The 225,216-nt window shown below is 71.9% G+C and carries 219 protein-coding genes, 1 tRNA gene, 4 pseudogenes and 1 riboswitch (2 of these 225 cut by a window edge); of the genes and pseudogenes, 135 read left to right on the forward strand and 89 right to left on the reverse strand.

Features of this window, described 5'->3' with window-relative positions; all coding sequences use genetic code 11:
* A protein-coding gene (locus ACLQ2W_RS03845; RefSeq protein WP_425785239.1) for a hypothetical protein crosses the window boundary here: on the reverse strand, positions 1-757 show its 5' portion. The gene continues 236 nt to the left of window position 1, outside the view; only the first 757 of its 993 coding nucleotides appear in the window; it begins with the start codon at positions 755-757; its stop codon lies beyond the left edge, outside the window.
* A 369-nt stretch (positions 758-1,126) separates the two neighbouring features.
* Between ACLQ2W_RS03845 and paaA the strand changes: the two genes are divergently transcribed.
* From paaA to ACLQ2W_RS03970, 25 genes and pseudogenes are all read left to right on the forward strand, one after another.
* The gene (gene paaA / locus ACLQ2W_RS03850) at positions 1,127-2,194 is read left to right on the forward strand and encodes a 1,2-phenylacetyl-CoA epoxidase subunit PaaA (protein WP_425785240.1); all 1,068 of its coding nucleotides are present in this window, start codon (positions 1,127-1,129) and stop codon (positions 2,192-2,194) included.
* Entirely contained in the window at positions 2,191-2,478 is a 288-nt protein-coding gene (paaB, locus tag ACLQ2W_RS03855) for a 1,2-phenylacetyl-CoA epoxidase subunit PaaB (protein ID WP_405092052.1), read from the forward strand. The genes paaA and paaB overlap by 4 nt, the downstream gene beginning before the upstream one ends.
* Positions 2,475-3,200, forward strand: coding sequence for a 1,2-phenylacetyl-CoA epoxidase subunit PaaC (gene paaC / locus ACLQ2W_RS03860; RefSeq protein WP_405092053.1), 726 nt, complete (start codon positions 2,475-2,477; stop codon positions 3,198-3,200). Before paaB ends, paaC begins: the two co-directional genes overlap by 4 nt.
* Positions 3,197-3,673, forward strand: a complete 477-nt coding sequence (paaD, locus tag ACLQ2W_RS03865) for a 1,2-phenylacetyl-CoA epoxidase subunit PaaD (RefSeq protein WP_425785241.1) — start codon at positions 3,197-3,199, stop codon at positions 3,671-3,673. The genes paaC and paaD overlap by 4 nt, the downstream gene beginning before the upstream one ends.
* Positions 3,670-4,791: a 1,2-phenylacetyl-CoA epoxidase subunit PaaE gene (gene paaE, locus ACLQ2W_RS03870; protein ID WP_425785242.1), complete on the forward strand. Its 1,122-nt coding sequence runs from the start codon at positions 3,670-3,672 to the stop codon at positions 4,789-4,791. The genes paaD and paaE overlap by 4 nt, the downstream gene beginning before the upstream one ends.
* 295 nt (positions 4,792-5,086) lie before the next feature.
* Positions 5,087-6,277 carry a cyclic dehypoxanthinyl futalosine synthase gene (mqnC, locus tag ACLQ2W_RS03875; protein WP_425785243.1) on the forward strand — a complete coding sequence of 397 codons (1,191 nt, stop codon included), beginning with the start codon at positions 5,087-5,089 and terminating at the stop codon, positions 6,275-6,277.
* A 424-nt stretch (positions 6,278-6,701) separates the two neighbouring features.
* The gene (locus ACLQ2W_RS03880; RefSeq protein WP_425785244.1) at positions 6,702-7,955 is read left to right on the forward strand and encodes a cell wall anchor protein; all 1,254 of its coding nucleotides are present in this window, start codon (positions 6,702-6,704) and stop codon (positions 7,953-7,955) included.
* A 90-nt stretch (positions 7,956-8,045) separates the two neighbouring features.
* Positions 8,046-8,756 (forward strand): demethylmenaquinone methyltransferase, encoded by a 711-nt coding sequence (locus ACLQ2W_RS03885; RefSeq protein ID WP_405092059.1) that lies wholly within the window; start codon positions 8,046-8,048, stop codon positions 8,754-8,756.
* Positions 8,757-8,830: 74 nt separating this feature from the next.
* Entirely contained in the window at positions 8,831-9,052 is a 222-nt protein-coding gene (locus ACLQ2W_RS03890; RefSeq protein ID WP_396772119.1) for a hypothetical protein, read from the forward strand.
* Between the two features lie 134 nt (positions 9,053-9,186).
* The gene (locus ACLQ2W_RS03895; protein ID WP_425785245.1) at positions 9,187-10,461 is read left to right on the forward strand and encodes a geranylgeranyl reductase family protein; all 1,275 of its coding nucleotides are present in this window, start codon (positions 9,187-9,189) and stop codon (positions 10,459-10,461) included.
* Between the two features lie 132 nt (positions 10,462-10,593).
* The gene (locus ACLQ2W_RS03900) at positions 10,594-10,959 is read left to right on the forward strand and encodes an NADH-quinone oxidoreductase subunit A (protein ID WP_089154551.1); all 366 of its coding nucleotides are present in this window, start codon (positions 10,594-10,596) and stop codon (positions 10,957-10,959) included.
* An 11-nt stretch (positions 10,960-10,970) separates the two neighbouring features.
* Complete coding sequence (locus ACLQ2W_RS03905) at positions 10,971-11,648, forward strand: NuoB/complex I 20 kDa subunit family protein (protein WP_091062855.1); 678 nt, start codon at positions 10,971-10,973, stop codon at positions 11,646-11,648.
* Positions 11,645-12,382 carry an NADH-quinone oxidoreductase subunit C gene (locus tag ACLQ2W_RS03910; RefSeq protein WP_425785246.1) on the forward strand — a complete coding sequence of 246 codons (738 nt, stop codon included), beginning with the start codon at positions 11,645-11,647 and terminating at the stop codon, positions 12,380-12,382. The genes ACLQ2W_RS03905 and ACLQ2W_RS03910 overlap by 4 nt, the downstream gene beginning before the upstream one ends.
* Positions 12,379-13,704: an NADH-quinone oxidoreductase subunit D gene (locus ACLQ2W_RS03915; RefSeq protein WP_425785247.1), complete on the forward strand. Its 1,326-nt coding sequence runs from the start codon at positions 12,379-12,381 to the stop codon at positions 13,702-13,704. The genes ACLQ2W_RS03910 and ACLQ2W_RS03915 overlap by 4 nt, the downstream gene beginning before the upstream one ends.
* Positions 13,701-14,585, forward strand: a pseudogene (gene nuoE / locus ACLQ2W_RS03920) (NADH-quinone oxidoreductase subunit NuoE); the annotation flags it as partial. The gene ACLQ2W_RS03915 and the pseudogene nuoE, both read left to right, overlap by 4 nt.
* Before the next feature lie 302 nt (positions 14,586-14,887).
* Positions 14,888-16,204 carry an NADH-quinone oxidoreductase subunit NuoF gene (nuoF, locus tag ACLQ2W_RS03925; protein WP_281943604.1) on the forward strand — a complete coding sequence of 439 codons (1,317 nt, stop codon included), beginning with the start codon at positions 14,888-14,890 and terminating at the stop codon, positions 16,202-16,204.
* A complete protein-coding gene (locus ACLQ2W_RS03930) occupies positions 16,204-18,717 on the forward strand; it encodes an NADH-quinone oxidoreductase subunit G (protein WP_425785248.1) in 2,514 nt (837 codons plus the stop codon). Before nuoF ends, ACLQ2W_RS03930 begins: the two co-directional genes overlap by 1 nt.
* Entirely contained in the window at positions 18,714-20,069 is a 1,356-nt protein-coding gene (gene nuoH, locus ACLQ2W_RS03935) for an NADH-quinone oxidoreductase subunit NuoH (protein ID WP_425785249.1), read from the forward strand. Before ACLQ2W_RS03930 ends, nuoH begins: the two co-directional genes overlap by 4 nt.
* Position 20,070: 1 nt before the next feature.
* Positions 20,071-20,709 carry an NADH-quinone oxidoreductase subunit NuoI gene (gene nuoI, locus ACLQ2W_RS03940; RefSeq protein WP_425785250.1) on the forward strand — a complete coding sequence of 213 codons (639 nt, stop codon included), beginning with the start codon at positions 20,071-20,073 and terminating at the stop codon, positions 20,707-20,709.
* Positions 20,706-21,476, forward strand: a complete 771-nt coding sequence (locus ACLQ2W_RS03945) for an NADH-quinone oxidoreductase subunit J (protein WP_425785251.1) — start codon at positions 20,706-20,708, stop codon at positions 21,474-21,476. The genes nuoI and ACLQ2W_RS03945 overlap by 4 nt, the downstream gene beginning before the upstream one ends.
* Positions 21,477-21,531: 55 nt before the next feature.
* A complete protein-coding gene (gene nuoK / locus ACLQ2W_RS03950; protein ID WP_089154544.1) occupies positions 21,532-21,831 on the forward strand; it encodes an NADH-quinone oxidoreductase subunit NuoK in 300 nt (99 codons plus the stop codon).
* Between the two features lie 10 nt (positions 21,832-21,841).
* The gene (nuoL, locus tag ACLQ2W_RS03955) at positions 21,842-23,770 is read left to right on the forward strand and encodes an NADH-quinone oxidoreductase subunit L (RefSeq protein WP_107154679.1); all 1,929 of its coding nucleotides are present in this window, start codon (positions 21,842-21,844) and stop codon (positions 23,768-23,770) included.
* A 64-nt stretch (positions 23,771-23,834) separates the two neighbouring features.
* Positions 23,835-25,367 (forward strand): NADH-quinone oxidoreductase subunit M, encoded by a 1,533-nt coding sequence (locus ACLQ2W_RS03960; RefSeq protein WP_107154680.1) that lies wholly within the window; start codon positions 23,835-23,837, stop codon positions 25,365-25,367.
* Entirely contained in the window at positions 25,364-26,917 is a 1,554-nt protein-coding gene (gene nuoN, locus ACLQ2W_RS03965) for an NADH-quinone oxidoreductase subunit NuoN (protein ID WP_281943593.1), read from the forward strand. The genes ACLQ2W_RS03960 and nuoN overlap by 4 nt, the downstream gene beginning before the upstream one ends.
* A gap of 90 nt (positions 26,918-27,007) precedes the next feature.
* On the forward strand, positions 27,008-28,048 hold the full coding sequence (locus ACLQ2W_RS03970; protein WP_281943592.1) for a polyprenyl synthetase family protein: 1,041 nt from the start codon (positions 27,008-27,010) through the stop codon (positions 28,046-28,048).
* A gap of 255 nt (positions 28,049-28,303) precedes the next feature.
* Here ACLQ2W_RS03970 and ACLQ2W_RS03975 read toward each other — a convergent pair whose 3' ends face one another.
* On the reverse strand, positions 28,304-29,479 hold the full coding sequence (locus ACLQ2W_RS03975; protein ID WP_425785252.1) for an MFS transporter: 1,176 nt from the start codon (positions 29,477-29,479) through the stop codon (positions 28,304-28,306).
* Between the two features lie 152 nt (positions 29,480-29,631).
* On the opposite strand from ACLQ2W_RS03975, the gene ACLQ2W_RS03980 reads away from it, so the two are divergent.
* A complete protein-coding gene (locus ACLQ2W_RS03980) occupies positions 29,632-30,414 on the forward strand; it encodes an IclR family transcriptional regulator (RefSeq protein ID WP_396772107.1) in 783 nt (260 codons plus the stop codon).
* A 71-nt stretch (positions 30,415-30,485) separates the two neighbouring features.
* On the opposite strand, the gene ACLQ2W_RS03985 is transcribed toward ACLQ2W_RS03980, so the two are convergent.
* The gene (locus tag ACLQ2W_RS03985) at positions 30,486-32,609 is read right to left on the reverse strand and encodes a PhoX family protein (RefSeq protein WP_425785253.1); all 2,124 of its coding nucleotides are present in this window, start codon (positions 32,607-32,609) and stop codon (positions 30,486-30,488) included.
* A gap of 245 nt (positions 32,610-32,854) precedes the next feature.
* Here ACLQ2W_RS03985 and ACLQ2W_RS03990 point away from each other — a divergent pair, with 245 nt between their 5' ends.
* Both ACLQ2W_RS03990 and ACLQ2W_RS03995 read left to right on the forward strand, forming a co-directional pair.
* Entirely contained in the window at positions 32,855-33,370 is a 516-nt protein-coding gene (locus ACLQ2W_RS03990) for a sigma-70 family RNA polymerase sigma factor (protein WP_425786005.1), read from the forward strand.
* Positions 33,367-34,056, forward strand: coding sequence for an anti-sigma factor family protein (locus tag ACLQ2W_RS03995; RefSeq protein WP_425785254.1), 690 nt, complete (start codon positions 33,367-33,369; stop codon positions 34,054-34,056). Before ACLQ2W_RS03990 ends, ACLQ2W_RS03995 begins: the two co-directional genes overlap by 4 nt.
* An 84-nt stretch (positions 34,057-34,140) precedes the next feature.
* Here ACLQ2W_RS03995 and rarD read toward each other — a convergent pair whose 3' ends face one another.
* The 4 genes from rarD to eccE form a co-directional block, all read right to left on the reverse strand.
* A complete protein-coding gene (gene rarD / locus ACLQ2W_RS04000; RefSeq protein WP_425785255.1) occupies positions 34,141-35,070 on the reverse strand; it encodes an EamA family transporter RarD in 930 nt (309 codons plus the stop codon).
* A 52-nt stretch (positions 35,071-35,122) separates the two neighbouring features.
* On the reverse strand, positions 35,123-35,554 hold the full coding sequence (locus tag ACLQ2W_RS04005; RefSeq protein ID WP_425785256.1) for a GNAT family N-acetyltransferase: 432 nt from the start codon (positions 35,552-35,554) through the stop codon (positions 35,123-35,125).
* Between the two features lie 100 nt (positions 35,555-35,654).
* Positions 35,655-36,041 (reverse strand): phage holin family protein, encoded by a 387-nt coding sequence (locus ACLQ2W_RS04010; RefSeq protein ID WP_425785257.1) that lies wholly within the window; start codon positions 36,039-36,041, stop codon positions 35,655-35,657.
* Between the two features lie 47 nt (positions 36,042-36,088).
* Positions 36,089-37,885, reverse strand: a complete 1,797-nt coding sequence (eccE, locus tag ACLQ2W_RS04015; RefSeq protein ID WP_425785258.1) for a type VII secretion protein EccE — start codon at positions 37,883-37,885, stop codon at positions 36,089-36,091.
* 245 nt (positions 37,886-38,130) lie between these two features.
* Between eccE and ACLQ2W_RS04020 the strand changes: the two genes are divergently transcribed.
* Together ACLQ2W_RS04020 and ACLQ2W_RS04025 are read left to right on the forward strand one after the other, a co-directional pair.
* Positions 38,131-38,448 carry a WXG100 family type VII secretion target gene (locus tag ACLQ2W_RS04020; RefSeq protein WP_281943575.1) on the forward strand — a complete coding sequence of 106 codons (318 nt, stop codon included), beginning with the start codon at positions 38,131-38,133 and terminating at the stop codon, positions 38,446-38,448.
* Positions 38,449-38,469: 21 nt separating this feature from the next.
* Positions 38,470-38,763 carry a WXG100 family type VII secretion target gene (locus tag ACLQ2W_RS04025; protein ID WP_425785259.1) on the forward strand — a complete coding sequence of 98 codons (294 nt, stop codon included), beginning with the start codon at positions 38,470-38,472 and terminating at the stop codon, positions 38,761-38,763.
* 210 nt (positions 38,764-38,973) lie between these two features.
* Here ACLQ2W_RS04025 and mycP (ACLQ2W_RS04030) read toward each other — a convergent pair whose 3' ends face one another.
* Positions 38,974-40,182 carry a type VII secretion-associated serine protease mycosin gene (gene mycP / locus ACLQ2W_RS04030; RefSeq protein WP_425785260.1) on the reverse strand — a complete coding sequence of 403 codons (1,209 nt, stop codon included), beginning with the start codon at positions 40,180-40,182 and terminating at the stop codon, positions 38,974-38,976.
* A gap of 153 nt (positions 40,183-40,335) precedes the next feature.
* Between mycP (ACLQ2W_RS04030) and ACLQ2W_RS04035 the strand changes: the two genes are divergently transcribed.
* Together ACLQ2W_RS04035 and ACLQ2W_RS04040 are read left to right on the forward strand one after the other, a co-directional pair.
* Positions 40,336-44,190: an SseB family protein gene (locus ACLQ2W_RS04035; RefSeq protein WP_425785261.1), complete on the forward strand. Its 3,855-nt coding sequence runs from the start codon at positions 40,336-40,338 to the stop codon at positions 44,188-44,190.
* Positions 44,187-44,552, forward strand: a complete 366-nt coding sequence (locus ACLQ2W_RS04040; RefSeq protein WP_281943568.1) for a hypothetical protein — start codon at positions 44,187-44,189, stop codon at positions 44,550-44,552. Before ACLQ2W_RS04035 ends, ACLQ2W_RS04040 begins: the two co-directional genes overlap by 4 nt.
* Position 44,553: 1 nt before the next feature.
* Here ACLQ2W_RS04040 and ACLQ2W_RS04045 read toward each other — a convergent pair whose 3' ends face one another.
* The 5 genes from ACLQ2W_RS04045 to acs form a co-directional block, all read right to left on the reverse strand.
* The gene (locus tag ACLQ2W_RS04045) at positions 44,554-45,486 is read right to left on the reverse strand and encodes an alpha/beta fold hydrolase (protein ID WP_425785263.1); all 933 of its coding nucleotides are present in this window, start codon (positions 45,484-45,486) and stop codon (positions 44,554-44,556) included.
* An 87-nt stretch (positions 45,487-45,573) separates the two neighbouring features.
* The gene (locus tag ACLQ2W_RS04050; protein WP_425785265.1) at positions 45,574-46,089 is read right to left on the reverse strand and encodes a hypothetical protein; all 516 of its coding nucleotides are present in this window, start codon (positions 46,087-46,089) and stop codon (positions 45,574-45,576) included.
* Positions 46,090-46,195: 106 nt separating this feature from the next.
* A complete protein-coding gene (locus ACLQ2W_RS04055; protein ID WP_425786006.1) occupies positions 46,196-48,598 on the reverse strand; it encodes an immune inhibitor A domain-containing protein in 2,403 nt (800 codons plus the stop codon).
* Positions 48,599-48,944: 346 nt separating this feature from the next.
* Positions 48,945-51,737: an immune inhibitor A domain-containing protein gene (locus ACLQ2W_RS04060; RefSeq protein ID WP_425785266.1), complete on the reverse strand. Its 2,793-nt coding sequence runs from the start codon at positions 51,735-51,737 to the stop codon at positions 48,945-48,947.
* 205 nt (positions 51,738-51,942) lie between these two features.
* Complete coding sequence (gene acs, locus ACLQ2W_RS04065) at positions 51,943-53,931, reverse strand: acetate--CoA ligase (RefSeq protein ID WP_425785267.1); 1,989 nt, start codon at positions 53,929-53,931, stop codon at positions 51,943-51,945.
* Positions 53,932-54,138: 207 nt separating this feature from the next.
* Between acs and ACLQ2W_RS04070 the strand changes: the two genes are divergently transcribed.
* Positions 54,139-54,885 carry an oxidoreductase gene (locus ACLQ2W_RS04070; RefSeq protein WP_425785269.1) on the forward strand — a complete coding sequence of 249 codons (747 nt, stop codon included), beginning with the start codon at positions 54,139-54,141 and terminating at the stop codon, positions 54,883-54,885.
* 102 nt (positions 54,886-54,987) lie between these two features.
* On the opposite strand, the gene ACLQ2W_RS04075 is transcribed toward ACLQ2W_RS04070, so the two are convergent.
* From ACLQ2W_RS04075 to ACLQ2W_RS04090, 4 genes are all read right to left on the reverse strand, one after another.
* Entirely contained in the window at positions 54,988-55,794 is an 807-nt protein-coding gene (locus ACLQ2W_RS04075) for an HAD family hydrolase (protein WP_425785270.1), read from the reverse strand.
* Positions 55,795-55,960: 166 nt separating this feature from the next.
* Positions 55,961-57,364, reverse strand: a complete 1,404-nt coding sequence (locus ACLQ2W_RS04080; RefSeq protein WP_425785271.1) for a tyrosine-type recombinase/integrase — start codon at positions 57,362-57,364, stop codon at positions 55,961-55,963.
* Between the two features lie 11 nt (positions 57,365-57,375).
* Entirely contained in the window at positions 57,376-57,648 is a 273-nt protein-coding gene (locus tag ACLQ2W_RS04085) for a helix-turn-helix domain-containing protein (RefSeq protein WP_425785272.1), read from the reverse strand.
* 27 nt (positions 57,649-57,675) lie between these two features.
* Positions 57,676-59,448: a replication initiator gene (locus ACLQ2W_RS04090; RefSeq protein WP_425786007.1), complete on the reverse strand. Its 1,773-nt coding sequence runs from the start codon at positions 59,446-59,448 to the stop codon at positions 57,676-57,678.
* 43 nt (positions 59,449-59,491) lie between these two features.
* Here ACLQ2W_RS04090 and ACLQ2W_RS04095 point away from each other — a divergent pair, with 43 nt between their 5' ends.
* Positions 59,492-59,812, forward strand: a complete 321-nt coding sequence (locus tag ACLQ2W_RS04095) for a CPCC family cysteine-rich protein (RefSeq protein ID WP_425785273.1) — start codon at positions 59,492-59,494, stop codon at positions 59,810-59,812.
* Here ACLQ2W_RS04095 and ACLQ2W_RS04100 read toward each other — a convergent pair.
* The 7 genes from ACLQ2W_RS04100 to ACLQ2W_RS04130 all read right to left on the reverse strand — a co-directional run bounded on the left by ACLQ2W_RS04100 (position 59,794) and on the right by ACLQ2W_RS04130 (position 64,137).
* On the reverse strand, positions 59,794-60,393 hold the full coding sequence (locus ACLQ2W_RS04100) for a DUF2637 domain-containing protein (RefSeq protein WP_425785274.1): 600 nt from the start codon (positions 60,391-60,393) through the stop codon (positions 59,794-59,796). The genes ACLQ2W_RS04095 and ACLQ2W_RS04100 overlap by 19 nt on opposite strands.
* Complete coding sequence (locus ACLQ2W_RS04105) at positions 60,390-61,817, reverse strand: FtsK/SpoIIIE domain-containing protein (protein ID WP_405092088.1); 1,428 nt, start codon at positions 61,815-61,817, stop codon at positions 60,390-60,392. The genes ACLQ2W_RS04100 and ACLQ2W_RS04105 overlap by 4 nt, the downstream gene beginning before the upstream one ends.
* Complete coding sequence (locus tag ACLQ2W_RS04110; RefSeq protein WP_405092089.1) at positions 61,808-62,107, reverse strand: hypothetical protein; 300 nt, start codon at positions 62,105-62,107, stop codon at positions 61,808-61,810. The genes ACLQ2W_RS04105 and ACLQ2W_RS04110 overlap by 10 nt, the downstream gene beginning before the upstream one ends.
* A gap of 97 nt (positions 62,108-62,204) precedes the next feature.
* On the reverse strand, positions 62,205-62,633 hold the full coding sequence (locus ACLQ2W_RS04115; RefSeq protein WP_405092090.1) for a hypothetical protein: 429 nt from the start codon (positions 62,631-62,633) through the stop codon (positions 62,205-62,207).
* A 114-nt stretch (positions 62,634-62,747) separates the two neighbouring features.
* Positions 62,748-63,446: a GntR family transcriptional regulator gene (locus tag ACLQ2W_RS04120; protein WP_425785275.1), complete on the reverse strand. Its 699-nt coding sequence runs from the start codon at positions 63,444-63,446 to the stop codon at positions 62,748-62,750.
* A 70-nt stretch (positions 63,447-63,516) separates the two neighbouring features.
* Positions 63,517-63,813 carry a DivIVA domain-containing protein gene (locus tag ACLQ2W_RS04125; protein WP_405092092.1) on the reverse strand — a complete coding sequence of 99 codons (297 nt, stop codon included), beginning with the start codon at positions 63,811-63,813 and terminating at the stop codon, positions 63,517-63,519.
* 12 nt (positions 63,814-63,825) lie between these two features.
* The gene (locus ACLQ2W_RS04130) at positions 63,826-64,137 is read right to left on the reverse strand and encodes a hypothetical protein (protein WP_405092093.1); all 312 of its coding nucleotides are present in this window, start codon (positions 64,135-64,137) and stop codon (positions 63,826-63,828) included.
* A gap of 685 nt (positions 64,138-64,822) precedes the next feature.
* Between ACLQ2W_RS04130 and ACLQ2W_RS04135 the strand changes: the two genes are divergently transcribed.
* The 4 genes from ACLQ2W_RS04135 to ACLQ2W_RS04150 all read left to right on the forward strand — a co-directional run bounded on the left by ACLQ2W_RS04135 (position 64,823) and on the right by ACLQ2W_RS04150 (position 67,713).
* Positions 64,823-66,103: a hypothetical protein gene (locus ACLQ2W_RS04135; RefSeq protein WP_425785276.1), complete on the forward strand. Its 1,281-nt coding sequence runs from the start codon at positions 64,823-64,825 to the stop codon at positions 66,101-66,103.
* A gap of 14 nt (positions 66,104-66,117) precedes the next feature.
* Positions 66,118-66,663 (forward strand): GNAT family N-acetyltransferase, encoded by a 546-nt coding sequence (locus tag ACLQ2W_RS04140; protein WP_425785277.1) that lies wholly within the window; start codon positions 66,118-66,120, stop codon positions 66,661-66,663.
* Between the two features lie 62 nt (positions 66,664-66,725).
* Entirely contained in the window at positions 66,726-67,085 is a 360-nt protein-coding gene (locus ACLQ2W_RS04145; protein WP_425785278.1) for a hypothetical protein, read from the forward strand.
* A 193-nt stretch (positions 67,086-67,278) separates the two neighbouring features.
* Positions 67,279-67,713, forward strand: a complete 435-nt coding sequence (locus ACLQ2W_RS04150; RefSeq protein WP_425785279.1) for a hypothetical protein — start codon at positions 67,279-67,281, stop codon at positions 67,711-67,713.
* 54 nt (positions 67,714-67,767) lie between these two features.
* Here ACLQ2W_RS04150 and ACLQ2W_RS04155 read toward each other — a convergent pair whose 3' ends face one another.
* The 3 genes and pseudogenes from ACLQ2W_RS04155 to ACLQ2W_RS04165 all read right to left on the reverse strand — a co-directional run bounded on the left by ACLQ2W_RS04155 (position 67,768) and on the right by ACLQ2W_RS04165 (position 71,070).
* Complete coding sequence (locus ACLQ2W_RS04155) at positions 67,768-68,292, reverse strand: hypothetical protein (protein ID WP_405092097.1); 525 nt, start codon at positions 68,290-68,292, stop codon at positions 67,768-67,770.
* Between the two features lie 198 nt (positions 68,293-68,490).
* The gene (locus tag ACLQ2W_RS04160) at positions 68,491-69,120 is read right to left on the reverse strand and encodes a hypothetical protein (protein WP_425785280.1); all 630 of its coding nucleotides are present in this window, start codon (positions 69,118-69,120) and stop codon (positions 68,491-68,493) included.
* Between the two features lie 188 nt (positions 69,121-69,308).
* Positions 69,309-71,070 (reverse strand): annotated as a pseudogene (locus tag ACLQ2W_RS04165) (IS481 family transposase).
* Positions 71,071-71,602: 532 nt separating this feature from the next.
* Here ACLQ2W_RS04165 and ACLQ2W_RS04170 point away from each other — a divergent pair.
* From ACLQ2W_RS04170 to ACLQ2W_RS04190, 5 genes and pseudogenes are all read left to right on the forward strand, one after another.
* Positions 71,603-73,507: an ATP-binding protein gene (locus ACLQ2W_RS04170; protein ID WP_425785281.1), complete on the forward strand. Its 1,905-nt coding sequence runs from the start codon at positions 71,603-71,605 to the stop codon at positions 73,505-73,507.
* Positions 73,504-74,799, forward strand: coding sequence for a PP_RS20740 family protein (locus tag ACLQ2W_RS04175; protein WP_425785282.1), 1,296 nt, complete (start codon positions 73,504-73,506; stop codon positions 74,797-74,799). The genes ACLQ2W_RS04170 and ACLQ2W_RS04175 overlap by 4 nt, the downstream gene beginning before the upstream one ends.
* A gap of 97 nt (positions 74,800-74,896) precedes the next feature.
* Positions 74,897-75,238: a hypothetical protein gene (locus ACLQ2W_RS04180; protein ID WP_425786008.1), complete on the forward strand. Its 342-nt coding sequence runs from the start codon at positions 74,897-74,899 to the stop codon at positions 75,236-75,238.
* A 123-nt stretch (positions 75,239-75,361) separates the two neighbouring features.
* Positions 75,362-75,478, forward strand: a pseudogene (locus ACLQ2W_RS04185) (very short patch repair endonuclease); the annotation flags it as partial.
* 73 nt (positions 75,479-75,551) lie between these two features.
* A pseudogene (locus ACLQ2W_RS04190) lies at positions 75,552-75,659 on the forward strand (hypothetical protein); the annotation flags it as partial.
* 90 nt (positions 75,660-75,749) lie between these two features.
* On the opposite strand, the gene ACLQ2W_RS04195 reads toward ACLQ2W_RS04190, so the two are convergent.
* The 3 genes from ACLQ2W_RS04195 to ACLQ2W_RS04205 form a co-directional block, all read right to left on the reverse strand.
* Positions 75,750-76,880 carry a hypothetical protein gene (locus tag ACLQ2W_RS04195; RefSeq protein ID WP_425786042.1) on the reverse strand — a complete coding sequence of 377 codons (1,131 nt, stop codon included), beginning with the start codon at positions 76,878-76,880 and terminating at the stop codon, positions 75,750-75,752.
* Positions 76,877-78,229 (reverse strand): DNA cytosine methyltransferase, encoded by a 1,353-nt coding sequence (locus tag ACLQ2W_RS04200; RefSeq protein ID WP_425785283.1) that lies wholly within the window; start codon positions 78,227-78,229, stop codon positions 76,877-76,879. The genes ACLQ2W_RS04195 and ACLQ2W_RS04200 overlap by 4 nt, the downstream gene beginning before the upstream one ends.
* A 673-nt stretch (positions 78,230-78,902) precedes the next feature.
* Positions 78,903-79,190, reverse strand: a complete 288-nt coding sequence (locus tag ACLQ2W_RS04205) for a hypothetical protein (RefSeq protein ID WP_425785284.1) — start codon at positions 79,188-79,190, stop codon at positions 78,903-78,905.
* 494 nt (positions 79,191-79,684) lie between these two features.
* Here ACLQ2W_RS04205 and ACLQ2W_RS04210 point away from each other — a divergent pair, with 494 nt between their 5' ends.
* Both ACLQ2W_RS04210 and ACLQ2W_RS04215 read left to right on the forward strand, forming a co-directional pair.
* Complete coding sequence (locus tag ACLQ2W_RS04210; RefSeq protein ID WP_425785285.1) at positions 79,685-80,908, forward strand: helix-turn-helix domain-containing protein; 1,224 nt, start codon at positions 79,685-79,687, stop codon at positions 80,906-80,908.
* 23 nt (positions 80,909-80,931) lie between these two features.
* A complete protein-coding gene (locus ACLQ2W_RS04215) occupies positions 80,932-81,399 on the forward strand; it encodes an NUDIX domain-containing protein (protein WP_425785286.1) in 468 nt (155 codons plus the stop codon).
* Between the two features lie 121 nt (positions 81,400-81,520).
* On the opposite strand, the gene ACLQ2W_RS04220 is transcribed toward ACLQ2W_RS04215, so the two are convergent.
* The 9 genes from ACLQ2W_RS04220 to ACLQ2W_RS04260 all read right to left on the reverse strand — a co-directional run bounded on the left by ACLQ2W_RS04220 (position 81,521) and on the right by ACLQ2W_RS04260 (position 89,263).
* A complete protein-coding gene (locus ACLQ2W_RS04220) occupies positions 81,521-82,000 on the reverse strand; it encodes an Imm1 family immunity protein (RefSeq protein ID WP_425785287.1) in 480 nt (159 codons plus the stop codon).
* A gap of 736 nt (positions 82,001-82,736) precedes the next feature.
* Positions 82,737-84,491: a tetratricopeptide repeat protein gene (locus tag ACLQ2W_RS04225; RefSeq protein WP_425785288.1), complete on the reverse strand. Its 1,755-nt coding sequence runs from the start codon at positions 84,489-84,491 to the stop codon at positions 82,737-82,739.
* Positions 84,492-84,535: 44 nt separating this feature from the next.
* On the reverse strand, positions 84,536-85,612 hold the full coding sequence (locus ACLQ2W_RS04230; protein ID WP_425785289.1) for a protein kinase domain-containing protein: 1,077 nt from the start codon (positions 85,610-85,612) through the stop codon (positions 84,536-84,538).
* On the reverse strand, positions 85,602-85,916 hold the full coding sequence (locus ACLQ2W_RS04235; protein ID WP_425785290.1) for a helix-turn-helix domain-containing protein: 315 nt from the start codon (positions 85,914-85,916) through the stop codon (positions 85,602-85,604). The genes ACLQ2W_RS04230 and ACLQ2W_RS04235 overlap by 11 nt, the downstream gene beginning before the upstream one ends.
* Positions 85,917-86,196: 280 nt before the next feature.
* Complete coding sequence (locus ACLQ2W_RS04240; RefSeq protein ID WP_425785291.1) at positions 86,197-86,517, reverse strand: hypothetical protein; 321 nt, start codon at positions 86,515-86,517, stop codon at positions 86,197-86,199.
* Positions 86,517-86,654, reverse strand: coding sequence for a hypothetical protein (locus tag ACLQ2W_RS04245; protein WP_425785292.1), 138 nt, complete (start codon positions 86,652-86,654; stop codon positions 86,517-86,519). Before ACLQ2W_RS04245 ends, ACLQ2W_RS04240 begins: the two co-directional genes overlap by 1 nt.
* 88 nt (positions 86,655-86,742) lie before the next feature.
* The gene (locus ACLQ2W_RS04250; RefSeq protein WP_425785293.1) at positions 86,743-87,126 is read right to left on the reverse strand and encodes a hypothetical protein; all 384 of its coding nucleotides are present in this window, start codon (positions 87,124-87,126) and stop codon (positions 86,743-86,745) included.
* 439 nt (positions 87,127-87,565) lie between these two features.
* Positions 87,566-88,453 (reverse strand): hypothetical protein, encoded by an 888-nt coding sequence (locus ACLQ2W_RS04255; protein ID WP_425785294.1) that lies wholly within the window; start codon positions 88,451-88,453, stop codon positions 87,566-87,568.
* Positions 88,454-88,573: 120 nt separating this feature from the next.
* Positions 88,574-89,263 (reverse strand): hypothetical protein, encoded by a 690-nt coding sequence (locus tag ACLQ2W_RS04260; protein ID WP_425785295.1) that lies wholly within the window; start codon positions 89,261-89,263, stop codon positions 88,574-88,576.
* A gap of 308 nt (positions 89,264-89,571) precedes the next feature.
* On the opposite strand from ACLQ2W_RS04260, the gene ssd reads away from it, so the two are divergent.
* The 7 genes from ssd (at position 89,572) to ACLQ2W_RS04295 (ending at position 94,941) form a co-directional block, all read left to right on the forward strand.
* On the forward strand, positions 89,572-90,675 hold the full coding sequence (gene ssd, locus ACLQ2W_RS04265; RefSeq protein ID WP_107154705.1) for a septum site-determining protein Ssd: 1,104 nt from the start codon (positions 89,572-89,574) through the stop codon (positions 90,673-90,675).
* Positions 90,672-91,883, forward strand: coding sequence for a TadA family conjugal transfer-associated ATPase (locus tag ACLQ2W_RS04270; protein WP_425785296.1), 1,212 nt, complete (start codon positions 90,672-90,674; stop codon positions 91,881-91,883). Before ssd ends, ACLQ2W_RS04270 begins: the two co-directional genes overlap by 4 nt.
* The gene (locus ACLQ2W_RS04275) at positions 91,880-92,728 is read left to right on the forward strand and encodes a type II secretion system F family protein (protein WP_425785297.1); all 849 of its coding nucleotides are present in this window, start codon (positions 91,880-91,882) and stop codon (positions 92,726-92,728) included. The genes ACLQ2W_RS04270 and ACLQ2W_RS04275 overlap by 4 nt, the downstream gene beginning before the upstream one ends.
* Positions 92,728-93,456, forward strand: a complete 729-nt coding sequence (locus ACLQ2W_RS04280; protein WP_425785298.1) for a type II secretion system F family protein — start codon at positions 92,728-92,730, stop codon at positions 93,454-93,456. Before ACLQ2W_RS04275 ends, ACLQ2W_RS04280 begins: the two co-directional genes overlap by 1 nt.
* Before the next feature lie 23 nt (positions 93,457-93,479).
* Positions 93,480-93,647, forward strand: coding sequence for a DUF4244 domain-containing protein (locus ACLQ2W_RS04285; RefSeq protein WP_013283643.1), 168 nt, complete (start codon positions 93,480-93,482; stop codon positions 93,645-93,647).
* 59 nt (positions 93,648-93,706) lie between these two features.
* Positions 93,707-94,117 carry a TadE family type IV pilus minor pilin gene (locus tag ACLQ2W_RS04290; protein WP_425785299.1) on the forward strand — a complete coding sequence of 137 codons (411 nt, stop codon included), beginning with the start codon at positions 93,707-93,709 and terminating at the stop codon, positions 94,115-94,117.
* 464 nt (positions 94,118-94,581) lie between these two features.
* A complete protein-coding gene (locus tag ACLQ2W_RS04295; protein WP_425785300.1) occupies positions 94,582-94,941 on the forward strand; it encodes an Rv3654c family TadE-like protein in 360 nt (119 codons plus the stop codon).
* A 140-nt stretch (positions 94,942-95,081) separates the two neighbouring features.
* Here the strand turns inward: ACLQ2W_RS04295 and ACLQ2W_RS04300 are convergent, their stop codons facing one another.
* From ACLQ2W_RS04300 to ACLQ2W_RS04310, 3 genes are all read right to left on the reverse strand, one after another.
* Complete coding sequence (locus ACLQ2W_RS04300; protein WP_425785301.1) at positions 95,082-95,660, reverse strand: hypothetical protein; 579 nt, start codon at positions 95,658-95,660, stop codon at positions 95,082-95,084.
* A gap of 209 nt (positions 95,661-95,869) precedes the next feature.
* On the reverse strand, positions 95,870-96,076 hold the full coding sequence (locus tag ACLQ2W_RS04305) for a hypothetical protein (RefSeq protein WP_107154710.1): 207 nt from the start codon (positions 96,074-96,076) through the stop codon (positions 95,870-95,872).
* Between the two features lie 341 nt (positions 96,077-96,417).
* Positions 96,418-99,009 (reverse strand): DEAD/DEAH box helicase, encoded by a 2,592-nt coding sequence (locus ACLQ2W_RS04310; protein ID WP_425786009.1) that lies wholly within the window; start codon positions 99,007-99,009, stop codon positions 96,418-96,420.
* A 104-nt stretch (positions 99,010-99,113) separates the two neighbouring features.
* On the opposite strand from ACLQ2W_RS04310, the gene ACLQ2W_RS04315 reads away from it, so the two are divergent.
* From ACLQ2W_RS04315 to topA, 6 genes are all read left to right on the forward strand, one after another.
* On the forward strand, positions 99,114-99,464 hold the full coding sequence (locus ACLQ2W_RS04315; protein ID WP_425785302.1) for an STAS domain-containing protein: 351 nt from the start codon (positions 99,114-99,116) through the stop codon (positions 99,462-99,464).
* Positions 99,464-99,901 carry an ATP-binding protein gene (locus ACLQ2W_RS04320; protein ID WP_107154712.1) on the forward strand — a complete coding sequence of 146 codons (438 nt, stop codon included), beginning with the start codon at positions 99,464-99,466 and terminating at the stop codon, positions 99,899-99,901. The genes ACLQ2W_RS04315 and ACLQ2W_RS04320 overlap by 1 nt, the downstream gene beginning before the upstream one ends.
* Before the next feature lie 293 nt (positions 99,902-100,194).
* Entirely contained in the window at positions 100,195-102,543 is a 2,349-nt protein-coding gene (locus ACLQ2W_RS04325; RefSeq protein WP_425785303.1) for a sodium-translocating pyrophosphatase, read from the forward strand.
* A gap of 100 nt (positions 102,544-102,643) precedes the next feature.
* A complete protein-coding gene (locus ACLQ2W_RS04330; protein ID WP_107154714.1) occupies positions 102,644-103,183 on the forward strand; it encodes a hypothetical protein in 540 nt (179 codons plus the stop codon).
* Entirely contained in the window at positions 103,174-103,788 is a 615-nt protein-coding gene (locus ACLQ2W_RS04335) for a hypothetical protein (protein WP_425785304.1), read from the forward strand. The genes ACLQ2W_RS04330 and ACLQ2W_RS04335 overlap by 10 nt, the downstream gene beginning before the upstream one ends.
* Before the next feature lie 313 nt (positions 103,789-104,101).
* Positions 104,102-106,930 carry a type I DNA topoisomerase gene (gene topA, locus ACLQ2W_RS04340; protein WP_425785305.1) on the forward strand — a complete coding sequence of 943 codons (2,829 nt, stop codon included), beginning with the start codon at positions 104,102-104,104 and terminating at the stop codon, positions 106,928-106,930.
* A 49-nt stretch (positions 106,931-106,979) separates the two neighbouring features.
* Here the strand turns inward: topA and ACLQ2W_RS04345 are convergent, their stop codons facing one another.
* The gene (locus ACLQ2W_RS04345) at positions 106,980-108,296 is read right to left on the reverse strand and encodes a D-arabinono-1,4-lactone oxidase (RefSeq protein ID WP_425785306.1); all 1,317 of its coding nucleotides are present in this window, start codon (positions 108,294-108,296) and stop codon (positions 106,980-106,982) included.
* Positions 108,297-108,515: 219 nt separating this feature from the next.
* On the opposite strand from ACLQ2W_RS04345, the gene ACLQ2W_RS04350 reads away from it, so the two are divergent.
* Positions 108,516-109,091, forward strand: a complete 576-nt coding sequence (locus tag ACLQ2W_RS04350) for a TetR/AcrR family transcriptional regulator (protein ID WP_281943818.1) — start codon at positions 108,516-108,518, stop codon at positions 109,089-109,091.
* Between the two features lie 75 nt (positions 109,092-109,166).
* Here the strand turns inward: ACLQ2W_RS04350 and ACLQ2W_RS04355 are convergent, their stop codons facing one another.
* Positions 109,167-110,375 carry an amino acid deaminase/aldolase gene (locus tag ACLQ2W_RS04355; RefSeq protein WP_405092120.1) on the reverse strand — a complete coding sequence of 403 codons (1,209 nt, stop codon included), beginning with the start codon at positions 110,373-110,375 and terminating at the stop codon, positions 109,167-109,169.
* Between the two features lie 306 nt (positions 110,376-110,681).
* On the opposite strand from ACLQ2W_RS04355, the gene tmk reads away from it, so the two are divergent.
* The 6 genes from tmk to ACLQ2W_RS04385 all read left to right on the forward strand — a co-directional run bounded on the left by tmk (position 110,682) and on the right by ACLQ2W_RS04385 (position 116,677).
* The gene (gene tmk, locus ACLQ2W_RS04360; protein WP_425786010.1) at positions 110,682-112,748 is read left to right on the forward strand and encodes a dTMP kinase; all 2,067 of its coding nucleotides are present in this window, start codon (positions 110,682-110,684) and stop codon (positions 112,746-112,748) included.
* Complete coding sequence (locus tag ACLQ2W_RS04365) at positions 112,745-114,100, forward strand: DNA polymerase III subunit delta' (protein WP_425785307.1); 1,356 nt, start codon at positions 112,745-112,747, stop codon at positions 114,098-114,100. Before tmk ends, ACLQ2W_RS04365 begins: the two co-directional genes overlap by 4 nt.
* A gap of 150 nt (positions 114,101-114,250) precedes the next feature.
* Positions 114,251-114,580 carry a YbaB/EbfC family nucleoid-associated protein gene (locus tag ACLQ2W_RS04370; protein ID WP_396772592.1) on the forward strand — a complete coding sequence of 110 codons (330 nt, stop codon included), beginning with the start codon at positions 114,251-114,253 and terminating at the stop codon, positions 114,578-114,580.
* Position 114,581: 1 nt separating this feature from the next.
* The gene (locus ACLQ2W_RS04375; RefSeq protein WP_107154722.1) at positions 114,582-114,887 is read left to right on the forward strand and encodes a hypothetical protein; all 306 of its coding nucleotides are present in this window, start codon (positions 114,582-114,584) and stop codon (positions 114,885-114,887) included.
* The gene (locus tag ACLQ2W_RS04380) at positions 114,887-115,555 is read left to right on the forward strand and encodes a hypothetical protein (RefSeq protein WP_405092123.1); all 669 of its coding nucleotides are present in this window, start codon (positions 114,887-114,889) and stop codon (positions 115,553-115,555) included. The genes ACLQ2W_RS04375 and ACLQ2W_RS04380 overlap by 1 nt, the downstream gene beginning before the upstream one ends.
* A 261-nt stretch (positions 115,556-115,816) precedes the next feature.
* Positions 115,817-116,677: a PSP1 domain-containing protein gene (locus ACLQ2W_RS04385; RefSeq protein WP_425785308.1), complete on the forward strand. Its 861-nt coding sequence runs from the start codon at positions 115,817-115,819 to the stop codon at positions 116,675-116,677.
* Positions 116,678-116,827: 150 nt separating this feature from the next.
* Here the strand turns inward: ACLQ2W_RS04385 and ACLQ2W_RS04390 are convergent, their stop codons facing one another.
* Positions 116,828-117,196 carry a VOC family protein gene (locus ACLQ2W_RS04390; RefSeq protein WP_425785309.1) on the reverse strand — a complete coding sequence of 123 codons (369 nt, stop codon included), beginning with the start codon at positions 117,194-117,196 and terminating at the stop codon, positions 116,828-116,830.
* A 61-nt stretch (positions 117,197-117,257) separates the two neighbouring features.
* On the opposite strand from ACLQ2W_RS04390, the gene ACLQ2W_RS04395 reads away from it, so the two are divergent.
* On the forward strand, positions 117,258-117,746 hold the full coding sequence (locus ACLQ2W_RS04395) for a MarR family winged helix-turn-helix transcriptional regulator (RefSeq protein ID WP_425785310.1): 489 nt from the start codon (positions 117,258-117,260) through the stop codon (positions 117,744-117,746).
* A gap of 42 nt (positions 117,747-117,788) precedes the next feature.
* Here the strand turns inward: ACLQ2W_RS04395 and ACLQ2W_RS04400 are convergent, their stop codons facing one another.
* Positions 117,789-119,645, reverse strand: coding sequence for a metallophosphoesterase family protein (locus tag ACLQ2W_RS04400; protein ID WP_425785311.1), 1,857 nt, complete (start codon positions 119,643-119,645; stop codon positions 117,789-117,791).
* A gap of 12 nt (positions 119,646-119,657) precedes the next feature.
* On the opposite strand from ACLQ2W_RS04400, the gene ACLQ2W_RS04405 reads away from it, so the two are divergent.
* The 6 genes from ACLQ2W_RS04405 to ACLQ2W_RS04430 all read left to right on the forward strand — a co-directional run bounded on the left by ACLQ2W_RS04405 (position 119,658) and on the right by ACLQ2W_RS04430 (position 124,239).
* A tRNA-Thr gene (locus tag ACLQ2W_RS04405) sits at positions 119,658-119,734 on the forward strand.
* Between the two features lie 168 nt (positions 119,735-119,902).
* Positions 119,903-120,331: a hypothetical protein gene (locus ACLQ2W_RS04410; protein ID WP_425785312.1), complete on the forward strand. Its 429-nt coding sequence runs from the start codon at positions 119,903-119,905 to the stop codon at positions 120,329-120,331.
* Positions 120,332-120,455: 124 nt separating this feature from the next.
* Positions 120,456-120,974 carry a SigE family RNA polymerase sigma factor gene (locus ACLQ2W_RS04415; RefSeq protein WP_425785313.1) on the forward strand — a complete coding sequence of 173 codons (519 nt, stop codon included), beginning with the start codon at positions 120,456-120,458 and terminating at the stop codon, positions 120,972-120,974.
* Positions 120,974-121,456 carry a hypothetical protein gene (locus tag ACLQ2W_RS04420; protein WP_425785314.1) on the forward strand — a complete coding sequence of 161 codons (483 nt, stop codon included), beginning with the start codon at positions 120,974-120,976 and terminating at the stop codon, positions 121,454-121,456. Before ACLQ2W_RS04415 ends, ACLQ2W_RS04420 begins: the two co-directional genes overlap by 1 nt.
* 93 nt (positions 121,457-121,549) lie before the next feature.
* Positions 121,550-121,933 carry a VOC family protein gene (locus ACLQ2W_RS04425; protein WP_425785315.1) on the forward strand — a complete coding sequence of 128 codons (384 nt, stop codon included), beginning with the start codon at positions 121,550-121,552 and terminating at the stop codon, positions 121,931-121,933.
* A 152-nt stretch (positions 121,934-122,085) separates the two neighbouring features.
* Positions 122,086-124,239, forward strand: coding sequence for an acyltransferase family protein (locus ACLQ2W_RS04430; RefSeq protein ID WP_425785316.1), 2,154 nt, complete (start codon positions 122,086-122,088; stop codon positions 124,237-124,239).
* Positions 124,240-124,243: 4 nt separating this feature from the next.
* Here ACLQ2W_RS04430 and ACLQ2W_RS04435 read toward each other — a convergent pair whose 3' ends face one another.
* The gene (locus tag ACLQ2W_RS04435) at positions 124,244-124,864 is read right to left on the reverse strand and encodes a pyridoxamine 5'-phosphate oxidase family protein (RefSeq protein WP_405092131.1); all 621 of its coding nucleotides are present in this window, start codon (positions 124,862-124,864) and stop codon (positions 124,244-124,246) included.
* A 166-nt stretch (positions 124,865-125,030) separates the two neighbouring features.
* Between ACLQ2W_RS04435 and ACLQ2W_RS04440 the strand changes: the two genes are divergently transcribed.
* The 3 genes from ACLQ2W_RS04440 to ACLQ2W_RS04450 are packed head-to-tail and all read left to right on the forward strand — an operon-like array spanning position 125,031 to position 127,196.
* Positions 125,031-125,537, forward strand: a complete 507-nt coding sequence (locus ACLQ2W_RS04440; protein WP_405092132.1) for a DUF2231 domain-containing protein — start codon at positions 125,031-125,033, stop codon at positions 125,535-125,537.
* Positions 125,534-126,070 carry an Hsp20/alpha crystallin family protein gene (locus ACLQ2W_RS04445; RefSeq protein WP_425785317.1) on the forward strand — a complete coding sequence of 179 codons (537 nt, stop codon included), beginning with the start codon at positions 125,534-125,536 and terminating at the stop codon, positions 126,068-126,070. Before ACLQ2W_RS04440 ends, ACLQ2W_RS04445 begins: the two co-directional genes overlap by 4 nt.
* A 7-nt stretch (positions 126,071-126,077) precedes the next feature.
* Positions 126,078-127,196: a glycosyltransferase family 9 protein gene (locus ACLQ2W_RS04450; protein ID WP_425785318.1), complete on the forward strand. Its 1,119-nt coding sequence runs from the start codon at positions 126,078-126,080 to the stop codon at positions 127,194-127,196.
* Here the strand turns inward: ACLQ2W_RS04450 and ACLQ2W_RS04455 are convergent.
* Both ACLQ2W_RS04455 and rfaE2 read right to left on the reverse strand, forming a co-directional pair.
* The gene (locus ACLQ2W_RS04455; protein WP_425785319.1) at positions 127,171-128,043 is read right to left on the reverse strand and encodes a glycosyltransferase; all 873 of its coding nucleotides are present in this window, start codon (positions 128,041-128,043) and stop codon (positions 127,171-127,173) included. The genes ACLQ2W_RS04450 and ACLQ2W_RS04455 overlap by 26 nt on opposite strands.
* Positions 128,040-129,926 carry a D-glycero-beta-D-manno-heptose 1-phosphate adenylyltransferase gene (rfaE2, locus tag ACLQ2W_RS04460; protein WP_425785320.1) on the reverse strand — a complete coding sequence of 629 codons (1,887 nt, stop codon included), beginning with the start codon at positions 129,924-129,926 and terminating at the stop codon, positions 128,040-128,042. Before rfaE2 ends, ACLQ2W_RS04455 begins: the two co-directional genes overlap by 4 nt.
* A gap of 138 nt (positions 129,927-130,064) precedes the next feature.
* Between rfaE2 and ACLQ2W_RS04465 the strand changes: the two genes are divergently transcribed.
* Complete coding sequence (locus tag ACLQ2W_RS04465; protein WP_405092138.1) at positions 130,065-130,622, forward strand: type 1 glutamine amidotransferase domain-containing protein; 558 nt, start codon at positions 130,065-130,067, stop codon at positions 130,620-130,622.
* A 55-nt stretch (positions 130,623-130,677) separates the two neighbouring features.
* A complete protein-coding gene (locus tag ACLQ2W_RS04470) occupies positions 130,678-132,351 on the forward strand; it encodes an MDR family MFS transporter (RefSeq protein WP_425785321.1) in 1,674 nt (557 codons plus the stop codon).
* Between the two features lie 29 nt (positions 132,352-132,380).
* Here ACLQ2W_RS04470 and ACLQ2W_RS04475 read toward each other — a convergent pair whose 3' ends face one another.
* Positions 132,381-132,872: an NUDIX domain-containing protein gene (locus ACLQ2W_RS04475; RefSeq protein WP_425785322.1), complete on the reverse strand. Its 492-nt coding sequence runs from the start codon at positions 132,870-132,872 to the stop codon at positions 132,381-132,383.
* Between the two features lie 84 nt (positions 132,873-132,956).
* Here ACLQ2W_RS04475 and ACLQ2W_RS04480 point away from each other — a divergent pair, with 84 nt between their 5' ends.
* Positions 132,957-134,606 (forward strand): fatty acid--CoA ligase, encoded by a 1,650-nt coding sequence (locus ACLQ2W_RS04480; protein WP_425785323.1) that lies wholly within the window; start codon positions 132,957-132,959, stop codon positions 134,604-134,606.
* 175 nt (positions 134,607-134,781) lie between these two features.
* Here the strand turns inward: ACLQ2W_RS04480 and ACLQ2W_RS04485 are convergent, their stop codons facing one another.
* The 4 genes from ACLQ2W_RS04485 to ACLQ2W_RS04500 all read right to left on the reverse strand — a co-directional run bounded on the left by ACLQ2W_RS04485 (position 134,782) and on the right by ACLQ2W_RS04500 (position 138,245).
* Positions 134,782-135,795, reverse strand: a complete 1,014-nt coding sequence (locus ACLQ2W_RS04485) for an NADPH:quinone reductase (protein ID WP_425785324.1) — start codon at positions 135,793-135,795, stop codon at positions 134,782-134,784.
* A gap of 102 nt (positions 135,796-135,897) precedes the next feature.
* Complete coding sequence (locus ACLQ2W_RS04490; RefSeq protein WP_425785325.1) at positions 135,898-136,554, reverse strand: HAD family hydrolase; 657 nt, start codon at positions 136,552-136,554, stop codon at positions 135,898-135,900.
* 31 nt (positions 136,555-136,585) lie between these two features.
* A complete protein-coding gene (locus tag ACLQ2W_RS04495; protein WP_425786011.1) occupies positions 136,586-137,434 on the reverse strand; it encodes an SCO6745 family protein in 849 nt (282 codons plus the stop codon).
* Positions 137,435-137,573: 139 nt separating this feature from the next.
* A complete protein-coding gene (locus ACLQ2W_RS04500; RefSeq protein WP_281943459.1) occupies positions 137,574-138,245 on the reverse strand; it encodes an FKBP-type peptidyl-prolyl cis-trans isomerase in 672 nt (223 codons plus the stop codon).
* Between the two features lie 188 nt (positions 138,246-138,433).
* Here ACLQ2W_RS04500 and ACLQ2W_RS04505 point away from each other — a divergent pair, with 188 nt between their 5' ends.
* Complete coding sequence (locus ACLQ2W_RS04505; protein WP_425785326.1) at positions 138,434-138,826, forward strand: PPOX class F420-dependent oxidoreductase; 393 nt, start codon at positions 138,434-138,436, stop codon at positions 138,824-138,826.
* Between the two features lie 55 nt (positions 138,827-138,881).
* Here ACLQ2W_RS04505 and ACLQ2W_RS04510 read toward each other — a convergent pair whose 3' ends face one another.
* Positions 138,882-139,865 (reverse strand): Ku protein, encoded by a 984-nt coding sequence (locus tag ACLQ2W_RS04510; protein ID WP_425785327.1) that lies wholly within the window; start codon positions 139,863-139,865, stop codon positions 138,882-138,884.
* Positions 139,866-139,952: 87 nt separating this feature from the next.
* On the opposite strand from ACLQ2W_RS04510, the gene ligD (ACLQ2W_RS04515) reads away from it, so the two are divergent.
* Together ligD (ACLQ2W_RS04515) and ligD (ACLQ2W_RS04520) are read left to right on the forward strand one after the other, a co-directional pair.
* Positions 139,953-140,891: a non-homologous end-joining DNA ligase gene (gene ligD, locus ACLQ2W_RS04515; protein WP_425786012.1), complete on the forward strand. Its 939-nt coding sequence runs from the start codon at positions 139,953-139,955 to the stop codon at positions 140,889-140,891.
* The gene (gene ligD / locus ACLQ2W_RS04520) at positions 140,881-141,795 is read left to right on the forward strand and encodes a non-homologous end-joining DNA ligase (protein ID WP_425785328.1); all 915 of its coding nucleotides are present in this window, start codon (positions 140,881-140,883) and stop codon (positions 141,793-141,795) included. The genes ligD (ACLQ2W_RS04515) and ligD (ACLQ2W_RS04520) overlap by 11 nt, the downstream gene beginning before the upstream one ends.
* Here the strand turns inward: ligD (ACLQ2W_RS04520) and ACLQ2W_RS04525 are convergent.
* Both ACLQ2W_RS04525 and ACLQ2W_RS04530 read right to left on the reverse strand, forming a co-directional pair.
* Positions 141,722-142,798: a hypothetical protein gene (locus ACLQ2W_RS04525; RefSeq protein WP_425785329.1), complete on the reverse strand. Its 1,077-nt coding sequence runs from the start codon at positions 142,796-142,798 to the stop codon at positions 141,722-141,724. The genes ligD (ACLQ2W_RS04520) and ACLQ2W_RS04525 overlap by 74 nt on opposite strands.
* 101 nt (positions 142,799-142,899) lie before the next feature.
* Entirely contained in the window at positions 142,900-143,274 is a 375-nt protein-coding gene (locus ACLQ2W_RS04530; RefSeq protein WP_425785330.1) for a DUF4267 domain-containing protein, read from the reverse strand.
* An 87-nt stretch (positions 143,275-143,361) separates the two neighbouring features.
* Between ACLQ2W_RS04530 and ACLQ2W_RS04535 the strand changes: the two genes are divergently transcribed.
* The 7 genes from ACLQ2W_RS04535 to ACLQ2W_RS04565 all read left to right on the forward strand — a co-directional run bounded on the left by ACLQ2W_RS04535 (position 143,362) and on the right by ACLQ2W_RS04565 (position 149,669).
* Positions 143,362-143,940, forward strand: coding sequence for a TetR/AcrR family transcriptional regulator (locus tag ACLQ2W_RS04535; protein WP_425785331.1), 579 nt, complete (start codon positions 143,362-143,364; stop codon positions 143,938-143,940).
* Between the two features lie 27 nt (positions 143,941-143,967).
* Positions 143,968-144,690: a TIGR03089 family protein gene (locus ACLQ2W_RS04540; RefSeq protein WP_425785332.1), complete on the forward strand. Its 723-nt coding sequence runs from the start codon at positions 143,968-143,970 to the stop codon at positions 144,688-144,690.
* 133 nt (positions 144,691-144,823) lie between these two features.
* The gene (locus ACLQ2W_RS04545) at positions 144,824-145,684 is read left to right on the forward strand and encodes a GNAT family N-acetyltransferase (RefSeq protein WP_425785333.1); all 861 of its coding nucleotides are present in this window, start codon (positions 144,824-144,826) and stop codon (positions 145,682-145,684) included.
* Positions 145,685-145,897: 213 nt separating this feature from the next.
* Positions 145,898-147,589 carry an Eco57I restriction-modification methylase domain-containing protein gene (locus ACLQ2W_RS04550; RefSeq protein WP_425785334.1) on the forward strand — a complete coding sequence of 564 codons (1,692 nt, stop codon included), beginning with the start codon at positions 145,898-145,900 and terminating at the stop codon, positions 147,587-147,589.
* Between the two features lie 3 nt (positions 147,590-147,592).
* Positions 147,593-148,312, forward strand: a complete 720-nt coding sequence (locus ACLQ2W_RS04555; RefSeq protein ID WP_425785335.1) for a PaeR7I family type II restriction endonuclease — start codon at positions 147,593-147,595, stop codon at positions 148,310-148,312.
* An 11-nt stretch (positions 148,313-148,323) separates the two neighbouring features.
* Positions 148,324-148,527, forward strand: coding sequence for a hypothetical protein (locus ACLQ2W_RS04560; protein ID WP_425785336.1), 204 nt, complete (start codon positions 148,324-148,326; stop codon positions 148,525-148,527).
* A gap of 176 nt (positions 148,528-148,703) precedes the next feature.
* Positions 148,704-149,669: a zinc metalloprotease gene (locus ACLQ2W_RS04565; protein ID WP_425785337.1), complete on the forward strand. Its 966-nt coding sequence runs from the start codon at positions 148,704-148,706 to the stop codon at positions 149,667-149,669.
* 67 nt (positions 149,670-149,736) lie between these two features.
* Here the strand turns inward: ACLQ2W_RS04565 and ACLQ2W_RS04570 are convergent, their stop codons facing one another.
* Together ACLQ2W_RS04570 and ACLQ2W_RS04575 are read right to left on the reverse strand one after the other, a co-directional pair.
* Positions 149,737-150,030 (reverse strand): hypothetical protein, encoded by a 294-nt coding sequence (locus tag ACLQ2W_RS04570; protein ID WP_425785338.1) that lies wholly within the window; start codon positions 150,028-150,030, stop codon positions 149,737-149,739.
* Positions 150,031-150,107: 77 nt separating this feature from the next.
* Positions 150,108-151,787 (reverse strand): DNA repair helicase XPB, encoded by a 1,680-nt coding sequence (locus tag ACLQ2W_RS04575; protein ID WP_425785339.1) that lies wholly within the window; start codon positions 151,785-151,787, stop codon positions 150,108-150,110.
* Positions 151,788-151,959: 172 nt separating this feature from the next.
* On the opposite strand from ACLQ2W_RS04575, the gene ACLQ2W_RS04580 reads away from it, so the two are divergent.
* Both ACLQ2W_RS04580 and ACLQ2W_RS04585 read left to right on the forward strand, forming a co-directional pair.
* Positions 151,960-152,829 (forward strand): L,D-transpeptidase family protein, encoded by an 870-nt coding sequence (locus ACLQ2W_RS04580; RefSeq protein ID WP_425785340.1) that lies wholly within the window; start codon positions 151,960-151,962, stop codon positions 152,827-152,829.
* Positions 152,830-152,925: 96 nt separating this feature from the next.
* Positions 152,926-153,159 carry a hypothetical protein gene (locus tag ACLQ2W_RS04585; RefSeq protein WP_281942742.1) on the forward strand — a complete coding sequence of 78 codons (234 nt, stop codon included), beginning with the start codon at positions 152,926-152,928 and terminating at the stop codon, positions 153,157-153,159.
* Between the two features lies 1 nt (position 153,160).
* On the opposite strand, the gene ACLQ2W_RS04590 is transcribed toward ACLQ2W_RS04585, so the two are convergent.
* Complete coding sequence (locus ACLQ2W_RS04590) at positions 153,161-155,626, reverse strand: helicase-associated domain-containing protein (protein ID WP_425785341.1); 2,466 nt, start codon at positions 155,624-155,626, stop codon at positions 153,161-153,163.
* 37 nt (positions 155,627-155,663) lie between these two features.
* Between ACLQ2W_RS04590 and ACLQ2W_RS04595 the strand changes: the two genes are divergently transcribed.
* Positions 155,664-156,287, forward strand: coding sequence for an HAD family hydrolase (locus ACLQ2W_RS04595; RefSeq protein ID WP_425785342.1), 624 nt, complete (start codon positions 155,664-155,666; stop codon positions 156,285-156,287).
* A gap of 28 nt (positions 156,288-156,315) precedes the next feature.
* Positions 156,316-156,702, forward strand: coding sequence for a cold-shock protein (locus ACLQ2W_RS04600; protein ID WP_073826071.1), 387 nt, complete (start codon positions 156,316-156,318; stop codon positions 156,700-156,702).
* Here ACLQ2W_RS04600 and ACLQ2W_RS04605 read toward each other — a convergent pair.
* The gene (locus ACLQ2W_RS04605) at positions 156,663-157,493 is read right to left on the reverse strand and encodes a 1,4-dihydroxy-6-naphthoate synthase (protein WP_425785343.1); all 831 of its coding nucleotides are present in this window, start codon (positions 157,491-157,493) and stop codon (positions 156,663-156,665) included. The genes ACLQ2W_RS04600 and ACLQ2W_RS04605 overlap by 40 nt on opposite strands.
* Before the next feature lie 294 nt (positions 157,494-157,787).
* Here ACLQ2W_RS04605 and ACLQ2W_RS04610 point away from each other — a divergent pair, with 294 nt between their 5' ends.
* On the forward strand, positions 157,788-158,657 hold the full coding sequence (locus tag ACLQ2W_RS04610) for a GNAT family N-acetyltransferase (RefSeq protein ID WP_425785344.1): 870 nt from the start codon (positions 157,788-157,790) through the stop codon (positions 158,655-158,657).
* Here ACLQ2W_RS04610 and ACLQ2W_RS04615 read toward each other — a convergent pair.
* Entirely contained in the window at positions 158,623-159,279 is a 657-nt protein-coding gene (locus ACLQ2W_RS04615) for a futalosine hydrolase (RefSeq protein ID WP_425785345.1), read from the reverse strand. The two genes, ACLQ2W_RS04610 and ACLQ2W_RS04615, sit on opposite strands and share 35 nt — an antisense overlap.
* A complete protein-coding gene (locus ACLQ2W_RS04620; protein WP_425785346.1) occupies positions 159,276-160,919 on the reverse strand; it encodes an MFS transporter in 1,644 nt (547 codons plus the stop codon). The genes ACLQ2W_RS04615 and ACLQ2W_RS04620 overlap by 4 nt, the downstream gene beginning before the upstream one ends.
* Before the next feature lie 65 nt (positions 160,920-160,984).
* Here ACLQ2W_RS04620 and ACLQ2W_RS04625 point away from each other — a divergent pair, with 65 nt between their 5' ends.
* The gene (locus ACLQ2W_RS04625) at positions 160,985-161,824 is read left to right on the forward strand and encodes a DUF3027 domain-containing protein (RefSeq protein ID WP_425785347.1); all 840 of its coding nucleotides are present in this window, start codon (positions 160,985-160,987) and stop codon (positions 161,822-161,824) included.
* Positions 161,825-161,828: 4 nt separating this feature from the next.
* Here ACLQ2W_RS04625 and ACLQ2W_RS04630 read toward each other — a convergent pair whose 3' ends face one another.
* Entirely contained in the window at positions 161,829-162,044 is a 216-nt protein-coding gene (locus ACLQ2W_RS04630; protein ID WP_396856513.1) for a DUF2530 domain-containing protein, read from the reverse strand.
* Between the two features lie 138 nt (positions 162,045-162,182).
* Here ACLQ2W_RS04630 and ACLQ2W_RS04635 point away from each other — a divergent pair, with 138 nt between their 5' ends.
* From ACLQ2W_RS04635 to thpR, 5 genes are all read left to right on the forward strand, one after another.
* On the forward strand, positions 162,183-163,664 hold the full coding sequence (locus ACLQ2W_RS04635; RefSeq protein ID WP_357294731.1) for an NCS2 family permease: 1,482 nt from the start codon (positions 162,183-162,185) through the stop codon (positions 163,662-163,664).
* Positions 163,665-163,725: 61 nt separating this feature from the next.
* A complete protein-coding gene (locus ACLQ2W_RS04640) occupies positions 163,726-164,175 on the forward strand; it encodes a MarR family winged helix-turn-helix transcriptional regulator (protein ID WP_281943423.1) in 450 nt (149 codons plus the stop codon).
* 69 nt (positions 164,176-164,244) lie between these two features.
* Positions 164,245-165,531 (forward strand): MFS transporter, encoded by a 1,287-nt coding sequence (locus ACLQ2W_RS04645; RefSeq protein ID WP_425785348.1) that lies wholly within the window; start codon positions 164,245-164,247, stop codon positions 165,529-165,531.
* Between the two features lie 125 nt (positions 165,532-165,656).
* A complete protein-coding gene (locus ACLQ2W_RS04650; protein WP_405092166.1) occupies positions 165,657-166,166 on the forward strand; it encodes a hypothetical protein in 510 nt (169 codons plus the stop codon).
* Positions 166,167-166,170: 4 nt separating this feature from the next.
* Positions 166,171-166,740, forward strand: a complete 570-nt coding sequence (thpR, locus tag ACLQ2W_RS04655) for an RNA 2',3'-cyclic phosphodiesterase (protein ID WP_425785349.1) — start codon at positions 166,171-166,173, stop codon at positions 166,738-166,740.
* A gap of 103 nt (positions 166,741-166,843) precedes the next feature.
* Here thpR and sepH read toward each other — a convergent pair whose 3' ends face one another.
* The 3 genes from sepH to ACLQ2W_RS04670 all read right to left on the reverse strand — a co-directional run bounded on the left by sepH (position 166,844) and on the right by ACLQ2W_RS04670 (position 170,615).
* The gene (gene sepH, locus ACLQ2W_RS04660; protein ID WP_425785350.1) at positions 166,844-167,932 is read right to left on the reverse strand and encodes a septation protein SepH; all 1,089 of its coding nucleotides are present in this window, start codon (positions 167,930-167,932) and stop codon (positions 166,844-166,846) included.
* A 189-nt stretch (positions 167,933-168,121) separates the two neighbouring features.
* On the reverse strand, positions 168,122-169,249 hold the full coding sequence (gene serC / locus ACLQ2W_RS04665; RefSeq protein ID WP_425785351.1) for a phosphoserine transaminase: 1,128 nt from the start codon (positions 169,247-169,249) through the stop codon (positions 168,122-168,124).
* Between the two features lie 259 nt (positions 169,250-169,508).
* Positions 169,509-170,615: a citrate synthase 2 gene (locus ACLQ2W_RS04670; RefSeq protein ID WP_425785352.1), complete on the reverse strand. Its 1,107-nt coding sequence runs from the start codon at positions 170,613-170,615 to the stop codon at positions 169,509-169,511.
* Between the two features lie 274 nt (positions 170,616-170,889).
* Between ACLQ2W_RS04670 and pdxH the strand changes: the two genes are divergently transcribed.
* From pdxH to ACLQ2W_RS04705, 7 genes are all read left to right on the forward strand, one after another.
* Positions 170,890-171,519, forward strand: a complete 630-nt coding sequence (pdxH, locus tag ACLQ2W_RS04675; protein ID WP_425786013.1) for a pyridoxamine 5'-phosphate oxidase — start codon at positions 170,890-170,892, stop codon at positions 171,517-171,519.
* Positions 171,516-172,808 (forward strand): MFS transporter, encoded by a 1,293-nt coding sequence (locus ACLQ2W_RS04680; protein WP_425785353.1) that lies wholly within the window; start codon positions 171,516-171,518, stop codon positions 172,806-172,808. Before pdxH ends, ACLQ2W_RS04680 begins: the two co-directional genes overlap by 4 nt.
* 15 nt (positions 172,809-172,823) lie before the next feature.
* Entirely contained in the window at positions 172,824-173,750 is a 927-nt protein-coding gene (locus ACLQ2W_RS04685) for an aldose 1-epimerase family protein (RefSeq protein WP_405092172.1), read from the forward strand.
* 2 nt (positions 173,751-173,752) lie between these two features.
* Positions 173,753-174,355, forward strand: a complete 603-nt coding sequence (locus ACLQ2W_RS04690; RefSeq protein WP_281943405.1) for a nitroreductase family protein — start codon at positions 173,753-173,755, stop codon at positions 174,353-174,355.
* A gap of 54 nt (positions 174,356-174,409) precedes the next feature.
* Positions 174,410-174,715, forward strand: a complete 306-nt coding sequence (locus ACLQ2W_RS04695; protein WP_107154773.1) for a type II toxin-antitoxin system VapB family antitoxin — start codon at positions 174,410-174,412, stop codon at positions 174,713-174,715.
* A 4-nt stretch (positions 174,716-174,719) separates the two neighbouring features.
* Complete coding sequence (locus ACLQ2W_RS04700; RefSeq protein WP_357294646.1) at positions 174,720-175,880, forward strand: acyl-CoA dehydrogenase family protein; 1,161 nt, start codon at positions 174,720-174,722, stop codon at positions 175,878-175,880.
* 99 nt (positions 175,881-175,979) lie between these two features.
* Positions 175,980-176,744 carry a DUF4230 domain-containing protein gene (locus ACLQ2W_RS04705; RefSeq protein ID WP_425785354.1) on the forward strand — a complete coding sequence of 255 codons (765 nt, stop codon included), beginning with the start codon at positions 175,980-175,982 and terminating at the stop codon, positions 176,742-176,744.
* Positions 176,745-176,795: 51 nt separating this feature from the next.
* Here ACLQ2W_RS04705 and ACLQ2W_RS04710 read toward each other — a convergent pair whose 3' ends face one another.
* A complete protein-coding gene (locus ACLQ2W_RS04710) occupies positions 176,796-176,999 on the reverse strand; it encodes a PspC domain-containing protein (protein WP_425785355.1) in 204 nt (67 codons plus the stop codon).
* 430 nt (positions 177,000-177,429) lie between these two features.
* On the opposite strand from ACLQ2W_RS04710, the gene ACLQ2W_RS04715 reads away from it, so the two are divergent.
* The 8 genes from ACLQ2W_RS04715 to ACLQ2W_RS04750 all read left to right on the forward strand — a co-directional run bounded on the left by ACLQ2W_RS04715 (position 177,430) and on the right by ACLQ2W_RS04750 (position 187,964).
* Positions 177,430-178,800 carry an L-serine ammonia-lyase gene (locus ACLQ2W_RS04715; RefSeq protein ID WP_425785356.1) on the forward strand — a complete coding sequence of 457 codons (1,371 nt, stop codon included), beginning with the start codon at positions 177,430-177,432 and terminating at the stop codon, positions 178,798-178,800.
* A gap of 65 nt (positions 178,801-178,865) precedes the next feature.
* A complete protein-coding gene (locus ACLQ2W_RS04720; protein ID WP_405092175.1) occupies positions 178,866-179,693 on the forward strand; it encodes an ABC transporter permease in 828 nt (275 codons plus the stop codon).
* A complete protein-coding gene (locus tag ACLQ2W_RS04725; RefSeq protein ID WP_107154781.1) occupies positions 179,694-180,437 on the forward strand; it encodes an ABC transporter ATP-binding protein in 744 nt (247 codons plus the stop codon).
* Positions 180,434-182,398, forward strand: coding sequence for a DUF5941 domain-containing protein (locus ACLQ2W_RS04730; RefSeq protein ID WP_425785357.1), 1,965 nt, complete (start codon positions 180,434-180,436; stop codon positions 182,396-182,398). Before ACLQ2W_RS04725 ends, ACLQ2W_RS04730 begins: the two co-directional genes overlap by 4 nt.
* Before the next feature lie 16 nt (positions 182,399-182,414).
* Entirely contained in the window at positions 182,415-184,604 is a 2,190-nt protein-coding gene (locus ACLQ2W_RS04735) for a bifunctional glycosyltransferase/CDP-glycerol:glycerophosphate glycerophosphotransferase (RefSeq protein ID WP_425785358.1), read from the forward strand.
* A 104-nt stretch (positions 184,605-184,708) separates the two neighbouring features.
* Entirely contained in the window at positions 184,709-186,019 is a 1,311-nt protein-coding gene (locus ACLQ2W_RS04740; protein WP_405092178.1) for an ABC transporter ATP-binding protein, read from the forward strand.
* Between the two features lie 98 nt (positions 186,020-186,117).
* Positions 186,118-186,693 (forward strand): winged helix-turn-helix domain-containing protein, encoded by a 576-nt coding sequence (locus tag ACLQ2W_RS04745; RefSeq protein ID WP_425785359.1) that lies wholly within the window; start codon positions 186,118-186,120, stop codon positions 186,691-186,693.
* Positions 186,693-187,964, forward strand: coding sequence for an MFS transporter (locus tag ACLQ2W_RS04750; RefSeq protein WP_425785360.1), 1,272 nt, complete (start codon positions 186,693-186,695; stop codon positions 187,962-187,964). Before ACLQ2W_RS04745 ends, ACLQ2W_RS04750 begins: the two co-directional genes overlap by 1 nt.
* A gap of 19 nt (positions 187,965-187,983) precedes the next feature.
* On the opposite strand, the gene ACLQ2W_RS04755 is transcribed toward ACLQ2W_RS04750, so the two are convergent.
* Both ACLQ2W_RS04755 and ACLQ2W_RS04760 read right to left on the reverse strand, forming a co-directional pair.
* Positions 187,984-188,454, reverse strand: coding sequence for a MarR family winged helix-turn-helix transcriptional regulator (locus tag ACLQ2W_RS04755; protein WP_425785361.1), 471 nt, complete (start codon positions 188,452-188,454; stop codon positions 187,984-187,986).
* 29 nt (positions 188,455-188,483) lie between these two features.
* Positions 188,484-188,711 carry a hypothetical protein gene (locus ACLQ2W_RS04760; protein ID WP_425786014.1) on the reverse strand — a complete coding sequence of 76 codons (228 nt, stop codon included), beginning with the start codon at positions 188,709-188,711 and terminating at the stop codon, positions 188,484-188,486.
* Between the two features lie 221 nt (positions 188,712-188,932).
* On the opposite strand from ACLQ2W_RS04760, the gene ACLQ2W_RS04765 reads away from it, so the two are divergent.
* Complete coding sequence (locus ACLQ2W_RS04765) at positions 188,933-189,724, forward strand: helix-turn-helix domain-containing protein (protein WP_425785362.1); 792 nt, start codon at positions 188,933-188,935, stop codon at positions 189,722-189,724.
* Complete coding sequence (locus tag ACLQ2W_RS04770) at positions 189,715-189,903, forward strand: DUF397 domain-containing protein (protein ID WP_425785363.1); 189 nt, start codon at positions 189,715-189,717, stop codon at positions 189,901-189,903. The genes ACLQ2W_RS04765 and ACLQ2W_RS04770 overlap by 10 nt, the downstream gene beginning before the upstream one ends.
* An 89-nt stretch (positions 189,904-189,992) precedes the next feature.
* On the opposite strand, the gene ACLQ2W_RS04775 is transcribed toward ACLQ2W_RS04770, so the two are convergent.
* From ACLQ2W_RS04775 to ACLQ2W_RS04785, 3 genes are all read right to left on the reverse strand, one after another.
* Positions 189,993-191,162, reverse strand: coding sequence for a Fic family protein (locus ACLQ2W_RS04775; RefSeq protein WP_425785364.1), 1,170 nt, complete (start codon positions 191,160-191,162; stop codon positions 189,993-189,995).
* Between the two features lie 91 nt (positions 191,163-191,253).
* Complete coding sequence (locus ACLQ2W_RS04780) at positions 191,254-191,793, reverse strand: AAA family ATPase (RefSeq protein ID WP_425785365.1); 540 nt, start codon at positions 191,791-191,793, stop codon at positions 191,254-191,256.
* Between the two features lie 15 nt (positions 191,794-191,808).
* Positions 191,809-192,333, reverse strand: a complete 525-nt coding sequence (locus ACLQ2W_RS04785; RefSeq protein ID WP_425785366.1) for a hypothetical protein — start codon at positions 192,331-192,333, stop codon at positions 191,809-191,811.
* Positions 192,334-192,443: 110 nt separating this feature from the next.
* Here ACLQ2W_RS04785 and ACLQ2W_RS04790 point away from each other — a divergent pair, with 110 nt between their 5' ends.
* Genes ACLQ2W_RS04790 through ACLQ2W_RS04815 form a run of 6 tightly spaced genes read left to right on the forward strand, consistent with a single transcriptional unit; the run spans position 192,444 to position 198,504 of the window.
* Positions 192,444-192,848: a GntR family transcriptional regulator gene (locus tag ACLQ2W_RS04790; protein ID WP_281943375.1), complete on the forward strand. Its 405-nt coding sequence runs from the start codon at positions 192,444-192,446 to the stop codon at positions 192,846-192,848.
* Positions 192,845-193,753 (forward strand): ABC transporter ATP-binding protein, encoded by a 909-nt coding sequence (locus tag ACLQ2W_RS04795; RefSeq protein WP_425785367.1) that lies wholly within the window; start codon positions 192,845-192,847, stop codon positions 193,751-193,753. The genes ACLQ2W_RS04790 and ACLQ2W_RS04795 overlap by 4 nt, the downstream gene beginning before the upstream one ends.
* Positions 193,750-194,814, forward strand: a complete 1,065-nt coding sequence (locus ACLQ2W_RS04800; RefSeq protein WP_425785368.1) for an ABC transporter permease — start codon at positions 193,750-193,752, stop codon at positions 194,812-194,814. Before ACLQ2W_RS04795 ends, ACLQ2W_RS04800 begins: the two co-directional genes overlap by 4 nt.
* 53 nt (positions 194,815-194,867) lie before the next feature.
* Positions 194,868-195,335, forward strand: a complete 468-nt coding sequence (locus ACLQ2W_RS04805) for a DUF4442 domain-containing protein (protein WP_107154791.1) — start codon at positions 194,868-194,870, stop codon at positions 195,333-195,335.
* Positions 195,336-195,382: 47 nt separating this feature from the next.
* On the forward strand, positions 195,383-196,135 hold the full coding sequence (locus ACLQ2W_RS04810) for an HAD family hydrolase (RefSeq protein WP_425785369.1): 753 nt from the start codon (positions 195,383-195,385) through the stop codon (positions 196,133-196,135).
* Entirely contained in the window at positions 196,132-198,504 is a 2,373-nt protein-coding gene (locus ACLQ2W_RS04815; RefSeq protein ID WP_425785370.1) for a glycoside hydrolase family 65 protein, read from the forward strand. Before ACLQ2W_RS04810 ends, ACLQ2W_RS04815 begins: the two co-directional genes overlap by 4 nt.
* 60 nt (positions 198,505-198,564) lie before the next feature.
* Here the strand turns inward: ACLQ2W_RS04815 and ACLQ2W_RS04820 are convergent, their stop codons facing one another.
* The 3 genes from ACLQ2W_RS04820 to ACLQ2W_RS04830 all read right to left on the reverse strand — a co-directional run bounded on the left by ACLQ2W_RS04820 (position 198,565) and on the right by ACLQ2W_RS04830 (position 199,516).
* Entirely contained in the window at positions 198,565-198,744 is a 180-nt protein-coding gene (locus tag ACLQ2W_RS04820; RefSeq protein WP_405092194.1) for a hypothetical protein, read from the reverse strand.
* A 62-nt stretch (positions 198,745-198,806) separates the two neighbouring features.
* Positions 198,807-199,154 (reverse strand): thioredoxin, encoded by a 348-nt coding sequence (trxA, locus tag ACLQ2W_RS04825; protein ID WP_405092195.1) that lies wholly within the window; start codon positions 199,152-199,154, stop codon positions 198,807-198,809.
* A complete protein-coding gene (locus ACLQ2W_RS04830; protein ID WP_405092196.1) occupies positions 199,124-199,516 on the reverse strand; it encodes a MerR family transcriptional regulator in 393 nt (130 codons plus the stop codon). The genes trxA and ACLQ2W_RS04830 overlap by 31 nt, the downstream gene beginning before the upstream one ends.
* Positions 199,517-199,707: 191 nt before the next feature.
* Between ACLQ2W_RS04830 and ACLQ2W_RS04835 the strand changes: the two genes are divergently transcribed.
* The gene (locus ACLQ2W_RS04835; RefSeq protein WP_425785371.1) at positions 199,708-200,370 is read left to right on the forward strand and encodes a dienelactone hydrolase family protein; all 663 of its coding nucleotides are present in this window, start codon (positions 199,708-199,710) and stop codon (positions 200,368-200,370) included.
* 179 nt (positions 200,371-200,549) lie between these two features.
* Here the strand turns inward: ACLQ2W_RS04835 and ACLQ2W_RS04840 are convergent, their stop codons facing one another.
* Positions 200,550-201,818, reverse strand: coding sequence for an AI-2E family transporter (locus ACLQ2W_RS04840; RefSeq protein ID WP_425785372.1), 1,269 nt, complete (start codon positions 201,816-201,818; stop codon positions 200,550-200,552).
* A 129-nt stretch (positions 201,819-201,947) separates the two neighbouring features.
* Here ACLQ2W_RS04840 and ACLQ2W_RS04845 point away from each other — a divergent pair, with 129 nt between their 5' ends.
* Positions 201,948-202,130, forward strand: a complete 183-nt coding sequence (locus ACLQ2W_RS04845; protein WP_107154798.1) for an antitoxin — start codon at positions 201,948-201,950, stop codon at positions 202,128-202,130.
* A gap of 130 nt (positions 202,131-202,260) precedes the next feature.
* Here the strand turns inward: ACLQ2W_RS04845 and ACLQ2W_RS04850 are convergent, their stop codons facing one another.
* Positions 202,261-202,674 carry a pyridoxamine 5'-phosphate oxidase family protein gene (locus tag ACLQ2W_RS04850; RefSeq protein ID WP_405092199.1) on the reverse strand — a complete coding sequence of 138 codons (414 nt, stop codon included), beginning with the start codon at positions 202,672-202,674 and terminating at the stop codon, positions 202,261-202,263.
* A 214-nt stretch (positions 202,675-202,888) separates the two neighbouring features.
* Between ACLQ2W_RS04850 and ACLQ2W_RS04855 the strand changes: the two genes are divergently transcribed.
* Positions 202,889-204,676: a trypsin-like serine protease gene (locus ACLQ2W_RS04855; protein WP_425785373.1), complete on the forward strand. Its 1,788-nt coding sequence runs from the start codon at positions 202,889-202,891 to the stop codon at positions 204,674-204,676.
* Between the two features lie 153 nt (positions 204,677-204,829).
* Here the strand turns inward: ACLQ2W_RS04855 and ACLQ2W_RS04860 are convergent, their stop codons facing one another.
* From ACLQ2W_RS04860 to ACLQ2W_RS04870, 3 genes are all read right to left on the reverse strand, one after another.
* Complete coding sequence (locus ACLQ2W_RS04860) at positions 204,830-205,165, reverse strand: hypothetical protein (protein ID WP_405092202.1); 336 nt, start codon at positions 205,163-205,165, stop codon at positions 204,830-204,832.
* Between the two features lie 41 nt (positions 205,166-205,206).
* Positions 205,207-206,043, reverse strand: coding sequence for a hypothetical protein (locus ACLQ2W_RS04865; RefSeq protein WP_405092203.1), 837 nt, complete (start codon positions 206,041-206,043; stop codon positions 205,207-205,209).
* A gap of 138 nt (positions 206,044-206,181) precedes the next feature.
* Positions 206,182-206,571, reverse strand: a complete 390-nt coding sequence (locus ACLQ2W_RS04870) for a hypothetical protein (protein ID WP_425785374.1) — start codon at positions 206,569-206,571, stop codon at positions 206,182-206,184.
* Positions 206,572-206,779: 208 nt separating this feature from the next.
* Here ACLQ2W_RS04870 and ACLQ2W_RS04875 point away from each other — a divergent pair, with 208 nt between their 5' ends.
* Positions 206,780-207,382, forward strand: coding sequence for a lipocalin family protein (locus tag ACLQ2W_RS04875; protein ID WP_405092205.1), 603 nt, complete (start codon positions 206,780-206,782; stop codon positions 207,380-207,382).
* 88 nt (positions 207,383-207,470) lie between these two features.
* Here the strand turns inward: ACLQ2W_RS04875 and ACLQ2W_RS04880 are convergent, their stop codons facing one another.
* The 3 genes from ACLQ2W_RS04880 to eccB form a co-directional block, all read right to left on the reverse strand.
* Positions 207,471-208,715 (reverse strand): WXG100 family type VII secretion target, encoded by a 1,245-nt coding sequence (locus ACLQ2W_RS04880; protein WP_425785375.1) that lies wholly within the window; start codon positions 208,713-208,715, stop codon positions 207,471-207,473.
* Complete coding sequence (locus ACLQ2W_RS04885; protein WP_425785376.1) at positions 208,708-209,079, reverse strand: hypothetical protein; 372 nt, start codon at positions 209,077-209,079, stop codon at positions 208,708-208,710. Before ACLQ2W_RS04885 ends, ACLQ2W_RS04880 begins: the two co-directional genes overlap by 8 nt.
* A gap of 104 nt (positions 209,080-209,183) precedes the next feature.
* Positions 209,184-210,662 (reverse strand): type VII secretion protein EccB, encoded by a 1,479-nt coding sequence (gene eccB, locus ACLQ2W_RS04890; protein WP_425785377.1) that lies wholly within the window; start codon positions 210,660-210,662, stop codon positions 209,184-209,186.
* Positions 210,663-210,822: 160 nt separating this feature from the next.
* On the opposite strand from eccB, the gene ACLQ2W_RS04895 reads away from it, so the two are divergent.
* Positions 210,823-211,992 carry a type VII secretion protein EccE gene (locus tag ACLQ2W_RS04895; protein WP_425785378.1) on the forward strand — a complete coding sequence of 390 codons (1,170 nt, stop codon included), beginning with the start codon at positions 210,823-210,825 and terminating at the stop codon, positions 211,990-211,992.
* Here the strand turns inward: ACLQ2W_RS04895 and eccD are convergent.
* Positions 211,976-213,373, reverse strand: a complete 1,398-nt coding sequence (eccD, locus tag ACLQ2W_RS04900; protein WP_425785379.1) for a type VII secretion integral membrane protein EccD — start codon at positions 213,371-213,373, stop codon at positions 211,976-211,978. The two genes, ACLQ2W_RS04895 and eccD, sit on opposite strands and share 17 nt — an antisense overlap.
* A gap of 155 nt (positions 213,374-213,528) precedes the next feature.
* Between eccD and eccCa the strand changes: the two genes are divergently transcribed.
* From eccCa to ACLQ2W_RS04935, 7 genes are all read left to right on the forward strand, one after another.
* Positions 213,529-217,494 carry a type VII secretion protein EccCa gene (gene eccCa / locus ACLQ2W_RS04905; RefSeq protein WP_425785380.1) on the forward strand — a complete coding sequence of 1,322 codons (3,966 nt, stop codon included), beginning with the start codon at positions 213,529-213,531 and terminating at the stop codon, positions 217,492-217,494.
* A gap of 69 nt (positions 217,495-217,563) precedes the next feature.
* Positions 217,564-217,974, forward strand: a complete 411-nt coding sequence (locus ACLQ2W_RS04910; protein WP_425785381.1) for a YbaB/EbfC family nucleoid-associated protein — start codon at positions 217,564-217,566, stop codon at positions 217,972-217,974.
* Positions 217,975-217,987: 13 nt separating this feature from the next.
* Positions 217,988-218,281, forward strand: a complete 294-nt coding sequence (locus ACLQ2W_RS04915) for a hypothetical protein (protein WP_405092214.1) — start codon at positions 217,988-217,990, stop codon at positions 218,279-218,281.
* A 31-nt stretch (positions 218,282-218,312) separates the two neighbouring features.
* Positions 218,313-219,041: a hypothetical protein gene (locus tag ACLQ2W_RS04920; protein ID WP_425785382.1), complete on the forward strand. Its 729-nt coding sequence runs from the start codon at positions 218,313-218,315 to the stop codon at positions 219,039-219,041.
* Between the two features lie 14 nt (positions 219,042-219,055).
* Positions 219,056-219,325: a hypothetical protein gene (locus tag ACLQ2W_RS04925; protein ID WP_425785383.1), complete on the forward strand. Its 270-nt coding sequence runs from the start codon at positions 219,056-219,058 to the stop codon at positions 219,323-219,325.
* A 175-nt stretch (positions 219,326-219,500) separates the two neighbouring features.
* The gene (locus ACLQ2W_RS04930; protein WP_357294299.1) at positions 219,501-219,809 is read left to right on the forward strand and encodes a WXG100 family type VII secretion target; all 309 of its coding nucleotides are present in this window, start codon (positions 219,501-219,503) and stop codon (positions 219,807-219,809) included.
* 28 nt (positions 219,810-219,837) lie between these two features.
* Positions 219,838-220,119: a WXG100 family type VII secretion target gene (locus ACLQ2W_RS04935; protein ID WP_091062555.1), complete on the forward strand. Its 282-nt coding sequence runs from the start codon at positions 219,838-219,840 to the stop codon at positions 220,117-220,119.
* A 130-nt stretch (positions 220,120-220,249) separates the two neighbouring features.
* Here the strand turns inward: ACLQ2W_RS04935 and mycP (ACLQ2W_RS04940) are convergent, their stop codons facing one another.
* Positions 220,250-221,488, reverse strand: a complete 1,239-nt coding sequence (gene mycP, locus ACLQ2W_RS04940; RefSeq protein ID WP_425785384.1) for a type VII secretion-associated serine protease mycosin — start codon at positions 221,486-221,488, stop codon at positions 220,250-220,252.
* Between the two features lie 59 nt (positions 221,489-221,547).
* Positions 221,548-221,892, reverse strand: a complete 345-nt coding sequence (locus ACLQ2W_RS04945) for a helix-turn-helix transcriptional regulator (protein ID WP_281943321.1) — start codon at positions 221,890-221,892, stop codon at positions 221,548-221,550.
* Positions 221,893-222,062: 170 nt separating this feature from the next.
* Here ACLQ2W_RS04945 and ACLQ2W_RS04950 point away from each other — a divergent pair, with 170 nt between their 5' ends.
* Positions 222,063-222,716 (forward strand): carbonic anhydrase, encoded by a 654-nt coding sequence (locus tag ACLQ2W_RS04950; protein ID WP_425785385.1) that lies wholly within the window; start codon positions 222,063-222,065, stop codon positions 222,714-222,716.
* 56 nt (positions 222,717-222,772) lie between these two features.
* Here ACLQ2W_RS04950 and ACLQ2W_RS04955 read toward each other — a convergent pair whose 3' ends face one another.
* On the reverse strand, positions 222,773-223,798 hold the full coding sequence (locus tag ACLQ2W_RS04955) for a coiled-coil domain-containing protein (protein WP_425785386.1): 1,026 nt from the start codon (positions 223,796-223,798) through the stop codon (positions 222,773-222,775).
* Between the two features lie 4 nt (positions 223,799-223,802).
* Positions 223,803-223,933, reverse strand: a riboswitch (cyclic di-AMP (ydaO/yuaA leader).
* Between the two features lie 154 nt (positions 223,934-224,087).
* A protein-coding gene (locus tag ACLQ2W_RS04960) for a YibE/F family protein (protein WP_425785387.1) crosses the window boundary here: on the reverse strand, positions 224,088-225,216 show its 3' portion. Its footprint extends 179 nt past the window's final position; only the last 1,129 of its 1,308 coding nucleotides appear in the window; its start codon lies off the right edge, out of view; its stop codon occupies positions 224,088-224,090.

Below are 225,216 nucleotides of genomic sequence, written 5' to 3' on the forward strand. Positions count from 1 at the left end.
CCTTGATCGAGGCGGGCAGGCCGTCGATGATGCCCCACTTGCCGCCGCCGGACTTCTCCTGCTGGCTCTTGATGCTGCCCCGGACGTTGGCCATCTCGTTCATGACCCACTTCGTCCACTTCGGCCCGGCGGCCTTGCCGTCGGCGATGCAGTCGCCGAGCCGGACCGCGTCCCGGGGGGACATCTCGGTGAAGCTCCACCAACCCAGGTACGCGGGCACGGTGCCGGCCCTGGTGTCGGTCAGGCCGCAGATCTTGACGGCCCGCTGGAGCACCGGGTTCAGCTTGTTGCCCGGTTGCTTCTGGTAGGAACCGCCGGCCGCCCGGTAGACCCGGTTCGCCCCGTCGTCGTTGCTGTCCCGGATGGCCACGCTCGCCGCCTTCTTGAGCTCGGCGGAGGGCTCCTTGTCGCCGAGTTGGCGCAGGTAGTCGGAGACGATCCAGGTCTTGAGCATCGACTCGGTGGAGCTGGTCCGGTTCATGTTCTTCGCGCCGGTGACGGTGCCGGTGGTGCGGTCCATCAGTGCCCAGGAGAAGAAGTCGCCTCGGAAATCCACCGAGACCGGGGCGTCGGCGAGTGTCGGGGACGGGGGCGCGCTCGGGGCGGGCGCCGGCACCTGCTCGGTGCCGCCGCCGAAGCCGCCGAGGCTGCTCGGGCCGTCTCCGCCGGAGAGCTGGGCGTACGCGGCGGGCACCAGCATGCCGCCGCCGACGAGCACTGCCACGACGGCGAGCACCATGGTCACGCGAGGTCGCATGAGTGGGTGAACTCCAGATGTATGGCCGGGGGGACCGGCTTCCGCATGTGTTCGGCGCGATGACCACGAGGCCGGGGGACGGTGGCCTGAAAGGTGGCGATCAACGGCAGCCGATCGGTGTGCCGGGGGAAGTCTACTTCCGGACTGGCATTCCGCCAGATCCCGACACCCGGCGACTCGCCGGGTGGGCGGGATATTGAGCAGATATGCGGCTCCTGGGGGGTTTCGTTTCCGGCAAGTGGTCGACGTCACAAACGTTTTCCCAGCTCAGGGGTGACCACCTTCGGCTTCCGCGTGGCCACCGGAGGTGATTGCGGAATCCTGTTACACCCTCTGGTGTCATGCGTCGCGAGCTGTAACACTGGCCTCATGTATGGCAACGACTTCGCCCCGCCCGAGGACGCTCCGGGCGGCGGCCTGCTCGGCGAGGTGGAAGCCGCGGAGGCGGCGCTGCGCGAGGCCGCGGCGCGGGCCCGCCGGGGCGGCCCCGGGCCGGACGAGGATTTCGAGGCGTACTTCGCCGACGTGATCGACGCCGACCAGAAGATCGAACCCCGGGACTGGATGCCCGAGGCGTACCGGAAGACGCTGATCCGGCAGATCGCCCAGCACGCCCACTCCGAGATCATCGGCATGCAGCCGGAGGGGAACTGGATCAGCCGGGCCCCCTCGCTCAAGCGCAAGGCCATCCTGCTGGCCAAGGTGCAGGACGAGGCCGGCCACGGGCTCTACCTGTACGCGGCGGCCGAGACGCTCGGCATCAGCCGTGACGAGCTGGTGGAGCTGCTGCTCGACGGCCGGCAGAAGTACAGCTCGATCTTCAACTACCCGACGCTGACCTGGGCCGACGTGGGCGCCATCGGCTGGCTGGTGGACGGCGCGGCGATCGTCAACCAGGTGCCGCTGTGCCGCTGCTCCTACGGCCCGTACGCCCGCGCCATGATCCGGGTCTGCAAGGAGGAGTCGTTCCACCAGCGTCAGGGCTACGAGATCCTGCACACGCTGGCACACGGCACCGAAGCCCAGAAGGCGATGGCCCAGGACGCGCTGGACCGCTGGTGGTACCCGTCGCTGGCGATGTTCGGCCCGCCGGACGGCGACTCCACGCACAGCGCGCAGTCCATGGCCTGGAAGATCAAGCGCTTCTCCAACGACGAGCTGCGCCAGCGCTTCGTCGACATGTGCGTCGGCCAGGCTGAGGTGCTCGGCCTGACCATCCCCGACCCGGGCCTGCGCTGGAACGACGAGCGGCAGGCGTACGACTACACCCAGCCCGACTACGCCGAGCTGATGCGGGTCATCAAGGGCGACGGGCCGTGCAACCGGGAGCGGATGGCGCACCGGCAGCGGGCCCACGCCGACGGCGCGTGGGTACGGGAGGCCGCCGCGGCGTACGCCGCGAAGCGGGTGGAGCGGAAGGAACCGGTGGCGGCATGAGTAGTCAGTCCTCGCCCCTGTGGGAGGTGTTCGTGCGGGCCCGGCGCGGCCTGTCGCACACCCACGTCGGCAGCCTGCACGCCCCCGACGCCGAGTTGGCGCTGCGCAACGCCCGCGACCTCTACACCCGCCGGCAGGAGGGCGTCTCGATCTGGGTGGTGCCGGCCGGCGCGATCACCGCGTCCAGCCCGGACGAGAAGGACGCGTTCTTCGACCCGGCGGCCGACAAGGTCTACCGCCACCCGACGTTCTACGAGGTGCCGGACGGGGTGGCCCACCTGTGAGCGGCGTCTTCGACTTCACGCTCGCCCTCGGCGACGACGCGCTCGTCGCGGCGCAGCGGCTCGGCGAGTGGACCACCCGCGCGCCGGAGATGGAAGAGGACATCGCGCTGGCCAACATCGCCCTCGACCAGTTGGGCGCGGCCCGGCTGCTGCTCACCTACGCGGGCGAGCTGGAGGGCGCCGGCCGGGACGAGGACGACCTGGCCTACCTGCGCGACGACCGGGAGTTCCGCAACTGCCTGCTGGTCGAGCTGCCCAACGGCGACTTCGGCGTGACCATGGCGAAGCTGTTCTTCCTGGCCGCCTGGCAGCTTCCGCTCTACACCGCGCTGGCCGGCTGCGGCGACGACCGGCTGGCCGCGGTCGGCGCGAAGGCGCGCAAGGAGTCGGCGTACCACCTGGACCACGCCTCGCTCTGGGTGAAGCGGCTCGGTGACGGCACCGACGAGTCGCACCGTCGCATGCAGGACGCGGTCGACCAGGTCTGGCCGTACGTCCACGAGCTGTTCACCAGCGACCCGGCGGCGCCGGTCGACCCGGCCACGCTGCGGGCCGACTTCGACGCCACCGTGGCCGCGGTGCTGGACGAGGCCACGCTGACCCGGCCGGAGACGCGCTGGACGCCCGGCGGGGGCCGGGACGGCGTGCACACCGAGCACCTGTCCTACCTGCTGGCCGAGATGCAGGTGCTGCACCGGGCCCACCCCGGAGCGCGCTGGTGACCGACCCCAGGGCGGCCGTGGCGGCGGTGGTGGACCCGGAGATCCGGGTCATCACCATCGACGAGCTGGGCATCCTGCGCGCGGTCGAGGAGGAGCCGGCCACCGGCCGGGTCGTCGTCACCATCACCCCCACCTACACCGGCTGCCCGGCGATGGACGTGATCCGCGCGGACATCAGCCGCGCGCTCGCCGCCGCCGGGCATCCGGACGCCGAGGTCCGCACCGTCTACGCGCCGGCCTGGTCCACCGACTGGATCTCCGACGCCGGCCGGGCGAAACTGGCCGCCGCCGGCATCGCCCCGCCCGCCCCGCGCGGCGACGACACGGTGGTGCCGCTGACCCTGGCAGTCCGCTGCCCGCGCTGCGGATCACCGGAGACCACGCAGGTCAGCCGGTTCGGCTCCACCGCCTGCAAGGCGCTGTGGCGCTGCCGCTCCTGTGCCGAACCCTTCGACCACCTGAAGGCGCTGTGACTGTCACCATCACCCGGCCGGTCCGCCGCCGGCCGGTCTTCCACCCGCTGCCGGTCGCCGCCGTCGACCGGCTCACCGACGACTCCGTGTCGATCACCTTCGCGGTGCCGGTGGAGCTGCGGGAGACGTTCGCGTTCTCCGCCGGCCAGCACCTCACGGTCCGCCGCCCGGCCGTCGCCGACGACCCGGAGTCCGCGGAGGCGCGGCGGTCGTACTCGATCTGTTCCACCCCGGACGAGCTGGCCCGGCACGGCCGGTTGCGGATCGGGGTGCGCGAGGTCCCGGGCGGCGCGTTCTCCGGGTACGCCTGCGGCGCGCTGCGGGGCGGCGACACCGTCGAGGTGCTGCCGCCGCTCGGCCACTTCACCTCCGCGTTCGCGCCGGACCGGGTCCGCCGGTACGGCGCGGTGGTCGCCGGTTCCGGCATCACGCCGGTGCTCGGCCTGGTCGCGACCGCGCTGGCCGTCGAACCGGCCAGCACCTTCACCCTGGTGTACGGCAACCGCACGGCGAACACGGTGATGTTCGCCGAGGAGCTGGCCGACCTGAAGGACCGCTACCCGACGCGGCTGCACCTGGTGCACGTGCTCAGCCGCGAGATGGGCGAGTCGGCGCTGCTGTCCGGGCGGGTCGACGCGGACCGGCTGACCCGGCTGCTGGACACCGTGGTGCCGGGCGACCAGATCGAGGAGTGGTTCCTCTGCGGCCCGTACGGCATGGTGGTGGACGCCAAGGCGGTGCTGGCCGGGCGCGGCGTGCCCGACGCGTCGGTGCACACCGAGCTGTTCCACGTGGACGCCCCGCCGGAGCCGGTGCGCCGCCCGGTCGAGCAGCCGGGCGCGGGCGCCGAGGTGACGATCGTGCTGGACGGGCGCTCGTCGAGTTTCACCATGCGCCGGGACGAGCGGGTGCTGGACGCCGCGCTGCGGGTGCGGGGCGAGTTGCCGTACGCGTGCAAGGGCGGGGTCTGCTCGACCTGCCGGGCCCGGGTCACCTCCGGTGAGGTGACGATGGCCCGCAACTATGCGCTGGAGCCGGACGAGGTGGCCGCCGGCTACGTCCTGACCTGCCAGTCCAGCCCGGTGACCGAGCAACTGACGGTCGACTACGACGCGTAGACCGGTCCGAGTCGTCATTCCGAGGTCACCGACCGTGACCAGGAGGAAGGAACCATCACGTCGGAGCGATATACCTGTGTGTCATAAAAATGACTCACAGGTATATCGCTTTCATTAGTGCATGCTGCTGGCCTCCGGTTCATGCCATACCTCGTCGAGATACGCCGGCTGGTGATCCCAGTCGTCCTCCCTGAGCTGTCCGACACGACCTGGCGCGATTCGAAAGAACCCCGGCCGGGCCGGTGCCGGCGCACCCTCGCGGGCCTGGGCGACCGGCCGGCGTACCCTCGGGGATGTGACGGCGAACCGGGAGATCGACGACATCCTGCAGCGCGGCGCGGACGGCGGGCGGATCACGCCCGAGGAGGCGCTGCTGCTCTACACCGAGGCGCCCTTCCACGCGCTGGGCGAAGCGGCCGACGCGGTACGGCGGCGCCGGTACCCGGACAACATCGTCACCTACCTGATCGACCGCAACATCAACTACACGAACGTCTGCGTGACGGCGTGCAAGTTCTGCGCGTTCTACCGGGCCCCCAAGCACGCCGAGGGCTGGACCCACCCGACCGAGGAGATCCTGCGCCGCTGCGGCGAGGCGGTCGAGCTGGGCGCCACCCAGGTCATGCTCCAGGGCGGCCACCACCCGGACTACGGCGTGGACTACTACGAGGAGCTGTTCTCCTCGGTCAAGCGGGCCTACCCGCAGCTCGCCATCCACTCGATCGGCCCGAGCGAGATCCTGCACATGGCGAAGGTCTCCGGCGTGAGCCTGGACGAGGCCATCGCCCGGATCAAGGCGGCCGGCCTGGACTCGATCGCCGGCGCCGGCGCCGAGATGCTGCCGGACCGGCCGCGTAAGGCGATCGCGCCGCTGAAGGAGTCGGGCGCGCGTTGGCTCGAGGTGATGGAGCTGGCGCACCGGCAGGGCCTGGAGTCGACCGCGACCATGATGATGGGCACCGGCGAGACCAACGCGGAGCGCATCGAGCACCTGCGGATGATCCGGGACGTGCAGGACCGCACCGGCGGCTTCCGGGCCTTCATCCCGTGGACGTACCAGCCGGAGAACAACCACCTGAAGGGCCGCACCCAGGCCACCGCACTGGAATACCTGCGCCTGGTCGCGGTGGCCCGGCTCTTCTTCGAGACGGTGCCGCACCTCCAGGCCTCCTGGCTGACCACGGGCAAGGACGTCGGGCAGCTCGCGCTGCACATGGGTGTGGACGACCTGGGCTCGATCATGCTGGAGGAGAACGTCATCTCCTCGGCCGGCGCCCGGCACCGGTCCAACCTGCACGAGCTGATCGGCATGATCCGGTCGGCGGACCGGATCCCGGCCCAGCGGGACACGCTCTACCGCCGGCTCGCGGTGCACCACACGCCCGCGGACGACCCGAGCGACGACCGCGTGGTCTCGCACTTCTCCTCGATCGCGCTGCCGGGCGGCGGCGTCGGGAAGTCGTTGCCGCTGGTGGAGGCGAGCTGACCGGTCCACCGTTCGGTCGGTCGGGGGCGTCGTGCGGCCGGGTGTCGTCACGTTTCCGGTGGAGCTTCGGCGTGGCCCTCGACGGGCCTGATCGGGAGCCGCTAACGTCCCCGCTCGACACCGCCCATCCGGGCCGCGAGCTGCCAGGTAACAGGTCGGCGGCGACCCGGGCGAGCGTGGCCACGCTGGTCGTCCTCGCGGCTACGCTGGCGGCGTTCGGTGGACCGTCGTCCTCCATCGGCCCATGAGGGCCGTTCACATAACGCACCGCGGCCAGGGGCGGGATGGGTGACCATCCCGCCCCTGCTGTCGGTCGGGGACGGTGGCAATTCCCACCCGTGGGACGCTGGCGCCGCGCCGCGTCGCTCCGGTACCGTCCGTTCGTTCCGTGCCTGATCGGCACGTCCCTACCCCCGGGGGAACCATGACTTTCCGATACCGATCCACACTGGCGCGTGCCGGTGTGGTGGCGCTGTTCTCCACCGCCGGCCTCGCCGCCGTCGCCGGTCCGGCGCACGCCGCCGACGAGGCCGACCTTCAGCTCGTCCCGCTCAGCTACCAGCTCGCCAAGGGCGTCGACGAGGCCCGGGCCAAGCCGTTCAAGTTTCAGGTGGACAACACCACCGGCGCCGTCGACGCGAAGGGCGTCCGGGTCACGGTGGAGACGAAGGGCCTGAAGGACCGCAAGGTCGGCGTGCTGGTCCCGGAGGGCTGCGAGGTGACCGGCACCTCTTTCACCTGCCTGCTCGGCGACCTCGCCGCGGGCACCACCGAGGACTTCGGCATCCCGCTGTTCTCCACCGGCGGCAAGGGTGCGGCCGGCACGCTGAAGGTCTCCATCAGCGCGGCCACCGCCGACCCCGACCTGGAGAACAACTCGGTCGAGCACGACATCACCGTGACCGCCCCCGGCTACGACCTCACCACCTGGGTGCAGGACGTGTACGCCGACGTGCAGGTCGACGGCGACGATGCCGGCGAGGCGAACCTGCGTCCGGTCCGGCCGGGCGAGACCGCGCCGCTGGACTGGGCTGTCTTCAACGACGGCAGCCGGAAGGCCACCGGCGTCGCGTACGGCATCACGCTGCCGGCCGGCGTCACCTTCGCCGAGCTGCCCGAGGGCTGCGTCGAGCAGGACCTGGGCGGCTTCGCGCAGGCGTACTGCGAGGACCGGGGCGCGGTGCTGGAGCCGGGCCAGTTCTACACCGCCGGCGTGCGGGTGAAGGTCGGCGCGGACGTGACCGAGAAGCTGCTCCGGCCCGGCTTCGTCTTCGCCGCCGGCCTGGACTCCGCATCCGGCGAGCCGGAGGAGGAGCCGCGCGTCGCCAGCTCGGCGCAGCGCCGCGCCTTCTCCGAGGTCGACGACGTCGACAACACCGCCCAGTTCGACGTCTTCGTGGACCCGAACGGGCAGCCGACCCCGACCCCGACGCCGACCGGCACCCCGACCGCCGAGCCGACCCCGAGCGGCGGCGCGACCGCGGTCCCGACCCCGACCACGGGTGGCGGCAGCGGCGGTGGCTCCGGTGACGGCGGCCTGCCGGTGACCGGTATGCAGGTCGGCCTGATCGGCGGCATCGGCGCGCTGGTGCTCGCCGCCGGCGCGGCGCTGATGGTGCTGTCCCGCCGCCGCAAGGTGGTCCTGGTCGCCCCGACCGACGAGCGCACCGGGGACTGAGCCGGACGCTCCGGACACGGCGGGGGCGGGGTGGGCGACCACCTCGCCCCCGCGCCGTACCCGGGTCGGTGCGGCTGGCAGAGTGGAGGGGTGAGCCGTACCCCGCAGGGCCGACGCGCCAGCCTGGAGAAGCAGCCGCACGAGGTCGCCGCCATGTTCGACGGCGTGGCGGCCCGCTACGACCTGACCAACACCGTGCTCTCCTTCGGGCAGGACCGGTCCTGGCGGCGGGCCACCCGGGCGGCGCTCGGGCTGCGCCCCGGCGAGCGGGTGCTGGACGTGGGCGCCGGCACCGGCGTCTCGACCGAGGAGCTGGCCCACTCCGGGGCGTACGCGGTCGGCGCGGACCTGTCGTTGGGCATGCTGCACGCCGGCAAGCGGACCCGCCCGGCGGTGCCGTTGCTGGCCGGCGACGCGCTGCGGCTGCCGTTCGCGGACGCCAGCTTCGACGCGGTGACCATCTCCTTCGCGCTGCGCAACGTGAACGACACCGACGCCGCCCTGCGCGAGCTGGCCCGGGTGACCCGGCCGGGCGGTCGGCTGGTGGTCTGCGAGTTCTCCACCCCGGTCAACCCGGCGTTCCGCACGGTCTACCTGTCGTACCTGATGCGGTCGTTGCCGACGGTGGCGCGCGCGGTCTCCAGCAACCCCGACGCCTACGTCTATCTCGCCGAGTCGATCCGGGCCTGGCCGGACCAGGCGGCGCTGGCGGCGCGCGTCGGCGCGGCCGGCTGGGGTCGGGTGGCGTGGCGGAACCTGACCGGCGGCGTCGTCGCGCTGCACCGGGCCGTCCGGAACTGATCGCCCCCGGCCCCTCGGCGGGGCATTTCGTGAATGTCCGGCTTGAGCCTGATTCCCGCCGTAGGCTCGCGCCCATGACGGGACCCGACCACGCCGCCGCCACCGACGACGACGCCGCCGAACTGATCGCCCAGCTCAAGGAGCTGGCCGGCGCGGATCCCACCGAGGTCCGTCAGGTGGTCGCCGAGGTGCTGGCGGCGCTGGACCGCGCGGCCGGGGGCGCGCTGCGTGACCACCTGCCCGAGACGATCCGGCTCGACGCCGGGTTGGGACCGGCCGCGCCGGCCCGCCCGTGACCGATCTCCGCGCGCTCACCGCGGGTTTCTGCGGAAGTTAGGCCCCCCTCAGCGCATACAGGTGTAACGCCGGTCATAGACTCCAACCCGATCGGCTTGTGAAGCATTTCACGAGCATGCGGGAGGAGGCGCGGATGACCGCGGTGGAGAACGACGCCGACGTCATCGTCGTGGGCGCCGGTCCCGGAGGATCGGCCACGGCATACCACCTGGCGCGGCACGGCGTACGCGTGCTGCTGCTGGAGAAGACGGAGTTCCCCCGGGAGAAGGTCTGCGGTGACGGGCTCACGCCCCGCGCCGTGCGGCAGCTCGTCCGGATGGGTGTGGACACCTCTCCCGAGGCCGGCTGGCTGCACAACAAGGGCCTGCGGGTGATCGGCGGCGGGGTACGCCTGGAGCTGGACTGGCCCGACCTGGCCAGTTTCCCCAACTACGGCCTGGTCCGGACCCGGCTCGACTTCGACGACCTGCTCGCCCAGCGGGCCGTCGCCGCCGGCGCGAAGCTGCGCACCGGCGTCAACGTCCTCGCCCCGGTGCTCGACGCCGACGACCGGGTGACCGGCGTGCAGGCCGAGGTCGGCCCCGACAAGGAGCCGGCCACCTTCCACGCGCCGCTGGTGGTCGCCGCGGACGGCGTCTCCGGCCGGTTCCCGCTCGCGCTCGGCATGGCCAAGCGGGAGGACCGGCCGATCGGGGTGGCGGTCCGTCGCTACTACCGCTCGCCCGCCAAGCACGACGACGACTACCTGGAGTCCTGGCTGGAGCTGCGCGCCAAGGGCAACGACGCGTTGCTGCCCGGCTACGGCTGGATCTTCGGCCTCGGCGACGGCCGGGTGAACGTCGGCCTCGGCGTGCTCAACTCCTCCACGGCGTTCGGCAAGACGAACTACCGCCGGCTGCTCACCGACTGGTTGGCCAACACCCCGGAGGACTGGGGGATGACCGACGAGGCCAACGCGGACGGGCCGATCCTCGGCGCCGCGCTGCCGATGGGCTTCAACCGGGTCCCGCACTACAGCCGCGGCGTGCTGCTGGTCGGCGACTCCGGCGGCATGGTCAACCCGTTCAACGGCGAGGGCATCGCGTACGCGATGGAGTCCGGTGAGCTGGCCGCGGAGGTCGCCGTGCAGGCGCTGGCCCGGCCGGCCGGCGCGGAGCGGGAACGGGCGCTGATGGCGTACCCGCAGGAGCTGAAGGCCCGCTTCGGCGGCTACTACCGGCTCGGCGGGATCTTCGTGAAGCTGATCGGTCGGCCCGAGGTGATGCGGATGGCCACCAAGCACGGCATGCCGCACCCGATGTTGATGCGCTTCGTGCTGAAACTGCTGGCGAACCTGACCGACCCGCGCGGCGGGGACGCGATGGACCGGGTCATCAACGCCATGACGAAGGTGGCCCCGGCCGTGTAAGAGACCACCGGCCCGCGGTCGACCGACCACGGAGCGGAGAGATCGACCCCCGCCGACCGCTGTCGTCAGGGACGTGAATAGTGTGATTTTGGCCAACCACCGAGGTCAGGGAAGGACGAGCAGGGGACAACGATGACGCTCTCTCCTTATGCACCCATCATCGGGCTGTTCGCCCTCGCCGCGGGGTTCGCGCTGTTCTCCGTGGCCGCTGCCCGATTCGCCGGCCCCCGGCGTCTGAACAAGGCCAAGCTCGAGGCGTACGAGTGTGGCATCGAGCCGAGCCCGCAGCCGGTCGGCGGCGGCCGGTTCCCGATCAAGTTCTACCTGACGGCGATGCTCTTCATCGTCTTCGACATCGAGATCATCTTCCTCTACCCCTGGGCGGTCTCCTTCGACGCCCTGCCGATCTTCGGCTTCGTGGAGATGGTCATGTTCATCGTCGCGGTCTTCGTCGCCTACGCCTACGTCTGGCGGCGCGGCGGGCTGGACTGGGACTGAGGAGGTAGCAGATGGGCATCGAGGAGAAGCTTCCCTCCGGCGTCCTGCTCACCAGCGTCGAGAAGCTGGTGAACTGGTCGCGGAAGTCGTCCGTCTGGGGCGCCACCTTCGGTCTGGCCTGCTGCGCCATCGAGATGATGGCCGCCGGTGGCCCGCACTACGACATGGGCCGGTGGGGCATGGAGGTCTTCCGCGCCTCGCCCCGGCAGGCGGACCTGATGATCGTGGCCGGCCGGGTCAGCCAGAAGATGGCCCCGGTGCTGCGGCAGATCTACGACCAGATGGCCGAGCCCCGCTGGGTCATCTCGATGGGCGTCTGCGCCAGCAGCGGCGGCATGTTCAACAACTACGCCATCGTGCAGGGCGTCGACCACGTCGTCCCGGTCGACATGTACCTCCCGGGCTGCCCGCCCCGGCCGGAGATGCTCATCGACGCGGTGCTCAAGCTGCGCGAGAAGATCATGTACGAGCCGCTGGGCCCGAACGGCCGCAAGATGCTGGAGGCCCGCAAGGAGCGCGGTGACGTCCCCGTCGTGCCGTACGGCTCGATGCCGTCGTCGTACCGCAACGACAAGGCCCGGCGTGCCGAGTGGACGAAGGCGGTCCGCGAGGGGCGCGAGGAGCAGTTGCGGATCGAGAACTGGATGAAGGCGCAGAACCACCTCCAGACGCAGGGAGGCCCGAAATGACCTCGCCGAACGACAGGAACAACGACGGCGGGGTCCCGGTGCCGACCACTCCCGCCGGGGCCAGCAGCACCGCGCCGGCGGAGTACCCGCCGGCCAGCCCGGCCGGGCGGGGCATGTTCGGCAACCAGGGCACCGGTGACGTCTCCGGCTACGGCGGCCTGGTCCGCCAGCGCAAGCCGATCGAGGAGGCCACCCGCCCGTACGGGAGCTACTTCGACGAGGTGCGGGACGCGCTGGAGGAGGCGTACCCGGCCTTCGGTGACGCGATCGAGAAGGTCGTCGTCGACCGGGGCGAGCTGACCCTGCACGTCCGCCCGGAGCGGATCGCCGAGGTCTGCCAGGTGATGCGCGACGACCTGTCGCTGCGCTTCGAGCTGCTCTCCTCGGTGTCCGGGGTGGACTACCTGGGCGCCGACGCGCGCCGGCTGCACGTGGTCTACCAGCTCACCTCGATGACCTACCGGCGGCAGGTCCGGCTGGAGGCCGCGGTCTCCGTCGAGGAGCCGCACCTGCCGAGCGTCACCGCCGTCTACCCGACCGCCGACTGGCAGGAGCGGGAGACGTACGACATGTTCGGCATCGTCTTCGACGGCCACCCCAACCTGACCCGGATCCTGATGCCGGACGACTGGGAGGGGCACCCGCAGCGCAAGGACTACCCGCTCGGCGGCATACCCGTCGAGTACAAGGGTGCGGAAATTCCCCCGCCGGACCGTAGGAGGTCCTACCAGTGACCACGTCGAACTACGCGACCGAGCGCGAGACCACCGAGGGCAAGGTCTTCACCGTCACCGGTGGAGACTGGGACCAGGTCGTCTCCGGCACCGACCCGATCAACGACGAGCGGATCGTCGTCAACATGGGTCCGCAGCACCCGTCCACGCACGGCGTGCTCCGGCTGATCCTGGAGCTGGAGGGCGAGACGGTCCGCGAGGCCCGCTCCGTCATCGGCTACCTGCACACCGGCATCGAGAAGAACCTGGAGTACCGCAACTGGGTCCAGGGCTCGACGTTCGTGACCCGGATGGACTACCTCTCGCCGATCTTCAACGAGACGGCGTACGCGCTCGCGGTGGAGAAGCTGCTCGGCGTCACGGACGACGTGACCGAGCGGGCCACCACCATCCGGGTGCTGATGATGGAGCTGAACCGGATCTCCTCGCACCTGGTCTGGCTGGCCACCACCGGCATGGAGCTGGGCGCGATCAACATGATGTTGTACGGCTTCCGCGAGCGGGAGTACATCCTCGACATCTTCGAGACCATCACCGGCCTGCGGATGAACCACGCGTACGTGCGGCCGGGCGGCGTGGCGCAGGACGTGCCGGACGACGCGATCCGCAAGATCCGCGACTTCCTGGTGCTGATGCCGAAGAAGCTCAAGGAGTACGAGAACCTGCTCTCCGGGCAGCCGATCTGGATCGAGCGCACCACGAACGTCGCGGTGCTCGACGTGACCGCCTGCGTGGCGCTCGGCATCACCGGCCCGGTGCTCCGCTCGGCGGGGCTCGCCTGGGACCTGCGCAAGACCATGCCGTACTGCGGGTACGAGACGTACGAGTTCGACGTGCCGACCCACACCGACGGCGACGTGTGGGGCCGCTACCTGGTCCGGCTGGCGGAGATCCGGGAGTCGCTGAAGCTGGTCGAGCAGGCGCTGGACCGGTTGAAGCCGGGTCCGGTGATGGTCTCCGACAAGAAGATCGCCTGGCCGGCGCAGCTCGCCATCGGCGTCGACGGCATGGGCAACTCGCTGGAGCACGTCGCCAAGATCATGGGTCAGTCGATGGAGTCGCTGATCCACCACTTCAAGCTCGTCACCGAGGGCTTCCGGGTCCCGCCCGGCCAGGTCTACGTCGGCATCGAGTCGCCCCGCGGCGAGCTGGGCGTGCACGCGGTCTCCGACGGCGGCACCCGGCCCTACCGGGTGCACTACCGGGAGCCGAGCTTCGTCAACCTCCAGGCCCTCCCGGCGATGGCCGAGGGCGGCCTGATCGCCGACGTGATCGCCGGTGGCGCCTCGCTGGACCCCGTGATGGGTGGTTGTGACAGATGAGTACGACGTTCACTGAGGAGACCCGGCTGCGGGCGCGGGAGATCATCGCCCGGTACCCGGCGGACCGGTCCCGTTCGGCGCTGCTGCCGCTGCTGCACCTGGTGCAGTCCGAGGAGGGGTACGTCTCCCCGGCCGGCGTCGAGTTCTGCGCCGAGGTGCTCGGGCTGAACAAGGCCCAGGTCGGCGCCGTCGCCACCTTCTACACCATGTACAAGCGCAAGCCGACCGGTGACTACCTGGTCAGCGTCTGCACCAACACGATGTGCGACGTGCTGGGCGGCCAGGTGGTCTACGACACGCTCGCCGAGCACCTGGGCGTCGGGCACGAGGAGACCACCGCCGACGGGAAGATCACCCTGGAGCACGCCGAGTGCCTGGCGGCGTGCGACTACGGCCCGGTGATGACCGTCAACTACGACTTCTTCGACAACGTGGAGCCGCAGGGCGCGCTCGGCGTGGTGCAGGAGTTGCAGGCCGGCGGCCGTCCGATGCCGACCCGGGGCGCGCGGCTCTGCACGCTCAAGGAGATGGCGGTCCAGCTCGCCGGCTTCGCCGACGAGCGGGACGGCGCGGTGGCCGACGGCGGGCCGGGCGAGCCGAGCCTGCGCGGCCTGCGTCTGGCCGAGCAGCACGGCATCTCGGTGCCGGGCTTCGACCCGAGGACGCCGATCCGTAGCAAGGCCGAGGCCGACCGGGCCGCCGCCGAGGCGAAGGCGAAGGCCGAGGCCGAGAAGCCGGCCCCCGCGCCGGCCAAGGCACCCGCGCCGGCCAAGGCCGACGCCACGGCCAAGGCGGCGGAGCCGGCCAGGACCGACACCCCGGGCAACGCGGGCGCGGCCGAGCCGGCGACGCCGGAGGCGGCCAGCGGCAGCACCGCGCCGGACGTGAAGGCGCCGGACGACAAGTCGCCGCAGGTGCGTACCGCCGAGACCCGGCAGCCGGACGCGCGGACCCCGGTCGCGGACGCGCCCGGCACCAAGGTCCCGACGGACGGCCCGGCCCCGGCGCCCCGCGACGCGCGGGCGGCGGAGGCGGCCGGCGCGGCGGCGAACCCGCCGGCCGGCGACGGCAAGCCCGCCGGCGACGCGGCCGGCGCCCAGGAGCGCAACCTCAAGGACGCCGAAGCCGGTACGGACGCCGACGGCGCCGACCCGGCGGACGCGAACGGAACGGGGGTCCGGAAGTGACCACTCCTCGGCCGGAGACGCTGGCCAAGCTCACGCCGGTGCTCACCAAGCGCTGGCTGTCGCCGGACGCCTGGCGGCTCGGCACCTACGAGAAGCTGGACGGCTACGCCGCCCTGCGCAAGGCGCTCAAGGCGCACCCGGACGACCTGATCCAGCTCATCAAGGACTCCGGGCTGCGCGGCCGGGGCGGCGCGGGCTTCCCGACCGGGCTCAAGTGGGGCTTCATCCCGCAGGGCGACGGCAAGCCGCACTACCTGGTGGTGAACGCCGACGAGGGCGAGCCGGGCACCTGCAAGGACCTGCCGCTGATGACCCACGACCCGCACTCGCTGGTCGAGGGCGTCATCATCGCCTCGTACGCGATCCGGGCCAACCGGGCCTACATCTACATCCGCGGCGAGGCCGTGCACGCCGCCCGCCGGCTGCGCAGCGCGGTCGCCGAGGCGTACGCCAAGGGCTACCTCGGCCGGAACGTCCTCGGCTCGGGCTTCGACCTGGACCTGGTGGTGCACTCCGGCGCCGGGGCGTACATCTGCGGTGAGGAGACCGCGCTGCTGGACTCGCTGGAGGGCTTCCGGGGCCAGCCCCGGCTGCGCCCGCCGTTCCCGGCGACCCACGGCCTGTACGCCAGCCCGACCGTGGTCAACAACGTCGGCACCATCGCCAGCGTGCCGTACATCGTGCTGGGCGGCGCGGACTGGTGGAAGACCATGGGCACGGAGAAGTCGTCCGGCCCGATGATCTACTCGCTCTCCGGCCGGATCGCCAACCCCGGCCAGTACGAAGCCTCGATGGGCATCACGCTGCGCGAGCTGATCGAGCTGGCCGGCGGCATGCAGCCGGGGCACGAGCTGAAGTTCTGGACGCCGGGCGGCTCGTCGACGCCGCTGCTGACCGCCGAGCACCTGGACGTGCCGCTGGACTTCGAGGGGGTGGCGGCGGCCGGCTCGATCCTGGGCACCACGGCCACCCAGATCTTCTCGGACCAGGACTGCCCGGTGTATGCGACCTACCGGTGGCTGGAGTTCTACCACCACGAGTCGTGCGGCAAGTGCACCCCGTGCCGGGAGGGCAACTACTGGATGGTCCGGGTCTACCGGCGCATCCTGGCCGGCCAGGGCACCCACGAGGACCTGGACACCCTGCTCGACACCTGCGACAACATCCTCGGCCGTTCGTTCTGCGGTCTGGGCGACGGCGCGACCAGCTCGGTGACCTCGTCGCTGAAGTACTTCAAGCAGGACTACCTCGACTACATCGAGGGACGCACCGCACCGAAGCTGTCGGAGAAGACCCTGGTAGGGGCGCACTGATGACGGACGTAGCCAAGCAGACCGAGACCGTCACGCTGACCATCGACGGCGTCGAGGTCACCGCGCCGAAGGGGGCGCTGCTGATCCGGGTCGCCGAGCAGTTGGGCACCGAGATCCCGCGCTTCTGCGACCACCCGCTGCTGGCCCCGGCCGGCGCCTGCCGGCAGTGCCTGGTGGAGGTGGAGGGCCAGCGCAAGCCGGTCGCCTCCTGCACCCAGACCGTCGCCGACGGCATGGTGGTGCGGACCCAGCTCACCTCGCCGGTCGCGAAGAAGGCCCAGGAGGGGGTGATGGAGCTGCTGCTCCTGAACCACCCGCTGGACTGCCCGATGTGCGACAAGGGCGGCGAGTGCCCGCTCCAGAACCAGGCGATGTCCACCGGCCGGACGGACTCGCGCTTCCACGAGCACAAGCGGGAGTACCCGAAGCCGCTGCCGATCAGCACCCAGGTGCTGCTCGACCGCGAGCGCTGCGTGCTCTGCCAGCGGTGCACCCGGTTCTCCGAGGAGATCGCCGGCGACAAGTTCATCGACCTGATGGGACGCTCCTCGCACGAGGAGATCAACATCTACCGGGACGACGCGTACGGCGAGGACGGCGACGAGGGGGACGTCCCCTTCAACTCCTACTTCTCCGGCAACACCGTGCAGATCTGCCCGGTGGGCGCGCTGACCGGCTCGCAGTACCGCTTCCGCTCCCGCCCGTTCGACCTGGTCTCCTCGCCCAGCGTCTGCGAGCACTGCTCGGCCGGCTGCGCGCAGCGCACCGACTGGCGGCGGGGCAAGGTGCTGCGCCGGCTGGCCGGCGACGACCCGGCGGTGAACGAGGAGTGGAACTGCGACAAGGGCCGCTGGGGCTTCCAGTACGCCCGCGCGTTCGACCGCCTCACCACCCCGCTGGTGCGCGACGAGAAGACCGGTGAGCTGCGCGAGGCGTCCTGGAGCGAGGCGTTCACCCGGGCCGCCGAGGGGCTGCGCGCGGCCCGCGACGGCGCGACCGGCACGGCGGTGCTGACCGGCGGCCGGCTCACCGTCGAGGACGCCTACGCGTACGCCAAGTTCGCCCGCGTCGCGTTGCACACCAACGACATCGACTTCCGGGCCCGCCCGGTCTCCCGCGAGGAGGCCGACTTCCTGGCCAGCAACGTCGCCGGGGTCACCGACGTGACCTACGCGGACGTGGAGAACGCGCCCGCCGTGGTGCTGGTCGGCCTGGAGCCGGAGGAGGAGTGCCCGATCCTCTTCCTGCGGCTGCGCAAGGCGTACCTGAAGAAGACGCTCACCGTGTACGCGATCGCGCCGTTCGCGACCCGCGGCCTGGAGAAGCTCGGGGCCAAGCTGGCCCGGGTGGTGCCCGGCGAGGAGGCCAGCGTGCTGGCCGAGCACGCCACGGTGGCCGAGGCGCTGGGGCAGCCGGGCGCGATCCTGATCGTCGGCGAGCGGCTGGGCGCGGTGCCCGGCGGCCTGTCGGCGGCGGCGGACGTGGCCCGGCGTACCGGCGCCCGGCTGGCCTGGGTGCCGCGGCGCGCGGGTGACCGCGGCGCGGTCGACGCGGGCTGCCTGCCGAACCTGCTGCCCGGCGGCCGGGTGGTCACCGAGCCGGCCGCCCGCGCGGAGCTGGGCGAGACGTGGGACCTGCCGGCCGGGGTGATCCCGAGCCAGGCGGGCCGCGACACCGACGGCATCCTCGCCGCGGCGGCCGACGGCAAGCTCGGCGCGCTGGTGGTGGCCGGCGTCGACCCGGCCGATCTGGCCGATCCGCGCCGGGCCGAGGCGGCCCTGGACGCGGTGCCGTTCCTGGTCAGCCTGGAACTGCGGATGAGCGCGGTGGCCCGCCGGGCCGACGTGGTCTTCCCGGTCGCCCCGGTGGTCGAGAAGGCCGGCAGCTTCCTGGACTGGGAGGGCCGGCTGCGGACCTTCGAGCGGGTGCTGGACACCGGCGCGATGACCGACGGCCGGGTGCTGGACGCGATCGCCGCGCAGCTCGACGTGCAGCTCGGCACCGGTGACGTGCTGAGCGTGCGCCGCGAGCTGGGCGCGCTGCCGCGGACCCGCACCGAGCGGCCGTCCGCCCCCTCGGTCGCGCCGGCCACCGTGCCGCAGCCCGGTCCGGGCGAGGCCGTGCTGGCGACCTGGCACCAACTGCTCGACCTGGGCAGCCTCACCGACGGCGACGAGCACCTCGCCGGCACCGCCCGCCTGCCGGTCGTCCGGCTGGGCAAGGGCACCGCCGAGGCGCTCGGCGTGGCCGACGGCGACCCGGTCACGGTCGGCACCGACCGCGGCGCGGTCACCCTGCCGGCGGCGATCACCGAGATGCCGGACGGTGTCGTCTGGTTGCCGACCAACTCACCCGGTTCGACCGTGCGGCGCAGCCTCGGCGCGACGTCCGGTCATGTGGTGACGGTGACCGCGGGCTCCATCGACGGACCGGCCGTTCCGGCCGGACGCGTCGCCGCGGACGCCGCCGCACGGCCGGGTCCGCTCCTCAACGCAGGGGGTGCACACCAGTGAACGCGGTCTACCTCGCGGCGCAGGACCCGACGCTGGCCGACTTCGGCAAGGACCCGTGGTGGCTGGTCCTCGGGAAGATCGTCTTCGCGTTCGCGTTCGGCCTGCTGGCCACGCTGCTCGGCGTCTGGTTCGAGCGGCGGGTGGTCGGCCGGATGGCGGTGCGGCCCGGCCCGAACCAGGTCGGCCCGTTCGGCCTGCTCCAGACGCTCGCGGACGGCCTGAAAATGGCGTTCAAGGAGGACATCCTCCCGCGCGCCGCCGACAAGGTGGTCTTCTTCTTCGCGCCGACCATCTCGGTGATCTCCGCGGTCACCGCGCTGTCGGTGATCCCGTTCGGCCCGAAGGTGAGCATCTTCGGCCACTGGACGCCGCTCCAGGTCACCGACGTGTCGGTGGCGGTGCTGGTGATCCTGGCCTGCTCCTCGATGGGCGTCTACGGGATCGTGCTCGGTGGCTGGGCCTCCGGCTCGACGTACCCGCTGCTCGGCGGTCTCCGCTCCAGCGCCCAGATGATCTCGTACGAGGTCGCCATGGGGCTGAGCATCGTGGCGGTCTTCATGACCGCCGGCACGATGTCGACGAGCGGGATCGTCGCCAAGCAGGCCGACGGCACGCAGCTCAGCATCGGCGGGTTCGACCTGCCCACCCCGGGCTGGTACGCGATCCTGCTGCTGCCCAGCTTCATCATCTTCTTCATCGCCATGGTCGGCGAGACCAACCGGGCCCCGTTCGACCTGCCGGAGGCGGAGTCGGAGCTGGTCGCGGGCTTCATGACGGAGTACAGCTCGCTGAAGTTCGCGCTGTTCATGCTCTCCGAGTACGTCGCCATGGTGACCATGTCCGCGGTCACCACGACGCTGTTCCTCGGTGGCTGGCGGGCCCCCTGGCCGATCACGCTGTGGTCGGGCGCCAACGAGGGTTGGTGGCCGATGCTCTGGTTCTTCGGCAAGGTGATCCTGCTGGTCTTCGTGTTCGTCTGGCTGCGCGGCACGCTGCCGCGGCTCCGGTACGACCAGTTCATGCGCTTCGGTTGGAAGGTACTGCTGCCGATCAACCTGGTCTGGATCCTGGTGCTCGCCGGGCTCCGCTCGATCGAGGACTGGCAGACCCGGGACCGGCTGCTCGTCACCGCGATCGGCGCGGGCGTGCTGCTGCTGGCCACGCTCTTCTGGCCGAGCCGGAAGAAGCAGCCGAAGCCGTCGCCCCAGGATCAGGCGGACAGCCGGCCGTACGGCAGCTTCCCGCTGCCACCGATGGATCTTCAGGTTCCGCCGAGCCCGCGTACCAAGCGCGTGGTCGCCGAGCGGGAGCCGGCCAACGTCGTCGCCGGCTCCGAGTCCAGGGAGGTGTGACGTGGGCGCGATCACCGGAACGTTCAAGGGCTTCGGGGTCACCTTCTCGCACATGTTCAAGAAGGTCGTCACCACCGACTACCCGTTCAAGCCGCCGGTCTCGGCGCCGCGCTACCACGGGCGGCACATCCTCAACCGGCACCCGGACGGGCTGGAGAAGTGCATCGGCTGCGAGTTGTGCGCCTGGGCCTGCCCGGCCGACGCGATCTACGTGGAGGGTGGCGACAACACCGAGGAGCAGCGCTTCTCCCCGGGTGAGCGGTACGCCAGCAACTACCAGATCAACTACGCCCGGTGCATCTTCTGCGGGCTCTGCATCGAGGCCTGCCCGACCCGTTCGCTCACCATGAGCAACGAGTACGAGCTGGCCCGGGACAACCGGCAGGACCTGATCTTCACGAAGGAGCAGCTGCTCGCGCCGCTGCTCGAAGGCATGGAGCAGCCGCCGCACCCGATGCGGCTGGGCGACAGCGAGAAGGACTACTACGTCGGTGCGCTGGCCAACCCGGGCACCTCGGCCGGTGCCGAGCACTCGCCGATGGGCGGCCAGTATCCGGTGGAGGAGCACCCCGGCGTGACCTTCCCCGGCGCCGAGCAGGCCGCGCAGCGGTCCGAGGCGGGCAAGGGAGCAGGGGTATGACCACTTCTACGGTGCTCGCCGCGGCGGGCGACGTGACCGGGGGTGAGGAGGTCACGTTCTGGATCCTCGCCCCGCTGGCCCTGATCGGGGCGCTCGGCATGGTCTGGGCCCGCAACGCGGTGCACTCCGCGCTCTGGCTGGTGCTGACCATGCTCTGCCTGGGCGTGTTCTACGTGCTCCAGGCCGGCCCGTTCATCGGCATGGTGCAGATCATCGTCTACACCGGCGCGATCATGATGCTCTTCCTGTTCGTGCTGATGCTCGTCGGTCGCGACGCGTCCGACTCGCTGATCGAGACGCTGCGCGGCCAGCGGGTCGCCGCGGTGGTGCTCGGGCTCGGCTTCGCCGGCCTGGTCGGCACCGGTCTCTACCGCGCGCTCGACGGCGTGCAGGCGGTCGGGCTCGACCAGGCGAACGCCGAGGGCAACGTGCAGGGCATCGCCCGGCTGCTGTTCACCAAGTACGTCTTCGCCTTCGAGCTGACCTCGGCGCTGCTGATCACCGCCGCGGTGGGCGCGATGGTGCTGGCGCACGTGGAGCGGCGCAAGGAGGACCGGATGGACCAGGTCGCCACCATGAAGGCGCGGTTCCGTCCCGGCAACTACCCCGGCCCGAAGCCCGGCCCGGGCGTCTTCGCCACCTCCTCCTCGGTGGCCACGCCGGCCCGCCTGCCGGACGGCCGGCTGACCGACCGTGGCATCCCGGAGATCATGCCGGTGCGCGACATGACGTCGGAGGAGACCGCACTGAAGGGCACGGATCGGTGAGCGCGAGGAGTGCAGCGAAGCGGAGCCCCGCAGTCGCGAACGAAGGGACAGCACAGTGACCCCGGACTACTACCTGATCCTCGCGGCGGTGCTGTTCACCATCGGCGCCGTGGGCGTGCTGGTCCGGCGCAACGCGATCGTGCTGTTCATGTGCGTCGAGCTGATGCTCAACGCGGCCAACCTGACCCTGGTCACGTTCAGCCGGATCAACGGTGACCTGAACGGCCAGATCATGGCGTTCTTCGTGATGGTGGTGGCGGCGGCCGAGGTCGTGGTCGGGCTCGCGATCATCATGGCGATCTTCCGGACCCGGCGCTCGGCCAGCGTCGACGACGCCAACCTGCTGAAGTACTGAGGGGCCAGTCGTGGAACAGACTGTGGAATTCGCTACGGCGGATGGGCTGCTGGGCAGTGTCTGGCTGCTGGTGGCGATCCCGCTGGTCAGCGCGGCGGTCCTGCTGCTGCTCGGCAAGCGGGCGGACCGCTGGGGCCACTGGCTGGGCGTGGCGGCCATCGGCGCCGCGTTCGTGCTCGGCCTGACCTACTTCTTCCAGCTCCGTGGCCTGGAGAACAAGCAGGTCCAGTCGAGCCTCTGGCAGTTCATCACGGTCGGCGACCTGAAGGTGGACTTCGGTCTGCTCTTCGACCCGCTGGCCGCGGTGTTCGTGCTGCTGATCACCGGGGTGGGCTTCCTGATCCACCTCTACGCCGTGGAGTACATGGCGCACGACGAGGGCCGGCGACGGTTCTTCGGGTACTTCAACCTCTTCGTCGCCGCGATGCTGCTGCTGGTGCTCGGCAACAACTACGTGATGCTCTACTTCGGCTGGGAGGGCGTCGGCCTGGCGTCGTACCTGCTGATCTCCTTCTGGTACGGCCGGCCGAGCGCGGCCACCGCCGGCAAGAAGGCATTCCTGATGAACCGGGTCGGCGACGCCGGCCTGGCCATCGGCATCTTCGTCATGTTCGCCATGCTCGGCACCACCCAGTACGACGAGGTGTTCAACGGGGTCGGCTCGCTGACCTCCACCACCGTGCTGGTGCTCGGCCTGCTGCTGCTCCTGGGCGCGGCCGGCAAGTCCGGCCAGTTCCCGCTCCAGGCGTGGCTGCCGGACGCGATGGAGGGCCCGACCCCGGTCTCCGCGCTCATCCACGCCGCCACCATGGTCACCGCCGGCGTCTACCTGATCGCCCGCTCCAACCCGATCTTCTCGGCCAACGAGACGCTCCAGCTCGTGGTGGTCAGCGTCGGCGCGCTCACGCTGCTGATGGGCTGCGTCATCGGCGCGGCGAAGGACGACATCAAGCGGGTGCTGGCCTGGTCCACGGTCAGCCAGATCGGTTACATGTTCCTCGGCGTCGGCCTCGGCGGCGGCGCGTACGCGCTGGCGATCATCCACCTGCTGGCGCACGGCTTCTTCAAGGCCAACATGTTCCTCGGCGCCGGCTCCGTCATGCACGGCATGAACGACCAGGTGGACATCCGCCGCTTCGGTGGCCTGTCGAAGTACATGAAGGTCACCTGGCTGACGTTCATGATGGGCTGGCTGGCCATCATCGGCATCCCACCGCTCTCCGGCTACTTCTCCAAGGAGCCGATCATCGCGTCCGCGTTCGAGCGGGAGGGCTGGACGGCCTGGCTGTTCGGCATGGCCGCGCTCCTCGGCGCCGGGCTCACCGCGTTCTACATGACCCGACTCTTCGTGCTCACGTTCCACGGCCCGAAGCGGTGGACCGAGGACATCGAGCACCCGCACGAGTCGCCGAAGCTGATGACGATCCCGCTGATCCTGCTCGCCGCCGGCTCGGTGGTGGCCGGTGGTCTGATGACGCTCAACGACAGCGTGGTGTCCTGGCTGACCCCGGTGCTCGGCGAGGAGGCGGGTGGCGAGGCGCACGGCGTGCTCTCGCACACCGTGATCACCATCCTCTCCATCCTGATCACCGTGCTCGGCGCCGGGCTGGCCTGGTTCCTGTTCCGCAACGGCACGGCCACCGAGCCGCAGCCGGCCGGCGTGCTGGTCACCGCCGCCCGCAAGAACCTCTACACGGACACCGTCAACGAGGCGGTCTTCGAGAAGCCGGGCATCTTCCTCACCCGGGCGCTCGTCTTCCTCGACAACCGGGGCGTCGACGGGCTGGTCAACGGCCTGGCCGCCGCGGTGGGCGGGGGCTCCGGCCGGCTCCGGCGGCTCCAGACCGGCTTCGTGCGGTCGTACGCGACCTCGATCCTGACCGGCGCGCTGCTCGTGGTGGCGGCGTTCCTGGCGGTACAGGCGGGGTGGCTGGCGTGATCGACCTCAACGCGGCCGCCCCCGCCGGCGGGCCACGCAGTCACGACGGAGGTAAGGCCGAATAATGTCCAACTTCCCGTTCCTCTCGGTGCTGACCGTGGCGCCGCTGGTCGGCGCGCTGGTGGTGGCGCTGCTGCCACGCCGGCGGCCGGACCTGGCCAAGCTGGTGGCGTTCGGCTGGTCGCTGCTGGTGCTGGTGCTGTCGGTGGTGATGTGGTTCGCCTTCTCCGCCGACGGTGACCGGTTCCAGTTCCGCGAGTCGTACGCGTGGATCCCGAACTGGGGTGTGCGGTTCACCTTCGAGGTGGACGGCATCGCGCTGGTCATGCTGATGCTGATCGCGATCCTGGTGCCGCTGGTGATCCTGGCGTCGTGGCACGACGCCGAGCAGTCGAAGCGTTCGGTGCCTGTCTACTTCGCGCTGCTGCTCGTCCTCGAGTGCACGATGATCGGCGTCTTCGCCGCCGCCGATGTCTTCCTGTTCTACGTGTTCTTCGAGGTCATGCTCGTCCCGATGTACTTCCTGATCGGCAGCTACGGCGGCCACCAGCGGCAGTACGCGGCGGTGAAGTTCTTCCTCTACTCGCTGGTCGGCGGCCTGTTCATGCTGGCCGCGGTGATCGGTCTCTGGGTGGTCGGCGGGAAGACGTTCGACTGGCAGGCGTTGAGCCAGGCCGAGTTCGCCACCAACACCGCCCGCTGGCTGTTCCTCGGCTTCTTCCTCGCGTTCGCGATCAAGGCGCCGTTCTTCCCGTTCCACACCTGGCTGCCGGACGCCGGTGGCGCCGCGCCGGCCGGTGCGGCGGCGCTGCTGGTCGGCGTGCTGGACAAGGTCGGCACGTTCGGCATCCTGCGCTACTGCCTCCCGCTGTTCCCGGAGGCGTCCCGCTGGTTCGCGCCGTACGCGCTGGCGCTCGGCGTGATCGGCATCATCTACGCGGCGCTGCTGGCGGTCGGGCAGAACGACCTGAAGCGGCTGGTGTCGTACACCTCGATCGCGCACTTCGGCTTCATCGGGGTGGGCATCTTCGCGTTCACCACCCAGGCCGGCACCGGCGCGGTGCTCTACATGCTCAACCACGGTCTCGCCACCGGCCTGCTCTTCCTGGTGGTCGGCATGCTGATCGCCCGGCGTGGCTCGGCGCTGATCAGCGACTTCGGCGGCGCGGGCAAGCTGGTGCCGGTGCTGGCCGGCGTGCTCTTCTTCGCCGGTCTGGCGTCGCTGGCGCTGCCCGGCACCGCGCCGTTCGTCTCCGAGTTCCTGGTGCTGATCGGCACGTTCACCGTCAACAAGCCGGTCGCGGTGATCGCCACGCTCGGCATCATCCTGGCGGCGGCGTACGTGCTGTGGATGGTGCAGCGCACCACCCAGGGCACGCTGAACCCGGCGCTCACCGAGGTCGAGGGCATGCGTCGGGACCTCAGCCTGCGCGAGAAGGTCGTCGTCGCGCCGTTGATCGCGCTGATCGTGCTGCTCGGCTTCTATCCCAAGCCGGTCACCGATGTCATCAACCCCGCCGTCCAGGCGACCATGCAGGACGTCGGCAAGTCCGATCCCGCCCCTGAGGTCGGCAGCGTCCAGGAGGCTTCAAAGTGAGTGAACTGAAGCTGCCGTCGATCGACTACGCGGCGCTCGCTCCCATCCTGATCATGTTGGGCGCCGCCCTGCTGGGCGTCCTGGTCGAGGCGTTCGTGCCGCGCCGGCTGCGCAACGCGGTGCAGCTCGCGCTCGCCCTGGTGGCGGCGCTGGCCGCGATCACCATGGTGATCCTGAAGTCCGACGCCCGGCTGGTGACCGCCGGCGGCGCGATCGCGGTGGACGGGCCGACGCTCTTCCTCCAGGGCGCCATCCTGGTGCTGGCCGTGATGGCGCTGCTGCTGGTCGGCGAGCGCACGGTGGAGCGGGGCGGCGCCTTCGTGGCGCACGCGGCGGTCACCGCCGAGTCGCCCGAGGACCGGAAGCAGGCCGACGGCGTCGGCGGGGCCACCGAGGTCTACCCGCTGATCTCGTTCGCGATCGGCGGCATGCTGATCTTCGTGGCGGCGAACGACCTGCTGACCATGTTCATCTCGCTCGAGGTCTTCTCGCTGCCGCTCTACCTGCTCTGCGCGCTGGCCCGCCGCCGGCGGCTGCTGAGCCAGGAGGCGGCGATGAAGTACTTCCTGCTCGGCGCGTACGCCTCGGCGTTCTTCCTGTTCGGCGTGGCCCTGATCTACGGCTTCACCTCCGGCATCCCGGGCCGTGGCGCCGGCGTCGACTTCGCCACCGTGCACGCCGCGGTCGGCGAGTCCTCGTCCAGCCAGGTGCTGCTCTTCGCCGGCATGGCGCTGCTCGCCATCGGTCTGCTCTTCAAGGCCGCCGCCGCGCCGTTCCACGTCTGGACGCCGGACGTCTACCAGGGCGCGCCGACGCCGGTGACCGGCTTTATGGCGGCCTGCACGAAGGTCGCCGCGTTCGGCGCGCTGCTGCGGGTGTTCCACGTCGCGTTCGCCGGGGCCTCCTGGGACTTCACGCCGGTGATCGGTGTGGTGGCGGTGCTGACCATGCTGGTCGGCGCCGTGCTGGCGGTCACCCAGACGGACATCAAGCGCCTGCTGGCGTACTCGTCGATCGCGAACGCCGGTTACCTGCTGGTGGGTGTGCTGGCCCCCAGCAAGGAGGGGCTGTCGGGCACGATGTTCTACCTGGCCGCGTACGGCTTCTCGGTGCTCGCCGCGTTCGCCGTGGTGACGCTGGTGCGGGACGCGGACGGCGAGGCCACCCACCTGTCCCGCTGGGCCGGGCTGGGCCGCCGCTCGCCGTTCTTCGCGGCGATCTTCACGTTCATCCTGCTGGCGTTCGCCGGTATCCCGCTCACCAGCGGCTTCACCAGCAAGTTCGCGGTCTTCGGCCCGGCGCTGGAGGCCGACCAGGCCTGGCTGGTGATCGCCGGCGTGCTGACCAGCATGGTGCTGGCCTTCCCGTACCTGCGGGTCGTGGTGATGATGTGGCTGTCGGAGCCGGGTGAGGCGACCCCGACGGTGACCGTGCCGGGCGCGCTCACCTCGGCCGCCCTGATGATCGGCGTGCTCGCCACGCTCGTCCTCGGTGTGGTCCCCGGGCCCCTGCTGGACCTGACCACCGGTGCCGCCGAATTCGTCCGATGACGGAAGTGGTTCCACCCGGGGGCCGGTACGCCGTGGCGTACCGGCCCCCGGTCCGTATCCCCCTCACCGAGCAGGTCGAACGGGTGTGGCATGGTTGAAGACGTGGTGAACCCGGCTGGCGAGCGTTCAGGTCAGTTCGGCGCGCTCGGCCTGCACCTCGCCGACCCGCGCGTCGAAGCGTCCGTGCTGGGCGTCCTCGACCGGGTCGAGGCCCAACTGTGGTCCGGCGTGGCCAGCGCCGACCCGTTGGTCACCGAGGCGGCCCGGCACCTCATGGAGGCCGGCGGCAAGCGGTTCCGGCCGCTGCTGGTGGCGTTGGGCGCCCAGTTCGGCGATCCGGAGGCCGCCCAGGTGGTCCCGGCCGCCGTGGTGATGGAACTCACCCACCTGGCCACGCTCTACCACGACGACGTGATGGACGAGGCGGCCGTGCGGCGGGGCGCGCCGAGCGCCAACTCCCGCTGGAGCAACTCGGTGGCCATCCTGGTCGGCGACTTCCTCTTCGCGCGGGCCGCGGACATCGCGGCCGACCTGGGCCCGGAGGCGGTCCGGTTGCAGGCGCGCACGTTCGCCCGCCTGGTGCACGGTCAGATCGCCGAGACGGTCGGCCCGCGCGGCACCGATCCGGTCGCGCACTACCTGCACGTGATCGCCGAGAAGACCGGTTCGCTGATCGCCACCTCGGCCCGCTTCGGCGGCATGTTCGGTGGCGCGTCCGCCGCCCACATCGAGGCCCTGGCCGGGTACGGCGAGGTCATCGGCGTCGCGTTCCAACTCTCCGACGACCTGCTGGACATCGCCAGCGAGTCGGTGCAGTCCGGCAAGACGCCCGGCACCGACCTGCGCGAGGGCGTGCCCACCCTGCCGGTGCTCTACGCGCTCGCCGGCGACGACTCGGACGCGGCCAGCGTCCGGCTGCGGGAGATCCTGGCCACCGGCCCGCTCGTCGACGACGCGCTGCACGCCGAGGCGCTCACGCTGCTCCGCGAGTCCCCGGCGCTCAAGCGCGCCCGGGAGACGGTGCGCAGCTACGCCGAGGACGCCCGGGCCCACCTGGCCCCGCTCCCCGAGGGCCCGGCCCGCCGCGCCCTCGAATCCCTCTGCGACTACATCGCCGACCGCACCAGCTGACCTGCTCCGGTCGTCGGGCGGCCGACTGCCCCGTGCATCTGGGGCCGCGGACGCGCGGTTGCCTTTCCTGGCCGTTCCTGCGTTCCTGGCCGTTACCGAGCGTGATCTCCGCCGGGAACAGTTCGCAGCGGAGTCATATACCGCACGGTCATAAATATGACACCTGGTCATAGCCGTTCGAGGCAGTATCTTCCCGGTGGCCCGGCACAACGATGCGGCGCGCCGGCAGGGCGGCGTGCGGCGGACGGGGAGGGCTCAGGCCGGGCGGGACAGCAGGCGGGCGGCGAGGAGCATGAGCAGGGCCGCGAGGAGCATGGCGCCGGCCGCGGTCAGCCACATCGCCGGATAGCCGGCCGTGCCGGCCAGCGCGCCGAGACCGAGCGGGCCCAGGCAGCCGCCCGCGTACACGCCGGTCTGGGTGATCGAGGTGGCGGCGGCCGGGGCCTGCGGGTGGAGTCGGACCACCGCGAAGTTCAACAGCCCCGGCCAGGCCCAGCCGAGGCCGAAGCCGAGCACCACGCCGGCGACCAGCGGCACCGGGCCGGCAACCGCGAGCAGGAGCAGCCCCACCGAGCCCGCCACCAGCAGCCCGGCGATCACGCCGACGTGCCCGCCGGCCCGCCGGTCGGCCAGCCACCCCACGCCGACCCGGGCGGACACGCACACCGCGCTGCCCAGGGTGAGCGTCAGGCCGGCCAGGCCGGGGGAGAGCCCCCGCGCGGCCGACGAGTCGACCAGGAACGTGCCCAGCGCGTTCGCCGCGCCGGCCGCGAGCGTCGCGGCGAGCCCGACCACCACCAGCGCGGCCCGGCCGCCGCCCCGGGCGGTGGAGGCGGACCGGGTACGCCGACCGGACCGGGGTACGGCCGGCAGCGCGGCCAACGCGGCCCCGGCGGCCACCACGAACGCCCAGCGCCAGCCGGCGGTCAGCGCGACGGTGGGGACCGCCGCGCCGGCCAGCAGCGTGGAGAGCGGGATGGCGGCCTGCTTCACGCCGAAGGAGAGCCCCTGCCGGTGGGCGGGCACGTGCTCGGCCAGCGCGGCGTTGCTGGCGAGCTGGCCGAGCGCGTTGCCGGCGGCGCTGAGCGCGAGCAGCGCCACCAGCGTGGGGTACGACCGGGCGAGGCCGGCCACGGCCAGCAGCGAGCCGGCGGAGAGCACGATGGCGACGCGGGCCACCGGCGCCGGCCCGTACCGCTCGACCAGGGCGCCGGACGGCACCGAGGCGAGCGCGCTGATGCCGAAGTAGACCGAGACGGCCAGCCCCAGCCCGGCCGGGCTGAAGCCCAACTCGTCGCCGAGCTGTACGGCGAGGCCGCCGACCAGGAAGACCGGCAGGACGCAGGCGATCGTGGTGACGGTGGCGCCGGCACCGACCCGAATCGGTCGCCCGGCCGCCGGCCGACCGGTTCGCGAAATAGTTTCAGTCATTGTCGGTCAACCTACGCCGACCGCGTTTTCGCTGCTGATCGTGTCTGTCGATGCACGTTCTGTGCCCGGTGATCTGACATCCTCGACCCGAACAGGCATTTCGCACCCGGACCTTTTTTCATATGGTGTAAGCCCCGGCGGCGGAGGTGGTTGTGCGCGACCCTCTGGCGGAGCCTTCGGACCTGATCCGCAGCGTCTCCCGCGCGCTTCGAGTGCTCGAGTCGGTCGGCCGTGCGCCGAAGGGCCTCACCGTGAAGCAGATCGCCCGCCGCTGCGAACTGACCGTCGCCACCACCTACCATCTGGTGCGCACGCTCGCGTACGAGGGCTACGTGATCCGGCGCGAGGACGGGACGTACATCGTCGGGCTGGAGATCGCCGACCGCTACCGTGAGCTGGTCACCGCGTTCCGGGGCCCGCCCGCGGTCGGCGAGGCGTTGCGCCGGGCCGCCGCGGAGACCGGCTGGAGCCACTACCTCGGCCGTTTCGTCGGCGGGCAGGTGGCGGTGACCGCGTGTGCCGAGGGGCCGCGCTCGCCGTACCTGGAGGATCTGGTGCCGGGCTTCGCCGAGGGCGCGCACGCCACCGCGCTCGGCAAGAGCCTGCTCGCCACGCTCACCGCCGAGCAGCGCTTCCGCTACCTGCGGGAGTACGGCATGCGGCCGTTCACCACCGCCACCCTCACCACGGTCGAGGCGTTCGAGGCCGACCTGGCCGCCGGCGACCGGCGCGGCATGCAGTTGGAACTGGGCCAGTTCCGGCAGGGCGTGGCGTGCGCCGCGGTGCTCGTCGCCCCGGACAAGGACATCGAGCGGCGGGTGGTGCTGGCCTGCGCGTTGCCGGCCAGCGAGATGATGACCTCGGCACGGGTGGTGCGGGCGAAGCTGCTCACCGTCGCGCGGGCGATCGCCGACGGGATCGCCACCGAGAACTGAGAGGGCCACCACCCTGGCCGGATGGTGGCCCTCCAGCGGGCGGTCCAGCGCCGGACCGCCCCGGGGTTGGCTCAGCTGCCGACCGGGCCCCCGTCGAGGCGCCAGGTGACCACCACGCCGGGCTTGGCGAAGTCACCGTCCGGCCAGGTGGAGGCCGGGTTCTCCACGGACGCGCCGGAGATCTCACCCGGGTGCTGCACGGCCACGAACACCGACCGGTTGTCCCGGGTGATGAACGGGCCGCAGGTCTCCGCGCCCAGCGGGACGGTGAGGAACTGCTTCAGGTGGCCCCGCTCCGGGCCCTCGACGGCGGTGGCGAACAGGCCGTCGTTGCTGCCCAACGCGTTGCCGTCGGTCGAGATCCAGAGGTTCCCGGTGGCGTCGAACGCGACGTTGTCCGGGCAGGAGATCGGCGACACCTTCGTCTTGTCGTACCCGGCGAAGTACGTCGAGGCGTCGGCCGGGTCACCGCAGACGATCGGCAGCGACCAGGTGAACGTCTCGGCGGTGTTGTCGCCGCGCTCCTCGACCAGCTCCAGGATCTGCCCGTGCTTGTTGGCGTTACGCGGGTTCGCCTCGTCGGCCGGCGCCTTGCCGGCCTTGCCCCGGTCGCTGTTGTTGGTCAACGCCACGTAGACCTTGCCGGTGAGCAGGCTCGGCTCGACGTCCTCGGGACGGTCCATCTTGGTCGCGCCGACCTTGTCGCCGGCCAGCCGGGTGAACGTGAGCACGTCGGCGGCGGTCATCCCGTCGACGTACGAGCGGTTGCCGCTGACCAGCTTGATCCACCGGCCCCGGCCGCCGAAGCCGCCGTCGGCGGGGAGCGTGCCGCTGCCGTCGATCTCCCCGGCCGGGCTGTCGCCGGTCAGCGCGGCCACGTAGAGCGTGCCCGACTCCAGCAGCGTCAGGTTGTGCTTGCGGGCCACCCAGGAGTTGCCCGGCAGGAACTTCTTGTCCGACACGAACTTGTACAGGTAGTCGAAACGCTCGTCGTCGCCCATGTACGCGACCACGTGCCCGCTGCGGGCCACGATGACGTTCGCGCCCTCGTGCTTCACCCGGCCCAGCGCGGTGTGCTTGCGCGGCCGGGCCTGCGGGTCGAACGGGTCGATCTCGACGACCCAGCCGAACCGGTGCGCCTCGTTCGGGTGCTTCGCCAGGTCGAACCGCTCGTCGGCCCGGTCCCACTTGCGGCTGCCGCTCGGGTAGCGCACGTCGGTCGGGATGCCGTAGCGGGCCAGCTTCGGCTTCAGCTCCTCCGGCGCGCCGTCGCCGCCGACGAAGTACTGGTTGAAGTTCTCCTCGCCGGAGAGCACGGTGCCCCACGGGGTGACGCCGCCGGCGCAGTTGTTCAGCGTGCCGACGACCGTGCGACCCTTCGGGTCGGCGGCGGTCCGCAGCCACGCCGAGCCGGCGGCCGGGCCGGTCAGCTCGAACTTCGTGGCCAGCGCCGTGACCCGACGGTTGTACTCGCGCCGGCCCCGGCGTACCGGCCGCCACTGGCCGGTGTCCGTGACCCGCTCCAACTCCACCACGGACATGCCGTGTGCGGCCATCGCCACCCGCACCTGCTCCACGGTCAGCGCGTCCTGGCTGGTGAAGCCGGGGAACATCAGGTCCTCGTTGGTGTACTCGTGGTTGACCACGAGCAGCGCGCGCCTACGGTCGATCGGCAGCACGCCGACGAAGTCGTTGTTGTAGCCGAACTGCTTGGCCTGGGCGGCGGCGCTCTGCTGACGCACGTCGAACGCGGGCGCGCCGGGGACCACCTCGTCGCCCCACTTGATGACGACGGCGTGGTCGTACCCGTTCGGCACCACGAGCGTGTCGAGCTTGTTCGGCGGGATCGGCTTGAACGACAGCGCACCGCTGCCCGGGCGGGCGGACGCGGCGACGGCCTCGTCCGTGCCCGGGGCGGTCGGGGTGGCGGGCGCGGCGGCGGCCGGCGCCGCGCCGGCGAACGCGCCCGCGGCGGCGCCGCCGAAGCCGAGCACCAGCGCGCCGACCGCACCGGCCCGGACCACGCCGCGGCGGGAGACCTCGGTGTCGACCAGGTCGCCGAAGTACGGGTTGTCGGAGGAGTTGGGCACCGGGTGGTCGCAGGCGTTGCCGCACCGGTACAGACAGGTCATCGCGTCGCGGCTGCCGTGGCGGGTGCCGCCCAGCAGCGGAAGCAGGCGAGGACGTTCGCTCATGGGGTGGAGCCTCCTGGTCGGACGTCGGACGGCGTGCCGGGCGGTCGACCCGGACGCGTACCTGCCGGACGGTGCCAGCACGCGGTGAGCGCGCGTCGGCCCGAACATGAACCGGACGTGAACAGCTCCGGCGTGACCTGCGGCTGAACCGTTCGGCGGCCCGGCACGTATGGAAGGACGAACGCAACCGCCCGGACGGGCGAACGCATCGCCGGTCTCCCCGCCGCCGGAAGCGAGGTACCGCCATCAGCGACCACGACGCCCAACTGCTGCGCGCGCTGCACGACGAGCATGCCGACGCGCTGTTCGCGCACGCCCTGCGACTGGTCAACGGCGACCGGCCGCGTGCGGAGGATCTGGTGCAGGAGACGCTGCTGCGGGCCTGGCGGCACCCGGAGTCGCTGGACCCACGGCGTGGCTCGGTCCGGGCCTGGCTCTTCACCACCGCCCGGAACCTGGCCATCGACGCCTGGCGTCGCCGCTCCGCCCGGGTCGGCGAGGTCTACACCGACGAGCTGCCGGAAATCGCGGAGACGGTCGACGAGACGGAGCGCGCGGTGGAGGCGTGGACGGTGGCCGAGGCGCTCAACCGCCTCAGCCCGACCCACCGCGAGGTGCTCGTCGAATGCTTCTACCAGGGCCGGTCGGTGACGGAGGCGGCGGCCCGGCTGGGCGTACCGCCGGGCACGGTGAAGTCGCGCACCCACTACGCGCTGCGCTCACTACGGTTGGCGCTGGCCGAGATGGGGGTGACCGGATGACCCGCTGCGAGTTCGCGCACGACGACGGCGCGTACGTGCTGGGCGCCCTCGCCCCGGCCGACCGCGCCGCCTACGAGCGGCACCTGGGCGGGTGCGCGCAGTGCCGGGAGGCGGTGGCCGAGATCGCCGTGCTGCCCGGTCTGCTGGGTCGGCTCGACCCGGCCGGGTTGGAGCAGTTCCTGGAGGTCGGCCCGGAGACCTCACGGCTGCCCGCGCTGCTCGACGCCGCGCGGGCGCGCAAGCGCCGCGACCGGTCCCGCGCCCGACGACGGTACGCGTCGACCGCGCTCGCCGCCGCCGCGCTCGCGGTGCTGGCCGGCGTGGGCGTGACGCTGATCCGGCCGCCGGCCGAGCCGGCTCCCCGGCCGGTGGCGCTCACCTCGATGCGGCCGGTCGCCGGGACCGCGCCGGTGCACGCCGAGGTGGGGCTGACCGAGACACCGTGGGGCACCGAGGTCACCATGCACTGCGGCTACGACAGGCGGGCCGGGCACCGCGAGGCGTACACGTTCCGGCTGGTGGCGCACGGCCCGGACGGCGCGACCGAGCAGATCGGGTCCTGGCTGGCCGCCCCCGGTGACGACCTGCGCTTCTCCGGCGTCACCCGCTTCACCCGGGGTGACCTGGTCCGCCTGGAACTCCTCCGCGGCACCGACACCCCCGTCCTCGCCTACGACCTCCGCTAACCGCCCTCCCCACCCCCCGTCTGTTGCGCGCTGATTCACGGAAAGCGTGGCTGTGCGGCGCGAAATAGCCACGCTTTCCGTGAATCAGCGCGGAAGGAGGGTGGGGGGTGCGGGGGTGGTGGGGCGGGCGGCGGCCCGGGTGCGGCGGGTGTGGTTCAGGGCGTCGACGGTGAAGACGACGAGGGCGAGCCAGACCAGGGCGAAGCCGGCCAGGCGGGCCGGCGGCATCGGCTCGTGGAAGAGCAGCACGCCGCAGCCGAGCTGGAGGATCGGGGCCAGGTACTGCAACATGCCGACGGTGGACAGCGGCAGCCGGTTGGCCGCGCCGGCGAAGAACAGCAGCGGGATCGCGGTGGCGGCACCGGCCAGCACCAGCAGCGCGGTGTGCCCGGCGGAGACGTGCCCGAACGTCGAGTCGCCGCGCGTGGCGAGCCAGCCCAGGTACGCCAGGGCGGGCAGCGCCAGCACCGCCGACTCGACGAAGAGCCCCTCGGCGGCGGGCAGGCCGAGCTGCTTCTTGACCAGGCCGTACCCGGCGAAGCTGAACGCGAGCGTGAGCGCCAGCCAGGGCAGGCGGCCGTAGTCGACGGTGAGCACCGCTACCGCGAGCGCGCCGACGCCGAGCGCCGCCCACTGCGCCGGGCGCAGCCGTTCCCGCAGCACCAGCACGCCGAGCAGCACCGACACCAGCGGGTTGATGAAGTAGCCGAGCGCGGTCTCCACCACCCGGTCGGAGTTCACGCCGTAGATGTAGGTGCCCCAGTTCACCGCGATCAGCGCGGCGGCGAACGCGATCCCGGCCAGCGCGCGGGGCCGCCGGGCCAGCGCCCGCAGGAAGCCGACGTGGCGCATGGCGGCCAGCAGCAGCGCCACGAACACCACCGACCAGATGATCCGGTGCGCGAGGATCTCCACCGGCCCGGCCGGCCGGAGCAGTTTCAGGTAGATCGGGAAGAAACCCCAGAGCAGGTACGCGCCGATGCCGTACAGGTAGCCGAGGCGGAGCTGGTTCACGGCTCCACCGTAAGTGGTGAAGCCGGCCGTTGGTCCTTTCCGGTGATCGGCGTCACCGCTCGTCCAGCTCCATGTACCGGTCCGCCGCCACCGGCTGGAAGCCGAGCTTCCCGTACACGCCGTGCGCGTCCACGGTGGCCAGCACGATCCGGCGTACGCCCAGCTCGGCCACGTGGTCACGGACGCCCGCGGTCAGCCAGGTGCCCAGCCCGCGACCCCGCTCGGACCGGTCCACGTAGACGTCGCACAGCCAGGCGAACGTGGCCCGGTCGGTCACCACCCGGCCGACCGCGACCTGCCGCCCGTCACCGGGACGGTAGACGCCGAAGCCGATCGAGCCGGCGAACGCGCGCTCGACCGTCTCCCGCTCCCGCCCCCGCGCCCAGTACGCGTCCGTGGCGAGCCAGGTGTGCACGCGGCCCAGGTCGAGCCGGTCGGGGTCGGTGCTGAGCTGGTAGCCGTCGGCGCGCGTCAGGGTGAACACCCGGCCGAGGCTAGTGCCGCTCCGGGGGCCGCTCGCCAGCCAATTCCCGCGCACTGGCCTGCCCGCCCGGACGGAGTGCCGGGCGGGCGGCGAAGACGTCTCAGTCGCGGTCGAGGACCGCGCCCAGGATCCAGGTGACGATGCCGACGAGGAGCGCGCCGAGCACCGCCGCCGGCCAGAACCCGTCCACGTGGAAGGGCAGCCCGGCCTCCCCGGCGATCCAGCTCGTGAGCAGGAACAGCAGCCCGTTCACCACCAGCGCGATCAGCCCGAGGGTGAGCAGGTAGAAGCCGCACCCCACGGTCTTGATGATCGGCTGGAGCACCGCGTTGACCACGCCGAAGATCACCGTGACGAGCACCAGCGTCGTCACCGTCTCGATGGCGGACCCGGAGTCGAGCGTGATGCCCGGGATGAGCAACGTGGCGAGCCAGAACGCCACCGCCGTCGACGCCACCCGGATCAGAAGACCCTTCAGGAAATCCATGGCCGGGATCGTGCCACGCCGCTCCCACCGGCGGAAGCGCGTACGCCTCAGCGGCGGGCCGGACGACCGACCAACTGCGACTCGACCGGGGTCGGCGACAGCAGGGCCCACCGCAGCGCCCGCCGGTTGACCACCGCCACCATGTCGTCGCGGATCCGGGTGAGCCAGCCGGCGGAACCGCCGAGCCCCAGCGCGGTGCCGGCCAGCTCGGCCTCGGTTGGGTCGAGCGGCTGGAGAACGGCCAGGTCGGCGCGGGCCAGCGCCGGGGCGTCCGCCGGGGTCAGCTCGTCGCGGACCACCAGCACCGACTGCCAGGCCGCCGCCGGACCGACCTCCGGCGGCACCGGGCCGGCGTCGACCACCAGCAGCAGCGGTCGCAGCGGCGAGCCGGGCGCGCCGTCGACCGGCCGCCCCGGCGGGAGCAGCGGCACCCCGTCGCCGGGCCCGCCGACCCCGCGCGCGAACGCCTCCCAGGCGCGCGGCCTGGTGGTCTGCACCGCCACCCGGGCACCGAGCGCCAACGCCCGCAGCACCAGCAGTTGCGCGGCGGGCACCCCGCCGACCAGCAGTACCCGGGTCGTCGCCGGACGGAACAGGCGGACGGTGAGCGGGCCGCCGCGTCGGTTGGCGCCCACCATCAGGCCGGACCCGCCGACCGGCAGGTCCGGCGCGGCCGGCGGCGACCCGGCCGGGGGCACACCGCCGCCGGTCACCGCCAGCGGCAGGGTGGCGGCCAACCCGGTGAGGTGCTCGCCGTCGAGGCGGTGCAGCTCCGCCCCCGCGTCCCCGGCCGTCCGACGGAGCGCCCGTTCGGCGACCGTCAACTCCGCCGCGCTCCCGGCGGCCACCCGGACGGTCAGCTCGGCCCGGGTCGGCGCGGCGTCGGCGCGGGGACCGACGCAGAGCGCGACAGTGGTGGCGGTGGCCGGCACGGCGAGCAGCCGGGGCACCAGCCCTCGGGCGGCCTCGCCCCGTGGATCCGGCCAGCGACGCAGCCGCCAGGTGGCCTGGGCCAGCCCACCCACGGCGAGCAGCGGCCAGGTCTCCCGGGCCGGGGCACCGGTCTCGTGATGGGCCAGCTCGTCGATCACCCGCAGGGCGGCCGGCGCGCCGAGCGGCCGGCCGCCGAGCGAACCGAGCCGGCGGACGATCCGCCGGACCGTCCCGGAGAGCGCCCGCAGCAGTTCCTCGTCCGGCCAGCCGTCGGCCCGCAGCACCCGCACGGCCAGCACCACCCGCGTACGCCCGGCCAGCCGGCCGTCGGTGAGCTGGCGGTAGGACGTCCCGGCCGGGCCGGACGCGACGGGCGGCACGGGGGCCGGCGAGGCCGAGAAGACCAGCTGGAGCCGGACCGGAGGGCTCTCCGGGCCGGCGGGCGGGAGCAGGTCGGACGGGGCCGGGAGCGCCTGCGGGCGGTCGCCGAGGAGGTCGTCCGGATCGCCGAGCTCCAGCAGCGCGGTCAGCCCGGCGGCGTCGTGCAGCACGGCGGCCGGACCGCCGGCCAGCTCCGCGGCGTGCACCACCGTGCCCGGCCCGACCAGGCCCAGCAGCGCCGAGGGCTCGGTGGCCGCCGGCAGGGCGCGGCGACGGCTCAGGTACGCGGCGCCGACGGTGAGCCACTCGTGCAGCCAACGGCCCCGGAACCGGACCCACGCGGCGGGCACCAGCAGTGCCGCGCAGCACAACGCCCCGGCGGTCGGCGCGACGCCCCGCCCCAGGGCGGCCAGCAGGACGGCGGCCGCGACCTGTGTCGTCACGATCTGTCCGGCGCGGAGCCGCCGAAGCCTCCACTGTGGAGGTGGAGCCGGCGCGGGTGCGGGCCGCTCCGTCGTGCTCGCGGTCACCGCACCTCCTCGTCGGGCCGCCGGGTGACGCCGCCGTGGCACATCGTAGTGGCGTCGTTGTCCACAGGGGAGGCCCCGGGGGTAGCAGAACCGGACTGGGACCGCTACCGTCAGCGACGAAAATCGTTGCGCGTGCGCCCGCCGTCTCCCTCCCCCTTCCGGCGGCCGCGAGCGCCGCGCCGACGAGTCCACGGTGGTCACCCCGGGTGGCCAGCCACGACCGAGGAGACGAGGTGACGTCCGGGATGTCCCAGACCCAGGCAGAAGCCGCGGTGATGCAGCAGACCGCCGCGAAGTTCGAGCACGTCGACCAGTCGCTGCAGACCATGCTCAGCGGCCTGATGGCCGAGCTGGAGGTGCTGCAACAAGCGTGGCGAGGCGCCGGCGGGCGCTCGTTCGCACAGGTCAAGCAGCAGTGGGCGCAGGACCAGGCGGCCCTGCAACGGGCCCTGCGCGAAACCGCCACCGCGATCCGCACCGCCGGCCGCCAGTACGACGTCTCCGACACCGAGGCCGCCGGCCGGGTGGCCGGCACCAACCGCGGCATCCAGCTGCCGCTCTAGACCATCGGAAGGATCGAACCCATGGAGCACGGTGTGCTGGTCGTCAACTTCGCCGCCCTGCAACAGGCCGGCGCCGACATCCAACGGGCGCTGACCACCCTGGAGAGCCAGCTCGGGCAGCTCGAACGGGACGCGGCACCGCTGGTGGCGAGCTGGAACGGTGAGGCGCGCGAGGCGTACGAGCAGCGGCAGTCCCGCTGGCGGGCCGCCTCGCAGGACATGCAGGCGATGCTGCGCGACATCAAGCTCGCGGTGGAGGAATCCGCGGCCGACTACCTCGACACCGAGAAGCGCAACGCCAACCTGTTCCACTGAGACGGGCGGGTACGGCCCAGGTGCCCACACCCGGGCCGTACCCGTCCCCCCGCCCCCATCCCGTCCCCGGGGTCCCGCCCCGCTTCCGCGATCTTGCACTTTCGGCCCTCGGTTCAGGCGTCTTGCCCGTTTCGTCCGGGCATCAACTGCAAGATCGACGCGCGGGTGGGGGTGGGGTGCGGGGTGGGGTGGGGTGGGACGGGACGGGGGTCAGGTGGGGTTGGCGGGGTGCCAGCGTCGGCGGGTTCCCCGGGGTAGCACCACGGCCAGCAGCGCCACGAGCGCCGCCGCGCCCCCTGTCACGCCGGCCACCAGGAGCGCCCGGTCCCGGGCCGTGGCCCGGCGGGACTGGCGGGCGAGTGCGGCCGGGTCCGGGCGGTCCGCCGGGAGCGCGGCCGCATGCCCGGGCCGGGCGTCCGCTCCGCCGGGCGACTCGGTCACCGCGCGGTACGGGTTGAGCACCCCGGCGCCGTAGCCCTCGCCCCGCCCCGGTGCCGGGTCGGTGCCGGCCACGATCCGCCCGGCGACCTCGGCCGCGTGCAGCCCGGGGCGATACTGCCGCAGCAACGCGGCGGTGCCGGCGACGAACGGCGTGGCGTAACTGGTGCCCTCCGCCCGGCGATGGCCCTGCCGGGGCGCCGCCATCAGCACCTCGCTGCCCGGGGCGACCAGGTCGACGTACGGGCCGGTCTGGGAGAACGCGGCACGCGTCCCGTCCCGCCCGATCGCGCCGACGCCGAGCACCCCGTCGTACGCGGCCGGGAAGGGGCGGGGATCGCCGCTGTCGTGCAGGTTGCCGGCGGCGGCCACCACCACCACGTCCCGCCGCACCGCGTAGGCGACCGCGGCGCGCACCGCCGGGTCGTCCGCGTACAGCACGACCGAGAGGTTGAGCACGTCGGCGTCGTGGTCCACGGCCCAGCGGACGGCCCGGGCGAAGTCGGCCGCGCCGACCGTCCGCCCCGACTCCCGCCCGTCGACCACCTGCTGTTCGCTGACGCGTACCGGCAGGATGCGCGCGCCCGGCGCGAGGCCCCGGAACGCGACACCCGGCCGTGGCGCGGCGGCGATGATGCTCGCCACGCCGGTGCCGTGCCCGGCGCAGTCGCGGGTGCCGTCCCCGCCCGGGTCGAGGAAGTCGGCGCCGGCCAGCACCCGACCGGCGAGCTGCGGATGGGACCGGTCCACCCCCGAGTCGACCACCGCCACCACCACGCCCGCGCCGGTCGCGAGCGGGGCCAGCCGGTCCGGCGCGTACCGTTGCTGGGGCCACGGCTGCTCGGCCACCGGGCGGGCCGGCGCGGGCGGCGTGGCGCAGCCGGACGGCGCGCGGGCCGCCGCCGCCGGGGTCGCCGGCAGGCCGGAGATGAGGAGGGTCGCCAGCGCGACCGCGGTGGAGCGCGCGAGGGGCCGGGGCATCGACGACCTCCGTAACGTGTCGACTCCGGAACGGGATGTTAGCGCCTCGCCGACGCCACGGCCGACCGTCGATGGCCAGGCATTGTGATCTTGTTACCACCTTGTAGGTTGTAGGCGATGCCTGTGGCCTGTGCGCGGAAGGAGAGGTGGCCCGTGACCGGATGGGAGCCGGCCACCGAGGCCGAGGTGGCGATGCGGGACGCGCTACGAGCGCAGGACCAGCAGCAATACTTCCGCGTGCTGACCCGTGTCGATCTGGTGCTGCCGATCGCCGGCGGCCCGACCGCGGGGTGGGGCACCTGGACCTCCGAGGGCCGCACGCACGTGCTGGCGTTCACGTCGGTCGCCGCGCTGCGCGCCAGCCTGGGCGAGAACGCCGGCGCCACGCGTCTCGTCGGGTACCCGGACCTGGCCGCCGGCTGGCCCAACCAGGAGTGGTGGCTGGCGGTGAACCCGGGCCTGCCGATCGAGGGCTACCTGCCCGCCTGGTACGTCGCCCAGCTCGCCCGGGGCGACGTCCGGCTGCCCGGCCGGACCATGGGCGCCCGAGCCCGTCTGGAGCGGGTGGAGAGCGCCGCCCGGGCCGCCCGTGACGGCGTCCCCGGGCCGGTAGGTGACAGCGGTCCCGGGCCGGTGCGTGACGGTGTCTCCGGTTCGGTGCGTGACGGCGTTCCCGGTTCGGTGCGAGACGTCGGTGCCGAATCCGGCCGCTTCGGTGTCCCGGAACCCGCCCGCGAGGCGCCGTCCGTTCCGGTTCCCGCCGCCGTGACACCCCCGACCCCGTCAGGCCGTGGCGGGCGGGTGGCGGAGGCCGAGGAGCCCGCCACCGTACCCATGCGATCCGTTCCCCTTCTCGGCCGCCGCGCCCCGACGGCGCCGCACCGCCGCCCGGCGTCCGGTGACCACGGCCGCACCGGGGCGGGCGACGGGGCCGACCCGGACGCGCTCGACGGCTGGCTCACCGACCTGCGTCGCCGTCCCGACGAGCCGGACCCGTTCGCGGCCGGCCGTGCGACGCGGGACGAGCAGTCGGCGCCGCCGGCCCCACCACCGGCCCGCTCCTTCTTCGAGCCCACCTCGGGCCGCGCGACCCGGCGGCCCTCGCCGCTGGACACCCCCAGGCGGTCCGGCGAGCGGGCGACGCCGCCCTCCCGGTTCGCCGGCGGCCAACCGTTCCCCCGGCGTCGGCCGCTGAACGAGCCGGTGCGCGAGGACCAGACCCGACCGTTCCGGGTGGGAGCGGACGAGCCCGCGCCGACGCCGGCCGAACCGGCAGCGCCGTTCCGGCCGGCCCGCCCGCCCGAGGACACCCCCCGGACACTGCCCCGCCGGCACTCCGGCCCGCCCGCTCCCGACCGGTGGGCCGGAACGCGCACCGACCACGACGCGCCGGGCTGGACCCCGCTCGACGATCCGACGGAAGCCGAGGCGCTGCCACCGTCGATGGCCGAGCCCGTGTCCGCTCCGCCCGCGCCGCGCCGCGACTTCACGCCGATCGTCATCGAGGGCACCGTCATCGAGGCCCGTGACCTGACCGCACCCGCGGCGACCGGGCCAGCTTCCGAGGGGTACGCCGCCGCCGGCCCCGTCGTGTCCCGGGTGGATGCCGCCGAGCCGGTCGGGTCGCCGGCCGTCGACGTCGCCGAGCCCGCGTGGGCCGACGACCGCAGGGCGCCCGAACCAGTCGTCACCGAGCCGTCTGTAGCCGGGCTGTCTGTCTCCGAGCCGTCTGTTGCCGAGCCGTTTGTCGCCGAGCCGTTTGTCGCCGAGCCGTCCGTTGCCGGGCCGTCTGTTGGCGGGCCGCAGTCGACCGTGCCGTTCTCCATCGGGTCCTTCGCCACCGGACCGATGGGCGCCGAGCCGTACGACGCCGGGTCATCGGCCACCGCGCCGTTCGCCAGCCAGCCGTCGGCCACCGACTCGTTCGACGCCGGGTCATCGGCCCCCACCGAGCCGTTCGCCACCGGATCGCGCTCGGACCGGGTCGGGTCGGCGTGGGAGACGACGGCACCGCTCTCGCCTGCCGCCGCCGAGCCGTTCCCGTCCCCGGCCAGCGAGCCGACCAGATCGGTGTTCGATCCGCTCCGACCGGCGGCCGACGCATCCGTCCCGGCGGACGCGGCACCGCTGCCGACCGGACCGGACGAGCCGACGGTGTCGCTCGCCCGGCCGGCCAGGTACCCGGACGAGCCGACGGTGTCGTTGTTCGAGCCGACCACACCGCTGTTCACGCCGTCGCCGTCGCCGTCGCCGTCGTCTTCGCCGTCGCCGTCGCCGTCGTCTTCGCCGTCGCCGTCGCCGTCGCCGTCGCCGTCGTCTTCGCCGTCTCCGCCGACGGCACCAGCATCGGCGTCGCCGTCGGACGAGCCGGGCACCCCGGTGACGTCCTCCGCCGGGGAACCCACCAGGTCGCTGTTCGAGCCGTTGTCCTCCCCGGCCGCGCCCGTCCCGGCCGAACCGACGGTGTCCCTGTCCACGCCGGTCGCGGACGAGCCGACGACGTCCCTGTCCAGCCCGGTCGCGGACGAGCCGACGACGTCCCTGTCCAGCCCGGTCACGGACGAGCCGACGACGTCCCTGTTCGCGCCGAGCGCGGCGGAGCCGACGGTGTCCCTGCCCGCGTCGGCAACCTCGGACGAGGTGACCAGGTCGTTGTCCGCGCTGGTCGCGGCGGAGCCGACGGTGTCCCTGTTCGCGCCGGTGCCCTCGGACGAGCCGACCACGTCGTTGTTCGCGCCGGTCAGCCGCCCAGCGGCGGACGAGCCGACCACCTCATTGTTCTCGTCGGCGGCGGACGAGCCGACCACGTCACTCTTCGCGTCGGCGGGGGACGAGGCCACCACGTCACTCTTCGCGCCGGCCAGCCGGCCGGCGGCGGACGAGCCGACCACGTCGTTCTTCGCGCCGTCACCGTCCGAGGGGTCGTCCCCGTCGTCGGAGACGGGGCTGGAGACGGAGACGATCCCGTACGTCACTGCCGGGGAGCCGCGCGTCGAGCCGGTGACCGACGGCACCGGCCGCCCGGCGGTCGAGCCGGACTTCGTGCCGGCGAACGAGGTGGAGGAGGAGCTGCTGGCGGCCGCCGCCAGCGGTAACACCGACGGCTTCCTCACCACGCTGCTGCTGGCCCGGGTGATGTTGCCGGTCGCGTTCGACTCGGCGGCGGGCAGCCGGCCCGGCGATCCGGGTTTCTCCTGGCGTACCGAGACGGTCGACGGGGTGCGGTACGTGGTGGTCTACACCTCGCCGGAGCGGCTCGCCGAGCACGCCGGGGGGCCGGTCGACACGGTACGGGTCAAGTTCGTCCAGCTCATCCGTCAGTGGCCGGACGTGGCCTGGTCGTTCCGGGTCAACCCGGACACGCCGGTCGGCGCGGCGTACCCGGGGGAGCAGGTCCTGGCGCTTGCCAACTGGGCTGCCGAGGTGGGGCTCGGCGACGACCCGGAGACCGAGCCGGAGCCGCCCGCCACCGGACCGGCGCCCACGACCGAGCCGCGGCCGGACGCGCCGACGGCGAAGCCGACCCGGCCGGTGGTCATGCAGAAGGCCATCGCGGCGAGCCAGCTCGCCTACTACCTGGAGCGTGGCTACGACCGGGTGTCCGGCTTCGTGCACCGGGCCGGCGAGCTGGCCCACCTGCGTACGCCGGCGGAGCTGTTCGACGCGCTCGGTCTCGGCCATCCCGGGTCCCCGTTCTCCCGGGACGCCGAGGAGCTGTACCTGCTGCGCTGGCCGGCCTACCGGCCGAGCCTCTACCGGATCCCGTACGGCGGGCAGAACGAGGCCGCGATGCGGGCGATGGAGGGCTGGGTCATCGAGCGGTACCCGTTCCGGGGCAACGGCTTCGCGCCGGGCGAGAGCAGCGACGTGATCGCCGAGTTCAAGGTGGACAGTGCCCGGCTGCCGCACGGCGCCGAGCTGTGGCGGGTCGCCGCCGACGGCGGTGCCCGGTTGGTCGCGGTGCTGGACACCGACGCGCTGCTGTGGCGGAAGGCGGACGGGGCGTGAGCCGCGACGGTTACGTGGCCCGGTGGCGCGGCCGGGAGTACCAGGCCAGCCCGGACGGCGACGACGTGCGGCTCTACCAGCCCGAACCGGACGAGGGCTTCACGGAGGCGCGCCCCGGCCGGTACGTCCGGGTGGTGCCGGCGGCCGAGGTCGACGACCTGGCGTACGTGCGGACCACCTGCACCTGGCAGGGGCAGCCGTTCATCGTGCTGGCCGAGCACGAGGGCTGGCTGCGGGTGGAGTACACAGGTGGGCGTTGGCCGGTGGCGGAGGCGATGGGGCTGGAGGCGTTCGACTTCGGCGTCTACCAGGGCTGGGCGCCCGCGACCGAGGTGGCCGGGCTGGGCGAGCAGCGGGTCTGAGTCAGGACTTCGCCCACCGCAGGATCTCGCCGAGCACCACGTCCCGCGCCTCCACGTGCGGGAAGTGGCCCACCCCGTCGAGCAGTCGCCACTCGTACGGGGCGCTGACGTACCGGCCGGAGCCCTGCGCGGTGCGGGGGAGCGAGGCCCGGTCCAGCGCGCCGTGCAGTTGCAGGGTCGGGGCGACCAGCGGCTTCTGCATCAGCTTGACGAACCGGTAGCCGTGCAGCCGCAGCACCGACCGGAATGCCCAGCGGTAGCCCTCCAGGGCGCAGAACGCGGCCTGCGGGATCTGCATCGCCACCCGGCAGCACCGGGCGTAGTCGTCGAAGTCCGGGCCGTCGACCCAGGTCGGCCCGCCCCAGCGGCGCAGCATCTCCGCCACCTCGGCGGCGTCGTCCCGGGTCAGCACGTGCTCGTAGCGGGGGAGCTGGAACTTCAGCGTGGCCGTGGCGGACGCGAACTGGCCGCGCGGGTCGGCGACGATGGCGGCCCGCAGCCGCAGCGGGTGCGGTGCGCCGAGCACCACGAGCCGGCGGACCAGCGTGGGGTGGAACGAGGCGGCGGTCCAGCCGATGAGGCCGCCCGCGCCGGTGCCGACCACGGTGGCGGACCGCTCACCGAGCGCGCGGATCAGGCCGGCCACGTCGGCGGCGAGCGTGTAGCCGTCGTACCCCCGGGGTGGCTTGTCGCTCGCGCCGTAACCGCGCAGGTCGACGGCGACCGCGCGGAAGCCGGCGTCGGCGACCGCCGGCAGCATCTCGTGCCAGGCGTACCAGTATTCCGGGAAGCCGTGCAGGAAGAGCACCATCGGGCCGGTGCCCGCCTCGACGACGTGGAACCGGCTGCCGTTGGCGCCGACGAACCGGTGCGTCCACGGCCCTTCGGGCAGGACGCAGGATTCGTCGGCGAACCCGCCGCGCTGGTCGGTCATGGGGCACAGCCTAGGGCCGCCGGTCGCCCGCCGGTCCCGTAGGTGCCCAGGATCAGGGGATTCTCCGGGACAGGGCGTCGAGCGGGGTCAGCCCACGCGTTCGATGCGCAGCAGGCCGACCAGCCGCCCGGGCCCGCACTCGACGCCCGCCGGCGGCGGGCCGACGGTGACCCGGACCCAGGTGCCGGCGGGCCAGGTGCCCTGGTCCGGGCCGTACAGGGCGTGTTCCTGGCCGTCGTCGGTGACAAGCGTGTAGCAGGGGCCGCTTCCGCCGTGGCTGAGCCGGCCGGCGAGGACGTTCGGCTTGCGTTGGTCGGTGGGCTGCCGTGGTGGCCCGGTCGGCGGCCGGAGCGTCGGCAGATCGGTCGCGGAGAGCGGGGGCCGGCCGGTGGAGGCGGCCGGGGCCGGTGCGGTCGGCGTCGGTGCGGTCGGGGACGGGGGCTGCGGCGTGGCGTCGACGGGTCCGGTGGGTGCGCCGGGACCGGCGGGGGGTTCGGACGCGGACACGTCTCCTCCGTTCTCCGGGTTCGCGCAGCCGGCCAGCGCCAGGGCCAGGGGCAGTGCGAGGACCGCGGCGAGGCGGCGGTCGAGGGTTGTGGTCACCCGCTTGGGACGCGCCGCGGGTCGCGACGGTTCCCGCCCGACACAGGGCGAGGCCCGGGCAGGTGACCTGCCCGGGCCTCGTCGTGGTGTCGCGTGGATCAGTGGCTCAGGAGAAGCGGACCTTCAGCGAGGTGCCGTCCTGCTCCAGGACCTTGATCTTGGTGCCGGTGGCCGGGAGCTTGACGCCGTGGTTCGGCAGCTCCGGGTACCAGTACTGCTTGGTGTCGTCGAACAGCGGCTGCGCGGCCTGGCCACGGATGTACTGCGGCTGGCTGTTGAGGTGCAGCGTGAACGAGTCCGCCTTCTTCAGGCCGAACGGCGCGTCGTAGACCTGGACGCGGGCCCGCCAGGGCGCCCCGGTCAGGTTGTAGATCGGCCGCGGATGGGCGTCGATGATCATGTTCCGACCCTCACCCGGGTGCACGAACGTGTCGTTGTCCGCCCACCGGAGGTTCCAGTAGGAGATCAGCAGACCCTCCTGGTACGCGTAGTGGTCCACGTAGTCCGGGCGGGTGTTCGCGTAACCGAAGAAGTACGGGCCGGTCTTGAGGTACTTGTCGTACGAGACGTACGACCGGTTACCGGCGATGTAGTAGTTGTCGAACAGACGGGTGTAGGTCTCCTCGACGATGCTCCAGCCGTTGAGCGTCCAGCCGGGGGCACCGGCCTCGGCACCATCGGTGAGCAGCGTCTGACCGTCGGCGGTCACGGTGAGGGCGTCACCGTAGAAGCCGCCCTCGGACACGCCACCGTCGGTCTGGTAGCGGAGCCGGAACTGCACGGCCTTGCCGACGACCGAGTCCAGGTTGACGTTGACGTCGACCCAGTTGCCGTCGCTGGAGCCGTCCAGGGCGTAACGCCCGGGGGAGATCTCCTTCAGGGCCTGGCCGTTGGCCGTGCCCGGGAGCGAGACCCAGTTCTGGCCACCGTCGGTCGAGGCCTCGAAGAAGAGGTAGTCGAAGTCCGCCTCGATGCTGTAACGGCCCTTCATCGACACCGCGGCGCTGCTCTTCCCCGTGAGGTCGATGCTCCGCGTCATCGTGGTGTTCAGGTCGTCCTCGTTGCCCGAGAAGAACTGCTTCGTACCCTCGAACGGCTTGCCGTTCTGGAACTCGTACGCCCGCTGCGGCAGCACCACCACGGCGCCCTGCGCCTTGGTGGAGTTGTACTCCTGCGGGCCCAGCTCCAGGGTGCGCTTCTGACCGGCGACGACCACCTCGTAGTCGAGCCAGCCGAGCTGGAGCTTGTTCCAGGCGCCGAGGTCGCCGCCGCGGTCGCCGATGCCGGCGTCGTTCTTGGCGCCGAGCCGGCTCTGGGCCATCAGGGTCCAGTGCTCGTTGTTGTTGTCCCCACCACTGGTGACGTTGTAGTCGTCCGGCAGACCGAGGTCGTGGCCGTACTCGTGGTAGAAGACGCTCCGGCCACCGTTCTCCGGCTGGATCGTGTAGTCACCGATCCAGACGCCGGTGTTGCCGATCTGGGTGCCGCCGGCCGGGAAGTTCTCCGGACCGGTGTTGCCCTGGTCGCTGGCGAACGCGTACCAGCGGTGGCTCCAGATCGCGTCCTCACCCTGGATCGGGTCACCGTCGGCCTGGTCGCCGCCGGCGTGGACGATCTGGAAGTGGTCGATGTAGCCGTCCGGCTCGTTGAAGTTGCCGTCGCCGTCGAAGTCGTAACGGTCCCACTCGTCCATCGACTTGACGTCGGCCGCGATCTGCTCGTCGGAGCGGCCCTGGGCCTTCTGGTCGGCGACCCACTGGTTCGCGGCGTCGCGGACCAGCGCCCAGGTGTTGTTGCAGACGTTCGAGGCGCACGGGTAGCCGTTGGAACGGCCGTAGCGGGCCTCGTTGTACTTGACCTTCACCCAGTTGGTGACCTCGCCGTCGACGCTGTACCGACCCGACGACTGGGCCTCGTAGTACTGCTTCAGCGACTCGTCACCCGGCTTGGTGCCGAAGTAGATCTGCCGGAAGTGGTCGGCGCTGAAGTCCGACTGCCAGATCGTGGAGTTGTCCACGGCCCGGTTGGGCTCGGGGATCTGGTTGACGAGCGGACCGTCGAACCGGGTCGGACCCGGCACAGCCGGGGCGGTGTCCTGGTCCGGGTAGTTCGGGTGCCGCTCGTCGCCGAACTCCGCGAGGATGACGAAGATCTTGTCGGTCTTCTCGCGGGAGAGCTCGACGTACTGGTCCTCGGTGGGACCCTTGCCGGCCTTGGTGCTCCGGGCGGCCTTGCCCGCCGCGGCACCCTCGGCAGCCTTCTCGCCAACCTTGACGACGGTGCTGCCGTTGATCTTCTGGGCCTTCGCCCTACCCGACAGGACCTCGCTGAGGCCCTCCTGGCGCAGTGCGCGCCGCTTGTCCTCGAGCGGGTTGGGCAGGTCGTGCTCAGCCTGCGCAGGCTCGGCCACCGACGGGGCGGCGGCTGGCAGCTTCGGCGTCGGCGCGGCGCTGGCGGACGTGCCCGCCATCAGCCCCGTCGCGGTCAGCGAAAGCCCGAGCAGACCCACTGCGACTTTGCGCACGTGGTACCTCCGGTGTGAGGGAACCGGCCCCATGGGGGTACGGGCCGGTGGAACGTCCCACAAGTGGGACCCACGGTGAACATAGACACTGCCGGGACTGCTGTGAAGATGTGTGCGTCGATTTGTAGCAACTTTTTGTTGGGGTTGACTTTCGCCGTCACACTCTGGTTCGTCACCTCGGCGTTGACCAGCGGCGATGGCCGTTCGGCCGAAGGCAGTGAAACGGATGGATATGCGGAACGGGCCGGGAGCGCCATGCTCCCGGCCCGTCCGTCATCCGGCTCGTTCGGCCCGTATTCCGGGCATTCCGGTTCCGGTTTGGAGTTGTCGATCAGCTCCGCGGCGGAACCACGTACACCTGGGCGTACGCGTTGTCCTTGGCGGCGCGCTTGATGATGATCGACGTGCCGTACCCGACGCCCGCGTCACCCGGGTTGCCGGTGCCGAGCACGATCGCCCCGCCACCCAGCGTCGAACCGTAGTAGTCGGTCGCCGGGGTGCCGTCCGGGTTCACCACCCGGGTCGTGTACTGCTGGTTGCCCTTCGACGGGACCACCACCGAGGCGTCGTTGTCCCGCGCGTACGGCGAACCGTCGCGGATCTCGATGCCCGGGTACCAGCCCTTGTTGTCGGTGAAGCCCCGCACCGGCGCCTGCGCGCCGAACTTGGTGCAGTACTCGCTGTACGGCTCGTCGGCCGCCTCCAGGCACTCCTTGAACGGGTAGGTCTTCGTCAACCCGAACGCGGCGTTGGAGGACTGCGGCCGGCTGGGCAGGTTGTCCAGCACCGACGGGTCCTTCTCGGCCGCCACGCCCTTGCGACGCAGCGGGTCGTTGTGCGAGTCGACGATCAGCAGCCCGCCCTTGGCGCCGTAGCTGGGCAGCGCGGTCATCTGCGCGGTGACGTGGTTGACGTCGCCGAGCTCGGTGTCCCGGTACCAGACCAGCATGCCGGGCGCGTTGTACGCGATCCGGTCGACCTTCCACGCCTCGTGCGAGTAGACGGTGTCGTAGGCGTACTTCAGGCCCTTGTCGAAGCCGTCGAAGTTGCGCCACTCGGCCAGGTAGTAGTGCGAGCGGACCTGGGTGCCCGAGTCGACGTGCCAGCCCGCGCCGGTGGTGTCGGTGAACGTGCCGCCGGTCTGGGTCCAGCCGGCCGCGCCGCCCTCGACGTCGTCGCTCCAGGTGGTGGCGCCGCCGCCGGTCACCGAGAAGTCGTCGGCGAACCAGCCGCGCTCCTGGAACGCCTCGTCGGTGGCGTACCGCAGCCGGACCTGCACGGTCTGCCCGGCGTACGGCGACAGGTCCACGTAGTCGTGGCGCCAGCCGCCGGTGCTGCCGGTCAGGCCGTACTTCTTGTTGCCGAAGTCGACCATCCGGCCGTTCGGGTCGGCGTAGCCGTCATCGGTGGAGACCAGCGCGCCGGAGGAGTCGTACACCTTGCGCTCGGTCCAGGTGGCGCCGCCGTCCGTGGAGACCTCGACGAAGCCGTAGTCCCAGTCCTCCTCGATGACGTAGTCGTTCCACATCCAGAACTTCGCGTCGGCGGCGTTCGGGACACTCACCGTGCGGCTCAGCTTGACGTCCGCCCACGCCTGGTCGGCGCCGGAGTACCACATGTTCGCGCCGCTGTGCGGCTCGGCCAGCGTGATCACCTTGTCCGGCAGGTCGATCTTGATGCCGTCCTCGGTGCCCACCGGCGTACGCGAGGTCTGCCCGAGCTTGACCAGCTTGGCCCGGTCGCCCGGCCCGAACGTCTTCGGCTCGGCCCAGCCGAGCACCCACTTGTCCCAGAGGCCCATGTGGGTGGGGAGCGCCTGGAAGATCTCACCGGAGTGCGAGCCGGACGCCATCAGGTCCCAGAAGTCCACGTCGGAGTCGGCGTTGCCGGACGTGTCGTAGAGGTCCGGCAGGCCCAGGTCGTGCCCGAACTCGTGGGCGAAGACACCGACACCGGCGTCCTCCGGCTGCACGATGTAGTTCGACACCTTCAGGCTCGTGCCCGGGATGGTGTAGCCACCGGCCACGGTGGAGGAGTGCGCCCAGACCGAGTAGACGCCGACGTCGCCGCCACCACGGGACTTGCCCTGGTTGGCGTGCACCAGCACCAGGTGGTCGATCACGCCGTCCGGCTCGTGGAAGTTGCCGTCGCCGTCGCGGTCGCTCTGGTCCTCGATGTCGTAGTCGGCCCAGGGGAAGTTCGGGTCGGCGGCGGCCAACGCGTCGATCGCGTCGGTGGCGAGCCGGCCCGCGCCCTGCGGGTTGTCCGGGTGACCGTTCATCGACTGCTCACGGCCGGCGACCCAGTTGCCGTTCTCGTCCTGGAAACAGCGGGAGGCGGCGTACCAGCCCTCCGAGTGCGGCACCGTGATCCACGGGCTGGCCTGCCCGTCCACGGTGTACGCGTTCTTGGACATCTCCAGGTACATGTTGTGCATGGTCCGGCCCGCGAGGCTGATGCCCGGCTTGCCGTCCGGCCCCTTGAGGTCCTTGCGGACCCGCTCGGTGATGCCCTGCTTGGTGTAGAGCATCTTGTTGTAGTGGGCCGGCGAGAAGTCCGGCACCCACATCGAGTTGTTGTCCTTGTGCGGCAGCGTGGCCGGGTTCGGGATGGTGTTGTGCCGCGGCCCGTTCTGCACCGTGCCGGGCACGCAGGTGCGGTCCTCGAAGACCGTCTTCGGCACCATCACGCCGGTGAAGTCGTCGTTGGCGTTGTCGTTGAACTCCACCAGCAGCGTCAGCAGCTTGGCGGTCTGGGTGTTCTTGGCCTTCTTGATCTTGCGAGGGCTCTGGCCGGTCCGGATGGACTTGGCCTCCAGCTTGGCCAGCTCGCGGGCCGCGATCGGGTTGCCGCCGGCGTACTTGCGGTCGTAGGCGCGGGCCTCGTCCGCCGGTGCGGAGAAGACCCCGTCCTTGCCCTTGGCCTCCTTGCCGCCGGTGTCCGGCTGCACCTCCGGCTCGGCGTAGTTGATGTAGAACTCGTCCGCCGCGATGGTGGCCGGCGCGGACCGGGACGGCTGAGCCGACGCACTACCCGTCACGGTCAGCGACGTGGCCGCGAGGGCGATGGCGGGCAGCGCGACGAGTAGTCGTCGGCGGGCCCGGGACTGCGAACTGGGGAGCATGCCACTCCGTTCGTAGGGAATGGTGAGGGACCGGCCGTCTCAAGGACGCGTGTCGAAATTTGCCGGTGCGGCTGAACGTAGTCGACGGGAAGCACCATCGACAGGGGTGAACAGGCCAGTGCTCCTCCGCCGATCGACCGGCACGGCTCCCGGGTACGACGAAGGGCGGGCCGCCGCGCGACCCGCCCCTGCCGTACCGGTGTCGTCAGTCCTCGTCGGACTTGCCGCCGCTCATCCCCGACGAGATCAACTCCATCACCGAGGAGTCCTGCAACGTGGTCACGTCGCCCAGCGACCGGTTCTCCGCCACGTCCCGCAGCAACCGGCGCATGATCTTGCCGGAGCGGGTCTTCGGCAGCTCCGGCACCAGCATGATCTGCCGCGGCTTGGCGATCGGGCCGAGCGTCCGCGCCACGTGGTTGCGCAGCTCGGCGATGAGCTGCTCGCCCGCCTCGCCGGTGATCTCCGCGCTGCCGCGCGGAATGGCGAACGCGACGATCGCCTGCCCGGTGGTCGGATCGGTCGCGCCGACCACCGCCGCCTCGGCCACCGACGGGTGGCTCACCAGCGCCGACTCCACCTCGGTGGTGGAGATGTTGTGCCCGGACACCAGCATCACGTCGTCGACCCGGCCGAGCAGCCAGATGTGCCCGTCGTCGTCCTTCTTGGCGCCGTCACCGGCGAAGTAGACCCACTTGTCGCCGACGTTGGCGCCCGCCCCGAACCGTGACCAGTACGTCTCCAGGAACCGGTTGTCGTCGCCCCAGATGGTGCGCAGCATCGACGGCCACGGCTCGGTGAGCACCAGGTAGCCACCCCCGCCGTTCGGCACCGACTCGCCCTGGTCGTCGACCACGTCCGCGACCACGCCGGGCAGCGGGGTCATCGCCGAACCCGGCTTCGCCTCGGTCACCCCCGGCAGCGGCGAGATCATCATCGCCCCGGTCTCGGTCTGCCACCAGGTGTCGACCACCGGCAGCTCACCGCGCCCGACGTACTGCCGGTACCAGATCCACGCCTCCGGGTTGATCGGCTCACCGACGCTGCCGAGCAGCCGCAGCGACGACAGGTCGTAGCCCGCCGGGATGTCCTCGCCCCACTTCATCATGGTGCGGATCAGCGTCGGCGCGGTGTACAAAATGCTGACCTGGTACTTGTCGACGATCTCCCAGAACCGGCCCTTGTGCGGCGTGTCCGGCGTGCCCTCGTACATGACCTGGGTCGCGCCGTTGGAGAGCGGGCCGTAGACGATGTAGGAGTGCCCGGTCACCCAGCCGATGTCGGCCGTGCACCAGTAGACGTCGGTCTCCGGCTTCAGGTCGAACACCGCGTGCGTGGTGTACGACGTCTGGGTCAGGTAGCCGCCGGTGGTGTGCAGGATGCCCTTCGGCCGGGCGGTGGTGCCGCTGGTGTAGAGGATGAACAGCGGGTGCTCGGCGTCGAACGCCTGCGCCTCGTGCTCCGGCGCGGCGGTCTCCACCGTCTCGTGCCACCAGTGGTCCTTCGCCGACCAGCCGACCTCCTCGCCGGTGCGGCGGACCACCAGCACGTGCTCCACCGACGGGCAGTTCGCCACCGCCTCGTCCACGGTCGGCTTGAGCGCCGACGGCTTGCCCCGCCGGAAGCCGCCGTCCGCGGTGATCACCACCTTGGCGCTGGCGTCCTGGATCCGGTTGGTCAACGCGTCGGCGGAGAAGCCGCCGAACACCACGCTGTGCGTGGCGCCGATCCGGGCGCAGGCGAGCATCGCCACCGCCGCCTCCGGGATCATCGGCAGATAGATCGCCACCCGGTCACCGGCCGTCACCCCCAGCTCGGTCAGCGCGTTCGCCGCCTGGCAGGTGAGCCGGTGCAGGTCCGCGTAGGTGACCGTGCGGGTGTCGCCCGGCTCGCCCTCCCAGTGGATCGCCACCTTGTCGCCGTGGCCCGCCTCCACGTGCCGGTCCAGACAGTTGTACGCCACGTTCAGCCGGCCACCGGTGAACCACTTCGCGAACGGGGCGTTCGACCAGTCGAGCACCTGCTCCCACGGCTCGGCCCAGCTCAGCCGGCCGGCCTGACGCGCCCAGAAGGCGAGCCGGTCGGCGGCCGCCTCCTCGTACGCCTCCGCGGTCACGTTGGCGTTCGCGGCGAGTTCGGCCGGCGGCGGGAACTGGCGCGTCTCGTTCAGCAGATTGGCCAATGCCTCGCTCATACGGTGACTCCTTCGTCGCGTGACCTGCGTCTCCCTACTCCGGGGAAGGTTAGCCGCGCGGTACCCGACCCGCGACCGCCCGCCCCGCTCCGCGCGCTCAGCGGCTCCCCCTCCGCGCCGAGGTGCAAGGCGGGGCCCCCGGTTAACGCCTCCGGTAGAGGAAGGGCCCCCTCTTAACACCCCGGACCGTGTCGCTAGCGTGACGGGGTGACCACCGATCCGCTCGCCCCGCTGCTCGCGCTCGCCGACGTCGCGCCCGCCGTCGAGCAGGCCCGGGACCGGGTCGACCAGGCCCACCGGCACCGCGCGCTGCGCCGCCAGGGCGGTCCGCTCGCCGCCGAGATCAGTCTCCGCTCGGCCGTGGCCAGCGCCGCGCTGGAGGGCCGGGAACACGACCGCGAGGAGGTACGCGCCGGCACCGTCACCGACCCGGTGCTCCAGGGCGCGCTGCGGGTCGCCGGCGCGCTGCCCGGCCTGAGCGACCTCTGGCCGAAGGCGCCCCGACAGGTGCTCGCCCGGCTGCACGTGCTCGCCGCCCGGGACGTGGTGACCGAGGAGGAACTGGGACGCCCGGTCGCCGACCCGGTGGTGGCGGCCCGCCTCGACGGCCTGTCCGGCCTGGTGGCCGGCGGCACGAAGGTACCGCCGCTGGTGCTGGCCGCCGTCGTGCACGGCGAACTGCTGAACCTGCGTCCGTTCCCGGGCCCCTCCGGCGTGGTCGCCCGCGCCGCCGCGCGACTGGTGCTGATCTCCACCGGGTTCGACCCCCGCGGGCTGGTCGCGGTGGACGTCGGGCACCGTGAGCGGGAACCGGAGTACGTCGGCGCGGCCGGCGCCTTCGCCACCGGCACCCCGGACGGCCTACGCTCCTGGCTGCGGCACTACATGGCCGCGGTGGAGGTCGGAGCGGAGCAGATCACGCTCATCGGCGACGAGATCCTCGCCGCCTCCTGACGCGCGCTGCCTTCTGGGCGCTTCCGCCTTCTGGGCGCTTCTGCCTCCTGGGCGCGCGCAGTCTTCTTCTGGTGCTGCCGCTGGCGGTCGCGGCCGAACGGGTCAGGCGGTGGGCGCCACGGCCCGGGTGCGGCGGTGCCGGCCGTACCAGGCGATGCCGATGGCGACACCGACACCCACGCCCAGCGCCGCCGCGGCGACCGGTACCGCCGGCCGCTCCCGCAACCGGCGGCCCAGCGGGATCGGGTGCCGGAACTCCAGCACCGGCCAGGCGTTCTCCATCGCCAGCCTGCGCAGCGCCCGGTCCGGGTTGACCACGGACGGGTGGCCCACACACTCCAGCAAGGGCCGGTCACTGTACGAGTCGGAGTACGCGTACGACTCGGTCAGGTCGTAGTCGCGCTCCTGGGCCAGCTCGCCCACGGCGTCGACCTTGCTCGGGCCGGCCGCGTAGAACTCGACCTCGCCGCTGTAGCGGCCCTCGACGACCGCCATCCGGGTGGCGATCACGTCGGTCACCCCGAGCAGCTCGCCGATCGGCCGGACCATCTCCTCGCCCGAGGCGGAAACCAGCACGACATCCCGGCCGGCAGCCTGGTGCTCCTCGATGAGGGCGGCCGCTTCGGCGTACACATAGGGGTTGATCAGCTCGTGCAGCGTCTCCGCGACGATCTGGCGGACCTGTTCCACCGGCCAGCCCTTACAGAGCGTGGCCAGATAGTCCCTGGTGCGGGCCATGGTCTGCTCGTCGGTGCCGCCCAGCCGGAACATCAGCTGCGCGTACGCCGACTTGACCACGTCACGCCGAGTGATCAGCCCGTCCCGGTAGAACGGCCGACCGAACGCCAGAGCGCTCGACTTGGCGATGACGGTCTTGTCGAGATCGAAGAAAGCGGCACCACGGCCCACGGCGCGAAAGTCTAGCCGGACGGGACGCCCAGAGCTGCCCGGCCCGGACCCCTAACCTGAGGTGCACCCGGCTGAGTGACGCCGGTCACATGAACGCGCAAGAAATTAGCTTTGCGTGGAGTGAACACCACTCGACGTATAAGGGTCGGCTGCGGCATGCTTGTCCTCACGACGGGAGCTCACGTCCCGTCGCTGCTGGAGGCCCTCGGCGGTTGCACCCCCCGTGACCGCTGAGTCGGTTCGGCTCGACCCCCCCGGAGCCGAACCACCCGACGACCCCCGTCTCCCCCCGACGGGGGTCGTCCCTTTCTGGGGAGCGCTCCCGCCCAGGTGGGAGCGCTCTTCCCGGCTCGGCCCGGGTGGGCGACGGGCGGAAAGTCAGCGAATCGTCAGCGAACGTCAGCCGGACCCGGTCGGCGTAGTCGTCGGGCGTGTGCGTGTACCGGTCCAGCGTCGTCGACGCCTTCTCGTGGCCCGCCACCCGCCGCACCACGTTGACCGGAACCCCGTCCGACACCAGCCACGTGATGTACGAGTGCCGCAAGTCGTGGAACCGCAGCCCGCCGACCGCCGAGGCCGCCGCATGCGCAACCGCCGCCGCCTCCGTGGCGAACTCCGCCCGCTGCTCCCGCCCGTCCCGATCCGGCCACACCGCCAGCCACCGGCCCGACGCCACCTCGCTCACGCGCCCGAGCAGGCCGGCCCGCACCAGCGACGGCATCCACACCCGCCGCCGAAAGTTCGACCGCCGCTGCGGCCCGCCGTCCCGGTCGGCGAAGACCAGGGCCCGGCCGTCCGGCGAGCCGGCCCCGCGCCGCTGCCGCAGCTCGTCGACGAGGAACCGCGGCATCGGCACCGCGCGCACGCCGGCCCGAGTCTTCGGGTACGCCCGCAGCACGATCCCGCCGTGGGTCTCCACCGCCACCTGAGCGACGTGCACCAGCCCACGGTCGAGGTCGACCGCCTCCCAGGGCAGACCCGCGCACTCACCCCAGCGCAGTCCCGCCCCGGCAGCGGCGCAGACGATCCCCCGATGTTCGGCCGGCACAGCGGGCAGCAGCCAGCCGAGGAACGCCTCCCGGCTGATGATGCCGGCGCGAGCCTCACCAGCCCGGTTGCGCGGTATCCGCACCCCCTCGCACGGGTTCACCGCGATCAACCGCGCCCGGATCGCCGTCTGCATGATCATCGAGAGCATTCCGAGGTGCTTCGCCGTCGTCGAGGGCGCCAGGGTTCGGCCGAGGTTCGTCACCCACTCCTGTACCGCCAGGTAGTCGATCCGCGCCAACGGCCAGTCCGCCCACTGGGGCAGCAGATGAGCGCGCAGCATGGATTCCGTCCGCTCGGCCGTCCGGACCTCCACCGACCGCCCGGCCAGCCACCGCGTTACGAACTCGCCGAACCGAAGCCGCCCCGCGTGCGGGTCGACGTACGTGCCCCGGTTGATCGAGCCCTCAACCTCGGCCAGGTACGCGTTCGCCTCCTTCTTCGTGCGGAACGTCTTGGCCTTCTGCCGATCGGCCGAGTCCCGCCAGTTCGCCCGGTAGGTCCCGGCCGGCGTCTTGTTCACGAAGCCCACGGTCACCAACCCCTACGCGGTGAGTCGGTCCCGGTCGCCGAGAGCCCGCCGGCCGGGCCGTCAAGCCAGGCGTGGAAGCGGGTACGCGGCACCACCCAGCGCCGCCCCAGACGCTCGGCGGGGATCTGCCCTGCCCGAACCAGGGCGTAGGCCGAGCTGACCGAGAGAGACAGCATCCCGGCCACCTCCTTGACCGTGTAGACGGCGCGGACCGGCCTGTCCTCGGAGTCGGCCCCACCAACCCGAGGGCCGGCCTGCCGCAGCTCGAATGGCACGACGTTGGACAAGATTTCCCCCATGGTTCAGGCCGCGAGCGCGGCGGGTCGATCGGATGACGGCGAGAGCGCGGCTGTTCGTAGCCGTGCGGTGTCGAGGTCTGTGCGCCAGCGGATGCGGGCGGATATCGCGCGCAGGAGGCGGTGTTCCAGGGGCGGCACGTCGGGGTCTTCGGGTCGGGCGAGTTCGAAGCGGTAGCGCTGGGATCCGTCCGCGTCGTCGGCCGCCTGGTCGTGCTCCTCGGTGTCGGCCATGCCGCCGGCGAGGATGGCGCGCACCCACGCGCGGTTGTCCGCGCGGTGGTCGGCGAGGGTCTTGCCGGACCACTGTCGGGAGACGAGGACGCGGCGGCCGGTGAAGCCGAGGGTGGAGCGTTGGTGGACCTTCCCGGTACACCGGCCCGGGGTCAAGCCCGCCTTGACGCCGTCCGGCTGAACGCCGTAGAGCAGCCAGTTCGCGCACGTGGGCGAGCACGGCAGGACCGATAGTTCGGCGTGGAGCCGGTCGAAGTGCGCCTTCTGCGGATCTGAGCGGGGCTTGGCTTGGTCAGTGAGGTCTTTGGTGACGTACTTGGTCACGTAGCGGATGGACCGTTCGGCATCCTTGGTGCCCTGCTCGATGCCGCGGGCGTCGATGCGGCCGAGTCGGGCGACGTAGGCGGGTCGGCTGTCGGGGTCTTCCAGGGCGTCGAGGGCTTCGCCCCAGGTGGGCAGCGGCTCGCGGGTCTTCGGGTCGACGTATGCCTGTCGGTCGACGTCCCAGACCGGCGGCTTGTCCACGCGGTAGACCGGTTCGTTGAAGGGTGGCCACCAGACTTGGTGGTAGGTGGCGGCGGCGATCTGCTTGAGCAGCCGGCGGGGCAGGGTGCCGCGGATGGCGAAGTGCGCGTGAGGGGCGAGGCGGCGTTGCAGCTCGACCGCACCCGCGTATTGGACGTTCCAGCCAGCGGCGCGGCGGACGTTCTGCCACCACCGGTCAAGGACCCGGGCGAAGTGAATCGCGTCCAGGGCCGCGCGCCGGTAGTCGTAGCCGGCAGGGTCGACGGGGGTGCCGAGGAGGTCATCGTGCGGGCCGTGCCGGGCACCGCACTCGCACGGCGCGATGTAGGCGCCGCGACGAAGGTGGGAGTGCACGGGCCCGTGCGAGTCGAGCGTCAGCGTGACCAGCATCGACGGGCGGTAGGTCTTGCCCGTCCGACCCGAGTAGGCCCGGCCGACCGTGCGGGGGTCGACGGGCAGCCGGGGCAGGTCGGGCGAGTCTTGACGCCGTCGGGTGGAGCGCTTGCGGCGGGGTCGCTCGTCGCGTTCCTTCGGGGTGAGGTGGCCGCGCAGGCTGGTCTCGCCGAGGGCTTCGTCCAGCTCGGCGATCGCGGCGTCGATCTCCGTTACCTGGGCGGCCCGCTCATCCGGGGTCATCGGCTGGTACTGGACGGCTTCGCGTTCGAACTCCAGATGCGCCCGCACCCGCACCAAGGCGAGGGCGTCCTCACCGGGCTTGTCGGGTCGGACGGCGGGTTCGTCGGCGAGGTGCCAGCCCTCCCGGATCTGCTGGATGCGCAGCCGCCGGCCCTTTTCCGCGCACGGCTTGCACTTCATGGCCAGGGTCGCCCCGCACGGCACTTCTACGACCTCGGTGAGGCCGGTGGCGGTGTCGGTGCGGCGCAATGCAAGGGGGCGGACGCAGACGCCGTGCGACTCGGCGAGTTGCTTGAGCGCGTCCTTGGCGAGGGGTTTGCGCATCCGGTCGGCGCGCGACCCTGGCCGGGGCTGCTCAACGGCGGTGAGCGTTCGTTGCGTCATTGGTAGGACCCCCTCCCATAGCGGGAGTGGAAAGCTGGGCGTCGTGACGTGGAATGACGCGGGGAAGTTCGTCAACGTGTACCGAGGGCCCGAGGGCGGCCCGTACGCCTGCCCGTGCTGCGGCTACCTCACGCTGGAGCAGCGTGGCTACTACGAGATCTGCTCGGTGTGCTTCTGGGAGGACGACGGTCAGGACGAGCACGACGCCGGCCGAGTACGCGGCGGGCCGAACCGGAATCTGAGCCTGCTCGACGCCCGCCGCAACTTCGCCAAGCATGGAGCGGCCGATCCGAAAGACCTGCGCCACGTGAGGCCACCCCGGCCCGAGGAACATCCGCTCGGCGATCAAGGCCGCACCTCCTGAATCACGCCAGTGGCGCTGCGAGGCGCGAACGCCGCCGCAGGCACGGGAACCAGGCCCGGCCGCTGTACCGCAATCTCCGGCCGCGCCGCGCGCTCCTCGTCGTTGGCGGCGTGGACCACGACGGACCGGTGATCTTCGGTCGGGTTGTAGACGGGCGGCACTTCGTCCCGGTCGGCCGGCTGGTCGACGGGCGCCGCCGGGGCAGCGGAGAAGACGAGTTTGGACAGGCCGAGGAACGCCAGCGCGGGCACGGCCGACAGCAGCCACCCGGACGGGCTCGGCTTCGCCACGGCCAGTTGCGCGGCGAGGGACAGCGCGACGGCGCAGACGAGCAGGAACAGCGGGTACCCGACCGGGCCGCCGGTGCGGCGGCGTCGCCGGATGGTCAGCAGCGCCGCGAACGGGAGCAGTTCGGAGATGGCGGCATTCGCCCAGCCGAACCAGTCCCCGGTACCGGCCGGCGAGTTGTTCATGGTCCAGTCGTGGACATGGGTGAACGAGGCGGCGCCGGCCAGTCCGCCGACGGTGAGGACGATGAGCACCAGGGCGAGCCCTTCCGTGCGTTCGGTGTCGGCCTTCATGGGGTCACCTCCTGGTCGGTGTCGTCGCAGAGGCGGCGGTAGTCGCGGCCGAGCTGGCGGATGTCGTCGTCGGTGAGGTAGGCGAACCGGACCCGGACGGGTTCACGGACGCCGTCGAGGACCACGAACCCCACCCCCGGCGACGACTCCGGAATGCGGTCGCAGAGCGCTCCCCGGTCGCGGGCGGCGTCGCCGAGAACCATGTCCACCTGCTCGGGCTCGGTCAGCCGCAGCCCTATGCGGGTGGGGAACAGGTCGCGGAACGGCAGCACGTCCTTGCGCGGGTCCTGCAACGCGGCGACCACGTGCACGCCGACCGCCCGGCCCTGCGACAGCAGCAGCCCGAGTGATTCCTTGATCCGGTCGCGGACCTTCCGATCGGTGATGTAGGCCGTGAGCGCGGCCAGCTCGTCGACGACCAGGACGAGCAACGGATCCTCCGGCGTCGGTACGTGCTGGCGGGTCACCCCGCGCAGCCGGGCCGCCCGCAGCCGCATCCGCTTCACGGCCTCTTCCAGGACGCCAGCCATGCTGTCCGGGTCGTCGTAGGCGAACCGGGTGAACAGCGGCACCCCGGCTGCCAACTCCATCCCGCCCTTCGGGTCGAACGCCCACACCTCCACCAGCCCTGAGCGAATACCACCGGCCAGGGAACGGAGCAGCGACCACAGCACCGACCCCTTGCCCGACCCCGTGGCCCCCGCGATCAGCACATGCGACCCGACCAGCCGCAGCCGGTAGGGCTGCCCGTCCTCGTCGACGCCGAGGACGAGCCCGCCCAGATCCGGCACGTCGGCCACCGGCAGCGGCGCCACGACGGCGGCGAGGGGGTCACGGCGTACGAGGCGCACCACCACGCGATCCGGCCGCGCCGTCGAGCGCGCCTGCCCGCTGCGGCGGCGGAAGGCGTAGGCGAGGCGTTCCGCGGCCTGCCCCCAGTCGTCCGGGATCTGCCCCGGCAGCAGCCGGACGGTCAGCTCGTCGCCGAACCGGTCGCACCGCACCCGCAGAAGCTGCGGAACATACCGGTCACCGGCGAACGCGGTCGCCAGCCCACAGGTCGCCACCACCGACGCCCACCGCCGCCGGTAGACGAACAGCGCGCGGACCCGGCTGACGATCGGGTACCAGCCGAACCGCAGCCACGACGACGGATGCCACCGCCACCACGCCACGCAGCCGGCGACGACGGTCAGGACGACGCCGCCCATGACCAGGCCGCCGAACTCGACCCAGATCCACAGAGCCAGCGCAGACGGGGCGGTGAGCCACCAGTACCGGACCGCCAGCACGGTGAGCCGGAACAGGCCCCGGGCCAGCCACCAGAGCACCAGCAGCCAACCCGGAACCCGCCACGCAGGAAGACGCACGTTCATCGGCGCCATGGGGATCTTGTCCCCGGGAATCACGTTGATCAGAGGCACAGGTCACCACCCCGAGCCGAGCGCCCCAGCGTCGAGATGCACGAGTGACACGACATGCGGCGCAGGTCGAACCGACGCGGCTTCACCCACCGACAGCAACGGGGACAGCGGATCGCACACACCCGGGCGGAAGCCGGCGGCAGCCGCAGCGCCGACCGGAGCGCCGCCTCGGTCTCCCGGTAGGCGTGGCGCAGACCGGCCAGGAGCGAGCGCGTGCGGGTGAGCGTGAGGGCCGCGCCGAGGAGCAGGGGTGCGGCGATGATCAGGGCAGGGGGAATTACGGTGGGCATCACGCCCTCCTTCGCCAGATGAGGGATGGCAGAGCGCGGGACGGGTCGGGACTCTTGGCGGGGAAACGACCCGCCCCGCGCGCACAACCAGCAGCGGTCAGGCCGTCGCCGAGCCCGGCACCACCGACGCCGGGCGGATCGCGGTGGCCCGTAGCGAGTACGCCATGCGGGAACGGCAGTCGCCCGAGGAGCGGCCCGGCTTGCACCGCTGCGAGTCGACATACGGGGTGAGGGTCAGGCCCTCGAACTCCACGGCCGGCGGGTAACCCGGCACGGTCGACGGCGGCGGCACCGGCTGCTGCGGAGCCACGACCTTGACCTTCACCTCGGTGGACCGGCCGAACTTCCCGGCCTCCGGGTCCAGGTCCATCACCCGCACCACCCAGACCCGCTCGCCGGTGTCCTTGTCCCGCGCCTGGTTGTCCGCCTCGCCCCGCCGCTCAAAATCGATCTGCGGCGAGACGCCGAGGCAGAGCGCCCCGGCGGGGAAGACGTACTCGGACGGAACGGGCACCTTCAACGTCATCGGAACCACGGCAAGACCTCCAAGTCCACAAGGCAACTCAACTAGTTGACTTGTTAAGTCAGATCGAAGGTAAAGAGTGCCAACTTGACTTGTCAAGTGGCTAATCCACTTTGGTCAGTCGAGCGGGTAGACGTCTTCCAGATCGTGCCGGGCGGCGGGAAGGAGCACGTCTACCGCCAGCACCGGCGTGGCGCTCCGGTCGCAGATGACCAGGAGCACGGTCAGCACCGGATCGTTTTCGCGGACCTGCAACAGCTCGGCTTCCTCGGTGTTGGGCAGCCGCGCCGAGATGCGTTCGGTCACGTGGTCGAGCTTGAGGCGCTTGCGGGAGGCGACGTGCCTGAGCAGGCCCTCCGGCATCACGTCCTGAGAGCCCACGCCGGTTCCATTGGCCAGCTCGACGGGCAGGAACGCCGTACCCAGTTCCACCGGGCCGACATCATCGACGGTGATGAGGCGTCGACGTGCCACGACCGGAGTCCCCGGTTTCACGCCGAGAGCGGCAGCGGCTCGTGGGGGAGCGGGAACGGTGCCGGCGGCCAGCAGCGTCGACCCGGCCCGCTCGTCGTCGTCGAGCAGGCCATAGCGGCGTTCACGTGATCGCTTGTCGGTGCCGCCCGGACGGCCCAGGACGAACCGACCCTTGCCCTGGCGGCTCTCGATCCAGCCGTCCTGCCGCAGGAGGTCCAGGGCCCGGACCACGACGGGACGGGACGCGCCGAATTCGCGGATGAGTTCGGTCTCGCTGGGCAGCATCCCGCCCGGCGGGTAGGTGCCGTCGTCGATGCGCTGTTGCACCGCGTTGACGATCACCACGTACTTCGGCGGCGCAACCTCGATCGGCACCGTTTCACTCCAGACGACAACTCAGCTTGTCAACAGGCTATCTGCGCTGCTGATCCCCTGTCCATGCGCTGCCGTCCATCTGACCCGGCCTCGGTGCGTAGCCGCCCTGCCAGTCCCGCAGAGCGTTCTTCAGCCGGGCGTTCTCTTCCCGGAGACTCGCCTCGACCCGGTCCCTGGCGATCAGCTCATCGACGACGCGATGCAGGAACGCGTAGACATGTGCCTCGACGAGCCCCCGCCGGCCGAACCCGGTACGCCGGAACCGCTGCCGGCGTACCTGATCGGGGACCATCGGCGCGAGCCGCGAGGCCACACGAAAGACTCCCACTGCCATCGAACTCTCCCATCAAGTCGTCGCACGTGTTCCCTGCCGCGGGCCGTCCTTAGCCGGCGTAGCTGCTGCTGGCTTTCGGCGTGGTTGACGGACCACGGCCCGAGGCGGGTCCGCCCGCAGCAGGCCAGCTTTCTGCACGAAGATCTCTCGACGTGCCAGAGCGTTGCCCGCTTGGTCGAGGACGTAGCCGGTCAGCCAAATCCAGTCGTGGTGGACCAGCTCGCCGGAGATCTTGATGACTCGGAAGATCAAGGCCCGGTCGCCGCCGAACTGCACCGACGCGCCCCGATTGACATACAGCACGTCTCCCGGCTTCGGGACCACGACCGACCGCCTTCCACACCTCGGATGACCGGGGCGCCGAGGCGGGCGGGCATCCGAGCGCGGCCGACACCGCGCTTCCACCAGCACCCGCCCCGGGCCAACTCAGGACACGGCGGAAACGCCGCGTGATGATCGGAGGGCCGGCGGTCGTCGCTGTCAGACGACCGCCGGCCCCGCCCACTGCCCTTGGGCGCCGGTGCCCGCGCAGTCAGGGCAGTCACGCCGTTGCAACCGGTTCGGGTCACCGGGAGCCCGGAGCGAGCGCCGAGGGCTGGCCATCTTCCAGCCCCGCCCCTCGCACGCGGGACACGCAATCGGCGCGGACGGCGAGGACTGGAGCGACCCTCGCCGCGGGCGCGACCCATCCACACACCGCACGACCCGAACCCCGGTTTGCTCAGCGCCCCTCCTCGCTGAACTCACCTCCCGGTGTCCGCGCCGACGCTGCTGCCCATGTGCATCGACGGGATGCACATGCACAATTGCGGTGGGTGAGCCGTCCATGTAGGAGAGATTGCACGGGACCTACGGGACCGATCGAGGACCCGTAGGGACACCTCTGACGGACATCGAGCGGACACCACGAGGACCTGCATTGCCGGAAGGACCTCACCCGGGCGAGCGTGGAGAAAGCCCATCAGGAAGGCGTAGACGGATGGCACGAGAACGCCGCGAACCTCGCACCATGCTGGAGCACCTGATCCAGCAGAGCGACCGCACGTACGAGGAACTGGCCGACGAGTTCTCCCGGATGGACCCCCGGGCGGCGATCAGCGCCCGGCACCTCGGGCGGTTGGCACGCGGCGAACGCGACCTGGCCTCATCGACCCCCGCCACCCGGCGGGCACTACAGGCCATGTTCAGCAAGCCCATCGACGAACTACAGCGCCCTTGGACTCCCCACCAGTTGACCCCTGCGCCGGAGCGACACCTCCTTGTCGACCCCGCCGGCGCCGGCCCGGAAAGGAACCTCCTCGCCATGGCCGCACAACGCGCCCGCCAATACGCCATGCTCGCCGCCGAGTCCACCAGCCCGGCCGCCATCGAACAGCTCGCCGAGGACGTGCAGCGCCTGGCGCTCGCCTACCCGCAGCGCCCCGTCAGCCACGTGCTCCCCGACCTGGTCGAGACACAGGACACCCTGTTCACACTTCTGGAGCGCCGCCAAGCCCCGAACCAATCCAGAGACCTGCACTTCCTCGCCGGCATCACCAGCGGCCTACTCGCCAAGGTCTCCCACGACATGGCCGACCCGCACTCGGCCATGCTCCAGGCCCGCACCGCCGTTCTCTGCGCCGAGCAGGCCGGCCACCCCGGGCTACAGGCGTGGCTGCGTGGCCTGCAATCCCTCGTCGCCTACTGGGCCGGCCGCTACGCCGAGGCGGTCCGCTACGCCGAAGCCGGCCGCGAGTACGCCACCCGGGCCGGCGGCACCTCCGCCGTCTGGCTGCCCGCCAGCGCCGCCCGCGCGTACGCCGCACTGGGCAACGCCGAGCAGGCCAAGGCCGCCATCACCGAGGCCGAGGACGCCTGGTCCCGGGTACGCCCCGACGAGATGGACGAGATGGGCGGCATCTGCACCTTCAACCAGCCCCGCACCCTCTACTACGCCAGCGATGCCCTGGCCTGGCTCCCCGGCGAGGCCACCAACACCGAGCGATACGCCCTGCGCGCCACCCAGGCGTACGCCGACCCCAACGACCCGGCATGGGCATTCGGTGACCAGGCCGGCTCACACGCCAACCTCGCCATTGCTCGCGTTGCCGGCGGGGACTTGGACGCCGCAGCCGACGCCCTGGCGCCCGTGCTCGACCTGCCCGCCGATCAGCGCATCAACGGCATCGTTCACTCCGTGCGCCGGGTGCACCAGGCCATCACCCGCGCCGGCCACGCCAGCGACGCCCGCGAACTCATCGATGGCATCGAGCACTTCACCCACACCCCGGCCAACGCCCTTCCTCGATAGGGCACGATCGGGCCATGGAGCCGATCACCATTCCCGGCCGCGTCATCACCCTGCGCGACTTGCGCTCCGATGACGCGGCCGACGCTTGGGCAATCGTCGGAGATGACCGGGTCACTCACTGGCTCTCCTTCGACAGCCGGGACCAGGCCGCCGCCGTCGCCATGGTCGAAGGCGCCATCGAGCGAGCCCAGCTCACCCCGCGCACCGAGTACTACCTAGCCGTTGCCGACGCCTCAGACCGCATGATCGGATTCGCGCGACTCGGCCTCACCGGCCACCAGGCCGCCAAACTCGGGTACGCCATCAGCGCCGACCACTGGGGCCACGGCTACGCCACCGACGCCGCCCGCACGATGCTGGCCTACGGCTTCCAGACGCTGAAGCTCCACCGCATCACCGCGGCCATCGGCCCCGACAACGCCGCCTCCATCACCGTTGCCGAAAGACTCGGCATGCAGTACGAGGGCCGACTACGCGACCACGTCTACACCAACGGCGCATGGCGCGACTCCCTGCTCTACTCCATCCTCGCCGAGGAGTGGACCAGCGACGCCGGCTGACCAACCGCCGGCGGCTCGACGGCCAACGCCGGCCGGATCATGGCGCCGGTACGATCGCCGGCATGCGCGACGCCGACACGCCGCCGCAGGAACCCGCCGACCGCCGTTACGCCGACACCGCCCTCACACTGCAGGAGCAGGCGGCCCGCATCCGCGCCGCCGTAGCCGAGGTGTACGAACGTGTCCAAGAGTGGCGACGCGCCCCAGGTTGGCGGGAGACACCAACGAACGCCCACCGGTACGCGGTGACGGCGGACGCTGTCGCGGCGCTCAGCGCGCTATCCGAGCCCGAGGCCCCGGAAGATCTGGCCGCAATTGTCGACGCGGTGCGTCCCGTGCTCGCTGAATGGCGCCCGAGCCGGCCGGGGCCGGAGCAGCAGATCTTTGCGGCAGTCGAGCGACTTCGGCAGGCATGCGGATAGCGGAGCTGCTTTCAGTTCTGCACAGCCCGGACTGAAGAGACCTCCAAGGTCATCTCGTAGACTCGCGCAAGTGATCTTGGGGGAGACTCCGCAGGGGTGGCAGTCGCGCCGAGTCCGACAAGCTGGGAGTCCCCGGCGGTGGCCCTGGGTGCTGTTGGCGTTGGTGGTGATCAGTTGCGCCGGCCTTGTGGCGGTGCCTGCCTCCTGGGCCGTGCGCAAGCAGTTGGAGGCAGAGCGCGGCGAGGCGACGCCGGAGGCCGCGGCCCGCGTGTGGCTGTTGCAGCTCAGCGCCGGTGAGGAGCTGGGGCTGTCGCGGGTGCTGGCCGCCGCGCGGCATGACGACCTGCGGCAGCAGTGGCGGGACTACCGGGCCGAGATGACCGGTGCCGGCCGGGAGCCTTCGAAGCTGGAGAGTGTGGGGCCGAGCGCGATCGAGCACCAGGCCGACGACCGGGCCACGGTGACCGAGCAGGTACGCGCGGTGTGGTGGGACGACGCGCAGATCCTCGCCGGTACGGCGCATCCTTGGCGGTGGGAGCTGCGCAAGGACCGCGGCGGATGGCGGGTGTGGTCCGTCGACCTGCCGGCATGGTGCGGGGTGCACATCCGGGCGAACCTGTGTCCGTGATGAACGGTCACGGAACGGTCCCGTGGGGCATCAGGGAGGCAGGACCGAAGGAGCCTACAGCGGCAAGATCGATACGAGTTTCCACCAGGAGCACCCCACTACAAGCGCCGCCATTGTGGCCACCACAGCCATCAGCAAGGGAACTCGGCCACCCCGAATCCTGAAATACAGCAACGCCACGCCAGCGGTCAGGCCGAGTGCAGGGACAAGCGCACTTGGCATCAGCGCGACCGCGAGAAAGCTGGTCATCCCTTCCGGGCCATCTCGACCAAGTACAGCAAGGAGGACAAGACCCGCCACCGACAGCCACGCCAGCCCAGCCAAGATCGCGGCAAGAACAAGGACGGCCGAGGCCCGATGGTGGCCCACCCATCCACCAGCGCTCGCCGACCTCGCCGACCGCTCCAGGCCGCCGCCCCGTCTGTTGCGTGCGAGAGCACGGTCCGCCACCCCGACTTCTGCGGCGCCAGGCTTTCGAAGCTCCACCCCAGGCGATCCCACTGTGCGATCCGGGATGTCGTCGCGCGGCACCGCCGTCCTGAGCCGAAGCCAGGGATGCAACTCTTCGGCATCGGACATGGCGGGATTGTGGCACTTCCTCACAAGCCCTGCCGCCCGCACGGATGGTTCGTGGATCAGCCACACCGCCGTCGTGCCGCGATCCCTTGAATGGAGCTGCGGAGCTGCGGAGATGTGATCCGTCAGCTGATGTGCGACGCAGTTCCGCCAGGTGATGTGCGACAGATCCAACAACTTAGGGGCGGGCGCGAGAGGGGCTCAGCCGGCGGCCGAGTGCTGGTGGCACCGGTCGCCGGCGGTGTCCGGCAGCAGGACACACCCGCACACCTGGCACGTTCCCCAGCGGCCATACCACGATCCCGTGCGCCGGAAGCGGGCGAGGGCGGCCCGCCAGGCACTCAGATCGGCCTCGTCAGTCTCGCCGTCAACGTCCACCGGATACCCGGGCTCGTTGCCGGCCAGAAAACCTGCAACAAAGTAGCGGGCCTCCTCCGACATGGCTCCCATCTCGGCACGCGACACGTTGTAGCCCACGCCCTCGTGGGGACACCACGCTGCCATCCGCCCAGTGAACGAGTGGCCGTTACCGACCAGGACGTCACGCCCGCAGGGGGCCTCAAACCACAGCCGCTCGTCGATCGGCGGTTCATCGATCGGAGCCCGCTCCCAACGCACTGGCAGGCTCACCTTTGCCACAGCGCACGAAGGGGCCGCCTCGCCGGTCGGGGGACACGAGGCCACGAGATTGGCCCCCCGCTCGTGGGCGAAGGCGATCGACTCGTCCCGGGCCATCAACTCCAGCTCTGTCCCGCTGTCGAGGTATACCTCGGCAGCCTCGATGGCCTCGTCGAAGCGGAACTCGGCGAGTGACCACATCCTGTCGGGCATGGATGACGATCCTAGATCCGCCGAGCCGCCCTGAACACTCGCAACTGTCGTATCAGCACGTTGAGGTGTTGCAGACAGTTGGCGGACGCGTGTCGCACATCAGCCGACGGAGGACAGCGGAGATGCGGAGATGTCTAGTCCCACCACATGCTTGACGGATGCGTCCCAGCTGATGCTTGACGGTTGGCCTAGACATTGAGGGCGACCTTGCGGGGTCGGTGGGCTTTGATCCGGGTGACGGGCTGGTCGGTGGTGCGGCGGATGGTGCGGGTGCCGTCGTCGCAGTGGATGGCCAGCTCGGTGTCGGTGACGTCGATGGTGAGGGTCTTGTGGGCGTGGACCCGGCCGAGTGCGATCTTCTGACCGACGACCATGACGACGCCGCTGTTGGAGGCCCGCCGCTGCACTCGCACGGGTCCGGTGGCCGGTTGTGGTGGTGGGCCGGCGGGGCGGGCGCTTCGCAGGCGGGCCACCTGCGCGGGGGTCAACGGGTTGGGTCGGGTGCGTAGGAGTTCGCGGGTGTCGAGGTCGAAGAAGGCCAGGGTGTGTTCCTCGATGCGGACCCCGACGCGGCGGCCGGCGAGGATTTCGGCGGCCAGGACCAGGTGCTGTCCCAGAGAGACGCAGCCGTTGGCGCCGATGGTCCGGTCGACCTCCACCGGACCGGAGGGCTGCCCCGCTGGCGCCGGCGGTAGGGGCGGTGGCCCGGCGGGTCGGCCGCCGGCGCGGTGCAGGGCGGCCAGATCGTTGACCGACAGGTGCGACCGCACGGACTTGATCCGGGTGCCGGCGATCAGCAGGTGGATGACGTCGGTGTCGGCCCAGAACGTCACCGTCACCCCGGACCGGATGGGGCCGAGCCAGAACTGCTTCCCGCAGACCTGCATGTTGCCCGAGGCGGGAACGACCCGCTCGAACTCCACCGCCCCCGGCACCGCCTGCACCGGCGCCGGAACCGGGACGGGCAAGGGTGGTGAGACGAGAGTTTGATCGGCCGGCTGGGTGAGTCGAGCCGGCAGTTTCACCGGCACCACCTGCTCCGCCGTCAGAGCGGGGCTGAATCGGTCGGCAGGGAAGGCCATGCCCAGGGACTGGTGGGGTCGGTCGGTGTTGTATTCGTCGCGGAACACGTCGATCGCGGCCTGAGCCGTGTCCAGGTCCGGCCAGACCGGCACGTCGTCCAACAACTCCCGGCGCAGGGTCTGGTGGAACCGTTCCACCTTCCCCGTCGTGGTCGGCGACGCCGGCTGCGTCAACCGATGGATGATGCCGTTCTCGCGGCAGATCCGGTCGAACATCACCTCCCCGCCCTTGCCGAACCGGTCGGTGAACTGCTTGCCGTTGTCGGTCAGCACCTCCTCAGGCACCCCGAACCGTCGCAGCCCGTCGGCGAAGGCCAGACACACGGCCCGGCCGGTCGCCCTGCGCACGACCTGGGCGATCACGCAGAACCGGGAATGGTCATCCACCCCCGTGACGACCTTCGCCTCACTGCCGTCCGCAAGGAACACCCCACCGACGATGTCCATCTGCCACAACTCCATCGGCCGAGCCCGTTCCCACCGGCGATAGTCCTTCCGCCCCCGCCGCCGCGCCACCGGCTCGATCAACCCATGACGGACCAGGATCCGATACACCGTCATCCGCGACGGCACCGGCTCCGGACAACCATGCCGCCCCAACTCGAAAGCGACCCGACGGGCACCCCACCGCGGATGATGCCGACGCAGTTCACACACCAACGCCTCCACCTCCGGCGACGCCTGATGAGCACACCCCCGCGGCCGACGGGAACGATCCTCCAACCCCGCCAAACCAGCTTCGGCATACCGGGCCAACCACGAATGAACCGTCTGGCGCGACACCCCAACCCGGGGCTGCCACCTCCACCACCGGATCCCCGGCCTGCACCGACAACACCGCCCGATACCTCTGCTCGACGATCGACAACTCCACCAGCGCCAATCCCGGCCTCCCACCACGCGATGCCCGCAAACACCACGCGATGAAGAAGCCAGCTCATGATCATGTCAAGCATCTGGTGGGACGCGACTGTCAAGCATGTCCCGTGACGGGACAGCGGAGATGCGGAGATGACTGCCGAAACAATCTCATCAGGATCAAGGGCCGCGCAGGCGCGGCCCCGCCCGGCGTACTCGGCCTGCTGGCGGCCTGCGGCCGGCATCGGCCGGCACGCCGGGCGGTCGAATCGTTAGTTGGAGAACAAGCCGTGACGATCGCGTGGGGAGAGATCGCCGTCGGGGGCGAGGCGATCGCTGCCGCGCCGCTTCGCGGCTTGCCGCCGGGTATCGGCTCAGCCACCGGCGTGGCGGAGCCCTGGCGGGCGACTGGCCGCAGAGCGGGCAGCCCACTGCAGACAGTGAGGGCTAGCCAGGCGGCGCGACATTTTGAACCTAGATAGGCTCTATTGCGTCCGTTCGTCGGTGCGTGAGGCTCTCGTTGCCAAGGGTAGTATCCGGCCATGGCCCAGGTCGCATCGGATTCCGAATTCGTCCAGGCAGGGCGGTCACTCGCTGAGCGCATCGCCAATAGCCGCAGTGAGCATGAGGTGGTGCAAGCAAGGCTGACCACCGATGAGCGGGTGCTTGCGCGGGTGACCGACGGCATCTACCGCGAACCGTCGAGCGCTCTGCGAGAGTTGATCTCTAACGCATACGACGCTGATGCGACTGAGGTCGTGATTCAGACGGACCGACCACGATTTTCGTCGATAAGGATAGCGGATAACGGGAATGGGATGAGCCCGGAAGTGCTCGCCCATGTGGTTGAGCATATTGGCGGGAGCGCAAAGCGTTCACCTGGTGGTGGCGACCTGGGAATTACGCAGATAGACAACAGGTTCCTTAGTCCAGGCGGCCGTCGGCTGATTGGCCGCATCGGAATCGGCTTGTTCTCTGTATCTCAGCTCACTCATTCATTTCAAATTATCACAAAGGTCAAGGACGACCCGTGGCGAACTGTCGCCGTAGTCCGTCTGAGAACGTTCTCTGACGAGGCGTCGGATGCTGACAACGGGCCATATGAGGCTGGCTTGGTATCGATTTGGCGGGTTGCTGCCCGAGATATCGATGCAAGCGGAACCACTATTGTTCTTACCGAGCTGCAGCGGCACACGGTACGGACGCTTTCGGACGCCGACAGGTGGTACCGAGTGCAAGGGGGAGAAAAGCCGCCTCGGTACCATGTCGGACGCCTTGAAAGCGGGGAGCTGGTGAGTGACGAGGGCGAGCCCGCAGACTCGCTGCCGTGGAAGGATACTGATGACGGCTTAGCGGCCTTCACTTCTCTCGTGGACTCAGTATGGGAAGAACTGAGGACTGGAAATTCCCGCAATCCTTCCATTGATTTCTTGTTCGACAAGTACCTTCAGACAGTATGGGAATTGGCTTTAGCTGCCCCCCTGGCTTACGTAGGTGCTCACCCGCTAATGGTGGGGCCCGAGGACGCCGATCGCTATGTGTTCCAAGCGAACAAGCGAGAGCCCGCCCGGCCTCTTGCTGGAGGCTCCATCGCATCAGCGCTGGAGGTCGAGGAAGACATCGGCACTGGGAAACAACCATTTCGGGTATTCGTCGACAACCTGGAGCTGCGTCGACCGATCAGGTTGGAGGGCCTACCTTCAACGAGTCATGCCATCAAGAAGCCCCTCGTATTCGGCGACCGGGTACGCGAGGATTTCGGTGGAGTGGACGCTGCCCGCAGCGGCGGACCGCTTGAGTTCATCGCCTACATTATGTGGGCGCCGAAGATTGCGCCGATCGAGCACAACGGCGCCCTGATCCGCGTCCACGGGGCAAGCGGCACACTTTTCGATCAGACGTTCCTCGATTATGGAATCGCAGAGACCACTCGGCTCCGCCAGTTAACATGCGAGATTTTCGTAACGCGCGGCTTCGAGGCAGCACTCAATATTGACCGTGAAGGCTTCAACCAAGCGCATCCACATGCTCGTCGGATTACCTCCTGGCTGCACGCCTCGATTGGACGTGCGATCAACACTCAAAAGACCCTAGCGAGCAGGCTTCATAAGGAAGGCCGCCTGGCTGCGGCTGCAGGCCACGTTGCAGAACTCGACCGGATAGCCAAGAGGACGTGGAGACAGCGCCAGAGCGGATCGAGCGAGCCGCCCCCCGTGACCTGGGCCTACCCCGGAGGCGGGAGCTCGTCCATGGTCGACAGCATTCGGTTGGAGCCGGAGACAGTTTTGGGCGAGCGGCGCGCATCACCAGCCGCAGAGCGCGAGCGGATGACCTTAGCAGCCATCGCTCAGATCCTCGCTGCCTACAACTTACTGGAAAACCTATCGCCTGAAGAGACAAACGAGTTGATGAAGGCGCTTGCCACGGCCTTGAGGGCGGAGCCGTGACATACGAAGACCTTGACGACGAGAACTACATCGAGCAGGACCTACCCGTCCCTGATGAGGAGCCGGAGGAGCTTGCGCCGGCATATCAGCCGCCCGTGCCCCTTGGGGGCATACCAAGGCAGTTCAAGCCTTGGCACAGGCCGCGCAAGCAATACGTAAGACGTAAGCAGTGGGTCAATTCGTTTGCTGATTTACTCGACCACCTCTCCAGCGTGGACAACAAAAAAACTGAGGTGAACTACATTGGCTTGCCGGGCAGCGACTTGCTCGACGTGCGACTACTTTCAGAAGAGTGCGCCAAGAGAGGGTTCATGCTGCGCTACCTCGGCTTCGACCGTACAGCTACGACAGACAGTGCAGAGAGTGCTTATTTGCTTCTAAGCGAGGATGAGCTTTCCAAGAGTGGGCATATCCATCGTGAAAGCAAGGTTATGCCGGACGAGTTTTTGGAGTTGGCCGACGAAAACTCAATGGCATATGCAAGTGCCAGCCGCTTGTCTTTCGACGTAGTGAATCTGGATTTTTGTGGTAGCGCGACGAACAGCCCTGCAGGCCAGGGTGATATCTACAAAGCGCTGTTGAACCTATTTAAGGTCCAGTGGAAGCGCAACGACCCCTGGATACTGCTCTTGACCTCCGCGTTTGACCGGGACGGACAAGGAGGGCACGGCCACCACAACGCTGCACAGCTTGTTGGGCCGCTCGAAGAGCGGTTGACGGCCTGTGAAAGGGCTCTGGCCGAGGCGCAGAAAGCCTTTGGCGCTGGATCTGGTATGGGTTTGCCAGAGCTCGATAGCTGTGGCGAGGAAGTCTACTCGAGGTGGTTGCTCTTCGCCTTCACGAGCTGGCTTTGCAATTTGGGAAGACAGGTGCGCAGCGCTCGTTTCAAGCTGATAAGCGTCTTCAGCTACCGACTGAGCAAATACCATCCAGCGCCGAACATGTTCAGCCTGGTTATGCGTGTTACGCCATATGATCTTGCCGTGCACGATCCGTCACGCCTGATACCGGCGCCGGAGCTGCCGGACGAGTGCGCAGAACTGGAACAGCATGCGGTCCGTATGGGTGTTGTGAAGGATGTCGACGCTGTCCTCCGCGCCGACGAGTTCCTTTTCGAGGAGATGCGCGCTGATATGGCGAACCTACTTGCAGATCTGCGGTACGACCGTGAAGCCTACTTGAGTAGCGACTTCAGCAAGCGGATCGAGGATTCGGAAGGGGCAGCACGGCAAATCGGGCTGCAAAGAATCGCTGGAACAACCGCCGTGACGCAGCCGGGCGGACGTGTCTAGATGGCTGATCATCTGTCGCCTGGAGGACGGTCCCGGGTGATGGCGGCCATACGGTCCAAGGACACAACCAGAGCGAGCAGTCAGAGAATCGCTTCGAATAGCGGGGGCGACAGGTTATCGCCTCCATGTTAAGGAGTTGCCAGGGAAGCCGGACATCGCTTTCACTCGATGGAAGGTTGCCATCTTCGTGGATGGAGCTTTCTGGCACGGACACCCGCAACATTTTCGCGCGGAGACCGCCTCCGAGTATTGGAGAACCAAAATTGCCAATACTCAGAGGCGGGACCAATTAGCTACGGCGGCTTTGGTCGCTGCTGGGTGGACCGTCCTCCGCTTCTGGGATTTTGACGTTAAGGACGACATTGGGTGCCTGGCCAGCTTAGTGGTCGATGCTTTGAAGCGGGCTGGCTGGAGCGGCGCGTCAGCGGTCGGAAGCTAGTGTCTGCAGCCATCCATCGAGAGAGGAGAGTCGTCCGCTCTCGATGTGGCGCAGCATATCGACGCACTTATTTTTGCTGTCGGCCGTACGTCCGCGTAAGCCACCTTGGGTCCCTCAAAGGTGATGGCGGCGATTCGGTCCAAGAACACGAAACCGGAGCTGGCCGTAAGGAGCGCTCTCAGACTTGCGGGAGCGACGGGCTATCGGGTGCATGTTTCACAGCTACCTGGTAAACCGGACCTAGCCTTCACGCGGTGGCGGGTGGCCGTCTTTATAGACGGCGCGTATTGGCATGGTCACCCCGACTACTTCCATGCGTCAACTGCTGCGCCCTATTGGCGAGAAAAGATTGCGCACTCAGCGGCGATATGCTTTGGCAGACAGAAGCTTGCGGGACAATGGATGGTTAGTCCTCCGCTTTTGGGATTTTGAAGTGAAAGCTGACGTAGGAGCAGTTGCGGGCAAAATTACCGAAACGCTGCGGCAAGCAGGGTGGAAGAAAAAAAAGCTCCTAACCAGACGCCGCAAGCTTATTAACCCATCCTGCAAACGAGGACAGGCGGCCACTGGCGATGTAGCGATACATCGGGCCGGAGTTATCTTCTCGGTCAGTTCCACCGTGGCGATAAGCCAAAGCTGGACCTTCTGGTTGTACATGCACTACATCGGTGAACTGATTCTGGTTCCCGGACCGGCGTTCGCAGGCCCGAACTAGCCTTGCAGAATCAAATTCGTTAGTGATGCAGACGTAGTCGAAGTCTTCGCCCAAGTCCTCGCGGCCGGTGTAAGTCGCGTACTCGCTGTCGAATTGCTTTTCTCGGTCAGCTCGCACGCTCCACTTCGCGGTGACCAGCAATCGCCGCTGGTCGCGCTTGCGGATGAGCACCAGGTCGACGATGTCTTCCTTGTGCTTAGCTGGCCCGCGGCTGAACCCCCGAATGTTGTGTAAACGCGTTCGAGTATTGATTTCATACGCCGCGGCAATCACAGGGATGCGATGCAAGATTGCAGCAATCGAGTCTTCGAACGCCTCGCCAATAAGGTTGCGGCGCTTATTTTCCTGCTTTACATAAGTCAGAACTCGTTGCACTAGCTCTTGCTGCGCCGTCTGCGGCGGCTGCCCAGCAAGCCAAGGTTCGACGGCATTAAGAATGACAGTGGCTAGCTCTGGGTCGTCTCCCGGCTCAGGAAAACCCATGCCTTCATACGGTTCCCGCTCTTTCAGCGTCCGCTTGCTACGCGCCGCGGAAATCTTTGCGCTGGCCAAGTCGACGATCGCGCGACGGAAGAGCCAGTCAATCTGGTTGGCTAGTTCTGCGGGGGTCGTTTCTAGCTGCTCCGCTACCCATCCATGGAAGGCGAGGGAACGCACGTACCATGCTTCGCCAGGTTGACAACGGTTACTCTCGTAGCAATGAGCAAGCCCGATTGTTCGGTCGATGGATAGAAGTAATCGGTAAATATGCTTCCATGCCGTCGAAGGATCCAGTTCGTCTGCCTCCGAGAAGTACAAGTCCAGGAGGCGGCCGCGGTTTTCCGCGCCGAACGCTGTAACCTTCTTCTTGCGGGTTCGCTGGCGGGGCACACCTTTCTGGGGCTTCGCTGCCGGGGGTATTGGCATACCGGGCAGGGGTTCGGTCATGTCGCTGACGTTCCCCGGCAAGCTTTCCAAACCACCTCGGCTACCTCCCGTGCAATCGCCGCTGCGAGGAGCGGAGGCACAGCGTTACCCACCTGCCGATAGCGAGAGTGGGTAGGGCCCCCGTCGATACGCCCAGGGATGTTGCCACGTGTCGGGTCGGATGTAAAGACGAACCGATCAGGAAACGACTGAATTCGGGCAAACTCTCTCACACTGAGTGCGCGGTGGGCGTTGTAGTGGTAAGCGCAGTCGGCCTTGGTGTTCAGGGTCCACGCCCACATCGACGGGTGAAGCCGCCGGTAGGCGTAGAAGTGAGCCCGTACCAGGCGTCCGCTATCAGTGCTAGGTCCCCACTTTTGTCCGCTAATGTAACGGGCGAGGAACTCCTCGGCCAAGTCTCGATGGTTGCCGCCCGGTGGGATATTGCTAAGCCTGGTGACGGTGTCCTGATTGATACGCGGAACGCTAACATTGCGCGTAACCTTGGCAGCACCAGATCTCATAAGTCGTTGATAGGCCGACTGGGGCCGCCTTAGCTCTTTTGACTCAACTTCATCGGCCCGCCGTCCGGCCTCCAAGCCTCGAAGGTCCGAGATGGCTTGCTCCACGGAGACGATCGTAAGATCCTTAGGGTCGTTCAACATCTCCGCGTAGTCGCTCGATCCGTGCCCTCGTTGCTCGACGGCGTAATACCCCTTGCCGCGTCTCACGAGCGACAAGGCTGCGCTGGCGCCGCTGCCGGCCAGAGTGGGCGGAGAAACATCCAAGTCTGCACGAATGCCGAGAAAAACGATCCGTTTTCTCGTTTGGGGTACGCCGAAGTCGACCGCATCGACCGGCGCGGGCGGCTCTACCCGGTACAACCCGCCAAGCTCTAAGTCTTCGACTACCTGCTCAACAACGCCCATCTGCGCCATGCCAGGCACGTTCTCCATAACGAACGCCTTTGGCCTGATCTGATTCACTAGGTCGACGAATTCTCGATACAGGGAGTTGCGGGGGTCGTCGATTATCCTTGAATGGTTCCGAACCTGTGAGAACGCTTGACAAGGCGGACCGCCTGCTACTACATCTACACCGGAGGAGGCATCCAGAATTTGCCTCTTGATTGCCGGATCCCGAACGTCACCACATACGGTGGTCGCTTCTGGAAAGTTGAGCTTGTATGTAGCGCATGCGTCTGGATCGACATCCGAGCCTAGGACGACCTGGAAGCCCTGCTGTCGGAAACCTTCAGACAAGCCGCCCGCGCCGGAGAAAAGATCGATCATAGTCAGCGGGCGACCCTCGCCCCCTGAAGAAGATGCCGGAGGCAACTCGAATAGTGGCTCCGGCTTCGAAGTCCTCATGCTGTCCCTCCGACCTTGGGGCTACGTGGCGCGCCTGCGTCTCGCCCGGGTCTGCCGGCCATCATGGTCGATGGCTCTCGTGCTGCCGGGTAGGCACGCCACGGCGAGCCGTGCACGATCTTTCTACTAACAGGGTCCGACGGTCTACCTGGGGGTCACCCGTTAGCGGCTCCAGGCGCGACTCTTGATACTTCCAGGCTGTCTTCAACACGGGTCAAGGCCCTGTAGCCGACGGAGCTGGGCTGGCGCCTGCTGCGACGCGGCAGTACAGCAGCGATGTACAGCAACCGGCCGGCCCGCAAGAGCTGCCAGGCGGCGAGCAGGAGCTGTGCGACGTCGAAGATGGCCATATGAGATCGCATCGCCCGGAGCTACGGATCAGAAGGTTCTGCGGCCTGCGCCTGCCGGCGGCGGCCTCCGGCCGTCCTCGGGCGCCCGCAGCGCCTTAGCCCAAAAGTCAGCGGATCGTCAGCGAACGCCGCACCACGTGGCGCCTCTCGATCATGCTCGATGGTACGACCAGTAGGTCTGACCACGCGGTACGGCACTCGATCACGCTTGCTGCTACGTCAGGTCACTTTCCCCCCGACGGGGGTCGTCCCTTTCCGGGGAGCGCTCCCGCCCTGGTGGGAGTGCCTTTCCGGCTCGGCCAGGTCGAGCGCCGGGCGGAAAGTCAGCGATCGTCAGCCGCGCCCGCTCTCTCGTCGGCACTCCGTCCGTCACCAACCGGACCGTGAGGAGTGAACAGCCGAACGGGTACGAGGATCTGCGTGTGCTCGCCCCGCCTGTTACGAGGTGCCACCTTGATGCCCTCCACCCAGATCCACTGCTCGCGTTCGGGGCGGTTGAGCACCAGGCGGACGCCGGTCATCCGGAGCATCATCGGCCCGTCGGATGGTCGGTAGCGGTCGGCTGCCTCCACCCGGAGCACATGTCCAAGCCGTATCCGAAGGTCGAACACCACGACTCCTTGTCGTCCGCGCCAGCGGCGGCGTGCTGCTCTGAAGGCCGGCGATCCGCGCTAAGACCTCCCGCTTCGCCGACGCTTGCCCGTCGGCCGGGTTGATGACGTAGCCGATCAACCACACCCAGCCGTCATACGCCGGCCAGTCACCGATCGCGGTCACCCGCAGCCACAGCGCCCGATCGCCGCCGAACTGCACCGACGCGCGACCGTCGAGGAAGACCAGTTCACCCGGCCTGGGCGCACCTACCGGAACCGGGTGCCTTCTGCGGGGCGCCGGGGTGGGCGGGCTCTCTCGGGACCCGCGTTCGGGTCGCGGTCCCATGCCAGCACCCACCCCGGGCCAGCCTCAGCAGGTCGCCGGGCGACCGAAGCCCGGCAGTTGGTCGATACGTTCAGCCCCGTCATGGAGACAGGTTGTGGCACATACCGCCCAGTGACCCGGAAAATCCTTCCGGGGTCGCAGCCAGCCGAGGGGAGAAGGTGAGACGGTGCACAGGACAACCAACACCCTGACCATCGGCGAGCGCATCGCCTGGTACCGCCGCCGGCGCGGCCTGTCGCAGGAAGTCCTTGCCGGGCTCATCGGCCGCACCGCTGACTGGCTCGGAAAGGTCGAGAACAACCGCATCGAGCTGGACCGACTCTCCGTCATCAAGTCCCTTGCCGAGGTCCTGGACGTATCCCTCGGTGACCTCCTCGGCGAACCCGTGCTGCTTGACTGGACCGCCGACACCGGCACCGACACCATCCCCGCTCTCCGGTCGGCGCTGATGAACTACCGCGCCATTGCCCCGTTCGGCGGCACTTTCCACGGCGAGCCACCGACCGTTGCCATGCTGCGGAAGGACGTCGGCGCGCTTTGGGCCGCCTATCAGGACTCCCGATTCGGGTACGTCACCGGCCGACTACCCGACCTGCTCCACTGCGCGCAGGCCGCCGTCGACCGCCACGAGGGCGACGACCAGGACCAGGCCCGCCGGCTCCTCGGCCTTGCCTATCAGCTGACCGCCACCCAGCTCACCAAGCTTGGAGAGGTCGACCTTGCCTGGATCGCTGCCGACCGCGGCTTGGCAGCCGTTCGGCCCACCGGCGACCCGCTCATCACCGGTTCTCTGTTCCGGTCCGTCGGTCACGCCTTGCACGCCACCGGCCGTTACACCGAAGCCGTACGTCTCACCGAAGACGCCGCCGGCTACCTGGAGCCCCACTTGGCGCACGCCTCGCCGGCCCTGCTCTCCGTCTACGGCACCCTGTTCCTGTCCGGCTCCATGGCCGCCGCCCGCTCCAACGACGCCGGCACCACCCGCACCTTCCTCACCGCCGCAGAGCACGCCGCCGACCAGCTCGGAAACGATGCCAACCACCTCCGGACCGCGTTCGGCCCGACCAACGTCGCCATCCACCGCGTCGCTACCGCAGCCGAGCTGGGTGATGTACAGGTGGCCGTCGACCTCGGCCCGCGCGTCGACACCACCGGACTCCCGATGGAACGTCGGGTACGGCACGCCCTCGAAATCGCCCGCGCCTACAGCTCGTGGAACCGCGTCGACGACGCCCAAGCTGTGCTGCTCGAAGCAGAGCAAATGGCCCCCGAGCAAGTCAGGCACCACTTCCTCAGCAGACAACTGGCGCTGACCTGGGTCCGTCGGCAGCGCGGCAAGCCGCCGGCCGAGCTGGTCGGCCTGGCTCGCCGGCTGAAGGTGCTCGACTGAAGCGAGGCATCTAGGCTGCCCTGGTGACGGCCGACGAGATGCCACCAGCGGCGACCCCACGCGTCGCCGCTGGCGTCCTCTTCTTCGACGCCGAGGGCCGGGTGATGTTGGTACGCCCCAGCTACAAGGACCATTGGGAGATCCCGGGCGGTTACGTCGAGCCTGGCGAGTCACCGCGGGCTGCCTGTGTACGGGAGATTCGAGAGGAACTCGGCCTCACTCCCGCACTCGGACCGATGCTGGTCGTGGACTGGGCACCCGCCGAACGCGAGGGCGACAAGTTGCTCTTCATCTTCGACGGCGGGTCACTCGGACCCGACAGCGAGCGCGAGATCCGCTTTGCGGACGGCGAACTCACTGAATGGCGCTACGTAGGCGAAGAGTCCTTGGAAGAGCATGGCCCGACGCGGCTGGCCCGCAGGATCCGTACCGCAATCGCGGCACGCCGGGGCGGCACGTCCGCCTACGCCGAGCATGGCAGCGCCATCTGAGGAAGCCAGTAGCGTGGCAAACTAACGCACTTTACGACAGCAGCGGCATGCCGATGATCTGATGTGGGCGCGCGGCTCCCAAACGCTGGTGCGACTGGGGTCATCGGCTGACGTGCCCGGCTCAGTCGTGGCGGTGGCCGTTGAGGTCGCCGCGTGCCCAGCTGACTTGTTCCGGCCGGTCGCCGGTGTCCCCGTAGCAGAACTCTTCCACGGCCAGACGAATCTGGGGTATGGGCAGTGTGCTGCGAGGACTGTGGATCAGTCCAGCATCCGAGTTCGCCACGACCTGGGGGTCGGCCTTCGGTGGTATTGAGTTGTCGGTCAGCCAGACGTGCTCATAGATGCCGCCGCGTCTCGGGCTGCGGGAATCGACGCACCACATCAAGGCTCCGTAGCCAGCGGTCTTGTTGACCGCGACGGCGAGCCAGGTGTCCGACGTCAGCTCGTCGTCACTGACTGGTCGGTCGGCGATGCCGAACCAGGCAAGATCGTCAGATGGGAGCCGGTCCATCGTTAGCTCAACCAGTTGAGCCTTCTCCTCCCATGTCGTCGCGTGGCGCCAGGCCTCATCGAACACGCGACTGCTTACCGACAGAATCACGCCCGACACCGTAGCGATCCTGCCAGGCCCCCTCGAAAGGTAGGACTACAGCCGTCTGCCGGGATGCGCGCACTATCGCGGACCGTGAGGGCTTCCGCAGGGCTTTGAGGATCACGTCAAAGTATCTGGTGGGACGTAGTGTCAAGCATGTCCCGTGACGGGACAACCGCCAGCCCGACCGGTGATGTGCAGAGTGTCTGTACGCCTTCAAAGCGGCCCTGAACGGGCCGCACGCGCCGCCGCCTGGCGCGCGTCCATCGCTCGCGCTCCGACTCTGACCACGCAACCCGACCGGCGACCGGCGCGGACAGCGGGGAGCCAAAGGGTCGCCGCAGGACGACAGGGGACGTTGGCCGGGCGGTAGCGAGCCTGCAGCCGAACGGGCCACGCGGCCTCGTGCTCGCGCGGCGTAGGGGAGCGCACGCCGGCCGCATCGGCGAGCTGGCGTAGTTGAGGTTACTGCGCCTCCGGCGGGGCCTCGGGCTCCGGGATGGTGGGGACAACCACGGCGGCTTGCGGTCCGTGGGTGGTGGGAGCAATCCCGCCCACCGTCGACCCGGGCGAGCCGAACAAGCCGCCGCCCGACGCGCCAGCGTCGGAACCTGTGTCAAGGTCCGCTCGACGTGCCGCGCCGGGGCTGCGGCCCGCTCCCCAGGTGGGCGGGTGGGCGGGTCAAAGGCAGGCAGGATGGATTGGCAAGTAACCGCTGCCAACTCATCGAGTAGCTAGGGTTTCCTCACTCAATCATGACCGGCCAACTCCAGCCTCGCCTCCGAGCTACCTCAGCGAGAAAGGCAAGGTCTGCAATCTCTCGCCAGTTTGAGGGCAGGTCAACTGCTGGGAGCGCAGCTGCCCGAACAACCTCCGCATGTGTCTCAGTAAGGCCGAGTCTCCGCAAGCCCATTGCTTGATGAAGCGTCATCAACAACCTGTGATGCTTACCCGACTCTTGCTCGTCTGCAAGTTGCGCCGCGCGACGGTAGAGGGCCAACCCTTCTTCGACCTGGCCGACCGAGATATGCGCCAGTCCTTTAGTGGCCGTAAGGACGAAATCCGACGTGTCGACACGCTCAAGCAGCGCAAGTGCCTCATCTCCTCGCCGAGCGAGGGCTAGAGAATAGGCAGCTGGGTTAATGAGGGACTTAGAGGTACCCAGTCTTTCGATGGCGCGAATGGTCCGATCTGCTGCGTCGTTCCATTCTTCGTATAGAGCGCCGTGCCAGAACGTCGCAAGCTTGATCGCTCTCTCATTTAGAGGCTCCTGTCGCACCCAGGCCAAACATAGCTGAGCCGCTTGATCGAAATCGCCTTTGAGGAATGCTAGGCGACACTCAATACCCTTGATCACAGATCCCTGGCCGACCCGGTCAACCTTACTTAATGCAACTTCGACTTCCCGCGCTCCTGATGACTTGTCAATAAGGTCGGCAAGAAGGGCGGCCAAGAGAGCGCTACTCGGGGTCCGCCTAAGGGCGGCCCTTACTCGTTGCAACGCATCGGGTCGATCGATCCGGCCCGACACATATTCGGAGACGGCGATACGCCCGTCGAGTTCTGCAGCGGAGACGTCGTCCTTCTCTTCGCCGGCTAAGGCTCGGGCGCGTCGAAGAAGATTACCCGCACGGGACGGCTGATCTTTTCCCGCTGCCACTTGCGCCTGAAGCAGAATGAGAGCAGAAGTTGGCACGACTCCTCTTTCGAGGAGCGCCTTAATTTCAGAGTCGGCGGCATCAAAACGCCGACTCTCGATAAGGTATCTAAGTAATGCCAGGAAGGTGTCGTATCGGCCCGGCGCGATTATAGTCGCCTGCTTGGCCCAGCGAATCGCCTTCCTTCGCGCATCTAGATGCCAGAGACTTGCTGCAAGGTTTAGGATGGAGTCCACATCGTTCGGGTCTGAGCGATACGCTGCCCGCAGATGCGAAATCGCCTTCGAATACTCGTCCCGAAGTAGATGAATGTAGCCGCGGATGCTCGCAACGCCCGGTAGTGATTCGTCAAGGTCAGTCAACGCGGCCAGGGCGTCGTCGAACCGCGACATCCTTATTAGTACCGCTGCTCCTACCTGAGCGAGTTCTGGGACGGCTGCCATCTCGCGCAGGTACCGATCCGCCAGCTGCTCCTTTCCGAGTCGGAGGAGGACTTGGATAGTGACGTAGGTCGCGGGCTTGTCGAGATCACCTGCCCGACCCTCCCGGCAACTCTGCGCTCCATTCTCTAGTACCTTCACGGCGGCTTCCAGCGCCTGGTCGTCGTCTCCGGCGATCAGGGCTGTGTCGGCCAGGCGGGCGAGCGCGGTGGCTGAGGCAGGATACCTATCAGCTAGTTCGCGAGCCTTACGCAGTTCCTGCATCGCCGAGATTTGCCATGCGGTCGCCATCTCTTCGATGTCGTCGTCATCAAAAGATCGAGGCCTTCGAACTGTGCTCGTTAGCTGCTTGCTCGATTCAGCGAGTAGCTTTGGACGAACGGGCGAGTCAACGATGCCCATTGATGGCACGGTAGATTCGCTGTCTATGATGCTTCCGAAAGTGGTCATAGCGTCCTCCCTCCTACTCGACTCATTGGCTGCCGCTGTCTCGGCACGTTCGTTGAGCGGATCATAATATCTGCCTGCCGAAGCAGCCACTCAAGGCCTGGGCCCGACCATCTTCGTCGCCCCATCACGGTTCGCGGAACTCGCATCGCAGGTACCGGGTCACATAGCTGTTTCACTAGTGAAACCGTGCGAAATCGGATACTAGATGGCAGTTCTGGAGCTAAGAGGGAGAAGGCTTTAGCGTACTGCGGCCTAAGCCCGCTTAAATCTGTTCGGACGCCTGCCTGGTAGTCCCTTAAATTGGTTCGTACCAAACGCGGTCCGAAACCCAAAGCAACGCCGGTGATGCCTTGGCCAGTTGCGATTTCGAAAAGCAATGATCCCAAGCCGTATAGATCGCCCAACTTGAACGAGAGCTCATCATCGGCACCTTGGAGGAACAGAAACTCCGGCGGGGCGAAGCGGAAATCGCCTCGACCCATTAGGTACTTCTCAGGTGGAAGCCTTGATTGTTCAGCTAGATCTCGCGCTTTACCTAAGTCGGATACTTTGCATTCTGTAACGTTCCGTGGTCGAACAAAAAGCAGACAGTTGCTACTCTTGATGTCTCTGTGTACGCAGCCCTTTATGTGCATCTGGTGGATGCCTCTAACTGCACCTCGCCAGAGCTTCAACTTATCTTGCCAATCGAGGCTTCTGCGGTTACGCGCATCTATCAGAAGGGTCTCTAGGCAGTCTTCTGCACGCTCAAGGGCGTGATACCGAAAAGGAATTGCAACACCGCGCGCCGAGTCGATTGTGACTTGCACTTCTGCGGAATCGTAAATCCCGACCACGCTGGAGGATCTGTTCAGCTTCCGAAGTAGTCTCCCCTCCTCTTCAAACTCAACCATATCCATACTTCGAGCCCCTGGGGCAAGGATTTTTAGGGCCAAGTCCTTGTCATTCCGGGTATCCATGGCGTCGAAGACGAGACCATACTCTCCGCCTCCCCGGTAAGCTTGGAGAGCATACGGACCGAGCTGATTGCCGGCGAGAAACCTTATCCAGTTGTCGCGCTGACTATCCGCCATCGTTAGCTTCAGCCTCTCTGCCGTATACCCGCCGCAGTCGCTCGATCTCCTGTGGATGCCTCTTTAGGATTTCTACTATGTCGGCGGGCACTCGACCCTCTAGCAGCTCTAGCGCCTCCGCGGGAATCCCGTAGTAGCTAGCAAGTCGGTCCCCCACCTCTGGGCTGTACCGTCGTTCGCCTCGTTCTAGCCGCGAGAGTTGCGAAGCCGCGATGCCCAGCTGGTCAGCGACCGCGCGGAGGCTGTGACCCTGCTCCTCGCGCAGCCGGCGGAGCAAAGTAGCGGCACTCTCCTTGCCCGTCACCCTTGCAGGGTAGGACGTGTTGCCAGTGCTGGCAACGAACTTCGAGTAATAAAACAGGCATGTCGTATTTGCGACTTCAGTCGCCGGGGCGCAAGCGATTGCCCGCCGAGATCGTCGGGCGTACGCGAGGCACAACCGGGACCACAAGGGAGGTCAACCGTTGGAGGGCGATAGGCCAGCATGATCCGGACCAGGAGCGAAGTGATCAAGCCGATCGCTGAGGATCGTTCAAGCGGAGGCCCTGGTTGGGCGGCCGATGACTGTCTAGGAGCTACACCCCCTAATTCGTGTGCCGCGTGCCTGCCTGGGGTGTGCCTGGATGCGAGCGGTGGGGCGGCGGTAGTTCGTCTGTGTGGTTCGGCGGGCGGTACCAGTACCGGGAGGGTGTGAGGTGTTCCTCCGCAGCGGTCCAGGTGGTCCATCGGCGGGCTCGTCCTCCGGTGGTTTCGATGGTGCCATCGGGGAGCCGGCACCACCTGATCTGATCGACGATGACGAGGTGGGTTTCGGCCGAGAGTGCGTGGCGGACTTCGTTGCGGGTCAGCTCGACCTTGTCCGCCAGCTCTGAGGAGCCCTTGACCTCGATGTGCAGCTCTTCCATTACACGCGTGGCCCGAATGTCGTAGTCTCCCGGGTGCCGACGTTCTCGACGTCGTACTCCTCGACCAGGCGGTAATGGTCCATGACGGTCTGCACGGCGTGTTGTTCGATGGCGGCCTTGAGTGCCTGGTCGGTCATGTAGCCGGACCCGCTGGATCGACCGTTGCCGCCAGGTGTGTCGTCGCCGGCGGTGAGCTGACGTGGAGAGAGCGGCGAGCGGTCGGGCTCAGGGGGCTGCTTCGGGAGCTGAGCTTCTGGCGAGGTCTGCCGCTAGGCGGCCGGCGTCGGCAAGCTCGAAGCCGGGGACGCTGAGGCCCAGCCGTATCCGCTTGGTGCTGTTGCCTGGGAGACGGGCATCGGGTGCTTGTCCGATGGTGGTCTGGGCCTTGGTCAGCCGCCGCCGCAACGAGGGAATGTCGGCGATGTCGGCAAGGCGGATAGCGCTGTCGGCCAGGCGGCGTTCCGGTTCGAGTGCCGGCCGGTAGTCGGTATCGCGGGGCGGTCTGCCCTTGGCTCGGCCGCTCATGCTCTCAAGGATGACGGCGAGGTAATCGCCGTCGGGCTCTACGGCGTACTCGGCGTCGAGTACCCGCCCGCTGTCGTCGGTCATCCGCACGTCGCTCACTTTGGCATAGACGTGTGACGTGACAGCCGTAGGCCGCAGCGGACCGCGATAGCTCTGGGTGGTCCATCCGGTCGATGTTCGTGGCCGTGGTCCCCTCGACGTGGGTTAATTGTACCCGCGGTTCGTTTGCTGGGCGCCTCATCGACCGCGATGCTAGACGCTGCGCGTCAGCCGATCGTCAGCGAACGCCGTACCACGTGGCGACTCTCGATCATGCTCGACGGCCCGACCGATGCGTCTGACCACGCGGTACGGCACTCGATCACTCTTGCTGCTACGTCAGGTCACTTTACCCCCGACGGGGGTCGTCCCTTTGGTGGAGCGCTCCCGCCCTGCTGGGTGTGCCTCTCCTGCTCGGCCAGTTCGGGCGTCGTTGTGGTGGAGTGGCCGGACCGTCGCCGGGCCGGCCGCCCCAATCGGCGGATCAGCCCTTGATCAGCTTGACGACCGCGGTGTCGTTGACCTCGACGTACTGGTTGTACTCGCTGTCGTAGCCCTGGGCCCTGGTGCTGACCTCCACGTCACCCTTGACGAACGGCACGGTGCCGGTCGGCGTGGCGGTGGCGGTCCAGGCCGCCGGGCTGCCCGGGACGCAGTCCACGCGGGTGGTGAAGTCACCCCGGACGATGGTCTTCTTGACGATCTCGGTGACCGTGCCGTAGAGCGCCACGGAGGTCGGCTGGTTGCAGGTCACCGTGCCGTGCACGACCGCCTTGCCGCTCACCGTGCTGGCCGTGCCCTGCGTGGCCACGGCGAGCGCGAGGTCCAGCGGCGCCGGGGCCGGCGGGTTGGCGATGTGCACCTCGCCGCGGGCTGCCGCGGTGCCGCCCTCGCAGTGCTGCTCGAAGGTGGCGTCGAACGTCTGGACGTAGCCGTTCGGTCCGAAGGCGGCGTTGAGCACGGTGAACGTGCCGGTCAGCTCGTTGCAGCCGCGGCCGTTCCCGTCCAGGCTCAGGCCGGGGCCCGCGCCGTTGAACGGGTAGCGGGTCGCGTTCTCGTAGGTGCCCGGGGTCAGCGGCTGGCTGCCCGGGGCGTCGAAGTCCAGGTACCACCAGTCGCCGCCGTAGCCGTTGACGTTGACCGACACGTGGCTGGCGTCGGTCGACGCGGAGGTGGTGAGCTGGTCGCCGTCGGCGACCGAATAGGCGTACGACCCGCCGCCGGTGATGTAGTCGCCCTGGTCACCGCTGAAGGTGACCGAACCGGACGCCACCGGCTGCGCCTGTGCCGGCGCGGCAGCGACCAGCCCACCCAGCGCCCCCGTGATCGACAGGCTGGCCGCCAGGGCCGCCCTCCGCCAGGTCTTGTGCATCCCCGCTCCTCTCGGTGAGACAGCTGGGCGGTCGTACCGCCCGAAAGTTGCTGTCGATCAATTACCGCACGGAGTGGTGATGTCGTTACACCGCGAGGACGAAGCGTCCGAAAGGGACGGTCAGCGGATCACGGCGCGCAGCGTCTGCCCGGCCGGCTCGAAGCAGACGAGCCCTCGGCCCTGCTCGTCGGTCACCACCCACGGATGGCCCACGTACGTCTGCTGCCGGTAGGACTGCCCCGCCTGGAGCACCGCGTACCGCTGGCGTCGGCCGTCGTAGCCCAGCCAGTTGACGACCACGGGCGCGGTCCGGGCGTTGACGAAGTCGACGAAAGTCTCCGGCCCGCCCCCGCTGGAGCGCAGCGTCGCCTCCCGGGACGCCGGCAGCGGGGTGAGTTCGCCGGGCCGGGACACCGGCGGCGTCGTCCGGCTGGCCGACGGCTTCGGCGCCGATGGTCGGGCGGTCGGAGTGGTGCGGCGGGGCGGGGCGGACGCGCGGGTCGGCAGCGCCGCGCGGGTAGAGAGCGACACGGGCGCCGGGGAGTACGACTCGGTCGCCAGGTCCGCGGCCGGCGTGCCGGGCGAGGCCAGGATCGCCTCGGCGCCGCCGGGCGGCGGCAGGTCGGGGCGGCGCGGCATGGCGAAGAAGCTGAGCGTGCCGGCCAGCACCACCACCATGACCCCGATCGCCACCGAGGCGAGCGTGGCCGGGGACGGGTCGCGGAGCCAGGCCCCGCCGCCGCTCGGCGGGGCCGGCCGGGCGCGGCGTCGGCCGGACGGGATTCCGGTGCCGTGCGGTGAATCGGTCATGGCCTCGATCCCGCGAGCGGTGCCGTCCGTTCCACGGCAGGGGGCTCCGATTATGCGGGACGGGCAGCGTTCCCAGTCAATGGCTGGCGGGGCCACCGGTTCCGGCCGGTGAGCTGGGGCGGACCAGTCGTCCGGGCAACGTTCCCCGCCGATCCGGCCGCGTGGACGCATAGCAGATCGACTCGTTCGGCGAGGTCTGTCCACAAGCCCCTTTGTTGTCCACAGGCGAGCGGTCCCGGCGCCCGCACGGTCGGCCCGATGGGCAGGCTCCACCACGGCACGTCCGAGTCTGACCGTTGGAGGCCGCCATGGCGCCCCGCACCCCGCTTCCGCCGTACCGTCGACTGCCGTTGCTCGTCACGGCCGACGGTGACCTGCTCGACGAGCTGTTGCGCCTGGCCGCGGCCGGCGGCACCGAGGTCGAGCTGGCGGCCGACCCGGCGGCCGCCCGTGCCCGCTGGGCGCCCGCTCCGCTGGTGCTGGTCGGCGCCGACCAGGCCGCGGCCTGCCTGCGGGCCCGCCTGCCGCGGCGTCCGCGCACCGTGCTGGTCGGGCGCTCCGGACAGCTCGATCCGGGTACGGAGTTGGCCGAGCTGATCGGCGCCGAGCATGTCGCGGCGCTGCCCGCGGCGGAACCCTGGCTGGTCGACCGGTTCGCCGAGTGCGTGACCGGGCCGGTCGGCGCGGGCCCGGGTCGGGTCGTGGCGGTGCTCGGCGGGCGCGGTGGCGCGGGAGCCAGCGTGCTCGCCGGAGGGCTCGCGGTCAGTGCGGCCCGGGCCCGGCTCCGCACGCTCCTGGTCGACGCCGACCCGTTGGGCGGCGGCCTCGATCTGGTGCTCGGGTGGGAGCAACTCGACGGGTTGCGCTGGCCCGAACTGGCCGGTGCCGACGGCCGGGTGGATCCACCGTCGCTGGTCCGCGCGCTGCCCAGCCGTGGCGACCTGGTGGTGCTCTCGTGGGACCGGGGGGACCTGCGGCACCTGCCGGCCGAGGCGATGGCCGCCACTGTCGACGCCGGCCGGCGCGGGCGGGACCTGGTCGTGCTCGACCTGCCCCGGCATCTCGACGACGCGGCGGTGATCGCCCTCCAGGCGGCCGACCGCGCGTTCCTCGTGGTGCCCGCGGAGCTGCGTGCCACCGCCGCCGCGGCCCGGGTGGCCGCCGTGGTGGCACCCCAGTGCGCCGACCTCTCGGTGATCGTGCGCGGCCCGGCTCCGGGCCGGCTCCGGGCGGCCGAGGTGGCCCGCGCGCTCGGCCTGCCGCTCGCCGGCACGCTCCGGCCGGAGCCCGGCCTGTGCCGGGGGCTGGAGCGCGGCGAGGCCCCGGGCGCCACCGGCAAGGGCCCGCTCGCCGTGCTGTGCCAGCGGCTCGTCGACGAGCTGACCGGTCGGTCCGCGGCGGGCGCGGCGTGACCGGCCCGGCCGATCCGGGAGAGCTGGCCGCCCGCGTCCGGCACCGCTTCGCCGCCGACGCCACCCCGGTCACCTCCGCCGCGGTGGTCTCCGCGGTACGCGCCGAGCCGGGAGCTGGCGTGCTCGGCGACACCACTCTGCTGCGGATCGCCGACCGGGTGCACGACGACCTCGTCGGTGCCGGCCCGCTCGCGCCGCTCCTCGCCGACCCGCAGGTCACCGACGTGCTGGTGAACGGCGTCCGGGTCTGGGTCGACCGGGGGCGAGGCCTGCACCAGGTGGCCGTGCCGCTCGGCACGGTCGACGACGTACGCCGGTTGGCGCAGCGGTTGACCGCGGCGGCCGGTCGCCGGCTGGACGACGCCTCGCCCTACGCCGACGCGCGACTACCGGACGGCACCCGGCTGCACGCCGTGCTGCCACCGGTGGCGACCGACGGCCCCTACCTGTCGCTGCGTACCTTCCGGCAACGGCCGTTCACGCTGGCGGAACTGGTCGACCACGGCACCGTGCCCCGGCCGGTCGCCCCGCTGCTCGACGCGGTGGTGGCCGCCCGGCTCGCGTACCTGGTGACCGGCGGCACCGGCTCCGGCAAGACCACGCTGCTCAACACGTTGCTCGGGCTGGTGCCCGGCACCGAGCGGATCGTGCTGGTGGAGGACGCCGCCGAGCTGCGCCCGGTGCACCCGCACGTGATCGGGTTGCAGGCGCGCACCGCGAACGTCGAGGGCGTCGGCGCGGTCGGCCTCAGCGACCTGGTCCGGCAGGCGCTCCGGATGCGACCGGACCGGCTCGTGGTGGGTGAGTGCCGGGGCGCCGAGGTGGTCGACCTGCTGGCCGCGTTGAACACCGGCCACGACGGCGGGGCGGGGACGCTGCACGCCAACGCCCCGGCGGATGTGCCCGCCCGACTGGAGGCGCTCGGGATGCTCGGCGGGCTGCCGCGGATCGCGTTGCACGCCCAGGTCGCCGCCGCCCTGCAGGTCGTCCTTCAGGTACGCCGGACCGGTGAGGGGCGGGTGCTCGACTCGATCGGCCTGCTCCTGCCGGGTGGCCCCGACCGGGTGGTGACAGTTGTTCCGGCCTGGATCCGGGGCCGTGGTCTCGGCCTGGCCGCCCGGCCGCTCGGCAACCTGCTGCGCGAGCGGGGCGTGCCCGTGCCGCCGATCCTCTGCGCGGTCTGGCCCGACGCGGCAGGCCCCTCGTGATCGGCCAGCTCGTGACCGGCCAGCTCGGGCTGGTGGTCGTGCTGCTGATCGGTGCCGCGGTGACGGTCGGCTGGCCGGTACGCGCCGGCCGGACCCGACAGCGGGCCGTTCTCGACCCGGGACCCGGTCCCGGCCGCCGGCCCACCCCTGACCGGCGGCCCGCCTCGACGTCGGGCGGTCGGGCCGCGTTCCCGACGCGGCCGGCCCCTGACCGGCGGCCCGCCTCGACGTCGACGGGTCTGGCTGCGTTCCGGACCGTCTCCGTGCGGCGGGCCCTGCCGGCGGCGGCGCTGCTCGGTGGCGGGGTGGGGGCGCTCCTCGGTGGTCCGGTGGCCGCGCTGGCACTCGCCGGCTACGGCACGCTCGCGGCCCGGGCGGCGGTACGCAGGCGCACCCGGCAGGCCGCCCAGTCGGAGCACCGTCGTAATCTCGACCGGCTCGGTGCCGTCGCCGCCGATCTGCGGGCCGGTCTGCCCACCGGCCACCTGCTCGACAACGGTACGGGGCGGATCGCGCGGCTGACCCGGGCCGCGGTGCGACTTGCCGACCGGACCGGAGCGCCGCTGGCCGACCTGCTCGAACGGATCGAAGCCGACGCCCGCGCGGCCGACCGAGGGCTCGCCGCTGCCGCCGCCCAGGCCGCCGGGGCGCGGGCGACGGCGTGGCTGCTGGCCGCCCTGCCGCTCGGCGGGATCGGTCTCGGCTACGCCATCGGCGTCGACCCGGTGGCCGTGCTCCTGCACACGCCGGTGGGCGGTGGCAGCGCCGTGGCGGCCGTGGCCCTCCAGGTGGGCGGGCTGCTCTGGGCGGAACGGCTCGGCGCCGGGCCAGGGCGGGCGGCCTGATGTCCCGCCAGGTGGTCGCCGCCGTCTGCCTCGGCGGCGCCGCTTCCCTCCTGCTCGTCACCGGGGCCACCGCCCGGCCGGTCCGGCGGCTGCGCCGGCTCGCACCCACCCCTCGGCAAGGCCGCCCGAGCTGGTGGCCGGACCGGATCCGGCTGGGTGCCGGCCTGACCGCCGTGGCCGTGGCGGTGGTCGCCGGTGGCTGGGCCGGTCTGCTCACCGGTCTGCTGGCCGGTGTGGCCGCCGACCTTCTGCTGCGCCGGATCGAGCCCCGCGCCGTACGGGAGCGTCGCTTGCGCGAAACCGCGGACCTGCCGCTCGCCGCCGATCTGCTGGCAGCGGCGCTCCGGGCCGGCGCACCTGTCGACCGCTCGGCGCTCGCGGTCGCCGAGGCGCTCGGCGGGCCACTCGCGGACCGGCTCGGCCGGGTGGGCCGCACGCTGGGCCTGGGCGGTACGGCGACCGAGGCGTGGGCGCACCTGCGCCCGGTCTCCGGGGCGGAAAGCCTGGTGACCGCCGCGGTCCGCTCGTCGAACAGTGGCGCCGCGCTGGCCGGCGCGCTCACCCGACTCGCGGACGACCTGCGGGCGGAGCGCTCGACCGCGGCCGAGGCGGCGGCCCGACGAGCGGGCGTGCTCATCGTGTTGCCGCTCGGGCTGTGCTTCCTGCCCGCCTTCATTCTCGCCGGTCTGGTGCCGGTGATCGTCGCCGTCCTCGGCGACGTGCTGTGAACCATCGAGAAGGGACGTACGACATGCGCAAGCTCCTCACCCGACTGCGGGGTGACGCCGGCATGAACACCGCGGAGTACGCCGTGGGCACCCTCGCGGCGGTCGCCTTCGCCGGCATCCTGCTGAAGGTGCTCACCTCCGGGAACGTGCAGTCCGCGCTGACCGCTGTCATCGACCGGGCCTTGAAGTGACCGGGCGCCGGTGGGCCGGCCGTCACCGTGGCCGGTGCGCCTGCGTTCCGGCCGCCCCGGTGGCGAGTGGTGGGGCGCCGTACGGCGTCCGGTGTGGCACCGCCCACCGTCGCCACTGGGACGCCCGGGAACGGGGGTCGTTCACCGCCGAGCTGGCGGTCGGTCTGCCGGCGTTGATGTTCCTGCTCGTCGCCGGCCTCACCGCGGTCGACGCGGTGACCACGCGTGCCGGCTGCGTCGACGCGGCCCGGGAAGCGGCACTCGCCGCCGCGCGGGGCGAGCCCGGCCCACCAGCCGCCGCCCGGTACGCCCCGGCGGGCGCGGAGGTGACGTTGACCGTGACCGGTGACCGGGTGATCGCGACCGTCCGGGCACCCATCCGGACGTTCGGCACGAGGCTGCCCCGGTCGACCGTCTCCGGCGTCGCGGTGGCCGCCGTGGAACCCGGCGCTCCCGGGCCGGTGTCGTGACGCCGCCAACGCCGCCAACGCCGGAGAAGCCGGGAACGCTGGAGAAGTCGGGAAGGCCGGCTACGCCGGAAACGCCAGGGCGGCTGGGGACGCTGGAGAAGCTGGGGACCTTGTCACCGACCGTCAGCTCGGCCGACCGTGAGCCGCACCCGGATGAATTGTCGGACCCCGCCGGGCCGCACCTTGCCGGAGCGGGCCCTGCCGGGCTGGGCCTCGCCGAGCCGGACCTCGCCGGGCCGAGCCCTGACAGGCCAGACCTTGCCGGACTGAGCCCTGACAAGCCGAGCCTTGCCGGGCCGAGCCCTGACGGGTCGAGCCCTGACAAGCCGAGCCCTGACGGGTCGAGCCCTGACAAGCCGAGCCTTGCCGAGCTGAGCCCTGACAGGCCGAGCCTTGCCGGGCCGAGCGCTGACGGGTCGAGCCTTGGTGAACCGCACGCACACGGACGGCCCACCGGCTGGTCGGTGGACGAGCGGGGCGGGGCGACCGTGTGCCTGCTCGCCATCGGCCTGGTGTTCGTGCTCGTGGGGCTGTTCGGTGCCGGGCTCGGGGCCGCCCGCTGCGCGCGCCATCAGGCCCGGGTGGCGGCCGACTTCGGCGCCCTCGCGGGCGCGAGCCTGGTGCTCGACGGGGCGGACGCCGCCTGCGGGTCGGCCGACGCGCTGGTGTCCGCCAACGCCGGCCGGATGACCGGGTGCCGGGTCGACGGCCTCGACCTGATCGTCACGGCGCAGGTACGGGTCGCGCCGCTACCCGGGTTGACCCGCGTCGCCACCGCCACGTCCCGGGCCGGCCCGTCGCGCGAACTCGCCGTCGCGCCATGACCATCGCCTGCCGCCTGCCGCCTGCCGCCTGCCGCCTGCCTGACGACACTGGTTTCGCTACCGGCGGCCGGGCGGCGGAGCCCACCCGGCGGTCGACCGGTGGAGCCCGCCGTGACGGGCCGCACCGGTCGACGCCGGCGTCAGCGGGACTGGAGCGCGTCCAGGCCCACCGCCATGGCGATGACCAGGCGACGGTCGATGTGCGGGTGGTGGATGTCGACGACGTACCGGTCGCGCAGGCCCCACTTCTTGTCGACCGAGAACACCGGCTGGCCGCCGGCCAGGAAGTCGAAGTGGTAGGGCAGCCAGGAGAGCGAGTCGACGAAGCGGCGCAGCAGCGCCACCGGCAGGCTGCGCTCCTGTCCCGTCGCGGGCGGCAGACCGGGCTGCTCGACGTGCCAGGTCGAACGCAGCAGCGACTGGGCGAAGTCCTTGCGGAACAGGCCGATCGGGGTGCCGGCGTGGTCGGTCACGTCGTAGGTGGCGCCGAGGTCGAGCCGTTGGCGGGCCTTGAACCCGAGCAGGGGGTACTGCTTGGTGTCGTCGGTGTAGATGGTGACCTGCTCCTTGAAGGCGAGCCGCTTCTGCTGCGCGAACGCGAGCAGCCCGCCCTCGGAGCCGTCCGGTGCCATGGCGTGCACCTCGTACTGGTTGACCATCATCCGGATCCGCTGGCGGACGATGAACCGGTGCTGGGCCTGCAGGCTGTCGAGCGACATCTGATCTCCTTCGAGGGGTCGCCGGAGTCTCGCACAACGCCGCCACCAGCGCGTACCGCTGGTCAGCCCTGACGGTGACCTTGATCGACTCCCGCACACCGAAGTGACGGTGCCGGTCATCGTCCGACACCGTCCTCCCGGTGAGCTGGCGAGACGCCACCCGGCCCGTCCGCGCTCACTCGCACAGCGGTTCGTGCCGCGACGGGCGGTCAGCGTCCGCCGTCGACCGTGGCCTTCATCGCCCACGTGTTGAGCACCTGGTGGATACCGCGCAGGCGTTCGTTGATCTGGTCCAGCCGCTCCGCCTGGGCCAAATTCGCCAGCGCGGTACCCAGCGCTATCTGCTGGTCCGGGGTGAGGCTTTCCTGGTCGATGGTGTAGAGCAGCTCGACGGTCTCGGCGATCGTGTCGGCCACGGCGGCACCTCCGGCGGGACGGGTCTCGGGGTCGCGTCTGCGCTACCGGAATGATGCATGGAAGCGCTCCCATACATCAATGCCCCGTGACACCCATCCTCATGCACCCGTCCCACCCACCAGACTCACTCCTCCCACCAACCCGCCCGTCGATCTTGCATCTTGCGCCCAGGCGTATTGGACAAACAGGGCGCGGCGTGGGCCGAAACTGCAAGATCGACGGGGCGGGCGGGGTCTGCGCTGGTCGAGCATGGGGCGGCGCGTCGGGGGGCGGGAACAGTCCTCGCTCGCTGGTGTCACCGCCTCGGTGGGCCGAGGTGGTGACGAGTGGTGCGGCGAGGTCAGTCCGTCGTGATGCGGTCGGTCGCCGATCGCCGGGCTGCCCGGTCGTCCTGCCGTGGCAGCACCCCGTCGCGCTCCGCCCCCGGCCCCGACTCGTCATCCGCCGCGGCGTCACCCGACAAGCCACCACCCGCCGTCGCATGGACGCCCACCGTATGGACGCCCGCCGCACGGACGCTCGCCGCGTCGCTGGCCGCCGCGTCGACGGCCGCCGCGTTGACGGCCGTCGCGGTGCTCGACGCGGCGGCGAGGTTGGTGAGCACCACGTCGAGGACCTTGACGGCTTCCGGCTTGGCCAGCGGGTTGTTGCCGTTTCCGCACTTCGGGGACTGGACGCAGGACGGGCAGCCGGTCTCGCACCCGCACTCGACGATCGCGTCGCGGGTGGCGCGCAGCCAGGCGGCGGCCGTCCGGTACGCGCGCTCGGCGAAACCCGCCCCGCCGGGGTGACCGTCGTAGACGAACACGGTCGGGGCCTCGGTGTCCGGGTGCAGGGCGGTCGACAACCCGCCGATGTCCCAGCGGTCGCACGTCGCCATCAGCGGCAACAGGCCGATCGCGGCGTGCTCGGCGGCGTGCAGCGCGCCCGGCACGTCGGCGACCTCGACGCCGGCACGAGCCAGCGACTCCGGCGAGAGCGTGAACCAGACCGCGACCGTACGCAGCTCGCGCGCGGGCAGGTCCAGCGGGCGGGTGTCGATCACCTCGCCGGTGGCGATACGCCGGCGCTGGTACGACACCACCTGGCTGGTCACGTCCACCTCGCCGAGGAACAGCCCGACCGGGCCGGCGTCGACGTACGAGCGGACGGACACCACGGACAGCGAGGTGACGTCGCGGGCGTGGGTGGACCAGTCCGGCTCCTCGGTGTGCACCAGCGCGCACCCGTCGGCCAGGTCGAGGGTGTCGACCACGTACGACACGCCCTGGTGCAGGTAGACCGCGCCGGTGTGGAGCAGGAAGTGCGCGGAGCCGCCGTCGACGGTGCCGAGCAGCCGCCCGGTGGACTCCTCGACCACGCAGACCGGCGCGCCGCCCTCGCCGCGCAGGTCCACCTCGGGGCGTTCCCGGTGCCGCCAGTACCAGCCGGTGGGCCGCTGCCGCAGCGCGCCCGCCTCGACCAGCGAGTCCACCGCCTCCTTCGCGCCGTCGCCGAACAGGTCCAGGTCGGCGGCGGTGAGCGGGGCCTCGTGCGCGGCGCAGGCGAGTTGCGGCGCGAGCACGTACGGGTTGGCCGGGTCGAGCACGGTGGCCTCGACGGGACGCCCGAACAGCGCCTCCGGGTGGTGCACGAGGTAGGTGTCGAGCGGGTCGTCGCGGGCCACCAGCACCGCGAGCGCCTCGTCGCCGGAGCGCCCGGCCCGGCCGGCCTGCTGCCAGAGCGAGGCGCGGGTGCCGGGCCAGCCGCAGATCAGCACCGCGTCCAGCCCGACCAGGTCGACGCCGAGTTCGAGCGCGTTGGTGGAGGCGAGCCCGAGCAGGTCGCCGTGCAGCAGCGCCCGTTCCAGCTCGCGTCGCTCCTCGCGCAGGTAGCCGGCCCGGTAGGCGGCGACCCGGTCGCCCAGCCCCGGCACCGCCTCGTCGAGCGACCGCCGCGCGTTCGCGGCGACCACCTCGGCGCCCTTGCGGGACCTGACGAAGGCGAGCGTGCGTACCCCCTCGACCACGCTGTCGGCGAGCAGGTCGGCGGTCTCCCGGAGCGCGGAGCGCCGGACCTGGACGAGATCAGCGTCGACGGACGAATCCGTGGGCGGCAGCAGCGGCGGCTCCCAGAGCGCGAACGCCACCCCGCCGCGCGGCGACGTGTCCTCGGTGACGGCGGTGACGGGCAGGCCGGTGAGCCGCCCGGCCGCCGTCGCCGGGTCGCCCGACGTGGCCGAGGCCAGCAGGAACACCGGCGTACGCCCGAAGCGGGCGCACTGTCGACGCAACCGCCGCAGCACGTGCGCGACGTGTGAGCCGAAGACGCCCCGGTAGGTGTGGCACTCGTCGACGACCACGTACGCGAGCCGGCGCAGGAAGCCGGACCAGTGGGCGTGCCCGGGCAGGACGCCGTGGTGCAGCATGTCCGGGTTGGTGAGCACGAACCGGGCGTGCCGACGGATCCACTCCCGTTCGGTGCGCGGGGTGTCGCCGTCGTAGGTGGCCGGGCGTACCCCGTCGAGGTCCAGGCCGGCGACGGCGCGGAGCTGGTCGGCGGCGAGCGCCTTGGTCGGGGCCAGGTAGAGCACCGTGGCGCGCGGGTCGGCGAGCAGCGTGCTCAGCGCGGGAAGCTGGTACGCCAGCGACTTGCCGGACGCCGTGCCGGTGGCGACGACGACGTGCTGCCCCGCGTACGCCAGCTCGGCGGCCTCGGCCTGGTGCCGCCACGGCGCGACCACGCCGCGTCGCGCGAACGCCGCCCGCAGCTCCGCGGGCGCCCAGTCGGGCCACGGTGCCGGCTCGCCGACGCGGGCCGGCACCCGCTCGACGTGGGTGACCGGGTCGGTGGCGTGGCGCAGCCGCAACCGGCGCAGCAGCTCGTCCGGCGTACGCCTCGGGCCGGGGCTGTCGTCGGTCACGTCCTGCACTCTCGCACTGGTGTTCGGAATTGGGAACCGTCGGGTCGGGGTATGGGGAGGGCCGGGCCGGTGACCCGAAGCGGTCGCACGGGGGGATGGTTAGATGCCCAGGAGAGTTTACCGAGGAGGGGCCGATGGAGCTGTCGCTGGCGACCCACACCGTGGGGGAGCACACGGTGCTCGAGGTCGGCGGTGAGGTGGATGTCTACACCGCACCCCGCCTGCGGGAACGGCTCATCGAGCTGATCGACGGTGGGGCCCGCCACGTGGTGGTGGACCTGGGTCGGGTGGACTTCCTCGACTCGACCGGCCTCGGCGTGTTGGTCGGCGCGCTCAAGCGGCTCCGGTCGGCCAGCGGCTCGTTCGCGCTGGTCTGCGACAAGGAGCCGCTACTCAAGATCTTCCGCATCACCGCCCTGGATCAGGTCTTCCCGCTGCACCCGACGGTCGACGCGGCTATCGCCGCCGACACCACCGGCGCGTGATGGCCACCGTCAAGCTCTCCTTCTCACCGGCGCCGGTGCACGTGCGCACCGCCCGCCTGGTCGGTGTCGCGGTGGCCCGGCGGGCCGGGGTCCGCGAGGACCTGCTCGACGAGGTGCGGCTGGCCATCGGTGAGGCGTGCACCCGGGCGGTCGCGCTGCACCGGCAGTACGGGCTGGCGGAGCTGGTCTACGTGGAGATGTCCGACGGCGGGCCGTACACGGTGCGGGTGGTGGACCGGGCCCCGATCGAGGCGGGTCTCGGGTTGGCCGCGCTCGGCCCGGACGAGCTGGCGAAGGAGTCGCTCAGCGAGGACGCGCTCACCACCGGCGTGGGGTTCGCCCTGCTCGCCGGTTTCGTGGAGGACCTCCAGGTCCGCCCGGTCGACGAGGGTGTCGGCACCGAGGTCCGGATGGCCTGGCCGACCGGCCGCGGCTGATCCGATCGTTCCGCAGGCCGCGTTCCCCGCACGGGGAGCGCGGCCTCGTCGTGTTGACCGGCCCGTATATCAGATTTCCTCGCATAACACAGTTACGAAGATCATCGAGACACGGTGCCCCCTCCGTGTGACCCTCACCACGCCGGAGGGCTACAGTACCCGGGTTGTCAGCAAGTGATCGCTCCCCGCAGCCAGCGGGAACGGGTCGATGGCGCGCGCTGGCGAGTTCGCATCCAGGCGTCGGCCGTGCGTCTCCACGAGCCGACGCGAGTGTTCGGTACAGGAGGACACAGATGTCCGGGACCTTGGCCGCCGACGGCGGCGCACTGTCCCTTACCGGAGCCAACGTGACGTACGTCGTCATCGCCGCGGTCATCGCGCTGGTGGCGCTCGTCTTCGCCGCCGCCTTGACCAAGGCGGTACTGGCAGCCGGTACGGGAACCACCAACATGCAGGAGATCTCCGGGGCGGTGCAGGAGGGCGCGTCGGCGTACCTGCTGCGGCAGTTCCGCACCCTGGCGATCTTCGTGGTGATCGCCGTCGTGCTGCTGTTCCTGCTGCCGGTGCACGACACCGACGGGAACCAGACGCTGGTGAAGATCGGCCGGTTGGCGTTCTTCGTGGTGGGTGCGCTGTTCAGCGCGTTCATCGGCGGCGCCGGCATGTGGCTGGCCACTCGCGCCAACCTGCGGGTCGCCGCCGCCGCGCGGGAGCGCGAAGGTGGCCGTGAGGGCGCCATGAAGATCGCCTTCCGCACCGGCGGCGTGGTCGGCTTCCTCACCGTCGGCCTCGGCCTGTTCGGTGCGGCGCTCGTCGTCATCCTGTTCCGGGGCGACGCGCCGACCGTGCTGGAGGGCTTCGGCTTCGGCGCCGCGCTGCTGGCCATGTTCATGCGGGTCGGTGGCGGCATCTTCACCAAGGCCGCGGACGTCGGCGCGGACCTGGTCGGCAAGGTCGAGCAGGGCATCCCGGAGGACGACCCGCGCAACGCCGCGACCATCGCCGACAACGTGGGCGACAACGTCGGCGACTGCGCCGGCATGGCCGCCGACCTGTTCGAGTCGTACGCGGTCACGCTGGTCGCCGCGCTGATCCTGGGCCGGGCCGCGTTCGGCGAGGACGGCCTGGTCTTCCCGCTGATCATCTCCACCATCGGCGTGCTGGTCGCCATCGTCGGCGTGTTCATCACCCGGCTGCGCGCCAGCGACCGCAACGGCCTGACCGCGATCAACCGGGCCTTCTACCTCTCCGCGGTGATCTCCGCGGTGCTGGTGTCGATCGCCGCGTTCGCGTACCTGCCGGCCACGTTCGGCGAGCTGGAGGGCGGGCTGACCGACGTCGACCGCAACCCGCGGCTGGTGGCCATCGGCGCGGTCGTGATCGGCATCGTGCTGGCCGCCGCGATCCAGGCGCTGACCGGCTACTTCACCGAGACCAACCGGCGCCCGGTGCAGGACATCGGCAAGAGCTCGCAGACCGGTGCCGCCACCGTCATCCTGGCCGGCATCAGCATCGGCCTGGAGTCGGCTGTCTACTCGGCGCTGCTGATCGGCGCCGGCGTCTTCGGCGCGTTCCTGCTCGGCGGTAGCTCGATCACGCTGTCGCTGTTCGCGGTCGCGCTGGCCGGCACCGGCCTGCTCACCACCGTCGGCGTCATCGTCGCGATGGACACGTTCGGCCCGATCTCGGACAACGCGCAGGGTGTGGCCGAGATGTCCGGCGACATCGACGAGCACGGCGCGCGCACGCTGACCGAGCTGGACGCGGTCGGCAACACCACCAAGGCGATCACCAAGGGCATCGCGATCGCCACCGCGGTGCTGGCCGCGACCGCGCTGTTCGGCTCGTACACCGACACGCTGCGGACCTCGTACTCCGACGCGGGTGTGGGCGACGTCGGCACCGAGATCCTCAACGCGCTGAACGTGGCCAACCCGCGCAACCTGGTCGGCCTGATCATCGGCGCGGCCGTGGTCTTCCTCTTCTCCGGTCTGGCCATCAACGCGGTCTCCCGCTCGGCCGGCGCCGTGGTGATGGAGGTCCGCCGGCAGTTCCGCGAGCTGCCCGGCATCATGGACCGCACCCAGCGGCCCGAGTACGGCAAGGTCGTGGACATCTGCACCCGGGACGCGCAGCGCGAGCTGCTGACCCCCGGCCTGCTGGCCATCCTGGCCCCGATCGCGGTCGGCTTCGGCCTCGGCCCGGGCGCGCTGGCGTCGTACCTGGCCGGCGCGATCGGCGCGGGCACCCTGATGGCGGTCTTCCTGTCCAACTCCGGCGGCGCCTGGGACAACGCCAAGAAGCTCGTCGAGGACGGCGCGTACGGCGGCAAGGGCTCCGAGGCGCACGCCGCCACCGTCATCGGCGACACGGTCGGCGACCCGTTCAAGGACACCGCCGGCCCGGCGATCAACCCGCTGATCAAGGTGATGAACCTGGTCTCGCTGCTGATCGCGCCGGCCGTGGTGGCCTGGAGCGTGGGCGACGACAAGAACCCCGCGCTGCGGATCACGATCGCCGTGGTGGCCGCGCTGATCATCGCGGCGGCGGTGGTGTTCAGCAAGCGCAAGGGCGTGGTGATGGACAGCTCGGACCACGGTGCGGGCACCTCGGACCAGCACCCGGAGACGGTGGGCGCCTGACCTCGGGACGGTTCCCGGCCGGCCCCGGTCGGCCGGGAACCGTCCCGTGCGCGAAACCTGACCGGTGGCGGTTCCCCCCGGAGGTCGTACGCTGCATCGCATGCGTACGCGCCGGGCGGCAACCGCCGGAAAGCTCACGGTGGTCCTGGCCACGCTGGTCCTCGTCGCCGCCGGCTGCGGCGGGCCCAGCCCTCGGGCCTGGGCCGCGTCGGTGTGCCAGGCGCTCACCCCGTGGCGCGCGGAGATCTCCAAGCTGACCAGCAGCACCCGGCAGCAGATGACCGCGCAGACCACTCCGCCGCAGGCCAAGGAGAACCTGGTGCGGTTGTTCGCCGGGGCGGAGCAGGCCAGCGAGACGGCCCGACGCAAGGTCGAGGAGGCGGGCGTGCCGGAGGTCGACCACGGCCCCGAGGTCTCCGCCGGGTTCCGTGGCTCGCTGAGCAAGATGCGGGACGCGTACGGGCGGGCCCGGACCACCATCGACCGGCTCGACACCGCCCAGGCCGGCCCGTTCTACGACGGCGTGCGCGCCGCCGTGGACACGCTGAACCAGGAGTACGACGCGAGCGCGCTGGACACCAGCAAACTCAACTCACCCGAACTCAAAGAGGCCTTCGACGAGGTCCCGGAGTGTCGCTGACGCCACCCTCCCCGAATCCGAACCCGGCCCGCCAGCCCTCGCTGTTCTCCACCGAGGCGGCCGATCCCGCGCTGGCGGACCTCGCCGGCCTGCTCGCCGGGCCGGGTGAGGTGGTGCGGATGGGCGGCACGGCCCGGCTCTCCGTGGTGGTGGACGCGGCCTGGCGGGTGCACGTGCTGGTGGCCGAGCTGGGTGCCCGGGGCGTGCCGGCGGGCTGGGAGCCGACCGGGGACGGCCGGTACCGGGTGCGCACCGCGTACGCGAGCACGCTGACGCCGCTCGCCCGGGGCTGGCTGCACGGCGCGGCGAAGCGACCGCCGGCCCGGTTCCACCTCGACGGGCGACGGTTGCGGCTCTGGGCCGCCGCGGCCGGGGCCGCCGAACCGGCCGGGTTCCGGCTCGGGCTCGGCCCCGCCGACGAGCAGTGCTGGAAGGCGGTGCGCGCCGCGCTGGCCGCGGTGGGACTGCCGGCCGCGTTCGTGGAGCCGGGGGAGGGCGGGCCCGCGTACCGGATCGGTGGGCGGCGGGTGACCCGGCTGGCGGAGCTGGTGGGGGAACGGCCGCCGGCCGCGCCGCCCGCCGACTGGCCGGGCCCGCACGGCTGACCCGTCGGCGCAACCCCGCCGGCTGTCCGATCGCCGACCGTCCCGGCGGCGGTTTGCGCAGGAATTCGACTGGAGCCGCCTCCGCCGGGGGGTGTGTGATCGTCACAGTGACCCGCCCGGCGCCCTACCCACGGTGTACGGTGGCGCCGTCCGGCAGGGTGCGCCGGCGACCGCCGGGGAGGTGGCCGGTTCGCCGCCCACGAAACCCGGGGCGCGGACGGCGCGTTACGTTGGACGTCCGGGCCGACCGCGGTCCGGGCGGTGCAACACGGCCCGGAGTGGGCGTGGCCTAGGAGTGAGGTCGGGGAGAGACGTGCCGAGCAACGCTGGAACCACCCGTCTGGTCATCGTCGAGTCACCGGCGAAGGCCAAGACGATCTCGGGCTACCTCGGCCCGGGGTACGTCGTGGAGGCCAGCTTCGGCCACGTCCGGGACCTGCCCCGCAACGCCGCCGACGTGCCGGCGAAGTACAAGGGCGAGCCGTGGGCGCGGCTCGGCGTCGACGTCGACAACGGCTTCCACGCGCTCTACGTGGTCTCGGCCGACCGCCGCCAGCAGATCAACAAGCTGGTGAAGCTGGCCAAGGAGGTCGACGAGATCTTCCTGGCCACGGACGAGGACCGCGAGGGCGAGGCGATCGCCTGGCACCTGGTGGAGACGCTCAAGCCCAAGGTGCCGGTCAAGCGGATGGTCTTCCACGAGATCACCAAGCCGGCCATCCAGGCCGCGGTGGCCAACCCCCGGGAGATCGACCGCGACCTGGTCGACGCCCAGGAGGCCCGGCGCATCCTGGACCGGCTCTACGGCTACGAGGTCTCCCCGGTGCTGTGGAAGAAGGTCATGCCGAAGCTCTCGGCGGGCCGGGTGCAGTCCGTCGCGACCCGGATCGTGGTCGAGCGGGAGCGCCAGCGGATGGCGTTCCGCACCGCCGAGTACTGGGACATCCTGGCCACCCTGGCGGTGGCGAAGCCGGGTGAGGGCCCGCGCACGTTCAACGCCACCCTCGTCGCGCTGAACGGCGACCGGATCGCCACCGGCAAGGACTTCGAGCCGACCACCGGCCGGGTGCGCGCCGGCGCGGGCGTCGTGCACCTCGACGAGGGCGGCGCCAGGGGGCTGGCCGCCCGGCTGGCGGACCGGCCGTTCGCGGTCACCCGGGTCGAGGAGAAGCCCTACCGCCGTCGCCCGTACGCGCCGTTCATCACCTCCACGCTCCAGCAGGAGGCGGCCCGCAAGATGCGGTTCTCGTCCCAGCAGACGATGCGCACCGCGCAGCGGCTCTACGAGAACGGCTACATCACCTACATGCGTACCGACTCGGTGAACCTGTCGGAGACCGCCATCGCGGCGGCCCGCCGGCAGATCGTCGAGCTGTACGGCGAGCGCAGCGTGCCGCCGGAGCCGCGCCGCTACACCGGCAAGGTGAAGAACGCGCAGGAGGCGCACGAGGCGATCCGCCCGGCGGGCGACAACTTCCGCACCCCGGGCGACGTGGCCAAGGAGCTGTCCGGCGAGGAGTTCAAGCTCTACGAGCTGATCTGGCGGCGCACCATCGCCTCGCAGATGACCGACGCGGTCGGCTCCAGCGTGTCGGTGCGCATCCGGGCCGTCTCCTCCGCGCAGGAGGAGGCCGACTTCGGCGCCACCGGCAAGACCATCACCGACCCGGGCTTCCTGCGCGCGTACGTCGAGTCGAGCGACGACGAGAACGCCGAGGCGGAGGACGCCGAGCGGCGGCTGCCCACGCTGGTCAAGGACCAGCCGCTGACCGCCGACGAGCTGGCCGCGCAGGGCCACCACACCCAGCCGCCGTCGCGCTACACGGAAGCGTCGCTGGTCAAGGCGCTGGAGGAGCTGGGCATCGGCCGCCCCTCCACGTACGCCTCGATCATGCAGACCATCCAGGACCGCGGGTACGTCACCAAGCGCGGCCAGGCGATGATCCCGACGTTCCTGGCGTTCGCGGTGATCGGGCTGATGGAGCGGCACTACCCGCGCCTGATCGACTACGACTTCACCGCCAGCATGGAGAACGAGCTGGACGAGATCGCCGGCGGCGACCACGCCGCGGTCGACTTCCTCACCTCGTTCTACTTCGGCAGCGCCAACGGCGCCGGCGACCAGGCCATCGCGCACGCCGGTGGGCTGAAGAAGCTGGTCACCGAGAACCTCAGCGACATCGACGCGCGCAGCGTCAACTCGATCCCGCTGTTCACCGACGACGAGGGGCGCGAGGTCGTCGTCCGGGTCGGCCGGTACGGCCCCTACCTCCAGCGGGCGGTGCCCGGCGAGCAGCAGGCGCCGGCCGCCCCGGCCGAGGGCGAGGAGGGCGGCTCCCAGGGTGACCGCGCGCCGATCCCGGAGGGCCTGGCGCCCGACGAGCTGACCCCGGAGAAGGTGCACGAGCTGTTCCTCGGCGGCGGGGGCGAGCGCAAGCTCGGCGACGACCCGTCGACCGGGGAGCCGATCCTGCTGAAGTCCGGCCGTTACGGCCCGTACGTGGCCAGCGGGGAGCGCAAGTCGTCGCTGCTGCGGTCGCAGTCGCCGGACGACCTCACGCTGGACCAGGCGCTGCGGCTGCTCAGCCTGCCCCGGCTGGTGGGCGTGGCCCCGGACGGCGGGGAGGTCTTCGCCAACAACGGCCGCTACGGCCCGTACGTCAAGCGTGGTGACGAGTTCCGCTCGCTGGACTCGGAAGACAAGATGTTCACCGTCACGCTGGACGAGGCGCTGGCGCTGCTGGCCGCCCCGAAGACCCGCCAGCGTCGGGCCGCCGCGCCGCCGCTGCGGGAGATGGGCGTCGACCCGCTCACCGAGAAGCCGCTGGTGATCAAGGACGGGCGCTTCGGTCCGTACGTCACGGACGGGGAGACCAACGCGTCGCTGCGGCGCGCGCAGACGCCGGAGGCGCTGACGCTGGAGGAGGCGTCGGAGATGCTCGCCGAGAAGCGGGCGAAGGGCCCGGCGCCGAAGAAGAAGGCCACCAAGAAGGCCGCCCCCGCCAAGAAGACCACGGCCGCGAAGAAGACCACCGCCGCCGCGAAGAAGACGACGGCTGCGGTGAAGAAGACGACGGGTGCGAAGAAGGCTCCGGCGAAGAAGGCCGCCCCGAAGAAGGCGACCTCGACCCCGAAGGAGTGATCATGGTACGCGTCCGCCCCGCGAAGGGCGGCCGCGTACCAAGATCTCGTCAGGAGCCGAGGACCTGCTTCAGGTAGGGGTTCGTGAAGAGGTTCTGCGGGTCCAGGCGGGTGCGGAGGGACTGGAACGCGGCGAACTTCGGGTAGGCGGGGGCCAGCGAGGCCGCGTCGCGCCAGTGCAGCTTGCCCCAGTGCGGGCGACCGCCCAGCTCGGTGGCCACCTGCTCGAACGCGCGGAAGTACGGCTCGTACGGCATCCCCACGTACTGGTGGACCGCCACGTACGCGGACTCCCGCCCGTACGAGTGGGAGAGCCAGATGTCGTCGGCGGCGGTGAACCGCACCTCGACCGGGAACAGCACCTTGAACGGCAGCCGGTCCACGATCCGGCGCAGGTCGGCCAGCGCGGTGGGCAGCGCGTCGCGCGGCAGGCCGTACTCCATCTCCACGAACCGGACCCGGCGCGGGGTGCAGAAGACCAGGTCGGAGCGGCCGGTGTAGGTGCGTTCGGTGAGCGCCCGGGCGGAGACGGCGCTGATGCCGGGCGCGAGCGCCGGCACCGCGCGGCCGAGGCGGCAGGCCCCGGCGAAGACGGTGTTGGCGAGGAACTCGTCGTCCAGCCAGCCGCGCCAGCGGGGCAGCGGCCGGTCGTCGGCGGGCACCCGGTCGTTGGTCTTGACCTGCACCCGGTCGGTGTACGGGAACCAGTAGAACTCGGCGTGGTCGTGCGCCTGGTGGAGGCCGGGCAGGTCGGCCAGCACGTCGGCGAGCGCGGCCGGCCGTTCGTGTGCGCGCAGCACGAAGGCGTCCACGCAGCGCAGCGTGACCTCGACCAGGATGCCGACCGCGCCGAGCCCGACCCGCGCGGCGTCGAACACGTCGGGGTGCTCGTCGGCGGAGCAGCGCAGCACCTCGCCGGTGCCGGTGACCAGCGTCAGGCCGGCCACGAACGTGGAGAGGCAGCCGAGTGTCGCGCCGGTGCCGTGGGTGCCGGTGGAGATCGCGCCGGCGATGGTCTGCGCGTCGATGTCGCCGAGGTTGGGCACCGCCAGCCCGTGACCGGCGAGCAGGTCGTTGAGCGCGTGCAGCGTCATCCCGGCCGGTACGGTGACCAGGCGGCGCGCCACGTCGACGGTGACGTCGGTCGCCAGGTCGGCGAGGTCGAGCCGGTGTCCGTCGGCGACAGCGGTGGCGGTGAAGGAGTGACCGCTGCCGACCGCCCGGATGGTGGTGCCGGCGGCGGCGGCCCGGCGGACCGCCTCGGCGACGTCCGCCACGCTCCGGGGTCGCGCGGTGACCAGTGCCGTGCTGCGTTGGTTGCCGGCCCAGTTGGACCAGTCGGCGGGGCTACCGGCCATGGCGAACACTCCTCGACATGAATATGAACTGAATTCATATCAGGAACGTTGTGCCTGGTAAATACCGCAATCGAGGTCGGCTCGTTGTACCGGTAGTCACAGACTCGTGACGTGCGGATATGTTCAACCGTCGAAGGGGGGTGGCGCCGAGTGTCCACACCAGCCGCCACGACCGGGCCGCTGCGTCGGGTACCGGTGCAGGGTCGAAGTGTCGCGCGTGTCCAGCGGATGCTGGACGCCTGCGCCGAGCTCGTCGACGAGGTGGGGTACGAGGGGTTGACCACGACCCTGCTCGCCGAGCGTGCCGAGGTGGCGATCGGGTCGGTCTACCAGTTCTTTCCGGACAAGCGGGCGATCGTGCAGGCGCTGACGTTGCGGACCATGGAGTCCTACCTCCAGCGGCTCGACGAGCGCTTCGCCTCGGACGACCTGACCCACTGGTGGGACGGGGTCGACGCGGCGATCGACGAGTACATCTCGATGCACCGCACGGTGCCCGGTTTTCGTACCCTGCACTTCGGCGACGTGGTCGACCTGCACCTGCTGGACGACCAGCGCGACAACAACGGGGTCATCGCGGAGCAGCTCGCCCGCGTGCTCACCGAGCGCTTCGGTCTGGCCGGCGTGCCCGACCTGCGGTTCCACCTGGAGGTCGCGGTGGAGGCCGCCGACGCCCTGATCAAGCTGGCGTTCCGCCGCCGTGCCGACGGCGACGAGCGGGTGCTGGTCGAGGCGAAGGCGCTCATCCGGGAGTACCTGCACCGTCAGGTCGACGCCCCGACCGAGGCCGTCCCACAGGGCTGAGCGGCACGCCGAGCGGCGGGTTCTGAGAGTGCGCCGGGGCCCGCCGTCGTCATGTCCCGACCTGTTCCTGCCCGGTCAGAGGAACGCGTGGCCCTCGCCCCGGTAGGTGGGCACGGTCGCCACCACGGCGTCGCCGTCGACCAGGTGCACCTCGTTGACGTGCTCGCACACCTCGCCCGCCTTGGCGTGGCGGAACCACACCCGGTCGCCGACCCGCAGGTCGTCCGCGGCGTCGCCGGCGAGCGGGGTCTGCACCTCGCCCGCGCCCTCCGCGCCGAGCAGCTTCAGCCCCTCCGGCAGCCACGGCCGGGGCAGCCGGCTCTCCGCCGCCGGGCCGGAGGCGATCCAGCCGCCGCCGAGCACGGTGGCCAGCCCGGGCGCCGGCCGGCGGACCACCGCGCAGGCGAAGAACGCCGCCGGGGTGGGCCGCCAGGCGCGGTACGCGTCGAACAGCGTCGGGCCGTACAGGCCGGAGCCGGCGGTGACCTCGGTGACCGCCGGGTCGGCGCTGGTGGCGGCCACGCTGCCGGTGCCGCCGCCGTTGACGAACTCCAGGTCGGCGTGCTCGCGTACCGCGGCGACCGCGGCCGAGCGGCGGGCCAGCAGTTCCCGGTACGACCCGCGCTGCGCGACCCGGATCGCCGAGCCGAGCGCCGCCTGCCCGGGCGGGGCGTCCCCGAGACCGGCGATCTGTGCCTCGTACGACATCAGGCCGACCAGTCGGAAGCCCGGCCGGCCGGCGACGGCGGCGGCGAGCGCGCCGGCCGCCCGGGCGCTGTGCACCGGGGAGCGGCGCACGCCGACGTGCACCCGGCCCCGCAGCGGTCGCCAGGAGGCGTCCAGGTCGAGGCAGACGCGCAGCGCGGGCCGGCTGCCGGGCGGGCACACCCGGTCGATCAGGTCGAGCTGCCCGGCGTCGTCGACCATCAGCGTGACCGCGTCGGTGAGCGCCCGGTCGGCGGCCAGCTCGGCGAGCGCTCCCCGGTGTGCGGTCGGGTACGCGACCAGCACGTCGTCGGCGACGCCGGTGCGGGCGAGCCAGAGCGCCTCGGGCAGCGTGAAGGCCATCACTCCGTGCCAGCCCGGGCGCTTGAGCGCGCGGGTGAGCAGCTCGCGGACCCGCACCGACTTGCTCGCCACGCGCAGCGGCTTGCCCCCGGCCCGGCCGACCAGCGCGTCGGCGTTGTCGTCGAACGAGGAGAGGTCAACCACCGCGTACGGCGGGTCGAGGTGGGCGGTCGCCCGGTCGAGACGATCGCGAAGTTCGGCACGGTCGATGGCCACGTCTGCACGCTAACTGTCCGGACGGAAATGCGAAATACCCTCGCGTCTGTCCGGGCTGCGGGCGGTGGTCCCGGCGGCCTAGGCTCGGCGAACAGGCGATGTCACGGGGGGCGACACCCTCCGCGCGGCTAGAGTGTTCCACCGGGGATGCCCAGACCTGGGCCGGCACGTGGAGGTACGGCCATCGAAAGCCAGAAGAACGGCGAGTCGTCCGGCGTGTCGTCGTCCGGGACAGCCGCCGACCGGTCCGGGTTCGCCGCCATCCGCTCGGTGCTGCGCATCCGGCCGTTCCGCAGGCTGTGGATCGTGCTCAGCGCCGCCTCCTTCGGTGACTGGCTCGGCCTGCTCGCCACCGCGTTGTTCGCCGCCTCGCAGGTCTCCGGCAGCACCGCCCAGGGCGCGGCGTTCGGCGGCGTCACCGCGATCCGGCTGCTGCCGGCGCTGGTGCTCGGCCCGGTGGCGGGCGTCTTCGCCGACCGGTTCGACCGCCGGTGGACGATGGTCATCTGCGACCTGCTGCGCTTCGTGCTGTTCGCCTCGATCCCGCTCTACGCGCTCACCGGCGCGGCGGGCGGCCTGGTGGTCGGCTGGGCGCTGATCGCCACCTTCCTGATCGAGTCGATCACGTTGCTGTGGATCCCGGCCAAGGAGGCGGCGGTCCCCAACCTGATCCCGCGTACCCGGCTGGAGGCCGCCAACCAGCTCACGCTGATCACCACGTACGGCCTGACCCCGGTGGCCGCCGCCGTCGCGCTGGCGGTGCTGACCCGCGGCCTGCCCGGCGTGGTCGGCGGCAACCTGCCCGACTGGGCCCAGCCGGCCCAGCTCGCGCTCTGGTTCAACGCCTTCTCCCGGCTGGCCACCGCGTTGGTGGTGGCGTTCGGGATCAAGGAGATCAGCGAGGCCCAGCGCGGCGAGGCCCAGCGCACCGAGCAGAGCATGTTCCGCCAGTTCGCCGACGGCTGGAAGTTCATCGGCCAGACGCCGCTGGTCCGTGGCCTGGTGCTGGGCATCTTCGGCGCGTTCGCCGGCGGCGGCATCGTGGTCGGCACCGGCAAGTTCTTCGCCAACTCGCTCGGCGCCGGTGACGCCGCGTTCTCGCTGCTCTTCGGCGCGATCTTCGTCGGCCTGGCGCTCGGCATCGGGCTGGGGCCGATGATCGTGCGGGACATGTCCCGGCGCCGCTGGTTCGGCATGAGCATCGTGCTGGCCAGCGCCTCCGTGCTGGTGCTGGCGTTCGCCATCCACCTGTCCATGGCCATCCTCGGCGCGATCCTGGTCGGCGCCGGCGCCGGCATGGCGTTCCTGGCCGGCACCACGCTGCTCGGCGGCGAGGTCGCCGACGAGGTGCGCGGCCGGGTCTTCGCGGTGGTGCAGATCGGCACCCGGCTGGTGCTGATCCTGGCCATCGCGCTGAGCAGCCTCCTGGTCGGCGTCGGCGGCTCCCGCCAGCTCACCATCGCCGACCTGGGCATCTCCATCTCCTCGACCCGCCTGCTGCTGCTCGCCGCCGGCGCGGCCGGCATCTTCGCCGGGATCAGCGCGTTCGGCCAGATGGACGACAAGAAGGGCGTGCCGGTCCTGGCCGACCTCTGGGGCTCGATCCGGGGCCGCCCGCTGATGCCGGCCGAGTCGTTCGTCTCCTCCGGCCTCTTCGTGGTCTTCGAGGGCGGCGAGGGCGCCGGCAAGTCCACCCAGCTCGCCGCGCTCGCCGAGCGGCTGCGCGGCGACGGGCGGGACGTGGTGGTCACCCGCGAGCCGGGCGCCACCGGGGTCGGTGAGCGGATCCGCTCGCTGGTGCTGGGCACCACCTCCGACGACACGCCGTCGCCGCGTGCCGAGGCGCTGCTCTACGCCGCCGACCGGGCCCACCACGTGGCCACCGTGGTCCGCCCGGCGCTGGTGCGGGGCGCGGTGGTGATCAGTGACCGGTACGTCGACTCGTCGCTGGCGTACCAGGGCGCCGGCCGGACGCTGCCGGTGGACGAGGTCTCGTGGCTCTCCTCCTGGGCCACCGGAGGGCTCAAGCCCGACCTGGTGGTCCTGCTCGACGTCGAGCCGCACACCGGGCTCGACCGGGTGACGGCCCGTCGGGAGGGCACCGACCGGCTGGAGGCCGAGTCGCTGGCGTTCCACGAGCGGGTCCGGTACGCGTTCCTCGACCTGGCCGCCGGCGACCCGAAGCGTTACCTGGTCCTCGACGCGTCCCGCCCGGTCGAGGAGATCGCCGACGCGGTCGCCCGCCGGGTGGACGAGTTCCTCGTCGACCCGGCCGGCATCGTGCACCCGCGTCCGGCCCAGGGCCCGGACACCTCGGTCCAGCCCGAGTTATCCGAATCGGAGCTGGTGACGATGGAGCAACGCCGACAATGACGGACGTCTTCGGCGATCTGGTCGGGCAGGACGAGGCGGTGGCCACGCTGCGGCGCGCCGCCGCCTCGGCCGCCGCGCTGCTGCGCGCCGCCACCCTCGGGGCGGCCGGCACGGGCGCCCCGACCGGCGGCGGAGACCCCGACGGGTACGACGACCTCGACGCGCTCGCCGAGCAGTTCGACGAGCCGGGCGACCCGGACGGGCCCGGTGCGACCGGTGACCCGGGCGCGACGGCGCCCACCGCCGACCCCGCCTCCGCCGACCCCGGCGCCGGGATGACGCACGCGTGGATCTTCACCGGGCCACCCGGTTCCGGCCGGTCGGTGACCGCCCGGGCGTTCGCCGCCGCGCTCCAGTGCGTGCACGGCACCGGCTGCGGTCGCTGCCCCGGCTGCCACACCACGCTGGCCGGCACCCACGCCGACGTGCGGCTCGTGGTGCCCGAGGGGCTCTCCATCGGCGTCGGCGAGATGCGCGCGCTGGTGCTGCGGGCGGCGAGCACGCCCTCCGGCGGTCGCTGGCAGATCGTGATCATCGAGGACGCCGACCGGCTCACCGAGGCCGCCGGCAACGCGTTGCTGAAGGCGGTCGAGGAGCCGCCTCCGCGTACGGTCTTCCTGCTCTGCGCCCCGTCCACGCACCCGGACGACGTCTCGGTGACCATCCGGTCGCGGTGCCGGGTCGTGCCGCTGTGCCAGCCACCGGCCGGCGCGGTGGCCGAGGTGCTGGTCCGTCGGGACGGCATCGCCCCGGACGTGGCCGAGTGGGCCGCCGCAGCCGCGCAGGGGCACGTGGGCCGGGCCCGGCGGCTGGCCCGCGACCCGGAGGCCCGGCAGCGGCGGGACGCCGTGCTGGCCGTGCCGCGCCGGCTCACCGGCGTGGGCGCCGCGTTCGACGCCGCCTCGACGCTGATCGAGGCCGCCGAGGCGGAGGCCGCCGCCTCGGTCGCCGAGGCCGACGAGGCGGAGCGGGCGGCGTTGCAGACCGCGCTCGGTGCCGGCGGCACCGGCCGGGGTGCGGCCGGGGCCATGCGGGGCGCCGCCGGCCAGCTCAAGGACCTGGAGAAGCGGCAGAAGTCGCGGGCCACCCGGGCCCAGCGGGACGCGCTGGACCGGGCGCTCGTCGATCTGGCCGGCTTCTACCGGGACGCGCTCACCATGGCTCTGCGGGCGCCGGTCGCCCCGGTGCACACCGACACCGCGACGCTGGCCGCCGCCGGCGCCCAGAAGTGGGACGCCGAGGGCTCGCTGCGCCGCCTGGAGGCGGTGCTGGAGTGCCGGGCGGCGATCGAGACGAACGTCAAGCCGCGGATCGCGGTCGAGGCGATGATGGTGTCGCTCTGGCGGGGCTGACCCCACCCCACCCCACGCTGTCCACAGGGCATCGACACGCGCGATTGACGTGCGGTACGGTCCGGGGAATGCCGTGGTCACCAAGGCGGCACGCTCAGTGAGGGTGGCGTCGGGGTGGGGCGTTGGCGCCGACCGGGGAGGAGTCCGCCGATGGCGCGGGGGGAGATCGACGAAGCCTGGATCGAGGAGGCGGTGCGGCGTTACCGCCGCATCGAGACGCTCCAGGCCGAGTTCGACCAGGCGGTCGCCACGGTGGAGGTCACCGTCCGTTCACCCGACGGGCTCGTCGAGGTGGTGGTCACGGCCGGTGGGCGGATCACCGACGTGCGCTTCCTCGGCCCGCTGCACCAGCGCAACCCGCGTGACGTGGCCGGTTCGGTGCGGGCCGCGGTGAGCGCCGCCGCGGACGCGGCGCAGTGGGCCCGGGAGAAGCTGCACAACGAGACGTTCGCGGCCTACCGGCCGCTCGCGGGAGCCTGAGATGGAATCGCTGCGTGCGCTGGCCGCCCGCCTCGACGAGGCCGCCGCCGGTCTCACCACGCTGGCCCGCACCGTGCCCGCCACCGACCCGCCGCACCCCGCGTTCGGCGCCCACGCGGCCGGCCGGCCCGGCGAGGTCGGGCGCGCGCTGCACCGGCAGTGGACCGCCGCCACCGCCGACCGGGCCCGCGAGGCGCAGGCGGCCGCGAACCGGCTGGCCGCCGCCGCGGCGGCGCTGCGCAGCGCCGCCGAGCGCTATGCGGCGACCGACGACGCGGTCGTCCGCCGGCTGGCCCGGGAGGCCTGATGGACGCGCTGGACCGTCTCGCCGAGCCGGGCCTCGACCTGCTCACCCGCGTCGACGCGCTGCTCGCCGCCGGCGCGCCCGAGGGGCACCGGCTCTGGCCGCTGCTGCGCCGGATGCAGGTGCTCCCCGGCGTGGCTGTGCGGGAGTTCCTCGACCTGCACCCGGCGCCGCTGACCGGCGCCGGCCACGCCGTGCGCCGGCTCGTCCGGGGGTACGACGACACCTGCGCCGTGCTCACCGACCCGGTCGCCTGGTCCGGGTCCGCCGCGTCGGCCTACGACGAGGCGCGCACCGCGCTGCTCCGGCATCTCGACGAAGGGCCGGAGAGCCTGGTCGGGCGGCTGGAGTCGACCGCGGGCTACGCGGACGCGCTGGCCGGCTGGGTGGAGAGCAGCCGGGCCGCCCTGGCGCGGGCGCTCGCCGAAGTGGTCGGCTCGGCCGAGGCGGTCGCCGTGCACGCCGCGAGCCGGCCGGGCGTCGAGGCCGGCCCGGTCGGCGCGTCGGCGGCGGCCGAGATCGCCACCCGGGTGCTGGGTGTGCTCGGGGTGGCCTACGACGGGGCCGAGACGCTGCTGCGCCAGTGGGGGCCGAGCCTGACGGAGACGACCTGGCGGGACCGCGCCGTCTCCGCGCCGCGCTACGGCGGCACCACCCGGATCGGCTACTGACGGCCCACGGCGTCGCACGCCGCTCCGACCGTGGCCGGGCACCGGCGTGCGACGCCGTGGCTTTCCCCTGCACCCCCCGCAGGTATGCCTTCACTCAACGCGGTGGATGGGCGTTTGTCCCGGGGGCGGCCCAGGTTTCAACCGTCCGGGCGAGGCGCGGGGGCCGGTTCGGTCGGATCGACCGGGATGGACCGCTGCGCGGTGTGACCGGACGGCGGCCGGTGGACCGTCCGACCGCTCCGGTCCGCGTAGGGTAGGCGCATGGGCATGCTCTGTGCGGTCAGCTTCAACCGGTACGGGCGCCTCTACTACCTCGATCCCGGTGAGTTCCGCCCCCAGGTGGGGGACCGGGTGCTGGTGCCCACCGACGAGGGCCCCGAGGTGGCCGAGTGCGTCTGGGCCGCGCAGTGGGTCAGCGAGGACACCGACGGTTTCCCGAAACTGGCCGGGCTGGCCGGCGAGGACGACCTGCACCGCGACGAGCTGCTGCGCCGGCGCAAGGCCGACGCGAAGGTGGCCGCCAAGCGGCTGATCCGCGAGCACGGCCTGCCGATGAAGGTGGTGGCCGTCGACCACGTCCTGGCCACGCCGGAATCCGGCAGCGACCGCACGACCATCTACTTCACCGCGCCGCACCGGGTGGACTTCCGTTCCCTGGTCCGCGATCTGGGCGCCACGCTGCACTGCCGGGTCGAGCTGCGGCAGCTCTCCGCCCGCGACTCGGCGCGCGTGCAGGGCGGCATCGGCTCGTGCGGTCGTGACCTGTGCTGTGCCACGTTCCTCACCGACTTCGAGCCGGTGACGATCCGGATGGCGAAGGACCAGGATCTTCCGCTCAACCCGCTGCGCATCTCCGGCGCGTGCGGCCGGCTGATGTGTTGCCTGAAGTATGAGCATCCGCTGTACGTCAAATTTGCCGAGTCCGCCCCGGCGATCGGCGCCCGGGTCACCACTTCCGAGGGCGACGGCAAGGTCGTCGGCCACAGCGTCCCGAGAGACGCGGTGACGGTGCGCCTGGACTCGGACGGCTCGCGCTCCATGTGCTCCCGCGCCGACGTCTGCGGCTCCCGCCGCGCCTACGAGACCCGTGACCAGTCGGGCGCGGAGGGTGCCGCGCGATGATCGGCTTGCCTGCTCGTTCCTGACTGTGATCCCCGACCACTTCGTGTCGGACCCGGTCGCCGTACCCGTCTCGGCAGCAGCCGGATGTCGGTCACCACGGCCTGACCCGCTGGGGACCGGTGGCCGGGCGCCGGCCCCAGCGGCCGGCGTTCAGGCGCGGTCGTGGAGGGTGACCTGGTATCCGTCGGGGTCGGCGAAGGTGAACGTCCGGCCGAAGGGGCCGTCGATCGGTGCGGAGACGATGGTGTGGCCGTCGGCGACGAGAGCATCGTGAATGGCTTGGACGTCGGTGGCATGGAGCCAGATCGCCGCCCCGATGCCGGGCTGGGCGACGGATCCGAGGTCGGTGCCGGGAAGGACGTCGCGGAGTGCGAACGCGATCGGTTTCGTCTGGAAGACGACGGCGTGCGGGGGTCCGACCGGTGAGCGGACAAGGCCGAGATACCTCTCGTAGAACGCCTGCGAAGCGTCGAGGTCGCGTGCCTGGAGTGAGATGAAGTCGGGGCCGGTGACGGGCATGGTGGCGTTCCCTTCGAGGCGTGTCAGTTTTCTGACATGAAGGCTATGTCAGAATGCTGACATGAGTCAAGGCGGTGTCGGTGTCAACCTGGAAACGTCCCTCGGCTACTTGCTGAAAGAGGCGTCGAGCGTCCTCCGCTCAGCCATGGAGGAGGTGCTGCGGCCACTCGGGATGAGCGTGACGCACTACTCCTGTCTCGAACTGCTGGCTCAGCGGCCGGGCCTGTCGAACTCCGAGCTCGCGCGGGGTGCATTCGTGACCCGGCAGTCGATGAACGTGCTGCTCCAAGCCCTGGAGCGAGAGGGCTACGTGACCAGGCCCGCGGACCCGCCGGTCGGGAAGGCGCTTCCTGCGCGGCTCACGCCTCGCGGCCGGCGGAGCCTGGAACAGGCGACCGTGGCGGTCCGGTCCGTCGAGGTCAGAATGCTGGCCGGCATGACCGGGGCCGAGCAGTCGGAAGCGTTCCGGATCCTGAAAACCATGATCCGGTCCCTGCGCGATGGTGGCGACGGTGTCGTCCGCTCCAAAGAACTGCCTCCGGCGGGGTAGGCGTACAACCCCGCCCCCTGACCGCCCGGCGGGGGCCGGCGGTCAGCGGAGGGTGATGGGGGGTTCGGCCAGGCGGGGGGTCAGCGGGGTCTTCGGGGTCAGCCACGGGGCCGTGGCGGACTGGTCCGGGTTGAGCTGCCAGGCGTGGGACACCCGGTCCAGCGCGACCGGGTAGATCGTCACCGTGCCGTCGGGGTCGAACCGGAACCGGAGGAACGCCTTCGAGTCCTCGATGCCCTGACCGGCGAACAACTCGTTCAGGTTCACGCCGAACGCGCCCGCCACCAGCAGGTAGAGCGCCACCAGCTGACTGGCGACCAGCCCGCTGACCGGGCCGTAGAGCACCGCCGCCGCGACCGCCGGCAGCGGCCACGGCCAGTCGTAGAACGGCAGGTGCAGCCAGAGCCAGGTGCCGCCGGCCGCCAACGCCACCTGCGCCACCCCGTGCGCCACCCCGAGGATCCAGTGCCGGGCGTGCCGCTTGCCGCCCGCGCTGGGCGGCTTCGCGAAGAACGCCGCGCCCAGCAACGTCACCGCGAGCATCGCCACCAGCGGGACGCTGAACAGCCGCTGCGCGGTGGAGTCGGCGCGCTGCGCCGTCACGCCGGCCATGGCCAGCATCAGCAACGTGTGCAGCGTGCCGAGCAGCGTGGTGAAGCCCGGGTTGCGCAACGGCAGCCGGCGGAAGATCCCCCAGCCGTACCGGCGGGAGCGGGCCTTCTCCGGATAGCGGGCGGCCAGCTCGTACTCGCGGGTGCGGCTGGCCCGTCGGGTCAGCGTGTCCCGCGGCGGCACCTCCAGCCGCTCGGGAAGCTGGTGCGTCGGATAGAGGTACGCGCCACCGCCACCGCAGGTGATGAGCTGCCGCTCCGGGCCGGCGTACCGGGCGTAGTGGTGCAGGTCGCCGGAGACCAGCACCCGGACCTGGGCCCCGGTGGGCGCCACGATGGTGCGGATGAAGTAGTCGACCGAGTCGTACGCGTTGGGGTGGTCGGCGGCCTTGACCCACGTCGGCGCCGGCACCGCCACGATCACCCGCGACCGCGGGGTGAGCTTGCGGGCCACCGCGTCGAAGTAGGTGAGCTGCGGATCGTCCAGGTACGAGCCGGACTGGTCGTCGAGGCCCAGCAGCCACCACCCGGCCGGCAGCTCCACCGCGAAGTAGGAGCGGGACTGGCCGGTGCCCCAGCCGGCGAAGTGGCGGTCCCGGGAACGCACGAACAGCCGCAGGAACGCGGTCAGGCCGTCGTACCAGTCGTGGTTGCCGGGGACCGCGAAGAGCGTCGGCCGCTCCGGCGGGGCGACCGGCAGCGCCGCCTGGTACGGGCCCTTGCACCGGTCCTCGTACGCCTCGTAGCCGGCCGACGGGTAGACCTGGTCGCCGCCCATCACCAGTGTCTGCGCCCGGGGCAGCCGGTGCCCGTTCACGGTCAGCTCCGGTTGGGCCAGCAGGTAGGCGATCGAGTACGTGGCGTCGAAGCCGTCGCCCAGGTCGGCCACGTAGTCCAGCCAGAGCCCGCCGTCCGGCCCGACCTGCCGGAACGTGTCGTCGCCGAACGCGTTCTGCAACTCCCGCTTGTCCAGGTACGCCCCGAACAGCATGGCCAGCAGCGTCCGCAGGCCGGTGCTGATCAGCAGCAGCGGCGCGAGCCAGGGCACCGGCCGACGCGGGGTGAAACCCAGTTCCCGCGGGTCCAGGCTGTGCGGCCGACGGCTGGCCCGCTCGCCCGGGCGCGCCTCCGGATCCGGCTGTCGCGGCGGTACGTGGTCGTCGCTCACCCGCCGCAGGGTAGTCCGGACCGGGCGGGAAGTCTCTCCCGTGCCGGGGCCGAGGGGCCCGGTTGTCCGGTTCCGGACGAGGGGGATCCGGTTCGGCTCCCGGCGGCGCGTGCCGTACACTTGGTGGTCGTTGCCGCCTTAGCTCAGTCGGCTAGAGCGACGCACTCGTAATGCGTAGGTCGACGGTTCGATTCCGTCAGGCGGCTCCAGATGAGCCCCTGACCAGCAGAAGTGCTGGTCAGGGGCTCACTTGCGTATCGGGCGGACGGGTCGCCGAAGATCCTGAGAAAAAGTTCCGGGTGGCGGCAACCTGCGGGCGGTGGATCGCATGTACCCGGATGTAAGCAACGATCGCCACGATCCATAGGGGTCCGGAAATGTCTGCACGTCGTCTGCTGCTGCCCGCTGCCACCGTCCTGTTCGTACTCACCGCCTGTTCCGCCACGGAGGAACCCGGCACCGGCGCGACCGCATCCGCTCCGGCCTCGGCTGCCCCGGCGAACGGCGCCCCCGGTGCCACGCCCACGGTGACCGCCAAGGCGGCCGGGGGTGTCCGGAGCGCCGACTGTCCCTCGGGGACGGACCTGCAGAAGCTCGTCGAGCTGCCGAGCGGCATGACCTTCGGCAGTGTCGAGTGCGTGCAGGGCTGGGCGGGCGCCGTCCCACAGGGCCCGAAGACCGGTGACGGCGTCTACCTGTTCCACCACACGGCCGGTACGGGCTGGAAGTACTACGGCGAGGGCAGCGGATACGACTGCACGGACCTCGGCCTCACCGAGCCGGCGCCGTTCTGCGTCTCCGGCTGATCGGATCGACCGCGGTTGCGCGCTGTGGCGCACACTGACTACGGTGTGCGCCACAGTCAGCCGGCCGCACCGATGCCGTCGCGCCCTGACCACCTGTGCGGGCACCTGGGGATGCGAGCGGGGCATGGCGGACTCGATCGACGATCAGTTCCGGGAGTTCGTCCGGACCCGCTCGTCCGCGTTGCTCCGGACGGCGTTCCTGCTGACCGGCGACCGCCACCTCGCCGAGGACCTGGTGCAGGACGCGCTGGCCCGCACGCATCGGGGCCGGCGGCGGCTGAACGATCCGGGGCACTTCGAGGCCTACACCCGTACCGCCATGTACCACCAGCAGGTGAGCTGGTGGCGGCGCCGCAGGGTGGTCGAGTCCCTGCCCGGGGAACTGGCCGACGTGGTCCAGCCCGACAGTGACCACGCCGGCCGTACCGATCTCAAACTCGCCCTGCACCAGGCGCTCGCCCAACTCACCCCGCGACAGCGCGCGGTGCTGGTGATCCGCTTCTTCGAGGACCGCAGCGAGGCCGAGGCCGCGCAGCTTCTGCAGTGTTCGGTCGGCACGATCAAGAGTCAGACCAGCAAGGCGCTGGCCCGCATGCGGGAGATCGCGCCCGAGCTGCTCTCGGCCGTGATGGAGGAGGCCTGATGACCGACAACCTCGGGCCGCTGCGTCAGGCCATGTCCGATCTGAGCGAGCACGGCGGCAGCGCCGACCTGTACGAGCGGACCCTGCGCAGGTCGCGGCAGTTGCGCCGGCGGGCGACCGTCACCACCGGTTCCGCAGCCGCAGTGCTGGTGTTCGCCGTCGGCGGTACGGTCGCCTTCGCCGTCAGCCACTGGTCCGACCCGGCGACACCTCCCGCGGCAGCCCCCGGGCAACCCGACTGTCCGTCTATCGAAACCCTGGGTGACCTGGTCGAACTGCCGCAGGGCTGGTCCTTCGCGTCCACCGGTGTGCAGTGCGCGGAGACGTGGGCGGCAGTCGACGTGACGCGCCCGGCCGGCGGCGACGTCCGCTACCTGTTCCACTACACGTCCGATGCGGGTTGGCGGTACCAGGAACAGGGCGCCGAATGGGACTGTCGGGAGCTCGGTCTCACCCGGCCGGCACCGTTCTGCACCTCCTGACCGCGCGCCGATGATTCGTGACCGGCTGGCCGGTCCACCCGGTGACCGCTCCTTCCGTCCAGACCCGGAGTCGCCACCGTGCCCACCTCGCCCGTGACCGTCAGTCTGCCGATCGCCGACCGCGCGACCGCACACCGCTTCTACGCCGAGGCGCTCGGCTGGCCGACGGTCGGTGAGCCGGCGGCGGACGGCATTCCCGAGCCGCTCCAGTTCGCCGTGCACGACGGCCTGCGCCTGATGCTGGTGCCGAGCGGCGGTTTCGGCTGGGTCATCGGCGACCACGAGGTCGCCGAGCGGGGCCGCAGCGAGTGCGTGCTCGGCCTGAGCGCCGCGGATCCCGCCGAGGTGCGGCGGGTCGTCGACCGGGCCCGGGCCGCGGGTGCCCGCGTCGTGACGCCGCCGGCCGAACAGCCGTGGGGGTACGCCGCCACGTTCGCCGACCCGGACGGCCACCTGTGGATGGTCACGGCGTCCTGACGCACGGTCCGGAACCGGCGCGCGGAGCTCGGGACGACGGGGGAACCGGTACCTCACCGGTGCCCGGCCCGACCAGCCGGTACGACATTGCCCGCATCCGTGAGAGCCGCTATCGTTCCCTGGCCAGACGCCCCCGGAGTTCGAGGATCGCCGTGACTTCCCCGGAGTTGACGAACCAGGTTGCCCGGCACGATCCCCGCACCGAGGAGAAGACGACCGGGCGCGTCCCGAGCCGGTTCCGGGGCGACGTCGCCGGGCTCCGCGCCGTGGCCGTCGCGGTGGTGCTGCTCTACCACGCCGGGCTGTCGTTCCTGCCCGGTGGCTTCGTCGGCGTCGACGTCTTCTTCGTGATCTCCGGCTTCCTGATCACCGGGCAGATCGTCGCCGAGATCGAGCGCACCGGCCGGCTCTCCCTCGTCGGGTTCTACGCGCGCCGGGCCAAGCGGATCCTGCCCGCCGCGACGGTGGTGCTCGCGGCGACCGCGGTGGCGGTCCGGCTCTTCGTGCCCCGCGGCGACTGGCAGGCCATCGGCGGCGACATCGCCGCCGCGGCGGTCTACGTGGTGAACTGGCGGTTCGCCGACCGGGCGGTCGACTACCTCGCCGCCGACAACGCGGTGGTCTCGCCGGTGCAGCACTACTGGTCGCTCGCCGTCGAGGAGCAGTTCTACCTGGTCTGGCCGCTGCTGATCGTGCTGGCGCTGCTCGCCGCGCGGGCGCTGCGGCGGACCAACGTGCGGCCGGTCCTGTGGGTCGGTCTCGCGGTCCTGGCGGTGCCGTCGTTCGTCTGGTCGATCGTCGAGACGGCGAACTCGCCGGCCCGCGCCTTCTTCGTCTCCACGACGCGGTTGTGGGAACTCGCCGTCGGGGCGGGCGTCGCGCTGATCGCGACGCGGGCCGCGCGGATGCCACGGGCGGTGGCGGTCGTCCTCGGGTGGCTCGGGCTGGCCGCGATCGTGGCGGCGGCGGCGCTGGTGAGCGGCAAGACGGCCTGGCCCGGGTACGCTGCCGCGCTGCCCACGCTCGGCGCCGCCGCGGTCGTCGCGGCCGGCCCGGCGGCGGGGGCGCGAGGGCCGGTGGTGCTGCTCGGCACCGGCCCGTTCCGCTGGGTGGGTGACCTGTCGTACTCGCTCTACCTGTGGCACTGGCCGATGCTCATCGTGGCCGCCGCCCGCTTCGGTGAGCTGTCGACGGTCGAGGGACTGGCGGTGGCGCTCGCCTCGGTGGTGCCCGCCTGGCTCACGTTCCGGCTGGTGGAGAACCCGCTGCGATACTCCCGCAAGATCGCCACGTCGCCGCGGCTCGCGTTGAGTCTCGGCGGCAACTTCACCATGGTCGGGATCTGCGCCGGCCTGGCGCTGGTCCTGCTCGGCGCCTGGGCGGCCGCCGCGGTCCCCACCAAGAGCCGGTACGCGCCCGGCGCGGCCCTGCTCTCCACCACGCCCGGCACCGCCCCGATCGGCCCGGTGCCGGAGCGGTTCGACGTGATCACGCCGGATCCGCTGCAGATCCGGCAGGGGTTCCTGGACGTGCCCGTCACGAAACGGGACAACTGCTTCCAGCAGGTCGAGGGCGCCGAGGTGTTGTGGTGCACGTACGGCAACCCTCAGGGCGCCACCACCGTCGCGCTGGTGGGCGACTCGAAGATGGACCAGTGGCTGCCGGCGTTCCAGGTGCTCGCCGAGCAGAACGACTGGAAGCTGGTGATCGCCGCCAAGGCCGGGTGCGCGTTCACCAGCGCCAAGGTGCTCAAGGGTGACAAGTCCGGCAAGCCCTACACCGACTGCATCGAGTGGAACCGGGCGCTGCTGAGCCGGCTGCTGCGGGAGCGCCCCGACTACGTGGTCACCTCGCAGTCGGCGCCGACCGCCCTGAACGCCACCGGCAAGGGGGTCTCGGTCGACGCGATGGTCGCGGGCGTGCGGGCCTCCTGGAAGAAGCTCGACTCGGTGGGCGCGCAGGTCGTCGTGATGGCGAACAACCCGCTGCCGCCGGGCGCGCCGGTGGCGTGCGCCGACGAGAACCGCAAGCGGCTGTCCACCTGCGCGTTCGACCGCGTGCTCCACGACCAGGACCAGGCCTACCGCATGCAGCGGCGGGCGGTGACCGGGGTGCCCGAGGTCAGGATGATCGACCTGTTCGACGCCATCTGCCCGACCGAGCGGTGCCCGGTGGTGTTCGGCAACGTGCTGATCTACCGAGGCGGTTCGCACATCGGCGCCGCCTACGTGAAGACCACCGCCCCGCACCTCGCCCGGGCCCTGTCCGACGTGGGCGTGCCGGCGGTGTACGCGCCGCAGAAGTGACCGCTCAGACGTAGAGCTTCTTGGCGTAGTCGGGGCCGTAGTGCCGTTCCAGGTCGGCCAGGCTCTCCGCCGGGGCCTCCACCTCCTTGATCAGTCGGGGCCGCGACGGTAGCGCGTCCGGCCGCCAGGTCTCCGGCTGCCACAGCTCGGAGCGGAGGAACGCCTTCGCGCAGTGGTAGAAGATCTGCTCGATCGCCACCTCGACGGCGAGCAGCGGCCGGTGGCCCTTGACCTCCAGGTCGGCGAACCACGGCGCGTCCCGGACCAGCCGGGCCCGCCCGTTGATCCGCAGCGTGTCGGTGCGCCCCGGGATCAGGAAGATCAGCCCGACGTGCGGGTTGGCCAGGATGTTGTGGTAGCCGTCGGCGCGCCGGTTACCCGGCCGTTCCGGGATCGCGATGGTGGTGTCGTCCCGCACCAGCGTGAACCCGGGCGGGTCACCCTTGGGCGAGACGTCGCAACTGCCGTCCGCGCCGGCGGTGGCGATCAGGCAGAACGGCGAGGCGGCCAGCCACTCCCGGTCGCGTCGGTGCAGCGTACGGCGCTCCTTGGCGACCGCCCGCGGCATCGGCGCCCCGATCAGCTCGCGCAGCTCCGCCTCGTCGGTGATCTCCCGAGTCGTCACGTCTTCCTCCCCCGTCCGTTGACCTTGACGACGGTTCCGGCCCGCGACGGGTCGGAATCCGTCATCGTCAGTGTAGGGGCGCGTCGGACGCCGGGTTTGCCCCCGGAAGCGGCGGGTAGGGACCGGAACACAGTGCGTGTCCGGAACGCTAAGGATGGAGGCCGCGATGGAGAGCCGACTGAAAGTGCTCGGCCATCCCGTGCACCCGATGCTGGTGATGTTCCCGGTGGCGCTCCTGGTCACCGCGGTGATCTTCGACGTGGTCGACACGGTGGGCGGGCCGGACCTTCTCGGCGAGGTCGCGTACTGGAACATCACCGTCGGCCTGATCGGTGGCCTGCTCGCCGCCGTGGCCGGCGCGTTCGACCTGCTCGCCCTGCCGACCGGCACCCGCGCCAAGCGGGTCGGGCTCCTGCACGCCGGTGCCAACATCGCGGTGATCCTGCTCTTCGCCGCCGTCTGGGCGGTCCGGCTCAACGCCGAGTCGCGGAACGCCGGCGGCGCGCTGATCGCGATCGAGGTGGTGGCCGTGGCGATCCTCGGGATCAGCGCCTGGCTGGGCGGCGAGCTGGTGGACCGGCTCGGCGTCGGCGTCGACCCCGACCACGACCTCAACGCGTCCAGCTCGCTGCGGCCCACCTCGACGACCCGCCGGATCGGAGACGTGCGATGACCGAGCCGGACGGCGGCCGGGGCTGGCGGGGCCGCCAGCAGGGCTGGGACCCGATGGGCGAGTTGCAGGCGCTGCGCGCCGAGCTGAGCCGTCTGGTCGGCGGCCGTTCCGGCACCCCGGACGTGGACGTCACCGAGGTGGCGGACGGCTGGGAGGTGACGGTCCGGCTGCCCGGCGTGGCACCCGAGGAGGTGGCCGTCGAGCTGGACGAGCGGGAGCTGTGCGTACGGGCCCGGTCGGAGGCCGAGGTCAACGCCGACCAGGGCATCCCGGGCGGGTTCACCACCCGGGGCTTCGAGTACCGCGTCGAGCTGCCGTCGCGCGTCGACCCCGAGCGGATCGACGCGGTGATGGACCACGGCCTGCTCCGGGTGCGGCTGCCCCGGGCGGCCCGGCCCGCGCCGCGCACCATCACCGTCGGCCGCACCGGCCCGCGCGACACCGTCGGCCGTACGCCGGCCCCGGTCGACCCGGCCGCGGACCGGGAACTGCACCACCCGGACACCACGCTCGACGAGACCGACCGGCCGTAGGGGCGGCGTGACCAGCCTCCCCCTTGGTCCGGTGGGCGCGCGGGTGCCGGACGTCGAGCGGATCGCCGTGCTCCGGGCCAACGCGCTCGGCGACTTCATCTTAGTGCTCCCCGCCCTGGCGGCGCTGCGGGCCGCGTACCCGTCGGCGGAGATCGTGCTGCTCGGCGCGCCGTGGCACGCGAAGCTGTGGCGCGACCGGCCCGGCCCGGTGGACCGGGTGCTGGTGGTGCCGCCCGGGCCGGGCATCCGCGACGCCGGCCCGGAGGAGTCGCCGACCGACGCGGCGGACTTCCTGGCCGCCGCCCGCGCCGAACGGTTCGACCTGGCGTTGCAGGTGCACGGCGGCGGCGCCAACTCCAACCCGTTCGTCACCGCGCTCGGCGCCCGGGTCACCGCCGGGCTGCGCGCCGACGACGCGCCGCCGCTGGACCGCTGGCTGCGGTACGTCTACTACCAGCACGAGGTGATCCGCTACCTGGAGGTGGCCGCGCTGGTCGGGGCGCCGGCCACCACGATCACCCCGGCGCTGGCGGTGACCGACACGGACCGGGCCGAGGCGGCGGCGGTGCTCGGCGCGCCCGGCCGACCCCGGGTGGCGCTGCACCCGGGCGCCACCGACACCCGACGCCGCTGGCCGGCGGAGAGCTTCGCCGAGGTCGCCCGCGCGCTGGTCGGGGACGGGTACGAGGTGCTGGTCACCGGCACGCCCACCGAGCAGGCGACGGTCGACGCGGTGGTCGCGGCGGCCGGCGTGCCGGTGCGCCCGCAGGTCGGCACGCTGAGCCTCGGCGCGCTCGCCGCCGCGTACGCGGACTGCGCGCTGGTGGTCTCCAACGACACCGGGCCGCTGCACCTGGCCGCCGCGGTGGGCGTGCCCACGGTGGGCATCTTCTGGGTCGGCAACCTGATCAACGGCGCGTCCCCGCTGCGCGGCCGGCACCGCCCGATCGCCGCCTGGACGACCCGCTGCCCGGTCTGCGGCGTCGACTGCACGCCCGGGATCTACCCGCACCGTCCCGGGGACGGCGACTGCCCGCACCGGGTGTCGTTCGTGGCCGACGTGCCGGCCGTCGAGGTGGTGGAGGCGGCCCGCGAGCTGCTCACACCTCCGCGCCCGACTCGTTGAGCACGACCTCCCACGCCTCCACGTCCCGCTCGGTGACCGTGGTCGGCGACTCCAGGTGGTAGGCCCCGCTGGGCAGCACGCCGGCGCCGCCGTGCCGCTCCAGCACCGCGAGCTGCGCGGCCACGTCCTCGCCCTGGTGCCGTTCGGGCAGCCGCTCCCAGAAGTCGAAGCCACCGGCGTCGACCAGCTTCGCCCGGTCGTAGAGCACGCAGCCGCCGATCCAGGAGACCTTGTACGCCCGCCACGCGCCCACCGGCAGGTCGAGCTTCTCGGTGACGTGCAGCAGGTTCGCCGCCGGATGGATCGACGCCCGGTGCCACTCCGGCGTGCCCGGCCGGATCCGCTCCGGTTCCGGCCGGCCCGGCCACTCCTCGTAGTGCCGGTGCGTGTCCGGGCGGACGTCCTCGGCGTAGGAGAGTCCGTGCACCGCGTTGCCGACGAACCCGCAGCCCAGCTCGTGCAGCGCGGTGACCAGCCGGGACAGCGTGCCCGGCTCCAGCCAGACGTCGTCGTCGAGGCAGAGCACGGCGTCGGCCGCCGAGCGGGACAGCAGGTAGGAGCGGTGCTCGGCCAGCCCGCGCCGGGGCAGCCGCCGGGTCAGCAGCACCGGGTGTCCCCGGTGGCGCAACGCCCGGACCATGGTGGCCGCCGCCGGGTGCGCGTACGCGGGTTCGCCGTCGGACTGGTCGCTGACCACCACCCCGAACCCGGGCACGCCCTCCTGGGCGGCCAGCCCGGACAGCGTGACCGCCAGCTCGGCCGGCCGGTTGCGGGTGGGGATCAGCACGTCGAGCGGTCGGGGATGACGGAACCGCTCCGGGACGCCCGGGTCGAGCGGTCGGGTCACGCCGGCCTGCTCTCGCCGACCGACTGGGCTCGGATGCGGTCGATGATGGCCGAGGTGGAGCGGTCCGGCACGTAGCCGAGCGTGCGGACCTGGCCGCCGAGCCGGCGGACCAGCGGCGCCTCCGGCACCATCTCCGGCGGGTAGTCGCCGCCCTTGACGTAGACGTCCGGGCGGACCGCCTCGATCAGCCGGGCCGGTGAGTCCTCCTCGAAGACCACCACGTGGTCCACGCAGGCCAGCGCCGCCAGCAGCGCGATGCGGTCCTCGACCGGGTTGACCGGCCGGTCCGGGCCCTTGAGCCGGCGTACGCTGCCGTCCGAGTTGACCGCCACGATCAGCAGGTCACCGAGCGCGCGGGCCTGGGTCAGGTAGCGGACGTGCCCCGGGTGCAGCACGTCGAAGCAGCCGTTGGTGAACACCACCGACCGCCCCGACCGCCGGTGCTCGTCGACGAGCGCGGCCAACTCGTCGGCGCCGACCAGGGCCGGGTGCCCGGCCTCCTCGCCGCCGGTGCCCAGCGCGGTGAGCAGGTCCTCCCGGCGGCACACGCAGGTGCCGGTGTCGGCGACCGTGATGGTGGCGGCGAGCTGGGCGAGCTGCGCGGCGGTCGGCAGGCCCGCCTCGGCGGCCAGCGCCAGCGTCATCGCCGCCAGGTACGCGTCCCCGGCGCCGACCGCGTGGCTGGCCGGGACCGGCGTGCTGTGACTGCGCCGGGGTGAGCCGTCGGCGCCGCCGACCACCGCGCCGTCGGTGTCCAGGGTCACCGCGACCACGTCCGCGCCGGTGTGCGCGCGCAGCTCGGACAGGCGCGACTCGGCCAGCTCGGCCCGGTCCACGCCCTCGCCGACGGCCGCGTTCACGGTCACCCCGGTGCCGGTGACGCTGAGCCCGTTGCCGGTCAGCGCCACCCGTTCCTCGCCCGGAGTCGGCTCGCCGGTCGGCCCGGACGAGCCCTCGGTGGCCCGGTGCACCGGCGCGCCGGAGGCGGGGTGCGGACTGCCCGGCGCACGTTCGCCGGCCATGGCGTGCGATGCCCGTTCACCGGCCTCGCCGGGGGTCGCGGCCACCGCCCGTTCGCCGGCTCCGCCGGGTGCGGCGCCGACCACCAGCTCGGACGGGCCGTCGGCCGCCGCCGGATGATCGAGGTGCAGGTCACCGGTGCGGACGACGCCGCGTTCGGCGTGGGCGAACCCGGCGGCGGCGCGGGCCAGCAGCCGGGTCGCCTCGGCGAAGCTCGGCGTCACCACCGTCGGGTTGAGCCCGCGCCAGTCGGCCAGGTCGTGCGCGTCGAGCGCCACCGTGCCGTACCGGTCGCGGTTGGCGACCAGCCAGGCGCGTACCGCCGACGGCAGCGCACCCAGGCCGTAGTCGCAGACCACGAGCGTGAGCGGCTGCCCGGCGGCCACCGCGCGCAGCTCCTCGGAGGCGCAGTGCAGCGCGGTCAGCAGGCGGGCCACCCCGTCGTCGTCGAGCGTGTCCTCCGGGCCGCCGGAGTCCTCCCGGAGCAGGATCTGGTTGCCGGCGAGCATCCGGCGCTTGACCGGGGTGGGGCGGCCGGGCTGGCTGACCGTCCGGTCCCAGACCGTCGCCCGGTCCAGGCAGTCGTGCAGCTCGTCGCCGGCGACGTCGGCGCCGACCGGGGCGACGAGCGCGGCCCGGCCGCCGAGCGCGGCGACGTTGACCGCGGTGTTCGCGGCGCCGCCGGCGGCGGAGATCCGGCGGCGCAGCGTGAGGACCGGCGCGGGCGCCTCCCGGCAGAGCCGCTCCGACTCGGCGAACCGCCACTCGTCCAGCATGGCGTCGCCGACGACCAGCACGGGACGCCCCTGCCAGCTCGCCACCACGGTGGCCAGCCGGCGCTCTTCCGCTGCTGCTCCTGCCATGCCCTCCCGGGTCCCCCGGCGTCGGCCGGCCAAACCAGCCCGGCCGCGGCCCGGCTGCGACGCGGGCCACCCGGTGCGTCCGGTTTCCGGGAATCGGCCGGGGGAATCGTCCAGACACACCCGGAGAGGAGAAGCAGCATGGCAGCGACACTTCAGGGCAAGCGGATCGCGTTCCTGGCCGCCGACGGCGTCGAGGAGGTCGAGTACACCAAGCCGCGCGAGGCGGTGGAGAACGCCGGCGCCCGGGTGGAGCTGGTCTCCATCGAGTCCGGCTCGATCCAGGCGTTCAACCACCTGGACCACGGCAAGCAGTACCAGGTCGACGTCACCACCAAGGAGGCGGACGCCGGCGCGTACGACGGGTTGGTGCTGCCCGGCGGCGTGGCGAACCCGGACTTCCTGCGGGCCGACCCGGACGCGGTCCGTTTCGTGAAGGCGTTCTTCGACGCCGGCAAGCCGGTCGGGGTCATCTGCCACGGCCCGTGGACGCTGGTCGAGGCGGACGTGGTGCGCGGTCGCCGGATCACCTCCTGGCCGAGCCTGCGCACCGACCTCACGAACGCCGGCGCCACCTGGGTCGACGAGGAGGTCGTCACCGACAACGGGCTGGTCAGCAGCCGCAAGCCGGACGACCTGCCGGCGTTCTGCGCCAAGATCGTCGAGGAGTTCGCCGAGGGCCGGCACACCGCCGGCTAGAAAACTCATCCGCCCACCGGGGGCATGATCCGCCCCCGGTGGGATAGGAAGCGGGATGACCGCCCAGGCCGCTGCACCCGCGTTGCCCGCCCGCCAGATCCGGCTGCTGATGTTCGGTCTGATGACCGGCATGCTGCTGGCCGCGCTCGACCAGACCATCGTCGGCACCGCGCTGCCCACCATCGTCGGGGAGTTGGGCGGCATCGACCACTACTCGTGGGTGGTCACCGCGTACCTGCTGGCGTCGACCGCCTCGACGCCGCTCTACGGCAAGATGGCCGATCTGTACGGCCGCCGGCCGGTCTTCCTGTTCTCCATCGGCGCGTTCCTGGTCGGTTCGCTGCTGGCCGGGCTGTCGCGGGACATGACCCAGTTGATCGTCACCCGGGGCGTGCAGGGGCTCGGCGCGGGCGGCCTGATGACGCTGGCGTTCGTCATCATCTCGGACGTGGTGCCGCCCCGGGAGCGGGGCCGCTACCAGGGTCTGTTCGGTGCCGTGTTCGGCGTGTCGTCGGTGGCCGGCCCGCTGGTCGGCGGCTACTTCGCGGAGACCAACTGGCGGTGGATCTTCTACCTCAACGTGCCGCTGGCGATTCTCGCCATCGTGGTCTGCTGGCACGTGATGCGGCTGGTGCCGTTCCAGCGCCGTGAGCACACCGTCGACTGGCTCGGCGCGGCGCTGCTGGTCGCCGGCGTGAGCTGCCTGCTGCTGGCGCTGAGCTGGGGCGGCACCTCGTACGCCTGGGGCTCCGCCGTGATCGTCGGGCTGTTCGTGGCCGGCGTGGTGCTGGGTGTGGCGTTCCTGCTCCAGGAGGCCCGGACCCGGGAGCCGATCCTGCCGCTGCGGCTGTTCCGCAGCCGCACGTTCGCGCTGGCCAACACCGCCGGCTTCGTGCTCGGCCTGGTGATGTTCGGGTCGATCATCTTCATTCCGCTCTACCTCCAGATCGTCAAGGGCGCCTCGCCGACCCGTAGCGGTCTGCTGATGCTGCCGATGATGGCCGGCATCATCGTCACGTCGATCCTGACCGGCCGGGCGATGAGCCGGATCGGCCGGTACAAGTGGTTCCCGGTGACGGGTGCCGCTGTGCTGGTGGTCGGCATGCTGCTGTTCCGCCAGCTCCAGGTGGGCACGTCGCTGTGGGCCGCGTTCGGCTACATGGTGGTGATCGGCGTCGGGCTGGGCCTGTGCATGCAGTCGCTGATCCTGGCCGTGCAGAACGCGGTGGACGTCCGCGACCTGGGCGCGGGCACCTCCTCGGCCACGTTCTTCCGCTCGCTGGGCGGCTCGTTCGGGGTGGCCATCCTGGGCGCGGTGCTGTCCACGCGGCTCACCGGCGCGCTGGCCGACCGGCTGCCGGGCGCGCTCGCCCAGCTCCCGCCGCAGCAGCGGGCGGCGGTGGCGGCGGGCGGCGCGGAGAACATCTCGATCAACGACCCGGCCACCATCCTGGCGCTGCCCGGACCGGTACGCGCCGCGATCCAGTCCTCGTTCGTCGACGCGCTGCACCTGGTCTTCCTGACCACCGGGCTGATTGCGGTGCTGGCGGTGCTGGTCACCCTGGCCATGCCGAACCACCAGCTCCGCGGCGCCGGCCCGCAGGGCGCCACCGGCGGCGCGGACCCGCTGGGCGGGAAGGCCGCCGCGCCGGGTGGCAAGTCGCTGCCGAAGGAGTCGAAGGACGACGCCGCCGCCGAGATGGAGGCGAAGTCGCAGACGATGCTCTGAGCGGGCCGTCCCGGGCGAGGCTGCCCGGCCTATTTCAGGATCAGGCGGTTGGTCTGCTCGAAGACGTCCAGGTCGGCCAGCGTCTCGGCGACGCTCGACGAGAGCGGGGTGGGGAACTCCGTCCGCTGGAAGAAGCCGGCGTCGGTGGTCTCGTCGGTGAACCGGGACAGCTCGCCGTCCCACTCGTCGACCCGGAACGCGGCGGTGAAGACCTGGTAGGTGTGCCCGTACATGTTGGTGTGGGTGCGGTCCGGGCCGGTGTAGAGCGCGAACGCGCTGACCCGCAGCGCGCGGAGGCCGGTCTCCTCGCGGACCTCGCGGACCGCGCAGTCGGCGATCGACTCGCCCAGCTCCATCGCGCCGGCCGGCAGTGCCCACTGGCCGTTGTCGGAGCGCTGGATCAACAGCACCCGGGCGGCGTTGTCGCGCACCACGGCGCGGGCGCCGACGAACATCAGCGTGCGGTCACCGGCCAGCGCGCGGAGCTGCCCGACGTACGAGTCGGCCCAGGAGATGCTCACCCGGACAATCTACGCAGCATTGCCGGCCGGCTCGGCCGTTCCGGGGGTTCCGCTGGTGTGAACGGCGACACTACGTTGTTACCCATGCGTAGCACGATGATGGACGCCCCGCTCCAGGTAGCCCGCATCCTCGAACACGGCGCCACCGTGCACGGCACGGCCGAGGTGGTCACCTGGACCGGCGCCGAACCCCGCCGGATGACGTACGCGGAGGTGGGGCGCGCCGCCGCCCGGCTGGCCCACGCGCTGCGCGACGAGTGCGGCGTGACCGGTGACGAGCGGGTCGCCACCTTCATGTGGAACAACAACGAGCACCTGGTGGCCTACTTCGCGGTGCCGAGCATGGGCGCGGTGCTGCACACGCTCAACCTGCGGCTCTTCCCGGACCAGGTCGCCTACATCGCCAACCACGCGCAGGACCGGGTGGTGCTCGTCGACAGCACGCTCATCCCGCTGCTGGCCCGCGTGCTCGGTGAGCTGGCCACGGTGCGGCACGTGGTGGTGGTCGGCGGTGGTGACCCGGCCCCGCTGGTGGCCGCCGCCGGCGACCGGATCACCGTGCACCACTGGGACGCGCTGCTGGCCGACCGGCCGGACACGTTCGACTGGCCGGAGGTGGACGAGCGGGACGCGGCGGCGCTCTGCTACACGTCCGGGACCACCGGCCACCCCAAGGGCGTGGCCTACTCGCACCGTTCGATCTACCTGCACTCGCTTCAGGTCTGCATGCCGGAGGGCTTCGGTCTCGGGCCGGGCGACCGGGAGCTGGCCATCGTGCCGATGTTCCACGCCATGTCGTGGGGCCTGCCGTACGCGGCGTTCCTCTCCGGCGCCTCGCTGATCATGCCGGACCGCTTCCTCCAGGCCGAACCGATCGCCGCGATGATCGCCGCCGAGCGGCCCACGCTGGCCGGCGCGGTGCCGACCATCTGGACGGACCTGCTGGCCTACCTGGACACCCACGACGTGGACACCTCCTCGCTGACCGAGGTGATCGTCGGCGGCTCGGCGTGCCCGCCGGCGCTGATGCACGCGTTCCGCGACCGGCACGGCATCGAGGTCATCCACGCCTGGGGGATGACCGAGATGTCGCCGCTGGGTTCGGTGTCCCGCGCCCCGGCCGGCGCGACCGGCGACGACGCCTGGCGCTACCGCTACACCCAGGGCCGCGTCCCGGCCGGGGTGGCGGCGCGGATCGTCGGGCCGCTCGGTGAGCCGCTGCCCGCGGACGGGACGTCCGTGGGCGAGCTGGAGGTGCGGGGGCCGTGGGTGACCGCCCGGTACGTCGGCGACGACGAGCCGGACGCCGAGAAGTTCCGGGACGGCTGGCTGCGGACCGGGGACGTCGGCACGCTCTCGCCGGACGGGTTCATCACGCTCACCGACCGGGCCAAGGACGTGATCAAGTCCGGCGGGGAGTGGATCTCCTCGGTCGAGCTGGAGAACGCGCTGATGGCGCATCCGGCGGTGCTGGAGGCGTGCGTGGTGGGTGTGCCTGACGAGCGCTGGGACGAGCGCCCGCTGGCCACCGTGGTGGTCCGCGAGGGCGCCTCGGTCACCGCGGAGGAGCTGCGGGACTTCCTGGCCGGCTCGGTGGCCCGCTGGCAGTTGCCCGAGCGCTGGGCGTTCATCGACGCGGTGCCGAAGACAAGCGTCGGCAAGTTCGACAAGAAGGTGGTGCGCTCGCGGTACGCCGACGGCGGGCTTGAGGTGCGGGAACTGTCCGCGCCGTAACGCTTTCCGGCGTACCGTCGCCTACACAGGTAGGAACACGTTTCCCACGGACATTCCTCCCAGAGGGCGGCCCCGGCGTTCGCACCGCGCCGGGGCCGCCCGTCCGTTACGGGGTGACCCGCACCGCCATTGTTGCGAAACTTGTTCGCCTCTGTCCCGGTGTCGGGGAAATCCCCTACTCCTCGGCGGTGCTGACCAGCACCTTGCCCACCGCGCCGTCCCGCACCGCCTGCTGCGCCGACGCGGTCTCCGCCAGCGGGTACCGGTGCAGCGGCAGCCCGGCCTCCGCGCCGACCCGGATCGCGCCCTGCGCCACCGCCGCCGCGATGTCGGTCACCGCCTGCGCCTTGGCCACCTTCGGCGCGGTGTAGACCAGCACGAACTGCCAGCGCGCGTTCGGCCCCATCAACGGCCGGATCGGCAACGTCACCTCGTCGCCGCCGTCGTCGGCGTAGACGCAGACCGCGCCGCCGGTACGCAGCATCCGCACGTCGGCGGCGGCGTTGCGGGCGGCGGAGACCTCGACGATCGTGTGCACCCCGTCGGGCGCGACCTTGCGGACCTCCTCGACCACGTCCTGCTCCCGATAGTTGATCACGAAGTCGGCCCCGGCCGCAGCGGCGAGCTGCGCCTTCTCCGGGGTGCTCACCGTGGTGATCACGCAGGCGTCGGCCCAGCGGGCGAGCTGGATCGCCGCGTTGCCCACCGCGCCCGCCCCGCCCTGCACCAGCACCACGTGGTCGCTCAACGCACCGGCGTGCAGCGTGTCCGGCATGAACTCGCCGACGGTCAGGCAGCGGTGCGCGGTCATGAACGGGATGCCCAGCGCCGCACCCAGATCGAACGAGGCCGAACCGAGCGGCACCGCGTGTCGGACCGGGACCACCGTGTACTCCGCCGCGGTGCCCCACGGGCGCTGCCAGGCCGCCTCCCACAGCCAGACCCGCTCGCCGATCAGGATCCGGTCCACGCCCTCGCCGACCGCCTCCACCACCCCGGCGCCGTCCTGGTGCGGGATCTGCCAGCCGGCCGGCAGCGGCCACGCCTCGCGCGCCTTCCAGTCCGTCGGGTTCACCCCCGAGACCGCCATCCGCACCAGCACCTCACCCGGGCCGGGCTCCGGCACCGGCCGCTCCGCCACCTGGAGCACGGAGGCGTCCCCGCTGCGCTCGTACACGATCGCCCTCATCGCCGTCCCTCCGCCGTCGTCGCCGATGCGCTACCCGAACTCAAGGCGAACATGTAAGGCGGGGCCCCCTGTTAACGCCTCCGGTAGAGGAAGGGGCCCCGCTTAACACCCCAACCCCGCCAGCAGTTCCGGGGTGAGCGCGCCGATCGACGGCAGCCGCACGGCGGCGAGCGCCTCGGCGTCCGGATCCAGCGGGTACGACAGGTGCGGCACCGCCACCACCCGGCACCCGGCTGCCGCCGCCGACCGGACGCCGTTGGACGAGTCCTCCACCGCCACGCACCGGGCCGGGTCGACGCCCAACCGGGCCGCCACCGCCAGCCAGACGTCCGGCGCCGGCTTGCCCCGGGCGGTCTCCTCCGTCGACAGCGTCGCGCCGAACGCGTCGACCAGGCCCGTCGCCTCCAGCGCCGCCGCGATCAGCCGGGTCGGCGAGGAACTGGCCAACCCCAGCGGCCACCGCGCGGCCGTCCGGCGCACCACCGCGTCGGCGTCGTCGATCAGCGGTACGCGCTGCGCGTACCGCCGGGTCATCTCCGCCACCACCTCGTCGGCGACCTGCTCGGCCGACCGGTCGACGCCCAGCTCACCGCTCAGGTAGGCGGCCCACTCGCCGGTGCTCATGCCCATCAGCCGGCGCTGGGTGTCCGGCTGCCAGACGCCTCCGTGCTCGGCCACGTACGCCCGGCGGACCTCCTCCCAGACCGGCTCCGAGTCCACGATCACGCCGTCCAGGTCGAAGAGCACCGCGTCCACCATGCCGCCATCCTGCCCCAGCCGGCGGCCCGGCTCACCCCGGCCGCGTCGCCCCGACCGAACGCTGCGCCGGCAACCCGATCGGGGCCTGCGCCGGGATGATCGTGCGGCAGCGCGTAGAGACCGGTTCGAGCAGCTCCCGCAGCCGTTCCGTACGCTCCGCGCCCAGCGCGCGCCACGGGCCCGCCGCGGCCCGGTCGGTGGCCTCCTCGACGGCCCGGAAGGTGGCGGTGGCCTGCGGGGTCGGCCCCCGGTCGGCGGTCAGCCAGCCCTTCTCGACCAGCCGCTCCTCGGCGGCGGACCACTCCTCGTCGGTCCAGCCCCGGGCCGGCTGGTGGAACTCGCGCGACTGGTCGACCCGGCACCGCCAGGCCACCACCTCGACCGGCTCCAGCCCGGTGCCGACCAGCGCGGCCACGTGCCCGTCGCCCCGGTGCTCGCGCAGCGTGGCGGCGGCCTGCCAGAGCCGGGCCAGCGGGTACTCCCCGCGCGGCAGGGCGGCGTTGACCGCGCCGAGCACCCGCCCGGCGGTGTCCACCCGGTCGGCCGCCGCCTCCAGCAGCTCGGCGGCCTCGACCAGGTGCGACTCGGGCAGCTCGTAGGTGAACTCGGCGAGCGCCTGCACCGCGCCGGTGAGCCGGGCGCGCAGCGCCTCCTCGGGGGTGGCCAGCCGCCACACCGAGGGCAACGCGCGGGCCACCATCGGCGGCGCGAAGCTGAAGAACGCGGCCGTCACCGTCGGGGCGTCGACCGGCCCGAGCGGCGCGGCCCGGCCGGCGAAGTAGCCGCGCCAGTAGCCGCGCAGCCCGACCGCCTCGAACGCGGAGCGGGCGCGCGGGTGGAAGTAGGTCACCGCGTGGACCGGCTCGAACAGCGTCCACATCTGCCGGGCCAGCCCGGGGTCGTCAAGCGCCGCCACGTGCACCTCCGCGTCGGTGGTCAGGTCACCGCGGACGGACGGACCGCCCGCGGTGACCACGAACCTACTGCCGTTGGGTGACCGGACGGAAGCCTGGAGTGATCTACTGCGCAGCCAGCACGTCGACGACGAAGCGCAGCGGCCCGGCCGGACGACCGCCTTCGGCCTTGTCGCCGTATGCCAGGTCGGCCGGGAGGTCGAGCTGCACGCGGCTGCCCACCGGCACGCCGACCAGGCCCTGGTCCCAGCCCTTGATGACCTGGCCCACGCCGATCTGGAAGGTGGCCGGCTGGCCGTTGTCCCAGGACGCGTCGAACTGCTTCCCGTCCTTGTAGAAGACGCCCACGTAGTTCGTGGTGATCGTCTGCCCGGCCTTCACCGCCGGCCCCTTGCCCTTGACCAGCGTGGTGACGGTCAGCTTCTTCAGCTCACCGGAGCCGGCCTTGACCGCCGGCTTGGTCTTCAGCGCCGGGTCGACGTTGGCGGGCAGCTCCGGCGCGGGCGGCGCGGTGGGCTCCGCCTGGTCGGCGGGGGCGCTGGGGCTGGCCGAGGAGGCGGTGGTGGCCGGCTTGTCGTCGTCCCCGCTGTTCAGCCAGACGAGACCACCGACCAGGGCCACCACGGCGAGCACACCGGCGGCCGCGCCCAGCATCGACTGCCGGCGCCGGCGCGCCTCGGCGGCCTTCTTCTCGGCCAACTGGGCGGCCAGCCGCCTTCCGGCCTTGGTGGCCGGGGCGGCCTGGTCCTCCGACCGGTTCTCCACACGCTCGCTCACGTCGACTCCCTGCAGGTGGGGGGTGGGTACGCCCCCGGCGGGCCGCCGCCGAGGCCAGCGCACACGGTACCCGCCCGCACCCCCACAGCGACGAAAGGCGGGGGCCCTTCTTAACGCATTCGGTATAGGCGGGGCCCCTTCTTCACACCCCGGGCCGGACCGGACACCGAGCGGGTACGTTCTCGGACATGGCGATCCTCACCGAAGAAGACCTGGCCCTGCTCGGCGAGCCGCAGCTCGCGCACGTGGCCACCATCGAGTCCGACGGCACCCCGCACGTCACCCCGGTCTGGGTGGACACCGACGGGGAGCACATCGTGTTCAACACCGCCAAGGGCCGGCAGAAGTACCTCAACATGTCCCGCAACCCGGTCGTCGCGGTGTCGGTGGTCGACAAGGCGGACGACTACCGCACGCTCTGGGTGAAGGGCACTGTCGAGTTCGTCACCGAGGGCGCCGACGAGCACATCGACCGGATGGCGAAGAAGTATCTCGGCCAGGACACCTACCCGTGGCGGCGCGCGGGCGAGGAGCGCGTCATCGTCCGCGTCACCCCGACGGAGAAGCTCGGCCGCGGGTGATAAGCGGGGGCCCCGCCTATACCGAATACGTTAAGCGGGGCCCCTTCCTTACTCCTCAGGCGGGCTTCTTCTTGGCGGCGGTCTTCTTCGCCGGCTCGGCCTTCTTCGCCGCCGTCTTCTTCGCGGCGGTCTTCTTCGCCGGGGTGGCCTTCTTCGCCGGTTCGGCCTTCTTGGCCGGGGCCTTCTTCGCGGCGGTCTTCTTCGCGGAGCGGGCCGACGAGATCGGGGTCGGCTCGGCCCCGCCGCCGGACGGCGCCTCGCCCCGGGCCGCCCGGGCCCGCTCGACGGACGCCTTCAACGCGGCCATCAGGTCCACCGCGGCGGCCGGCGCGGCCTCTTCCTCCTCCGGCTGCACCACCTCGCGGCCCTCCACCTTCGCGTCGATGACCTCCTGCAACGCGGCCCGGTAGTCGTCGGTGAAGGCGTCCGGCTCGAACTCGCCGGCCATCGAGTCGATCAACGAGCTGGCCATCGCCAGCTCCGGCGGGCGGACCTTCAGGTCCTCGTCCAGGAAGCCGAAGTCGGGCTGACGGATCTCGTCCGGCCAGAGCATCGTGTTGAGCAGCAGCACACCCTCGCGGACCCGCAGCGTCGCCAACTGCTCCCGCTGGCGCAGCGCCACCTTGACGATCGCCACCCGCTCCGAGTCGGTCAGCGCGTCCCGCAGCAGCACGTACGGCTTGGTGGCGGTGCCCTCCGGCTCGAGGAAATACGCCTTGTTGTAGAGGATCGGGTCGACCTGCTCGGCCGGCACGAACTCCAGCACGTCGATCGCGTGCGAGGTGCTCAGCGGTAGTTCGGCGAAGTCCTCGTCGGTCAGGATGACCATCTCGCCGCCGCCGAGGTCGTAGCCCTTGGCGATGTCGTCGTAGGTGACCTCCTCGCCGCAGACCGAGCAGGTGCGCTTGTAACGGATACGGCCGCCGTCCTCGCGGTGCACCTGATGGAACCGGATGTCCTTCTCCTCGGTTGCCGAGTAGACCTTCACCCCGATCGACACCAGGCCGAACGACACCGCTCCTTTCCAGATGGCCCGCATTCCCGCGCTCCTCTCCCCGGTTGTAGACCAGAATCCCAAACGATCGAACGGCACGCACGCCCTTCCGTGCCCTACTACAGTCAGGAGGTGCCCGGCGCGCCGTTGAAGCCGATGCTCGCGATGACCGGGCAGCTCCCGGCCGGTGCCGCATGGGCGTACGAGTTCAAGTGGGACGGCATCCGCGCGCTCGCCGACATCTCCCACGGCGACCGGCACTTCTACGCCCGCTCCGGCGTCGAGATCACCACCGCGTACCCGGAACTGCTCAACCTGGCCGAGCAGGTCGACGACGCGCTGCTCGACGGCGAGGTGGTGATCTTCACGGACGGGCAGCCGTCGTTCACCGCGCTGGCCGAGCGGATGCACGTGCGCAACCCGGCCAAGGCGGCACGGCTGGCGGCGACCGCCCCGGTGACGTACATGATCTTCGACCTGCTGCGGCTCGACGGCGTGGACCTGACCACCCGGCCCTGGCACGAGCGGCGGGCGGCACTGGAGGCGCTCGGGCTCGGCGCCGCCCGGTGGGCGGTGCCGCCGGTCTTCACCGACGGGCCGGCCACCTACGCGGCGGCCGGTGAGCACGGGCTGGAGGGCGTGCTGGCCAAGCGGGCCGACTCGGCCTACCGGCCCGGGGTGCGCTCGCCGGACTGGGTGAAGGTCAAACTGGAGGTCACCGGCGACTTCGTGGTCGGCGGCTGGCGGCCGGGCGCACGCCGGGTCGGCGGGCTGCTGGTCGGCGTGCCCGGCCCGGACGGGCGGCTGGTCTACCGGGGGCGGGTCGGCGGCGGCATCGGCGCGGCCGTCGAACGGGAACTGCTGCGCGAGCTGGAGCCACTGCGCGCCGGCGCGTCGCCGTTCGCCGGGGACGTGCCGCGCGAGGATGCGCGCGGAGCGATCTGGGTATCACCCCGGGTGGTGGTGGAGGTCAAGTACGGCCAACGCACCCCGGACGGGCGGCTGCGCTTCCCCCGGGTCCTGCGCCTGCGCCCGGACAAGCCGCCCGAGGAGGTCGAGGATGCCGGCTGATCGGTTCAAGGTCGAGGTCGAGGGGCGCTCCCTGGAGCTGTCCAACCTGGACAAGGTGCTCTTCCCGCAGGCCGGCTTCACCAAGGGCGAGGTGATCGACTACTACACCCGGATCGCCCCGGTGCTGCTGCCGCACCTGCGCGACCGCGCGCTCACCCGGATCCGCTTCCCCAACGGCGTCGACGGCGGCTCGTTCTTCGAGAAGAACGCACCGGCCGCGACCCCCGGTTGGGTACGCACCGAGAACCTGCCCGTCCCCGGGTCGACCAAGGGGCGGGAGACCATCGACTTCGTGGTCTGCGACGAGTTGCCCACGCTGGTCTGGCTGGCGAACCTGGCCGCGCTGGAGCTGCACACGCCGCAGTGGAAGGTCGGCGAACACCCGGACATGATGGTGGTCGACCTGGATCCGGGCGCCCCGGCGGCGCTGCGACAGTGCTGCCAGGTGGCGCTGCTGATGCGCGACCGGCTGGCTGACGACGGGATCGACGCGTACCCGAAGACGTCCGGGAAGAAGGGCATGCAGCTCTGCTGCCCGATCGCCGGCACCCAGGACGCCGACGTCGTCTCCGGCTACGCCAAGCGGATCGCGCAGGAACTGGAGCAGGCGCACCCGAAGCTGATCGTGTCGAAGATGGCGAAGAACCTGCGCCCCGGCAAGATCTTCATCGACTGGAGCCAGAACAACGCGGCGAAGACGACCGTGGCGCCGTACTCGCTGCGCGCCCAGCCCGTACCGGCCGCCTCCACGCCGCTGACCTGGGACGAGGTGGCGGCCGGTGCGGCCGGGAAACGGCCGGCGACGCGGCCCTACACGGCCACCGAGGTGCTCAGGCGGGTGGCGAAGCAGGGCGATCTGCTGGCGCCGCTGCTCGACGGCGGTCCCGAGCTGCCCGCCCGCTGACCCGCCACCACGCGCCGCCGACCAGCAGCAGCACGATCACGCTGATCGCCACGTCGCCCACCAGGTCGGCCACCGGGCCCGCCGGGGTGTAGGTCGGCACGCCGTACGCGAAGACGGCCGCGACGACCACGGCGGCCGAGCCGGCGGCGAGCACGTGGCGCTGCCCCCAGCCGGCCTGTCGGGACCAGCGCGTCAGCAGGACGGCGGGGACCACGGCGAGCGCGAGCGCGACGCCGATCCCGGTCCACCCCGGCACGGCTCCGGCCCCGGCGTAGGCGACCAGCACCACCAGCCCCGCCCAGATGGGCCGCGGCGCGGTTTTGGCGGTCCGGTCGACGGGCGTGCCGGCGGCCGGGTCGATGCGCGCGTCGGCGGCGTGTCGGACGCGCAGCAGCGCGGCGGCGATCAGGGTCAGCGCCACGCCGGCGGCGACCGTGAGCTGGACCGGCGAGGCCAGGAAGCCCTTGCGCCCGCCGTCGTCGGCGAAGACCAGCAGGCTGCCGCCGAGCCAGAGCAGCGCGGCCACCACCAGGCCCGGACGACCCAGCCAGGTCCGCGACCGGCGACCCACCCCGAGGTACGACTCGACGAGCGCGATCGACGCGCAGATGGTCAAGGCGACGTGGTTGCCCACGTAGTCGACCGCCTGCCGGGCGCTGAACCCGAGGCCGGGCACCAGCGTCGCCTCGGCGGCGGTGCGGGCGTCGGCGAACTGGGTGTCGTCGAGGTAGTCCGGATTGAACAGCGACTGGTCGACCAGGCCGGCCTGGACCACGCCGAAGGCGGCGGCGAGCAGCACGATCCCCTGCCAGCCCAGTCCGAGCCGCCGGGCGGTCTCCCGGATCAAGAGCGCGGCCCCGCCGTACATCGGGGCGAGCACCAGCACCACGAACGGCATGCCGGCGAGCGTGAATCCGCCCCAGGAGCACTCGGCGGTCCAGGGCGCGAGCAGCAGCAACGCGACGGCCGGCGTGAGCCGACGGCGCAGGGGTTCGGTCGTCATGCCCGCACCGTGCCGCAGCCGGCCGGCCCGTCGATACGGCCATCGGCCGAGGGGTCCGTGACCAAAGTCGACGGTCACGGACCCGAGGGGCGGCGGCTCGGCTAGAGCGCGAACAGCAGGGCGGCGTCGAGGAGGATGACCAGCGCGGTGGCGAAGTGGATGCCGAAGGCGACGGCCCGGGTGCCGCCGTGCCGCAGCACGATGACGGTGTCGCCCAGGGGGGCGAGCGCGACGACAAGCATGAACCAGGCGACGGCGTCGGCGCTGGTGAAGGCGATCAGGGCGAGTCCCACCAGGCCGTAGGTGAGGTCGCGGACGCCCTTGACGGTCAGGTAGGCGGATTCGGGCCCACCCGTCGACGCCGGAACGCCGTAGCCGGCGGCGGCGTTCCGGGGCGTCGTCAGGAAGCGGACGCCGATGAAGACGATGAACAGGCTGAGGACGACGGCGAGCCCGTAGGCGAGGAGATTGAGCATGGTCGACTCCGAATCTAGCGCTGCTAGGGATAAGAGCGAAGCTAGCAGAGCATCGTTAGATTGCCTAGCAGTGCTAGGGTTGCGGTCATGTCCATCCAGGCGCGCCGAGAGCGGGAGCGGGCGGAGCGCGAGCGGGCCATCGTCGCCGCCGCCCGGGAACTGGCCGAGTCGGAGGGCTGGGACGCGGTCACCACCCGCCGGCTCGCCGCCGAGATCGAGTACAGCCAGCCCGTCCTCTACAGCCACTTCACGGGCAAGGACGCCATCATGGCGGCGGTCGCCGTGGAAGGCTGCGGCGAGATGGCCGCCGAACTCGCCGCCGCCCGCGCCGCCGCGGCCGACCCCCGGCAGGCGGTGGCCGGCATCGCTACGGCGTACGCCGCATTCGCCGAACGTCGGCCCGCGCTCTACGACGCGATCTTCAGGCTCCCCGTCGCCCTCTCCTTCGCCAGCCAGGATGCCCCGGTCGAGCTGGCCAGAGCCTTCGCCGAGCTGGCCGAAACCCTGCGTCCGTTCGCCGGTGGCGACGACCTGGAGACCTTCACCGAGACGTTCTGGAGCGGGCTGCACGGCCTGGTCACGTTGATGCGCGACGGTCGGCTGCGGCGGGCCGAACACGAACGTCGGCTGGCGCTCCTGGTAGACCGGTTCGCCCCGCTAGGCTGAGCCGGCCGCCCGGGAGGAGCACATCCGATGGCCACCCACGCACCCGCACCCGCTTCCGTCGCCACCGACGAGCCGCTGCTCAGCTACCTCGACGACGCCACCGGCGAACGCACCGACCTGACCGCGTCGCAGCTCGGCGCGTGGGTCGCCCGCAGCGCCGGGCTGCTGCGGGACGGCTGTGGGCTGCGCCCCGGTGACCGGGTGGCGGTGCTGCTGCCGCCGCACTGGCGTACCGCGGCGGTGCTGCTCGGCGCGTGGTCGGTCGGGCTGACGGTGTCCTTCCGGCCCCGGGCGCTGGCCGGGTTGCCGGCGCTGGAGCCGGGCGCGGACCGGCCCTTCGACGCGGTGTTCGTGACCCCGGAGCGCCTGGACGACTGGCTGGAGGACTTGCCCGAGGGGACCCACCGCTACCTCGTCGGCGTCCGTCCCGGCCCGGCCGACGAGGTGCCGCCGGGCTGGCTGGACTGGTCGACCGAGGTGCTGCGGCACCCCGCCGACCCGCCGGACTACACGGCCGTGGACCCGGCCGACCCGGCCACCCCGGACGGCACCAGCTTCGGCGCGTGGCGGCGGCTGGCCGCGGAGATCGCCGCCCAGCTCGACCTGCGCCCCGGCGACCGCCTCCTGGTCGACCCGGTCGAACACGAACAGCCCTTGAAGTGGCTGCTCGCCCCGCTCGCCGCCCGCGCCACCCTCGTGATCCACGCCAACCCCACCCACCCCGCCCCACCCCACACCCGCCGCCTCTGACCCCGCCCCCACGCCCTCCCTCCCGTCCCTCCCGCGCCCTCGCGCGGATCTTGCAGTTGTGGTCCGGGAAATGCCGTTTTCGTGGCTTCCGCCGGGGCGTAAACTGCAAGATCAACGCTGTCGGGAGGGGTGCATGGTGGTGCGGGGGGACGGGCTGGTCTGGCGGGCTTATGGGGAGAGTGACCTCGCCGCGTTGACCGGGCTGGTCGAGGCGTGCCTCGCTGTCGACGGCGGGTTGCCGCTGTTCGCGCGTACTCCGCTGGTGCGGGCGCGGCTGCTTCAGACGCGTACCCTCGGCGCCTGGCACGACGGCGGCCCGGTCGCGGCCGTCGGGGTCGGCACCGGACGGACGCCGGCCACCGCCACCGGCCTGGTGCATCCGGCGTGGCGGGGGCGGGGGATCGGCTCCCGGCTGCTGGACTGGGCCGGCGAGCAGGCCGGCGACGCGGGTCTGCTGCTCACCACCGAGACGTGGACCGCCGACGCGGAGGCGCTGTTCGACGCGCGCGGACTGCGGCGGACGTTCCTGGAACGGGTGCTGCGGCACGACCTCGACGCGCCGCCCGACGTGGTCGCGCCGGACGGCGTCACGCTGGAGCCGGCCACGCTCGGCCCGGAGCTGTTCGGCATCTACCGCGTGTCGTTCGCCGACCGGCCCGGCTTTGTCGAGCCGGCGGTCGAGGAGTGGCTGGGTGACCTGCGCGACGACGAGGGCTACCGACCGGAGCTGTCGATGGTCGCGCGTGGGCCGGACGGCGGCGCGGTCGGCTTCGTCACCGTGCTCGACACCTGGATCGACCAGGTCGGCGTGGTGCCCGGCTGGCGCGGCCGGCGGGTCGGCGCGTACCTGGTGGCTCGCGTGCTGCGCGGGCTCGCCGAGGCGGGCGCGGACGCCGCGTGGCTCTGCGTCAACGACGACAACCCGGCGGCCGGGCTTTACCGCCGGCTCGGCTTCCGCGAGGCTGGCCGTCGCGCCCGCTACCTGCGCCGATGACAGACGACCCGACGTGGACGGTGTGAATTGTCGACGACGTCAACGAACGGCAAGTGGGCGAGCGGTCTGCTGGGCGTGTTGGTGGGCCGCCCCGGTCGGGGCGTCTTTGTTGCCGTGTACCCACGTCGCTGCCGGCTGAGACGGTCGTGATGGATCGGTTCTGACCGCGTGCGGGGCCGAGTTGTGGGCATTCCGCTGCCCTATGCTCGTCGAGTGAAGGCGGTAGCAGCACAGACGCGGCAGCTTGTGTCAGGCGAGACGGTGCCGTTCCTGACGGCCATCCCTGCGGAGTCGGTCGAACACGGCGAGGTATTCACCCGTCGTTGGGTTGTCGAGTTGATCCTCGACCTTGCTGGGTACACCGCCGACCGTGATCTTGCTGAGCTGGTGGCGGTCGAGCCGGCGTGTGGCGGCGGCGCCTTCCTGGCGGTGATGGCGTCCCGCCTCAGCGCCTCGTGCCGTAAGCACGACCGACCGCTCCTCGACGCCAAGTCAGCTCTGCGCGCCTTCGACCTGCTCGCCCCGAACGTGGCTACCAGTAGGGCGCTCATCCGGAACGTGCTGGTTGATGAGGGTTGGTCGCTTCCCGAAGCGCGCGAGGCGACAACGGCGTGGGTGCGCCAAGGTGACTTTCTGCTCGACCCGCATGTGCCGACTGGGGTCGACTTCGTCGTAGGTAATCCGCCCTACGTCCGTCTTGAGGATGTGCCTCCGGACCGCATGCAGGCCTACCGAGCAGCCTGCCCCACCATGACGGGTCGGTCGGATCTCTACGTCGGCTTCTACGAACGCGCGCTGCGATCCCTGCGCGTAGGAGGAGTCCTCGCGTTCATCTGTGCGGACCGTTGGATGCGCAACCAGTACGGGCGTCAGTTGCGAGAGTTCGTCGCCGCGGGTTACAGCGTCGACGCCACCATCAGCATGCATGATGTCGATGCGTTCGAGGAGCAGGTGTCGGCGTATCCGGCCGTCACTGTGCTGCGCCGAGCCCAGCAGGGTGCCGCCATGGTCGCGGATACGCGACGAGGCTTCGGGCCACAGGACGCACCAGAACTGGTGGAGTTGATCCACGCTACGGAACAGCGGACCGCGGCGAACGGCAGTTTCGAGGTGGCCCGGTTGCCCCACTGGTTTCCCGGGGGCGAGTCCTGGCCGGCTGGCTCACCATCGAGGATCGCGCTGATCGAGACATTGAACGACCGGTTCCCCCCGCTGGAGGATCAGAGCACCGGAACTCGGGTCGGCATCGGTGTGGCGACGGGCGCTGACAAGGTCTTTGTCACCACGCATGCCGACGTCGAGCCACGGCGACTGCTGCCGTTGTCCATGGTCAAGGACACTACTTCGGGGACTTTTTCCTGGTCGGGTCACTATCTGGTGAACCCTTGGGACGCGGAGGGCGCCCTCGTCGACTTGGCTTCGCTGCCGCGACTGCGGGAGTACTACCAACGGCACGCGGCGGCCCTCAAAGGCCGACACGTGGCGGGCAGGCGGCCGGCGCAATGGTACCGGACCATCGACAAGGTCGATCATTCTCTGATCAATCGACCAAAGCTGCTTTTTCCGGACATGAAGACCGTGATCCACCCGGTGCTGGATGAGGGCGGCTTCTATCCTCACCACAACCTGTACTACATCGTCTCCGACGTCTGGGATCTGCGGGTACTGGGCGGGTTGTTGTTGTCAGGCGTGGCACAGGCCTTTGTGGAGGCTTATGCGGTTAAGATGCGAGGAGGCACCCTTCGCTTCCAGGCCCAGTACCTGCGTCGGATCCGTGTACCCAGGCCCGAGAACGTCTCGGCCGCTGACTGTGCCGCGCTTGCCGCCGCCTTTGACGAACGGGATTCACGAGCGGCGACGAAGGTTGCGCTTCGTGTGTACGGAATCGAGGCGATGGGGGAGTAGCCGGTGGATCAGCGCTCATGGGAAGCGGCGGTACGTAGCTCCTGGGACATCCGGGAGTCACAGGCTGCGAAAAAGTTGCTGGGTGGCAAGACCGATACCGGTGGGCGAGGCGCGGTCACCGGCGGTGCTCACCTCGACGCGCTGACCACATTGCTTGCCCAGGTGTTCCTCGATGCTGGATTCCCACGCGATGCCGTTCGCTCCAAGTCCAAGGTCGAGTTACCTGGCTACTTCCGGCCGACGAAGAAGTGGGACCTGGTGGTGCTTCACGAAGGTGAACTGGTCGCCGCCATCGAGTTGAAGTCCCACGTCGGTCCGTCCTTCGGCAACAACTTCAACAACCGGAACGAAGAGGCGATCGGCAGCGCGGTCGACCTGCGGCGGGCCTACGATCACGGACTGCTCGGTCGGCTGCGGCCTTGGCTGGGATATGTATTGCTCGTGGAAGAGGCGCCAGCCTCCCTCCGCCCGGGCATGCCGAGGAGCGGCACCTTTCCGATCGACCCCGCTTTTACCAAGACTTCATACGTCGATCGCTACGCGATTCTGTGCAAGCGGCTGCGCAGCGCCGGCCTCTATGACGCAACCTGTCTCGTCACCTCCTCTCGCGAGGCCGATGCTCCGGTCCGGCAGCCCGATCTTGAGGTTGGTTTCCCCGCATTCGTCGGTGCCATCATGGATCGGACTGAGGAGTTCGGCGTCGTGCAGCCCAAGCGAAACTAAACTCGCGGGTGATGTGCGAATCCCGTCCCGGACCTTTCCGCTTCACCTACCGCGTCACGTGGTCGGCCGAGGACCATGAGTTCGTCGCCACCTGCGCCGAGTTCCTGTCCCTCTCGTGGCTGGACGCCGACGAGATCGAGGCGCTGCGAGGGCTCCAGGATCTCCTGCGTGGGGTGATCGCCGACATGGCGCACCAGGACGAGCAGGTCCGTTGAGTCGTTTCCGCTCTCAGCTCGAAAGGGTCGGGAGGCAGTACCGCCTCGGGCGGGCGAGGGCTGTTGCGGAGGCCGCTGACGTGGTCTTATGTCGGAACGACGACGTCATCGACCCGCAGCTTTGACAACCCCGCGTCGGTTCCGTGTTCCTTTCCTGCCTCTCGAAAGGTGCAGCGATGCACAGGAGACCGACAATCCACCTGGCGGTGCTGGCCACGGCCGCCGCCACGTTCCTGACCGGCGGCGCGCACGCCACGGCCGCACCCGTGACCGCCTCCGCCCAGGTCGCCGCCTGCCAGCCGGGCGCCGACCAGCACAGCGCGGACCAGCACGGCGCCGCCCGGGTCCGCGAGGGCGCCACCGCCCAGGAGCCGGAGCTCTACTCGAAGAACGAGGCCAACGCGTACGGCGTGATCAAGGACGTGCCGCGCCTGGCCAACGGCAGCGTCACCGTGCCGACGGTCTTCCACATGATCTCCGACCACGAGCTGGGCGCGGCCGAGAAGGCCCGGTGGAACACGCTGATCGCGGCGCAGATGACCGTGCTCAACGACTCGTACGCCGGCCGCACCGCCGCCGACGCCTCGGACACGCCGTTCCGCTTCTCGCTCGTCGACACCACCTGGACCGTGAACAGCGCCTGGTACACGGTCGAGCCGGGCAAGAACGAGCGGGACATGAAGAAGGCGCTCTACACCGGCGACTCCCGCACGCTCAACGTCTACGCGGCGAACATCGGCGGCGGGCTGCTCGGCTGGGCGTACTTCCCGAAGGGCTACAACAACGGCCGCGACTACATCGACGGCGTGGTCATGCTCGACGAGTCGATGCCGGGCGGCACGGCCGGCAAGTACGCGCTCGGCGACACGCTCACCCACGAGGTGGGGCACTGGCTGATGCTGGAGCACACCTTCGCGCACGGCTGCTCCGCCTCCGGCGACTTCGTCGCCGACACGCCGCGTGAGGCGGCGCCGCAGTTCAACTGCCCGGTCGGCGCGGACACCTGCACCGCGCCCGGCCTCGACCCGATCCACAACTTCATGGACTACACGCAGGACTCCTGCATGGACATGTTCACCCCCGGCCAGGCCGACCGGATGAGCGACGCCTGGGTCGCGTTCCGCGCCAGCGGCCAGGGCTGACGCGCGGGAGGGGACGGCCACCTCGCACCTCGGCCGTCCCCTCCGTTGCCCGAATCAGCAGCTCGAATCAGCAGGTCGTGTTGCCCAGCGGCACCCAGCCGTCCAGCGACGGGTCCTCGGCGCCGTGGCCGTACACCCAGGCGTCGTTGTCCTCGGCCCAGCCCCCGTGCGCGCGGAACCCACGCCCGGCGGTCAGGGTACGCAGCACCATGCCGTGCGGCGCGGCCCGCAGCCAGGTGTTCTGCGTGAGGTTGCAGACGAAGCCGGGCGCGTCGCTAGCCGAGGCCGGCGTGGGCGCCACCGCCGCGCCGGCGAGGCCGACGGTGGCGACCGTCAGTGCGGAGAGAATACGGCGTTTCACTCGGGTCCCTTCCGGTGTTCCAGTGACGACCACGATTGTGCCACTGTGGACCGACAGCCGGGCCGACCCGATTCGCCCTACTCGACCGTCGGCAGTTTCGGGCCGAGCACGTCGTCGGCGTCCACGATCGTGTACGCGTACCCCTGCTCGGCCAGGAACCGCTGCCGGTGCGCGGCGTACTCGGTGTCGATGGTGTCCCGCGAGACCACGGTGTAGAAGTGCGCCTGCCGGCCGTCGGCCTTCGGGCGGAGCACCCGGCCCAGCCGTTGCGCCTCCTCCTGCCGCGACCCGAACGTGCCGGACACCTGGATCGCCACCGCCGCCTCCGGCAGGTCGATCGAGAAGTTGCCCACCTTCGAGATCACCAGGGTGCGGATCTCACCGGAGCGGAACGCGTCGAACAGCCGCTCACGTTCCTTGTTCGTGGTGGACCCCTGCACGATCGGCGCGTCCAGGTATTCCCCCAACTGGTGCAACTGGTCGAGGAAACCACCGATCACCAGCACCTGCTCCTGCGGGTGCCGCTCCACCAGCGCGCGGACCACCGGCAGCTTGGTGCGGGCGGTCGCCGCCATCCGGTAGCGCTCCTCCGCCTCCGCCGTCGCGTACGCCAGCCGCTCCGCGTCGGTGAGCGTCACCCGTACCTCGGTGCACTCCGCCGGCGCGATCCAGCCCTGCTGCTCGATGTCCTTCCACGGCGCGTCGTACCGCTTCGGGCCGATCAGGCTGAACACGTCGCCCTCCCGGCCGTCCTCGCGTACCAGCGTCGCGGTGAGGCCCAGCCGGCGGCGGGCCTGGAGGTCCGCCGTGAAGCGGAAGATCGGCGCGGGCAGCAGGTGCACCTCGTCGTAGACGACCAGGCCCCAGTCGCGGGCGCCGAACAGGTCCAGGTGGGTGAACGCGCCGCCGCGCCGCGAGGTGAGCACCTGGTACGTGGCGATGGTGACCGGACGGATCTCCTTGCGCTCGCCCGAGTACTCGCCGATCTCCTCCTCGGTCAGCGACGTGCGGGCGATCAGCTCCCGCTTCCACTGCCGGCCCGCCACCGTGTTCGTGACCAGGATCAGCGTGGTCGCCTTCGCCTCCGCCATCGCCGCGGCCCCGACCAGCGTCTTGCCGGCGCCGCAGGGCAGCACCACCACGCCCGACCCGCCGGCCCAGAACGCCTCCACCGCCTCCCGCTGGTACGACCGCAGCGTCCACGGCTTGCCGCCGTCGGAGCCGGACTCGGCCAGCTCGATCGGGTGCGCCTCGCCGTCCACGTACCCGGCCAGATCCTCCGCCGGCCAGCCGAGCTTGAGCAGCGCCTGCTTGAGCCGGCCCCGCTCGGACGGGTGCACCGCGATGGTGTCGTCGTCGAGTTTCGCGCCGAGCATGCCGGCGAGCTTCTTGCTCTTCGCCACCTCGATCAGCACCACCCGGTCCAGGGCGCGCAGCACCAACCCGTGCACCGGGTCGTTGGCGAGCTGGAGCCGGCCGTACCGGTCCATCGTCTCGGCCACGTCGACGAGCAGCCCGTGCGGCACCGGGTAGCGCGAATACTTGATCAGGGAGTCGACCACGCCCTCCGCGTCGTGACCGGCCGCCCGCGCGTTCCACAACCCCAGCGGGGTGAGCCGGTACGTGTGCACGTGCTCGGGGGAGCGCTCCAACTCGGCGAACGGCGCGATGGCCATCCGGCAGGCCTGCGCATCCGGGTGGTCGATCTCCAGCAGCAGTGTCTTGTCCGACTGCACGATCAGTGGTCCACCGCTCACGCCGCGTCCTCCTCGCCTGGCCCGGAAACCTGCCCGCACGGCGGCTGACCTGCCGCAGGCGGACCATCCAGTGTTGCACGCCGGGGAATGTCGGAAAAAAGTCTCGCTGGACAGGCAACGTCATACTCCTCTCACACGTCTAGCAAGCGGGACAACTGTCCAGGGAGGGCCCATGAAGCGTGTCCGGTTTCTCGCCCGGGTCGCCGGCCTGGCGGTGGTCGTGCTGGTCGGCGTCGGCGCGTGCGCGCTCGATCCGCAGACGGAGGGCGCCGGGGTCACCACCCCCGCGCCGGTCGGGCTGACGGAGGGAGCATCGGGGGCGAGCGCGCCGCCCACGCCCGAACGGTCGGCCACGTCCCCGTCGGCGCAGCCGAGCCGGACGGCCACGCCGAAACCCTCCCGGTCGCCGTCGGCGACCGCCTCCCCGAAACCCAAGCCGGAGCCGAGCCGGTCCGCCGGGTGCCCGCAGGGCGAGCACCAACGGGCTGTGGAGCGCTACCTGAGCCGGCTGGGCGGGTTCGGGACGCTGACCGTGGACGGCGCGCAGTCCGCCGCCGACTGCGTCGCGATCAAGAAGTTCCAGACCCGGTACGGCATCAGCCCGGCCTCCGGTCGCGCCGGCCCCACCACGTACGACGTGGCGAAGCGGCTCGCCGACACCGACGTGTCCCGCTGCCGGGCCGGCACCCGGCTCACGTTCTGCGTGGATCTGACCCGGCAGACCGTGTTTGCGATGCGCGGCGGCAAGGTGGTGCTGGGCCCGACCGTCACCCGCACCGGCATGTCCGGCTACGCCACGCCCGCCGGCACGTACTCGGTCGGCTGGAAGAACCTGCGCGAGTGGTCCAACCCGTACGAGGTGTGGCTGCCGTACTGGCAACAGTTCAACGGCGGCATCGGCTTCCACGAGACCACCACCTACCTGCACAACGGCGCGATCGGCTCGCACGGCTGCGTCAACCTGCTGCACCGCGACGCGGTCCGCCTCTGGGAGCTGGGCTCGGTCGGCACCCGGGTGGTGGTGTTCGGCCGCCGCCCGTGACCGGACCGTCCGGATCAGGGTTTTAACCCCTGTCCGCGCGGTTCGGTCGGTGCCACTCTGGAAGCCGGGTCCACCACGGGGCGGGGAGGGGCTGGCATGACCGTCGATCAGGACGTGCTTCCCGAGGACGAGCGGACGCCGCCGCAGGTCTCCACCGCGGTGCTGGTGGGCTACGCGACCGCCGCGGCGGGCGTGTTCGGTTGGTTCCTGTTCGGGCTGCTGGTGCAGCGGCAGGGCTTCGTCGACTCGGTCGGCGAGTCCGCCGGCGCGGCGTTCGCGCTGCTGCTGGCGATCTCGGTGATCGGCACGTTGCGCCGCAACGGGGAGTGACTCACTCCTCCAGCACGGCGGCCGTGATCCGGTGCAGCGCGAACGTGTGCAGCATCTCGGTGCGGTCGTCCTCGGCGCGCAGGTAGCCGGCACCGATCGAGACCGGTCGGACCAGCCGGGACGCGGTCGCCCCGTGCGCGTCGACGTAACCCACCCAGACCCGCGCCTTGTCCCGTACCGCCTGCTGGAGCACCGCCAACGCGTCGCCGTGCCCGGGCACCGCTGTCGGGCCGGTGACCGCCGGCCCGCCGCGGACCACCGCCGGGGCCCGCCGCGCCGCCCGGGCCGCGGCCTCGCCCCGGCGGATCTGCTCCACCACGCCCAGCAGGCGGGGCATCGGCAGCCTCGGGGTGGCCAGCGGGTCCACCGTCCGGCCGGTGAGCGGCGTCCGGGCCGGCGCCCGCCGGTTCTTCGGCCGGGACAGCACCGTCGCGCCGCTGGCGTCCTCGGGCACCGGCGCGTATCCCGCGTCGCGCAACGCGAGCAGCATCCGGTTGACCTGGTACGGGGTGACCAGCACGGTCGGCGCCAGCCGGCGGAACGCCAGCGACTCCAGCCGCCGGTCCGCCTGCACCTCGGTGAGCAGCGCCTCGTCGTCGCTGCGCACGTAGCCCCCGGCCGAACCGACCCGCAGCCCGCCGTGCTTACGGGCCACGTCGTCCACCAGGTAGGTCAGCCCCTGCGGCACCGGGGTACGCGACCGGCGGCGGAACAGCGCGTGCAGGTCGTCGGCGGTGTACCCGGCGTCCAGGGCCCGTCGGATGCTGGCCGTGGTCACCCGGTGCACGCTCGCGCCGCCCGCCGACTCGTGCTCGGCCACCACGTCCAGCTCGGCGGCGAGCGCCGGGTCGGGCGGGCCGGGCACCACCACGCTCAGGTCGGCCTGCACGAGGAAGTGGTCGACCGGGGCGGGCAGCAGCCCGTCCAGCGCGCGTACCGCCGTCGACGGGTCGCCCGACTCGGCGTCGGAGCGCAGCCCCAGCGGGTCGTCACCGCGCTCGTCGGCGTCGGCCAGCTCGGCCAGCAGCAGCCGCCCGTACGAGGTGAGCGCGCCCAGCCCGGTCACCCCGAGCCGGGCCGCCTCGGCCAGCACGTCGCGGTGCGCCGTCTCCCGTCCCCGGGCCCGCCGGGGCGCCCGCCACTCCAGCAACGCCAGCACCTCGTCCGGTGTCGGCGCGGTGGCCGCCGGCAGGTCGGCCAGCACGGCGAGCACCGCGCGGCGGGCGGCCGGGGCCCCGGCGCGTTCCGCCTCCGGCGAGAGCACCGAGATCGGCCGGTCCCGGTCGTCCCGCTGACCGACGAGGCCCACCTGCCGGGTCATCGCCAGCCACGCCCGGGCGAGCTGCTCCCAGCGCTGGGCGAGCGACGCCGCGCGCCACACCTCGTACCCGCCGGTGGGCGCGATCTGCTGGTCGCCGCCGTACCGGGTGGTGGCCGCGCCGGTCAGCTCCAGCTCACCGGTCAGCCCTGCCGCGTACGCCACCTCGAAGATCAGCGCGGTGGTCGGCTCGTCCAGCCCGAGGAGCCGGGCGAGCCGGCGCAGGTCGCGTACGCCGACGCCGCCGGACCGCAGCACCGGGGCGGGCTCGACGACAAGCGCCTCCAGCAGCGCCTCGGTGTGCCGGACCACCTCCATGGTCTGCCCGGCCCCGGCCGAGTCGACGGCCTTGGTCTCCCGGGGCGGGGCGGACACCTCGGGCGGGCTGGTGCGCAGCGGGCCGAGCGGACCGGTGTCGCGGCGCAGCACCAGCCCCACCTCCCGGGGCAGCTCGACCGTGCCGTGGGGACCGCCGGACATCCGCACCAGCAGGTGGTGCTCGACCAGCCAGCGGATCGGGGAGCCGGTGGGCGCGCCGCCGTTGACCAGGTCGGGTGGGAGCACGTCCTCGCCGCCGGTGGCGGGGGCCTCCAGCGCGCCCGGCGCCACGGTGCCGACCGGCGGGCCCGCGGCGAGCCGGTCCAGGACCGCCCGGGCCGACGGCGGCGCGGCGAGCAGCGCCCGCCGCAGCTTCGCCGGGTCCGCGCAGAGGGCCGCCGCGCGCGCGTCCAGCTCCGCCGCCGGGCGGCCCAGCCCCGCCGGGTACGGGGACACCTCGTCGACGCCGCCGACCACGGTCAGGTCGTGCTCGGGGCCGTACAGCAGGAACCGCGCCCGGAGCCGGTCGACGGCGGCCCGGACCGCGGTCGGGGCGGGCGGGTGCGGCCCGGCGGTGGCCGTGGCGAGGATCTGGTCGGTGGAGGTGGCGCCGTCGGGGCCCCGGGTGAGCCGGGCGGCGTCGAGGATCTGGAGGGTGAACTGGTCCAGCCCGTCGAGCGCCCGGGCCACGGAGACCCGGGACTGGGCGCGCAGGGCGAGAGCGGACACGTCCGCCGGCACCGGCACGACGAGGTCCGGCCGCAGTTGGAGCAGGGCGGCCAGCGACTCGTCGGGGAGGGCCCGCAGATGGTCGGCGAGTGAGGTGGTCATCGTCGTACCACGCTAGCCCGCTGGGTACGTTCTCGGCATGTCTCCGCTGATGGTCGGCTTCGACCTCGACATGACCCTGGTCGACTCCCGTCCCGGGATCGCCGCCGCGTACCGGGCCCTGACCGAGCGCACCGGCGTGCCGGTGGACGTGGAACTGGCGGTGTCCCGGCTGGGCCCGCCGCTGCGTACCGAGCTGGCGCACTGGTTTCCGCCGGAGCGGATCGAGGAGGCGGTGACGCTCTACCGCGAGCTGTATCCCGCGTACGCGATCACGCCGACGGTGCCGATGCCGGGTGCGGAGGCCGCGGTGCGCGCGGTGCACGAGCGCGGAGGGCGGGTGATGGTGGTGACCTCGAAGATCGGCCGGTTGGCGAAACTGCACCTGGACCACCTCGACCTGGCCGTCGACGAGCTGGCCGGCGACCTGTTCGCGGAGCAGAAGGCGACCGCGCTGCGGGAGCACGGCGCGACGCTCTACGTGGGTGACCACGTGGCCGACATGGCGGCCGCACGAGCAGCGGGAATCCCAGGCGTGGGAGTGGCAACGGGCCCCTGCTCGGCGGCCGAGTTGAGCGCGGCCGGGGCCGAACTGGTGCTTGATGATCTCGGCGAATTCCCAGCGGCGGTGGACCGGATCATCGGGCTAGCCTTGGAGGGGTAGACGGTTCGAGTGGAGCGGGGTTCGACAGGTGCCGACGGGTCGAGTGAAGTGGTACGACGCGGCCAAGGGATACGGGTTCGTCACCAGTGACGAGGGTGGCGACGTGTTCCTGCCCAAGGGCGCGCTACCGGCGGGTGTCGCCGACCTGAAGGGTGGCCAGCGGGTCGATTTCAGCGTGGTGGACAGCCGACGGGGCGCCCAGGCCATGGGCGTGAAGCTGCTGGAGGCGCCGCCGTCCGTGGCGGAGCTGCGTCGCCGGCCGGCCGAGGAACTGCACGGCCTGGTCGAAGACATGATCAAGGTGCTGGAGGCGAAGGTCCAGCCGGACCTGCGCCGAGGGCGTTTCCCGGATCGCAAGGCCGCGCAGAAGATCGCTCAGCTGGTCCACGCGGTGGCGCGGGAGCTGGAGGTCTGAGGGACGAGCCCGGCGTCGGCGGCCCGGCCCAGCAGCGCCTCCACGGCGGCGAAGCCGGCCTCACCCAGGTCGGCGGTGAACTCGTTGACGTAGAGGCCGATGTGCCGGTCCACCACGTCGGGCTCCATCTCCTGCGCGTGCGCGAGGACGTACCCGCGGCTGGCCTCCGGGTCCGCCCAGGCCTGCCGCACCGACTCGCGGACCCAGGCGGCGGCCTCGACCGGGTCGACCGCGCCACGCCGGGCCAGGATCGCGCCGAGCGGGATCGGCAGCCCGGTGTCGCCCTCCCACCATTCGCCCAGGTCGACAAGCGCGGTCAGCCCGTGGCGCGGGTAGGTGAAGCGGGCCTCGTGGATCACCAGGCCGGCGTCGTACCGGCCGGCCGCCACGCCCGGCATGATCTCGTGGAACGGCACCACCTCGATCCGCTTGGGCGTCTGCCCGGCGGCCCAGAGCCGGAACAGCAGGTACGCCGTGGTCCGCTCGCCGGGCACCGCCACCGTCGCGCCGGACAGGTCGGCCCGGTCGCCCCGGGTGAGCACCAGCGGGCCGCAGCCCCGGCCCAGCGCGCCGCCGCAGGGCAGCAGGTGGTAGTCGTCGAGCAGCCACGGCAGCGCCGCGTAGCTCACCTTCACCAGGTCGAACGCCCCCCGCTCGGCGGCCGTGTTGGTGACGTCCACGTCCGCGTAGGTCACCTCGACCGGCGGCGCACCGGCCACCCGGCCGTGCACCAGCGCGTCGAAGACGAACGTGTCGTTCGGGCAGGGAGAGATCGCCAGGGAGAGCGCCATGCCCCCACCGTAACGCCGCCCGCGATGCCGCCCGCCGGGCCGGCCCGGCCGGTGTGACCGAGGCGGCTCGCTCGCTCCCGGGGATGACGGAGGTGGTGTTCGTCGGTCCCTGCGAACTTGATGGCGCGGACGGGTCGGCCATCGGGGCGGCGCGTCTGACCCATCTGTGCCATCAAGTTCGCAGGGCATCGGGAGGACCACCTCATCCCCAGCGGGGCGACTTTTCCACAGGGTTGTCCACAGGAGGATGCGGCGGGGTGGCGGCCGGCGCGGTGACGGCCCGAGCATGGCGTGGTGACCGACGCCGACCCGCCCGCCGACCTATCCGCCGAGCCGCTGACGACCGATCTGGGTGCGACGCTGCGGGCGGTGCGCCGGGCGGCCGACCTCAGCCAACGTGAGCTCGCCGCGCGGTCGGGAGTGCCGCAGACGACCGTCGCCCGCATCGAGTGCGGGCAGTCGGCGCGGCCGAGCTTCCACACCGTCGAGCGGCTGGTCACGGCGGCGGGTGGGCGGGTCACCCTGGTGCTGCCGCCCGGCGAGGGGCACGGGCCGCCCTCGGCGGCGCCGGAGGAGCTGCGCGACGCGGCGGGGCGGCGCTGCCCGGCGCACCTCGACGCCCGGGAGGTGCGCGAGCCGAAGGACTGGCCGGGAGCCTGGTGGGCGCACTTCCCGGGTCTGTCGGGTTACGCGTCGGCCCTGCCGGCCGTGACGTACCGCCTCGACCGCGAGCGCCGGGACCACGACCGGGCCCGGGCCCGGGTACGCCGGGCGTGTCGGATCCGGCGGCACGCCGACCCGACGTCCCCGGCGACGTCCTGGCGATTCGTCGCCGAGTTGCCGGACGGCGAGTTGGTCGGTGAACTGCGCGCACACGAGCGCAGCGACGAACTGCTCCTCGGCTACCGGTTGCCGGGTCCACGCCACCTCGTGCTGGACGAGGTGCTCGTCGCGCCGGCGTACCGGCTGCTCGGTGTCGGCCGGCGGCTGGTGGCGGCGCTGACCACGGAGATGGCGCGGTGCGGGGTGTCGTCGGCGCATGCCGTCACCGACGGGACCGGAGCCTGCCTGCTGCGCGACTGTGGCTTCCGGGTCGAGTCGAGGGACGCGGCGGTGATGCGGCTCGACCTCACGGCTGACGCAGCGCCGCGGCTGCGGAGGTGAGGGCGGCGAACGCCTCGCGCATGCGCCACGCGCCACGGTCGCGGGGGCCGATCGGGTTCGAGATGGTCCGCAGCTCGGCGAAGGGGACCCCGGCGTGGGCGGCGGCCACGGCGACGCCGTACCCCTCCATGGCCTCGGCCACGGCGTCCGGGTGCCGGTCGGTGAGCGTGGCGGTGCTGGCGGCGGTGCCGGTCACGGTGCTGACCGTGAGCACGGCGCCGACGGTGGCCGCGGGCAGCGCGGCGCGCAGCGCGTCCAGCAGGGCCGGGTCGGCGGGCACGGTCCGGCCGCCGCCCAGCAGCTCAGGTGCCATGCCCAGCTCCTCGACCGGGATGAAGCCGGCCGGCGACTCGGCACCGAGGTCGGCGGCGACGCTGCGGTCGGCCAGCACGGTGCCGCCGACCGCGACCCGGCCGACGAAGCCGCCGGCGATGCCGGCGCTGACCACCGCCCGGTACGGCCGGCCGGCCGCCTCGGCCAGCGCCAGCAGGCGCGCGGTGGCGGCGCCGGCGACGGCCGGGCCGACGCCGATCGGTCGTACCGTCACGGTCGGGTCGGTGAGGCCGGCGCGGACCGCCTCGGCCTCGGCGGGCACCGCCGTGACCACCAGCAGACCGGTCACGCCACCGGCCCCCGGGGATCGCGCCGGTTCTCGTCCTCCGCCGCCGCCCCGACCCCGCCGACCGACGAGGAGGGGCGGTAGATGTGGAAGCCGGGCGGAGCGAGCGCATCGTCGTCCGGCGGGGGGATGTCGACCCGCTGCGGCGCCGGCGAGGTGGGTGCCGGGTCGTCGAACGAGGTGACCGGCGGCGTCGCCCGACCGCTGATCACCTCGTCGTCGCCGAGCGGGCGGCCGCTGATTACCTCGTCGTCGCCGAGTGGGCGGCCGACCAGGTGTTCGCCGCGCAGCCGGCCGGCGATCAGCACACCGCGTACGGCCACGAGCGCGGCCACGCCGGCGGCTACCGCCACCCCGATCAGGCCGGTGAACGGCACCAGCCCCAGCCCGCCGCCGGCCACGAACGCGAGCATCAGCGCGGTCTCCGAGTGCGCGAAGGAACTGGCCCGCAGCCGCTCCGGGATGCGCTCCTGGATCGAGGCGTCCACCGCCAGCTTGGCGATCCCGCTCATCAGCGCCGCCACCAGGCAGAGCAGCGCCACCATGGGCAGCGAGAACTTGATCGCGGCGAGCAGCGCCACGCCGGCCACGACGATCGAGCCGCTGGACTGGATCGCGGTCGGCCGGTGGATGCGCAGCCGGGTGCCGAGCGCGGTGGCCAGGAACGTGCCCACCGCCAGCGCGCCGCCGACCAGGCCCAGCGCGGCCTGGGCGCCCAGTTCGCGGCCGAAGAAGTCGGTGGTCAGGTCACCGCCCTTGATCGCGAAGGCGAGGAAGAGCAGCAGGAAGCCGTAGATCCCGCGTAGCGCCGCGGCCCCGATCAACGTGGCGATCACCAGACGGCCGGCGGGGCGACCCCGGCCCAGCGGGCGCTCGCCGTCACGGCGGCGCATCGCCCGCAACGGGTGCGGCATCCGCTCCGGCGGCTCCGAGTCGGCCTTGGGCGGCAGCCGGAGCGAGACGACCATGCCGATCAGGAAGATCACCGTGGCGACCCGGAGCGGCCACTGCGGCCCGAACCAGAACGCGGCCAACCCGATCGGGGCGACCAGCGCGCCGGCCACCGTGCCGTAGACGCTGGCTCGCGCGCCGACCTGGGACAACCCCAACCCGTCGGGGAGCAGCCGGGGCACCGCCGCCGAACGGGCCACCCCGTAGGCGCGGCTGAGGGCGAGCACTCCGAAGGCCGCCGGGTAGAGCCCGAGCCCGCCCATGTAGTCGGAGATCAGCCAGGCCAGGAACGCCCGGCCGAGCATGGTGGTGGCCAGCGCGTACCGCCGGCCGTGGCGGAAGTGGTCGAGCAGCGGGCCGACCACCGGTGCGAGCATGGCGAACGGGACCATGGTCACCAGCAGGTAGAGCGCGACCTTGTTGCGCGCCTCGCCCAGCGGCACGTCGAAGAAGATCGTCCCGGCCAGGCCGATGGCGATCAGCGTGTCGCCGGCGCAGGAGAGCGCGTGCAGGTCGAACAGGCGGACCATGCCCACCTCGTTGCCGGCGCTGCGGGCCCGGGCGGTGCCGGCCCGGCGGGTCATCCAGCGCCCGCCGTGCAGCGAGCCCCGCAGCAACAGCCGGGTGGCGCGGATGCCGGTGCCCACGGTCCGCCCGAGGAAGGAGCGGCCGGAGCGGGAGGACAGCGCCATGTGTCCCATCCTGACCCATCTACTCCGTGCGTGCCGCATCACCCGGAGAGAACCCGCCGACGGGCATGGGGAACAATGGTGGAGTGACCAGGCCCGCCTCCGCCCGCGCCCCCCGGCTCGACCAGGTATGCGCCGCCGCCGTCGAGGTGGCCCGCGACGCCATCACCGAGGTGGAGCCGACCGACGTCGGTGACCACCTCCAGGCCGTCGCCGAGGGCGACCGGGTCGTCACCCACTACTTCGACTGCCGGATGGCCGGTTATCGCGGCTGGCGTTGGGCCGTCACGGTGACCCGGGTGCCGCGCAGCAAGCACATCACCATCTGCGAGACCGTGCTGCTGCCCGGCTCGGACGCGATGCTCGCCCCCGGCTGGCTGCCCTGGCAGGAGCGGCTCAAGCCGGGCGACCTGGGTCCGGGTGACCTGCTGCCCACCCCGGCCGACGACGAGCGGCTCGCCCCCGGGTACCTGCTCTCCGACGATCCGGCCGTGGAGGAGACCGCCTGGGAGCTGGGCCTCGGCCGGGCCCGGGTGCTGTCCCGGGAGGGGCGCGCGGACACCGCCCAGCGGTGGTACGACGGCGACCACGGGCCGGACGCCGCCATCTCGGCCGCCGCGCCGGCCGCCGCCCGCTGCGGCACCTGCGGCTTCTACCTGCCGCTGGCCGGCTCGCTGCGGCAGGCCTTCGGGGCGTGCGGCAACTTCTTCGCCCCGGACGACGGGCGGGTGGTGAGCGCCGACCACGGCTGCGGCGCGCACTCGGAGACGCTCGTCGACACCGCCGAGACGCCGGTCGCCGAGCTGCCCACCATCTACGACGACAGCGCGGTCGAGGCGATGCCGGTCGGCCGGGCCAGCGGTTCCGTGGAGGCGGCCGAGCCGGCGGAGCCGTACGCGCACTCCTGACCGGTCAGCGCTGACGCTCGGCGGCCGCCCGGCGGCGACGCCGGTTGGCGTCGTGCCGCATCATGGTGGCCAAACCGGGAAAGCCCCACAGAAAACCGGCAAGACAGGTCCAGAGCCAGTTCTGGTGGCCGTGCGCGGTGAGCCAGCCCCGGCAGAAGATCAGCAGCACCAGACCGGCCACCGCCCAGGCGATCAGCCCGGCGACGGCGAACGGCACCATCGGCGGGTCGAGCGGCTCCGGCCGCGGCTGTTGCTCCTGGGGCACCGGCCCAGCGTACGTGATCGTTCTTTCCTGTCCGCCGGGTGATCTGGCACGATGCGCGCGACAAAACCGGTTGATCGACAAGATGAGGACCCGATGGCCATTGCCCCGCCGGCGGACCACGGCACACCGCCCGATCCCGCGCACCCGCGCAACGCGTTCGACCGCTTCTTCGAGATCTCCGCCCGCCGGTCCACCACGGGTCGGGAGATCCGAGGTGGCTTCGCCACGTTCTTCACGATGGCGTACATCGTGGTGTTGAACCCGCTGATCCTCGGCGGCGCGGAGGACGCCGACGGGCGTACCCTCGCCATCCCGGCGCTGGCCGCGGCGACCGCGCTGGTCGCGGGCCTGATGACCATCCTGATGGGGGTGGTGGCCCGGTTCCCGATCGCGCTGGCCGCCGGGCTGGGCGTGAACGCGCTGGTGGCCTTCGAGATCGCGCCGCAGATGACCTGGGCGGACGCGATGGGTCTGGTGGTCATCGAGGGTGTGCTGATCGGCATCCTGGTGCTCACCGGGCTGCGTACCGCGGTGTTCCGTTCGGTGCCGACGCAGCTCAAGACCGCCATCGGGGTCGGCATCGGCCTGTTCCTGACCATCATCGGCCTGGTCGACGCCGGGTTCGTGCGGCGGGTCCCGGACGCCGCGAACACCACCGTGCCGGTCGGGCTGGGCATCAACGGCAAGATCGTCAGTTGGCCGATGCTGGTGTTCGTGGTCGGTCTGCTGGTGACCGTGGTGCTGGTCGTGCGGCGGGTGCGCGGCGCGATCCTGATCGGCATCCTGGCCTCCACCGTGCTGGCCGTCGTGGTCGAGGCGGTCGGCAACATCGGCCCGTCCTTCGTCGACGGCAAGCCGAACCCGAAGGGCTGGGCGCTGAACGTGCCCGAGCTGCCGAAGCAGGTGGTGGACCTGCCGGACCTGTCGCTGCTGGGCAACTTCAACGTGCTGGACTCGTGGACCCGGGTCGGCTGGCTGGTCCCGCTGATGTTCGTCTTCACGCTGCTGATCACGGACTTCTTCGACACCATGGGCACGATGGTCGCGATCGGCCAGGAGGGGGACATGCTCGACGAGCAGGGCACTCCGCCGCGCGCCAAGGAGATCCTGCTGGTCGACTCGATCGCCGCCGCCGCGGGTGGCGCGGCGTCGGTGTCGAGCAACACGTCGTACATCGAGAGTGCCGCAGGTGTCGGTGAGGGCGCCCGGACCGGCGTGGCCAACCTGGTCACCGGCGGCCTGTTCCTGCTGGCCATGTTCCTCGCGCCGCTGTCGGCGATCGTGCCGTTCGAGGCCGCGTCGACCGCGCTGGTGGTGGTCGGCTTCCTGATGATGACGGCGGTCCGGACCATCGACTGGACCGACTACGAGATCGCGATCCCGGCGTTCCTCACCATCGTGCTGATGCCGTTCACCTATTCCATCTCGAACGGCATCGGGGCCGGCGTGATCAGCTACGTGCTGGTGAAGCTGGCGAAGGGCAAGGCCCGGGAGGTCCACCCCCTGCTGTACGGCGTGGCCGCCCTGTTCATCCTCTACTTCCTGCGCGGGCCGATCGAGTCCGTGCTGCTCTGACGCTGGTGAGCCTGGTCATAACGGACGTCGTTAGCCAGGCTCATTAGTTAAGCTAACGAGTGTGACGGAGCGGACGGTGACGGCGAAACGCGTGCCACCGGCGCAGCTGGCCCCCCAGCTGCGTGATGCGATCACCCGACTCAACCGGCGGGTCCGACAGGCCCGACCGGTCGGCGACCTCACGGTCACCCAGCTGTCGGCGCTCACCAGCCTCAAGCTGGCGGGCGCCCTCACGCCACGGGAACTGGCCGACGTCGAACGGGTGCAGCCGCCGACGATGACGAAGATCGTCGCGAAGTTGGAGGAGCGCGGCCTCGTGCAGCGCACCCCCCATCCGACCGACGGACGGCAGGTCATCCTGGCGGCGACCGAGGGGGGACGGGCCGTGCTCGACCAGTTCGAGCGCGCCCGCAACGAGTGGCTGGCCAGCCGACTGGCCGCACTCACCGAGGAGGAACGCGACACGCTGCGGCGGGCCGCCGACATCCTCCAGGGCATCGCCCGCGGCTGACCCCGCGTTGCGCGGTCCGCTTCGTCAGTTGTCGATGAGGCGTACCTGACGCGAGGAGGCGCACCTAGAGTGCAGGCCAAGCTGAGCACGATGTTCCAGTCCCTACGAGTCCGCAACTACCGACTCTTCGCCACCGGGCAGCTGATCAAACTGATCGGCGTCTGGATGATGTTCATCGCCCAGGACTGGCTCGTCCTCGAGCTGAGCGACAACTCCGCCACCGCGCTCGGCGTGGTCACCGCGTTGCAGTTCACCCCCGTACTCCTGCTCACGCTGCTCTCCGGCCGCCTCGCCGACCGGTACGACAAGCGGATGCTGCTCTTCGTCGCCAACGCGTTCTGGACCGTGCTGGCGCTGGGGATGAGCATGCTGGTCGTCACCGGCGTGGTGCGGCTCTGGCACGTGTTCGCGTTCGCCGCGCTGCTCGGTGTCGCCAACGCGGTCGAGACCCCGGTGCGGCAGGCGTTCGTCTCCGAGCTGGTCGGCGTGACGCTGCTGCCGAACGCGCTCTCGCTCAACGCGGCCGTGTTCAACTCCGCCCGGATCGTCGGCCCCGCCGTCGCCGGCCTGGCCATCGCCGCGTTCGACGTCGGCCCGGTCTTCCTGGTCACCGCGCTCAGCTCCATCGCGCCGCTGGTCAACGTGGTCAAGATGCGCCCCGCCGAACTGCACCGCAAGGACCTGCCGCCGGCCGGCGAACGGGACCAGGCCCGAGTGGTGGACGGCCTGCGGTACGTGGCGCGCCGCCCCGACCTGCTGCTGCCGATGGTCGTCATGTCGGTGATCGGGATGAGCCTGTTCAACTTCCAGCTCACCCTCGCCGCGCTGGCCAAGACCGTGTTCCAGACCGGGGCCGCCTCGTTCGGCCTGTTCAGCACCGCGCTGGCGGTCGGCGCGCTGGTCGGCGCGCTCGCCGGCACCGGCCGGCGCAGCCGGCCCTCGGTCTGGCTGGTGCTGGGCGCCGCCATCGGCTGCGCCAGCTTCGGCACGCTGGTCGGGCTCGCCCCGGCGTACTGGATGGTGGTGACGCTGCTGCTGCCCACCGGGTTCTTCATGGTCTTCTTCGCCCAGGCCGCCAACCAGCGGGTGCAGCTCGGCGTCGACGCGTCCTTCCGGGGCCGGGTGATGGCGCTGTGGGTGCTGGTGTTCCTGGGCACCAACCCGGTCGGCGCGCCGATCATCGGGTGGACGGCCGAGACGTTCGGCGCCGGCGCGAGCATCTGGATCGGTGGCCTCATCTCGCTGGCCGCCGCGCTGCTGGCGCTCACCTGGCAACTGCGCCGCTCCGGCGCGCGCCTGCGGCTGCGGGTGCTGCCGATGCCGCGCTTCTACGTGGTGTCCCCCCGGGCCGAGTGAAAGGAGGGGCCCCCTCTTAACGCATTCTGCATAAAAGGGGGCCCCGCTTAACACCGCACAAATGCGTACCGCCGGGTTTCGGCAAACGGGTGGCGGGTGCGTCCGACAGGGCTTAGCGTCGATGTGTGGGATTGGGGCAGGGGCTGCTGCTGGCGCTGGCGATCCTCGCTGTCTGCTGCCTCCCTGCCGTGTTCGCGCTGGTCTTCTGCGCCGACGAGATCATCGACCGGTTCGCGTGCGGGTGGGCCGAATGGCGCGAGCAGCGCCGGGAGCGCCGCACCATCGCCCGGCTCGATCGCGCCATCGAGGCCGAGGCGCTGACCCGCGACATCGACCTGACCGAGTTCGAGCGGGAGGGCCGCCGCCCGCTGGAGCAGCTCGCCACCGATCTGCGCCGGCTCGGCGGCCACCGGCTCGCCGCCGCCGACCGCTCGGTGGTGTGGCACGGCGCGGTCATCGAGGCGTACGACGAGCGGCTGCGCGCCGCCTGCCACGCCCTCGGCATCGCCGAGCACCTGGCCGAGCTGAACGGCGTCGACCGGGAGATCGAACGCGTCCGGGTGGAGGGCCTGCTGCACGCCGCCGGTCTGACGCTGCCGGCCGCCCGCGCGGCGCACCACCAGCGGCACCGCTGACCGGGTGCGGCTCTTCGCGGCGGTCTACCCGCCCCCGGCGGCGGTCACCGACCTCACCGCCCGGGTCGTCGGGCTGCGCGTCGGCGTCGCGTCGGCCGCCGGCGTGCCCGTCCGGCTCGCCGACCCCGCCCACCTCCACCTCACGCTCGCCTTCCTCGGTGAGGTGCCGGACGACCGGCTGGTCGAGGTGACGAGCGCACTCGGTCTGGCCGCCGAGTCCTTCCGGGACGGTCGGGGCAGCGCACCGCGGCTGCGCCTGGGCGGTGGGGGCAGTTTCGGCCAGGGCCGCTCCACCGTGCTCTGGGTGGACGTGCGCGGCGAGACCGACGCGCTGGACGCGCTGGCCCGCCTGGTCCGTCACGCGTTGCGTCGGGCCGGACTGCCGCACGACGACAAGCCGTTCCGGCCCCACCTGACCATCGCCCGCCCCGGCGACCGCGTCGACGTGCGCGCCGACCGGGAGACGCTGCACGGGTACGCCGGCCCCGAGTGGCCCGCCGAGGAGTTGGTCCTGGTCCGCAGCCACCCGGGCGCCCGCACCCACCACACCCGCCTCGCCGCCTGGCCCCTGTGACCGCCGGGCCCGTCGAATGCCCGGCCTGTCACCGGTCGATCAGCAGGGCTCGCGGGGCCGGTGACCGCCGAGCCCGTCCAGTGCCCGACACGTCACCGGTCGATCAGGAGGACTCGCGGGCCGCCGGGCCGCTGCCGAAGAGGACATCGTCCCAGCTCGGCAGCCGCTTGCGTGGCTTGCCGCCGGCCTCACCGGACTCGGTGCCGGAGCCGCCGGACGCCGGCGGGTTGCCGGTGCGCCGAGGCCGCAGCACGGCCAACGACGGCACGGCGGGGATCTCCTTCGGCGCGTCCGAGTCGTCGTCGAACGCCGAACCCTGCCCGCCGCCGAGCAGCGCGGCGGCACCCCCGGCGACAGCCCGCTGGCGGGGCGCCTCCGAACCGGCAAGCGCGGCCGGGGAACGGGTGTCTAGACCGCGGCCGGACGTGCCGCCGAGCGGCCGGTCCAGCGAGGCGAGCAGCGCGTCCCGGCCGGCACGGATCGGGTCGCGCCCCGGACGGGCCTGCTCGACCCCGGACGGCAGGCCGTGCCCGCCCCGGCTCGGCTCGCCGCGCGACGGGCCGGGCAGCGCGTGGCCGCCCCGCTCGGGCGCCGGCTCCTGGCCGAGGATCGGCGTGGGCCGCTCGGCGCACAGGTACTGCGCCATGTCGTCGTGCGCGATGACGTTCTGCCGGGACTTGTCGAGATCCCACACCGCCTGGGCGGTGGCCTTGCCGGACGGCCAGGTGGCGATGATCCGCCAGGTGCCGTCGTCGCGGCGGTAGGCGTCCCAGGAGATCTTCTCGGTGTCGATGCCGTGCTGGGCCAGCCGGCCGTTGACCACCTCGGCCAGCGGGGTCGGCTTCTCAGCGCCCTTGAGCCGGGTGCGGCGGGCGTGCTGGGCGAGCATGGCCCGCTCCTGGAGCACCGGGCCGGCGTAGCGCAGCACGCGGTCGACCGGCACGCCGGCGATGCGGGCGACGTCCTCAGCGGACTCGCCGGAACGGATCCGGGCCTGGATGTCGCGCGGGGACAGCGACGGCGTGGGATCGGTGGAGGCCGGCACCACCGCGAGCGGGGTCGCGCCCGGCTCGGCGTGCAGCACCGAGGCCACGCGCTCGTCGATGGGGAGCGCAAGCAGGCGGCCCACCTCGTCGGTGAGCACCAGGGCCTGGCCGTCCTCGGAAAGGGCGACGAAGCGTACTGGGCGCATGGGCTTGCCTCCGTCCCGCTTCGCTGGCCGTCACGCCACGAGCCGGCCACCCGGGGCGTCCCCACCACCGTACGCTCATCTACCCGACGATGGGGACTGCGACACCCCGGCATGTCGCGACTGAGCTGCGGCGATGATCACGGTGGGTGGCCGCCGGAGCCCCGACGACCACCCAGCGTCACGGCGTGATCAGAGTCGCTCGACCACGTGGTCGATGGACGCGGTGAGCGCCTCGACGTCGGCCGGCTCGACGGCCGGGAAGAGCGCGACCCGGAGCTGGTTGCGGCCGAGCTTGCGGTAGGGCTCGGTGTCCACGATGCCGTTGGCGCGCAGCGCCTTGGCGATCGCGGTGGCGTCCACCCCGTCGGCGAAGTCGACGGTGGCGACCACGTTGGAGCGCAGCGCCGGGTCCGCCACGAACGGGGTGGCGAACGACGAGCGCTCGGCCCAGCCGTACACGATGCCGGCGCTCTCGGCGGTGCGCTTGGCCGCCCAGGCCAGCCCGCCCTGGGAGTTCATCCAGTCGGTCTGCTCCGCGGCCAGGAAGATGGTGGCCAGCGCCGGGGTGTTGTAGGTCTGCTCCAGCCGCGAGTTGTCGATCGCGGTGACCAGGTCCAGGAAGGCCGGGATGTAGCGGCCCGAGGACTTGATCTCGGTGGCCCGGGCGAGCGCGGCCGGCGACATCAGCGCCAGCCAGAGGCCACCGTCGGAGCCGAAGCACTTCTGCGGGGCGAAGTAGTAGACGTCGGTCTCGGCGACGTCGACGTCCAGCCCGCCGGCGCCGGACGTGGCGTCGACAAGCAACAGGGAGCCCTCGTCGACGCCCGGCACCCGGCTGATCGGCACCGCCACGCCGGTGGAGGTCTCGTTGTGCGGGGTGGCGTAGACGTCCACGCCCGCCTCGGCGACCAGCGTCGGGGCGCTGCCCGCCGCGGACTTGCGCACGGTCGGCTCGCCCAGGAACGGGGCGTCGGCGACCGACTTGGCGAACTTGGCGCCGAACTCGCCGAAGCTGGCGAACTGGGCCCGGTCGCGGACCAGGCCGAACGTGGCGACCTCCCAGAACGCGGTGGTGCCACCGTTGCCGATGATCACCTCGTAGCCCTCGGGGAGGGAGAAGAACTCGGCGATGCCCCGGCGCAGCCGGGCGACCTCGTCGCGGACCGTCTTCTGCCGGTGCGACGTGCCCAGGTAGCTGGTGGCGACGTCGGCGAGCGCGGAGACCGCCGCCGGACGGACCTTGGACGGGCCGCAGCCGAAACGGCCGTCGGCGGGCTTGAGGTCGTCGGGAATCCGGATGGTCGGTGCGTCAGCCACGGTTGTCTCGATCCTTCCGCATGGGCGAGGGCGGGCCCTTCCTGCGGGCGCGGACCGTCGGCCGGCTCGTGCGCCGGGCGCACGGGGCGGCCGGGATCCGAACCCGGCCGGCAGCGCTGCCGGCCTTCATCCTCGCACCCGCCCGGCCGGCACCACCCGCTGGTCCCACCGCGAGTGCTGAGGCGTACGCCACAGAGCGGGCGTTAAGAAGGGGCCCCGCCTATACCGAAAGCGTTAAGCGGGGCCCCCTCCTTACAGCTCAGACGCCGTGCGGGATGGCGTCCCAGCCCTCGACCTGCTGCGGCTTGCGGGTGCCCGGGCCGACGTACGTGGCGGACGGGCGGACCAGCCGGTTCAGCTTCTTCTGCTCCAGGATGTGCGCGGACCAACCACCCATCCGGGCGCAGGTGAACATCGAGGTGAACATGTGCGCCGGCACCTCGGCGAAGTCCAGCACCACGGCCGACCAGAACTCGACGTTGGTGGCGAGGACGCGGTCCGGGCGGCGGGCCTGCAACTCGGTCAGCGCGGCCTTCTCCAGCGCCTCGGCCACCTCGAAGCGGGGCGCGCCCAGCTCCTTGGCGGTCCGCCGGAGCACGCGGGCGCGCGGGTCCTCGGCCCGGTAGACCCGGTGCCCGAAGCCCATCAGCCGCTCGCCGCGGTCGAGCACGCCCTTGACGTACCCCTCGGCGTCGCCGCTGCGCTCGACCGCCTCCAGCATGCTGAGCACCCGGGACGGGGCGCCGCCGTGCAGCGGGCCGGAGAGCGCGCCGATGCCGGAGGAGATGCAGGCCGCGGCGTCCGCGCCGGTGGAGGCCACGATCCGGGCGGTGAAGGTGGAGGCGTTCAGGCCGTGCTCGGCGGCCGAGATGAAGTACGCGTCGACGGCCTTGACGTGCCGGGGGTCGGGTTCGCCGCGCCACCGCTTCATGAACCGCTCGACGATCGTCTCCGCCTTGTCGATCTCCTTCTGCGGCACCGCCGGCAGGCCCAGCCCGCGCGCCGACTGGGCGACGAAGGAGAGCGCGGTGACCGACACCCGGGCCAGGTCCTCGCGGGCCTGGGCGTCGGAGATGTCGAGAAGCTGACTGAGCCCCCAGTACGGGGCCAGCATGGCGACCGCGGACTGCACGTCGACGCGGATGTCGCCGGAGTGCACCGGCACCGGGAACGGCTCGGCCGGCGGCAGGCCGGGGCCGAACCGACCGTCCACCAGCAGCGCCCAGACGTTGCCGAAGGAGACCTGGCCGATCAGATCCTCGATGTCCACGCCCCGGTAGCGCAGCGATCCACCCGCGCGGTCGGGTTCGGCGATCTGGGTCTCGAAGGCTACGACGCCCTCCAGACCCGGCTTGAAATCGGACATGTCGTCTCCTGGCTTCCGGCTCGGTGCGCCCGGGCGGGCTGATCCAGCCCCGTAGCTCAGGCGACCCCTCAGGGATGTGGTTCGAAACATCTTGCCCGGTGGGTAACCGGCTGCGCGACCCGCAGCGACTGTGCGCCACGCGACATCCCCGCCGGTGGACGCGCATGCGGACAGGAGAAGACTAGGCGTCGGGGCCTGGCCAGCGTCGGGGGACGCCGGTACGCCCGGGAGAGGGACGGCGAAAGTGACAGGCGACACACCCGCTCCGGCCGGCATGCGTAACGAGTACGCCGCCGACCTGGGCCTAACCGAAACGGACCTGGCATCGGACTGGCACAGCCAGTTCGCCCGCTGGTTCGCCGACGCGGTGGCGCATCCGCTGCCCGAGCCGAACGCGATGGTGGTCGGCACCGCCGACGACCAGGGCCGGCCCAGCGGACGCACCGTGCTGCTCAAGGGCTACGACGCGGAGGGCTTCGTCTTCTACACCAACCACCGCTCGCGCAAGGGCGCCGAGGTGACCGCCAACCCGTGGGCCAGCCTGGTCTTCCCGTGGTTCCCGATGCAGCGGCAGGTGACCGTCACCGGCCGGGTGGCGCACGTCGACCGGGCGGAGACCGAGGCGTACTTCGCCAGTCGGCCGCGCGGCTCGCAGCTCGGCGCGTGGGCCAGCACCCAGTCGGCGGTGGTCCCGGACCGGGCCGCGCTGGACGAGGCGTACCGGGCGGCGGCGGAGCGGTTCGCCGGCGTCGGGTCGATCCCCGCCCCGCCGCACTGGGGCGGGTTCCGGGTCCGCCCGGAGACGGTGGAGTTCTGGCAGGGCCGGGCCAGCCGGCTGCACGACCGGCTGCGGTTCCGGCGTACCGCCGACGGGGTGTGGGTCGTCGAGCGGCTCGCACCGTGACGGAGGTCACCAAGGCCCGGTCGCGCGGACCCCGCCGCTGGGCGATCGACCTGCGCCCGCTGCGCGTGCCCGCCTACCGGCGGGTGTGGCTCGGCAACGCGGTGGCGATGTTCGGCTTCCAGTTCACCGCCGTGGCGGTGCCGGTGGAGATGTTCGACCTGACCGGCGGCTCGTTCTGGGTCGGGCTGCTCGGCGTCGCCGGCTTCGTGCCGCTGCTGGTCTTCGGGCTCTGGGGCGGCGCGGTCGCCGACGCCCGGGACCGGCGGCGGGTGCTGCTCGCGGGCGGCGCGCTGCTCTGGGCGGCGACGCTCGGGCTGCTGGTGCAGTCACTTGTCGGCGCGCGCAGCCCGGTGCTGCTCCTGCTGCTGGTGGGCGTGCAGTCGGTGGCGTTCGCGATCACCTCCCCGGCCCGCAGCGCGATCCTGCCCCGGCTGGTGCCGGCCGAGCTGGTCCCGGCCGCGACCACGCTGAACTACACCACGTTCACCGCCGCCGCGGTCGCCGGGCCGCTGGCCGCCGGGCTGATCTTCGCCACCTGGCGGGTCGACGCGGCGCTGCCCATCGCGTACGGGTTGGACGCGCTGCTGTTCACCGTGTCGCTCTGGGCCACCCTGCGGCTGCCGGGGATGCCGCCGGAGCCGGAGCCGGGCGGCGGTGTCCGCCGGGCCGGGCTGAGCAGCGTCGTCGACGGCTTCCGCTACCTGGCCACCACGCCGGTGCTGCTGCTCTCCTTCGCCATCGACCTGATCGCGATGATCCTGGCCATGCCGCGGGCGCTCTTCCCGGAGCTGGCGCAGGACCGCTTCGGCGGCGGCGCGGCGGTCGGCTGGCTCTACAGCGCCATCGCCATCGGCGCGATGCTCGGCGGCCTCACCTCCGGCTGGATCGGCCGGGTGCGCCGGCAGGGGCTGGCGCTCACCGTGGCGGTGGTCGGCTGGGGCGTGGCCATCGCGCTGGCCGGGCTGGCCGGCCGGCTCTGGCTGGCGGTGCTGCTGCTCGGCGTGGCCGGCGCCGCCGACCTGGTCAGCGCCACCCTGCGGCAGTCGATGCTGCTGGTGTACGCGCCGGACCGGATGCGCGGCCGGCTCCAGGGCGTGAACACGGTGGTGGTGGCCGGTGGCCCGCGCCTGGGTGACCTGCGGGCCGGCGTGACCGCGGCCGGGTTCGGCACCGGCGTCGCCATGGTCGGTGGCGGTATCGCCGCCGCCGTGCTGGCGGTGCTGCTGGTGACGGCGTTCCCCGCGTTGCTGCGCTATCGCGCCACCGCTCCCACCGAGGACCGTCGGTGACGATAGGGTCGCCGAATGGGGATCGACGAGCGGGCACCGTCCGGAACACAGTGGACCATCTCCGCCGACGGCCACGAGGCCGTCGTGGTGGAGGTCGGTGGCGGGCTGCGGGCCTATCGGCACGACGGGGTGGACTACCTCGACGGGTACGCCGAGGACGAGCTCAGCCCCGGCTCGGCCGGACACGTGCTGGCGCCGTGGCCGAACCGGATCCGGGACGGCGCGTACACGTTCGGGGACCGCTCGCTCCAGCTCGACCTGACCGAGCCGGAGCGGCACAACGCGCTGCACGGCCTGGTCAACTGGGTCCGGTGGGAGCTGGTCGAGCAGTCGCCGGCGAGCGTGACGCTCGGCTACGACCTGCCGCCCACCCCGGGCTACCCGTGGGCGTTGCGGCTGCGCAGCCGGTGGAGCGTCGGCCCGGACGGCCTGCGCGCCGAGCACGAGGTGACGAACCTCTCCGCCGAGCCGGCGCCGTTCGGCTTCTCCGTGCACCCCTACTTCCAGCTCCCCAAGGTGGGCGTGGACGAGCTGGTGCTGCGCGTGCCGGGGCGGAACCGGGTGCTGGTGGACGGCCGGCTGCTGCCGGTGGGCGCCAGCCCGGTGGCCGGCACCGAGTACGACTTCACCGCGCCCCGGCCGATCGGCGACCTGGTGCTCGACCTGGCCTTCGGGGACGTGGAGCGGGACGCCGACGGCGGCTCGGCGGTGACGCTCGGCGCGCCGGACGGCTCGTCCGGGCTGGCGGTCTGGGCGGACCGCGAGTTCGGCTGGTGGCAGGTGTTCACCGGGGACACGCTCGGCGGTGAGCGGCACCGCCGCTCGGTGGCGGTGGAGCCGATGACGTGCCCGCCGGACGCGTTCCGGTCCGGCCGGGACGTGATCACGCTGGACGCCGGGCAGACGTGGCGCGGCGCCTGGGGCGTCCGGCCGGGGCGCTGAGCGTGGAGTTCGCCGAGGTCGTCCGGCGTCGCCGGATGGTCCGCAACTACGACCCCGACCGGCCGGTGCCGCCCGAGGTGGTGGACCGGCTGCTCGCGCACGCGGTCCGGGCCCCGTCGGCCGGGTTCGCGCAGGGCTGGGGCTTCCTGGTGCTGGAGGAGCCGGCGGACCGGGCCCGGTTCTGGGCGGCCACCACGCCGGACGGCGGTGGTCGGGAACGCTGGCTGGCCGGGATGCGCCGGGCCCCGCTGATCGTGGTGCCGCACGCCAACCGGGACGCCTACCTGGACCGGTACGCCGAGCCGGACAAGGGCTGGACGGACCGCGCCGAGGACCGCTGGCCGGTGCCCTACTGGTACGTGGACGCCGGCTTCGCGGCGTTGCTGATGCTGCTCACCGCCGTGGACGAGGGGCTGGGCGCCTGCTTCTTCGGCATCCCGCCGCAGCGCGTCGGGGCGTACCGGGAGGCGTTCGGGGTGCCCCCGGAGCTGCATCCGATCGGCGCTGTCACTGTTGGCTACCGAGCCGTCGACCATCGGTCACCGTCGCTGCGCCGGGGGCGGCGCCCGGTGGATGATGTGGTCCGGCGGGGGCGGTGGAGCTGAGCGGTTAGGCTGGCAGCCACATCGTCAGCCCGGCCTGGGGGAGGAGAGCACGCGGTGATCTTCAGGGCGGTCCGGGACGGGCGTCCCTATCCGGAGCACAACTTCACGCTGAAGCAGTGGGCCGAGATCCCACCGCGTCCACTGCGGCTGGCCGAGCTCATCACCACCAAGCGGGAGCTGGCGCTGGACAAGCTGCTCGCCGAGGACTCCACCTTCTACGGCGACCTCTTCCCGCACGTGGTGCAGTGGAACGGCGGCCTCTACCTGGAGGACGGCCTGCACCGGGCGTTGCGCGCGGCGTTGCAGCAGCGCAACCAGATCCATGCCCGGGTGCTGGTCCTCGGCGACCAGGGGGAGTGACGACGTGACCACGCTCGACCTGCTCGACGTCGACGCCTCGCTGAGCGAGGAGGAGCGGCAGATCCGGGCCGTCGTCCGCCAGCTCGTGACCGACCGGGTCCGCCCGCACGTCGCCGGCTGGTATGAAGACGGCGACGTGCCGGCCCGTGAGCTGGCCCGCGAGTTCGGCAAGCTGGGCCTGCTCGGCATGCACCTGACCGGGTACGGCTGCGCCGGCGCGTCGGCGGTCGCGTACGGGCTGGCCTGCCTGGAGCTGGAGGCCGGCGACTCGGGCGTCCGCTCGCTGGTCTCGGTGCAGGGCTCGCTGGCCATGTACGCGATCTGGCGCTTCGGCAGCGAGGAGCAGAAGCAGCGCTGGCTGCCGGCCATGGCGACCGGCGACGCGATCGGCTGCTTCGGGCTGACCGAGCCGGACCACGGCTCCGATCCGGCCTCGATGGCCACCCGGGCCCGTCGTGACGGCGACGACTGGATCCTCACCGGCGGCAAGATGTGGATCACCAACGCGCCGATCGCCGACGTCGCGGTGATCTGGGCCCGCACCGACGACGGCGTGCGGGGTTTCCTCGTGCCGATGGACACCCCCGGGGTGGGCGCGCGGGAGATCCGCCGGAAGATGTCCCTGCGTGCCTCGCTCACCGGCGAGATCACGCTGGACGACGTGCGGCTGCCGGCGGATGCGCGACTGCCCGAGGCGACCGGGCTGAAGGCGCCGCTGAGCTGCCTGACCGAGGCCCGGCACGGCATCGTCTGGGGCGCGCTCGGCGCGGCCCGCGACTGCCTGGAGACCACCCTGGCGTACGCGACCACCCGCACCCAGTTCGGCCGGCCGCTGGCCGGTTTCCAGCTCACCCAGGCCAAGCTCGCCGACATGGCGGTGGAGTGGAACAAGGGGCTGCTGCTGGCGCTGCACCTGGGCCGGCTCGCCGACGCCGGGTCGCTGCGGCCCGAGCAGGTGAGCGTGGGCAAGCTGAACAACGTCCGGGAGGCGCTGGCCATCGCCCGGCAGTGCCGCACCATCCTCGGCGCGAACGGCGTCTCCGGGGAGTACCCGATCATGCGGCACGCCGCCAACCTGGAGAGCGTGCTCACCTACGAGGGCACCTCGGAGATCCACCAGCTCGTCATCGGCCAGCGGCTGACCGGGCTCTCCGCCTTCGCCTGACCTGCGGCTTCACCCGATCGGGGCACTCGACGAGCGAGTGTCGCACAGTCCCCGTACCGTCATTGTCAGTCGATGTGTCGGACGAGGACGGTGAGGGCGATGGCCCGCGACGGTGACACCCAGCAGCCCACCAGGGAGTTCCCGGAATACCCGACCAGTAAGTCCCTGCACGACCGGGCGGATGCCCCACCCGAGCCCGGGCCGGGCGCCCGGCCCTCGGCCGGCGGGGCCGCGCGCGGCCTGCTCTGGGTGCTCGGTGCGGCGGCGCTGGCGGTGGTGGTGCTGCTCGGCGTGCAGGCGACCGGCCTGCTGCCGGAGTTCCGCAACCCGTTCGCCAAGGAGCAGACCGACCGCAGTCAGCCGCCGTTGCTCAAGTCGATCCGTGACCTGAGTCGTTACGTCGCGGCGGAGGGCAACTTCCAGGTGGTGGTCGACGTGCAGAAGGACCGGCGCAACGTGCCGGACTTCCTGCTCAACGAGCGCACGCTCTTCGTCGGGGCGGGCCGGGTCGAGGCGTACGTCGACTTCGCGAAGATCGCCGACGGGGCGGTGGTGGCCTCGGACGACGGCAAGTCCGTCGAGATCAAACTGCCCGCGCCGCAGCTCGGTGAGACCGACCTGGACATGGACAAGAGCTACGTCTTCGCCGAGGAGCGCGGCTTGATCAACCGGCTCAACGACCTGGTGGCCGGGGACCCCAACCGGCAGCAGCAGGTCTACAAGCTGGCCGAGGACCGGATCACCGCGGCGGCCCGGGACAGCGGGCTCGCCGCCCGGGCGCAGGAGAACACCCGCAAGATGCTGGAGGGGCTGCTGCGCTCACTCGGCTACCAGAAGGTGACAGTCACCTACACGGCCCCCTGACCGCGCACGACGCGCCCGCCCTCCCGGGGCGGGCGCGTCGTCGTGTGCGGGTCAGCGGGTGGCGAGGTGGCGGTCCTCGTTCGGCATCAGCACCCACAGGATCAGGTAGACGATCACCTGGGTGCCGGGCAGCAGCAGCGACAGCAGGAACAGCAGCCGGACCATGCCGGCCGACATGCCGAACCGCTTCCCCAGGCCGGCGCAGACACCGGCGATCATGCGCCCCTCGCGGGGCCGGACCAGTTTGCGACTCATCGTCGTCTCCCACTTCTGCGGCGATCCGCCGCGCTGATTCCACGGTAGGTCGGGGTGCGCGTCGCGCCCTCGGCCCCGAGGAGGATCGGCGACCCGGGCACCCGTAGGTACATACCCCCGCCGCCCCCTCCCGACCCACCCGCCGTGCCCCGACGCACCCGCCCCACCCCCGGCGCAGTTGCAGATTCACGGAAAGCGTGGCCATCGACGCGCGGATGGCCACGCTTTCCGTGAATCTGGCGCATGCCGGGTGGGGGTGGGGGTGGGTGGGGAGTGTGGCGGGGTGGGGACGGGTATTGAGCTGGGGCGGGTAGGCTCGCCGGTCGGGCGCCCCCACCCCGGGCGCCGCGCCGTCGGCCCGTCGAGCGGGTACGTGGCAGACACCGGTTCGGAACCGCACAACGGGGACGACGGCGAGGAAAGTGCAGCCATGATCAGTGTTTTCGACCTCTTCAGCGTCGGTATCGGGCCGTCCAGCTCGCACACCGTCGGGCCGATGCGGGCCGCCCGGACGTTCGTGGGTGGCCTGAAGGCCGACGGGCTGCTCGCCGACGTGGCCCGGGTGCAGGCGGAGCTGTTCGGCTCGCTCGGCGCCACCGGCCACGGCCACGGCAGCGACCGGGCGGTGCTGCTCGGGCTGGAGGGCGAGGCCCCGGAGACGGTCGACACCGACACCGTGGGCGAGCGGATCACGCGGATCCGGGACGCGCGGCGGCTGCGCCTGCTGGGCACCCAGGAGGTCGACTTCGACCCGGACCGGGACCTGGTGCTGCACCGCCGGCGCTCGCTGCCGTACCACCCGAACGGAATGACGTTCGCGGCGTACGACGCGGCCGGGCGCGAGGTGCGGGCGCGCACCTACTACTCGGTGGGCGGCGGGTTCGTGGTGGACGAGGCGGCGGCCGGGGCGGACCGGATCAAGCCGGACAGCACCCGGGTGCGCCACCCGTTCCTCACCGGGGCGGAACTGCTCGACGTCACCACCCGGACCGGCCTGTCGATCAGCGAGGTGATGCTCGCCAACGAGCTGTCCTGGCGCAGCGAGGCGGACGTCCGCGCCGGGCTGCTGGACATCTGGCGGGTGATGCGGGAGTGCGTGGAGAGCGGCTGCACCCGCGACGGCGTACTCCCGGGTGGGTTGAAGGTCCGTCGCCGCGCCGCCGAGCTGCGGCGCGGCCTGGAGGCGGAGACCGGCGCGGACGACCCGCTGCGCGCGATGGACTGGGTGACGTTGTTCGCGCTGGCGGTCAACGAGGAGAACGCGGCCGGCGGGCGGGTGGTGACCGCGCCGACGAACGGCGCCGCCGGGATCATTCCGGCGGTGCTGCACTACTACACCCGGTTCGTGCCGGGCGCCTCCGACGAGGGCGTGGTCCGGTTCCTGCTGGCGGCCGGCGCGATCGGCGTGCTGTTCAAGGAGAACGCCTCGATCTCCGGCGCGGAGGTGGGCTGCCAGGGCGAGGTCGGGTCGGCGTGCTCGATGGCGGCGGCCGGGCTGGCCGAGGCGCTGGGCGGCACGCCGGAGCAGGTGGAGAACGCCGCCGAGATCGGCATGGAGCACAACCTGGGGTTGACCTGCGACCCGGTGGGCGGGCTGGTGCAGATCCCGTGCATCGAGCGCAACGCGGTGGCCAGCATCAAGGCGATCACCGCGGCCCGGCTGGCGCTGCGCGGCGACGGCGTGCACCACGTGTCGCTGGACAAGGTCATCAAGACCATGCGGGAGACCGGCGCGGACATGAAGGTCAAGTACAAGGAGACGGCGCGGGGCGGGCTCGCGGTCAACGTGATCGAGTGCTGACCCCGTTGGGGTGATCTGGTGCCCGAGCCGGGAGTTGCCGGGAAAAACAGCGCGACGATGGGGCGGTGACGTCCGGCGTCGCGGCGCTCTGGTCCGCCCGCACCTCGCTGCGCATCCTGGTCCGGCGGGATCTCGCGGTGAAGTACCAGCAGTCGGTGCTCGGCTACCTCTGGTCGCTCATCGAGCCGCTCGGCATGGGGCTGATCTACTGGTTCGTCTTCGGCGTGCTCTATTCCGGCGCGACCCGGCGGCACCTGGGCGAGGCGGCCGGCTCGTACCCGCTGTTCCTGATCACCGGGATCTTCGCCTGGATGTGGGCCAGTTCGGCGCTGACCGAGGCGGCCGGCGCGCTGACCGGGCAGGCCCGGCTGATCACCACGATGAACCTGCCCCGGCCGATCTTCCCGATCGGCCGGGTCGCCGGCCGCTTCGCCGAGTACCTGGCCGGCCTGCCGATCCTGGTCGCCATCGCGGCGCTCTACGCCGCCCAGGGGAAGATCCACCCCGGGTGGAGCCTGCTCGCCCTGCCGCTGGCGGTGGCCGTGCAGTTCGTGCTGCTGGTGGGCCTGGCGCTGCTGCTGTCGGCGGGCAACGTGCTGATGCGCGACATCGAGCGGACCATGCGGCTGGTCATCCGGCTGCTGTTCTACGCCACCCCGATCATCTACCCGTTCAACCTGGTCCGGGACTCCGGCATGCCGGGCTGGCTGAAGCTCGCGTACGAGCTGAACCCGCTGGTCGGGATCTTCCAGTTGCACCACGCGGTCTGGTACCCGGACGAGTTCCCGGACGCCCGGCTGCTCACCGTGACGGTGGCGGTCAGCGGGCTGGTGCTGGTGTTCGGCTGGTGGGCCTTTCGCCGCCTGGAGCCGGCCGTGCTGAAGGAACTCTGAGTGCCGCCGATCATCGAGGCGGACGGGCTGGGCATCCGGTTCGTGCGGAACCGGCGCCGGCAGTTGCGGCTGCGCGAGCTGATCGTGCACCGGGGCGCGCGGGACCCGGACGCCGGCCGGTTCTGGCCGCTGCGGGACCTGTCGTTCCGGATCGAGCCGGGCGAGACGGTCGGGGTGGTGGGGCGCAACGGCACCGGCAAGAGCACGCTGCTGCGGTTGATCGCCGGGGTGCTCATCCCGGACGAGGGCACGATCTCGGTGCACGGCCGGGTGGCGCCGCTGCTGGAGTTGTCCGCCGGGTTCTCCGGCGACCTGACCGGCCGGGAGAACCTGTACCTGGTGGGCGGGCTGCACGGGCTCTCCCCGGCGTACCTGCGGCGGCACTTCGACGAGATCGTCTCGTTCGCCGGTGAGCAGGTGGAACGCGCCATCGACACGTCGGTGCGGCACTACTCGTCGGGGATGAAGGTGCGGTTGGGCTTCGCGGTGATCGCGCACCTGCCGCACCCGGTGTTGTTGGTGGACGAGGTGACCGCGGTCGGGGACGCGGAGTTCCGCGCGAAGTGCTATGCGACCATCGAGCGACTTCTCGCGGAAGGACGCACCTTGGTGCTGGTGTCACACAACGACAAGGACCTCACCCGGTTCTGCCGTCGGGGGCTCTACCTCGACGCCGGACGGCTGATCGTCGACGGGACGATCGACGAGGCGCTGGCGGCCTACGCCGACGCGGCGCAGCGGTGACGCTCGCGATCGTGCTCGCCGCCGGGCCGGCGGCGGGCGGAGCCACCGAAGGCGCGGAGCCGCCGGCCGACCGGGTGGCCGCGCAGTGGCGGCGGGCCGGGGCGGAGCAGGTGCGGGTGGCCGCCGACCTGGGCGAGCTGGCCGACCTGGTGGCCGGCGCGACCGGCCCGGTGCTGGTCAGCGGCGTCGACCTGGTGGCGCACACGGCCGTACTCAGGCATCTCGCGACCAGCCCGGTCGGGCCGACGGTGGCGTTGGTGCTCACCGACCCGCCGGCCGCCGGGCAGGCGGTGGTGCGCGAGGAGCGCGGCCAGGTGGTCGCGGTCGGTGACGCGGCGGACGCGACGGGCGTGTTCGGCGGCGCGCTGCGGGTCGGCGCGGCCGACCTGCCGGCGCTCGTCGACGCGGCCCGCGCGGCGTCCGCTACCGTCCCGGCCGCGCCCGCGGCGTCCGGCGTCGAGCCGGGCGGGCCGCTCGCCGCGGTGGACCGGCTGGTGGCCGGGCTCGCCGCCCGGGGCGCCCTGATCTTCGCCCACCGGGTACGCCTGCTCGTGGCGCACCGGGTCGGCGACGCGGCCGGCCGGGCGGCGGCCGAGGCGGAGGTGGCGGCCGTCGACGAGGACCGGGCCGAGCTGAAACTGTCGGTGAAGGAGCGGGACGACTTCTTCACCACGTTCTTCGTCAGCACCTGGTCGCCGTACGTGACGAAGGCGGCGGCCCGGATCGGGATCGGCCCGACCGGCGTCACCATGGTCTCGGTGGCGTTCGCGGTGGCGGCGGCCGTGCTGTTCGGCGTCGGTGGCCGGCCCGCGCTGGTGGCCGGCGCGGTGCTGCTCTACCTGGGGTTCGTGCTGGACTGCGTGGACGGGCAGTTGGCCCGCTACACCCGGCACTTCAGTGCCTGGGGCGGCTGGCTGGACACGATGGCCGACCGGTTCAAGGAGTACGTGGTCTACGCCGGTCTCGGGTTCGGCGCCACGCACGCCGGGTTCCGCTACGGCTGGGCGCTGGCGCTGGCCGCGATGACGTTGCAGACCGTGCGGCACATGACCGACACCTGGTACGGCGCGCTGCACGACGAGGCGGCCCGGCGGCCCAAGGTGGTGTCCGGTGACGCGGGCGGCATCGGCGGGAAGCTGAACGCCGCGTCGACGAGGGTGCAGGCGGACACCGGCTCGGTGTCGTACTGGCTGAAGCGGACCGTGGTGTTCCCGATCGGTGAGCGGTGGGCGCTGATCGCGCTGGCCGCCGCGCTGTTCGGGCCGCTGGTGGCGCTCTGCGCGGTGCTGGTCTGGGGCACGTTGGCGTTCGCGTACACCGGGGCGTTGCGGACGCTGCGGGCGCGGTGGATGCGGGTGCCGGTGCTGACCACCGTCGACACCGGCCTGCACCGCGACGACGGCCCGCTGGTGCGGACGCTGCCCCCGGCGCGGGGACCGCTGCTGCTGGCGGTGCTCGGCGCGCTCGGCGCGGCCGGGATGCTGGTGTGGGCGCTGCGCACGGTGCACGGCGGGGGAGACCTGCCGATCTGGGCGCCGGTCCTCGCGTTGGTGCTGCTGCTGGGCGCGGCGCAGGGGGCGCGGACGCCGCACGCCGGGGCGCTGGACTGGCTGGTGCCGGCCGCGTTGCGGGCCGCCGAGTACCTGTTCGCCATCGCGGTCGGCGTGGCCGGGCGCGCGCCGGCCTGGTTGATCTTCGGGTACGTCCTGGTGCTCACGCTGCACCACTACGACCTGACCGCCCGGCTGGAGAAGCGGCAGTCGGCCCCGCCGCTGCACGTCGCCACGCTGGGCTGGGAGGGGCGCTCGGCGGTGCTGGCAATCGCGCTGATCGCCGGAATTGCGAGTATCGCTCTGGCTACACTCGGTGCGTACCTTTTCGTGGTTTTCGTCGTGAGCGTGGTCCTCGCCTGGGTGGTCCTGCCGGCCCGCGCCCGTGGGGGTGTGCGCTCGCCGGGCTGACGGAGGGCGGGGCGGCATGACCCTGATCAGTTTCGTCGTGCCGGCCTACCGAGTGCAGGGCTACCTGCGGGAATGCCTCGACTCGATCCTCGACCAGCCGTTCGCCGATCTTGAGGTGATCGGCGTGGACGACGCCTCCCCGGACGCCGGTGGCGAGATCCTGGCCGAGTACGCGGCCCGCGACCCCCGGGTCCACCCGGTGCGGCTCGCCGACAACGTCGGGCTCGGTCCGGCCCGCAACGCCGGGCTGGACCGGGCCACCGGCGAGTACGTGTGGTTCGTCGACGGGGACGACTGGCTGGTGCCCGGCTGCCTGCCGCACGTCGCCGACCGGCTCCGCGACACCCGCCCGGACGTGCTGGTCGTGGACCACGTCCGGGCACACTGGAACTTCGTCGGCACGCGCAGCGCCATGCGGGACGTCTTCCCGGAACCGCCCGGCCCGGAGACGTTCACGCTGCGGGACCGGCCGGAGACGCTGCGGCTGCTGCACACCGCCTGGAACCGGCTGGTCCGCCGCGAGTTCCTGGTCGAGCGCGGGCTGCGCTTCGCGCCCGGCTGGTACGAGGACGTCTCGTTCAGCTATCCCGCGCTGATGGCCGCCGACCGGATCGGCGTACTGGACCGGGTCTGCCTCAACTACCGGCAGCGCCGCACCGGCGCGATCACCCGGACCCGGGGCGACCGGCACTTCGAGGTGTTCGCCCAGTGGCACCGCGTGTTCCGGCTGATGGACCGGTGGGCGCCGGCGGTGGACGAGCTGCGGCCGGCGGTCTTCGAGCGGATGATCTGGCACTACCTGACCGTGCTCGGCCACGGGGAGCGGATCGCGCCGGAGCTGCGGGCGCCGTTCTTCGCCCAGATGCACGAGGACCACAGGCGTTTCCGGCCGTCCGGCGGCTACCCGGTGCCGCCCGGGGTGGAGGGGCTGAAACACCGGCTGGTGGCGGCCGGCCGGTGGCGGACGTTCAGCGCGCTGCGCGGTGCCCACCAGGCCGGGGAGACCGCCCGGCGGACGGCCGACCGGGCCCGGCGGCGGGTGACACCGGTGGTGCGGCGGACCGCCCGGCGGGCCCGCGACACCGCGTTGCACGAGTACTACCGGGCCGAGCTGCGCCGCCCGATCGACCCGACGCTTGCCGTCTACGCGGCCTACTGGTACCGGGGGTACGCGTGCAACCCGGCCGCCGTCTACGAGGCCGCCCGCCGGCTCGCCCCGCAGGTGCGCGGCGTCTGGATCGTCCGGCGGGACCGGGTGGCCACGCTGCCGCCGGGCGTGGAGTACGTGGTCGCCGGCACCCCGGAGTACCACCGGGTGCTGGCCCGCGCCCACTGGCTGGTCAACAACGTCAACTTCCCGGACTTCGTCCGTAAGCGTCCCGGCTCGGTGCACGTGCAGACCCATCACGGCACGCCGGTGAAGGTGATGGGTCTGGACCAGCAGCGCTATCCGGTGGGCGCGATGGGCATGGACTTCGCCGGCCTGCTGCGCCGGGTGGACCGCTGGGACTACAGCGTCAGCGCGAACGCCTTCTCCACGCAGATGTGGGAGCGGGCGTACCCGGCCGACCACACCACGCTGGAGGTCGGCTACCCGCGCAACGACCGGCTGGCCAGGGCCACCGCCGACGAGTGCCGCCAGGTCCGCGCCGCGCTGGGCATCGGCGCGGACGAGTACGTGGTGCTCTACGCGCCGACGCACCGCGAGCACCTGCCCGGCTGGCGTCCGCCGTTCGACCCGGACCGGATGCGGGACGTGCTCGGCCCGGCCGGGCGGCTGCTGATGCGCAGCCACTACTTCCACGACCGGGAGCGACGGCCGCGTGGGCCGGCCGCCGGCGGGGTGCTGGACGTCAGCGCCCACGAGCGGGTGGAGGACCTCTACCTGGCCGCCGACGTGCTGGTCACCGACTATTCGTCGGCGATGTTCGACTACGCCGTGCTGGACCGGCCGATCGTGGTCTACGCGCCGGACTGGGACGCGTACCGGGTGGCCCGGGGCGTCTACTTCGACCTGCTGGCCGAGCCGCCGGGCGCGGTCGCGACGGACTTCCCCGGGCTGCTGGACGTCTTCCGCTCCGGCGTGGTGAACGGCGGGGCGGCCGAGCGGGCGCGGGCGGCGTTCCGGGCCCGGTTCTGCTCGCTGGAGGACGGGCACGCGGCGGATCGGGTGGTCCGACGCGTGTTCCTCGGCAAATCCACGTAATAAGACTGTCACGAGCCGAACATGGCACGTTTACCCGATGTGCGAACTCGATGATCCTGGTCACAGTCATTCCCGGGTTCGGGCGAGCGACTGGGGAGGTGACGGTGACCACCGTCGCGCTCAAGGATGTCACCAAGGTGTTCCAGGACGGAACGATCGCGGTCGACAACATAAATCTGGACGTCAACGACGGCGAGTTCATGGTGCTGCTGGGCCCGTCGGGCTGCGGCAAGTCGACGGTGCTGCGGATGGTGGCCGGCCTGGAGGATCCGACCTCGGGCGCGGTCATGCTCGGCGGCGAGCTGGCCAACGACCTGCCGCCCCGGGACCGGAAGATCGCCATGGTCTTCCAGGACTTCGCGCTCTATCCGCACATGACCGTCGGTGACAACATCGGCTTCCCGCTGCGGCTCTCCGGCATCGAGCCCGGGCCGCGCGGCGAGCGGATCCAGGACGTGGCGGGCGCGCTCGGCATCGGCGACGTGCTCGCGCGCAAGCCCAGCCAGCTCTCCGGCGGCCAGCGGCAGCGGGTGGCGATGGGCCGGGCGATCGTCCGGCGGCCCGGCCTGTTCCTGATGGACGAGCCGCTGTCCAACCTGGACAGCGGACTGCGCGCCGAGCTGCGGGCCGAGATCTCCGCGCTGACCCGGGAGCTGGGCGTCACCACCATCTACGTCACCCACGACCAGGCCGAGGCGCTCACCATGGCCGACCGGGTGGCCATCATGCGCAAGGGTGTGCTCCAGGACGTCGGCACCCCCACCCAGGTGTACGGGCGACCGGCCACGCTCTACGTCGCCGCGTTCCTGGGCAGCCCACGGATGAACCTGCTGGAGGCGTCCGTCTACGTCCACCTCGACCGGTACGTCACGCTGAACCTCGGCGACCAGGCGCTCTACCTGCCCTGGGACGACATCCGCAGCCGCGCGGTGGCGCACTACCACGGCGAGCGGATCGTGGTCGGGCTGCGCGCCGAGGCGCTCACCCCGGTCGCCCCGGACACCGCCGGCGACGTGCTGCACGGCCGGATCCGCTATCTGGAGCACCACGGCCACGAGTCGCTGGCCTTCCTCGACATCGGCGCGACCGCGATCGTGGTCGACGAGATGGGCACCCCGGTCGAGCGGACCGCTCCCGGCCAGCGCGGCCTGCGCCGGTTCGGCCAGGTGGTGCAGCGGCTCACCGGCCGGTCCGCGGAGACCGCCGCGCCGGCGCCGACGCCGAACGGTGCTGGCAACCGCACCAGCGTGCTGCCCGACCCGGGCCGGCACCACCGCCGCCCGGCGGAACTGGCGGTACGGCTGGCCCCGTACCCGCAGGTGTCGGCCGGACATTCGCTGGCGGTGCAGGTGCGGATGGACGCGCTGCACTTCTTCGACGAGCGCGGCGACCGCATCGACGTCGGCTGGAGATGAAAGGAGGGGCCCCCTATTAACGCTTTCTGCATAGGAGGGGGCTCCGCTTAACACCACCCGGCAAGCCAGGATGTCTTGGCCAAGGTATGTTGGCTTTCATGTCACCCCAGCAGAAGCGGCAGATCACCGACCCGCAGGCGCTGCGCGCGCTCGCCCACCCCCTCCGGCTCACGCTCCTCGAACTGCTGACCGTCGACGGACCGGCCTCCGGCCGGAAGCTGGCGGACCGGACCGGCGAGTCCACGGCGTCCGTCAGCTACCACGTCGGCCAGTTGGCCAAGTGGGGCCTGGTCGAGCCGGCACCCGAGTTGGCGGAAGGCCGCGAACGGCCCTGGCGGGCAACCAGCCGGGGGATCACCTGGTCCGCGAACGGCGACGGATCACCGGAGTTCGTGGCCGCGTCCCGGGCGCTGCGGGAGCAGTTCATCGCGCAGCGGCTCGCCGCGCTGGAGGCCTACCAGCGTCACCAGGACGACTTCGACCCCGCCTGGCAGGAAGCGGCGTGGGTCGGCGAGGACATCGGTCATCTCGACCCGGACGAGCTGGTCGAGATGACCGAGCGCATCAAGGCGGTCGTCGGCGAGTACACCGCCGCCGCCCGGCCGCGCAGCGCCCGCGCCCGCCGCGTCGCCTTCTTCGGGTACGCCGTCCCGAGCCCCGACGGCCCGAACTGATGCTGCGTACGCCCGGATTGTTCGCCCTGTTCGCGGCGAAGCTGCTCTCCACCTTCGGTTCCTGGCTCACCCTGCTGGCGCTGCCGTGGTTCGTGCTGGTGACCACCGGTTCGCCGGTGCGGATGAGCGCCGTGCTGGCCGCGGAGTTCCTCGGCGTGGTGAGCCTGGGCCTGCCCAGCGGTCGGGTGGTGGCCCGGCTCGGGGTGCGCCGCACCATGCTGATCTGTGACGCCGCGCGCGTACCGCTGATGGCGCTGATCCCGCTGCTGCACCAGGCGCACTGGCTGAGCCTGCCGGCCCTGCTGGCCGTCTCGTTCAGTCTCGGCGCGTTCACCGCTCCCTACGTCTCCTCGCAGCGGCTCATCCTGCCCGAGCTGCTCGGCCCGGCGCGTGGCCGCGACGAGAAACTGCTGGCCCGGGCCAACGGCCTGATCGACGGCGCGACCCGGATCGCCGCCCTCGCCGGCCCCGCGCTCGGCGGCCTGCTCATCGCCCTGCTCGGCCCGGTCCAGGTGCTCTGGATCGACGCCGGCACCTACCTCGTCTCGTACCTCATCCTGATCGCCTTCGTCCGGCCGGCCGCGACCGCCGCGTCCGGCGCGCAGCGGGCCGCCGCGTCCGGCGCGCAGCGGGTCGCCGATCGGGCGGGTGGGCGGGGCACCACCTTGGCGGGCCTGCGCTACGCGCTGCGCCATCCGGCGCTGCGGCTCTTCGTGCTCGCCCAGACGTTCGTGACCCTCTCGATTCCCGCCGTGTTCATCTGCCTCCAGGTGCTGGTCCGGGAGGAGTTGGGTGGCGACCCCCGGACGTTGGGGCTGCTCACCTCGGCGAACGGCGCCGGCCTCGTCATCGGCAGCCTGGTGGCCGTCGCCGGCCTGGGGCGGATGACCAGATCCGCGCTCACCGCCGCCGCGCTGGTGCAGTGCGCCCCGCTGTGGCTGCTGCTCGTCGATCAGGTGGCCGTGGTGGCCGGTGCGCTGTTCCTGGTCGGACTGGCCACGCCGGTGCTGGCGGCGACCATCAACACGCGCGCCACCGTACGCGCCCCGGCGTCCCTCCGACCGCACGTGATGACCGCGGTGACGACCACCGAGAACCTGGCGGCGTTCGTCGGCTACACCGCTGCCGGGCCGGCGTTGCAGTTCAGCGGGCTACGTCCGGTCTTCGCCGGGATCGCCGCCCTGGCCGCCCTCGGCGCGGTCACCTTCACCGCGGCCCTGCGCCTCGACCGGCCGGCAACCAAGGTGCCGGATCGACGTCCGGCGATGTGACGACGTAACCAGACGCGCCTCAGGCCGGGACGGAGCCGCCGGTGTTCCTGATCATCCGGTGGAGCACCTTCAGCGTCGTGACGTAGTCCGCGTCGTCGATGCCCTCGTGGATGCGGGCACGGATCGTCGGCGCGTGCCGCTTGAGGTCGAGGCGGGCGGCCTCGCCGGCCTCGGTGATCGACAGCCGTCCGTCCTCGTCGCGGGCCAGCCAGCCGCGCTCCAGCAGCACCCGCGACTCGGTGTCCAGGTCGTCCTCGGCCCGCAGATAGGAGCGCATCGCCTGCCGTAGCTCGGCGACGGTCAGTCCGCCGCCCTGCGGCAGCAGGTCGTTCGGGGAGAGGTTGCGCAGCAGCCAGAACTGCGGCTGCGTGAAGCCGAGTTCGGCGTGCCGGGCGCGGGTGAAGGCGATGAGTGACTCGTAGGCCACGCCGGTCCAGTAGGCGGCGGGCTGGCCGGCCAGTTCGGCGTCGGACATCTGCGGCGTCGTCATGGATGCGAAGGTAGAACGTCAACCCGACTTCAGCTCAAGGGTTCACGCCTTGCGCCCCAGGCGACGAAGCGGGCGAACATGTCGGCGAGGTCCGGTGCACCGGCCGGGTTCAGCCGGTAGAGGTCGCGGGTCGCCTCGTAGAACAGCCCGCACAGGTAGAGCGACAGGCTGACGTTGTTGTCCGCGTACTCGTTCTTGAGCAGCAGGCGGGCGGTCGGGCAGGGCCACTGCTGGCCGCACGCCCGGCAGCACCACATCGGACGCAGCGGTGTGTGCGGCGCGGCATGCCGGGGGTACGGGCGTTGGTTGGTCACGGGCGCTCCTGTCGGTAGCGGGTAACGGACGAGTTCGGCTCCACTGCGTGACAGTGTCGTCACCGCGTCGCTAGGGTCGGAAGGCGTTCCACCCCCACCTTCCGGGCCGTCCGACCGGCCGTCTTCCGTGTGCAGCCGTGTGCAGAGGTGTGCAGATAATCCGTATGGCGTTGTGGGAGCTGTTCGCCGGTGAGCTGCGCCGGCTCCGTTCCGAGGCCGGGCTGACGCAGGAGGCGTTGGGCGAGCGGGTGAGCTATTCGGCGTCGCTGGTGGCGGCCGTCGAGCAGTGCCGGCGCGCGCCGCGGGCCGAGTTCACCGAGCGTTGCGACGAGGTGCTCGACGCCGGTGGCCTGCTGGTCCGCATCCGGGCCGCGCTGGTGCAGGAGTCGCTGTTGCCGTGGTTCCGCGAGTGGGTGGGCATCGAGCAGGAGGCGACCGCGCTGCGCAATTACGAGCCGCTGGTGATTCCGGGCCTGTTGCAGACCGAGGAGTACGCCCGCGCGCTGCACGAGGGCGCGAGTCCGCTTGTCGGTGAGGCGCTGGAGCAACAGGTGGCCGCGCGGCTGGCCCGGCAGGCGGTGCTGGATCAGCCCGCGCCGCCGCAGTTCGTGGCCGTGTTCGACCACTCGGTGCTGACCCGCCCGGTCGGCGGCCCGAAGGTGATGCGGGAGCAGTTGGCACACCTGGTCGAGATGGGCCGCCGGCCCCGGGTGCACCTGCACGTGGTGCCGGAGACGGTCGGAGCCCATCCGGGGCTCAACGGCGCGTTCGTGCTCGCCACCCCGGCCGACGGCGACGACGTGGGCTATCTCGACAACCAGTTGCACGGCACAATCGTGGAACGGACGACGGACGTGAACTCCCTGCGGCAGACCTGGGAGTCCGTCCGCGCGGAGGCGATGCCGCACGGGGCGACCCTGGCGGCGATCTCGGAGGCGGCGAACCGATGGAGCTGACCGGCGCGACCTGGCGCACGAGCACCCGCAGCAGCGGCAATTCCGGCAACTGCGTTGAGGTGGCGGACAATCTGCCCGGCGTGGTCGGGGTCCGCGACAGCAAGGACCGGCAGGGGCCGGCGCTGACGTTCACGCCGGCGAACTGGGCGGCGTTCGTCGCCCACACCAAGCGCGCCTGACCAGCCCCGCCACCGGCGCTTGCCTGTGACGGACGGAGGGCCGTGACCGTTGACGGGTGCCGGCGCCGACATCGGGCAGGCCGCTCGCGCTACATGGGCTCAGTCGGTGTGGCGGCCTCTGTCGCGAGCACGACCGGCATGTCCGGGTAGGGATCCCTGATCGGTGCGCGGCCGGCACGAGCCCTCTCTCGCACCTCCGCCAGCGTAGGGCCGGCGACGTAGTGTCTTCCTCGCCGTTCACCGCGCGCTTCCAGCAGACCCTGTTCGGCAAGGCTGGTCAGGTCGCGGGTGGCCGTCCGCTCCTCGACGTCGGCGAGCTTGACGTACCCGGAGCGGCGGACGCGGTATCCCAGAACCGCCTCGTAGAGCAGGTCCGTGACTCGCTCGGGGAGCCGTCGCTCGGCCACGATCGAATCCAACTCCGACCAGATCCCGGAGGCCTCCCGGAACCGACGAGCCACGGTCTGTGCCTGCATGTGATGGGCACGCAGGTTGAACGCCACCCAGAGGTGTGCCGACCCCTCGGGATTCCAGTGCCCCCGGCCGGTGGCGGCCAGCACCCGGTAGTAGTCCTCGGTGTTGCTGCCCAACCACTCCTCGATGCTGGAGAACGCAGGCTCCACGATGGCCCGCCGCGACAGCACCAGTGTCTGGAGCGCCCGCGCCATCCGTCCGTTGCCATCGCGGAACGGATGGATCATCACGAGGTTCAGGTGTGCCATCGCTGCTTTGACGAGCGGAGAGGTGGTGGCATCCGACCGCAGGTCCGCAGCCAGTTCCTCCATGAGGTGCGGTACGTCGTCGGAGTCCGCGCCCTCGTACACCCGCCGGTCGGTCCGCTCGTCGTGGACGTAGATCGGCCCCTTGCGGTATTGCCCAGGGCTCTTCGCCAGGTCGTGCGAGAGCATCATGTAATGCATGCTGCGGATGGCCGACGTCTCGAAGCGGAAGTACGGATCCCCGGCGGTTTGCAGCACATAGCCCAGGGCCTGCCGATACCCTCGGATCTCCGCGAAGGTGCGATCGTCGGCGCTCAGTGGCTCCTCGCCGTCAAGTGCGGCGGCGGCGTCGTCCTCGGCGACGACGTAGCCCTCGATGCTGTTGGAGCCCAGAATCGCCCGGGCCAGCATGGTGCGCCGTAGCCCACCGGTCCAGCGGCGAGGGGTGCGCAGAACATCCGCGAGCGTGTGTCGCATGTCGTGGATTTCAGCCAGAACGACTCGATCGTGGTCATCGAGTTCCGGGTTCGTGTAGATCATCTCATGTCCTAATGTCTCTTAGTAAGAGACAAGAATACCTACAGCCGAGACCTTTGTCTCTTAGTAAGAGACAAAGAGTCATCGCGCCTCGTCAGGGGACCGATGGCGGCCAGCGACGCGTACGCCACTCGTCCCAGCTCGTGAACCCGGCCGGTGGGGCGTCGACGGGTTCGCTGCCGTCGAGTTCGCCAGGTGTGGGGATCTCGATGGTGGCGGCCCACCCGGCGAGTTCCTCGTCGGTCATGGGCCACGTCGTGTGCGGCGCCTCGGCCTGCCGCTGATCGCGTCGCCGGCGCTGCTCGGCGGCGGTGAGTGCGAAGTAGTGCAGCTCCACCGTCGCGCCGAGGTCCGCCGCGGCCTGGCGCAGCGCGGAGCGTTCGTCCCGACTCCAGAGGCCGAAGTCGAGCACGACGTTGGTGCCGAGTTCGAGCGCGCGCAGGCCGATCTGGATGAGCCGTCCCTCGATCACGTCCTGAGCCGATGACGGGTTCTCGGGCCCGTACAGGGCTTTGACCCACTCGTCCTTCGTGAGACGAAGCGCCTGTCGCTCCCGTTCGATGCGCCGAGCGGCGGTGGTCTTGCCGGTGCAGGGGAGCCCCACGGTCAGATACAGCGTCGGTCGCCTCGTCATCGCCACACCCAATGGTCACGCCCGGCGGCGTAGTTCGCGGAGCACGCCGTGCCGGCGGAGCGCCCACGCGAGGCGCCGGGCGCTCGGATGGCGGACGAACAGCACCGCCGCCCGGCGGATCAGGCCGAACCGGTCGTCGCTCACCTGGCGGTCGACCGCCTGCCAGATCAGCTCGCGCACGTCCGCGCTGTCCAGCATCGTGCGCACCTCGCGGCGTACCGCGGGGTCCTCGGTCGCCGACGTGATGGCGGTGGCCCGGGCCGGTCGGTCCGCGAGCGGCTCCACCGCCGCGGCGACCAGTGGCCGGCGGACCGTGTCGCGCTCCAGCAGCAGCAACACCGCCTCCCGGACCTCGGTGGTCGCCAGGCCGGACCGCAGCAGACCCAGCAGGCTCCGCTCGACCTCGCCGTCCCGGTCCGGGCCGGACAGCGCGGCCAGCAGCACTGTCACCTCGTCGAGGTCGACGAGGTGACGCAGCCCGTCGCGGAACTCCGGAAGCCCCCAGGCCACCGACAGCCCTCTGGCGAGATCGTGGTTCATGCGCCACTGGCTACCCGGAGCCGGCAGCCGGCGAAACGCCGGAGGGCGTCTTGCCATGCTGATTGACTGGTGTTCTACTTAACCATAACAATCGTGAGGGGGCTCACCAGGTGATCAACTTTCATGTCGACCGGTCCAGCAGCGTCCCCGCCTACGCCCAACTGGTGCGGCAGGTCCGCGAAGGGCTGCGGATCGGGACGCTGCAACCCGGGGACCAGCTCCCCACCGTGCGCAGCGTGGTGACCGCGTGCACGGTCAACCCGACCACCGTGCTCAAGGCCTACCGGGAGCTGGAGCTGTCCGGTCTGGTGGAGGCGCGGCAGGGGGCGGGCACGTTCGTCAGCGGGACGCTCGGCTCCACCGACCCCCATGTGATGGCCCGCCTGCGGAGCAGCCTCGCCCGGTGGCTCGGCCAGGCCCGGGAGGCCGGCCTGGAGGACGAGGACGTCCAGGCGCTGCTCGCCTCGGTGATCGTGGAGAACTCCACGCGCCAGAAGCGGGAGGGTGCCGCGTGAGCGGGCAACCCCTCGCCGTCGAGGCACGTGGGCTGAGCCGGCGTTACGGCAGCGTGTGGGCGCTGCGGGAGTGCGCCTTCCAGTTGCCGGCGAACCGCATCGTCGCGTTGGTCGGCGCGAACGGCGCGGGCAAGTCGACGTTGCTGAGCATCATCGCCGGCACGCTGGCGGCCACCAGCGGCACGCTGCTGGTGCACGGCCGGCCGGTGACCCGGGGCGGTTCCACCGACGGCGGGAGCAGGGTCGCGATCCTGGCCCAGGACAAGCCGCTCTACCGCGACTTCACCGTGTCGGAGATGCTCCGCTTCGGCCGGGCGACGAACCGCGTGTGGGACCAGCAGCGCGCGCTGTCGTGGCTGCGGCGCTTCGACATCCCGCTGGACCGTCGCTGCGGCAGGCTCTCCGGCGGGCAGCGGGCCCAGGTCGCGCTGGCCGTCGCGTTGGGCTCCCGCCCGGCCGTGCTGCTGTTGGACGAACCCCTCGCGAACCTGGACCCGGTGGCCCGTACGGAGGTGACCGGCGAACTCATGGCGGAGGCCGCCGACGCCGACATGACGGTCGTGCTGTCGACCCACATCATCGCCGAACTCAGTGGCGTCGGTGACCACCTGCTGCTGCTCGACGCAGGCCGACCGGTCCTCGCCGGCGACGTCGAGGAGTTGCTCGACAGCCACCTCCGGCTGACCGGGCCCCGGGCGGACCAACCACCCGGCCCAGGCACGATCGTCCAGGCCCAGCACACCGAACGCCAGTCCACCTTCGTCGTCCGGCAGGCGGCGCCACCGACGGCGCACGCCGTCGTGGCCCCCGGCTGGACCGCCCAGCCCATCACCCTCGACGAGTTGATCCTGACCCATCTCAAGGCGTCGTCCAGGGCGTCGCACGAGCGGAAGGCAGCCGCATGAGCCTGGTCACCGACGTGTCCGCCCACCCGAATCGCCGGGACGACCTCGGGTACGCCGGGGGCGTACGCGGTCTGCTCTGGCTGACCTGGCGTCAGCACCGGTGGACCCTGATCGGCACGCTGGTCCTGGCCGCAATCCTGGTGGGCTGGATGACCTACCTGTCCGTGGAGCTGACCAGCCTCTGGCACCAGTGCCACGAGGCGTTCTGCCCGGAGGACTCCCCGCAGGGCCAGCGGCTCGCCGGGTCCTCGCCCCTGGTCCTGGCCATGGCCGCCCTGTTGCGGGTGGTGCAGTGGATGCCGCTGCTGATCGGCGTGTTCGTCGGCGTTCCGGTGCTGACCAGGGAACACGAGCAGCGCACCCTGCTGCTGGCCTGGAGCCAGGACGTCTCCCCGCAACGCTGGCTGTGGACCAGGCTGGCCCTGCTCGGCCTGTTCGTGGCCGCCGTGACCGTGGCCGTCGGCGGGGTCAGTGACCATCTGGAGCGGACCCGGGCCCTGGTGGGCCCGGTCAGCCTGTTCGAGTACGAGTCGTTCCTGAACACCGCGATGTTGCCGGTCGTGATCAGCCTCTGCTGGTTCGCGATCGGGGTCGCCCTCGGCGCGGTGCTCAGGCGCACGCTCCCCGCCGTGTTCGGCGTGATCGTGGGCTTCGTCGGCCTGACCTACCTCGTCCAGTGGCGCTATCCCACGCTGATGACGCCGTTGTCCGCGCACCGTCCCATCGGCGGGCCGAACCTCGACGTGCTGCGCGACAACGCCCTGGTCGTCGACGGCGGCATGATCGACTACGGGGTCGACGGGCCGTCCGGCGCGTACGACGCCTCCGGGCGCGAGCTGACCGGCGTCGAGCTGCAACGCCTCTGCCCGCCCGACAACGGCAGCGGCCGGACGCTCGCCTGCTTCACCGAGCACGGTCTGGAGCAGCACCTGCTCTACCAGCCGGGCAGCCGGATCCCCGACTTCCACCTGATCGTCGCGGGCGGCTACCTGGGGCTGGCCGTGGCGGCGCTGCTGACCGTCTGGTGGATCGTGCGCCGCACCGATCTCAGCGCGGGCTGAACCGGGCCGGGTTGCTGCTTGCCCGGAAAGTTACCGACGAGTAGCGTTCGGGCATGACCATCGACTCTCGCCAGGTGGCGGCCGGTCTCCTCGAAGCCGTGCCGTTCGCCCGTACGCTCGGCATCGAGATCGTCGAGGTGGCGCCCGAGGCCGACGGCGGGGTCCGCGCCGTGGTCCGGCTCCCCGACGACCCGGCGCACCACAACCACGTGGGCGGCCCGCACGCCGGCGCCATGTTCACGCTCGGCGAGACCGCCTCCGGCGCGGTCGTGCTCGCCGCGTTCGGGCAGGTGCTCGACCGGGCCGTACCACTCGCCGTGACCGCCACCATCGGCTACCGCAAGGTGGCGATGGGGCCGGTGCTGGCGACGGCGCGGCTCGCCCGCCCGCCCGCCGACGTGCTGGCCGAGCTGGCCGCCGGGCAGCGGCCCGAGTTCGACGTCGAGGTCGAGATCGGCACCGAGGACGGCACCGTCACCTCGGCGCTCACCGTGACCTGGACGCTGCGCCCGAACCGCTGACACGCGAAGCGGGTTTGCCCGGGGAGCCGCCTGGATAGATTCAGGCAATGCTGGGCCTACCCGCGCACGTGACCGCGTGTCTCTTCGATCTCGACGGGGTGCTGACGCAGACCGCCAAGGTGCACAACGCCGCCTGGGCCGAGACGTTCGACGCGCTCCTGCGACGCCGGTCCGCCGAGACCGGCGAGCCGTTCCACCCGTTCGACAGCGGACCGGACTACAACCGGTACGTGGACGGAAAACCGCGCGCCGACGGGGTGCGATCGTTCCTCGCCTCCCGTGGCATCACGCTGCCCGAGGGCACCCCCGACGATCCGCCGGACGCCGACACCGTCAACGGCGTCGGCAACCGCAAGAACGTCGTCCTGCTCCAGCGCATCGCGCACGACGGCGTCGAGGTCTACGACGGCTCGGTGCGCTACCTGGAGGCCGCCAAGACCGCCGGGCTGCGCCGGGCGGTGGTGTCGGCCAGCGCCAACTGCGAGGCCGTGGTGCACGCCGCCGGGCTGGACCGCTGGCTGGAGGCGCGGGTCGACGGCGTGGTCGCCCGCCAGCGCGGGTTGCAGGGCAAGCCGCACCCGGACACGTTCCTGGAAGGCGCCCGGATGCTCGGCGTCGAACCGGCGAACGCCGCCGTCTTCGAGGACGCGCTCGCCGGGGTGGCCGCCGGGAAGGCCGGCGGCTTCGGGTACGTGATCGGCGTGGACCGGGTCGGCCAGGCCGACGAACTGCGCGCGCACGGCGCCGACGTGGTGGTCACCGACCTCGCCGAGCTGCTGACCACGGAGTCGGCCCGGTGATCCGGGAACGGTCGTACCCGGTCGAGCCCTGGCACGTCCGCGAGGTCCGCCTCGACATGGACGTGCTGGCCCAGTCCGAGTCCGTGCTCGCGCTCTCCAACGGCCACATCGGGCTGCGCGGCAACCTCGACGAGGGCGAACCGCACGGCCTGCCCGGCACGTACCTGAACTCGTTCTACGAGCTGCGTCCGCTGCCCTACGCGGAGGCCGGCTTCGGCTTCCCCGAGTCCGGGCAGACGATCGTCAACGTCACCAACGGCAAGCTGATCCGGCTGCTCGTCGACGACGAACCGCTCGACGTCCGCTACGGCGAACTGATCGACCACGAGCGGGTCCTCGACCTGCGCGCCGGCACGCTCCAGCGGGAGGTGCACTGGCGGTCCCCGGCCGGCCGCGAGGTCAAGGTCCGCAGCACCCGGCTGGTGTCGTTCACCCACCGCTCGGTGGCCGCGATCAGCTACGAGGTGGAGGCGGTCGACGGGCCGTTGCGGCTGATCCTCCAGTCCGAGCTGGTGGCCAACGAGTCACTGCCGCCGCAGAGCCGGGACCCCCGGGTGGCCGCCGTGCTGGAGTCGCCGTTGCTGGCGGAGGAGGAGCTGACCACGGCCGACGGCGGCCTGCTCATCCACCGCACCAAGGTCAGCGGCCTGCGGGTCGCCGCCGCCATGGGCCACGACGTGCACGGCCCGGAACGCACCACCATCGAGTCCGAGGGGTACGAGGACTGGGTCCGCACCACCATCGGCTGTGTGCTCAAGCCCGGCGAGAAGCTGCGGGTGATCAAGTACCTCACGTACGGCTGGTCCAGCCGACGATCCCTGCCGGCGCTGCGCGACCAGGTCGGCGCCGCGCTGTCCTCCGCCCGCCTCGACGGCTGGGACGGGCTGCGCCGGGCGCAGCGGGAATACCTCGACGAGTTCTGGGACGCCGCCGACGTCCGGGTCGAGGGCGACCCGGAGGTGCAGCAGGCGGTCCGCTTCGGTCTCTTCCACGTGCTCCAGGCCGGCGCCCGCGCGGAACGCCGGCCCATCTCCGCCAAGGGCCTCACCGGTCCCGGGTACGACGGCCACGCGTTCTGGGACACCGAGATGTTCGTGCTGCCGGTGCTCACCTACACCCAGCCGAGCGCGGTACGGGACGCGTTGCAGTGGCGCTACGACACGATGGCCCAGGCGCAGGAGCGGGCCCGCACGTTGAACCTCGAAGGCGCGGCGTTCCCGTGGCGCACCATCGAGGGGCCGGAGTCGTCGGCGTACTGGCCGGCCGGGACCGCCGCGTTCCACATCGCCGCCGACGTCGCCGACGCGCTGCGCCGCTACGTGCTGGTCACCGGCGACGAGGCGCTGGAACGCGAGATCGGGCTGGAACTGCTCGTCGAGACCGCGCGGCTGTGGCGCTCGCTCGGCCACCACGACCGGGCCGGCCGGTTCCACATCGACGGGGTGACCGGCCCGGACGAGTACACCGCGGTGAAGAACGACAACGTCTACACCAACCTGATGGCGCAGCGGAACCTGCTCACCGCCGCCGACTGCGCGATGCGCTACCGCGACCAGGCCATGGACCTCGGCGTCACCGAGGAGGAATCGGCCGCCTGGCGGGACGCCGCGAACGACATGCACGTCCCGTACGACTCGGACATCGACGTGCACGAGCAGGTGGAGGGCTTCACCCGGTTGCAGGAGTGGGACTTCGAGCACACGCCGCCGGAGAAGTACCCGCTGCTGCTGCACTACCCGTACTTCGACCTGTACCGCAAGCAGGTGGTGAAGCAGGCCGACCTGGTGCTGGCCATGCACTGGCGGGGCGACGCGTTCAGCGCCGCCGAGAAGCTGCGCAACTTCACCTACTACGAGCGCCGCACCGTCCGGGACTCGTCGCTGAGCGCCTGCACGCAGGCGGTGCTGGCGGCCGAGGTGGGCTTCCCCGAGCTGGCCCACCGCTACCTGCGCGAGGCCGCGCTGATGGACCTGCACGACCTGAACGAGAACACCCGCGACGGCGTGCACATGGCGTCCCTGGCCGGCGCCTGGATCGCGTTGGTCGCCGGCTTCGGCGGGCTGCGCGACCACGACGGGACGCTGTCCTTCACGCCCCGGCTCTCCAGCCGGCTCAGCCGCCTGGAGTTCTCGTTGCAGTGGCGGTCGATGCGGCTGCGGGTCGACGTCCGACCGCACCAGACCACGTACTCGCTGCGCAACGGCGGCCCGGACACGGTGCTGGACCTGCTGCACCACGGCGAGCCGCTGCGGGTCACCTGCGCCCGGCCGGTCACCGTGCCGGTGCCGCCGGCGCACCCGTCCGGGTCGCAGCCGGAGCAGCCGCCGGGTCGGGCGCCGCTGATGCACCTGCCGGAGCACGCCGGCTGAGCGGTTCGCGTGCGGCGCGCGGTCCCGCCCGGGTGGGCGGGACCGCGCTGTCCGCGTACCTCAGAACTGGCGGCCGTTCGACGGACGCCCGCCGGCGTCGCGCGGCGCCACCGCCCGCGGGTCCTCGGGGGTACGCGCCGACGCGGCCCGGTCGGCCCACTCCGGCGAGCCCTCCAACTCCTGTTCGCGACGCTTCTGGTCGGTGAGTTCCTGGTCTCGCTCCCGGTCCTGTTTCGCCATCGGAGATCCTCGCGATCGGTCGGGGTCCGTGGTCACGCCGCGCGTTCCCGCCCGGGCGGGGCTCAACCGTCCAGGTGGCGGGCGAAGCTCTGGCGGAGGTGGTTCTTCGGCCGGGAACCGACGATCGAGCCGACCACCTCGCCGTCGCGGAAGACCAGCATGGTCGGCGCGGACATCACCCGGTGGGCCCGCGCGGCAGCCGGGTTCTCGTCGATGTTCAGGGTGACGAAGCGCAGCGCGTCGCCGAACTCCTCGGCCAGCTCGGCCAGGTGCGTCGAGACCACCCGGCAGGGCGGGCACCACTCGGCCCAGAAATCGACCACCACCGGTCGGTCGGCGGCCAGCACCGTCGCCGCGAACGTGGCGTCGGTGACCGCGGTCAGTCGGCCGGTCTGCGTGTCCTGAGGCATGTTTCCTCCCGTTGGGCGATCGCGTGGGCGAGTTGGTCGTGCAGGCGGCGGCGGACCGCGCCGAGCCGGTCGAGATAGTCGTCCACCTCGGCGAGCTTGCGTCGCAGCACCGCCACCGAGTCGGGGCAGACGTCGCCGGAGTCGTGCCCGGCGCGCAGGCAGGCGACGAACGGGCGGATGTCGTCCAGCCCGAAGCCGATCGCCAGCAGGGACCGGATCTCGTGCACGACACGCAGCTCCGCCTCGTCGTACACCCGGTAACCGTTGGCGGACCGGCGTGGCCGGACCAGTCCCTGGCTCTCGTAGTAGCGCAGTGTGCGGGCGCTCGTACCGGCCCGTTCCGCCAGCTCCCCGATCCGCATCCGTGCCCCCGCCCGCCGTCCGTCCCTCGCCCCGCCGACGCTAAACCTTGCCGCCAACGTCAAGGCAACCCACGCGCTCCCGTCCCTCCCCGCCGTTTGCTCGGCGATCATGAAGTTGGCGGGGTGGGGGAGCGCTTTCCCGGCCGCCAACTTCATGATCGCCGGGGGGCGGGGTATGCCCGGGGACGGAGGTGAGGGGTGTGCGTGAGGTTTCGGTGCCGGTGGTGGAGGGTGGGCTCACCGGGGACGTCTCCGTTCCGTCCGGGGCCGGCGGGGTGGTGCTGTTCGCCCACGGGAGCGGCAGTTCCCGGCACAGCCCGCGCAACGTGGCGGTGGGTCGGGCGCTCAACGCGCGCGGACTGGCCACCGTGCTCGTCGACCTGTTGACGGTCGACGAGGAGGCCCGGGACGAGGTCACCGCCGAGCTGCGCTTCGACATCGGGATGCTCGCCGAACGGCTGGCCGGCATCGTCGACTGGATGGGCGCCGATCCGGAGCTGGGACGCCTGCCGTTCGGGCTGTTCGGCGCCAGCACCGGCGCGGCCGCCGCCCTGGTCGCCGCCGCGGCCCGCCCGGACCGGGTGGGCGCGGTGGTCTCCCGGGGCGGCCGGCCGGACCTGGCCGGCAGCTCACTGACCGCGGTACGCGCACCCACGCTGCTGCTCGTCGGCGGGCTGGACGAGCAGGTGATCACGCTCAACGAGCAGGCGCGGGACGAGCTGGGGGAGGTGGCGGAGCTGCGGATCGTGCCGGGCGCCACCCACCTCTTCGAGGAGCCCGGCACGTTGGAGCAGGTGGCCGACCAGGCCGGCGCCTGGTTCGTCGCCCACCTGCGCCACCCGCATCCGGCCTGACCCGCCGATGCCCGGGGTTGCCGGCGTCGGCGGGTCAGCCGGTGGCGTTCGCCGGGCCAGCCGGGTCAGCCGGGTCAGCCGGTGGCGTGGGCCCGGTCAGCCGGGGTCAGCCGGTGGCGTCGGCGGGTCAGGCGGGGTCAGCCGGTGGCGTCGGCGGGTCAGGCGGTGGCGTCGGCGGGTCAGGCGGTGGCGTCCACGCCGGCGGCTCGCGCAGTCCCGCCGGACCGGTGCCGCTGCACGGTGTCCAGCACCCGCCAGAGCACCGCGGCGATCGGCACCGAGACGAACGCGCCGGCGACGCCGGCGACGAGCGTGCCGGCGGTGACCACCACCAGGATGACCGCCGGGTGCAGCTGCACCTGCCGACGCATCACGAGCGGCTCCAGCAGGTTGCCCTCGATCTGCTGCACCGCGATCACCGCCGCCAGCGTGAGCAGGGCGGTGGTCGGGCCGTTCGCGGCCAGCGCGACGAGCACGGCCACCGCGCCGGCCACGGTGGCGCCGATGATCGGCACGAACCCGCCGAGGAACGTGATCAGGGCGAGCGGCAGCGCGAGCGGGACGCGCAGCACGACCAGCGCCAGCCCGATGCCGATGGCGTCGATCGCCGCGATGATCATCGTGCCCCGGCTGTACGCGCCGAGCGTCCGCCAGCCGGCCCGGCCGGCCTCGGCGGTCACGTCGCGACGCGGCCCGGTCAGCCGGCGCAGCACCCAGTGCCACATCGACCGGCCGTCCTTGAGCAGGAAGAAGAGGAGGACCAGGCCGAGCAGCAGCGCGCCGGCCACCTCGGCGACCTTCTGCGCGCCGGCGACCGGGTCGGGGGCGCCGGAGCTGACGCCCTGCCGGATCTGCTCGACCAGCTTGTCGAGCTGCTGGTCGCTGACCGGCAGCGTGGACGTGACGAAGTCACGGCTGCGTTGCAGGCCCTCGTCGAGTTGCTGGCTCAACTCCCCGAACTGACTGGCGGTGAGGTTCCAGACCAGGACGCCGGCGCCGGCCAGCACCCCGAGCAGCAGCAGGACGGTGAGCAGCGCGGCCGGCGCGGCCGGCACCCGGAGCCGGCGCAGCCGCACCAGCACCGGGTCGAGCAGCGCGGTGAGGAACAGCGTGCCGGCCAACGCCACGGCCAGCGGCGCCAGCAGCACCGCGATCTGCCCGAGCAGCCACAGCCCGGCGGCCACCACCAGGAGGCAGAGGCTCCAGGTGACCGCCGTGCGCACCGGCCAGGGCAGCCCCGCCCACGTCTGCCGGGGCCCGACCCGTGTCGGCTCGGGATGGGCCGGCTCGGCATGGGCCGCCTCGGCATGGGCCGCCTCGGCATGGGCCGCCTCGGCATGGGCCGCCTCGGCATGGGCCGCCTCGGCATGGGCCGGCTCGGAGCGAGGCGGGTCGAACCGGGCCCTGGCGGGGCGTGCCGGGTCGGGCGTACCAGCGTCGTCGTCCACGTCGCCTCCTCGATCGTGGCCGTTGGTACCCGACCCGGCCGAATCCGACACCCGGTCCGTCATCGCCCGTCCGGTGTTTGCCACCCCGGCCCCGGGGAAGGCTTTCAAGGTACCGAAGGGAGATGCGACATGAGTGACTTCATGGACAAGGCCCGAGACTTCGCCGACAAGCACGACAAGCAGGTCGACCAGGGCATCGAGAAGGCCGGCGACATGGCCGACAAGCGCACCGGCGGCAAGTACGACCAGCAGATCGACAAGGGCGTCGACATGGCGCAGCAGCGCACCGGCGAGGGCGACACCGGACGCTGAGCATCCGGACGACGGATCCCGGGCCACCCCGAGACGGGTGCCCGGGATCCGGTGTGTCCGGCGCGTGTTCCGGGCAGCCGCGTACCCCGGGCAGCGGGACCCGTCGGTGGCGGGGAGCCGGGCGGGCCGCTCAGTCGGGCAGGCTGCCCAGCAGGCGGGTCACCGCGATCTCCAGCACCACCCGTTCCGGGTTCGGGCGCGGGGTGCGGTAGCGCTCGGCGTACCGGCGTTCGGCCTCGGCCACCGACTCGGGGTCACGACGCACCACCGCCCGGCCCTCCACGGTCAACCACCAGCGGCCGTCGACCTGGCACACCGCGACCGGCGTGCCCGCCGGGCCCGCGCCCGCCACGTGCCGCGCCTTCGCCGAACCGCCCGAGGTGATCACGCGGGCCAGGCCGGCGTCCGGGTCGAAGGTCACCCCGACCGGTACGACGTGCGGCGTGCCGTCGGCGCGCAACGTGGTCAACGTGGCGAGGTGCCGGTCGGCGAAGAAGCGCGCGACCCGCCCGTCGTGCGGATCCAACCCGTGCCGCCCAGCCATGCCGTCTCCTCACTCGTCCCCGAGCCCGATCATCACATGCCGAACCGGCGGCGCGCCGGACGACGAGACATACGCCATGCCCGATGTCCGGAGCAAGGCTCCCAGGTGTGCTCTTCTTCACGCCAAGGTGGACAGTGGGTGTACCGAACGCTTCATAAGGTGACCCCGTGTGCCCATCGTCGCGGTGGGTGCCGTTCGAATCGGGGGAATCGTCGTGTCACTGTCGTACCGCCGTGTCGCCGTCAGAGGCGCCGGCCTGCTAGCCATGGTCCTGCTGGCCGGGGCCGCCGCCACACCCGTGCAGGCCGTCACCGGCGGTGCCGCCGTGACCGACGGCTCCTACGCCTTCGCCGCCAAGATCTCGATCGGTCCGGCCGACCGCTCGTGCAGCGGCGCGCTCGTCGATCCGTGGTGGGTGCTCACCGCCAAGAGCTGCTTCAGCTTCGACGGTCAGCCCGTCGTCGACGGCAAGCCGGCGCGGCCCACCACGGTCACCGTGGGGCGCTCCGACCTGACCACCTCGACGGGTGCCACGTCGTCGGCCTTCCGGGTCGTGCCGCACCCCGACCGCGACGTCGCGCTGGTGCGGCTGACCCGCCGGGTGGACGTCGCGCCGGTGGCGCTCGGCACCGCGCCGGTCGTGGGCGAGCAGCTCACCGCCGCCGGCTTCGGCCGTACGGCCACCACCTGGGTGCCGGACCAACTGCACACCGGGCCGTTCGAGGTGCAGAGCGTCGGCGCCGGTACGACCGGCATCCTCGGCACCGGCACGGCCGGCATCTGCCGGGGTGACCTGGGCGGCCCGACCGTCCGCACGACCGGCGGCACGCCCCGGCTGGTCGGCCTGCACCACTCCTCCTGGCAGGGTGGCTGCCTCGCCGAGACGGAGACCCGCCGGGACGCGGTGGACACCCGGGTCGACGACCTCGGCCCGTGGCTCACCGCCACCATGCCCCAGGGGCCGGCCACCGACCAGTACGGCGACATCAACTTCCTCTACGTCTACGCCAACGGCGACATCGCGCCGCAGACGTTCCCGGCCACGTCGACCGGCGGGTTCGGCAGCCCGCTCGGTGCCTGGCGGGGCGGCGCCGGCGCGTACGCCACGGACCGGGTGAAGGTGTTCAACGACGACTTCGACGGCGACGGCGTCGACGACCTCGCGGTCATGTCCACCACCACCGCCAACGCGTTCGCGCTGGACACGTTCGTCACCCGCCCGGACGGCACCCACGGCGCACCGGTCCGCTCCTGGACCTCGCCCAACTTCGGGCACCTGACCAGCATGAAGATGGCCTCGGGCGACATCAACGGCGACGGTCGGGCCGACCTCACCGCCTTCTACGGCTACGCCAGCGGCGACGAGGCGTGGATCAACTGGCTCGCCCGGCCCGACGGCGGGTTCGACGCGCCGATCGAGGCCTGGCGGGCGTCGAACTTCGGCAGCTGGGCCAGCACCAGCGTCTTCGCCGGTGACGTGACGGGCGACGGGCGGGCCGACGCCAGCCTCTTCTACGCGTACGGCAACGGCTCGATGGCGGCCATCACCTGGCCGGGGCAGGCGGACGGGAAGTTCGGCGCCGGCTACACCTCGTGGTCCGTCGCGGCGGACAAGGCGCCCGGCGCCCTCTCCACCCTGAAGATCGTCGACGGCGACTTCACCGGTGACGGGCGGGCCGACGTGGCCGCCCTCCAGACCAAGGACAACAAGCTGCGCCTGCTGACCTGGACCGGCAAGCCCGACGGCAACTTCACCGACCCGGTCGAGTCGTGGTCGTCGTCGATCTTCGGGCAGTTCGCCAGCATCAAGCTGGTCGGCGGCGACTACAACGGCGACCGGCGGGACGACCTGGCCGTCCTCTACAAGTACCCGGACAACGGGCTGGGCCTGCACACGTTCACCTCGACGCCGACCGGCGGGTTCAACGTGCCGCTCGCCTCCTGGCGGGTCGGCTCGGGCGTCTACGGCTGGTGGCCGAGCATGCGGATGGACGGCGAGTAGGACCGACCGGACGAGCCCCGGACCGGTGTCCCTCCGCCCTGTGCGGAGCGGCACCGGTCCGGAGCCGTGTCAGGGGCCGGGAACCGTGTCAGGCGGGGCCGTACCTCTACCGGAGGCGTTGACAGGGGGCCCGTGCTTGCGGGGCGGCGCGGGTCAGGGGCGGCGCGGCGGGGCGGCGGGCAACGATGTGGCGGGGGCGTCGCGCGGCGCGCGTTGCGCCGCCCGGTGCTTGGCCGCCAGCCGGCCCAGATAGAACAGCGCGCCGGCCAGCACGCCCATGTCGTCCAGGTAGATCGGGTCGGGGAGCAGGTCCACCGGCAGGATCGTGTAGATCAGCGCGCCGTAGAAGGCGACCTTGCCGCCGGCGCCGAGCGCGCCCAGCATGCGACGGGTGCGAACCACCCGGATCGCGAGCAGCACCGCGCCGACCAGCGTCGCGGCCGCGACGACGGCGGCGACAACAACGAGCACCCAGGTTTCACGGGACACGACACCACGCTAGCGGAGCCGGGCCGCCGCCGCCCGGACGCTCAGTACGCCGGCACGGCCGCCCGGCCCCGGGCCACCGGCGTCAGCTCCCGGGTGGTCTCCGCGACCGGCGTCGCGGTCGGCAACTCCCGCGTGCTCTCCGGGCCGGCGAAGCCCACGATGGAGAGTGCCGCCTGCGGCTCGACGACCGGGTGCAGCGCCGCGAACGCCTCCTCGCGCAGGCTCCGCGCCGCCGCGGCGGCCGTCTCGGCGGCCCGCCAGGCGGCCTGCTCCCGCTCCGACGCGGCACGCTGCCGGGCGAGCAGATTGTCCCGTACCAGCCGGCGCAGCAGCAGCTCCTGCTCCACCGGGTGCCGGCTCGGGTCCCAGCCGCGCCCGCCGAGGATGTCGCTGAGCTGCTGCACGCTGATCTCCTTGCGCCACTGGGCGTCCAGCGCCGCCCGGTGCAGCCAGCGCTCCCGGTCCGCGTACTCGGCCGGGGTGCGGGCGGTCCGGGGCAGCGGCAGGGCCGCGGCGGCGGCCAGCCGGCGGACGTCCTCCTCCGCCGCCTGGCAGGCGAGCCACGCCGCTTCGGCCTCGTCCTGGGCGGCCAGCCACTCGGCCCGACGCCGCTCGGCGGTCACCGTCGCGCGGGACGCGGCCACCGACACCTCGTCCGCGTACCGGGCCCGTTCGCGGGTCCGCTCACGGTCCTGCTCGGCCCGGTCGATGCTGCTCGGCCGGGCGGCGTCGCTGATCCGTTCGCCGAACACCGCACGGAACCGGGTGGGGCGGACGACAAGCGCGGCGACCACGACCGCCGCCAGGGCGAGCAGGGCCAGCCAGATCACGGCGGCGGCGGGGACGTCCGGCAGGACGGTGGAGAAGACGGTCTGCATACCAGCACCTCGCGGTGGAACTGTTCACGATCAACGGGTGGGCCCGGCATCGGGCGGAGTGCGCGTCGGCGCGCGACGGGTGCGCGGGTGGGGCGGCCTGCGGTGGGGCCGCGCCGGGGCGACCGGAAAGGTGGCCCGTCAGGCGCGCGGCGGCCCGCGGCGGGCGATGGTCGCCCGGCCCGCGTCGTCGGTGACCGTGACCTCGACGGCCGGGATCGGCGCGAGGGACGCGTCGTCGAACCGGTCGGCGACGGACGGGCCGGTGGCCGAGTGGGTGACCGCCCACGCCGCGGCCGCGGCGGTGCCCGGCCTGGCGACCGACGCGGCCTCACGGCCGGCGTCGTCGGTCGACGGCGCACGGGTGTCGGTCACCGTGACGACGGCGGGACGCGTCACCGTGGCGGCGTCGGCGGAGGTGGCGGCGATGCCCTGGAGGCCGGCGATCAGCGCCAGCGTGGCCAGGGCCGTGCGGGCGATCCGGCGCAGCATCGCCGTCCAGGTGGACGAGGCGAACGCTACGGGCAGCACCCCCTCAACCTATCGGTTGATGCCGGCTCACGCAGCTCGACGATCTTCCCGGTTACGTGAGCCGGCCCACGGATCGGTGTGGACGGACCTTCTTCTTCGCTTCGGACCAGGTCGACGGATGCATCGACGACGATGAGATTGTCGACAGTTTTCGGCTGGTCGGGCGGGGCACACTGGCGCGGACGACCCCCCATCGCGAGGAGAAACCATGGGCGTACGCCGCACCACCACCGCGCTGGTCGCCGCGCTGACCGCCGCCACCGTCCTGGGCGCCACCCCGGCTCACGCCGCGACCACCTCGGTCGACACCGGGCCGCTACGACCGGTGGCCGCCGTCGACGTCGACCGGTACGCGGGCGACTGGTACCAGGTCGCCGCCATCCCGCAGTGGTTCGAGATCCAGTGCTTCAAGAACGTCAAGGCCCGGTACGACGTTCAGCCCGACGGGACCGTCGGCGTCCGCAACACCTGCCGGACGATCCTCGGCACCACGAGCACGGTCACCGGCCGGGCCCGGAGCGAGAACCCGCCCGCCGACTCGGCGCTCACCGTCTCCTTCCTCCGACTCGGCGACCGGTGGATCTACCTGGGCGGCCCCAACTACGTGGTGATCGGGCTGGACCCGGAGTACCGCTGGGCGGTCGTCGGCGACCCGGACCGCAGCAGCGGTTTCGTGCTGTCCCGCCAGCCCGCGCTGGACGCGGCGCAGCTCGCCGACGTGCGGGCCACGCTCACCGACAACGGCTACGACCTCTGCGACTTCCGCACCACCCGGCAGGACGGCGGCGCCCGGGCCGGCGCGTTCTGCTGACAGCCCGGCCCATTTCGGGGGATGCGCGCCGCCCCGACGCCGAACGGCGCGGCACCCGCCGGGTGCCGCGCCGTTCAGCCGTGCGAGGTCAGTGGCCGTCGATGACCGGCGGCGGGGCGGCCCGGCCGTCCCCCCAGACCATGTCGTCCTCGGTGAGCCAGGTCAGCCGGCCGTCGGACTCGTCGTCGGAGTTGCCGCGTGCGCCCAGCACCCCGTTGCGGCCGGCCGTCGCGGGCCGCCCGGTGCGACCGGTCGACCTGCCCTCCGTGTCGACGGCCAGGCTCCGGCCGGAGGTGAGCCGGCCGGTGCCGGCCGCCGAGCGACTCTCCGCGCCGGACACGCCGCCGAACCGGCCCGGGGCGGCGGCGTTGGCGGTGCCGGCGAGCGAGCCGGTGCTCAGCACGCCGGGGCCGCCGAAGAGCCCGCCCCCGCCGGCCGGCACGGTCGGCTGGGCGCCGCCGGGGCCGAAACCCGGGCCGCCGCCGATCGCCGGGCCGCCGGGGACGGTGGTCAGCGGGCCGGCGCCGGCCAGCGACGTGCCGCTCGGGTCGACCGTGCCGCCGGTCAGGACCGGACCCGGGACGCCCGCACCGGGACGACCGCCCGGTGTGCCGTCGCCCGGCGTACCGCTGGTCGGGGCCGTGTGGTGCACGCCCGAAGTGGTCGCGGAGGCGTGCGCCCCGGGGCCGAAGCTGCCCAGGCTCGGGCCGGACGACGGGGTCCGGACCGACGGGCCGTCGTGCAGCGTCGGATCCCGCGGAGCGTGGTGGCCGGGCAGCTCGCTCCCGGGCGGCTCCGGCGCGACGACCCGGCCGTACGCCGAGAAGTCGTAACCCTCGGCCAGCTTCGCCACCACCCGCACCATCCGCTGGTGCGCCTTCTCCTGCTCGGCCTCGTCCTGCTGGTGGCCGATGATGCCACCGATCACCGCGCCCGGGCCGCCGCCGAGCAGGAAGCCCTTGCCGGCACCGGAGAGCAGCTTGTCGTGGTCGTCGGTCTTCTCCGGGCGCTCCGCCTCGGCCTGGGCGGCGCGCAGGTCGCCGGCCATCATGTCCAGCGCCTGCCGGATGCCGGTCATGCCCTCGGCCAGGTCGCCGGAGTAGCCGGCGACCATGGTGAGCCGGCGCTGGAACTCGCGACTCGCGTCCCCGGTCCAGCTCTTGGCCAGCGCGTCCAGGTCGGCGGTGAGGTCACGGGACAGGTCGTCGAGCGTGCCCTTGAGGGAGGTCCAGCGGGCGCTCAGCCCGTCGATCTGCGCCGGGTCGCCGGCGTCGACGCCCTGGTAGAGCTCCTCGTGGCTGACGTGCTCGTAGCGCCGGGTGTACTCAGACACGGGGCTCCTCCCTCGGCTGCGTCATCGCCTCGTTCAGCCCGGCGAGGGCGGCCGCGATGTCGGCCGCGGCGGCGGCGTTGCGGGCCTCGGCGGTCCGGTAGTTCTTCATGATCGTCGCGGTGGCCTCGCGGGCGGCCAGGATCGCCCGGCGCAGCCGGTCGACGTGGTCGACGTAGCTCTGGTGCGTCTCGGCGTACCGGCGTGAGTTGTCGGTCGCGTCGGTGAACGTGCCAAGCGCGGGGGGCCGGCACTGCATCTCGGTGTTGAGCGTGCGCAACACCGACTCGGCCTCGTGCAGACGCCGTTCGAGCCGCTTGTGGAAATCCTCCAGGGAGAGAACGTCGACTGTGGTGCGCCCGGTCATGGCGGAATCCCCGTTGTCCTCGTCGAGAGCCGGTGGCCGTGCTCAGATTAGTCGAACCGCGCCCACCCGGGTGGCCCCCGGACGCGACGCTCCACGTCGGCCGGTCAGCCGCCTCCGACCTGGGACGCCGCACCGTCCGGCGGGGCCGGCACGGGCGTCGCGGCGCGCTCCGGCAGCGCCGTCGCATCGAAGTACGCCATGGCGTCCGCGCGGGCCAGGGTCGGCCCGGTCGGCACCAGCGCCAGCAGCGAGGCGGGCACCGCCACCGGGCTCACGTCGCCGTAGCCGAGGGCGCTCCGCGCGTCCCCGGCGGCGGTGCCGAGCGGGTAGCGGATCCCCTGCGCGGTGATCAGGTAGACCGTGGCGCCGGCCGCCGGCTTGCCGCTCTCCCCGGCGGTGGCCTGCACCAACGCGCCCTTGCCGCCGGGCAGCAGCACGCTTTCGGCGGTGCGGACCGCGTCCCGGGCACCCTGCCGCGCCGGCAGCGCGGTCGCCGCGGTCAGCTCCGCCGGCGGGGCGTCGAAGACCTCCAGCGTGGTGGTCGGCGGCTGGCCGGCCGGACCGGACCGGTAGGTGGCGCAGAGCACGGTACGGCCGGGGCGCACCTCGTGCAGCGTGGGCATCCGGGCCGGCAGCCCGTCCGCCTCCAGCCGCTGGTCGGTGTAGAGCCGGCCGGCCTCGTCCGGGGTGATGTCGGTGATCCCGCCGCCGCCACCGAGCAGCAGCCGGGCGGTGACCTCGCCGACCGCCGCCAGGCCCTGCCGGGTGAGGACGTAGAACTGGCCGGCGGCCTGGTAGACCTGACCGACCCGGGCCGGCCGGTCGGCCACCGTCAGCCCGCTCGGGCCGCCGTCCCCGCCGATCGTGGGCCTGCGCAGCGCCGGGCCCACCGGCACCGCGTTGAGCAGTTGCGGGCCGACGGTGAGGTTGGCCGCGCCGGCCATCCGCAACGCCACCAGCGCCTGCTCGTCGCCGACCACGCGCAGCCGGGCGCCGCCGGTCAGCAGCCAGCGGGCGTCGCCGGAGCGGACCAGGACGGCCCGGTCGGTGAGCGGGATGCCGCCGGACAACGGCCGGTCGATCAGCAGCCGGGTGGTCGAGCGGCGCCTGTCGTTCGGGTCCGGCACGTCGCAGACCGACCAGGGGAGCCCGACCAGCGACGTACGGTCGGGCAGGTCGTCCGGCGCGCCCACGATGCCCACCATCCGACCGCGCGGCCGGTCCCGGATCGACGCCTGCGACACGGTGCGCACCGTCGCCGACGCGTCGTCGACGACGAGCCGGGCCGAGGCGTAGTTGAGCGTCGGGTGCAGCACCCGGTCGTCACCGAACCAGTAGGTTGCGCCGGTCTCCCGCTCGATCACCACGGTGTTCGGTTCGAGCGGGGCGGAGTTGCTGGTCAGTTGCCCGTACGCGCCCACGCCGCCGAGGACCACCGCCGCGGCGATGACGCTGCCGAACACCGCCAGGCCGAGCCGGCGCATCGGCAGGTCGTTGGTCTCCGGGTCACCGGAGAGCAGCGCCGAGACGATGCGGCGGGTGACGAAGCGGTACGCCTGCACCTGATCACGGCGGGTCCGCATGACTAACCTCCGGGCCGGGTGGGCCCGCGACGATCAGGGCCGAACAGCGCCGCGGGCTTCCCTACGATAAGGGGCCGTCGGGGGTGCGCCGGACCCCGTCCGCCGCCCGGCGAGGGCATCCGCCGGCAGGTGCCCAGATGTCCAGAAGGGACGCTCACCGATGACGCAGCTCCAGGCGCCACCCGGTCGTACGGCGACCGCCCCCGCCCCGGCGGACCGGCCGGTCACGCCGGGGGACAGGCGACGCCGGGGCCGCCTGGGCCCGGTCGTCGTCGGTCAGCTCGTGGTGGCCGAGTGCGCCGCGCTCGCCGTCTGGTTCGCCACCGCCGGCCCGGCCTGGCTGCTCGCCACCGTGGCGCTGCTCGCGCTGCTGTCCGTGGTGGCCGCGTTCGCCCGGCGGGGCGGCCGATGGTGGTACGAGGACCTGATGCTCCGCCGCCGGCTGCGCCGTCGTCGGGACCGGGCCCGGGGCGCGCTGCCGGCCGGTGACCCCCGGTTGGCCGCGCTCGCGCCCGAGCTGACCGTGGTGGAGCTGACCGAGCGCGGCACCCGGCTCGGCATCGGTCAGGACGACCGGGGCTGGTTCGCCGCGGTGGCGCTGACCGGTCGGCCCGGTGCGCCCGCCGGGTCGATCGAGGCGGCGACCGTGGACCGGGCCCTCGCGGTGCTCGCCGACTTCGCCGGCCCGGTCACCCAGACCCAGGTCGTCTCGCACACCCTGGTCTGGTACCCGGCGCCGGGGGCGGCCCCGGCCGCGCACCGCACCGTGTGGGTGGCGCTGCGGCTGGCCGTGGGTGACGCCCGGGCCGAGACGGTGAGCCGCGGCGGCGGCCTGCGCGGCGTGCACCGGACGGTGGCGGCCGGCGTGGGTCGGCTCGGCAAGGCGCTGCACGCCGCCGGGCTCGGGCACCGCGTGCTGGGTCGCGACGAGCTGCACGCGGCGGTGGTCTCCGGGGCCGGGCTCGACCTGGCGCCGGAGTCCCCGGCCGAGACCTGGACCGGCCTGCGCGGGGGCGGCTGGACGCAACGCTGCCTGGCGCTGCGGGTCCGCCCCCACGGCTCGCTGGGCGCGCTTGTGGACGCGGTCACCGCCACCTCCGCGCCGTCGCACACGGTCGCGGCGGTGGTGCTCCCCGGTGGCCGGCGGCTCCCCCCGCTGCTGCGGGTGGCGGCCATGGACGGGCACGCCGAGGCGCTGGTGAAGGCCGTCCGGGAGATGGCCCGACGGGCCGGGGTGCCGGCCCGCCCGCTGGACGGCCAGCACGGGCCCGGCGTCTACGCCACCGCGCCGGTGGGCACCGCGATGGGCACCGTCACGGTCGAAGGTTGACGATCCAGCCGTACGCGCCGCAGACCCAGACGGCCAGCGGCACCAGCGCGACGATCAGCAGGATCTCGACGATGTCCAGGACCCGGCCCCAGACCGGGGAGATCCGCTTGCCGGCCACGGTGAGCCCGTAGACCAGGCTGATCGCGGCCACCACGGTCAGCCCGCCGAGGATCAGGCCGAGCCGCACCGGCAGCGAGCTTGTGTCGAAGACCGCCGCGGTGACGAGCCCGAGGCCGAGCGTGCCGGCGAGCAGCACCGGGGTGCGTTGGCTGCGGCCGAGGAACGGGCGGGCCCGCAGCAGCGACAGCAGCGCGAGCACCAGGCAGAGCAGCACCGCCGGGAGCCGACCGTCAACGGCCAGCACCAGCTCACCGCCGAGCACCAGCAGCGCGACGGTCCACAGCAGACCGGTGAGGAACCCGTCGGCGCGCTCGCTGTCGCGCAGCACGGACGGCCCGTCCACCGACTCGGTGTCGGTCTTCAGGTCCTCCGGGCCGGTCGGAATGGACGGCACCGGCAGCCGGGCGAGCCGGTAGGCGAGCATCGGCAGCGCCGGCAGCGCGCCGAACGCCACGGCCGACACCACCGCCGCCGAGGCGGCGGCGTCGATGTCGAACGCCAGGCTGAGCACCGCGCCGAAGCCGACCGCCGCGCCCACGCCCACCGTGCCGAGGAACCACGGCGTCCGGTCCCCGACGGCGAGCGCGGCGAGCGCGCCGAAGAGCACCACGGCGGTGCCGGCGAGCAGCACGTGCGGGCTGGCCAGGTCGGTCAGCGGCCGGTCCCCGGCGAGCACCAGCAGGCCGCCGACGCCCGCGTGGCCGACCCCGACCAGGGCCAGCACCGCGCCGGTGCGGCTGTCGCCGGCCGCCCGGGACAGCACCGCGGCACCGACCAGCAGGGCCACCGCCACCACCAGGGCGGCCACCGCGCCGGGTAGCTGCGGCGGCCCGGCGAGCAGCGCCGCGACCGCGCCGGCGGCCAGCGCCGAGGAGGCGAGCAGCACCGCGTACGCCCGGGTGGTGCCCACCTGCCAGGCGCCGGGCCGTTGGGTGGTGGAGGTGGCGACGGCGTCCACCACGTCGTCGAAGACGATCTCGGGCGCGGTGGCGGCGCGCGGGTTGAAGAAGAGCACCTCGCCGTCGCGGACGTCGAGCTGCGCGGCGGTACGCCCACCGTCGAGCGGCGGCCCGCCGAGTCGGGACAGGCTCCACCCGCCGTGCCCCACGCCCTCGTCGGCGAGCTCCTCGCCGGCGTGGCGCAGCAGCGTCGGCAGCAGGTCGGCCAGCGGCACGTCGGCGGGGAGGGCCAGGTCCATCCGGGTCCGTGGCGCCACGATGGTGATCCGGCTCAGCCCGCCGGTCGCCGCCTTCGTCGCCACAGTGGCCTCCTCGTGCTCGCCTACGATCCGCCCCGGCCGTCGACGTCGTCCCCACGGGTCCACGACGCCTCCGGGAGATTACCTACGATGGCGGTCGCACAGGTCGCCCACCCGACGCTCGCGGCGGTGGCGGACCTGCGGGGGAGGGGAGAGCCGTGGGTACGGTGGTGTTCCGCCGGCCACCGCGTCAACCGGGGCCGGCGATGCCGCGCGGTGAGGTGCTGCTGGAGTCCCCGCCCGAGCTGCCGGAGCCGCAGGCCAAGGGCATGGGGCAGGTGCTGATGATCCTGCCGATGCTCTGCGGCGTCGGCGCGATGGCCTTCCTCTACGCCGGCCGTGGCGGCGGCATGATGACGTACGTGGCCGGCGGCCTGTTCGGCGTGTCCATGTTGGGCATGGCGATCGGCACGCTCGGCACCGGCGGCAACGACAAGGCGGAGCTGAACGCCCAGCGCCGCGACTACATGCGTTACCTGGCGCAGATGCGCAAGCGCACCCGGCGGGCGGCCGAGCAGCAGCGCGCCGCGATGACCTGGCGGCACCCGGAGCCGGACGCGCTCTGGTCGATCGCCGCCTCCCGCCGGCGGTGGGAGCGGCGGCCCACCGAGGACGACTTCGGCGAGGTACGCATCGCGCTCGGCCCGCAGCGGCTGGCGGTGGAGATCGTGCCGCCGGAGACCAAGCCGGTGGAGGACCTGGAACCGATGAGCGCGATCGCGTTGCGCCGGTTCGTCCGCGCCCACTCCAGCGTGCCGGAGCTGCCCACCGCGCTGTCGCTGCGGGCGTTCGGCCGGATCGCGGTGCGCGGCGACCGGGAGCCGGTGCTCGACCTGGCGCGGGCCGCGCTGGGCCAGTTGGTGACGTTCCACGCCCCGGAGGACCTGCTGGTGGTCGTGGTGGCCGCGCCGGACCGGCAGCCGGCCTGGGACTGGGTCAAGTGGCTGCCGCACGCCCAGCACCCGGGGCGTACGGACGCGGCGGGCGCGCGTCGACTGGTCTTCGCCGGCCTGGTCGAGGCGGAGTCGGCGCTCGCCCACGAGCTGGGTGGCCGGCCCCGGTTCGCCCCCGAGGCGAAGCCGCTCACCACCGCGCCGCACGTGGTGGTGGTGCTCGACGGCGGCGAGGTGTCGGCGACCTGCGCGCTGACCGGGCCGGGGCTGCTCGGCACCACGGTGGTGGACCTGTCCGGCACGGTGCCCCGGGACGCCGGCCGCTGGCTGCTCGGCCTGGACGTCGGCGACGGCACCGGGCTCGGCCTGATCGGCGCCGCCACCGCGCCCCGGCTCGGCCGGCCGGACCGGTTGACCCGGCCGGCGGCCGAGGGGTTGGCCCGGCAGCTCGCGCCGTTCCGGCTCTCCCCGCAGCAGGACGCCAGCACCGACGAGCCGCTGGCCCGCAGCATGGAGCTGCCCGACCTGCTCGGCGTCGGCGACGCGGCCACGGTGGACGTTCGGCAGACCTGGCGGCCCCGCAACCACCGGGACCGGCTGCGCATCCCGCTCGGCCTGGGGCCGGACGGCAACGTGGTCGAGCTGGACTTCAAGGAGTCCGCGCACGAGGGCATGGGCCCGCACGGCCTGGTCATCGGCGCGACCGGCTCCGGCAAGAGCGAGCTGCTGCGGACCGTGGTCGGCGCGTTGGCGGTGACGCACTCCTCGGCAGAGTTGAACTTCGTCCTGGTCGACTTCAAGGGCGGCGCGACGTTCGCCTCGCTCGACGCGTTGCCGCACACCAGCGCCGTGATCACCAACCTGTCGGACGAGCTGCCGCTTGTCGACCGCATGCGCGACGCGCTGGCCGGCGAGATGAACCGGCGGCAGGAGGTGCTGCGGGCGGCCGGCAACTACGTGTCCCGCTACGACTACGAGCAGGCGCGGGCGGCCGGCGAGCCGCTGGAGCCGATGCCCAGCCTGCTCATCATCTGCGACGAGTTCTCCGAGCTGCTGGCCGCCAAGCCGGACTTCATCGACCTGTTCGTGATGATCGGCCGGCTCGGTCGGTCGCTCGGCGTGCACCTGCTGCTCGCCTCGCAGCGGCTGGAGGAGGGGAAGCTGCGCGGGCTGGACACGCACCTGTCGTACCGGATCGGCCTGCGGACGTTCTCGGCGGTGGAGAGCCGGATCGTGCTGGGCGTGCCGGACGCGTACGAGCTGCCGAGCGCGCCCGGGCACGGCTATCTCAAGACCGACACGGCCACCATGCTGCGGTTCCGCGCCGCCTACGTCTCCGGCCCGTACCGGGCGCCGGGGCAGGTGCAGCGCTCCACCCGGGCGCAGGTGCAGCGCCGGATCGTGCCGTACGGCGTCGACCACGTGCCGGTGCCGGCGCTGCCGACCGCGGCGGAGACCGCGCCGGAGCCCGAGCAGACCGGCGACGGCAGGACCGTGTCCACGCTGGACGTGCTGATCGGCCAGCTCCGGGGCCGGGGACGCCCCGCGCACCAGGTCTGGCTGCCGCCGCTGGCCGAGCCGTCCGGGTTGGCCGAGCTGCTGCCGCCGTTGAGCGTGCACCCGACGTTCGGCCTGACCACCGCGGAGTGGCCGGGCCGCGGCCGGCTCGCCGTGCCGGTGGGCATCGTGGACCGGCCGTACGAGCAGCGCCGCGACCCGATGATGGTCGACCTTGCCGGGGCCGGCGGCAACGTGGTGATCGTGGGCGCCTCGCTCAGTGGCAAGAGCACCATGTTGCGCTCCCTGCTGGCCGCCCTGGCGCTCACCCACACGCCGCGCGAGGTGCAGTTCTTCTGCCTCGACTTCGGTGGTGGCGCGCTGCGCAGCCTGGACGCGCTGCCGCACGTCGCGGGCGTGGCCGGCCGGCGCGATGTCGAGGCGGTCCGCCGGACGGTGGCCGAGGTGGTGGCCGTGCTCGACGAGCGGGAGAACCGGTTCACTCAGCACGGCATCGACTCGGTGGCGAGTTACCGCCGGCGGCGGGCCGCCGGGGAGTTCGCCGACGACCCGTTCGGGGACGTCTTCCTCGTCGTGGACGGCTGGAACACGCTGCGCCAGGAGTACGAGGAGCTGGAGCAGACCATCACCAACCTGGCCAACCGGGGGCTGGGCTTCGGCGTGCACGTGGTGGTCACGGCGGTGCGGTGGGCGGAGATCCGGATCAGCATGCGCGATCTGCTCGGCACCAGGCTGGAGCTGCGGCTGGGTGACCCGGCCGAGTCGGAGATCGACCGGCGGGCCGCGCAGAACGTGCCGGTCGGTGCGCCGGGCCGCGGCCTGACCCGCGACAAGCTGCACTTCCTGACCGCGGTCTCGCGGATCGACGGCAGGCGCGACATCGAGGACCTGACCGAGGCGTCGGTCGCGTTGGCCGGGCACGTGGCGGCGAACTGGCCGGGCCGGCCGGCGCCGAAGGTCCGGCTGTTGCCGCGCCGGCTCACGGTCGACGAGCTGGCCACGGTGGTCGACCGGGCCGTCCCGGGCATCCCGATCGGGGTGAACGAGTCGGCGTTGGCCCCGGTCCACCTGGACCTGGCGGGCGAGCCGCACCTGACCGTCTTCGGCGACGCCGAGTGCGGCAAGACCAACCTGCTGCGGCTGATCGCCCGGGGGATCGCCGAGCGGTACACGCCGGCGCAGGCGCGGTTGGTCATCGCCGACTACCGGCGTGGCCTGCTGGGCGCGGTCGAGGGTGACCACCTGCTCGACTACGCGCCGTCCAACCAGGTGTTCAGTCAGGGGCTCGGCTCGATCCGCAGCGCCCTCCAGAACCGGCTGCCGGGCCCGGACGTGACTACCGCGCAGCTCCGCGACCGGAGCTGGTGGAAGGGGCCGGAACTGTACATCCTGGTGGACGACTACGACCTGGTCGCCTCCGGCGGGAGCAACCCGCTCAGCGCGCTGCACGAGCTGCTGCCGCAGGCGCGGGACATCGGCCTGCACCTGATCGTCACCCGGCGGGTGGGCGGCGTGGCCCGGGCGCTCTACGAGCCGGTGCTGCAACGCCTGCGCGAGCTGGACTCGCCGGGCCTGCTGATGTCCGGCAGCCGGGAGGAGGGCGCGGTCTTCGGCAACCTGCGGCCCGGCCCGCAGCCGCCGGGCCGGGGCACCCTGGTCCGCCGCCGCGACGGCCAGCAGTTGATCCAGACCGCCTGGACGGAGCCGGCCTGACGGGTCGGACGGCGGACCGTCGGTCCGGTAGCGTCGGCGCGACGTCGCGAGTGTGGAGGGGAGCCCGTGGTGAGCAGCCCGTCGGGTATCGGTGGAGCCGTGGAGAGCCTGTTGCGGCAGGCCCAGGAGCAGCAGCGCCGGCTGGTCGAGCTTCAGCAGCAGCGGGCGGAGCTGCGGGTGGCCGGGGAGAGCCCGGACGGCCTGGTCCGGGTGACCGTCGACGGTGAGATGAAGGTCGGGAACATCGAGCTGAACGCCCGGGCCATGCGGCTGGACAGCTTCGCGCTGGCGGAGTCGGTCCAGGCGGCCGTCGACGCGGCGTACGCGGCCTTCGCGGAGCGGCAGCGGGAGATGCTGGCCGAGACGCTCGGCGACTCCGACCTGGTCCGCCGCGCGCAGGACGGCACGCTGACCCCGGAGGACTGGTTCCGCCAGTTCGGGGTGGACCTGTCCGACCCGACCCGCGGTCTGCGGCGCTGAGCGGGGGCCGACGATGGCGAACACGGTGGACGTCGACGCGATCCGCAAGGCCGGCCGGATGCTCGACGCGCCGGACGGTCCGATCCAGTACCTGCGCAACGTGCAGACGCTGCTGGCGGACGTGAAACTGCCGGGCGGCGCGTTGAGCATGTTCGGCCACGGTGCGGTGGAGCGGCACAACGCCTCGGTGGACGGGCACCTCGACAATGTCCGGGCCGGCATCGAGCACCTGCACCGGGCCGCGGAGCAGCTCGAACAGAGCGCGAAGAACTGGGAGAAGTCGGATCAGCCCTGGGTGGTCAAGTGACCGGCCGGGCCGACCAGGGGGAGGACGCCTGATGCCACCGGAGATCTTCATCGCCAACGCCTCCGGCTCGGTGACCGGCACGGTCTCGGTCGCCGAGACGACCGCGCCGGTCCGGTCGGCGGCGGCGATCGCCCGCGGCAACCTGATGTGGATCGCCGCCTCGGCGGGGCTGATCGGCGCCATCCTCTACCTGGAGATGTTCGACAACCAGCGGGTCAACGAGACGATCAAGAAGTGGGAGGAGGCCGCGCGTCTGCTCGGGTCGGATCAGTTCGGCGCCGCGATGGCGGCGGTCCCGCCGGACGCGAAGGAGTGGGACTTCGACGACCGGGACGCGTTCGACCTCTTCATCCGCAAGCTCGGCGCGGAGATCGACTCGCTGGCCGACGCGTTCAACACCAACATGGAGACGCTCACCTCGGCCCGGGACGCCTACAACGACGCGGTCTCCGGGTTCGCCCAGGCGATGATGCCGGTCCTGGTGGCGGTGATCGCCTCGATCGCGCTCCAGTTCTTCCCGGCCACCTCCGCGTTGGCGCAGGCCATCGGCATCGCCGGCCTGACGGCGACCGCCGCCATCCTGGTGATGGTCTTCGGGGACATCGGGGCGCTCCTGCACGCCGTGATGGCCGGGTTCAACACCGACAGCCGGGTGATGTTCGCGGCGGACTCCCGGCCCGGTTGGGCGCCCACCGGCACCGACCCGGGGATCAAGGACATCAAGATCGACTGGGTCAAGGACAGCAAGTTCTACAAGTGACGGGAGCCGGCCACGTGGACACGCTGATCACCTGGTTGTTCGTCTACTTCGTGCTCACCATCCCGGGCTTCCTGGTGCTGGCCCTGATCGCCGGGCTGACCCGCTCGCCCCGGCTCCGGCTGGCCGCCGAGGTGGTGGTGCTCAGCGGCTGCGCCGCGCTGCTGGTGGTGGTGGTCGAGGGCGCCTTCGACAAGCCGCTGCTGTGGCTGGCGGCGGTGCTGCTCGTCGCGGTGCTGGTCTTCGGCGTGACGCTGCTGGTCAGGACGCGCCGCGACCGGTTCTGACCACGAACCGCGTCTCCACTTCGGACGGTCCGCTTCGGATCGCCCGGCAGGGCTGCGCGGTTTGGACGTCGTCCGCTACGGTTCGCTTGATGTGCCGTCGGTGGGGTGGGTTCGCCTTGCCGCGGGGGAGGGCGCGGCGGATCCGCCGCCACAAGATGACGGAAGGGTGTGAAGCATGGCGTTCGAGGTCAGTGCAGCGAGTCTGCACACCGCCGCGAGTGACGTGCGGTCCACGCGCAGCGATGTCGACGGTGAGCTCAAGAAGCTGTGGAACGTGGTCGACGACCTGGCCATGGCCTGGAAGGGCCAGGCTTCCACGGGCTTCCAGGGCCTGATGACCCGCTGGAACGAGGACACGAACAAGCTGCTCACCGCGATGGACAACATCGCTGACCTGCTCGACAAGTCCGGCACGACGCACCAGGTCAACGACGAGGAGCAGCAGCAGATGCTGGACAAGTTCCACGCTGCGCTCAACCCGTGATCCGCGCAGACAGGCAGAGGGGGAATCGATGAGCATCAAGGTTGACTACGCCGTCCTCGAGAGCAGCAACCAGCAGATGCAGGCCATCTCGCGGACCATCGACGAGAAGCTGGACACGCTGCGGGCCATGCTGACGAAGCTCGAGTGGGAGGGCCAGGACCGGGTCGCCTACCAGCAGCACCAGGCCCAGTGGGACGCCGCCGTGCGGGACATCAACAAGGTCCTCAACGAGATCGGCGGCGCGGTGGGCATCGCGCGCGAGAACTACATGACCACGGAGATGAGCAACTCCAAGGTCTGGGGCAACTGACCTCGACCGGTCCGGCACGGCTCCGCTCCGGCTCGCGTCGGGCGGAGCCGTGCCGTGTTCCGGGTCCGCCCCGGCGGCTCGGGTCCGCCCCGGCTGGGCCCGGCCGTCCGCGTCGCCGGCCGGTCGTGCGTCAGGCGTCCCGTGGGACGTCGCGCCGGCCGGGTCGCCCTCCGCGTCGCCGGCCGCGTACCAGGATCGGGCGCACCGTCAGCAGCACGCCGGCCAGCAGCGTGCCGACCACGGCGACCCAGATCGCCGCGGTGCGCTGCCGGGCCAGCGGGTCGGTGCGCGGGGCGGGCGGCGGCAGCGCGCCCAGCGGCGGGTCGCTCCGGGTGCCCAGCAGACTGGTCACCGCCCGGTAGGGATTGACCATCCCGTAGCCGACCTGCGGGTTGTGCCCGTCGGGCGGGTTGTCCGCGGTGCGGGTCAGCCGGTAGGCCACCTCGTCGGGGCTGATGTCCGGGTACGCGGCGCGCACCAGCGCCGCCGCCCCGGAGACGTACGCGGTGGCGAAACTCGTCCCGCCCTGCGGCTCGGCCCGGTAGCCCGGACCCTGCGGCGCGGGGCCGACGATGTTCAGGCCGGGGCCGGCGATGTCCACGTAGTCCGCGCTGACCGAGCTGCCGACGTGCCCGCCCTGCTCGTCGATGCCGGCCACGGCGATGACCCCCGGGTACGCCGCCGGGTAGGCCGGCCGGTCCTCCCGGTTCTCCTGCCGGTTGCCGGCGGAGGCGACCACCACCACGCCCTCGTCGAGCGCGTGGGCGACCGCCGACCTCAACGCCGGGTCGTCCAGCGTGACCAGGGACAGGTTGATCACGTCGGCGTCGTGGTCGACCGCCCAGCGGATCGCCCGGCCGATCTCAGCCGGCACGTCCGGGTCGAAGTTCTCCTTGTTCTCCGCCAGCACCCGCAGCGGCAGGATCCTGGCCTCCGGCGCGATGCCGGTGTAGGGCGAACCGCTGCCCTCCCGGCCGGCGATGATGCCGGCCACCATGGTGCCGTGCCCGACCAGGTCGCACTGCCCGCGCAGGTGGACCAGCCGGTTGAAGTCCTCGCCGGGCAGCACCCGGCCGCGCAGCAACGGGTGGGTCGGTGAGACGCCGGAGTCGACGACCGCGACCGTGACGCCCCGCCCCTTGCCGACCCGCCAGGCGGCGGCCGGGTCGAGCCGGCTCAGTGCCCAGGGCGCCTCGGTGGGAGCCGGACCGCCGGTGGGCCCGCACTTCGGTGCCGCCACCGCCGGGGCGGGCACCGCCGCCGCGCCGGCGACGAGGGCGGCCACCGCCGCTCCGGACAGGACGGACCTGACCCGGTGGCCGGCCCGGGCGTGTCCCGTCGTCCGGTCCGGCCGCAAGCTGTCGCGCACGCGGTGAGATTACCGTCGAGGCCGGTCGCGTGCGGGCACGGACGGCCGCCCGGTCGTGGTCAACGCTCGGGGGTGGCGTCGGTGGCCGCCGGTTCGGCGGCGAAGAGGTCGAGCAACGCCCCGACCTGCTGGTCGGCCTCGGCGGGGTGCCGGAAGCGGCCGTTCGGGTTGATCGTGTACTCGTTGCGCCGGCCCACCCGGGTGCGGTGGAGGTAGCCGCCGGCCTCCAGGTCGGCGACGATCGCCTGGGCCGCCCGCTCGGTGACGCCCACCTCGTCCGCCACGTCCCGCAGCCGCGCGGTGGGGTTGCGCGCGATGGCCAGCAGCACGTGCCCGTGGTTGGTGAGGAAGGTCCAGTGCCGGCGGCTCCCGTCCTCGCCTGGTGTGGTCGCCATGGTGGTCATCGTATGGCGTTGCGGGCGGTTGCCCGGACCCGGAGCAGGTCGAGTCATAACGCATGAAATGCGTATCACGAAATCTTGACGTCCCATCGGTCTCGTGTGACGGTGGGTCGCGAGGCCGACACCGCCGACCGCCGGCCCGGTCGTTCCGCCCGAGGACGAGGTGAGCAGCGATGATCCCGAGCACTCCCGACGAGGCACTCGCCGAACTGCGGGCCGGTAACCACCGGTTCGTCACCGGCGTGCCGCAGCATCCGAACCAGGACGCCGGGCACCGGGCCGCGGTCGCCGAGGGCCAGCACCCGTTCGCGGTGATCGTCGGCTGCTCCGACTCCCGGCTCGCCGCCGAGATCATCTTCGACCGCGGTCTCGGCGACCTCTTCGTGGTGCGTACCGCCGGGCACACCGCCGGCCCCGAGGTGCTCGGCAGCGTCGAGTACGCGGTGACCGTGCTCGGCACGCCGCTCGTGGTGGTGCTCGGCCACGACTCGTGCGGCGCGGTCCAGGCGGCCCGCGAGGCGGTCCGCACCGGCTCCGCGCCGGCCGGGCACCTGGGCGCGGTGGTGGACGCCGTGTCGCCCAGCCTGCTCCGGGCCGCCCGGCAGGAGGTCACCGACCTCGACGGCATCATCGACATCCACATCGCGCAGACCGTGGAGACGCTGCTGGCCCGCTCGACGGTGCTCGCCGAGCGGGTGGCCGCCGGAGCGTGCGCGGTGGCCGGCATGTCGTACCGGCTCAGCGGCGGCGAGGTGCGGACGGTGGCGCAGTCCTCGGCCCCGGTGCCCGCGCCGGCTGCACCGGTGGACCCGGCGCTCGCCGGCTGACCACCCCCGGACACACAGAAGGGGCCGCCCGGAGGCGGCCCCTTCTCGCGTACGCGTCAGAGCAGTGACATGTGCACGTGGTCGGTGTGGTTCGAGGGGCCGCTGTAGGAACTCCAGCCGGTCGCCGGGAACCAGATCTGCCGGTTCCAGATCACGTAGTAGATGCCCAACCGGTCGGCGTTACGGATGAGGAAGGCGGCCACCTCGTTGCCGTACCGGCGGGTGTCGTTGTTGTGCCACGGCGAGAAGCCGCTGTTCTGCAACGACCAGTCGCACGCCTTGCCCTTGGGGTGCTCCCACGGCCCGCCGGGGCGGTAGCAGCCCACGAAGCGGTTGAAGCCGGCGCGCTTGACCTCCTTGTACGCGTGCAGCGTGCGCGGCGTGACGCAGCCGGAGGTGGTCGGGTCGTTCTCGCTGCACGACTCGGACTTCCACCCGCCGTCGGCGGTGCGGCCGGGGCCGATCTTGGCAACCGGCGAGGTGGCCGAGACCAGGCCACCGGTGAAGTCCAGCCCGCCGACCAGCTTCAGCGCCTTCTGCGCCTCGACCTTCTCGCGGGCCATCGCGTTCGTCTGCTTCTCCTGCTCGCGCACCTCGGCGTCGAGCGCGATCTTGGCCTGTTCGGCGCGCGTCTTCACCGCGTTGATGGCGGCGAGCCGCTGCCCGTTGAACAGGTTGAGTTCGTCCAGGGCGCTGGCCCGGCGGACGAACGAGTCGGGCGAGTCGCTCTCCAGCAGCATCGCCATCGCACCGACCCGACCGGTGCGGTAGGACTGCGCGGCGATCTCGGTGACCTGCGGGCTGAGCGCGTCGAGCTCGTTCTGCGCCGCCTTCACCTCGAGCGCGAGCTGGAGCTGCCGCTTGCGCGACGTGTCCAGCTTGGACTTGGCCTGGAGGTAGGCCCGGTTGGCGGCGGTGACGGCCTCGCTGATCAGCGGTGGGTCGTCGTCCTCCGAGTGCCCCGAGGGGTTGGGGGCGGCGGTGTGCGGGGCCGCCGACGCCGGGGTTGGCCCGACCAGCACGGCGAGCGCGGCGAGCACGGCCACCACGGGTGTCAAGCAGCGGCGCAGGGGTGCCGTCACAGTGTTCCCTTCCGTCGGCCGCCGACCGGGTTAGCTGACGGGTTCGGGACGGAAGCGGCCCCTACCGCTGACGCGGATTCACCCCATGTACCTGGTTCCCCGGCTCGCCCGGAGGCGATTGGGCGGCGGCACCGCAGGCGCCGGTGCGCGCCTTCGGCGGTGACCGGCAGCGAGGTTACCCGAGATGTCGACCGGGGATCTACGCCCGGAAGCCGACCAATCGCGAGAATTCGACATTGCCCAGCGTGACCAGCATCGCGTTTCCCGCGCGCCGTCACGCTGCGGAGTGTCACCATGCGACATCCGTACTTCCCCGGCGGCCGGGCCACCGTTCGGCCGGCGTCCCGCCGAGCGCCTCCAGCGCTTCGCCGCGGGCCGCCGGGGGGCGGTCCGGCGGTGGCGGCGACGCCTCGGCCGCCGGCCCGCGCCGCCCGGCGGTGGCCACGACCGCGGCCAGCGCGGTGGTGAGCGGTACGGCGGCGATCAGACCGAGCGTCGCCACCGCGCTGCGGACGATCTCCTGGGCCAGGAACTCGCTGGTGAGGATCTCGCTCACCGGGCGGGAGTCGGCCACCAGCAGGAGCAGCAGCGGCAGCGAGGCGCCCGCGTACGCCAGCACGATGGTGTTGACAGTGGACGCGATGTGCGCACGGCCCACCCGGGTGGCCGCCCGGTAGAGCTGCCGCCGGGACAGGTCGGGGTTGGCGTGCGCCAGCTCGGTGACGGTGGCCGCCTGGGTGACCGTGACGTCGTCCAGCACGCCCAGCGAGCCGATGATGATGCCGGCCAGCAGCAGCCCGTGCAGGTCCACGCCGCCCTGGAACATGGAGAGCGTGGTGGCGTCCTCGCTGCCGAAGCCGGTCAGGTGGGTGGCGGCGGTGGCGAGCGTGCCCAGCACGCCGGTGACCACCAGGCTGCCGAGCGTGCCGAGCACCGCGACCGACGTCTGCGCGGTGATCCCGTGGGTCAGGTAGAGCACCACGAACATGATCAGCGCGGCGCCGACGATCGCCACCGGCAGCGGGGACCGGCCGGCGCCGATGCCGGGCAGCACGAAGCCGAGCAGGATGGCGAAGCTCGCCACCAGCCCGCCCAACGCGGCCAGCCCGCGCCAGCGCCCGAACGCCACGATCGCGGCGGCGAAGAGCGCCACCAGCCAGATCAACGGCGTGGCGCGCTGGTGCTCGGCGATGTTGTACGCCTTCACCGACGGGTCGGCCGGGTCGGTCAGCTCGACCAGGATCACCTCGTCGCCGACCTCGACGCGTGGTGCGCCGGGCCCGTCCGGGATCGGCGTCTCGACCTGCCGGCCGGCGTCCGGGCCCTGCTCCGCGGCGACCGTCACGGTGCCGCACCGGCCGCCGCCGCCCTCGGGGGCCTCCGGCGTGGGCGGGCAGGGCTCGGTCACCACCCGGGTC

This window comes from Micromonospora sp. DT227, assembly GCF_049841835.1.
Lineage (GTDB): Bacteria > Actinomycetota > Actinomycetes > Mycobacteriales > Micromonosporaceae > Micromonospora.

Bases quoted from the DNA above. Each gene is read 5' to 3' on its own strand.
- ACLQ2W_RS04705 (WP_425785354.1), top strand. From the start codon at position 175,980: ATGGCCCGCGACGGTGACACCCAGCAGCCCACCAGGGAGTTCCCGGAA.
- ACLQ2W_RS04260 (WP_425785295.1), bottom strand. From the start codon at position 89,263: ATGACCGATTCACCGCACGGCACCGGAATCCCGTCCGGCCGACGCCGC.
- ACLQ2W_RS04770 (WP_425785363.1), top strand. From the start codon at position 189,715: ATGGAGCTGACCGGCGCGACCTGGCGCACGAGCACCCGCAGCAGCGGC.
- ACLQ2W_RS04735 (WP_425785358.1), top strand. From the start codon at position 182,415: ATGACCCTGATCAGTTTCGTCGTGCCGGCCTACCGAGTGCAGGGCTAC.
- ACLQ2W_RS04850 (WP_405092199.1), bottom strand. From the start codon at position 202,674: ATGGCTGGGCGGCACGGGTTGGATCCGCACGACGGGCGGGTCGCGCGC.
- ACLQ2W_RS04280 (WP_425785298.1), top strand. From the start codon at position 92,728: ATGTCCCGCCAGGTGGTCGCCGCCGTCTGCCTCGGCGGCGCCGCTTCC.
- ACLQ2W_RS03930 (WP_425785248.1), top strand. From the start codon at position 16,204: ATGACGGACGTAGCCAAGCAGACCGAGACCGTCACGCTGACCATCGAC.
- ACLQ2W_RS03960 (WP_107154680.1), top strand. From the start codon at position 23,835: ATGTCCAACTTCCCGTTCCTCTCGGTGCTGACCGTGGCGCCGCTGGTC.
- ACLQ2W_RS04930 (WP_357294299.1), top strand. From the start codon at position 219,501: ATGGCGTTCGAGGTCAGTGCAGCGAGTCTGCACACCGCCGCGAGTGAC.
- ACLQ2W_RS04490 (WP_425785325.1), bottom strand. From the start codon at position 136,554: ATGGTGGACGCGGTGCTCTTCGACCTGGACGGCGTGATCGTGGACTCG.
- ACLQ2W_RS04115 (WP_405092090.1), bottom strand. From the start codon at position 62,633: ATGACGTTGAAGGTGCCCGTTCCGTCCGAGTACGTCTTCCCCGCCGGG.
- ACLQ2W_RS04285 (WP_013283643.1), top strand. From the start codon at position 93,480: ATGCGCAAGCTCCTCACCCGACTGCGGGGTGACGCCGGCATGAACACC.
- ACLQ2W_RS04245 (WP_425785292.1), bottom strand. From the start codon at position 86,654: ATGACCGACCAGGCACTCAAGGCCGCCATCGAACAACACGCCGTGCAG.
- ACLQ2W_RS04200 (WP_425785283.1), bottom strand. From the start codon at position 78,229: ATGAGGACTTCGAAGCCGGAGCCACTATTCGAGTTGCCTCCGGCATCT.
- ACLQ2W_RS04580 (WP_425785340.1), top strand. From the start codon at position 151,960: ATGAAGCGTGTCCGGTTTCTCGCCCGGGTCGCCGGCCTGGCGGTGGTC.
- ACLQ2W_RS04535 (WP_425785331.1), top strand. From the start codon at position 143,362: ATGTCCATCCAGGCGCGCCGAGAGCGGGAGCGGGCGGAGCGCGAGCGG.
- ACLQ2W_RS03975 (WP_425785252.1), bottom strand. From the start codon at position 29,479: ATGACTGAAACTATTTCGCGAACCGGTCGGCCGGCGGCCGGGCGACCG.
- ACLQ2W_RS04350 (WP_281943818.1), top strand. From the start codon at position 108,516: ATGCTGGACGCCTGCGCCGAGCTCGTCGACGAGGTGGGGTACGAGGGG.
- ACLQ2W_RS04805 (WP_107154791.1), top strand. From the start codon at position 194,868: ATGACCATCGACTCTCGCCAGGTGGCGGCCGGTCTCCTCGAAGCCGTG.
- ACLQ2W_RS04780 (WP_425785365.1), bottom strand. From the start codon at position 191,793: ATGACGAGGCGACCGACGCTGTATCTGACCGTGGGGCTCCCCTGCACC.
- ACLQ2W_RS04525 (WP_425785329.1), bottom strand. From the start codon at position 142,798: ATGACGACCGAACCCCTGCGCCGTCGGCTCACGCCGGCCGTCGCGTTG.
- ACLQ2W_RS04010 (WP_425785257.1), bottom strand. From the start codon at position 36,041: ATGGATTTCCTGAAGGGTCTTCTGATCCGGGTGGCGTCGACGGCGGTG.
- ACLQ2W_RS04585 (WP_281942742.1), top strand. From the start codon at position 152,926: ATGACCGTCGATCAGGACGTGCTTCCCGAGGACGAGCGGACGCCGCCG.
- ACLQ2W_RS04385 (WP_425785308.1), top strand. From the start codon at position 115,817: ATGGGCATGCTCTGTGCGGTCAGCTTCAACCGGTACGGGCGCCTCTAC.
- ACLQ2W_RS04110 (WP_405092089.1), bottom strand. From the start codon at position 62,107: ATGCCCACCGTAATTCCCCCTGCCCTGATCATCGCCGCACCCCTGCTC.
- ACLQ2W_RS04255 (WP_425785294.1), bottom strand. From the start codon at position 88,453: ATGCACAAGACCTGGCGGAGGGCGGCCCTGGCGGCCAGCCTGTCGATC.
- ACLQ2W_RS04875 (WP_405092205.1), top strand. From the start codon at position 206,780: ATGGGCGTACGCCGCACCACCACCGCGCTGGTCGCCGCGCTGACCGCC.
- ACLQ2W_RS04885 (WP_425785376.1), bottom strand. From the start codon at position 209,079: ATGACCGGGCGCACCACAGTCGACGTTCTCTCCCTGGAGGATTTCCAC.
- ACLQ2W_RS04020 (WP_281943575.1), top strand. From the start codon at position 38,131: ATGTCCCAGACCCAGGCAGAAGCCGCGGTGATGCAGCAGACCGCCGCG.
- ACLQ2W_RS04565 (WP_425785337.1), top strand. From the start codon at position 148,704: ATGCACAGGAGACCGACAATCCACCTGGCGGTGCTGGCCACGGCCGCC.
- ACLQ2W_RS04750 (WP_425785360.1), top strand. From the start codon at position 186,693: ATGCTGCGTACGCCCGGATTGTTCGCCCTGTTCGCGGCGAAGCTGCTC.
- ACLQ2W_RS04225 (WP_425785288.1), bottom strand. From the start codon at position 84,491: ATGGGCATCGTTGACTCGCCCGTTCGTCCAAAGCTACTCGCTGAATCG.
- ACLQ2W_RS04125 (WP_405092092.1), bottom strand. From the start codon at position 63,813: ATGGCAGTGGGAGTCTTTCGTGTGGCCTCGCGGCTCGCGCCGATGGTC.
- ACLQ2W_RS03895 (WP_425785245.1), top strand. From the start codon at position 9,187: ATGACCGCGGTGGAGAACGACGCCGACGTCATCGTCGTGGGCGCCGGT.
- ACLQ2W_RS04755 (WP_425785361.1), bottom strand. From the start codon at position 188,454: ATGACGACGCCGCAGATGTCCGACGCCGAACTGGCCGGCCAGCCCGCC.
- acs (WP_425785267.1), bottom strand. From the start codon at position 53,931: ATGAGCGAGGCATTGGCCAATCTGCTGAACGAGACGCGCCAGTTCCCG.
- ACLQ2W_RS04745 (WP_425785359.1), top strand. From the start codon at position 186,118: ATGTCACCCCAGCAGAAGCGGCAGATCACCGACCCGCAGGCGCTGCGC.
- ACLQ2W_RS04375 (WP_107154722.1), top strand. From the start codon at position 114,582: ATGGAATCGCTGCGTGCGCTGGCCGCCCGCCTCGACGAGGCCGCCGCC.
- ACLQ2W_RS04480 (WP_425785323.1), top strand. From the start codon at position 132,957: ATGCGTAGCACGATGATGGACGCCCCGCTCCAGGTAGCCCGCATCCTC.
- ACLQ2W_RS04760 (WP_425786014.1), bottom strand. From the start codon at position 188,711: ATGTGGTGCTGCCGGGCGTGCGGCCAGCAGTGGCCCTGCCCGACCGCC.
- ACLQ2W_RS04685 (WP_405092172.1), top strand. From the start codon at position 172,824: ATGGGGATCGACGAGCGGGCACCGTCCGGAACACAGTGGACCATCTCC.
- ACLQ2W_RS04140 (WP_425785277.1), top strand. From the start codon at position 66,118: ATGGAGCCGATCACCATTCCCGGCCGCGTCATCACCCTGCGCGACTTG.
- ACLQ2W_RS04530 (WP_425785330.1), bottom strand. From the start codon at position 143,274: ATGCTCAATCTCCTCGCCTACGGGCTCGCCGTCGTCCTCAGCCTGTTC.
- ACLQ2W_RS03985 (WP_425785253.1), bottom strand. From the start codon at position 32,609: ATGAGCGAACGTCCTCGCCTGCTTCCGCTGCTGGGCGGCACCCGCCAC.
- ACLQ2W_RS04625 (WP_425785347.1), top strand. From the start codon at position 160,985: ATGGGGAACAATGGTGGAGTGACCAGGCCCGCCTCCGCCCGCGCCCCC.
- ACLQ2W_RS04495 (WP_425786011.1), bottom strand. From the start codon at position 137,434: ATGTGGACGCTGTTCGAGCCGGTCCACGCGGTGACCTACTTCCACCCG.
- paaA (WP_425785240.1), top strand. From the start codon at position 1,127: ATGTATGGCAACGACTTCGCCCCGCCCGAGGACGCTCCGGGCGGCGGC.
- ACLQ2W_RS03970 (WP_281943592.1), top strand. From the start codon at position 27,008: ATGGTTGAAGACGTGGTGAACCCGGCTGGCGAGCGTTCAGGTCAGTTC.
- ACLQ2W_RS04510 (WP_425785327.1), bottom strand. From the start codon at position 139,865: ATGCGGGCCATCTGGAAAGGAGCGGTGTCGTTCGGCCTGGTGTCGATC.
- ACLQ2W_RS03910 (WP_425785246.1), top strand. From the start codon at position 11,645: ATGACCTCGCCGAACGACAGGAACAACGACGGCGGGGTCCCGGTGCCG.
- ACLQ2W_RS04595 (WP_425785342.1), top strand. From the start codon at position 155,664: ATGTCTCCGCTGATGGTCGGCTTCGACCTCGACATGACCCTGGTCGAC.
- ACLQ2W_RS04950 (WP_425785385.1), top strand. From the start codon at position 222,063: ATGATCCCGAGCACTCCCGACGAGGCACTCGCCGAACTGCGGGCCGGT.
- trxA (WP_405092195.1), bottom strand. From the start codon at position 199,154: ATGCCTCAGGACACGCAGACCGGCCGACTGACCGCGGTCACCGACGCC.
- ACLQ2W_RS04545 (WP_425785333.1), top strand. From the start codon at position 144,824: ATGGTGGTGCGGGGGGACGGGCTGGTCTGGCGGGCTTATGGGGAGAGT.
- ACLQ2W_RS04470 (WP_425785321.1), top strand. From the start codon at position 130,678: ATGACCGCCCAGGCCGCTGCACCCGCGTTGCCCGCCCGCCAGATCCGG.
- ACLQ2W_RS03905 (WP_091062855.1), top strand. From the start codon at position 10,971: ATGGGCATCGAGGAGAAGCTTCCCTCCGGCGTCCTGCTCACCAGCGTC.
- ACLQ2W_RS04620 (WP_425785346.1), bottom strand. From the start codon at position 160,919: ATGGCGCTGTCCTCCCGCTCCGGCCGCTCCTTCCTCGGGCGGACCGTG.
- ACLQ2W_RS04630 (WP_396856513.1), bottom strand. From the start codon at position 162,044: ATGGTGCCGTTCGCCGTCGCCGGGCTGATCGCCTGGGCGGTGGCCGGT.
- ACLQ2W_RS04390 (WP_425785309.1), bottom strand. From the start codon at position 117,196: ATGCCCGTCACCGGCCCCGACTTCATCTCACTCCAGGCACGCGACCTC.
- ACLQ2W_RS04060 (WP_425785266.1), bottom strand. From the start codon at position 51,737: ATGCTCCCCAGTTCGCAGTCCCGGGCCCGCCGACGACTACTCGTCGCG.
- eccB (WP_425785377.1), bottom strand. From the start codon at position 210,662: ATGCGGACCCGCCGTGATCAGGTGCAGGCGTACCGCTTCGTCACCCGC.
- ACLQ2W_RS04240 (WP_425785291.1), bottom strand. From the start codon at position 86,517: ATGGAAGAGCTGCACATCGAGGTCAAGGGCTCCTCAGAGCTGGCGGAC.
- ACLQ2W_RS04330 (WP_107154714.1), top strand. From the start codon at position 102,644: ATGCGTACGCGCCGGGCGGCAACCGCCGGAAAGCTCACGGTGGTCCTG.
- pdxH (WP_425786013.1), top strand. From the start codon at position 170,890: ATGCGTAACGAGTACGCCGCCGACCTGGGCCTAACCGAAACGGACCTG.
- ACLQ2W_RS04715 (WP_425785356.1), top strand. From the start codon at position 177,430: ATGATCAGTGTTTTCGACCTCTTCAGCGTCGGTATCGGGCCGTCCAGC.
- ACLQ2W_RS03900 (WP_089154551.1), top strand. From the start codon at position 10,594: ATGACGCTCTCTCCTTATGCACCCATCATCGGGCTGTTCGCCCTCGCC.
- ACLQ2W_RS04370 (WP_396772592.1), top strand. From the start codon at position 114,251: ATGGCGCGGGGGGAGATCGACGAAGCCTGGATCGAGGAGGCGGTGCGG.
- ACLQ2W_RS04635 (WP_357294731.1), top strand. From the start codon at position 162,183: ATGGCCATTGCCCCGCCGGCGGACCACGGCACACCGCCCGATCCCGCG.
- rfaE2 (WP_425785320.1), bottom strand. From the start codon at position 129,926: ATGGCAGGAGCAGCAGCGGAAGAGCGCCGGCTGGCCACCGTGGTGGCG.
- ACLQ2W_RS04775 (WP_425785364.1), bottom strand. From the start codon at position 191,162: ATGATCTACACGAACCCGGAACTCGATGACCACGATCGAGTCGTTCTG.
- paaB (WP_405092052.1), top strand. From the start codon at position 2,191: ATGAGTAGTCAGTCCTCGCCCCTGTGGGAGGTGTTCGTGCGGGCCCGG.
- ACLQ2W_RS04315 (WP_425785302.1), top strand. From the start codon at position 99,114: ATGGAGCTGTCGCTGGCGACCCACACCGTGGGGGAGCACACGGTGCTC.
- ACLQ2W_RS04230 (WP_425785289.1), bottom strand. From the start codon at position 85,612: ATGGCGGATAGTCAGCGCGACAACTGGATAAGGTTTCTCGCCGGCAAT.
- ACLQ2W_RS04025 (WP_425785259.1), top strand. From the start codon at position 38,470: ATGGAGCACGGTGTGCTGGTCGTCAACTTCGCCGCCCTGCAACAGGCC.
- ACLQ2W_RS04440 (WP_405092132.1), top strand. From the start codon at position 125,031: ATGGAGAGCCGACTGAAAGTGCTCGGCCATCCCGTGCACCCGATGCTG.
- ACLQ2W_RS03995 (WP_425785254.1), top strand. From the start codon at position 33,367: ATGACCCGCTGCGAGTTCGCGCACGACGACGGCGCGTACGTGCTGGGC.
- mycP (WP_425785260.1), bottom strand. From the start codon at position 40,182: ATGCCCCGGCCCCTCGCGCGCTCCACCGCGGTCGCGCTGGCGACCCTC.
- ACLQ2W_RS04300 (WP_425785301.1), bottom strand. From the start codon at position 95,660: ATGTCGCTCGACAGCCTGCAGGCCCAGCACCGGTTCATCGTCCGCCAG.
- ACLQ2W_RS04765 (WP_425785362.1), top strand. From the start codon at position 188,933: ATGGCGTTGTGGGAGCTGTTCGCCGGTGAGCTGCGCCGGCTCCGTTCC.
- ssd (WP_107154705.1), top strand. From the start codon at position 89,572: ATGGCGCCCCGCACCCCGCTTCCGCCGTACCGTCGACTGCCGTTGCTC.
- ACLQ2W_RS04920 (WP_425785382.1), top strand. From the start codon at position 218,313: ATGCCACCGGAGATCTTCATCGCCAACGCCTCCGGCTCGGTGACCGGC.
- ACLQ2W_RS04895 (WP_425785378.1), top strand. From the start codon at position 210,823: ATGACGCAGCTCCAGGCGCCACCCGGTCGTACGGCGACCGCCCCCGCC.
- ACLQ2W_RS04560 (WP_425785336.1), top strand. From the start codon at position 148,324: ATGTGCGAATCCCGTCCCGGACCTTTCCGCTTCACCTACCGCGTCACG.
- ACLQ2W_RS04830 (WP_405092196.1), bottom strand. From the start codon at position 199,516: ATGCGGATCGGGGAGCTGGCGGAACGGGCCGGTACGAGCGCCCGCACA.
- ACLQ2W_RS04365 (WP_425785307.1), top strand. From the start codon at position 112,745: ATGACGGACGTCTTCGGCGATCTGGTCGGGCAGGACGAGGCGGTGGCC.
- ACLQ2W_RS03880 (WP_425785244.1), top strand. From the start codon at position 6,702: ATGACTTTCCGATACCGATCCACACTGGCGCGTGCCGGTGTGGTGGCG.
- ACLQ2W_RS04145 (WP_425785278.1), top strand. From the start codon at position 66,726: ATGCGCGACGCCGACACGCCGCCGCAGGAACCCGCCGACCGCCGTTAC.
- ACLQ2W_RS04540 (WP_425785332.1), top strand. From the start codon at position 143,968: ATGGCCACCCACGCACCCGCACCCGCTTCCGTCGCCACCGACGAGCCG.
- ACLQ2W_RS04605 (WP_425785343.1), bottom strand. From the start codon at position 157,493: ATGGCGCTCTCCCTGGCGATCTCTCCCTGCCCGAACGACACGTTCGTC.
- ACLQ2W_RS04170 (WP_425785281.1), top strand. From the start codon at position 71,603: ATGGCCCAGGTCGCATCGGATTCCGAATTCGTCCAGGCAGGGCGGTCA.
- ACLQ2W_RS04250 (WP_425785293.1), bottom strand. From the start codon at position 87,126: ATGACCGACGACAGCGGGCGGGTACTCGACGCCGAGTACGCCGTAGAG.
- ligD (WP_425785328.1), top strand. From the start codon at position 140,881: ATGCCGGCTGATCGGTTCAAGGTCGAGGTCGAGGGGCGCTCCCTGGAG.
- ACLQ2W_RS04445 (WP_425785317.1), top strand. From the start codon at position 125,534: ATGACCGAGCCGGACGGCGGCCGGGGCTGGCGGGGCCGCCAGCAGGGC.
- ACLQ2W_RS04915 (WP_405092214.1), top strand. From the start codon at position 217,988: ATGGCGAACACGGTGGACGTCGACGCGATCCGCAAGGCCGGCCGGATG.
- ACLQ2W_RS04820 (WP_405092194.1), bottom strand. From the start codon at position 198,744: ATGGCGAAACAGGACCGGGAGCGAGACCAGGAACTCACCGACCAGAAG.
- ACLQ2W_RS04935 (WP_091062555.1), top strand. From the start codon at position 219,838: ATGAGCATCAAGGTTGACTACGCCGTCCTCGAGAGCAGCAACCAGCAG.
- sepH (WP_425785350.1), bottom strand. From the start codon at position 167,932: ATGCGCCCAGTACGCTTCGTCGCCCTTTCCGAGGACGGCCAGGCCCTG.
- ACLQ2W_RS04710 (WP_425785355.1), bottom strand. From the start codon at position 176,999: ATGAGTCGCAAACTGGTCCGGCCCCGCGAGGGGCGCATGATCGCCGGT.
- ACLQ2W_RS04485 (WP_425785324.1), bottom strand. From the start codon at position 135,795: ATGAGGGCGATCGTGTACGAGCGCAGCGGGGACGCCTCCGTGCTCCAG.
- ACLQ2W_RS04420 (WP_425785314.1), top strand. From the start codon at position 120,974: ATGACCGACAACCTCGGGCCGCTGCGTCAGGCCATGTCCGATCTGAGC.
- ACLQ2W_RS04810 (WP_425785369.1), top strand. From the start codon at position 195,383: ATGCTGGGCCTACCCGCGCACGTGACCGCGTGTCTCTTCGATCTCGAC.
- ACLQ2W_RS04945 (WP_281943321.1), bottom strand. From the start codon at position 221,892: ATGACCACCATGGCGACCACACCAGGCGAGGACGGGAGCCGCCGGCAC.
- ACLQ2W_RS04845 (WP_107154798.1), top strand. From the start codon at position 201,948: ATGAGTGACTTCATGGACAAGGCCCGAGACTTCGCCGACAAGCACGAC.
- ACLQ2W_RS04160 (WP_425785280.1), bottom strand. From the start codon at position 69,120: ATGCCCGACAGGATGTGGTCACTCGCCGAGTTCCGCTTCGACGAGGCC.
- ACLQ2W_RS04670 (WP_425785352.1), bottom strand. From the start codon at position 170,615: ATGTCCGATTTCAAGCCGGGTCTGGAGGGCGTCGTAGCCTTCGAGACC.
- ACLQ2W_RS04325 (WP_425785303.1), top strand. From the start codon at position 100,195: ATGTCCGGGACCTTGGCCGCCGACGGCGGCGCACTGTCCCTTACCGGA.
- ACLQ2W_RS04415 (WP_425785313.1), top strand. From the start codon at position 120,456: ATGGCGGACTCGATCGACGATCAGTTCCGGGAGTTCGTCCGGACCCGC.
- ACLQ2W_RS04505 (WP_425785326.1), top strand. From the start codon at position 138,434: ATGGCGATCCTCACCGAAGAAGACCTGGCCCTGCTCGGCGAGCCGCAG.
- ACLQ2W_RS04090 (WP_425786007.1), bottom strand. From the start codon at position 59,448: ATGACGCAACGAACGCTCACCGCCGTTGAGCAGCCCCGGCCAGGGTCG.
- ACLQ2W_RS04195 (WP_425786042.1), bottom strand. From the start codon at position 76,880: ATGACCGAACCCCTGCCCGGTATGCCAATACCCCCGGCAGCGAAGCCC.
- ACLQ2W_RS04465 (WP_405092138.1), top strand. From the start codon at position 130,065: ATGGCAGCGACACTTCAGGGCAAGCGGATCGCGTTCCTGGCCGCCGAC.
- ACLQ2W_RS04380 (WP_405092123.1), top strand. From the start codon at position 114,887: ATGGACGCGCTGGACCGTCTCGCCGAGCCGGGCCTCGACCTGCTCACC.
- ACLQ2W_RS04410 (WP_425785312.1), top strand. From the start codon at position 119,903: ATGTCTGCACGTCGTCTGCTGCTGCCCGCTGCCACCGTCCTGTTCGTA.
- ACLQ2W_RS04135 (WP_425785276.1), top strand. From the start codon at position 64,823: ATGCTGGAGCACCTGATCCAGCAGAGCGACCGCACGTACGAGGAACTG.
- ACLQ2W_RS04590 (WP_425785341.1), bottom strand. From the start codon at position 155,626: ATGACCACCTCACTCGCCGACCATCTGCGGGCCCTCCCCGACGAGTCG.
- ACLQ2W_RS04320 (WP_107154712.1), top strand. From the start codon at position 99,464: ATGGCCACCGTCAAGCTCTCCTTCTCACCGGCGCCGGTGCACGTGCGC.
- ACLQ2W_RS04800 (WP_425785368.1), top strand. From the start codon at position 193,750: ATGAGCCTGGTCACCGACGTGTCCGCCCACCCGAATCGCCGGGACGAC.
- ACLQ2W_RS04045 (WP_425785263.1), bottom strand. From the start codon at position 45,486: ATGACCGACCAGCGCGGCGGGTTCGCCGACGAATCCTGCGTCCTGCCC.
- ACLQ2W_RS04155 (WP_405092097.1), bottom strand. From the start codon at position 68,292: ATGTCCGATGCCGAAGAGTTGCATCCCTGGCTTCGGCTCAGGACGGCG.
- ACLQ2W_RS03890 (WP_396772119.1), top strand. From the start codon at position 8,831: ATGACGGGACCCGACCACGCCGCCGCCACCGACGACGACGCCGCCGAA.
- ACLQ2W_RS04785 (WP_425785366.1), bottom strand. From the start codon at position 192,333: ATGAACCACGATCTCGCCAGAGGGCTGTCGGTGGCCTGGGGGCTTCCG.
- ACLQ2W_RS03945 (WP_425785251.1), top strand. From the start codon at position 20,706: ATGACCACTTCTACGGTGCTCGCCGCGGCGGGCGACGTGACCGGGGGT.
- ACLQ2W_RS04395 (WP_425785310.1), top strand. From the start codon at position 117,258: ATGAGTCAAGGCGGTGTCGGTGTCAACCTGGAAACGTCCCTCGGCTAC.
- ACLQ2W_RS04100 (WP_425785274.1), bottom strand. From the start codon at position 60,393: ATGAAGGCCGACACCGAACGCACGGAAGGGCTCGCCCTGGTGCTCATC.
- ACLQ2W_RS04865 (WP_405092203.1), bottom strand. From the start codon at position 206,043: ATGCAGACCGTCTTCTCCACCGTCCTGCCGGACGTCCCCGCCGCCGCC.